The following is a 187089-nucleotide window of genomic DNA, read 5'->3' as shown; positions in this document are numbered from 1 at the left end:
CTGCGGCAGACCCGCAGGTGCCCCTCGCGCTCCAGCGCGAAAAGGATCGCCATCTGGCCCAGGACGATGGGCAGGGCTTCTGTCGCGGGCATGGGGTCGGGAAGCGGGATGTCATAGGGTGGCCGATCCATCAGGGCCATCATCTCCGACAGGTCCATCCCGGTGGGTGAAGAGACGTAGCAGGCGAAGAACCCGCCGCCGAAACCACCCGCGCGCGCCTTCGGCAGATCGATGGCGCCGTCCGCGCCGGACGCCACGCCGCTGATCGCCTCGGGGCCAAGGCCCCAAAGCCGCGACAGCAGGTCGTTGTGACCATCGAAAACGTAAGGGGCGGTGTCGAGCATCTGGGTCCTCGCGCAGCGTTCCGGGGATATGCGCGGCGACTATGCCGAACGGCGCGGCGGTGGCCAGAGCCCCGTGCCGCCCACCCTGCAGGGCCGGTCATCACGTAACGGAAACGCTCTGGTGACGAGACGGTTAAGAAAATCGTGCTAAACTGATTCCCATGGCTTATCCCTTGCGCCCCTCCCTGACGGTCGGCGCCTCCGCTCCGGAGGGGGAGCGCGCCTACGACCGCGTCGAGCGGTTCACCGATGCCCTTGTCCATCTCACGGGTCTCGTGCTGGCGCTGGCGGCGGTGCCCGTGCTGATCACGCTGGCCGCCGTCTGGCGGGGCGATCTTGCGGGAATCGCGGCGGTCTCGATCTACGGCGCGACGCTGATCGCGATGCTCAGCGCGTCGCTGGCCTACAACCATGTCGCGCATGACAACTGGACGGACCGGCTGCGCCGGCTGGACATGTCCGCGATCTATCTCAAGATCGCGGGGACGGTGACGCCGTTCGCGCTTCTGTCGGGGACGGGATCGACCTTCCTTGCGATGATGTGGACGGCGGCGGTGGTCGCAACGGTCTCGGTCTTCCTGCGCCGCCGCCGGTCGAGCGCGGTGAGCGTGGCGATCGGGCTTGCGATGGGGTGGGGCGTGCTCTTCGCCGGCGGCGAGGTGATCGCCGCGACCTCATGGCCCGTCTTCGCGCTGATGGTGGCGGGCGGCGTGCTCTATTCGCTGGGAACGCCGTTCCTCCTGATGGAGCGGATGCGGTTCCACAACACGATCTGGCACGGCTTCGTCGTCGTAGCTTCGGTCGTCTATTTCGTCGCGATCATGTGGCACCTCGCCGCGACGTCGATGATCCCCGGACCGTCCGCCGCGCTCTAGCCCGCGCCACCGCTCCCCCGACGCGACCGGAAGGCCCGTTCGTGCTAGTCTGTGCATGTCACGGCCGGAGGATGCGACATGGGCACGATGCGGATGGCAGTCTGGAACATGGAGTGGCTCAACCGCCTCTTCACCGGGGGTGACGACAGCCGGTTCAAGCCCGACGACGAGAAACCCGACCGCCGCGCGCGCGATACCGTCGGCGAGCGGAAGGCCAAGCTCGCGCAGGGGCTTGCGGCGCTGGACGCCGATCTCGTGGTCGTGGTCGAGGGGCCCAATGCCACGGACGAGTTGCAGCTACTCTTCGACGAGCTGGCGCCCGGCACATGGACCTGCTTCGCCCAGCGTTCGCTGTCGCCCAACGGGCCTGACCGCGCCGATGTCTTCTCATCCGCGCAATGCGTCGGCCTCGCGGTTCGCACCGATCGCGGCGTCTTCGCCGACCCGCCGATGCGGGTTTTCGACGCGATGGACCCGGCCTCGGGCGCTGTCCATGCGGCGTCCGAGCCATTCTTTCACGATACCGGCGCCGACAAGGTGCCCGAATGGTATCGCTTCGAGCGCCGCCCTGCCTATGCCGAATTGACCTTCGCGGACGGGGCCACCTGCCGTGTGATGGGGCTTCACCTGAAATCGAAGGGCATCTTCTCGGCCTATGAATGGTCGCGCTGGTGGGCGATGGCGGATGCCAATCGCGAGCGGCTGCTGGCCCAGTGCCGCCGCCTGCGCGAAGCGTTCCTCGATCCCTACCTGCGAGAGGCGGAGACGGCCGGGATCCCGCTGATCGTCTGCGGCGACATCAATGACGGGCCGGGCTTCGACACTTCCGAGATGCGCCTGAAGGCATCGGGAATCGAGACGCTGATGGGGACGGTCTGGAAGCCGGACCTTGCCCTCGGAAACGCGATCTTCGACCGGCTCGATGCCGACGACCGCGACCGGCTGAACTTCGAGGAGCTCTCGACCACCAGCTTCGCGGACCCGATCTTCGACGGGACGTATCACCGCGTCTGGATCGATCACATTCTCTATACGCGCAACGCCCCGCCCGGCTGGGTGTCCGAGGGCGAGATCGTGCGCAATTTCGGAGGCGACCCGGTGCTGCGCTACTGGGAGGTCTCGGATCATGCGCCGGTCGTGGCGACAGTGACGGTGGCGCCGCCGGTGGCATGATGGGGCGCCGACCCTGTGGTGCGCCCCCGAGGATCGTGGCATCAGGGCGGTGACCATCGGAAGGGGCGCGCGCATGGCATTCGGCAAGGGACATCACCTGCACCTGATCGACGGCTCGGCTTTCATCTTCCGGGCGTTCCACGCGCTGCCGCCGCTGACCCGCAAGTCCGACGGCCTGCCCATCGGGGCGGTCGCGGGCTTCTGCAACATGCTCGACCGCTACGTGCAGGACAATTCCGGCCCGGATGCGGCGACCCATGTCGCGGTGATCTTCGACAAGGGGTCGATCACCTTCCGCAACGACATGTACGACCAGTATAAGGCCAACCGCTCCGAGATGCCCGAGGACCTGCGGCCGCAGATCCCGCTCACGCGTGAGGCGACGGCTGCCTTCAACATCGCCTGCGAAGAGATGGAGGGCTGGGAGGCCGACGACATCATCGCGACCTGTTCGTGCTTGGCGCGGGACGCGGGCGGGCGGGTCACCATCGTCAGCTCGGACAAGGACCTGATGCAGCTCGTGGGCGACGGGGTCGAGATGCTCGACCCGATGAAGAACGTCCGCATCGATGTCGACGGCGTGCGCCAGAAGTTCGGCGTCGATCCTGATCGCGTGGTCGATGTGCAGGCGCTGGCCGGAGATTCGGTCGACAACGTGCCGGGCGCGCCGGGGATCGGCATCAAGACGGCGTCGCAGCTGATCGAGGAATACGGATCGCTCGAGGAGCTTCTGGACAGCGCCGAGGAGATCAAGCAGCCCAAGCGGCGCGAGACGCTGATCGCGCATCGCGCGCAGATCGAGCTGTCGAAGCGGCTGGTGCAGCTCGATTGCGAGACGCCGATCACCTTCGGGCTGGACGATCTGGAAATCCGCGACGCCGACCCGGACATGCTGCTGGATTTCCTCAACCGGATGGAGTTCCGCACCCTGACCCGCAAGATCGCCGACCGCTTCGACCGCGAGCCCCCGGCCGTGGTCGAGGTCGCCCCCGCGGATGTGCCCGACCTGCCCGATGATCCGCCCATCGACCCCGACGCCTACGAGGTCGTGCGCGACGAGGCCGCGCTACAGGTCTGGCTCGACCGGATCACGGAGGCCGGGACCGTCGCCGTGGACACCGAGACGACTTCGCTCGACGAGATGCGGGCCGAGCTTGTGGGCGTATCGCTGGCGACGGCGCCGGGCGTGGCCTGCTATGTCCCGCTGGCCCACCGCACGGGCGGCGGCGACCTGTTCGATGCCGACGCGATGGCCGAGGGCCAGATGAACATGGCCCGCGCGCTCGAGATGCTGAAGCCGATGCTGGAGGATCCCGCGATCCTCAAGGTCGGCCAGAACATGAAGTACGACTTCAAGATCTTCGCGCGCGAGGGCATCACGGTCGGCCCTCTGGACGACACGATGCTCCTGTCCTACGCGCAACATGCGGGCTTGCATGGGCACGGCATGGACACACTGTCCGACCGCTATCTCAACCACCAGCCGATCCCCATCAAGGAGCTGATCGGCACCGGCAAGTCCGCGGTCACCTTCGACCGGGTCGAGATCGACCGCGCCGCGCCCTATGCCGCCGAGGACGCGGATGTCACGCTGCGCCTGCACCGCCTCCTGAAACCCCGGCTACACGCCGCGCGGGTGACGCAGGTCTACGAGACGCTGGAACGGCCGCTGGTGCCCGTGCTGGCGCGGATGGAGATGGCGGGGATCAAGGTCGACCGCGACGTGCTGAGCCGTATGTCGGGCGCCTTCGCCCAGAAGATGGCTGGGCTGGAGGAGGACATCCACGCCAAGGCCGGGCGCCCCTTCAACGTCGGCAGCCCCAAGCAACTGGGCGAGATCCTGTTCGACGAATTGGGCCTGCCGGGCGGCAAGAAGGGGAAGACGGGGGCCTATTCGACCGGCGCCGATATTCTGGAAGATCTCGCGACGGAGCACGAGTTGCCGCGGCTGATCCTCGACTGGCGCCAGATGTCGAAGCTGAAATCGACTTATACCGATGCGCTTCAGGACCACATCAACCCCGAGACGGGCCGCGTCCACACGTCCTACTCGATCGCGGGGGCGAATACCGGGCGCCTCGCCTCGACCGACCCGAACCTCCAGAACATCCCCGTCCGCACCGAGGAGGGCCGCCGCATCCGCGAGGCGTTCGTGGCGCCCGAGGGTCGAGTGATCGTGTCGCTGGACTACAGCCAGATCGAGCTGCGTATCCTCGCTCATATCGCCGGGATCGACGCGCTGAAGGACGCGTTTCGCGAGGGTCAGGACATCCACGCCATCACCGCCAGCCAGATGTTCGGCGTGCCGCTGGAGGACATGACCCCGGATGTGCGCAGGCAGGCCAAGGCAATCAACTTCGGCGTCATCTACGGCATCAGTGGCTTCGGGCTCGCACGCAACCTGCGCATCCCTCGCGAGGAGGCGCAGGCCTTCATCGACACCTATTTCGAACGATTCCCCGGCATCCGCGATTACATGGACGACACCGTGAAATTCGCAAAGGAGCACATCCGCGTCGAGACACTGTTCGGCCGACGCATCCATACCCCCGAGATCAACGCCAAGGGGCCGGGCGCGGGCTTCGCCAAGCGCGCGGCGATCAACGCGCCGATCCAGGGCACGGCGGCGGACGTGATCCGGCGGGCGATGGTACGGATGGACGCGGCGATCGCCGATCTCGACGCGACGATGCTGCTACAGGTCCATGACGAACTTCTGTTTGAAGTGGCCGAAGACGACGTCGACGCCCTGATCGACCGCGCCCGCGAGGTGATGGAGGGCGCGAACATGCCGGTGGTGGACCTGTCGGTTCCGCTGACCGTCGATGCGGGGCAGGGGCCGAACTGGGCCGAAGCGCATTGAGGACAGGCCGTTGCCGGATCGGTTAGGCTGGTCCCATGTGGCGACTTCTTCTCCTGCTTTTGCTGGCCGGTCCGGCCCTGGCCGACGGTCCGCGCATCCTCGTGATGGGCGACAGCTTCCTTGCAGCGCATCGCAACACGGGCCGCTCCGTGGGCGACATTCTGGGCGCCGAACTTGGGGCCCGGGTGACGAACCGCGCGACGGTGTCGGCGCGGATGATCTACCGGCTTCCGATCACCGGACGGATGGGGCTGAATATCCCCCGGCAGGCCCGGGGCGGGCCCTATGACTGGGTCGTGCTGAACGGCGGCGGCAACGATTTCCTGCTCGGCTGTGCCTGCGCGGCCTGCGATGCGCGGATGGCGGCGCTGATCTCGCCGGACGGCGTGCGTGGCGTGGTCCCCGACCTGGTCGCGCGGCTGCGGGATGCGGGCGCGCGGGTCGTCATCCCCGGATACCTGCGCAGCCCCGGTCGTGGCTCGCCGATCGAGCATTGCGCCGACGAGGGCGCGGAGTACGAGGCGCGGCTGGCGCGCATGGCAGCGGCGCGGCCGGGTGTCACGTTCCTGAGCAATGCCGATCTCGTACCCTCGGGCAGCCGGGCCTATCACGACTGGGACATGATCCACCCCTCGGCGCGTGGGGCACGGGCCGTGGCCGAGCGGCTTGTGCGCCATATCCGGGGCGCGGGCGGATGACGGCGGACCGCCCGTGCTGATCGCGTTCAACAAGCCGATGAACACCCTCAGTCAGTTTACCGACGAGGGGCGCTGGCCAGGCCTGTCGCGGTTCGGGCTGCCGAAGGGCGTCTATGCCGCAGGTCGGCTGGATCGCGACAGCGAGGGGCTGCTTCTGCTGACCGATGACGGTCGGGCGCAGGCGCGGATTGCGGACCCGAGGCACAAGCTGCCGAAGACCTATCTCGCGTTGGTGGAGGGTGAGCCCGATGACGCGCAGCTCGGGGCGCTGCGGGCGGGTGTCGCGCTCAAGGACGGGCCGACGCGGCCCGCGGATGTCGAGGCGGTGGCGCCGCCCGAACTCTGGCCGCGCGATCCGCCGGTGCGGCTGCGCAAGACGGTGCCGGACGCTTGGCTGCGCCTGACGATCACCGAAGGGCGCAATCGGCAGGTGCGCCGGATGTGTGCCCATGTCGGCCTGCCGGTCCTGCGGCTCGTGCGTTGGTCCATCGGGCCCCATGACGTTGCGGGCCTGGCCCCCGGTGAATGGAGGGAGCTGTGAGCGAGGCGGAGATGGTGACCGTCGCGTCCCGCGCCGAGCTGCGCGCGTGGCTGGCCGAGCATCATGGGCAGACGGGGTCGATCTGGCTCGCGACCTACAAGGCGCATCACCCCGACCACCTGCCTTGGGGTGAGGCGGTGGAGGAGTTGCTCTGCTGGGGCTGGATCGACGCGGTGGTGCGGCGGGTCGATGACGACCGCTCGGCCCATCGCGTCGCCCCGCGACGACCCGGCTCGGCCTGGTCGGCGGTGAACAAGCGGCTGGTCGCCCAGGCGCGCGCGTCGGGAGCGATGACGCCGGCGGGCGAGGCGGCGATCTCGGCGGCGCAGGCGAACGGGATGTGGACGTTTCTCGACGATGTCGAGGCGGGGACCGTGCCCGACGATCTGGACGCTGCGCTGGGCGATTCGCGTGCCGTGTGGGACGACTGGCCCCGCAGCGTGCGGCGCGGCACGCTCGAATGGATCAAGACGGCGAAGACCAATCCGACGCGCGCCAAGCGCATCGCAGATGTGGTCGCGTCGGCGAAGGACGGCCTGCGCCCGTCGCCCTTTCGCCGCTGAGGCGGAACCCCGCGCCCGGCCGCGCCGTTGATCCCGCGCCCGACCCTCCCCCGGAGATCCCCATGCCCACCACCCCGATCCCCGGCCAGCTTGCGCCGTCCCTCTCGCTGCCGTTGATCATCGGGGGGCGCTGGGATCTCTCGGCGCAGTCGCCTGACCTGATGTCGATGATCATCGTCTATCGCGGCCTCCATTGCCCGATCTGCAAGACCTTCCTGCAGGGTTTGCGCGGTCTCTACGACGAATTCCTCGAAGAGGGCGTCGAGGTGGTGAACGTCTCGATGGACACCGAGGAGCGCGCCCGCCAGGCGCATGAGGAGTGGGAGCTCGATCCGATCCCGATGGCCCATGGCATGACCCGCGAACAGGCGGAGGCTTGGGGCCTCTTCCTGTCTTCGGCGCGCACCGACGCGGAGCCGGAGCTCTTCTCAGAGCCGGGTCTCTTCCTCGTGAAGCCGGACGGGTCGCTTTGGGCCGCGGAAACGTCCTCGACTCCGTTCCTGCGCCCCGACCTCGAAGTGCTGGCCGAGCGCCTGGGATTCATCGCCGAGAAGGGCTATCCGCCCCGCGGTACGGCGAGCTGACGGTTCAGCAGAAGTGACGCCGCCGGAAGGCCTCGATGGTCTTGTCGGCCTCCATCTCGTAGCGCGGCCCCTCGGTCATCGCGGCAATGCGATCGACGCGAAACATTCGGAAATCGTCCCGAAGCTCGCACCAGGCGACCAGCGTCCACACCTGTCCCCAGAACCAGAGACCCAGCGGCCGCACCTCGCGCTGCGTCCGCGCGCCCGCCTCGTCGCGGTAGTCGAGCGATAGGCGCAGGCTCTCGGCGGTGGCGGCCTCGATCCCGTCGATCAGCCCCGTCAGCTCCGCGTCGAGATGGTCCGGGCGGAACGCGTGGATATGGACGGCGCCCGCCCGCGCCGCCGCGGGTTCGGGCAGCACGGCGGCGATCTTGTCGAGCGCTGCCTCGGCCGCCTTCGACATCCGGGTGCCGCCCCAGGCGCGGATGAGGCGGATGCCACCGACCAGTGCCACGACCTCGTCGGCCGAGAACATGATCGGCGGCAGGTCGTAGCCCGCCCGCATGACGTAGCCGACGCCCGCCTCGCCCTCGATGGGAACGCGGTTGCCGATGAGATGCGCGACGTCGCGATACACCGTCCGCTGCGATACCTCGAGCGTTGCGGCGAGTTCGGCGGAGGTCACGAGCCGACCGCCCCTGAGGATATCGATGATCCGCAAAAGGCGATCGGCCCGCCGCATCAGGCGGCCTTGGCCGCCGGCTCGAACAGGCCGATGGAGTTGCCGTCGGGGTCGAGCGCATAGGCGAAGCGGCCGAAGGGCATCTCGACGGGCGGGATCTCGAGGACGGTGCCGCCGGCGTCCCAGACCCGCGAGATCGCGTCCTCCAGCTTGTCGGGAATGACGAGATGGGTGGTGCTGCCTCCCTTGGCGGGCGTGCCGGGATAGAGATGGCCCGCGACGCCGGATTTGTCGTCGTACGGGAAAACGAGCATGTCGTTCGGGCCCTCGGTGTTGAGGGTCATCTCCCAGCCGAAGACCGGCTCGTAGAAGCGGCGGGCCGCGTCCATGTCGGTGACCGGAATCTCGGTCCAGACGATGGGAAAGGCGGGTGTGTGTGTCATGGGTCGGCTCCTGTTTCTGAGCCTAGACCATCGCACCCCCCTGCTGACAGCGTACTGTCAGCTATGTGACGGAATCGTCAGGCGCGCGACGATGCGGCGGGCCAGCGGGGCCACGATCAGAACGGCGGGAAACGCCACGATCCACGATGACAGCCACGCGCCGAGCCAGAGCCCGGCGAACCCGTCCACTAGGCCGGTCGCGCGGAACGTGGCGATGCCCGAGACGAGGAGCGACATCAGCCCGGACAGGATCAGCGAAAACAGGAGGTGGGCGTAGCGTGCGGGGATCATGGCGGGACTCCGGGTGGGGGACGCGCCTTCATCGCAAGCAGTCCGGCGGTCTGCCACCCGCGCGGACGCACAGCGGGGTCAGCGCAGCTGCGCGACCGGGGCCACCGGGAAGAAGGCCCCGTCCGAGCGGAGGCCGAACTGGTCGCCCTCCTCCTCGCCGATTTCGACCAGCCGGTAGAACGACTTCCGGTCGATCAACGCCTCGAGCCCGGCGCGCACTTCGACGTAAGGCGACGGCTCGCCGTCCTCGGCCAGATCGACGCGGATCGGGTGATCGGGGCCGGCGCGGACGACGTCGCCCACATTGGTCTCGAAGACGATTGCAGCGCCGTCATCCGAGCGCTCGAAATCGACGGCGACGAAGGGCGCGTCCTCGACCGTCAGGCCGACCTTCTCGACCGGGGTCACGAGGAAATGGCGCCCGTCCTCGAATTTCAGGATCGAGGCGAATAGCCGCACCAGGCCGGGCCGCCCGATGGGCGTACCCTCGTGGATCCAGGTGCCGTCGCGCTTGATGACGATGTCGATTTCCCCGCAATAGGGCGGGTTCCAGAGATGCACCGGGGGCGGGCCCTTCTGACGCCGCGCGGCCTGCAGCAGCGAATCCGCCGACCGCTTCACGTCTTGTTGTTGCGCCATTGCCCTTTGCCCCCCGCTCCGTCAGCCATACCTTATGCGCAATACATAATCCGGGCGAGGGCGAGGCAATGGCGGGCGAGCTTCTTCACGAGATCGAGGCGCTGGGCGAGCGGCTGGGCGAAGCGCGCGCGGCGGTGGCCACGCGGATCATCGGACAGGACCGGGTGGTGGATCTGGCGCTGGCGGCGATGCTGTCGGGCGGACACGCGCTGTTGATGGGGCTGCCAGGCCTGGGCAAGACCCGGCTGGTCGAGACGCTCTCGACGGTGATGGGCCTCGACGGCAGCCGCATCCAGTTCACGCCCGACCTGATGCCCTCGGACATCCTCGGCTCCGAAATCCTCGAGACCGCGCCCGACGGCAGCCGAGCCTTCCGCTATGTCGAGGGACCGATCTTCGCGCAGCTTCTGATGGCGGACGAGATCAACCGCGCCTCGCCACGCACGCAATCGGCGCTGCTCCAGGCCATGCAGGAGCGCGAGGTCACCGTCGCGGGCGAGACGCGGCAGCTTCCGGCGCCGTTCCACGTCCTCGCGACCCAGAACCCGATCGAGCAGGAGGGGACCTATCCGCTCCCCGAGGCGCAGCTCGATCGCTTCCTCGTCAAGATCGACGTCGCCTATCCCGACCGCGAGACCGAGCGGGCCATCGTGCTGGCCACGACCGGCGCCGCCGAGGCCGAAGCGAGCCGGGTCTTCGATGGCGCGAGCCTGATCGCCGCGCAGGATGTCGTGCGGCGGATGCCTGTCGGCGACAGCGTCGTGGACATGATCCTCGACCTCGTGCGGGCCTGCCGCCCCGACGCCGAGGACGCGCCCGAGTCGGTGCGCCGCCATGTCAGCTGGGGTCCCGGCCCGCGCGCGGCACAGGCCCTGATGCTGCTGGCCCGGGCGCAGGCGCTGCTGGACGGGCGGCTGGCACCGGATGCGAGCGACGTCGTCCGCCTGGCGCAGCCGGTCCTGTCGCACCGCATGGCGCTGAGCTTCGCGGCCCGCGCCGAGAACGTATCGCTGGCCCAGATCATCGACGAGGTGGCCGATCGCGTCACGTCAGTCGCGTCGCGGGCGGCTTGAGCGACACCCTTCATACGCCCGGCACCCTCCGTGCCCGCTCCGAAGCGGTGGCCGGCGGGCTGCCGGCGCTCCTGATGTCGGCGGAACGCTTGGCCTCGACGGTCCTCATGGGCGAGCATGGGCGCAAGCGGGCCGGGCCGGGCGATGCCTTCTGGCAGTTCCGCCCCGCACAGCCCGGCGACCCGCGCCGGCGGATCGACTGGCGGCAATCGGCGCGCGGCGACGCGCCCTTCATCCGCGAGACCGAATGGCAGGCGGCGCAGACGCTGATGCTCTGGGTCGACGACGCGGCCTCGATGCGTTTCGCGGCGGGGGATCGCCCGTCAAAGCTGCGCCGCGCGCAGACGCTGGCGCTGGCGCTGGCGGTGCTGGCGATCCGCGCGGGCGAGCGGGCGGGCCTCGCCGCCCGACCCGAGCCGCCGCGCGGTGGCAAGACGCAGCTTTTGCGGATCGCCGACGCGCTGATGGAAGGCGGCGAGGCACCCGAATACGGCGCGCCCCGGCCGCAGGTCATGCCGATGGGCGCGCGGGCCGTCTTCTTGTCGGATTTCCTCGGCGATCCCGAGCCGCTCACCCGTGCGCTGACCGCGGCGGCCGACCGCGGCGTGAAGGGATCGCTCGTCCAGATCCTCGATCCCGAGGAAGAGGCGTTTCCCTATGACGGGCGCACCGTCTTCGAGAGCATGTCGGGTGCCATCCGCTTCGAGACGCTGAAGGCCGGGCAGTTGCGCGAGGATTACCTCGCCCGGCTGGCCGCGCGCCGGGCCGAGCTCAGCGACCTCTGCGCGCGCACCGGGTGGCGGTTCCAGATCCACCGGACCGACGCCGCACCCGGCCCCGCGCTCCTGACGCTCCATGCCGCACACGGGCGCGCGGCATGAGCGCGCTCGCCTTCACCGCGCCGCTTCTGCTGCTGGCGCTGATCGCGCTGCCGATCCTGTGGTGGCTCTTGCGCGCCGTGCCGCCCGCACCGATCCGTCGCCGCTTTCCGGGCATCGTCCTGCTGCTGGGGCTGCGCGACGACGAGAGCCAGACCGCGACCACACCCTGGTGGCTCCTCCTCCTCCGGATGTTGGCGCTGGCAGCGGTGATCCTGGGCTTCGCGGGACCGGTGCTGAACCCGCGAGCGGCAGGGACGGGGACCGGGCCGGTGGTGGTGTTGATGGATGCGAGCTGGGCCAGCGCACGCGACTGGCCCGCCCGAATGGCCAAGCTCGAGACGCTGCTCCGCGATGCCGCGCGCGCCGGCCGTGTCGCGGCCGTTCTGCCTCTGACCGATCCGCTGCCCGACGCGCTTCCGATGCAGGCTGCGTCCGCCTGGATCGAGCGTTTGCCCCAGATCCAGCCCCGGCCTTGGGCGCCGGACTACGCGGGTCTCGGTGACCTCGATCTCGGGGGCGCAGAGGTCATCTGGTTCTCGGACGGTCTGGAGCGTCCGGGGCGCGACGCCGTCGCAGCTCGGGTGATCGAGGGCGGGCGGCCTGTGTTTGGCCTCACGCCCGCGCGCTATGCCGACGGCACGATCGAGCTGACCGCGCTTCGGGCGCGGGCGAGCGGGGCGCGCAGCCTCGACATCCGCGCGATCGGACCCGGTCCCTCGGGCGCGCTGGTCGAACTGGCGGTCGCACCGCTGGCCTTCGAGGCGGCCGAGACGCGCGCCGTGCTCGAGCTTAATCTGCCGCCGGAGTTGCGCAATCGGGTGCAACGCTTCGAGATCGCGGGCGAGCGGAGCGCGGGGGCGGTGACCCTGACGGACGACAGCCTCGCGCGGCGCGAGGTGGCGCTTCTTACGGCGGCGGGCGACGAAGCGCAGGACCTCCTGTCGCCGCTTTACTACCTGCGCAACGCGCTGGCGCCGACGGCCGACCTCATCGAGGGCGAGCTGGAGACGATCCTGCCCGCCGCGCCAGACGTCCTGATCCTCGCCGACGTGGCGCGGCTTTCGCCCGCCGAGACGGTGCAGGTCACCGAATGGGTCGAGGCGGGCGGGTTGCTCCTGCGCTTCGCCGGGCCGACGCTCGCCGCCTCGGACCTTGCGCGCGAGACCGAGGACCCGCTTCTGCCGGTGCGCCTTCGGGCCGGGGGGCGGAGCATCGGCGGCACGCTCAGTTGGGGCGAGCCAAAGACCCTGCGCCCCTTCGACGAAAGCTCGCCCTTCTTCGGCCTGACCATTCCCGAGGAGGTCGCCGTGACCAGCCAGGTCGTCGCCCAGCCCGACCCGACGCTGGCCGACCGCGCCATCGCCGCCCTGCAGGACGGCACGCCCTTGGTGACGCGCAAGCCGCTGGGACAAGGACAGGTCGTGCTGTTCCACGTGACCGCCAACGCGGAGTGGTCGAGCCTGCCGCTGTCGGGGCTCTTCGTGCAGATGCTGGAGCGGCTCGCCGTTTCGACCCGCCCTGCGCGGCCCGCGCCCGAAGATCTCGAAGGGACGACATGGGTGGCGCGGGTGGTCCTTGATGGCTTCGGTACGGCGCGCGACGCAGGCGCAATGGCCGGCATCGGTGGCGAGGCGCTGGTCGAGCCGGTGCCCTCCGCCGAGCTGCCGCCGGGGCTTTACGAAGGGCCGGGACAGAGCCTCGCGGTGAACGTGCTGGGCCCCGACGCCACGCTCGCTCCGGCGAATTACCCGGCCGGAACGGTGGTCGAAGGGCTGGATCGCGCGCCCGAGACGGATCTGATGCCATGGCTCCTGGCGCTGGCCCTCGGGCTTCTGACCCTCGACGCATTGGCGTCGCTCTGGCTCGGCGGGCGCCTGCGCCGTGGCGCGACGACGGCCGCCGTCGTCCTGCTGGCCGCGATGATCGTGCCCGAGGCCCGAGCGCAGGACGCGCAGATCCCGGACGAGGTGGCGCTGGCCCATGTCGTCACCGGCGACCGCGCCGTCGATGAGGTGGCATTGGCGGGGCTCACGGGTCTGTCGGCGGTGCTGACGGCGCGCACCTCGGTCGAGCCGTCCCTGCCCCGCGGCGTCGATCTGGAGGCGGATGAGCTGGCCTTCTACCCGCTCCTCTACTGGCCAGTCGTGGTGGACCAGCCGCGCCCGTCGGACGCGGCCTACGCCAAGCTGAACCGGTATCTGCGCGGCGGCGGCATGATCCTCTTCGACACGCGCGACGCGGATATCGGGGGCTTCGGCTCGTCCTCGCCCGCCAGCCAGCGGTTGCGTGATTTGGCCGCCCCGCTGGACATCCCGCCGCTCGAGCCGCTGCCGCTCGATCACGTCATGACGCGGAGCTTCTACCTGCTGCAGGATGTGCCGGGGCGCTACAACTCGCCGGACCTCTGGGTCGAGGCCTCGCCCCCGACCGAGGCCGTGCCGGGAATGCCGTTCCGGGACCTCAATGACGGGGTGACGCCCGTGGTGATCGGTGGAAACGACTGGGCGGCCGCCTGGGCGGTGGACAGCCGGGGCAACGCGCTCCTGCCCGTGGGGCGGGGCTTCGCGGGCGAACAGCAGCGCGAGATCGCGTATCGGTTCGGCGTGAACCTCGTGATGCATGTGCTCTCGGGGAACTACAAATCCGACCAGGTACATGTGCCCGCATTGCTCGACCGGCTGGGGAACTAACGGCCATGGCGCGCGATATCCTCTTCGATCCGATGCTGCCGCTCTGGGCGATTGCGCTGTTGGCGGGTGTGGCGCTCGCCGTCTGCCTTCTGGCCGCGTGGCGCCGCCTGCCGGGCTGGTGGCTTCGGGCGCTGGGCGTCGGCGTCCTAGCCGTGGCGCTTCTGGACCCGAGCCTCCAGACCGAGGAGCGCGAGCCGCTGTCGGACATCTTGCTGGTCGTCGTCGATGACAGCGCCAGCCAGCGGCTGTCGGACCGCGCCGAGCAGTCCGAGGCCGCGCTGGCGGATCTGCTGCAGGAGGCCGAGGCGGACGGGCTCGACACCCGTGTGGCCCGCGTGGGCGACGGCGAGGGCGACGCCGGTACCGAAGCCATGACCGCGCTGTCGGAGATGCTGGCCGAGGTGCCGCGCGACCGGGTCGCGGGTGCCATCGTGATCTCGGACGGGCAGGTCCACGACGCCGATCTTGCCCCGACTCTTCCGGCGCCGCTGCACCTTCTCCGGACGGGTCGCACAGGCGATTGGGACCGTCGGTTGATCGTGTCGAACGCGCCGGCCTTCGCGATCCTCGACGAGGAGTTCACGATCACCCTTCGCATCGAGGATCAGGGCGACGTGCCTGCCGAAATCGGCACCGATGCCGATATCGAGCTGGCGATCGACGGGGGCCAACCGGAGGCGTACCGCATTCCCGTGGGCGAGGACCTGCAACTGCCCGTCCGGCTTCCGCATGGGGGCCGCAACGTGATCGAGTTCCGCGTCCCAGAGGCCGAGGGGGAGCTGACGACGCGCAACAATGCCGCCGTCGTCCAGATCAACGGCGTGCGCGACCGGCTGCGCGTGCTTCTGGTCTCGGGCGAGCCGCATCCCGGCCAGCGCACCTGGCGCAACCTTCTGAAGGCCGACAGCGCGGTCGATCTGGTGCATTTCACGATCCTGCGGCCGCCGGGCAAGCAAGATGGCGTGCCCGTGACAGAGCTGAGCCTGATTGCCTTTCCGACACGTGAGCTCTTCTTCGACAAGATCGACGAGTTCGACCTGATTATCTTCGACCGCTACCAGCGACGCGGCATCCTGCCGGCGATCTATCTCGACAACGTACGCCAGTATGTCGAAGACGGCGGCGCTCTGCTCGTCGCGGCGGGGCCGGATTTCGCCTCCGCCGACAGCATCTACCGCTCGCCGCTGGCGCCGATCCTGCCCGCGGCCCCGACGGCCATCGTGCTCGATCAGCCCTTCACACCTGCCATCAGCGAGACCGGTGCCAAGCATCCGGTGACCGGCGATCTGCCGACGGGATTCGGCACCGACGGCGCGGATTGGGGCCGCTGGTTCCGCCAGATCCAGGTGCAGGTGAATGCAGAGGCGCAGATCGTCATGCAGGGCGTCGACGAGGAGCCGCTTCTGGTGCTCGACCGCGTCAAGGCCGGGCGCGTGGCGCTTCTGGGGTCGGATCAGGTCTGGCTCTGGGATCGCGGCTACGAGGGGGGCGGGCCGCAGGCCGAGCTGCTGCGTCGCCTCGCCCACTGGCTGATGCAGGAGCCGGAGTTGGAGGAGGAAACGCTGTCGGCGACCGCGCTGGGCCAGGAGATAACGGTCACTCGACGCACGCTGGGCGATGCGCCTGGTGCGGTGACGGTGACCGCGCCCGACGGGACCGAGACCGCGCTGACCCTCGAGGAGCAGGGGCCGGGCCGGTTCGTGGGCACGGTCGATGCAACGGCGCAGGGGCTTTGGCGACTGGCCGAAGGGGACCGCGAGACCGTGATCGGCATCGGTCCGGCAGCCCCGCGCGAATTCGTCGAGACCATCGCGACGGATGCCCTGCTGGCCGACGCGACCGCGGCGACGAATGGCGGAACGGCCATCGTCGAGGCGGGCGCCCCGGACCTGCGCCCCGTTCGCGAAGGGCGCACCGCGGTTGGCCGCGGCTGGCTCGGCTGGACCCCGCGGGAGGCCTATCTGACTGCGGATGTGCGCATCTTGTCGCTCGTGCCTGCGTGGCTGTTCCTTCTGCTGGCCACCGGCCTGTCGATCTGGGCGTGGCTGCGCGAAGGGAAACGCTGACCGGCGAAACTCGTTGCACCTGTAACGTTTCCCGCTTGGCATCCGCCCCCGCCTTGTGGTCTGCTCGCCCGCGGACGCCGCGCCCGACAGAGGCGCGACCCGCATTCGTTCATCAGGGAGGATGACACCATGCTGACCCGCCGTACGATTACCGGCCTTCTGGGCGCCACCGCGCTGGCACTGACCGCGCTGCCGGCTGCCGCCCAAGAGGTGACGCTGAAGCTGCACCAGTTCCTGCCCGCGCAGGCCAATGTCCCAAAACTGATCCTCGACGTCTGGGCCGACAACGTCGAGGAGGCCTCGGGCGGCCGGATCGAGGTCGAGCGCTATCCGTCGATGCAGCTTGGCGGCTCACCGCCGCAGCTTCTGGATCAGGCGATCGATGGCGTGGCCGATGTGGTCTGGACCGTCGTGGGCTACACGCCGGGGCGCTTCCCGCGCACCGAGGTGTTCGAGCTGCCGTTCATGGTCAACAACGCGCGCGCCGGCTCGGCCGCCTACTGGCAGATGTACGAGACGCACATGCAGGAGGATTTCGCCGACGTGCACATCCTGGGCACGTGGATCCACGGCCCCGGCATGATCCATTCGGCCGATCCCATCGTCACGCCGGACGACATGCAGGGCGTCAAGATCCGCGGCGCCACGCGGCAGGTGAACACCCTGATCGAGACGCTGGGGGCCACGCCGGTCGGCATGCCCGTGCCCGCCATCCCCGAGGCGCTGTCGAAGGGCGTCATCGACGGCACGACGATCCCGTGGGAGGTGACGCCCGCGCTGAAGATCCCCGAGCTGGTGCAGAACCATACCGAGTTCGAAGGCAACCACCTCTATAACGTGACCTTCGTGCTTGCCATGAACAAGGCGCGCTACGAAGGCCTGCCCGACGATCTCAAGCAGGTGATCGACGACAATTCCGGGCTGGAGTTCTCGGTCTTCGCCGGTGGCACGCAGTCGGATGCCGATATCCCGTCACGCCAGATCGCGGTCGATGCGGGCAACAACATCGTCACCGTCTCCGAAGCCGATGCCGCCGCCTGGCGCGAGGCCGCGCAGCCTGTCTACGACGCCTGGCTCGCGGAGATGGAGGAGAAGGGCATCGACGGTCAGGCCCTGATCGACGAGGCGCGCCAACTGATGGACGAATACGAGGGCTGACGCTAGCGTCGCGCGTGACAGACGGGGGCCGTGTCCGACCAGGCGCGGCCCCCGCCGATTGACGGGGGTCGGACATGCTGCGGAAGATCATCGAGGCGCTGGCCCGGATCATGGCGATCCTCGGCGGGCTGGTCCTGTCGGGCCTGATCATCATGACCTGCCTGTCGATCTTCGGACGGTTCCTCAACGGCGTGCTGAACGCCGATATGTTCGAGGGTGTGACCGCGGCCGAGTGGCTGCTGTCGCTGGGAATCGGGCCGATCAACGGCGATTTCGAACTGATCGAGGCGGGCATGGCCTTCGTCATCTTCGCCTTCCTTCCCATCACACAGATCACCGGGGGCCACGCGTCGGTCGACATCTTCACCAACGCGCTGGGACGGGGGACGAACCGCGCCCTCTCGGCGCTCTGGGCGCTGGTCTTCGCGGCCGTTCTGGTGCTGATCGCGGTGCAGCTCTGGCTCGGGACCGAGGCCAAGATGCGCTACGGTGAAACCACCTTCCTCATCCAGTTCCCGATCTGGTGGGCCTATGCGGCGGCGCTGTCGGGCGCGGTCATCGCGGCACTTGCGCAGGCGTATGTCGCCGCCGTTCGGGTGGCCGAACTGGTCACCGGCGCGGACATCCTGCGGCCCGAGGGAGCGGAGCATTGACCGATCTCGAAATCGGGCTGGCGAGCTTCCCGGCCCTTCTGATCCTCATCTTCCTGCGGGTGCCCATCGGGTTGGCGATGTTCCTCGTCGGCCTTGTCGGGCTCTATTTCGTGACGGGCGGCAACGTGGTGGCGCTGTCGCGGTTGAAGAACGAGACCTATTCGACCTTCTCCTCCTACTCGCTTTCGATCGTGCCGATGTTCCTTCTGATGGGGCATTTCGCAACGCTGGGTGGCATGTCCCAGGCTCTCTTTCGTGCGGCGGAGGGGTTCCTTGGGCACAGGCGTGGCGGGGTCGCAATGGCGGCGATCGGGGCCTGTGCGGGCTTCGGCGCGATCTGCGGATCGAGCCTGGCGACGGCGGCCACGATGGGGCGCGTCGCCCTGCCCGAGTTGAAGCGCTACGGCTATGATGGCGGCTTCTCCACCGCGACCCTGGCCGCGGGCGGCACGTTGGGCATCCTGATCCCGCCCTCGGTCGTGCTCGTGATCTACGCGATCCTGACCGAGCAAAACATCGCGAAGCTCTTCCTCGCGGCCTTCATCCCCGGCCTGATCGCGGCATTGGGCTATGTCATCGCGATCTCGATCTACGTGCGGCTGCATCCCGAGGCGGCGGGCACCCGCGACGCGATCCCGATGCGCCAGCGTTTCCGCCAACTCGCCGCCGTCTGGCCGGTGCTTGTGGTGTTCGTCGCAGTCGTCGGCGGCATCTATGGCGGCATCTTCACGCCCACCGAGGGTGCTGCGGTGGGCGCGCTGGGTACGGGGCTCATCGCGCTTCTCAATGGCGGGCTGACCGGTCGGACGCTGATGGAGAGCTTCACCGTCACCGCAAAATCGACCGCGATGATCTTCTTCATCGTGCTGGGCGCGGGCTTCTACAACGGCTTTCTCGCGCTGACGCAGGTGCCGCAGGAGATGTCGGAATGGGTGGTGACCCAGGGCTACGCGCCGGTGACCGTGCTGATCGTGATCCTCGTCTTCTACCTGATCTTCGGGTGCCTGATGGATTCGCTCTCGATGATCCTTCTGACGATTCCGATCTTCTTTCCGGTGATCGGGGCACTCGATTTCGGGATGTCGGCCGAGCATGTCGCGATCTGGTTCGGCATCCTCGTGCTGATCGTGGTCGAGGTCGGGTTGATCACGCCGCCGGTGGGCATGAACCTCTTCGTCATCAACGCGATGGACCGGGCGACGCCGATGCTGGCGACCTATCGCGCGGTGATCTACTTCGTCGGGTCCGACCTCGTGCGGGTCGCGATCCTCGTGGCCTTCCCGGCGATCACGTTGTTCTTGCTCTGACGCCGGGGGCAGCTTCCGGACCCCACCGGTATCATTTCGAACCATCGAAGGAGGGTCACCATGTTCACGGTCGAGGACCTAGAGGCCGCAGCCGCGCTTGTGCACCGCACGGTGCCGCCAAGCCCGCAGCTCCGTTGGCCGCTTCTGGACCGGGCGACGGGCGCGCGGGTCGTGGTCAAGCACGAGAACGCCAATCCGACCGGCGCGTTCAAGGTTCGTGGCGGCGTGACGTTGATCGACTGGCTGCGCCGCACGCATCCGGACAGTCCCGGCATCGTTACCGCGACACGCGGCAATCACGGGCAGAGCCAGGCGCGGGCGGCGATCGCCGCGGGGCTGCGCGCGGTGGTCTACGTGCCCGAAGGGAATTCACCGGATAAGAATGCCGCGATGGAAGCCTGGGGCGCGGAGCTGCGGGTCCACGGCGCCGATTTCGACGTCGCCCGCGAGGCGGCGATGGCGGCCGCCGAGACCGAGGGCCTGTTTCCCGTGCCGCCCTTCCACCGCGAACTGGTGCGCGGGGTGGCGACCTATGCCTGGGAGCTGCTGGGCGCGCATCCCGAAATCGAGACGCTCTATGTCCCGATCGGTTGCGGCTCGGGCATCTGCGGCTGTATCGCGGCGCGCGACGCGCTGGGGCACGGCGCCGAGATCGTCGGCGTGGTGTCCGAGAACGCCCAGACCGCCAAGCTATCGGTCGAGGCGGGCGAGATGATCGCCACGAACTCGGCCGCGACTTTCGCCGACGGGATGGCCGTGCGGATGCCGGTCGAAGCCGCGTTCGACATTTACCGCGAAGGTGCCGCGCGCATCCTCGCGGTGTCGGACGACGCCGTGGCCGAGGCGATCCGCCTCTACTGGAGTGCCACGCATCACGCCGCCGAGGGCGCGGGGGCTGCGCCGCTCGCCGGTCTGATGCAGGAGCGCGCCGCGATGCAGGGGCGCGACGTCGCGGTTATCCTCTGTGGCGGCAATATCGATGCGCCGAAGATGGCGCAGGTCCTGACCGGAGGCACGCCCGCACCATGACGAAATCCGCCATCATCTGTGTCGCGATCACCGGCTCCGTGCCGCAGAAGCGCGACAACCCTGCCGTTCCGATCACCGTGGCCGAGCAGGTCGAAAGCACGCGGGCCGCATTCGAGGCCGGGGCCAGCATCTGTCACGCCCATGTCCGCGAGGATGACGGCACGCCGACCTCCGACCCCGACCGCTTCGCGGCGCTGAAGGCGGGGATCGAGGCGGAGTGTCCGGGCATGATCGTCCAGCTTTCGACCGGGGGCCGGTCGGGGGCGGGGCGCGCGCGGGGCGGGATGCTGCCGCTGCGCCCCGACATGGCGAGCCTGTCGGTCGGATCGAACAATTTCCCCAGCCGCGTCTACGAGAACCCGCCCGATCTGGTCGATTGGCTTGCCGCCGAAATGCGGGCCCATGAGATCAAGCCCGAGATCGAGTGCTTCGACCTGAGCCATATCCATCAGGCGGCGAAGATGCATGCGGACGGCCGGTTGGCGGCGCCCGCCTACGTGCAGTTCGTCATGGGCGTGAAGAACGCGATGCCCGCCGACCGCGAGACGTTCGACTTCTACGTCCGCACCGTCGAGCGGCTTCTCCCCGGCAGCGAATGGTGCGCCGCGGGGATCGGGCGGCACCAGATCGAGCTCAACGACTGGGCGGCGGCGGCGGGTGGGCACTTGCGGACCGGGCTCGAGGACAACATCCGGCTGGACGGTGCGACGCTCGCGCCGTCGAACGCGGCGCTCGTGGCGCGGGCGGCGGAGGTCTGCGCGCGGCACGGACGCCCGGTGGCGACCCCGGCTGAAGCACGTGCGATGCTGGGCCTGCGCGCCTAGCGCCGCCCGATCCAGATGACGTGCTTGGGGCCGCGCCGCCCTCGGCCGGCGCGAACGGTTTCTGTCGCGGTGTCGAACCCGGCGGTTTCCATGCGGCGCGTGAAGGCGGGCGCGGGATGGGCCGACCAGACCGCGAGCACGCCGCCAGGCGCGAGGGCCGCGCGGCTCGCCCGGAGCCCGGTCTCGGAATAGAGCGCGTCATTGCCCGGTCGGGTCAACCCGTCCGGGCCATTGTCGACATCGAGCAGAATCGCGTCCCAGCCGCCCTCCGCAATCGCCTGTCGGACGTCGCGCAGATCGAGCGTCACGCGGGGATCGTCGAGGCAGCCGTCAAACAGGTCCGCCATGTCGTCGCGCGCCCAAACCGCGAGGTCTGGCACGATTTCGGCGACGGTGATGCGGGCATCGGGGCCAAGGCGGCCTTGCGCCTCGCGCAGGGTGAAACCCATACCGAGGCCGCCGATCAGGATGCGGGGTGCGGGGCTGTCGAGATGGTCGAGCGCTAGCCGGGCCAGCGCCTCCTCCGAGCCGCCGAGCCGCGAGTTCATCAACTCGTTGCCGCCCGCGATCCGGATCGAGAACTCGTCGCCGCGCTGCATCAGGCGCAGCGTGTCGCCGTCGGGCGCATCGGCACGGGCGCGTTCGATCCAGGGGCGCATCGGAACCTGTGGGATAAGGAGATGGTGGAGCCTAGCGGGGTCGAACCGCTGACCTCCTGCATGCCATGCAGGCGCTCTACCAACTGAGCTAAGGCCCCTAACCGGCCTGCGATCTAAGGCAGGCCCGGAAGCGGCGCAAGCGGAAAAACCCCGCGCGCCGCCCCCCGATCAATCGTCGTCGTCGCCGTCGTCTCCGACCGCAAGTTCGTCCAGCGAGACGGTGTCGTCATCGTCGTCATCGTCTTCCAGAACGGCGTCGTCGGTGGAATCGGCGTCCTCCTCGTCTTCGACATCGTCGTCGTCGAGCAGCAGATCCTCGTCGTCCTTGGCCTTCTTGGCGTCGACGTCATCCTTGTCGGCCACGAGGACGCGCGTCTTCGTGCCGGTTTCCACGTTGACGACTTCGCCCGTATAGGGGCTGACGACGGGGTCGCGGTTGAGGTCGTAGAAGCGCTTGCCGGTGGTCGGGCAGACCCGCTTGACGCCCCATTCTTCCTTGGGCATGTCGCATCCTTCATATCGTCCGGGAACGGTCCCGGGTGTCGGGAATTGGGGCCGGATGCCACAGCCGATCAGGTGTGGCAAGCCCCCGGTCGGAGGCATCATGCCCAGCCCAGCGCAAGACCAACTACCCGTGCCCGGCGCGCCCGGCCTGTCGGTCGTGCTGCGGCCGTCGAAGCGCGCGCGGCGGATGACGCTGCGGGTCGGACGTTCGGACGGGGTGGTCGCACTGACGCTTCCGAGGGGGATCGCGATCGACGAGGCGCAGGCTTTCATCGCCGCGCAGGCGGGATGGATCGCGCGGCAGGTCGCGGCGGTGCCCGCTTTGCGGCCGGTTCGGGTCGGCGGGACGGTGCCGCTGATGGGGCTCGAGCGGCCGGTGATCGCAGGGCCGGGCCGCGCCGCGCGATATGTCGGTGATGCCATCGCCGTGCCCGACGACGCGAGGGCCGGGGCGCGCGTGAAGGTGCTGCTGCGCGAGATGGCGCGCACTCATCTGGTCGAGGCGGTCGATCGCCACGCGGCGATCCTCGGGCGTGTGCCGGGTCGGATCACGATGCGGGATACGCGCTCGCGCTGGGGGTCGTGCACGTCGCGGGGCGATTTGATGTTCTCGTGGCGGCTGATCATGGCGCCGCCCGAGGTGCTGGATTACGTCGCGGCGCATGAGGTCGCGCATCTGGTCCACATGGATCACTCGCCGCGATTCTGGGCGCAGGTCGAGGGGTTGATGCCCGACTGGCAGCCGCGCCGCGCGTGGCTCCGGACCCGCGGAACGGAGCTCCATGCGGTGGACTTCGCCTGAGCCGTTGCGTTTGGGGCGCGGGCGGGGAACAGTCGCGCCATGCTGCTGAACCCGCTTCCCGATGGTGCCGGAGCCGCCCATGACCGCCTGTATCGCAGCCTGCGGACGCGGATCATGCATGGCGAACTGCCGCCGGGGCAGGCGCTGACGCTGCGCGGGATCGGCAAGGACTACGGACTGTCCATGACCCCGGTCCGCGAGGCGCTGCGGCGATTGGTGGCAGAGGGGGCGTTGTCGCTTTCGGCCAGCGGACGGATCGCGACGCCCGCCCTGTCGAACGACCGGATCGAGGAACTGGCCGCACTGCGCTCGCTGCTCGAGCCGGAGCTGGCGATCCGGGCGCTGCCGCGCGCGCATCTGGCGCTGGTCGACCGGATGGAGGCGATCAACACCGCCATCGCCGAGCAGATCGCCAAGCACGACGCGTCGGGCTACATCCGGACCAATCTCGAATTCCACCGGACGCTCTATCTGCGGGCCCAGGCGCCCGCGATGCTGGCCATGGTCGAAACGGTCTGGTTGCAGATGGGGCCGACGATGCGCGCGCTCTACGGGCGGCTGAACCGGACCGAACTGCCCAAGAACCACCGGATGATCGTCGCGGCGCTGCGCGCGGGGGACGAACCAGGGCTAAGACTGGCGGTGCGGGCGGACGTCACACAGGGATTGCGCTTGCTGGCGGGTTAGAGGTTCTTCCACGTCTTGAACCATTCGGCGAACAGTCGCGTCCCCTCGCGGTAGTCGGTCTCGGGGGCATATCCGGTCAGGCGGTGCAGTAGGGTGGCATCGGCCCAAGTCGCGGGCACGTCACCGGTCTGCATCGGCATCATGTTGCGGATGGCTTTCGTACCCAACGCGTCTTCGAGGGCTGCAATGAAATCCATCAGGTGCACCTTGTCCGAATTTCCGATGTTGACCACCCGGTAGGGGGCGACCGGCGAAAGGCTGTCGCCCTCGGGCACGGCACCATCCGTGGGCCGCACGGGTGGGACGTCGATCAGGAGCGCGATGGCGCGGACGAGGTCTTCGACATAGGTAAAGTCCCGCCACATCTCGCCGCCATTGTAGATGTCGATGGGCTTGCCCGCGGTGATGGCCTCCGCGAACTTGATCGGCGCCATGTCGGGGCGGCCCCAGGGCCCGTAGACGGTGAAGAACCGGAACATCGTGATCGGCAGGTCGTGGATATGGGCCCAGGCGTGGCCCATCGCCTCGGATGCCTTCTTGGTCGCCGCATAGATCGTCAGCGGCGTGTCGGCCTTCTGGTCCTCGCGGAACGGCATGTCGGTATTCGCGCCGTAGACCGACGACGTGGACGCCATGAGGAGGTGGGTGACCGCGTGCCGTCGCGCGGCCTCCATGACGTTGAAGGTGCCGACGACATTGGCGTCGATATAGGCGCGCGGAGCCTCGAGGCTGTAGCGGACGCCCGCCTGACCCGCGAGATGCACGATGAACTCGGGTGCGAAGGCATCGATCGCGGCGTCGAGCGCGGCCTGGTCCTCCAGCATCCCTTCGGTGGCGGCGAAGCGTTCGGACTGGAGCAGCATGGCGTGACGCCGCCGCTTGAGCGCGACGTCGTAATAGTCGGTCATGCCGTCATACCCCCGCACCTCGTGTCCCTGCGACAGCAGCAGCCGGGCGAGGTGGAAGCCGATGAAGCCGGCGGTGCCGGTGATCAGGATGCGGGACATGGGGGCGCCTTTGGCCAGGGTCCGGGCCGCAATGCCCCATCGGGACGGGGCGCGGCAACCTTTCGTTAATTGCTCCATCCGAGTCCTGCCATCGTCACAGGAGGGATCAATGACCCAGTCATCCGAACGCTCGCGCCTTCTGGCGCTGCCTTATATCCAGGCCAACCAGGCCCAGAAGCACGTCACCCACAATGAGGCCCTGCGGGCGCTGGATGCGATCGTGCAGCTCTCGGTCGAGGGCGTCGCGGCGACCCCGGACCTGACGCCGGACGAGGGCGACCGCTGGATCGTGGCAACCGGCGCAACGGAGGCGTTCGCGGGTCAGGACGGCGCGATCGCCGTGCGGACGGACGGGGCCTGGGCGTTCCACGTTCCGGCTGAGGGCTGGCTGGCCTGGGACCGGGCAACGGCTCTCCTCCGGGTCTGGACCGGATCGGACTGGGATCAGGCCGGCGGCGCGCCCGAGACGGTCGACCGGATCGGCATCGCCACGGGCGCCGACGACACCAACCGGCTCGCCGTCGCCTCGGAAGCGGTGCTCGTCACCCACGCGGGCGCGGGGACGCAGGTGAAGCTGAACAAGGCCACGGGCGGCGACACGGCGTCGCTTCTCTTCCAGACGGGATGGTCGGGTCGGGTCGAGATCGGGACGGCGGGCGACGACGATCTGCACGTCAAGACGAGCGCCGACGGCGTGACCTGGACCGAGGCGATGGTGCTCGATGCGGCTACCGGGCGTGCGCGGTTCCCGGCGGGCCTCGACGGCCTCACCGATCCGGCCTTCGGGACCGAGGCACCGATCACGGCGGCTTATGTAGCGTCGCGGGGCCTCGACCTGATGACGAACGGCACCGGCCTTCTGGGCAACGGCTACAACTACCCGGATGCCTTCACGTTCGACACGGCCCTGACGCCGGGCATGGCGGGGTCGAACCTCTACCGCGGCTACTATCCGGGGCCCGTGGCGACCACCGAATCCTTCCCCGTCGATCCCTCCGCGACCTACCGGATGAGCTGCGCCATCCATCAGGAGAGCATCGCGGGCGACTGGTCCGCCCATCCCAACGAGAGCCGTCACCAGCAGCTGATCGGCCTCATCCTGAAGGACATCGACGGGCTCCAGATCAACCCGCTGCACCACATGCGGTTTCGCCATGGCGGCGTCGACAGCCTGACCGAGCTTGCGGCACCCCTGGCCCCCGGCGACACGGTGGTCTCGCTCGTCGACGCCAGCGGCTGGAACGAGACGGTGCAGACGGCGAACCGGCGCGGCATCATCATCTTCGGTTATCGCAATTCGGGCGGGTTCCTCTATTCCGACTATAGCCGCATCTACCTTGCGGACCTGTTCGACCTGACCGGCGTGGACAAGGTGGCGAACACCATCACGCTGAAAGCGCCGCTGCCCGCCAGCATGGCAAATCCCGACGACGCGAACGGCATCTGGCCCGCGGGCACGCGGCTGGCCAATACCGACAGCGGCGGAACCTACAAGTACGTGGCCAGCGAGGGATACGTGCTGCCGCAGGACGACACCTGGTATCGTGCGACGGGTTATATCGGGGGTACGGATCTCTCCGGGCGGAATGCGGCGACGAACTTCGCGCCGGGCACGGCGGCGGCCCAGGCGATGTGGCTGCCCAATTTTTCGAACCGGGCGGGCGGTTACACCACCTATGCCGACACGGGCGCGCAGCATGGGGTTCGTTTCGCAGGCCTCTCCTTCGCCCCCGAGCCGCTGGCCGCGGGGCAGCGCACGGCCGATGGCAGTGTCGATCTGAAGGTACCGGTCGCGGACTATGCGCTCGGGACGATCGGACTGGCCCCCGCGGGGCGTAGCCTGACCGAGATCGACTGATACGGCGCGGCGGGGCCCGGGTGGCCTTCACGGGGTGAGGTTGCCATAGTCGGCAGGGCCGAATCGATGGCTCTGCCGAGAGGAAACCGTGCCCATGGGCCTCACGCACGAAACCGTCCTGATCACGGGCGGGACGGGGTCGTTCGGACGAAACATGCTGCGCGATCTGCTCGCCCGCGGCGTGCCCGAAATCAGGGTTCTCAGCCGGGACGAGGAGAAACAGGACGCGCTGCGCAACGAGCTGCGCGACGCGCGGGTGCGCTTCCATATCGGCGATATCCGCGATCGGAGCACGGTCGACCGCGCCATGAAGGGCGTTGACGCGGTGTTTCATGCCGCCGCCCTGAAGCAGGTGCCGTCCTGCGAATTCTTTCCGCTCGAAGCCGTGCGGACGAACATCCTCGGCTCCGAGAACGTGCTCGGGTCGGCCGTTTCGGCCGAGGTGCGCGCGGTTGTATGCCTTTCGACGGACAAGGCGGTCCTGCCCGTCAACGCGATGGGCATATCGAAGGCGATGATGGAGAAATTCGCCGTCGCGCGCGCCCGCGAGGTCGGGGATGACGGGCCGACCGTCATCTCCGCCGTGCGCTACGGCAACGTGATGTATTCGCGCGGGTCGGTGATCCCGCTCTTCGTGCGCCAGATCCGCGAGGGACGGCCGATCACGGTGACCGAGCCGTCGATGACGCGGTTCCTGATGCCGCTGCGCGACAGCGTGGCCCTCGTACACCATGCATTCGAGAACGCGCGGCAGGGGGATCTCTTCGTCAAGAAGGCGCCGGCCGCGACCATCGCGGACCTCGTCACGGCCCTGACCAACCTGTTCGATGTGCCGGACCATCCGGTCGATGCGATCGGCTGGCGGCATGCCGAGAAGCTTTACGAGACGCTGGCCACGGGGCTGGAACTCGCCAAATCGGAGGATATGGGCGACTACTTCCGCATCTCGATGGACGAGCGTGATCTGAACTACGCGCCTTACCTGTCGGAAGGCGATCCCGCGGGGCGTGGGGCCGAGGATTACCATTCCCACAACACCGAACGCCTGGATGTCGCGGGCGTCGAGCGTCTTCTGCTGTCCCTGCCCGAAATTGAAGCGGCCCTCGCCGGGTGGCGGACGCGATGAAGATCGTCGTCACCGGCACGGCGGGGCTGATCGGTCACCATGCGGCGGTCCGGTTGCACGCCGCCAACTGCGCGGCACGGTTTCGCGGCGACGCGCCGCCCTACCGATCCGCTGCGCTGGATCGCGCCGGGTTTCAAGACGACGCCACGCTGCGGGAGGCCGTGACCGATGCGGATGCGGTGCTGCACTTCGCGGGCGTCAATCGCGGCCCGGACGATGCGGTCGAAGCGGGCAATCCCGCGATCGCGCGCCGCTTGGCCGAGGCCTGCCGCGACGCCGGATCGGCGCCCCATGTCGTCTATGCGAATTCCATCCATGCCGGGACGGCGACCCCCTACGGACGTTCGAAGGCGGCGGCGGCCGAGATCATCGCCGGGATCGGCTCGATGACCGACCTGCGCCTGCCGCATATCTTCGGCGAGGGCGCGCGCCCCTTCTACAACAACGTCACCGCGACCCTGATCGCCAAGCTTCTGGCAGGTGAGAGGCCCGATCTCGACCCGGATGGCAGGGTCCAGCTTCTCCATGCCGGGGCGGCCGCGGAAGTCGCCATCGGCGCAGCCCTCTCAGGCGAACCGGGGCGGATCGAGCCCGAGGGCCGGTCGATGCCGGTGCCCGACCTCTGGGAGCGGTTGCGCCGGTTCCATCGGCTCTACACCGCGAACACCTATCCCGACCTTTCCGATCCGTTCGACCGCGACCTCTTCAACAGCTACCGCGCCGCCACATACCCCGACGGCTGGCCCCGCCCGCTGACCCAGAACACGGATGCGCGCGGCATGCTCTTCGAGGCGGTGAAGGGCGGTGGCGGCGGCCAGACCTTCCTGTCTAAGACGGCACCGGGCGTGACCCGCGGCGACCATTTCCATCTCGGCAAGGTCGAGCGGTTCCTCGTGCTCGAAGGCGAGGCCGATATCCGGATGCGGCCCGCGCTGGGGACAGCCGTGCGCACCTACCGCGTCACCGGGGCGGCACCCGCGGCCGTGGACATGCCCACGCTCTGGACCCATTCCATCGAGAATGTCGGTCCGGACCCGCTCTTGACCCTGTTCTGGACCCACGACCTCTTCGACCCGACCGCACCCGATACCTACGCCGACAAGGTTCTCGAGACATGACCCTCAAGGTGATGACCATCCTGGGCACCCGGCCCGAGATCATTCGGTTGAGCCGGGTAATGACGCGGCTGGAGACGCATCTGGACCATGTGCTCGTGCATACCGGCCAGAACTGGGACCCGCGCCTGAGCGACGTCTTCTTCGACGATCTGGATTTGCGGCCGCCGGATCACTGGCTGGGCGTCGGCGGCGGCACGCTCGGCGAGACGCTGGGCGCGATCCTGACGAAGTCCGAAGCGGTCATCGCCGCCGAGGCGCCGGATGCCGTTCTGATCCTCGGGGACACCAATAGCGCCATCGCGGCCATCATGGCCCGCCGCATGAAGGTGCCCGTCTATCACATGGAGGCGGGCAACCGCTCCTTCGACCGCAATGTCCCCGAGGAGACGAACCGCCGTCTCGTGGATCACGTCGCGGATTTCAACCTCGTCTATACCGAGCACGCGCGGCGGCACCTGCTCTCCGAGGGCATTCATCATCGGCGCATCTACCTTACCGGCTCGCCCATGCGCGAGGTGCTGGACCACGCGCGCCCCAAGATCGACGCCTCGGACGTGGTGGCGCGGCTCGGTCTGACGCGGCGCGGCTATTTCATCGTCTCGCTTCACCGCGAGGAGAATGTCGACAGCCCCGAGCGGCTCGGCGCGCTCGTCTCGATCCTCGGGTCACTGGCCGCCCGGCACGACATGCCGCTCGTCGTCTCGACCCATCCGCGTACCCGCGCGCGACTGGACGACCTGGGGCAGGAAGCCGACGCCCGGATCCGCTGGATGGAGCCGTTCGGCTTTCACGACTACAACGCCCTCCAGATGCAGGCCTTCTGTGCCATCTCCGACAGCGGGACGATCGCCGAGGAGTCGGCGATCCTCGGCTTTCCGGCTGTCACGCCGCGCGACGCGATCGAGCGGCCCGAGGCGATGGACACAGGTTGTATCGCGGTCACAGGCCTCGATCCCGAGACGATCCCCGAGGCCGTGGACGTCGCCGTCGCCCTTTATGCCGAGCGGGAGGCCGCGGGCCGCTCCCGCGAGATCCCGGTGGACTACGCCGTCACCAACACCTCCGAACGGGTGCTCCAGCTGATCCTCGGGACGGCACGGCTTTCGAACGCGTGGGACGGGATCCGATGACCGACGGCGAACGCCTCCAGAAGCGCGCGTTCGATCTTGTCGGCGCGGGGCTCGGACTGGCGATGCTCTGGCCGGTGATCGCGGTCTGTTGGGTCGTCGCACGCCGGGACACGGGCGCGAGCGGTTTCTTTCTTCAGACGCGGATCGGGCAGTTCGGCCAGCCGTTCGAGGTCATCAAGATCAGGACGATGCGGCTCTCGGACGGTCCCCTGATCACGACGGCCGACGATCCGCGGATCACGCCGACGGGGGCGCTCCTGCGGCGCTGGAAGCTCGACGAGCTGCCGCAGCTCTGGAACATCCTGCGCGGCGAGATGTCGTTCGTGGGACCGCGCCCCGATGTGCCGGGCTATCTCGACCGCCTGGAAGGGGAGGGGCGACGGGTCATGTCGCTTCGACCGGGCATCACCGGCCCGGCGACCCTGAAATACCGCGACGAGGAGGCGTTGCTCGCGGCGCAGGCCGACCCGGTTGCCTTCAACGATCGGACGATCTGGCCCGACAAGGTGCGGATCAACCTCGCTTATCTCGACGATTGGAGCCTCGCGGAGGATATCCGCTATATCGTCAGGACGCTGCGGCCGTGACGGACGAGCCGCTCCCGTTCCAGCCCCTGATCATCATCGGCGCCGCCCGTTCCGGCACGAACGCGCTGCGGGACATGCTGACCCGGCTGCCCGGCTTCGGCACCTGGCCCTGCGACGAGATCAACGCCGTCTGGCGACACGGGAACCTGCGCCATCCGTCCGACGCCCTGCCGCCCGAACGCGCGACGGCCGAGATCCGGTCTTTTGTCCGGGGTGCCTTCGTCGCCGCCTGGCGGCGACAGGGTCACCCCGACATCCTGGTCGAGAAGACCTGCGCGAACACGCTCCGGGTGCCCTTCGTCGACGCGATTCTGCCGGAGGCGCACTTCGTGCATATCCTGCGCGATGGACGCGCGGTCGTCCCCTCGGCGATGAAGCGCTGGCGCGGCGAGCTCGAACTTCCCGCCCTTGGCTACTACCTGCGAAAGCTCCGCTACGTGCCGCTCATTGATCTCCCCGTCTATGCGGGCCGCTATTTGAAGAACCGCATCGCGCTTCGGTCCGGGTCCGCGCCGCGCATGGCGATGTGGGGTCCCCGGCCGGACGGGTTTCGGGCCGACCCGGAGGTGCCGCTTGATGTCCTCTGCGCCCGGCAATGGGGCCAATGCGTCACCTCGGCCTCGACCGCGCTGGCCGACATCGCGCCCGACCGCCGGATCACGATCACCTATGAGCGCATGGTCGCGAACCCCGCGACCGTGCTGACCGAGATCGCCGGGATGTTGGGCCGGTCGCCATCCCCGGACGACATCGGGGCCGCCTCCGACATGATCCGCAGGGGCGCGGCCCGCGACCTGCCACCACTTTCCTCCGAGGCGGAAGCGCATATCGCGTCGGTCCACGTCGCGCAGCAAGGCGGAGGCGACGCGGCATGAGGATCCTGCTGTCCAAGCCGCATATGGGCGGCACCGAGATCGCCCATGTTCAGGCAGCCTTCGATGCCAATTTCATCGCGCCCGCCGGCCCGCAGCTCGAGGCGTTCGAGGCGGCCATCGCTGCGCGGCTGGGGCATGGCGTGCATTGCGTCGGACTGTCGTCGGGATCGGCGGCTCTGCATCTAGCACTCAGGATTGCCGGTGTGACGCGCGGCGACGAGGTCTGGACGACCTCGATGAACTTCGCGGGCGGCGTCTTCCCGGTCCTCTACGAAGGTGCGACGCCCGTCTTCTTCGACCTCTCGCCGGCAAGCTGGACGATCGACACGGACCTCCTCGAGGCGGCGCTGCGCGATGCGGCGACGGCCGGAACCCTCCCGAAGGTCATCGTTCCGACCGATCTGTACGGGCAATCGGCAAATCTCGCCGCGATCGAGGCCCTCGCCGTGCAGCATGGCGTGCGCGTGGTGGTGGACAGCGCCGAAAGCCTCGGCGCGACGATCGGGGGCCGCCCGGCGGGCACCGGCGGCGATGCCGCGATCCTCAGCTTCAACGGCAACAAGATCATCACCACGTCCGGGGGCGGGATGCTCGTGACCCGGCACGCGGACTGGGCGGACCGGGCGCGGTTTCTTGCCACGCAGGCGCGCGATCCCGCGCCGCATTACGAGCATTCGACCTATGGCTACAATTACCGGCTGTCGAATGTCTGCGCGGCGATCGGGCTCGGCCAGCTCGACGTGCTGGATGCTCGCATCGCCGCCCGCCGCGCAATCTTCGCGCGCTACGCGGATGCGCTGACGCCCCTCGGGGTCCGGATGATGCCCGAGCCGGACGGCCATCGCTCGACGCACTGGCTGACCGCGCTCGCGCTGCCCGAGGGTGGCCCCGACCGCGAACGGATGCGCCGCACGCTGGCGGATCACGGGATCGAGGCGCGCCCGCTCTGGAAGCCGATGCATCTGCAGCCGCTCTTCGCGGGCGCCCGTTATGTTGGGCAAGGCGTGGACGAAGACCTCTTCTCGCGTGGCCTCTGCCTGCCCTCGGGCAGCGACCTGACCCGTTCCGAGCAGGACGAGGTGATCGGCCGCGTCAGCGACCTTCTGTCGCCGGGATGAAGATCCTCCTCACCCACCGCTATTTCTGGCCGGACAGCCCGCCCTATGGCTGGATGCTCAAGGCCATCGCGGAAACGCTGTCGGCGGCGGGGCATGACGTCCACGTCCTGGCGTCGATCCCGTCATATACCGATGACGCGCCGGAGGCGCCGATGCGTGAGCGGATCTGCGGCATGTCGGTACACCGGGTCGCCGTACGGGCGGAAGGGTCGCGGGCGGGCAGGGTGCGGGCATCGAACGCCTTGGCCTATTGTCGCGCCATTCGTCGGGAGGTCGAAGATCTCCGCCCGGATGTCGTGACGGCGTCCAGCTTCCCGCCGGTGATCGCCGCCGCCACGGCGTCGGCCGCGGCGCGCCGTGTCGGCGCCGCCTTCGTCTACCACGTGCAGGACGTCCATCCCGAGGCCAGCCGGATCAGTGGCGGGCTGGTCGGTCGGTCGCCGGTCTATGATATGCTACGGGTACTGGACACGCGCACGCTGAAGCGCAGCGACGCGATCGTCACCCTGTCCGAGGACATGGCGCAGACGATACGGGCGCGCGGTGCGTCCATTCCCGACGTCACCATTCTGAACAATTTCACACTCGATGCGCCATCTGGCCATGCACCCGTGCCGCCCGACAGCGGACGGCGGCGGGCCATCTTCGCGGGCAACATGGGGCGGTTCCAGGACCTTCCGGTCCTTCTGGAGGGGCTTTCGTTGGCCCTCGATCGATCCCCGGACTGGGAGGTCGTCCTGATGGGTGACGGGGCTCTCCGCGCAGATCTGCGGGCGCGGTTCGGGGACCATCCGCGCATTCGCTTCCTCGACCGGCGACCTTACGCCGAGGCCGAGCCAATCATTGCCGGTGCCGATATCGGTCTCGTTTCACTTCGAAGCGGGATCGAGGCGGTCGCCTACCCGTCGAAGACGGAAACCTATCTCGGGCTCGGTCTGCCCGTGCTGGTGCTGGCTGATCCCGAACGTGCCCTGGCCTCGGATATCGAAGGCAAGGGGCTCGGACGGGTTACGGCAACGCGGGACCCCGAGGACATCGCGGCGGCCTTCGCGGCGCTGACCGCGCCCGAGACCCTAGCCCGTGCCAAGGCGGCAGTGCGGGCCCGCCCGGATGCCGCAACGGCGCGTATGGCTGCGCTGGACGCCTGGGTGGACCTGATGGCGCGCATCCGGGCGGCGCGATGAGCCCCCATATCGCGATAGACGCCCTGAACCTCGCGCAGGGCGGCGGCGTCGTCGTCATGGACCGGATCGCCGATGCGCTCGAACGGCGCGGCGCGAAGGTCACGGTTATCACGTCGCGGACCCTGCCGGGGAACGCGGCGTCGCAGGCGGGCACACGCCTCGTGCATCCGCAGGCCTCGGGAATCCTGCGCACCCAGGTCTTTCGCGCGACCAGATTGCCCGACCTGCTGAGACATGTCGGAGCGGACGCGGTTCTCAGCCTGAATTACCACACGCCGACCGACCTGCCGCAGGCCACCTTCCACATGAACCTGATCCCGTTCCTGCCATGGCGTGAACGGCGTCGAGCCGTCGGAAGCCTGCGCGCATTCGCCCAGCGGCGCGCGGCGCTGCGGGCCTTGGCGCGATCAAGGCTGAACCTCTTCGAATCCTGCTATCTGCATGACCGTGCGGCCAACATGACGGGCCGCGCTGACGTCGGCGAGGTCTTGCATATCGGCGTCGACCTTCCCACGCGGCCCCCTGCCGAACCGGTTCCCGGCCGCCTCATCGCCGTGACCTCGGGTGCCCGACACAAGCGAAATGCATTGGCGATCGAGGCGTTTCGACGATACCGCGACGCGGGCCGGCCGCATGCGACGCTCGATCTGGTCGGAAACGCCGCCGACATCCGAGCGTCCTTGCCCGAGCGCCTGCGCGTGGCCATCGAGAGCGACCCGACCATTCGCTGGAGGGGCTATGTCGCGCCCTCCGCGCTGGAGGAGATGCTGGCCATATCCTGGGCAATGCTGGCAACGTCCGCCCTAGAATCCTTCTTCATGGTCGCCGTCGAAGCGATGGCAGCGGGATGCCCCGTTGCGGGATACGATGTCGCCTCCATACGGGAGAGCGTTGGCCCCTCGGTTCCCCTCGCGCGGGATGGCGATGTCGACGGGCTCGTGACACGGCTCGTCGCGCTCGATGATGCCTCGAGACGGGCGACGGAGGTCGAGGCGGGTCGGCTATGGGCCCGGACGTTCGATGCGCGAAGCTGCGCCGACAGGATCGCGGCGCGCCTGATCGAAGGTCTGTCGTGACGGGGCCCGCTCCGATATCCGAGCGGGCGCGGATCCTGTCGAATTACGGGCGCCTCGCCGTCACCTTCGCGTCGGGACTTCTGATCATTCGCCTGCTCGGCGGAATCGACGCGGATATGCTGGCCGCCTATCTCCTGATCGTCGCGATCACCGGCTTCGCGCAGATCGGCAAGATCGTACTTCAGGAATCGGCCGTTCCCATTCTCGGCGCCAGTTGGGCCGGCCCGCCGACGCGTGCGGCCGACGCCGTCGCGACGGTTCGGCGTGCAGCCGTTCTGGCGGCGCTGATCGGCGGGCTGGGTTTTGCCGCTTTCACGATGTTCGCCGGACCCGGCCTGGGCGAGATCGCGTCCGGGCCGCTGCGCATCGCCATGGCCTGCGCGGCGATACAACTGGTGGCATCCAGCCTCGCGACGCCCGCGCTCTACGGCCTTCTCGTGTCCGGACGGGTGATCGCGTTCAACCTCGCCCTGACAGCCGAGCGCCTCGCGGAGCTGGGGGCCATTCTCCTCGTGGTCTGGCTCGTCACCGATCCGGATCCGAATACCGGGCTCGTCGCATTCTACGTCGTGGCCACGATCATCTATTGCGCCGTGCAGGCGCTGGTCGTCCTTGCCGGACGCAAGACCAGTCCACAGCATCAGGAGTCCAGTTCGGTCGGATCTGGCCACCCGGATCTCGCGCTCCTGCGGAATCTCGTTGGATACAACCTCCTGATCGTCGTCGGATTCCTTTTGCATCTCAGGCTCGGCACGCTGGCGGCGACCTTCGCCTATGGTCCCGCGGGCACGCTGGCGCTCGGGATGGCGTTCCTGATGATGGCCTATACCCGCCAGGCGACGATGGGGCTCGTGATCGGGCTCGACGCGTCGATCTCGCGGATGCGCCACGCAGCGGAGGCCTCGCGGCTCCTGCGGCAGAGCACGTATCTCCAGGCTGTCTTCGCGGCCTTCCCTCTGGTGGGGCTTTGGCTTCTCGCCGAACCGCTCTTGCAGATTTGGCTCGGACCCGCGCTGTTGGGGGGGGATGTCCGTGTCGAACTGATCGCATGGGCCGTTCGGCTGCTTATCGTCGGGGCCTACGCGCGGGCCGTCTCGGAGCCGTGGATGAAGCTTCTGAACGGGCGCGGGGCGGTCGGTGACTACGCGCCCGCCCTCTTTTTTGGCGCGCTGTTGAACGCCGGCGTCCTCGGGGCGGTGCTGTTCTGGCAGCCCTCGCTCGGCATGGCCATCGCGATGATCACCTCCGCCTTCTCGGCCATTCACCTCGTCGTGCATCTCTGGGTCTTGCCCCGTGCGGTCGCCCGAAGGCTCGGTGGGACGGCGGGGCGCTTGTGGGGCATCGCAATCGCGCCACTCGCGTTGGCATCGGCGCTCGCTGTGATGTGCCTGTGGCTTCCGGGGTCAGCGCAATGGATCTACGTGCCGGTCGCGATGGTCTTGATGGCAGCGATGATGCACCCTGCCGTGCGAGCCGGGTTCGTGGACAAGGCCTGAGGGAGGCGCGGGGCATGGCACTTTTTCGAAACCTGCGTGCGGCGATCCTGCCCGGTCCTCTGGTCGAGATCGTATCCCGGGGTGCGGGCTGGTTCGTATCGCTCGGTGGCGGCTGGCGCGGCATGGCGGTCGAGGAACGTGCGCGCGCGACGCTCCTCAACCTCCGATACGGCTGGCGCGCCAAGCGAATCGGTCGCCACGTCGTCGTCGATCATCCCGCGCGTCTCGAGATCGGTGACGGTTCCTCGATCCGCCACGGGGTCGTAATCGTCATCGGGCGGGAGGGGCATTGCCGGATTGGCCGCGACTGTCACATCTCGCACAATTCCGTCTTGGCCGCCTCGGGCGGAGTCGTGATCGGGGACGGGTGCGCGCTGTCGAGCGGAGTCGTGATCTACTCCATCACGAACGGGCCGGCGTCGGACGGGCGATCGCCTGTCGGGGGCACGGCAATACGGGCCGAGGTCGTTCTCGACCGCGACATCCACGTGGGAATGGGGGTCCGCATCTTGCCGGGCGTGCATATCGGCGCGGCGGCGGTGCTCGGAGCCGGTGCGGTGGTCACGAAGAATGTCGAACCGGGCGCGACGATGACCGGCATGCCGGCGCGGCCTCGGGGCACCTCGGGCGATTGAGCCTGGGATCGCGCGGAGCCGCGCCACACAACGCCTATTGCGCGAGCGGAATGCGGCGCCGCGGCAGGTCGATCGCAGACCTGGTATGCGCGCGTGCCGGGCGTCGGTGTCGCCAATAGGCGGAGGCGATCGAGGCGGCCGCGATGTACTTGATGAGGGTCAAAATCGCGAAGCCGAAATCCACGTTCAGGCAGAACAGGACGAACATGACCGTCAGGACGTATCGCACGATGGGCTGGGATGTCGCGTCGGAGGCCCGGAACCGCGCCCAGCCATGGCCAAGCAGGAGACCGAAGATCAGCCCGCCCGCGACGATACCGCCCCAACCGAAATTCATGTAGAGTTCGCCGACTGCGCCCGGTGGCGCACCTGACCTGTTGTTGTAGCCCAGAAGCTCCTGTCCGACATATGGACCGATCCGGATCACGGGCTTCTCCGGCCAGATGACGCGCGGGATAGGCGTGAAGATCACCGCACCGATGCTGCTGCCGAGAAGGTAGTCTCCGCGTCGTCGCGTCTCGGTGATTATGACCGAAACCTTCGCCGGATCGAGGAAATAGGCCCCCTCGAAGAAATGGCCCGCCGTCGTCTCGACCGCGCGGACGATGTCGATGTCCCGCGCCGCAGTCTCGCCGTCGGTTCTGACCTGTCCCACGAATGCCAGAAGCAGGAGGGCGAACCCGGCTCCGATCGCGCCCGTGGCCAGTCGACTCCGTCGACGGGGCTGAGTCGCCGGGACCGAGCGGGCGCGCGCGGCTGTGACCACGAGGACGAGCAGAATCATGATGATCAGGACACCGGATCGGCGGCTGGAAAGCATGAAACAGAGGCTCGAGAAGTAGAGCGCGAGAAGGTGGATATCCCAAAGCCTGGGCATCGGCGCGTTGGCAAGGCGGTAGGCGAAGAAGATCAACAGGATGTCCGCGCCCACAGTCAGGAATCCGAGCGAACTGGCCACGCCGGTTTCTTCCTGGATGAACTGCTTGGCTGCGGCGAACCTGAGGTTCACGAGTTGGTCGATGAAATCCATCTTGATGAAAAAGGCGATCATCAGCCCGCAGGACAGGGCGAAGACGCCCCAGTAGATGCCCGTCATGTCCATCCCTACGGGCTTCGGTCTGGGGACGCGCGGCGGCCTGCCCTCGAAGTAGAGTGTGGACGCGATATAGCCCGCGACAAGGGCTGCGATGAAGAGAAACGTCGCCAGTTGTCCGAGGTCGATAATGTCCCGCGACAGCCAGTCCGTAGCGAACGGCGCGTCCCGATCCACCGCATAGGCGAGGTAGAGGCTCTTGAGGGCGTAGCCGAGCATGAAGGTCCATGCCATCACCCGCATCGGCGACGGGCCCCGGCCGCGTGTCCCCTCGATGGCCGCCATCCCGAAGAAGATCAGCGATGGCAGAACGCCGAGAATGGCGATCGATATGGCGTATTCGCTCATGGATCGTGTGTCGACATGCTGCGGGTCATGCGAATCCCTCTACGATGATCTCGGAGCGGTCGCGCAGACGTGCGATATCTTCGAGGGTATCGATCGTCTCGGACATCAGGCCCGGCGTCTCGCTGAAATTGTAGGGGTGGACCCAAAGGTGAACCGGCTGTCCCGATCGCGCTGCGTCGAGGCTGCGCCGGATCCGTCGCCGCGTGGCGGCGCGCTTGCCGATTGCGGGCTGGGTGCCCCAGTCCAGTAGGGCCGTGCCCGTCTCGGCCTCGGGACCTGCGGGATGAGCGTATCGCCGTGCTGCGGCAGGCGGGGTAAAGATCGAGCGGGCTCCACGACCAAGAAGACCTGGCAAGGCTGCCGCGATGACGCCCATCCCGCCGGTCGGCGGATCGGGGGCGAGGCGGACGCGATGGAATCCTGATGCCGCAACGAGGTCGAGATGGGCCGCGCGGTTCCGGGGAAACACCAGGAGGTTCGACGCGATCCCGGCCGCGTCGTTGGCCGCGCGGGCCCGCTCCAGTTCGCGGGCGACCCCGTCGCGGCTCTGGTCCGGATCGTCCAGAAGGACATGGGTGTAGGTGTGGCTTCCGAAGGATTGCGGATATCGGCATGCGCGCACGACGCCGAGAAGATCGCGCGCATCCCGTGACGTCGGACGCGCCTCGTCGAGGAACCGGCAGGCCTCAGTCGCGAACCGTCCGCCGAGATGGTCGATACGGATGTCCGCGGGGTCCGAGATCATCGCGCCGACGCAGGCCCATGTGAGTTCGAGCCCGAGGCGACCGAGCGTATCGACGAACCGGGGAACGTCGTCGCGCATCCGGTCGTAGACGCCAGCCGCCTCGCGGGTGCGCCACATGCCGTCGCCGATGGCGCCCCATCCGCATTCGAAATCGAGCGTGATGGTAACGCGACTCATGGCCCGGACCCGCCATACCCAAGCGCCGCGAGCGCCGGCGACAGCGCGGTCTCGAGCCGTTCGCGTGTGTCCGTGGCCAGCCGCGCGAGGCTGGCGGGGTTCTGATCCACGACCTCGAATTCCAGCTTACCCATGCGCACGAGGCCGGACGTCGTCATCCCGACGACGCTTGCATCCAGGTCGAGATGATCGAGGATTCGGCGCAATTCACGCACCGGGTCGGCGACGAATGCCTCGTACCGGACGACCAGCATCCGCGAGGGTGCGGGCGCGTCTCCGAGAAGGGGCGCATTCGATGCAATCCACTGGCGCGCGGCCTCTTCCGGGGCGTAGGCATCCGATCCCAACTCCGTCGCAGCCCGGCCGGAGGGTCGCGCCCGCCGAAGGATGCCTTCGCAGGCACAGAGGCCGTTGCGCAGGATGAAGATGAAGCGCGCATCGGGGAAGGCTCGGTCCAGAAGCGGCATCCAGCGCGTATGGATGATCGATTTCTCCAGCATCACGGTCGTGCCGGGCGCGCACCAGGGGGACCAGTCGCGGATGGCCGTCCGGGCCAGCTCGGCCGGGTCGGGCGAGAAGGCCGCGGCGATGACGTCGTTGCGGTGCCACATCCGCTGCCACCCGCCCGCTTCGAGATCGGGAAACGCATCCGTCAGGTTCACCCCTTCGATCGGCAAGGCGGAGATGCCGGGATGCGCGGCGAGGATCCGCGCGATGATCGTCGTGCCCGAATTGTAGCAGCCCGTGGCGAAGGCCCACCGATCGGGATCCCGGGATCGCATGGCACTCCGGAGGATCGAGCGCGTCCACGGCCGCGACATCAGGCGCGCGGTCGCGATCCGGGTTCCGGCCGACAGCACATTGCCGCGATTGCGGCGGACGAACGCGGCGATGCGGCGACCTCTGCCGAGGGAAGGGGACGTCTCCACGACCATGAGCGCCTTGATCCGAAGGAATGATCCACCGCCATCATGACAGTCCGGCCGCGCACGTTGAAGGGTGTCTTTGCAGGGACCTCTCGGGGGGCGGCATACGGGTCCGGTGAAGGGTGGCTGGCCCGTCCCCATCCCCCTCACTCCGGCAGCAGCCGCCCCAAGTTGCGGAGGTGGCGGCGCTTGAGGCCGAGGCCGCGGGTGAGACGGCCGAGGAAGGCGCGGTCGGCATGGGTCAGCGGCGCGTCGGCCAGGAGGACGGAGAGCGTCGAGTTGAAGATCACCATCTTCTCGGCATCGGTCAGCCCCTCGCGCATCCAGCGGAAGCTCAGCGGCAGGTGGACGCGGTCGGCGCGGGCGGCCGCCTCGCGGATATGGTCGGCCGTGTAGTCCATATCCGTGGTGGCGCGCGCGATCTCGAGGGCGCGCTTGAGGCGCTCGCCCTCGATCTTCCGGCCCTTCCAGACCGCGTGGCAGATCGCGTCGACGGCGCGGAAGCGCGGCCCGTTGCCGAGACCGAGGATCGCCTGGCGCATGTCGCGGCGACGGCGCCGCAACCGGTCCCCGATCATCACGGCCACGGCGGCGACGGCGATGCAGCCCGCGACCCAGGGCAGCAGCTGGGCCGGATCGAACCCGTCGAGAAGCCCGGTCGGGAACACGCCGAATGCCGGCTGTTCGACGATCGGGTCGGCGATGGCGCGCGATGCGGTGGCGGCCGCCCCGAGGGCGGTCGGCGCGAAGGAGCGGAGGAGGAGGGAAAAGCGGGTCACTGGTACAAGAATTCCGGAGCGATGGTCCGGAAACCATGACGCAGGAAGGCGGCATTACTGCGGCCCGGTCGATATGGATGATGGCGGAAGGGCGGTCATTTTCGACGCGGGCGCGTTGCCTTGCCGCATTCCATAAGCCATTGTTGGAAAAACAGAAATAGTGCCGCGCCGAGGCCATGATACCAACGCAAAGCGCCCGAATGGGGGTGTTGCCGCATCCGGCCGGCCTGCCTCGGGACCATGTCTCGCACATAGCGATCCGCAGAAGCCCATCGCACCGATAACCGGACCCCGCTCGAGGCGCGGTCCGGCCCGACTGACTGCGCAGCTTGGCCGCGTCAGGCGTGAATCGCGCCGTCGCCGCAGGCCAGCGCCGCTTCGCGCATGGCCTCGGAATAGGTCGGGTGGGCGTGGCAGGTGCGAGCCAGATCCTCGGCCGCGGCGCCGAACTCCATCGCGACGCAGACCTCATGGATCAGGTCACCGGCCATCGGCCCGATCACGTGGCACCCGAGGATGCGGTCCGTCTCCTTGTCGGCCAGCATCTTGACGAAGCCGTCGCCCGCGAAATTCGCCTTGGCGCGCCCGTTGCCCATGAAGGCGAACTTGCCGACCTTGTAGGCGCGGCCTTCGGATTTGAGCTGTTCCTCCGTCAGTCCGACGCTCGCGACCTCGGGATGGGTGTAGATCACGCCGGGGATGACCTCGTAGTTCACGTGCCCGGCCTGCCCGGCCAGGATTTCGGCGATGGCCATCCCCTCGTCCTCGGCCTTGTGGGCCAGCATCGGCCCCTCGATCACGTCGCCGATGGCGTAGATACCGTCGACGCTGGTGCTGTAGTCGTCGTCCACCGCAATCTGGCCGCGCCCGGTCAGCTTGACGCCCAGCGCGTCGAGGCCCAGCCCGTCGGTATGGGGCTTGCGCCCCGTCGCCACGAGGACGCAATCGGCCCTGAGCGTGTGCTCGCTCTCGTCGCGGCGGAGGGTGTAGGTCACGTCCGCCTTGCCGCTCTTCGTCGTCACCTTGGACACGGCGGCGCCGGTGATGAACTTGAGCCCCTGCTTCTGGAGAAGGCGCTGGAACTGCTTGGCGACCTCGGCATCCTGACCGGGGGTGATGGCGTCGAGATACTCGACCACGGTCACGGCGCTGCCCAGCCGGGCATAGACCGAGCCCAGCTCCAGCCCGATGACGCCGCCGCCGATCACGACCATCTCCTTGGGGATGCTCGACAGCTCGAGCGCGCCGGTCGAGGTGACGACGATCTCCTCGTCGACGGTGACATCGGCGCCGGGCACGGCCGCGCTGTCGGAGCCGGACGCAATGATGATGTGTTTGGCCTCGTGGACATCGTCGCCGACCTTCACCTGGCCCGCGGCGGGGATCGAGCCCCAGCCCTTCAGCCAGTCGATCTTGTTCTTCTTGAACAGGAACTCGATGCCCTTGGTGTTCTGGTCGATGACGTCCTGCTTGTAGGCGAGCATCTGCTTCCAGTCGACCGAGGGGCTTTTGCCCTTGAGACCCATCTTGGCGAAGTTGTGCTCGGCCTCGTGGAGCTGGTGGCTGGCATGGAGCAGCGCCTTCGACGGGATGCAGCCGACATTCAGGCAGGTGCCGCCCAGCGTCTCGCGCCCCTCGACGACGGCGGTCTTCAGGCCCAGTTGCGCGCAGCGGATGGCGCAAACGTAGCCGCCGGGGCCGGAGCCGATGATGATGACGTCATATTGGGCCATGGGTCGTTTCCTCTTGCCGGCCGACGGGGGGCCAGCCCCCCGCACCCCCCGGCATATTTCGCGAACATCGAAGGGATCAGATGAGAGTCGAGATAACCATCGCAAGCGTCGCCGTGAACCCCACGAACCAGATGTAGGACCGCCAGGGCCGCCAGCCGAAGGCATAGGCGGGGACATAGAGCACGCGCGCGACGAGGTAGATCCACGCGCAGGCGGCGGTGAAGCCCGTGGCCTTGCCGGACAGCGTGACGAGGGCCACGGCGGCGGTGAAGAGGATCAGCCCTTCGAAATGATTGTTCATCGCCCGATAGAGGCGCGCGGTCCGGTCCGACATCTGGTCTACCAGATCGCCGCCGATCTTGGAGCGGTCGCGAGCGGAGGTGGTCTTGCCCGGCCCGAGCTCGAGATTGGCGGGGACGGCCATCAGGACGAACTGCACGGCCTGCAAGAGGATCGCGAGGGCGAGGGCGGTGAGTTCGGGGGTCACTTGCGCGACCGGACGATCATGTAGGTCGTGAAGGCCGAGATCAGCGCGTAGCCTGCCACGAGATACCACAGCATCGGATCCGGCCCGCGCCACGCCTGCAAACCGATGACGAGAAGGACGGCGAGGCCGACGCGAAGGAGCCAGAAGGCGATGGCGCGGGTGGTGGGGGTCATGGGGTCTCGGCAGATCCAGATCAACGATACGAGGGGGGCCGTCAGTCCCGGAACGATCCCCGGGATGACGGCCGCTTCATATAAGATATCGGTGCTTGGTCACAAATCCATCAGGAGCCGCCGCGGGTCCTCGAGCGCCTCTTTCACCCGCACGAGGAACGTCACCGCGCCTTTCCCGTCCACGATGCGGTGATCGTAGCTGAGTGCCAGATACATCATCGGGCGGATGACGATTTCTCCGCCGACGACCATGGGCCGGTCCTGGATCTTGTGCATGCCGAGGATGCCCGATTGCGGCGGGTTGAGGATCGGCGAGGACATCAGCGAGCCGTAGACGCCGCCGTTCGAGATGGTGAACGTGCCGCCCTGCATGTCGGCCATCGAGAGCTTGCCGTCGCGGGCCGCCGCGCCCTTTTCGGCGATGGCCTTCTCGATCTCGGCAAAGGACATGGCGTCGGCGTCGCGGATCACGGGCACGACGAGGCCCTGCGGCGTGCCCGCGGCGATGCCCATGTTGACGTAGCGGTGATAGACGACGTCGGTGCCGTCGATCTCGGCATTGACCTCGGGGACCTCGTTCAGGGCGTGGACGCAGGCCTTGGTGAAGAATGACATGAAGCCGAGCTTCACGCCGTGCTTCTTCTGGAAGAGGTCCTTGTACTCGGACCGCAGATCCATGACCGCGCCCATATCGACCTCGTTATAGGTCGTCAGCATGGCGGCGGTGTTCTGGCTGTCCTTCAGGCGCTTGGCGATGGTCTGGCGCAGGCGGGTCATCTTGACCCGCTCCTCGCGGTCGGCCTGATCGGCGGAGACGGGCGCGCGGGGGGCTTGTGCAGGGGCGGCGGGCGCGGGGGCCGTCGCGGCGGCCGCGCGCAGCACGTCTTCCTTCATCACGCGGCCGTCGCGGCCCGAGCCCTTCACGTCGCCGGAGGAGAGGCCCTTCTCGGCCATCAGCTTCTTGGCCGAGGGCGCATCCTCGACGTCGCCCTTGGGGCCGCCGCTGTCACCACCGACCCCGGCGGGTGCTTCGGCGGCCTTCGGGGCGGCCGCGGCGGCACCGGCCCCGGCCTGGATCACGGCGAGCTTGCCGCCGGCGGCGACCGTCTCGCCTTCCTTGGCGATGATCTCGCCCAGCGTGCCCGCGGCGGGGGCGGGCACCTCGACTGAGACCTTGTCGGTCTCCAGTTCGCACAGCATTTCGTCCTGCGCGACCGCGTCGCCCGCCGCCTTGAACCACGTCGCCACCGTCGCCTCGGTCACGCTCTCGCCCAGCGCGGGGACCATGACATCGACGGCTTCGCCGCCCGCGTTACCGGACGCCTCGGCCGGGGCATCGCCGGAGGATCCCGGCTCGGCCACGGCGGCGGGGGCCTCGTCGGAGGCGGGCGCGCCCGCGCCTTCGGAGATGGTCGCGAGCAGCGCGTCGACACCCACGGTTTCGCCTTCGGCCGCGACGATCTCGCCCAGCGTGCCCGTGGCGGGCGAGGGCACCTCGACGGTGACCTTGTCGGTCTCGAGCTCGCAGAGCATCTCGTCGGTGGCGACGGCATCGCCGGGCTTCTTGAACCAGGTGGCCACGGTGGCCTCGGTCACGGATTCGCCCAGGGTGGGGACCTTCACGTCGATCGTCATGCGCTTAACCTTCCATGCTCAGCGCTTCGTCGACGAGCGCGGCTTGTTGTGACTTGTGTTGGCTCGCGAGGCCCGTCGCGGGCGAAGCGGAGGCGGCGCGCCCGACATAGCGGGGGCGGGTGTGGCTGGCGCCGATGCGGGTCAGCACCCATTCGATGTTCGGATCCACAAAGGTCCAGCCGCCCTGGTTCTTCGGCTCCTCCTGGCACCAGACGAACTCGGCGCCCTTGAAGCGGCTGAGTTCGTTGACCATCGAGAGCGCGGGGAACGGATAGAACTGCTCCAGCCGCAGGATGTAGACATCGGTGATGCCGCGCGCGTCCCGCTCCTCCAGCAGGTCGAAATAGACCTTGCCCGAGCAGATGACGACGCGCTTGATCTCGTCGTCCGGCACCAGCTCGGTGTCCGAGTTGCCGTATTGCGCGTCGTCCCAGAGCACGCGGTGGAAGCTGGAGCCGGTGGTGAATTCCTCGGTCTTCGACACGGCCAGCTTGTGACGCAGAAGGGATTTGGGCGTCATCAGGATCAGCGGCTTGCGGAAGTCGCGATGCAGCTGGCGGCGCAGGATGTGAAAATAGTTGGCGGGCGTCGTGCAATTGGCGACGATCCAGTTGTCGGAGCCGCACATCTGCAGGAAGCGTTCGAGCCGTGCCGAGGAGTGCTCGGGGCCCTGACCCTCGAACCCGTGGGGCAGGAGGCAGACGAGCCCCGACATCCGCAGCCACTTCGACTCGCCCGACGAAATGAACTGGTCGAACATGATTTGCGCGCCGTTGGCGAAGTCGCCGAACTGCGCCTCCCACATGGTCAGGGCATTGGGCTCGGCGAGGCTGTAGCCGTATTCGAAGCCGAGGACGGCGTATTCCGACAGGGCGCTGTCGATCACCTCGTAATGCGCCTGACCCTCGCGGATATGGTTGAGCGGATAGTACCGCTCCTCCGTGGCCTGGTTGACGAGGCCGGAATGGCGCTGGCTGAAGGTGCCCCGCGTCGAATCCTGCCCGGCGAGCCGAACCTTGTAGCCCTCGGTCAGAAGCGATCCGAAGGCCAGCGCTTCAGCGGTTGCCCAGTCGAATCCCGCGCCGCTCTCGAACATCTTTGACTTCGCCTCGAGCAGCCGCCCGATCGTCTTGTGCAACGGGAAGTCGTCCGGCGCCGTCGTCAGCGCGCGCCCCACATCGGCCAGCGTCTCCTCGGGGATGGCGGTCTGGCCACGGACGTAATCGTCCTCCTTGCGGCGATCGAGATGGGACCAGCGGCCGTCCAGCCAGTCGGCCTTGTTGGGCTTGTAGTCCTTGCCGGCCTCGAACTCCTCGGCCATGCGATCCTGGAACGCGGCCTTCATGTCCTCGATCTCGCCCTCGGGGATCAGCCCGTCGCGGACCAGCCGCTCGGTATAAAGGGTCAGCGTCGTCTTCTGCTGCTTGATCTGCTTGTACATCAGGGGGTTGGTGAACATCGGCTCGTCCCCCTCGTTATGGCCGAAGCGGCGGTAGCAGAAGATGTCGAGCACCACGTCGCGGTGGAACTTCTGGCGGAACTCGATGGCCACACGGGCGGCATGGACGACCGCCTCGGGGTCGTCGCCGTTGACGTGGAAGATCGGCGCCTCGACCACCAGCGCGTTGTCGGTCGGGTAGGGCGAGGACCGCGAGAAATGCGGCGCGGTCGTAAACCCGATCTGGTTGTTGACGACGATATGGATCGTGCCGCCGGTCTTGTGACCCCGCACGCCAGAGAGCGCGAAGCATTCGGCCACGACGCCCTGTCCCGCGAAAGCCGCGTCGCCATGCAGAAGAAGCCCTGTCACCTTGGTGCGGTCGCTGTCGCCGAGCTGGTCCTGCTTGGCCCGGACCTTGCCGAGGACGACGGGGTTCACCGCCTCGAGATGCGACGGGTTCGCGGTCAGCGAGATATGCACCTCGTTGCCGTCGAATTCCCGGTCCGAGGACGCGCCGAGGTGATACTTGACGTCGCCCGAGCCATCGACGTCCTCGGGCTTGAAGCTGCCGCCCTGGAATTCGTTGAAGATCGCCTTGTAGGGCTTCTCCATCACGTTCGCGAGGACGCTGAGGCGCCCCCGGTGGGGCATCCCGATGACGATGTCCGACAGGCCCAGCTGGCCGCCGCGCTTGATGATCTGCTCCATCGCGGGGATCAGCGCCTCGCCGCCGTCGAGGCCAAAGCGCTTGGTGCCCATGTACTTGACGTGCAGGTACTTCTCGAAGCCCTCGGCCTCGACCAGCTTGTTGAGGATCGCGCGCCGCCCGTTCTGGGTGAACTCGATCTCCTTGCCCAGGCCCTCGATCCGTTCCTTGAGCCACGAGGACTGCTCTGGGTCGGAGATGTGCATGTACTGGAGCGCGAAGGTGCCGCAATAGGTGCGCTTCAGGATGGCGATGATCTCGCCCAGCGTCGCGACCTCAAGGCCGAGCACGTTGTCGATGAAGATCGGCCGGTCCATGTCGGCCTCGGTGAAGCCGTAGGACGCGGGATCGAGCTCGGGATGCGGCGTCTCGGCGCGCATGCCCAGCGGGTCGAGATCGGCGGCCAGATGCCCCCGGATCCGGTAGGCCCGGATGATCATCAGCGCGCGGATGCTGTCGAGCACGGCGCGCTTGACCTGGTCGTCGCTGACGGTCGCCCCCGTCGCCTCGGCCTTTGCGCGGATCTTGTCGCCGGCCGCCTGCGCCTCCTTGGGATCGGCGGGCCATTCGCCGGTCAGCGCCGCCGTCAGCTCGCCCGACGGCATCGGCGGCCAGTCGGCGCGCGCCCAGGACGGGCCTTCCGCCTCGGCCCGCACCGCGCCTGCGTCATCTTCGAGCGCGGCGAAGAACTGCTTCCACGTCTCGTCCACGGCGCTCGGATCCGAGGCGTAGCGGGCGTACATCTGCTCGAGATATTCCGCGTTGTGCCCCTGCATGAAGGACGTGGAGCGGAAGACGTCATTGGGGGACTGTTCGGTCATCGGTCGGTCTCCTGCGGGAAGGTCAGCGTCAAATCGGCAAGGACGGGCGCGCCCGGCCACCCGGTGGTGTCGACGGGCTGGACGTCGTCCAACGATGCCCCGGTCGCGAGACGACATTGCCGTTCGATCTGGCCGGGGATCGTGACCGTCTCGGTAATCGTCATGGCATCATCACCGCGGATCAGGACGCGCGACCGCGTCGAGTCCGTATCCACCCGACGCAGCAGGCCAGGGGCCGCGCGACGCTGGAGATCGAGGACCTGCTCGGGGGACAGACCACCATCATCGCCTGTCATGTAGGTGATCGCGCGGCTCCATGCGAGCGCCTCGGCCTGCGTGTCGGTCAGTTCGGTCGCGACGGTCCATCCGTCGGCTTGCAGGGCTGCCAAAGCATTCGCAAAGGCAGGTTCGACGCAGGGTTGACCGGCCGCGGGGGCGGCCGCGAGGCAAAGAGCAACGGCGCGGATCATTGCGACCTCCCGACATGCGGAAGGTCTCGGACGCGAACAACCACGCCGGGCGGAAAGCCTGGCCCATCTGGCGAGGGGCCAAAGCGGTTGGGTCCGATCGTGCCCTCCTTGGCGAGGTTCACGATGAACCAGACCCAGGACGCCAGGACCACGGCCAGCCCTACCGCAAGAACGCCGACGGGAAGGCCACCGGAAATTACGGCTTCGACCCCGCCGGAAAGAATCGCTTGGAAGCCGATCGTCGTTGCAATCAATGCGCCGATCAGCAGGTACGGAGCCAGATAGGGCAGGAGCGCCCACCAGCCGCGGATATTCCGGTCATGGAGGCGGCGCCAGGTCACTGCGAAACCGGGCACGATGATTCCCCAGGTGAAGATCGTGCCGAGCCAACCGCCATCATACGAGGCGACCTCGCGGTACGATGTCGTCTCGGTCCCGCTGCCATCATAGGACGTAATCGTCTGCAGCGAGTGGGTGGGTCCGAAAAGGATGCCGTTCACGATCACCAAGAAGATCGAACCGAGAACCACAAACAACACGAAGAACCAGAACTCCGACCGCCCTGCGCGACCGGAGAAGGTCAAGTACTTGCGAAAGCAGGTGCGTATGGCCTCCAGGAAACCCATCAGCCGCCGATCGCCTCCTTGACGGCCTCGCCCAGCGTGGCGGGGCTTTCGGCCACGATGATGCCCGCGGCCTTCATCGCTTCGATCTTCGACTCCGCGTCGCCCTTGCCGCCTGCGACGATGGCGCCGGCGTGGCCCATGCGGCGGCCCGGAGGCGCCGTGCGCCCGGCGATGAACCCGGCGGTGGGCTTCCAGCGGCCCTTCTTGCGCTCATCGGCCAGGAATTGCGCGGCTTCCTCTTCGGCGGTGCCGCCGATCTCGCCGATCATGATGATCGACTGGGTCTCGTCATCGGCCAGGAACATCTCGAGCACGTCGATATGCTCGGTCCCCTTGATCGGATCGCCGCCGATGCCGACGGCGGTGGATTGGCCCAGTCCCATATCGGCGGTCTGCTTGACGGCTTCGTAGGTCAGCGTCCCCGAACGGGACACGACGCCGACGGAGCCACGCTTGTGGATATGACCGGGCATGATGCCGATCTTGCAGGCGTCGGGCGTGATCACGCCGGGGCAATTCGGCCCGATCAGCCGCGTCTTTGAGCCGTCGAGCGCGCGCTTGACCTTCATCATGTCGAGCACCGGGATGCCTTCGGTGATGCAGACCACCAGCGGGATCTCGGCGTCGATCGCTTCGAGGATCGAATCCGCGGCGAAGGGCGGCGGGACGTAGATGACGGACGCATTCGCGCCCGTTCTGGCCACCGCTTCGTGGCAGCTGTCGAAGACGGGCAGGTCCAGATGGGTCTGCCCGCCTTTGCCGGGGGTGACGCCACCGACCATCTTGGTGCCGTAGGCGATGGCCTGCTCGGAATGGAAGGTGCCCTGCGAGCCGGTGAAGCCTTGGCAGATCACCTTGGTCTGTTCGTCTACGAGAATGGCCATATCGTCTCCGGTCTTTTGAAGTCTGTCAGTTGTGCACGATGAGAATGACGGGGTGGTCGAAGGCGCGCGCCTCGCCCGTCGCGGGATCGGTCAGGGTGGTGCGGGCCAGCGGCGTGGTCATGGTCAGCCCCTCGAAGAAGAAGCCGGCGCCGCCCGCGGGGTTGAGCCCCGCGCCCAGCGGCCCGTCGAGCGTGCCCGACCCGTCCACCAGTCGCGGCGCGAGGATCTGCCCCGCGATGGCGTTCGACTGGCGCAGGCCCACGGCGGGCGAGCCCACCGAACAGCCGCTGCCGCCGGGCACGTCGATCCGCTCGCCGTCGCGATTGGTGATGGATTGCTGCGCCACGGGACCGATCCGAAGGAAGGTCAGCGTGCCGGGATTGGAATAGACGGTGCCGCCGTCCTCGCGCTGGACGAAGGGGAAATCGAGCGCGCGGGCGGCCCGCGTCTGCCCCGCGCGCGTGCGGTTGTTGAGGCACACGGCCTCGACTGTGAACGCCATCCGCTGGCCCGCGATCTCGGCGGCGCCCTGGCTGAACCCGGTCTGCGTCGCGGGCTGGCATGCGGCAAGCGCCAGCGCGGCGGCAAGGAGGGCGGCGGCGCGGATCATCGGGCGATCCGGGCGCTGGCCTCGGGCGTCAGACGCTCGACGCTGAGGAAGGTCTCGGGTCCGTTCGGTCCGGGCCGCGTGCCCGTGTGGACGACGGCGATGCGCGACGGATTGAGGTAGCGTGCCCCCAGAAGCGTGGTGCCCGGGACGGCGGGATGGCTGTCGGGCACGGGGGCCTCGGTGCGAATGCCTTCGGCCGCGAGGGCTGCCGCCGCAACCTCCGCCGCAGCCTCGCCCGCCTCGCCGTCGAACGTCACTTCGCAGCGCCGATCGGTCCCCGGCGTGACCGCGCCCGCGGCAGGCGAGGGCGCCGACGCGGAGAACGGGGCGAGGTCGTAGAACGCAACCCGCGCGCCGGTCGGCACGATGACTTGCGCCGCGCGCGCGGCGGTCAGATGCGGGCTGAAGCAATGCGCCGCAAAGGCCGCGAGCGCGTCCGACCGGATCGGGTTGGCGCCTGCGGGGGCCCCGGCCGCGCAGATCGCGAAGACGGCGATGACGAGCCGAGCGCCGCTCCGATGGGCGGTCGCCGCGCGATGTCCATATGCTGCGCTGCGTCCCATGATCTCAGTCGGACACCCCAAGCGGGACAGGCCCCGTTCCGTCCCGCGTCGCGGGATAGGGATTGCCCCGCGCATCGGTCTGGAGCGACCAGGTGCCGCTGTCGAACGGAATGGCCCCGTTCTCGTTGGCGCAGGCCGCGAGGGTCAGGAGGCTGGCCGCGGCGAGCATCGGCACAACGCCGCGGGAGCGGGGGCGTGGTCGAGTGATGCGCCGGGGCTGCGCCGGTGCGCGTCTCACCCCTTCACGGCCTTCACGATCTTCTGGGCGCCGTCCTTCAGGTCGTCGGCGGCGATCACGTCGAGACCGGAATTGTTGATGATGTCCTTGCCCGCTTCGACATTCGTACCCTCCAGCCGGACGACCAGCGGGACCTTGAGGCCCACTTCCTTGACCGCGGCGACCACGCCCTCGGCGATGACGTCGCAGCGCATGATGCCGCCGAAGATGTTGACGAGGATGCCCTTCACCTGCGGGTCGGAGGTGATGATCTTGAACGCCTCCGTCACCTTCTCCTTGGTGGCGCCGCCGCCCACGTCGAGGAAGTTCGCCGGCTCCGCGCCGTAGAGCTTGATGATGTCCATCGTCGCCATGGCGAGGCCCGCGCCGTTCACCATGCAGCCGATCTCACCATCGAGCGCGATGTAGTTGAGGTCGTATTTGGAGGCGGCGAGTTCCTTCGGGTCCTCCTCCGTCTCGTCGCGCAACTCCGCGATGTCCTTGTGGCGATAGACGGCGTTCCCGTCGAAGCCGACTTTCGCGTCCAGCACCTTGAGGTCGCCCATGTCGGTCACGATGAGCGGGTTGATCTCCAGCATCTCCATGTCCTTCTCGGTGAAGGCGACATAGAGCTTGCTCATCAGGGCGACGCATTGCTTGATCTGCGCGCCCTCGAGGCCCAGCGCGAACGCCACACGGCGGCCATGGAACGGCTGGTAGCCGGTGGCCGGATCGACCGTGAAGTTCAGGATCTTCTCGGGGGTCGAGGCGGCGACCTCCTCGATATCCATGCCGCCCTCGGTCGAGCAGACGAAGCCGATACGGCTCGTGGCGCGGTCGACCAGAAGGGCGAGATACAGCTCCCGCGCGATCTCGGAGCCGTCCTCGATATAGATGCGGTTGACCTGCTTGCCCGCCGGGCCGGTCTGGTGGGTGACCAGCGTGTTGCCCAGCATGGCGCGGGCGTGATCCGCGGCTTCCTCGACCGACTTGGCCAGTCGCACGCCGCCCTTGTCGCCGGCCTCGGCCTCCTTGAACGAGCCCTTGCCGCGGCCGCCCGCATGGATCTGCGCCTTGACCACCCAGAGCGGCCCGTCGAGCTGGCCGGCGGCGTTCTTGGCGTCGGTGGCCTTGGTGACGGCGACGCCGTCGCTGACCGGGGCGCCGTAATCGCGCAGAAGCGCCTTGGCCTGGTACTCGTGGATATTCATGCGTCGCGTCCCCTTGGCGGTCGTGAATGGGTCGCATCCGGCCATGACATGAGGGACGGCAGGGATAAACAGGAAACCCGCCGAGACGAGGGCGGCTGGCAAGAAACCGACCATATGTGATCACAGTCATACGGGGCGTGATCACGATCTCGGCCGCCCGGCCTGGGTCGCGATTCGGGCGCGCATGAAAAAGGCCCCGCCCGGTGGGGCGGAGCCTTGAATGTCGCGATCCGCGTGGATCAGGCGAGCGAGCCGTCGATCCCCTTGCAGGCTTCGACCAGGCCCTTCACCGCATCGACCGACTTGTCGAACATCGCCTGTTCGTCGCGGTTGAGCTTGATGTCCACGATCCGCTCGATGCCGCCCGCGCCGATCACGGTCGGCACGCCGACATACATCCCGTTGAGACCCAGCGCGCCATCGACCCAGGCCGCGGCGGGCAAGAGACGCTTCTGATCCTTGAGATAGGCTTCGGCCATCTCGATGGCACTGGTGGCCGGGGCGTAGAAGGCCGAGCCGGTCTTCAGGAGGCCGACGATCTCGGCACCGCCGTCGCGGGTGCGCTGGACGATGGCATCCATGTTCTCCTGCGTGGTCCAGCCCATCTCGACGAGGTCCGGCAGGGGGATGCCGCCGACGGTGGAATAGCGCACCAGCGGGACCATCGTGTCGCCGTGGCCGCCGAGGACGAAGGCCGTGACGTCGCGCATCGAGACGCCGAACTCCTCCGACAGGAAGTGGCGGTACCGCGCGCTGTCGAGGACGCCGGCCATGCCGACGACCTTTTCATGCGGCAGGCCCGAGAATTCGCGCAGCGCCCAGACCATCGCGTCGAGCGGGTTGGTGATGCAGATGACGAAGGCGTCGGGGGCGTTGTCGCGAATGCCCTCGCCGACGGCCTTCATGACCTTGAGGTTGATGCCCAGCAGGTCGTCGCGCGACATGCCCGGCTTCCGGGGCACCCCGGCGGTGACGATGCAGACATCGGCGCCCGCGATGTCGGCGTAATCGGTCGTGCCCTTCAGCGCGACGTCGAAGCCCTCGACCGGGCCGCTTTCGGCGATGTCGAGCGCCTTGCCCTGCGGCACGCCGTCCGAGATGTCGAAGAGGACGACGTCCCCGAGTTCCTTGATGGCGGCGAGATGCGCCAGCGTGCCGCCGATCTGTCCGGCGCCGATGAGGGCGATCTTGGGTCGAGCCATGTCCGTCTCCGATATGTCGAAGTTTGAGTCCGGGTTGGCGTATCGGATCGGGCAGGGCGGTGGCAAGCCCCGGCGCGCCGCACTGCGGCATGGGGCGGCGGGCGGGCGGCCCGTCGAGACGCCCGCCCACGTGTTGGCGATCGGCGGTTCAGGCCTGCGCGTCTGCGAGGTGCGCGAGGTCGTCCATCCGGTCTTCCCAGTTGAGGCCCGAGGCCATCAGACACGCCCGTCCGTCGGGCAGCGTGACGACGATCGTCCAGCTGCCCGTCGCCTCGGAGGCGAAGATTTCGACGATGCGCCCCTGCGTCCCGAGGCCGATACCGCGGCGCGTCTCGCCGAACTGGGAGGACAGGCGTTCGACCATCGCGCCGCGGGGCGCGCAGGCGGGCCCGGCGGCCTGCGCCGGCAGGGACAGGAGCGTGAGCGCCACGGCCGCGAGCGTGGCGAAGAAGGCATTCAGGATCTGGGTCTTGGTCATGGCACGTCCTTTCCAGACGGTGACCGACCCCTGGGAGGACGCCGATCATCGCGGGTCCTCGGGTTCATGGGGCCGGGCGCTGGGCCCGAATCCGACTTCGATGCCGTGAAGGATGTGCGCGACGTCTCAAGAAAGGATTAATGACCGCGCGGCGTTCGCGCCGCAGGGCAGCGGGCGCATGGGTAAGGATGCTGCGTCAGCTTGGCCCGAACTTGCCAATCGTTGCGCGTCGTGGTCCACAGCCGGCGATTGCAGGAGACCGCCATGACCACGACAGACCGCCCGTTCCGCTCCGTCCTCTATATCCCCGGCTCGAAGCCGCGCGCGTTGGACAAGGCCCGCAGCCTCCCCGTCGATGCGATCATCTTCGACCTCGAGGACGCCGTTGCTCCGGACGAGAAGGTCGCCGCGCGCGATACGCTCGCCACCGCGCTTGCGACCGGCGGATACGGCGCCCGCTATCGGATCGTGCGGGTCAACGGGGCCGATACGCCCTGGGGCGCGGACGACCTCGCCGCCGCCGCGACGATGGCGCCCGACGCGGTGCTGCTGCCCAAGGTCGGGCACCCGGACGACATCGCCGCCGCCGCCCGCGCGCTGCCCGAGGGCACGGCCATCTGGGCGATGATGGAATCGCCCGCGGGCATCCTCGACGCGGCGGGCATCGCGCGGGCGGCCGATGGTCTCGTCCTGGGGACGAACGATCTCGCCAAGGATATCGGGTCGCGCGATGCGGCCGACCGCGCGCCGCTCGTCACCGCGCTCCAGACCTGCGTCCTGGCGGCGCGCGCGGCGAGCATTCCCTGCATTGACGGGGTCTACAATGCCTTCAAGGACGAGGACGGTCTCCGGGCCGAATGCGAGCAGGGCCGCGCCTTCGGGATGGACGGCAAGACGCTGATCCATCCCGCACAGGTCGCCATCGCCAATGCCGTCTTCGCACCGACCGAAGCCGAGGCCGATCTCGCCCGCCGCCAGATCGCCGCCTTCGACGCCGCCATTGCCGAAGGGCAGGGGGTCGCGGTGCTCGACGGACGCATCGTCGAGAACCTTCATGTGGACACCGCCCGCCGGACGCTGGCAAAGCTGGACGCGATCGCCGCGCTGGAGGGCTGAGCCGATGGGATACCTGCTGATCGTACTGGGCCTTGCCCTCTGGACGGGAGCGCATGTCTTCAAGCGGGTCGCGCCCGAGCGCCGCGCCGCGATGGGCGAGCCGGGCAAGGGTCTCGTGACGGGCGCGATCGTCGTCTCGCTGCTCCTGATGATCTTCGGCTATCGGTGGGCGCCGTTCGATCCGGTCTGGGCGCTCGGGGCCTGGACCTATCCGGTCAACAACCTGCTCGTGCTGGTCGCGTTCTATTTCTTTGCCACGTCGGGCGCGAAGACCCGTGTGGCCCGCGCCGTCGTCCACCCGCAGCTCGTGGGCTTTTCGATCTGGGCGGCAGCACATCTTCTGGTGAACGGACAAGTCGCGTCGATCCTCCTCTTCGGCGGGCTCCTGCTCTGGGCACTGGGCACGATCGTGATGCTCAACCGCATCGCGCCAACGGCGACCCCGGCCCATCCCGTTCCGGTCAAGAAGGAAGTCACAGCCGTCATCGCGGCGCTTGTCCTCTACGTCGTGGTCTACCTCATCCATGGCTGGATCGGGCCGTCGCCCACGGGCATGGGCTGATGGCGACGCTCTATCGCCTGCTGACGGGTGAGGACGATTCGGCATTCTGCCACAAGGTCAGCGCCGCGCTGGCGCAGGGCTGGATCCTTCACGGCGCGCCGACCTATGCGGCCGATCCGACGTCGGGCGTCATGCGATGCGCGCAGGCCGTCACGAAGGATATCGACGCCGAATACGGCCCCGACATGAAACTGGGACAGCAATGACCAAGACCAATCCGGGCCGCTTCTTCGAGGACTACCGACTGGGCGAGGTCATCCGCCACGCCGTGCCGCGCACCTTGGCCGAAGGCGAACGCGCGCTGTATCACGCGCTCTACCCGCAGCGTTTCGCACTCCATTCCTCGGATGCCTTCGCGATCGATTGCGGCCTCGACGGTGCGCCGCTGGACGATCTTCTGGTGTTCCACACGGTGTTCGGGAAGACCGTCCCCGACATCTCGCTCAACGCCGTCGCCAATCTCGGCTATGCCGAAGGGCGGTTCCTGAAGCCTGTGTGGCCCGGCGACACGCTGCGCTCGGAATCCGAGGTGATCGGCCTAAAGCAGAACTCGAACGGGCGGTCCGGCGTCGTCTGGGTGCGCACGACCGGGTTCGACCAGAACGGCGAAGCGGTCCTTCGCTACGTGCGCTGGGTCATGGTGCGCAAGCGGGACCAAGACGCCCCGGCACCCGAGACCGCCATTCCCGAACTGTCCGATCACGTGGCCGCCGATGCGCTGGCGATCCCCGAGGACCTGACCTTCGACACCTACGATTTCGACCTGGCGGGCGAGCGGCATCGCGCGTCCGATTACGCGATCGGCGAGCGGATCGACCATGTCGACGGCACCACGATCGAGGAAGCCGAGCATATGCTGGCCACCCGGCTTTGGCAGAACACGGCCAAGGTCCATTTCGACGCCACCCACCGCGAGGATGGCAAGCGCCTGATCTATGGCGGGCATGTCATCAGCCTGGCGCGCGCGCTGTCATTCAACGGGCTGGCCAATGCGCAGATGATCGTCGCAATCAACTCCGGCGCCCATGCGAACCCGTGCTTCGCGGGCGACACGGTGCGCGCGTGGTCCGAGGTTCTGGACAGGGCCGAGGTCGCACCCGGTATCGCCGCGCTGCGCCTTCGGCTGGTCGCGACGCGGGGCGCGGCGTTCGACCTGCGCGGCGAGGATGGCAAATATGGCGCGGATGTCCTGCTGGACCTAGATTACTGGGCGTTGATGCCGGCATGAGGGGTCTGGCGCTTCTGCTTCTGGTTTTCGCGGTCCCGGCCCTCGCCGATCCGATGCGAAGCGAGTTGCGTATGACGCTGTACCACGAGGTCGGGCACGCGGTGTTCGACCAGCTCGAGCTGCCGGTCTACGGCGTCGAGGAGACGGCTGCGGATGCCTTCGCGCTGGCGCTCGCGCTGCGGCTCCATTCCGAGGCCGAGATGACGCAGATCGTGACCGACACGACCGAGCGGTACCGCGCCGAAGCCGCAACCGAGCTATTCGACAACTGGGCGCAATACATGCCCTCGGGCCAGCGTCTTGCGCGGGCGATCTGCCTGTTCTACGGCGGCAAGCCGGTGCAGCGGGGCGATCTGGCGCGGGCGCTGGGGATGCCGCCCGACGAGGCCGAGCGATGCCGGTCCGATGCCGCCGACATGGATGCGGCCTGGGCGCCGGTGCTCGACGATCTGGCCCCCGCGCCGGGCGTGCGCGCCGACAGCCTGCGTCTGGGGCGCGGCAGTCACCGGCTGGGCGCCCTGTCGCGCGACATCAAGCGTGTGAACCGCCGCATCGCGTTGCCCCGACCGGTGCCCGTCGAGGTCGAGGATTGCGGCGAACCGAACGCCTTCTACTATGGCGAGGCCGAGCGGATCGTGATCTGCACCGAGCTTCTGGACGTGCTCGGCGGCGACGCGCACTAGCCCTTGGCGACACCATTCTCGCCGAATGGATCGTGCCCCCAGTTCTTCAGCGAGTAGGCCCAGTCCGATCCCTCGGGCTCGTCCGGCACCTGCGCGCCGTGGCGTTTGATGTAGCCGACGACCTTGCCCATGTGATCCCAGTCGTCATCGGACAGGTCGTCCTTGTTGGTCCGCTTGATCTCGACGATGCGCTGGCCGGATTTGCGACCCTTCGACGTGCCGTCCCCGCTGTCGGCGCCGACCGATTTCGACTCGTCAGTCGCGAGCCAGTCCTCGATTTCGGCCGGTGCCATGTTCACGAGGTCGCCCCATTCGTCCCAGATTTCATCGCGAGATTTCGACATCAGCCTGCTCCATTCGATTTCCGATCAGCAAAACGCTGGCCTGCGGGGCCGGTTCCCCATCGTCCGTGATCACAGGTCATCTTGACGTGATCACGGAGTGGCCCGGCGGCGCGATTCCCGCCCCTGCGACCCCGCAACCCCGTGACACTGCCGCGCAGATCGGTAGAACCGTCACCGACGACGACCGAATAACGACCAGGAAGGAGCGTCGCATGGCCGACGTGAACCGCGGCAACCGCCCGCTCTCCCCGCATCTGCAGGTCTACCGGCCGCAGCTGACGTCGATGACCTCGATCCTGACGCGGATCACGGGCAATGCGCTCGTCGTCGGGGGACTTCTGATCACCTGGTGGTTCGTGGCCGCCGCCGCCGGCCCGGAAGCCTTCGCGACCGCGGACGCGGTGCTGACCTCGTGGTTCGGCAAGCTCGTGTTCCTCGGATCGATCTGGGCGCTCTGGTATCACACGCTGGCGGGCATCCGGCACCTGATCTGGGACCAGGGCTACGGCCTCGAAGTCGAGACCGCGGAAAAGCTCGGTTGGGGTATCATCGGCGGCTCGATCCTGCTGACCCTTCTCACCATCCTGATCCTCTGAGGCACGCGCATGGCTTACCTGACTGACCGCAAGCGTGTCTCCGGCCTCGGCTCCGCCGGATCGGGCACGACGCATCACTGGCACCAGACCGTCCTTTCGGCGGCGCTGGTGATACTCGTGCCGCTTTTCGTGTTCACCTTCGGCGCCGCGCTGGGCGAACCCTGGCCGGAGGTCGTCGCTTATTACTCCCGCCCGTTCCCGGCCCTCGTCGCGCTGCTGACCTTGGTCGTGGGCTGGATCCACTTCGCCAAGGGCGTGCAGGTCCTGATCGAGGACTACGTGCCGGGCACCGCCCGCAAGGTCGCGATCGTTGCGACCACCTGCCTCAGCTACGGCGCGGCGTTGATCGGCGTTTACGCCCTGATCCGCCTGGCCCTCTAAGGAGACCGACATGGCTGCCTACGAATACGAGACCCACGAATACGACGTCGTCGTGGTCGGTGCCGGCGGCGCGGGCCTGCGCGCGACCCTCGGGATGGCCGAGCAGGGCCTGCGCACCGCCTGCATCACGAAGGTCTTCCCGACCCGATCGCACACGGTCGCGGCCCAGGGCGGCATCGCCGCGTCCTTGGGCAACATGGGCCCCGACAGCTGGCAATGGCACATGTACGACACCGTCAAGGGATCGGACTGGCTGGGCGACACGGACGCGATGGAATACCTCGCCCGCGAGGCGCCCAAGGCCGTCTACGAGCTGGAGCATTACGGCGTGCCCTTCTCGCGCACGGAAGAGGGCAAGATCTACCAGCGGCCCTTCGGCGGCCACACCACCGAATACGGCGAGGGCCCGCCCGTGCAGCGTACCTGCGCGGCCGCCGACCGCACCGGCCACGCGATCCTGCACACGCTCTATGGACAAAGCCTCAAGCAGAAGGCCGAGTTCTTCATCGAGTATTTCGCCATCGACCTGATCATGTCGGACGACGGCGAATGTCAGGGCGTGCTCTGCTGGAAGCTCGACGACGGCACGCTGCACCTGTTCTCGGCCAAGATGACCGTGCTGGCGACCGGCGGCTACGGCCGGGCCTATTTCTCGGCCACCTCCGCCCATACCTGCACCGGTGACGGCGGCGGCATGGTCGCGCGCGCGGGCCTGCCCCTGCAGGACATGGAGTTCGTGCAGTTCCACCCGACCGGCATCTACGGCGCGGGCTGCCTCATTACCGAAGGGGCGCGCGGCGAGGGCGGCTACCTCACGAATTCCGAGGGTGAGCGGTTCATGGAGCGCTATGCGCCCACCTACAAGGATCTCGCCTCGCGCGACGTGGTCTCGCGCTGCATGACGATGGAGATCCGCGAGGGTCGGGGCGTCGGCAAGGACAGCGACCACATCCACCTGAACCTCAGCCACCTGCCGCCCGAGACGCTTCACCTGCGCCTGCCCGGCATCTCCGAGAGCGCGCGCATCTTCGCGGGCGTCGACGTCACCAAGGAGCCGATCCCCGTTCTGCCGACGGTGCATTACAACATGGGCGGTATCCCGACGAATTACTGGGGCGAGGTGCTGGCGCCCACGCCGGACGCGCCCGACCGCGTCGCACCCGGCCTGATGGCCGTGGGCGAGGCGGGCTGTGCGAGCGTTCACGGTGCGAACCGCCTCGGCTCGAACAGCCTGATCGATCTGGTGGTCTTCGGACGCGCCGCTGCCATCCGCGCGGGCGAGGTGGTCGATGCCGACAGCGCCGTGCCCACGCCCAACATGCGCTCGGTCGAGATGGCGCTGGCGCGGTTCGATGGGCTGCGCCACGCGCGCGGACAGGTCGGCACCGCCGAGCTGCGGCTCGAGATGCAGAAGACCATGCAGGAGGACGCCGCCGTCTTCCGGACGTCCGAAACCCTCGCGCAGGGCAAGGAGAAGATGGAGGACATCGCGGGCAAGCTGCCGGACGTGGCCGTCACCGACAACACGCTGATCTGGAACTCCGACCTGATGGAGACGCTTGAGCTGGCCAACCTGATGCCCAACGCCGTCGCGACCGTCGTCGCGGCCGAGGCCCGCAAGGAAAGCCGCGGTGCCCATGCTCACGAGGATTTCCCCGACCGCGACGACGAGAACTGGCGCAAGCACAGCCTCGTCTGGTTCCAGGGAGACGCGGCAACGTCGGATCTCGGCTATCGCGGTGTCCATGTGAACCCGCTGACGTCGCACAATGACGGCGGGATCGACCTCAAGAAAATCGCCCCGAAAGCACGAGTGTACTGATGCGCAATTTCCTTCTTCTCGCCCCGCTCGCCCTCATGGCTTGCCAGCCTGCCCCGTCCGGTCCGGCCGTCGCGGTGGATGATGGCGTCCGCCTCGTGGTGAATGCGTGCCTCGCCGAGATCGGCAAGCCGGTGCTGCCCGACCGCGTGACCGAAGGCGCCTCGGTCGAGCTGACGCCCGAGGAGCAGGCTGCGCTCGAAGCCTGCATCCGGCGGCGGAGCTGACGGGACGGTGACGCGCCCCGCGACCTTCGGGCGAAGCCTGCGCTGTGTCGGAGCGGCCCTGCCGCTGGCGCTCGTGGCCTGCATGCCTACTGGTCCCGAGGCGCGGCGCGCGGCCTATCTCGACTGCGCGCGCGAACAGGGCGTCACCGTTCGGGACGGCACGATCGTGACGCGCTCGGCGGCGGATCTCGCCCGGCTGGACGCTTGCGGGGCGGTGCCGCGATGATTCGCACTTTGCTTCTCCTGACAGTCTTGATCACGGCCTGCGCGCCGGTCCCGATGACCCGCGAGCGGGCGTTGCACGAATGCCGCTCCGAGGCTCGGCTGGCCGACGGGATCGCAGGCAGCGTGGGCGTCGGCGTCGGCTCGGGCGGTGGCCTGGCCGATGGCGAGCTGGTCGTCACGAGTCGGGTGTTCGATCCCCGCTCGGAGCGGGCGGTGCTGGCCGAATGCATGGACCGCCGCATGGCCGGACGCCCCGAGCCGACCATCGTCGGCGTAACGCTGGGGACGGGGTCGTGATCCGCGCGCTGCCTCTCGTCCTGCTCGTGTCGGCCTGTATCGGCGGCGGCGGCGGCTTTGCCCGGAACGGCCCCGGCGCGGCGGATTTCGTCGATGCCGACCGCGCGGTGACGCCGGGCCTCGCCTCCTGCCTGAATGCCATCGGACGCCCCGACATGATCAACGATCCGGGCGCGTCCATGTCCAACGCCGAGATCGAGGGCCTTCTGGCCTGCACCTCCGAGCGGGCCAGCCAGTGACCGACCTGATCGCGCCCCGCCTCTATTGCATCGGCACCCATCACAAGACCGGCACGCTCTGGCTCAGGGGGGTGTTCCGGCGGTTGGCGAACCAGCTCGGGGTGGCGCATCACGTGGTCTATCCGAACCAGGGGCTGAAGAAGGTGCCCGAGGCCGAGCGCGTGTTCCTGTTCCAGTGGTCCTCGCTCTTCCCCGATATCCTGCTCGACCGGCCCGATGCGCGCATCCTGCACATGATCCGCGACCCGCGTGACGTTCTTCTGTCGGGCATGCGCTATCACCTCCACGCCCCGCCCGAAGGCGAACAGTTCCTGCACGAGCCGCGCGACGATCTCGGCGGCCGCACGTATCAGGCCCACCTGAACGCCTTGCCCTCCGAGCAAGAGCGCCTGCTCTTCGAAATGCGCGAGAAGCATGCGCAGACCGTCGCCGAGATGACCGCCTGGACCTACGACCGCCCCAATACGATCGAGGTGCGCTACGAGGACCTGATGCAGGACACCGACTGCCGGGCCTTTCGCGAGCATCTGCGCGATCTGGGCCTGCCCGAACCCGAGGTCGACCAGGGTTGCCGCATCTTCTGGAACCGCAGCCTGTTCGGCGGTCTTGCCGACGAGGCGGCGCGCGGCGAGCGCGTCGGCGCCCATGTCGCGTCCGGCAAGATCGCCCAATGGCGCACCCGCCTGCCGCGCAAGGTGGCCGAGATCTACGCCGAGACGCACGGGTCCGACCTCGTCACGCTCGGCTACGAAACCCATCCCACCGCCTGGCTCGAGGAGTTGCGCGATGCGGCTTGAACCCCTTCTTCTGATTGCCGCCCTGGCGTCCTGCAACACAGGCGTCGGCACCGAGGTCAGCCGTGCCGCAGCCAAGTCGGTCGTGAACCCCATCGTGGCCGAGCGCTTTCCGGGCATCCCGCTGGAGCCCGCAACGAACTGCATCATCGACAACGCGAGTGGCGACGAGATCGTCACGCTCGCCACCTCCGCCGCGACCCGCGACGACGCGGGCGCCACGCGTATCGTGCTCGATATCGCGCGCCGTCCCGACACCATCCAATGCCTGGCGACCGAGGGTCTGCCCGTGCTGCTGAACTCCCTCTGAGAGGAACCGACCCATGGTCCAATTCACGCTGCCGAAGAACTCGAAGATCACCGTCGGCCAGACCTGGCCGAAGCCCGAGGGCGCGAGCAACCTGCGCAAGTTCCAGATCTATCGCTGGAACCCCGAGGACGGGAAGAACCCGCGGCTGGACACCTATTGGGTGGATCTCGACACCTGCGGGCCGATGATTCTGGACGCGCTGATCAAGATCAAGAACGAGATCGACCCGACCCTGACCTTCCGCCGCTCCTGCCGCGAGGGGATTTGCGGGTCCTGCGCGATGAATATCGACGGGGTGAATACGCTCGCCTGTACCTGGGGCATCAACGACGTGAAGGGCGACGTGAAGATCTATCCGCTGCCGCACATGCCGGTCATCAAGGACCTGATCCCCGACCTGACGCATTTCTACGCACAGCACGCCTCGGTCATGCCGTGGCTGGAGACCAAGTCCAACACCCCCGCCAAGGAATGGCGCCAGTCGATCGAGGACCGCGAGAAGCTGGACGGTCTTTACGAGTGCATCATGTGCGCGTCCTGCTCGACCGCCTGCCCCAGCTACTGGTGGAACGGCGACCGCTATCTCGGGCCGGCCGCACTTCTCCATGCCTATCGCTGGATCATCGACAGCCGGGACGAGGCGACAGGCGAGCGGCTGGACGATCTGGAAGATCCGTTCAAGCTCTACCGCTGCCACACGATCATGAACTGCGCCAAGACCTGCCCCAAGGGGCTGAATCCCGCCAAGGCCATCGCGAACATCAAGAAGATGATGGTTGAGCGTCAGCTCTGAAGGTCGACATGCCGAAGCCCGGAACACCCGCCCCCGCGCTGACAGCGCATCGTCTCGACGGGCCGGACATGGATCTGTCGGCCATCCCGGGCGAGGCATTCGTGGTGTTCTTCCGCGGGCTCCATTGCCCCGCCTGCCGCAAGCAGCTCGAAGAGCTCGTGGCGCATCTCCCAGCCTTTGCCGAGCGGGGCCTGACGGTGCTCGCCATGTCGATGGACCCGGAAGATCGGGCGCGGACTGTCGCGGCGGACTGGGCGGTGGGCGGCATCGATATCGGGTACGGCATGACCGAAGGCACGGCCCGCAACTGGGGTCTCTACGTCTCGGACCGCGTCGTCGAGAAGGAACCGCCCCGTTTTTCCGAACCGGCGCTCACCTGGGTGCTGGCGGACGGCACGGTCGGCGCGCATTGGCAGCAATCGGTCCCGTTCGGGCGTCCCGCCTTCGCGGACATCCTGTCGGGGATCGACTTCGTCCGCGCCAACGACCGCCCGCCCCGCGGCGCGGCCTGAATGCGAAACGGGCCCCCGCGTTGGCGGGGGCCCGTTCGTCTTGCGAAAATTTCGGTCGGGTCGCGGATCAGCTTCCGATGACCATGCCGTCGCCGACGATGTCGGTGTCGTTGTTGGCCTCGATTTCGCTCAGCGTGTCGACGCGGTCGTTGGCGCCCACGCAGGCGGACAGAAGCGCGATCAGGGGCAGGGCGGTCAGCAGTTTCAGCGAGGTGGTCATGGCGATCTCCGGTTGCGGGTTGTCGCCAAAACAACACGCTCGGGGCCCCATCGTTCCAATCCCGCGATTCCGCGCGATTTTCCGCCTTGACCGAATCCGCGAACGGCCCCATCTGCCCGCGCATAGACGCCAACGCACGCGCCTCTGGCACGGCTGAAAAGCACGGTTACGTAGCGACGGTAACGTCTCCCTTGGAAGTGAGCGGTCTGCACCGAGTGTTCGGGATGGCCGGGTCTATTGGAGATGACCATGAACGCAGTAACCGGCTTCGGCCGTCCCGATCTCGTTGCGCCCTCGCGCGTTGAATCCTACATCGCCGCCCACGAGTTCGCGCACCCGACGCTGGTCATCGACGTCGACGCGGTCGAGCGTCAGTTCCACGCCCTCTCGGCCGGCCTCGGCCGGGCCCATATCCATTACGCCGTGAAGGCGAACCCGCATGTCGCCATCGTCGAGCGCCTCGTCGGGCTCGGCTCGGGCTTCGACGCCGCGTCGCGCGGCGAGATCGAGCTGGTGCTGTCGCAGGGCGCCGATCCGGCCCATGTCTCCTTCGGCAACACCATCAAGAAGGCCTCCGACATCCGCTTCGCGCACCAAGCCGGCATTACGCTGTTTGCCGCAGACGCCGAGGAAGAGCTGGTCAAGATCGCCGAGAACGCCCCCGGCGCCCGCGTCTATATCCGAGTCATTGTCGACAATTCCGAAGCCGACTGGCCGCTCTCGCGCAAGTTCGGCTGCGCCCGCGACAAGGTGCTTTCGCTGCTCGGCCTTGCCCGCGATCTGGGCCTCGTGCCCTTCGGCCTCAGCTTCCATGTCGGCTCGCAGACGCGCGAGGCCCGGATGTGGACCGGCACGCTCGATCAGGTCGCTTCCATCTGGCACGACGCACAGGGCGCGGGCTTCGACCTGCAGCTTCTGAACATCGGCGGCGGCTTCCCGGCCTTCTACGGCGAGTCGATCCAGCATCCGACCGCCTATGCGGCCGCGGTCATCGACCTGGTCGAGGCACGCTTCGGCGCGGTCCCGCAGATCATGGCCGAGCCGGGCCGCGGCCTCGTGGCCGAATGCGGTGCGATCGCCGCCGAGGTCCTTCTGGTCTCCAAGAAGTCCGAGGACGATCTGCACCGCTGGGTCTATCTCGACATCGGCCGCTTCTCGGGCCTGGCCGAGACCGAGGGCGAGGCGATCCGCTACCAGATCGTCACCGCGCGCGACGGCCAGCCGACCGGCCCCTGCGTCCTCGCCGGCCCGTCCTGCGACAGCGCCGACGTCCTCTACGAGAAGCGTCCCGTCCAGCTGCCCGTCGGGCTGAAGGCCGGCGACAAGGTCACGATCCGCCATTGCGGCGCGTACACCTCGACCTACTCGTCGATGGGCTTCAACGGCTTCCCGCCGCTCGACACGCTGGTCATCTGAACCGGGGCGGGCCGCCGCCCGCCTCGGTCAGGCGAAGGCCGCCTCGAGCGCGATCTCGACCATGTCCCCGAAGGTCTGCTGCCGGTCCGATGCCGGCAGCGCCTCATGGGTCAGAAGATGGTCGCTCACCGTCAGCACGGCCAGCGCGCGGCACCCGTGACGCGCGGCGAGGATGTAGAGTTCGGCGGCCTCCATTTCGACGGCGAGGATGCCGTGCCGGGTCATCTGCTCGTTCAGGTCCGGCCGTTCGTCGTAGAACACGTCCGACGAATAGATCCCGCCGACATGCACGCGGCTGTCCTTGGCCTGCGCCGCCGCTTCGGCGGCGCGCAAAAGGCCCCAATCGGCGCAGGGTGCAAAGTTCACCTCCCGCAGGATGCCGCGCGACGGGGTCGAGAGGCTGCTCGCCGTCTGGGCCAGGATCACGTCCCGGACCGCGACATCTGCCTGCATCGCTCCACAGGACCCGATCCGGATCAGCGTCTTCGCCCCGTACTGCGTAATCAATTCGTTGGCGTAGATCGACAGCGACGGCATCCCCATGCCCGATCCGTGGATCGTCACGGGGTTGCCGCGCCACGTGCCCGTGAACCCCAGCATCCCGCGCACGTCGTTCACCAGTTCGGGGGCGTCGAGGAACGTCTCGGCCGCCCATTTCGCGCGCAGCGGATCGCCCGGCATCAGGACGGTCTTGGCGATCTGGCCGGGTTCGGCGCGGATATGGGGGGTCATGGGATCACTCCGGACAGGAAAAAGGGGACGGCCCGCAGCAGGCCGTCCCCTTGATCCACCGGAATGTCGGCGCGGTCTAGACCGAGAGGTCCTCGGCCTTGCCGCCACCGTCGATATGATCCTTGAACCATTGCGGCTGACGCCCGCGACCGGACCACGTCTTCGACGCATTCTCGGGATGGCGATATTTGGCGGGGGCCTTGGCACCGCCACCGGCCTTCTTCGGCGCACGGCCTGCAAAGAGATCGGCCATCGTAAAGCCTTCGGCCGCCAGCATCTTCTCGATATCGGCCTTCATTTCCTTCAGGCGGCGCCCGTCGAATTCAGCCTCGGCCTTCTGCAGTTCGCGGAGGCGTGCTTCCGTTTCCGCGCGCTCTTTCGCCAATTCTTCCTTGCTCATCTTGTCCAGTTTCGCCAATGCAATCACTCCCCATATGCGACATTATTCATCCGCAATAGGATTGTTCTTCCATTCCCGCAAGGTCATTCTGCTGCAATCCCGCCCGGATCGGCCAGTTCGACAATATCGCCCATGATGCGGTTCAATTCGAAATCCTTGGGCGTATAGACCGCAGCCACGCCCATCGCACGCAATCTGTCGGAATCGTCCTCGGGGATGATCCCACCGACAATCACGGGAACATGGCCCAATCCGGCCGCGCGCAATCGATCCATGAGGTCCTCGACCAACGGGATATGCGAGCCGGACAGGATAGAAAGTCCAACCACATGGGCGTCGTTTTCAGTCACGGCGGAAACGATCGCTTCGGGGGTCAGGCGAATGCCCTCGTAATGGATCGCCATTCCGCAATCGCGTGCGCGGACGGCGATCTGTTCGGCGCCGTTGGAATGACCGTCCAGTCCAGGCTTGCCCATCAGGAAGGTCAGGCGGCGGCCCAGCCGGTCGGACACGGCATCCACGGCCGCCCTCAGATCGTCGAGCCCCTCGGTCCGGTTCGACACGCCGGTCGCCACCCCGGTCGGGCCGCGGTACTCGCCATGGACCGCGCGCATGACACCCGCCCATTCGCCGGTCGTGACGCCTGCCTTGGCGGCCGCGATCGACGGTGGCATCACGTTCTCGCCCGCGGTCGCAGCCTGCCAGAGCGCGTTCAGCGCGGCCTTGACGGCCGCGGCGTCGCGGGCAGTGCGCCACGCGTCGAGCCGCGCGATCTGATCGGCCTCCACGCCCGGATCGACCACCATGATGCCGCCATCCTCGCCCACCAGCGGGGACGGCTCGCCATCGGTCCAGGCGTTGACCCCGACGACCGTGGTCTCGCCCCGCTCAATGCCGCCCAACCGGTCCGAATTGGATTCGACCAGCCGGCCCTTCATGTATTCGATCGCGTCGACGGCGCCGCCCATCTCGTCGATCCGCGCCAATTCCGCGCGTGCGCCATCCTTCAAGGTCTCGACCTTAGCCGCGACCACGGGCGAGCCGTCGAAGAGATCGCCGTATTCCAGAAGATCCGTCTCATAGGCGAGGACCTGCTGCATCCGAAGCGACCATTGCTGATCCCACGGGCGCGGCAATCCCAGCGCTTCGTTCCAGGCGGGCAATTGCACCGCGCGGGCGCGCGCATTCTTCGACAGCGTGACGGCCAGCATTTCGAGAAGGATGCGGTAGACGTTGTTTTCGGGTTGCTGTTCGGTCAGCCCGAGCGAATTCACCTGCACGCCATATCGGAACCGGCGGAACTTCGCGTCCTCGACGCCGTAGCGATCGCGGCAGATCTCGTCCCATAATTCGACGAAGGCGCGCATCTTGCACATTTCGGTGACGAACCGGATGCCCGCGTTGACGAAGAACGAGATCCGGCCGACGAGGCGCGGAAACTCCGCCTCGGGCACACGGTCGCGCAATTCGTCGAGAACGGCGGTCGCCGTGGCCAACGCGAATGCCAATTCCTGCTCCGGCGTCGCACCGGCCTCCTGCAGGTGGTAGGAGCAGACATTCATCGGATTCCATTTCGGAATCTCGGAATAGCAGTATTCGGCCACGTCCGCGATCAGCCCCATCGAGGGCCGGGGTGGCAGCACGTAGGTGCCGCGCGACAGGTATTCCTTCACGAGGTCGTTCTGGACGGTCCCCTGAAGCTTCGCGACGTCTGCGCCCTGCTCCTCGGCCACCGCGACATAGAGCGCGAGCAGCCAGGGCGCCGTCGCATTGATCGTCATCGAGGTGTTCATTTCCTCGAGCGGAATGTCCTCGAACAGCGTCCGCATGTCGCCGAGATGGCTGACCGGGACGCCCACCTTGCCGACCTCGCCGCGCGCCAGAACGTGGTCGCTGTCGTAGCCGGTCTGCGTCGGCAGATCGAACGCCACCGAGAGGCCGGTCTGCCCCTTGGCGAGATTCGCGCGGTAGAGCGCGTTGGACTTCGACGCCGTAGAATGGCCGGCATAGGTCCGGAAGAGCCAGGGGCGGTCTTTCTGCGACATGGCGAAGCCTTTGGTAACAAAATTGCTCGAAAGCCAATTTATCGGACAGATCGCGCAAGTGTCAATTCGCCGCGGCGCGGCATAGGCGCGGGCCAACAGGCCCCCGGCCAGCCACAGGTTCCGGGCGATCAGGAGCAAGCTCGCCTTCGCGCTTGCCAGCCTCGTCCAAGACCGGGCCATATTCGCGGACAATGGACCTGCGCCGCGCCCCGCCCCGCCGCCGATGACCCGGATCATCGAAATCCCGCTCTGGGCGCTTCTGCTGCTCTGCGCCTTCGCCGCCGTCACGTTCGCGTCGAACTTCCTCTTCCCGTCGGTGCGCTGGTTCTTCCGCAAGCGCGCGGAGCGGCTGGTGGCGCGGCTCAACACCCGGCTGACGCGCCCGATCGAACCCTTCAAGCTGGCGCGCCGGATGGACACCATCAACCGGCTGACGCACGACCCGGCGGTCGCGCAGGCCATCATCGATCACGCCCGCACCCACCGCATTCCCGAGGAGGTCGCCTTCGAGACCGCGCGCCGCTACGCCCGCGAGATCGTGCCGGGCTTCTCGGCCACGCTCTACTTTTCGATCGCGATGCGCCTCTCGCGCTGGCTGTCGCGCAGCCTCTACCGTGTCCGCGTCACGGGGGAGGCCGAGGCGCTGGCGGATATCCCGCCCGACGCCACGGTGATTTACGTCCTGAACCACCGCTCGAACATGGACTACGTCCTCGTGACCTGGCTCGCGGCGCGGCAGACGGCGCTGGCCTATGCCGTGGGCGAGTGGGCCCGCCGCTGGCCGCTTCGGCCGTTGATCCGGGCGCTGGGCGGTTATTTCGTGCGTCGTCGCGATCTCAACCCGCTCTATCGGCGGGTGCTGGCACGCTATGTCCAGATCGCCACCGAGAAGGGCATCACGCAGGCCGTCTTCCCCGAAGGCCGCCTGTCGCGCGACGGGGCGCTGCAGGCGCCAAAGCTCGGCATCCTCTCGTATCTCGTGACCGATCACGACCCCGAGGATGCGCGCGACATCGTCTTCATTCCCGTCGCGCTGAATTACGAACGGGTGCTGGAGGATCGCGTGCTGATCGCCGCCGGGTCGAAGGGCGAGCACGCGTTCCGGCTACGCTGGTGGACGGTCGCGCGCTATCTCTGGCGGCATCTGCAGCTGCGCGTGACGCGACGGTTCACCCGGTTCGGGTATGCCGCCGTGAGCTTCGGGCAGCCCGTGTCGCTGCATGAATTCCTCTGGCAGGGGCATGATGACCCGACCGCGGCGCTGGCGGCGACTCTGCTCGACCGCATCGAGGCGCGGCTGCCCGTCCTCCCACTGGCCCTTGTGTCGGAGGCGCTGACCGAAGGGTACCACACGCTCCCCGAGATTGCGGCCCATCTCGACGCGCGGGCCGAGACGCTCCGGGCTGCGGGCCATCCGCTGCACCATGCCAGCCGGGACGCCTCCGAGGTCTCGCTCGTGGCGCTGCGCATGCTCGAAGTGCGCGGCGCGCTCCGGATCGACGGCGATGCCATCCGGCCCCAGCCCGGCTGGGGCGAGGTCTTCGAATTCTACGCCCGCACGCTGCCAGCGCAGAAACTTCTCTAGCAAGAAAATTACGCGGCCAGTACTTTCGGGGTTTTAATGTTACCGCGGCCTTGGTATTCATGTTGCAACGCAGCACAATGATTCCGCAACGCGGCAAGGACGGAGATATGGCCATGGCCCTCGACACGCAGACCCCGACTTACGAGGCGGCGGTGAAGGACCTCTACGAGATGGGCGAGATGCCCCCGATGGGTCATGTGCCGAAGCAGATGTATGCTTGGGCGATCCGCCGCGAGCGTCATGGCGAGCCCGAGACCGCGATGCAGCAGGAGATCGTCGACGTCCCCATCCTCGACAGCCACGAAGTCCTCGTTCTCGTAATGGCGGCGGGCGTGAACTATAACGGCGTCTGGGCCTCGCTCGGTCAACCGATCAGCCCGTTCGACGGCCACGGCCAGCCCTATCACATCGCGGGCTCCGACGCGTCGGGCATCATCTGGGCGGTGGGCGACAAGGTGAAGCGCTGGAAGGTCGGCGACGAGGTCGTGATCCACTGCAACCAGGACGACGGCGACGACGAGCATTGCAACGGCGGCGACCCGATGTACTCGCCCAGCCAGCGCATCTGGGGCTACGAGACGCCCGACGGCTCGTTTGCGCAGTTCACCAACGTGCAGGCCCAGCAGCTCATGCCGCGCCCCAAGCACCTGACCTGGGAAGAGGCGGCCTGCTACACGCTGACGCTCGCCACCGCCTACCGGATGCTCTTCGGGCACGAGCCCCATGACCTCAAGCCCGGCCAGAACGTGCTGGTCTGGGGTGCGTCGGGCGGCCTCGGCTCCTACGCGATCCAGCTCATCAACACGGCCGGCGCCAACGCGATCGGCGTCATCTCGGACGAATCCAAGCGCGAGTTCGTGATGGGTCTGGGGGCCAAGGGCGTCATCAACCGCAACGATTTCGACTGCTGGGGCCAGCTGCCCAAGGTCGGCTCGGACGAATACGCGACCTGGTTCGCCGAGACCCGCAAGTTCGGCAAGGCCATCTGGGAGATCACCGGCAAGGGCAACAATGTCGACATGGTCTTCGAGCATCCGGGCGAGGCGACGTTCCCGGTCTCGACCTTCGTGTGCAAGAAGGGCGGCATGGTCGTCATCTGCGCGGGCACGACCGGGTTCAACCTGACCTTCGACGTCCGCTACATGTGGATGCACCAGAAGCGCCTGCAGGGCAGCCATTTCGCCCATCTCAAGCAGGCGAGTGCCGCCAACAACCTGATGGTCGAGCGTCGGCTCGATCCCTGCATGTCGGAATGCTTCGACTGGGCCGATCTGCCCGAGGCGCACATGAAGATGCGCCGCAACGAGCACAAGCCGGGCAACATGTCCGTCCTCGTTCAGGCCCCCCGCACGGGACTGCGTACGCTCGAGGACGTGGTCGAGGCCGGTCCCGCCGCCTGACGCGATCCTCTGCCCCACGATTCGTAGCGATGAACGACCCCGGATCCGTCCGGGGTCGTTCCTTTTTCGTTCCAGGCCTTCCGCTGCGTCAGGGTGTTCCATGCGCGACACCCACCAGAAATGGGGAGGGAGAAACCGCGAATATCTCCCCCGATCGGCTCCACGGTAGAATCGCTTAAGCTTTCGTTAACCCCTTGGGAAGGAACGTTCGGATGTCGAAGAAGTGGATCATCGAAGTGCTGGGCGACCTGAAGGGGTTCGCGGATGCCAACCGGTTGCCCGAACTGGCCTCGCAGCTGGAAGAGGCCATCGTCGTCGCATCGGTCGAGCTTGTGCAGCGTTCCCCCGCGGAAGAGGCGAGGCCGGATGGCACGAAAGCTGGACGACGTGCTGGAGCGGCTGGGTGACTGCCGCGACCTGACCGATCTGCAGGATGCCGTCTTCGACCTGCGCGACGCCTACGATGTCGAACATCTCGTCTATCATTCGGTCAAGTCGGGCGGCGCCCAATGGGCCGCGCTCACCTACGCGCCGGATTGGGTCGCGGCCTATGTCGAACAGAACTTCCAGACCATCGATCCGGTCGTGCTGGCCTGCTTCCGGCGGTTCACGCCCGTCGATTGGAAGCGGCTCGACTGGTCCGGGCGTCCGGCCCGCGCGCTTCTGGCCGAGGGCATCGGACACGGGCTCGGGAACCAGGGGTTCAGCCTGCCGATCCGGGGACCGTCGGGGCAGTTCGCGCTCTTCACCGTCAACCACAAGGTCGCGGATGACAGTTGGGGCAGGTTCACGCGGGCGCATCTCGATGACCTGCTTCTGGCCGCGCATTACGTGAACGAGCGCGCGCTCGTTCTCGACGGAGATGCGCCGCAGACGCCCGCACCGGCGCTCTCGCGGCGGGAGGCGGACACGCTGACGCTCCTGGCGGCCGGCCGCAGCCGGGCGCAGGCCGCCGAGCGGCTGTCGATCTCCGAGAACACCCTCCGCGTCTATATCGAGAGTGCGCGCCACAAGCTCGGGGCAATCAACACCACCCATGCGGTGGCCAACGCCCTGTCGCGCGGGCTGATCAACCTCTGATCGGCCCTCCGGCCGAACAGGCCCTGTTGCGCAAAATCTTCGCGGGCGCGCGGTAACCTTTCGTCAAGCTGCGCGGCCTCAGCCCCTTTCGTCACACAGACCGGAGGGACGTCCGATGATCCGCTACATCTACGCCGCAGACCTGCCCCGCCATGCCGAGCTGGCCGCCGACATGTTCCGCGACCGCACCGTCCAGTTCCGCGACCGCATGGGCTGGGAGGTGCAGGTCGACCCCTTCGGCTGGGAGACGGACGCCTATGATGGGATGGATCCGCTCTATGTCGTGGCCGAGGACGCGCGGGGCGCCCATGCGGGCTCGATGCGGTTCCTGCCGACCACGGGGCCGCACATGATGGCCGACGTGTTCCCGCATCTGGTCGAGGGCGGGCCGCTGCGCTCGGGCCGGATCTGGGAATGCACGCGGTTCTGCCTTGCCCCCGACGCGGGACCGGGCATGGCGCGCGAACTCCTCCTCGGGGCGAGCGAGCTCGGCCTCGGCTTCGGCCTGACCCATGCGCTCGGGGTGTTCGATGCGCCGATGACGCGCGTCTACCGCCGCCTCGGGTGGGAGCCGGAACTGCTGGGCCGTCCCCGGGACGGAATCGCGGCCGGGCTCTGGACCTTCGACGCCGAGCTGCACGACGCGCTCTGCACAGCGACGGGCATCGCGGCCCGCATCTCGCGCGGCTGGTTCGAGGACGCATTCGGTGACCTCCCGCTGCCGGTCGCCCTTCCGTCCGGGGCCTGAACCCGCCACAAGGGGGCGATGACGACGCCCCCCGCCACGACGCTTTCTCCAGATCAGGCCGAGGCCTGGGATCGCATCGCCGAGATCCTGTCCGACAGCGGAATCGGTATCGGCGAATTCGCCGGCCCGCGCGAGGACGATGACAGCCGCGTCATCGCGATCACCGGCAAGGCGGGGTCGGGCAAGACGCTGCTGCTGGCCGCGATGGTCAAGGACCTGCGCGAGGCGGGGCTGGACCTCGTCTCGGGCGATTACGAGCGCAAGCGCAAGGATCGCCGCACCCTCGCCGTGCTGGCCCCGACCAACAAGGCCGCGAGCGTCCTGCGGACCCGCGGCGTGCCCGCCACCACGATCCACCGCATTCTCTACACGCCGGTCTATGATCCCGAGTACGAGAAGATCGCCGAGTGGCTGGCCGAGGGCGGCCCCCGCCCCACGGTCGAGGGCCTGACCGACGAGGCGCTCGACCGCGCCAAGCGCGTCTACGACGAGACCTCCAGTGTGCCGGGCGCGCTGGCCGCGGCGGGGCTCAGGGGCAGCGACTTCATCACCGGGTGGAAGCGGCGCGACAGTCCGCTGGATGTGGGCTTCGTCGACGAATCCTCGATGCTCGACGACAAGCAGTTCGAGGACCTGAAGGAGATCTTCCCCACCCTCGTCCTCTTCGGCGACCCGGCCCAGCTCGCCCCCGTGAATCAGTCGGGCCGAATGGTGTTCGACCGCTTCTCGGGCGACGATCTCAAGCATCTCGACCGCGTCCACCGTCAGGCGGCGGACAACCCGATCCTCGATCTCGCCCATGCCCTCGGCGATCCCGACCTCGACTTCCACAGCTTCGAGCAGATGATCGAGGACGCCGCCGCCTCCGACGACCGCGTGCAGGTCGCGGGCCGGGTCGACAGCGACCTGATGGCCCGCTCTCCGGTACTCGTCTGGCGCAATGCCACGCGCATACGCCTGATCCGCGCCTTCCGCGGCGCCCATGGGGCCGACGACACGCAGATGCTGCCGGGCGAGCCCCTGATCTGCGACGGGCTGGAGCTGCCGCTGAAGCATCGAAAGCGGCGTATCGACCTCGAGGCGCGGGGCCTCATCAAGGGCGCGCAGGTCGTCTATCTGGGGCCCGGACGGAAGCCCGGCTTCTCCAAGCTCCATGTCGTCGGCGCGCCCGAGCCCGAGATCAGCGTCAGCAGCATCGTCAAGATCGAGCATCCCGACGAGGAAGAGCCGTTCCTGCCCTTCGCGGCCCGCATGGGCGCGGCCTTCCTGCACGGTGCCGCCGTCACGATCCACAAGGCGCAGGGGTCGCAATGGGACCGGGTGCAGGTCTTCGCCCCCGATCTCTACGCCGCGTCCCGCGCGGGGCGGATCGAGGCGGGCCAGCATCTCTGGAAGCGCCTGGCCTATGTCGCGATCACCCGCGCGGCGACGCAGCTCATCTGGGTCAGGCGCTATGCGCTGGCCTTGCCGCAGCACGCGCTCGACACGTCGGACCTGAAGGCCGAACCCGCCCCGTTGACGCTCGAACAGGAGACCCAGGAATGACCCGCACCATTCTCATCACAGGCGCGTCGTCGGGCATCGGTGCCGCGACCGCGCGGATCTTTCTCGACGCGGGCTGGACCGTCGGCCTGATGGCGCGCCGCGCCGATGCGCTGGCCGAGGTGGCGGGCGACCATCCGAACGCCCATGTCCTGCCCGGCGACGTCACAGACCCCGAGGCCTGCGACCGCGTGACCGACATGTTCACCGAGCGCGCGGGCCGCCTCGACGTGCTCTTCAATAATGCAGGGCTGTTCGTGCCCGCCGCGCCCATCGACGAGGTGCCACTGGAGGATTGGGACCGCGCCGTCGCGGTCAACCTGACCGGCATGTTCCTGATGGCCCGCGCGGCATTCCGGGTGATGCGCGCCCAAGGCGGCGGGCGGATCGTCAACAACGGCTCGATCTCGGCCCATGTCCCGCGAGAGGGCGCGGTCAGCTACACCGTCACCAAGCACGCGATCACGGGTCTGACGAAACAGCTTGCGCTCGACGGGCGCGCGCTCGGGATCGCCTGCGGCCAGATCGACATCGGCAACGCCCGGACCCCCATGGTCGAGGCGCTGGACCACGCGCAGCGCGCGGCGGGGGACGCGGGCGTGGCGACCATGGACGTGGCCGACGCCGCCCGCGCGGTCCTCCACATGGCGAGCCTGCCGCCCGAAGCGAACGTGCTGACGATGACGATCATGGCCAACGCCATGCCCTATGTCGGTCGCGGCTAGGGCAGGATGTAGCGGAACACCGTCGAGGCGAGCCATCCCGCCGAGATCGCGATGAAGAGCGACAGAAGCCCGTAAATCAGCGGCTGTTCGTGGGCGAGGTTGTAGATCATCCGCTCCAATCCGACCTTCTGGACGAAGATCGATGTTGCGTAGACGTCGATCACCGCCCCGTCCCGCGTCAGGAAGATGCGAGTGTCGTAATTGCCTTCGGTCAGGTCCGAGGGCAGCGCGATCTCGGCCGAGAACAGCGTCTCGTCGCGCAGGGCCACCGTCTCCTCCTTTACCGCGTAGAGATCGGCGTCCTGCCGGACCCGCAGCAGGGCCTCGAGAAAGGCGGGCGTATCCCCCGCCATGTCGGTCGCGCCGACCGCGCGGAGCTTGCGGCGGGGCGAGATACTCCAACGCAGGTCCTCGGTCTCCGACAGCGAGGTCCCCAGCGGCAGCGACGAGGCGACGGCATAGAAGCTCGGCGCGCGCTCGACATCGATGCCCTCGACATTGATCCAGATGCCAAAGCGGCGGTCCTTGCGACGCACGATGACCGCCTCGTCCGGTCCCGCGATCGTCACGATCACCCCGAGCGGCCCGCCCTCGGGCACGGGGGCCTCGCGCTTGACCGCCCCGAAGACGAGGATCTCCGAGCCGTCGAACGAGGTCGAGATCGACACGCGGTCCTGGCTCAGGGCCGCGACCACCTCCTCGGCGGCGGCGGGCGCAGCGAGCGCCAGCAGGACGAGCAGCGCGCGGATCAATGCCCCGACTCCGCGCCGACGGAGAAGAGCTCCGCCGGTTGGATCAGGAGGTCGGCGGCCAGCTTGGCGCAGACCAGAAGGACCATTCCCGCGAGCAGGATGCGCAACTGCTCGGCCTTGAGCTTGGTGCCGATGCGCGTGCCGACCTGCGCCCCGACGACGCCCCCGACCAGCAGCAGCACCGCGAGGACCATATCGACGGTGTAGTTGGTCGTCGCGTGCAGGAGCGTGGCGAAGCCCGTGACGAAGATGATCTGGAAGAGCGAGGTGCCGACCACGACCTTGGTGGGCATGCCCAGCAGGTAGATCATCGCGGGCACCATGATGAACCCGCCGCCGACGCCCATGATCGCGGCCAGAACGCCGACGAAGAGCCCGACGAGCAAGGGCGGCAGCACCGAGATATAGAGACCGCTGGTGCGGAACTTCATCTTCAGAGGCAGTGCGTGGATCCAGCCCCGCTGGCGCCGCACGGTCCGGGGCGCCGGGCCCTTGGCACGCGCCTTGCGGATGGCGTTCAGGCTCTCGATGAACATCAGCGCGCCGATGACCCCGAGGAACACGACGTAGCAGAGCTTGACCAGCAGATCGACCTGACCCTGCTCGCGCAGGATCGCGAAGACCTGGACACCGATCGCCGCCCCCACGAGGCCGCCGATCAGCAGAACGGTGCCCATTCGGAAATCGACCGTCTTGCGGCGCACATGCGCCAGCACGCCCGAGAAGCTGGAGGCGACGATGATGTTGGCTTCGGTCGCGACCGCGACGGCGGGCGGGATGCCGACCATGAAGAGAAGCGGCGTCATCAGGAAACCGCCGCCCACCCCGAACATCCCCGAGAGGACACCGACCATCCCGCCCAGCCCCAGAAGCAGGAAGGCGTTGACCGACACTTCGGCGATGGGGAGGTAGATCTGCACGGGCGGCTCCCGGATGTATGCGCTTCCATAGGCGCAGCGTCGCCCGATATCAAACCCCCGCAGGCCGCGCGCTCACGCGGTGCGCCCGGATCGCAAGGCTTCGACATGGATCGTGACCGGGGCCGGGTCCGCGTCCGGGGCCGGACGCGGGGTTCGCCTTGCCCTCGAAGCGCTCCGGGAGGACGGTGACCGCAGGAGGTGCGGGCATGCAGGTGGATTACGTGATCGTGGGCGGTGGATCGGCCGGGTGCGTGATGGCCGCGCGGCTTTCCGAGGATCCGGCGGTCTCGGTGCTCTTGCTCGAAGCGGGGGGCGAGGCGCGCAACCCGCTGCTCCATCTACCCGCCGGCCTGGCCGAGGCGCTGGGCCACAAGGTCGCCGATTGGGACTTCGCGACCGTGCCGCAGCCGGGCCTCGACAATCGCCGCCTCCGCTGGCCGCGGGGCCGGGTGCTGGGCGGCTCGTCGGGGATCAACGCGATGTGCTACGCGCGCGGCGATCTGAGCGATTACGACGATTGGGGCCACGGCTGGTCTGGGGCCGAGGCGCTGCATCTCTTCAAGGCGTCCGAAACCCATTCCGAAGGCATCTCGCAATGGCACGGCGATTCCGGGCCGCTGCGGGTGACCCGCCCGGACTGGGCGCATCCCGCCACGCGGCGATACCTTCAGGCGGGCGAACAGGCCGGGCACGCGCGGGTCGAGGACTTCGCAGCACCGCTGCGCGACGGCGTCGGGCGTTTCGACACGACGACCCATCGCGGCCTGCGCTGCTCGGCGGCGCGCGCCTACCTGCCGGACGCGGTGCGCGCGCGGCCGAACCTCACCATCCGCACGGGTCAACAGGTCCGGCGCGTGGGCTTCGACGGCCGCCGCGCCGTCGCGGTCGAGACCGGCTCGGACAGCTTCGAGGCTCGGCGCGAGGTGATCCTCTCGGCCGGTGCGATCGGCTCGCCTCAGCTCTTGATGGTCTCGGGGGTCGGCCCCGCGGCGCATCTGGCCGAGCATGGCATCGGTCTCGTCCACGATGCGGCGGGTGTGGGCGGCAACCTCCAGGACCATCTCGATATCACCTGCATGCTGCTGACCCGGCCGGGCAGCGCGATCGGCTACGCGCCCGGCACACTCGGACAGGCGTTGCGCGCGCCCTACGACTGGCTGCGCGGGCGCACCGGTCTCCTGGCGTCGAACCTCGCCGAGGGGAACGGGTTCGCCCGCTCCCGCGAGGGGCTGGAGAAGCCGGACATCCAGTTCCACTTCCTGCCTGCGCTGGGCGAGAACCACGGCGAAACCCGGAACTGGGGTCGGACGGGCGTCTCGCTCCATGCCTGCGCGCTCTATCCGCGCTCGCGCGGGCGGCTGCGGCTGGCCTCGGACGACCCGGCGGCGAAACCCGTGATTGACCCGAACTATCTCTCGGATGGGCGCGACCTCGAGGTGCTGGTGGCGGGCGCGCGGATGGCCGCGTCGATCCTGTCGCAACCCGCCTTCGACGACATCCGCCTCGGGTGGCACCGCCCGTCCGAACCGCCCGAGACCGATGCCGGATGGAAGACAGAGATCCGCGCGCGCGCGGAATCGATCTATCACCCGGTCGGAACCGCCGCGATGGGCGACGTGACGGATGGCGACGGGCGCGTCGCGGGTGTCGAGGGCCTGCGTGTGGTCGACGCGTCGCTCATGCCGACGATCGTCGGGGGCAACACCAACGCGCCGGTCATCATGATGGCCGAGCGCATCTCCCGGAGGATCGCGGAAGCCGCGTGAACTCGGGGATGTAGCGTTTGCGCATCGCGGTGCTGCGGACGCCGCGTCGGCCCGAGCGCCCGAACGGCCGGTCAGGCCAGAAACCGCGTCAGCACCTTCTCGAGCTTCGCAGCCCCGAGCGGCGCCATGGCCTTGGTGTGGTCATGGCTGATCGCCTCGTCCGAGAGGCCCGCCGCCATGTTGGTGATCGTGGAGATGGCCGCGGCTTTCAGCCCCAGGAACCGCGCCAGGATAACCTCGGGCACCGTCGACATCCCCACTGCGTCCGCACCCAATGTCCGGATCGCGCGGATCTCGGCCGGCGTCTCGAAGGAGGGGCCGGAGTACCAGGCATAGACGCCTTCGTGCAGCTCGACATCCTCGGCGGCCGCCGCGTCGCGCAAACCCGCGCGCAAGGCCGGGTCGTGCGCATCGCCCATCGGCACGAAGCGCGCATCCGTCGGCTCGCCGATCAACGGGTTCAGCCCCGAGAAGTTGATATGGTCCGACAGGAGCATCAGGGATCCGGTCGGCATGTCCGGGTCCAGAGATCCGGCGGCATTGGTCGCGATCACGCCCTCGGCGCCCAGATCGGCCAGTACTTCCAGCGGCACGCGCATCGCATCGGCCCGCCCGCTCTCGTAGTAATGCGACCGCCCGCCGAACACCGCGACGCGGGTGCCACCGAGTTGGCCGATCACCAACTTGGGGTTGTGCCCGCTGACGCCCGCATGGGGAAAGCCGGGCAGGTCGGCATAGTCGATCGCCACGCCCTCGACCCGGTCCGCGAGATGCCCCAGGCCCGAGCCGAGGATCAGGCCGTAGCGCGGCGCCTCCGATCCGGCGCGGTCGCGGACGAGCGCAAGGAGGTCAGCGTTCCTTGACATAGGGTTCACCTCCGGCGCGCGGCGGGATCGCGCGGCCGACGAAGCCCGCGAGGATCACCACCGTCAGGATGTAGGGGATCGCGTCCAGAAGGGCCGAGGGTATGTCGATGCCGACGATGCCCTCGATCAGGTCGCCCCGGAAGCCGAGCGTCTGGAGGAATCCGAACAGGAGACACGCCCAGAGCGCATACCACGGCCGCCACTTGGCGAAGATCAGCGCAGCGAGCGCGATGAAGCCGCGCCCCGCCGACATTTCCTTGACGAACCCCGCCGAGAGCGCGGTCGCCAGATACGCCCCCGCGATGCCGCAGAGCACGCCACAGATCATCACCGCGGCATAGCGCAGGCCGACGACGCTGACGCCCGCCGTGTCGACTGCGGCCGGGTTCTCGCCCACCGCGCGCAGGCGCAGACCAAAGCGCGTACGGAACAGCACCCACCAGGTCAGCGGCACGATCAGGAGGGCGACATAGACCAGCGCCGAATGCCCCGAGAGGAGTTCGGAATAGAGCGGCCCGAGGATCGGCACGTCGCGCACTGCGTCGGCGAAGGGCAGGGTGATCTCGCGGAAGCGGGCTGCGCCTTCGAGCTGCGGCGTCCGGCCGCCCAGCGCGAACCACGCCTCGCCGATCACGACCGTGAGGCCCGAGGCGAGGAAGTTGATCGCCACCCCCGAGATCAGCTGGTTGCCCCGGAAGGTGATCGAGGCCAGCCCGTGGATCAGCGACAGCGCCATCGACGCCGCGATCCCCGCCAGAAGGCCCAGCCAGACATTGCCAGTGTAGTAGGCGAAGGCGGCCGACATGAAGGCCGAGGCCAGCATCTTGCCCTCGAGCCCGATGTCGAAGATGCCCGCCCGCTCGGAGAAGAGCCCGGCCAGACACGCCAGCAACAGCGGCGTCGCGAGGCGGAGCGACGAGTCGAGGATCTGGATCAGTTCGAGGAAATTCATGGCTCGGCCTTCCCGCGTTCGGGATGCCCGCCCGCCTCCAGCGGGGTGGTCGGGGCAGGGGGCTCGGGGCTGCGGCGCGCGGCGTGGAACATGCGCTCCATCGGCAGGCGGACCATGTTGTCGAGCGCGCCGGTGAACAGGATCACCAGCGCCTGGATCACGAGGATGATCTCGCGCGTCATGCCGTTCATCTCGAAGGTCAGCTCGCCGCCGCCCTGGTAGAGCGCACCGAAGAGAAGGGCCGCGAGGAACACGCCCGCCGGGTGCGACCGGCCCATCAGCGCCACCGCGATGCCGACGAAGCCCGCGCCCTGCACCGGGTCGATCACGAGGCGTTCGGCCTCGCCCATGACCGAGTTGATCGCCATCAGCCCGATCAGCCCGCCCGAGATCAGCATGGCGATCATCGTGATACGAACGGGCGAGATGCCCGCATAGACCGCCGCCGGTTCCGAGTGGCCGAAGGCGCGGATCTCATAGCCCAGCCGTGTGCGCCAGATCAGCGCCCAGACGAAGACGCAGGCCGCGATGGCGAGGAAGAAGCTGACGTTCAGGGGGGTCGAGCGCGAGAAGCCCAGCCACGGTGCCACGTCATAGGCGTTGGGCAAGCGCACCGCCTCGGCGAAGCGCGCCGTCTCGGGCGAGCCGCCGGCACCGGGCACAAGGAGGACGTTCGACAGAAGATAGACCATCAGCGCCGAGGCGATGAAGTTGAACATGATCGTCGTGATGACGATGTGGCTGCCGCGCTTGGCCTGAAGATAGGCCGGGATCGCGGCCCAGGCCGCGCCGAATACCGCGGCGCCGACGCAGGCCGCCGCAAGGCCGATCGTCCAATGCGGCCATGGCACCGCGAGCAGCACCAGCGCGGTTCCGAGCCCGCCCAGCGCCGCCTGCCCCTCGCCGCCGATGTTGAAGAGCCGCGCGTGGAACGCGACCGCGACGCCGAGGCCGGTGAAGATGAAATTCGTTGTGTAGAAGAGCGTGTAGCCCCAGCCATAGGCCGACCCGACCGAGCCGTCGACAAGGATGTAGAGCGCCTCGAACGGGTCCTTCCCGATCAGCGCCACGACGAGGCCCGACACGATCAGCGCGAGCAGCAGGTTGATCAGCGGGATCAACAGGATGTCGACCCACTTGGGAAGCGTGTCGTTCATGCTGCGCGCCCTTCCATGCCCGCCATCAGGAGGCCCAGTTCGCCCTGATCGGTCTCCGACGGCAGGCGTTCGCCCATGATGCGGCCGTCGAACATCACCGCTATGCGGTCCGAAAGGGCCATGATCTCGTCGAGCTCGACCGAGACCAGAAGGATCGCCTTCCCCTGGTCGCGGAGCGCGATAATCTGCTGATGGATGAACTCGATGGCGCCGATATCGACGCCGCGCGTCGGCTGGCCGATCAGAAGGAGGTCGGGATTTCGCTCGATCTCACGGGCGAGGACGATCTTCTGCTGGTTGCCGCCCGAGAAGTTCTTGGCCGCCAGCGTCGGGTCGGGCGGGCGGACGTCGAACCGCTCCATCTTCTCCTCGCAGTCGCGGCGCATGGCGGCGTTGTCCATGAAGATGCGCGAGCTGAAGCGGGGATCGTGGTGGTAGCCGAAGCCCACGTTCTCCCAGGCGCGGTAGTCCATGATGAGACCCTCGCGCTGGCGGTCCTCGGGGACGTGGGCGATGCCCCGATCGCGCCGGGTCCGCGCGTCCGACGCGTTGCCGGTGATGTCGAGCACCTGTCCGTTCATGCGGATCGTGCCGGTGCCGTTGGCATAGCCGCCCAGCACCTCGAGCAATTCCGACTGGCCGTTGCCCGCGACGCCCGCGATGCCCAGCACCTCGCCGCGCCGGAGTTGCAGGTCGATGCCGCGCAGCCGCTCGACGCCCAGCGCATCGACCACGCGCAACCCCTCGACCTCGAGCACGACCTCGCCCGGTGTCGCGGGTACCTTGTCGACGCGGAGCAGGACCTTGCGCCCCACCATCAGCTCGGCCAGCGCCTCGGGCGAGGTCTCGGCGGTCTTGACGGTGGCGGTCATCTCGCCGCGCCGCATGACGCTGACGGTGTCCGTCACCTCCATGATCTCGCGCAGCTTGTGCGTAATCAGGATGATCGTCTTCCCCTCGTCGCGCAGCCCCTTGAGGATGCGGAAGAGGTGGTCGGCCTCGGCGGGGGTCAGCACGCCGGTCGGCTCGTCGAGGATCAGGATATCCGCCTCGCGGTAGAGCGCCTTCAGGATCTCGACCCGCTGCTGCTGGCCGACGCCCAGCTCCTCGATGATGGCGTCGGGATCGACATCCATCTCGTAATCGTCTGCGAGCTGCTTCAGCAGCTTGCGCGCCTTGGCCAGCGACGGCTTCAGAAGGCCGCCATCCTCGGCCCCGAGGATCACGTTTTCCAGAACGGTGAAGTTCTCGACCAGTTTGAAATGCTGGAAGACCATGCCGATGCCCGCGTCGATCGCGGCTTGGCTGTCGGGGATCTCGGTCTTCCTGCCGCCGATGAAGACCTCGCCCGCATCCGCCTTGTAGAAGCCGTAGAGGATCGACATCAGCGTCGATTTCCCCGCCCCGTTCTCGCCGATGATCCCGTGGATCGAGCCACGCTTGACCTGGATCGAGATGTCCTTGTTGGCCTGAACGGGCCCGAACGCCTTGGAGATGCCGCGCAGCTCGATCGCGAGGGGCGGCTCGGATGTCTGGCTCTGGGACTGGGTCTGCGGGGTCATGCACGCTCCAGTAGGCCGGTCATGCGGCACGGGGTCGTCGGGGTGGGGACGGGGCCACGGGGGCCCCGTCCGGGATCATCTTGCCGTTCGGCGATCAGAAGGCCGGGCAGCTGTTATCCGACAGGTAGTCGTGGACCATGATCTCGCCCGCGATGATCTGGGCCTTGGCCTCGTCCACGGCGGCCTGCATTTCGGCAGTCACGAGATCGGCGTTGTTCTCGTCCATGGCGTAGCCGACGCCCTCGTTCTCGAGGCCCATGACCGAAATGCCCGATTCCAGCTCGCCCGCGGCGGCTTGGGTGAAGCTGTCATAGACGGCGTTGTCCACGCGCTTGACCATCGAAGTCAGGATCGAACCGGGGTGCAGGTAGTTCTGGTTCGAGTCGACGCCGATCGCCTTGATGCCCTCGTCCGCAGCGGCCTGCAGGACACCGATCCCGGTGCCGCCGGCGGCCGCGAAGACCACGTCGGATCCCTGGCTGATCTGGCTGCGCGTCAGCTCGGCGCCCTTCACCGGGTCGTTCCAGGCGCTGGGCGTCGTGCCGGTCATGTTGACGATGACGTTCATGTCCGGGTTCACCGCCTTGGCGCCTTGGGCATAACCGCAGGCGAACTTGGAGATGAGCGGAACGTCCATGCCGCCGACGAAGGACACGGTGCCCGTCTCGGAGGCCATCGCGGCCATCATGCCGACGAGGTAGCTGCCCTCGTGCTCGGAGAAGACGATGGACTTCACGTTGGGCTGGTCGACGACCATGTCCACGATCACGAAATCGGTCTCGGGATAGTCGGGGGCGACCACCTCCAGCGTCGAGGCGTTGGCGAAGCCGAGGACGACGACCGGGTTCGCGCCCCGCTCTGCCATGCGGCGCATGGTCTGCTCGCGCTGCGCTTCGTTGGCGAGCTCCGTCTCGGCATACTCGCCGCCCGTCTCTTCGACCCAGCGCTGGGCGCCGTTGAACGCGCTTTCGTTGAACGACTTGTCGAACTTGCCGCCCAGGTCGATGATCAGGCCGGGCTCGGCATCCTGGGCGAAGCCCATGCCGGCGGTCAGGGCGAGGGTCGCCGCGGCGCCCATCAGTTGCTTGGTGAAGGTCATGTATCGCTCCCGTTGGTGGGCGCGGGTTCATGGTCGTGGCAGACCCCCGCGCCGCGTTTGATGCAGGGGATAAGGCCGCAGGGGGCCGCGAAGATCAACCGGATTCGCCCGTTGACCCTCCGTCAGAGGGTCTTGCGGAGCGTCAGGGCGTCGACGCCTCCATAATAGCCGGTCCGTTGACCCGCGAGCTGCCAGCCGGCCCCGTCATAGAGCGCGCGGGCGGGGGCATTGTCGGCCGCGACCTCGAGAAAGGCGGCATCTGCGCCGCGCGTGCGGGCCGTGTCCTCGAACCGGGCCAGCAGCGACTGGCCGAGCCCCGCGCGCCGGTGATCCGGGTCGACCGCGAGCGTCAGGAGCTCCGCCTCGTCGGCCACCGTCCGTCCCAGAAGGAACCCCGTCTCCCTCTCGGCCAGCACGAAGCAGAGCGGATCGCTGACGGCCGCGGCAAAGGCCGCGTCCGACCATCGCGCAGGTCCGTGGAAGCAGGCCGCGTGCAGCGCGGCCATTTGGTCGATCTTCATGGGGCCGGTCTCCCCCTTCTGGGAAGGACTATAACGACGCAGGCGCGCCGGCCCACCCTCAGATGAGGATCGGCGGCGGATCCGACGGCGGGGCCGCGTCGGCGGGCCGCAGATAGATCGGCGCAGGCCGGGCGCGTCCGGGCGCGGCGCGGGTCGCGGCGACGCGCGCGATGGCGATGGCCACGGGTTCGGACGGGGCGGGAACGGTGCCCGGCGCCATCGTGCCGGCGGCGGGCCCGGTCAGGGCTGCGGGCCAGCCATCGGGCAGGGCGTCGCCGGGTGTCCGCGTCTCGATCGTGTCGCGCCAGCCCAGATGCACCTGGCCGCGCGGCGCCGGCAGGCAGACCGTGACGTCGCGCCCGGCGGCCAGCGCCTCGACCGTGCCCACGCCCTCGGCTGGGATGCCCAGCCCCAGCGCCAGCCCCCGTGCGGCTGCGACCGCGATGCGCGTGCCGGTGAAATTGCCCGGCCCGATCCCGACGCCGATCGCGTCGAGGTCGGACCAGGCTGCCCGTCCCTCGGACAAAAGCGCTTCGAGGACCGGCATCAGCCGTTCCGCCTGTCCGCGCGTCATCGGCTCTTCGCGCGCGGCGACGACCTTGCCCCCCCGCAGAAGCGCTGCGGCGCAATGGGGGCCGGACGTGTCGAAGGCGAGGATCAGGCGCTCAGCCATCGAGATCCAGCTCGGCGTTCAGCCGATCCCGGCCACTGCCACCCGAGCGGGGCAAGCCGTCGTCGAGATGCAGCCACGGCAGGGCGGCGTCGGCATGGGAATGGGACGCGGGCACGAGGGCCTCGGCCTGGTCGAGTACCCCGAGCGGGACCCAGACCTGGTCCGGCAGATAGTCGAACCGGGCCGCCAGCGGCGAGCCGCAGGTCGGGCAGGTCCAGCGCGCGACACCCGCGACCGCCCGGAACGGCTCGAGCGTGTCGGGGCTGAGGTGCAGCGTATCGGGCGGGAAGGCGGCGAAGGCGGGTTGCGGCGCGCCGGTCCAGCGGCGGCAGTCGCGGCAGTGGCACCATGCGACGGTCAGCGCCGCGCCATCCGCCGAAATGCGCGAGGCGCCGCAATAGCAGCGCCCCGTGACGACCGGATCGGCCAAGGATCAGACCCCGACGGGCCGGACTTCGAGGACTTCGGGGATGTAGTGCCGGAGCAGATTCTCGATCCCCATCTTCAGCGTCATCGTCGAAGAGGGACAGCCCGCGCAGGCGCCCTTCATCTGGAGATAGACGACGCCCCGCTCGTAGCCGTGGAACGTGATGTCGCCGCCATCCTGCGCAACGGCCGGACGGACGCGCGTGTCCAGAAGCTCGGTGATCTGGCCGACGACGGCGCTGTCGGCCTCGTCGTGGTTGGCGCCGTGGGCGGACTGCGTCTCGCCCTCCATGACGGGCGCGCCCGACTGGAAATGCTCCATGATGCCGCCGAGGATCGCGGGCTTCACGTGATCCCACTGGGTGCCTTCGTTCTTGGTCACCGTCACGAAGTCATGGCCGAGGAACACGCCCGTGACGCCCTCGATCCCGAAGAGACGGGTCGCGAGGGGACTGGGTGCGGCGCTGTCGGAATCGGGAAAATCGGCCGTACCGGTATCGAGCACTGTCTGGCCGGGCAGGAATTTCAGCGTCGCGGGGTTCGGGGTCGTCTCGGTCTGGATGAACATGGGGGGCACCTCCGGGGTCGGTCTTCTATGTGCGCCTTCGGCCGCCGGGGGTCAAGGTTTTGGAACCGTTCTAAACTGCTCTCAGCGGCGGTCGCAGCGAAGCGCCACGACGGCGGATCGCGCATCCGCTCCGATGCCGCGCCGGTCGCCACCGCGCCGGAACGGCACGCCCATCCCGTCCAGCGCGCGGGCCAGCCGGTCGGGCGTGACTGTCTCGCCCAGCCCGTCCGCGGCCCGGTCCTCGAGCCAGAGACCCACAAGCGTGCCCTCCGACGACAGGACGGGCGCGCCGGCGGCACCCCGAGCATCGGGTGCGGCCTCGACCAAGAGGACGCCGTCGCCCGTGATCTCTCGCAGGATGCGGCCGCGCGTCGTGCGCGCGTCGCCATCGCGCCCGACGCGGGTCAGGAGGGCCAGCCCGTCGCCACGGCGCGGCGTGCCGTCATCGAGCGGAAGCCAGCCATCGCTACGCCCCGGCGCGGCATAGACCGCGACGCCCGCGTCCCGGTCGACATCGACGCGCACCAGCGCAGCCCCCCCCGCGATACGAACGCCGTCGCAGACCCGGTCGAGCCGGGTCGTCGTGACGATGTCGGTCGTGTTCACGAAGGTCCCCGTGGCGATGCGCCGGCCGCGGTCGGGATCGGGCAGGGGGGCGGGTGCAGGCGTGGCGACCGGCGCGCGGTCGTCCCGGTCGCGGTTGAGAAGCCCCGTGATCGCCCCGATCAGCGCCCCTTCGAGGGCATCCTCCAGCGACACGTCACCGCGACCGCCATTCGTCGCGGGACGGTCCGGCTCGGGAAGGGCGGGGCCCGACCCGCCGAGCAGCGCCGCGATCACGCCGCCCGTGCCCGGTGCGATATCGCCCATGTTGCGGCGCGCAAAGCTGGCCGCGACGAGCTGCAGCCGCGCCTGGTTGGCATCGTCCGCCACCAGCGTGTGCGTCATCCAGCGCCCATTGTGGCGATCCGAGCGCAGGTAGGTGTGGCGCCCGCCGCGCAGCTGTGCCGCCGTGATCATCCGCGTATCCGTCCGCAGCGTGTAGGGATCGCGGTCGGTCCGCGCATCAGCCAGGAAGGTCGCGTGCAGGTCGTCGGGCCGCCGGTTCATCGGCTGCGCGATCAGCAGGAACGACGCGTCGGGCGTGTAGTAGCGCGTGTCCGCGCCGACGTTCTGGACCTGGAGGATGCCGTCGGGCCGCAGGTGGTAGACCTGCCAGTCGGGATGCCAGACCGGCACCCAGCCGCTCCCCTGCCGCTCGGCCTCGAACCCGCGCATCAGGCTGCGAACGTCCCTCCATGTCGGCGTCCGGCTGCCCGTCGTCTCGCGGACATATTGATCGAGCGCGCCTTGGCTACCTCGGCCCCAGGCACCGTCCAGAAGCGCGTCATAGGTTCCCGCATGGGCCAGCGCGGCCTGCACCAGCCGCTTCTCCGACGAGGTCAGCCGACCCGGATCGAACGGCCCGTTGATGCGGATGGCCTGCTGCGCCGCCGCAGCCCCCGCCAGCGTCAACGTCACGATAAGGGCGAGGGCGATGCGGAACATGGGTGCGGTCTCCGGCAAGCTGTTGAGCCCATTAGGCTAGCAGTCCGGCGTCGGCTTTCCAGTGCGCGCTCAGGCGATGCCCTCGAGCTGCTCCTTGGTGAGGTTGCCCGGAACGATTGTCATCGGCACGGGGAGGTTGCCCGCGGACTTGGTCAGCGCGGTGACCAGCGGCCCCGGACCCTTGCCCTCGACTGCGGCACCCAGCACCAGCACGCCGATCTCCGGATCCTCGCGCACTTGGGCCAGGATCTCGTCCACCGGCTCGCCCTCGCGGATCACCAGATGCGGCTCCAGCCCGTGCTTGTCGCGCATCCATTTCGCGAAGACCTCGAAATGCGCCACGATGCGCTCGCGGGCCTCCTCGCGCATGATGTCGCCGACCCCGATCCAGTGGTTGAACTCGTCGGGCGGGATCACCGACAGCACCTCGACCCCCGCGCGCGTGTGCTCGGCCCGAAGCGACGCAAAGCGCATGGCGTTCAGGCATTCGCGGCTGTCGTCGAGGACGACAAGGAACTTGCGCATCTGGGGCCTCGGGCGTGGTTTCGGCAGCGCACAGCATGGCGCTGGCGCACCGGTCTGGCAAGCGCTCAGGCGGTGCGGGTGAGAACGGGTTCCCGGCGCGGCGGGGGCGCACTGAAGAGGCGCAGGCCCGCGCGCACGGACGCCGTGCCGATGCGGGTCGCGATCACGAGTGCCAGTTGCAGCACGGCCAGCCAGACGGCCACCATCGCCGCAACCGCCACCCGGCTGACGCGCATCCCGGCCCGCAGGGTCCGCGACTTGCCGAGGACGGCGAAGGTCCGGGTCGTGCGCGGCCCCATGGCCTCGGCGATGCGGGCGACATGACGGGCGTCCTCGGGGGTGTCGATCAGCCGGGTCAGGCGCAACGCCTCGCCGGTCGAGGTCGCGCGGCGCACGCGCTGGAGGTCCGCTGCCACGGCGCCCAGCGACGTCAGCTTGGCGGTGTCCGTGATCTCGCCGATCCCGATCCGGCCCGTTACGACGCCCGGAACCCCGTCCCACCGCACCGGGACGCGCAGCATCCGCGCAAGCTCCGGTGTGACCGCGCCGATCCGCCGCCCCAGCCGCAATAGGCTGGCCCCCGCCTTCACCGTCACGCTGCTTCCGCCGGACACGAGGATGCCGGCCGTCGCCGCCAGTCCCAGCGTCGCAAGGCCCGCCTCGACTTCATCCACCTCGACATCCGTGGCCCAATTCATCGCCTGCCGCCGGAGCGCGTTCACATCCCCCAGGGGCGACATCTCGAAGGGTACCGCGCAGGCGCCGAGCATCGCGACGGACGGGCAGGACATGGCATCCGCCATGCAGGCGACGCAGGCCGCCGCGCTGGCGGTCCACCCTTCGGCCTCCGCGATCAGCGCCGCGGCGGGCGCCCGGTCCACGACATGTCCCAGATCGTCCGCCAGCCCCAACAGCATCGCGGCCCGTTCCGCATCCTCCTCGGCCACCGCCGCCTCAAGCGACGCCGCGACCCATTCGGCCGTCGCGGCGATCCGGACCGATCGCTCCAGCGACAGAACGAGATCCTCACCTGTCCGCTCGATCAGGGGGGCCGAAAGCGGGTTGGTCGACAGCGCCCAAAGCGCCACCGCACAGGTCGTCGCAAAGGGCGCGACCCCCGCGACCCCTCGGATCACCGAAAATAGAACTGCCATGCCCGCGCCTCCGCGAAGGCCGTCTGACGCGGCCCGTTGCGGGTCATGCTACCATACCGCACCGCATCGCGCAGCACTTCTCAGGCCGAGAGCGCCCAATCCCAATACATGTCGCGCACCCGCCGCGTCACCGGCCCGACCTGGTAGGTGCGGTCGTCGAACCCGGTCACGGGCGTCACCTTGGTCAGGTTGCCCGACAGGAACACCTCGTCGGCATCGCGGAAATCGTCGAAGGTCAGCACCGTCTCGTGCACGGCCTGCCCCTCTCGGGCGAGGTTCGCGATGTGGCGCGCCCGCGTGATGCCCGACAGGAAGGTGCCGTTGGCGATCGGGGTGAAGACCTCGCCATCCTTGACCATGAAGACGTTGGATGTCGCGCTTTCGGCCACGTTGCCCATCGCGTCGGCCACCAGCGCGTTGCCGAACCCCTTGGTCTGCGCCTCGGCCAGCATCCGGGCATTGTTGGGATAAAGACAGCCGGCCTTCGCGTCGCAGACATTGTCTTCGAGCACGGGCCGCCGGAACCGCGTCGTCGTCAGCGTCGTCGTCTTGTCGGGGGCGAACATCGGCACCTCTTCGAGGCAGATCGCGAAGCCCGTCGCCTCGCCCGAGGGCACAAGACCCAGCTCGCTGCCGTGGATGCCCCAATACATCGGCCGGATGTAGATCGCCGCATCGGGCGCGAAGCCCTCCAGCCCCTCGTGAACGAGCTCGACCATCCGTTCGGGCGTCACCGTCGGCGTCAGCATCAGCGCCTCGGCCGAGCGGTTCACACGGGCGCAGTGCCGGTCGAGGTCGGGTGTCACGCCCTCGAAACGGCGCGCGCCGTCGAACACGCTCGATCCCTGCCACATGCCGTGATCCGCGGCCCGCATGATCGGAACATCGCCATCATGCCACGTGCCGTCGAACCAAGTTCTGATATTGCTGCCAAATGCCATCGCGCGCCTCCCCCGGACCGGGCGGAGGGTAGGGCCGCCTCCGCCCAGCGTCCAGCCGGGGCTTGAGCCGCGGCACCGCGCGGGGGAGAACGGTCCATGCCCGAAACCCATCACCCGCCCGACGCCGAGATCCGCGCCCTTGCGGCGCGCCTTGTGGGAGTGAGCCACGGCGCGCTCGCCACCTCGCTGGACGGGGCGCCGCTTGTGACGCGCGTAGGTTGTCTCTGGCTCGACGGGGCGGGGATGGGGCTTCTGATCTCGGACCTGTCCGACCACGCGCGGGCGCTCGCGCAGGATCCGAAGGCGGCGATCCTTCTGGGCGAGCCGGGCGCGGGTGGCGACCCACTGACCCATCCGCGCCTGACGGTGCGCGGCACGGTACATGCGCTGGACAAGGACGCATGGCGCGAGACGTGGCTCGCCGCGCGCCCGAAGGCCAAGCTCTATTACGACTTCACGGATTTCCGGCTTCTGGTCCTCGAGCCGTCCGACGCGCTCCTGAATGGTGGCTTCGGCCGCGCCAGCCGCCTTGCGCCGTCGGACCTGCCGTGACCGTCTTCGCCATCGTCCTCGGGGCCGCCGTTCGCCCCGACGGCACACCTTCGCCCACGCTCGATCTGCGTTGCACCCATGCGGCGACGCTCCATAGCGCAGGGCGCGCGGACCTGATCTGCACCACGGGCGGGCCGGGCCGGCACGGTCCGCCCGAAGGCGATGTCGCAGCTGCCCGGCTGCGCGCGCTGGGCGTGCCCGACGCGGCGATCCGGATCGAACGGACCTCCCGCACGACCCACGAGAACATCGTCAACGCGCTCGCCCTCGCACCCGACGGCGCGCATATCCTTCTGATCTCGAACCGCTGGCACCTGCCGCGCGCCGCGCTGATCGCCCGGCTGATGGGCCGCCGCGTCGCGACCTCCGGGCTGCGGGCGACCGCGCCGCCCCTGGGAACGGCGCGCTCCATCCTGCGCGAGGCGCTCGCCACGCCCCTCTCGGCGGCGCGCGCACTCAGGTCGGCGCGTCGCAGCGGGCGGTGACGAACACCTTGCCCCGCGCGGGTTCGGACCAGTTGACTCGAACCGATTGCCCCGTCGTCCCGAACCCCGCGAAGCCGTAGGGCATCGTCCAGACGGTCCCGTTGCCCACGTCGCGGATGCGTCCCTCGGGGCAGATCGCCGACACCACCCGTGCCTCGCCCCCAAAGGGCAGGTAGTCGGCCAGGTCCACCTCCCAGGTCGTCTGCGCCGTGTTTTCCACCAGCTGCACGGTGATCGGGTTCTGGAACTGCATCTGGACCGCGTGGAACGTGTTGGAGTGCACGTTCACGTCGGTGAACCGCGACGTGTCGAGCGGCGCGAAGCTGTCGTCGACATACTCGGCGCGGTCCAGCGCCTGACCCTTGATCGTCTTGAAGTTGTTACCCGTGATCGTGAGGCCGTTGATGAAATGCCCCGGCCCGTAGGGCTTGATGTGGATCGACGCATAGCTCCGCGGCACGTTGGACGAGAACATGATGTTGCCGATGATCTGGAGGCCCCCGAAGCTCAGCTCCGAGTTGAAGGCCGGCGCGCCGTCATGCTCGTTGGTCCATTCCAGATAGCAATTGTCGACGTAGTTGCCGACGAACACCGTTTTCGACTGCGCTTCGGCCAGCACCATCCCGGCCGTCCGCTGGCCCAGCGTGGTGTTGTCGCCCTGGAAGAAGTGATTGCCCGTGATGATGTGCCCCGAGCCCGAGATCACCGCGAAATGCCGGAACTTGTTGGCGCGATTGTTGCGGATCTTCGTGTCGTTCTTGTTGACGTTGAAGCCGATCGTCTTGCGGTCGGGCACGTCGAGCTGGTTCTCGACCGACAGGAACTGGCACCGGTCGATCAGCATCCCCTGGCAACCGGTCGCGTGGCTGGTCAGGCCGCGATCCTTCGGGCCGGTGAAGAAGCAGTCCTTCACGTGGAAGATCAGCCCGTTTGCCGGCAGCAGGATGCCCGAGGCCTTCCCCGCCATCAGGATCTCGATATCCTCGAGGACGAAGCGCTGCAGGTTCGCGAAGCCCGAGAAATCCAGCGCGTATTTGAACCGCTCGAACGTGTAGGTCTGCTGCGGCGGCGCACCGTAGAGCGGCACGCTCAGCGTCAGCGTCTGGTTCGAGATGTCGCGCGCCGCGACATAGACCTCGCGGCCCACCCCGGTCGGCGCGGTCACCAGCGATCCGACCGGGATATTCGCCACGTTGGTCACGTTGGACAGAAGCCGCGTGTCATTGGTGTCGAAGTCGCAGGCCTGTGTCACGACATCCGTGTCGAAGGCCGGCCCGTCCGCGATCTGCACCTGTCCGTTCTTGATGGCGCGCTGGTTGGCATAGGTCGTCTTGTCGTTAACCGCCGCCTGCACGTCGAGCGGCGCGGTCAGCTCGACCCTTCGCCCCATCATGTCGAGCACGTCGTGATCGGTGAAGTTGAACAGCGCCTGGATAGCCTTCTTGAAGCCCGTCTCCTCGTCGCCGAACGCGTCGATATAGCTGTTGAGTTCGAAATTCTGGGTCAGGCTCAGGCGCTTGTCGACGGGCATCTCGACCCGACCCACGAAGCGGACCGGCGCGTCGAACGTGACGTGATCCGTCAGGCGATAGACCCCCTCGGACACCAGGACCGCGCCGCCCCGCGCGGCGGCGTCGGCGGCCGCGAAGGCCGCCGTGTCGTCGGCCACGCCATCACCGACCGCGCCGAAATCCCTGACATCGACCCAGTCCATCATGCTGCGCAGAAAGGCGCCCGTGACGTCCTCGACGACGATATCCTCGATCCGGACGATCCCGCCGCTCGACCCCGTCAGGTCCAGACCGACATGGGCATGCGCCACCGCGCTCGACCACGGCATGTCGACGCCACCCCGCGCACCGGTGCCGATGATGGCCGTCACCTCCTCGACGCGGCCGTAGGCGCCGAGCGTCAGGGCCGGACCCGTCGTGGCAAGGCCGGTGGCCACCGCGCCGCTCGACAGGACCGGCGTCGCCGCGACCCGCACCGTCGGCAGGTTTCCCGCGATCGCCTTCACCCGAAGCCTCACCCGAAGGTAGCACCCCGGAACGATAGGCGTCGCGCCCATCCAGCGCAGCGTTTGGGTGGTTTCGGTCTTCTGCATCTCGAGGCAGCCGCCGAAATCCTGATCCGCTGGCACGAAGACCGCGTTCCCCGAAGATGCGTAGCTGTCCGATCCGGGCAGGCCATCCTGCCGCGACCAGACCGTCAGGTCGGGCACGAATGCCGGGGGTGAGAGCACCAGTCCGTCGGTGATCGCCTTGTTCATGCCTATCGCCTCCGCAAGCCGTCGCAAACGAAAAGGACCGCCCAGGCGGCCTGCAGCCGGGCGGTCCTCGAAATCTGGAATGCGGAACGATTCCCGCCGATATCCGAAAAGCTGAGCCCGAGCCCCTAACGGTCGGTTAACGGGCGCGGCAGGGGCGGCTCAGACCCCGATCTGGCCTTGCGTGACGAGCTCGACGCCCGCGATCCGCCAGCCCTCAGGCGTCTCGACCATCGTGTAGATCAGCGTGTGCAGCCGTCCGGCCCCGTCGGTCACCAGCACGTCCTGCTGCCAGGTGGCGCCTCGTTCCTCGGCCGAGAGATACTCGACCTCGGCCGGGCGCCAGACCATCGGATAACCCTGCCGCACCATCGCGCCGAACCGGTCCGGCGTCCCGAAGATGCCCTTGATGTTCGGCGCGGCGTAGTCGAACGCCCCCGCGAAATCGTCGGCCCGGAAGGCGTCGATCTGCGCGCCGATCACGCCGCGGATCGCGCCCTCATCCGCCTGCGCGGCTCCGGCCGTCGCCAGCATCGCTGCAAGGATATACCGTTTCATCGACACGCCCTCCGTTTCGCGAAGGACCTAGGGCGGCCCCTAGCCCGCGGCCACCCCGGCCAGCTCGCCCGCCAGCGCCCGGTCGATCAGGTCCGCCGTCTCGGCCACACCGAACAGCGCGATGAACCCGCCGAAGCGCGGTCCCTGATCGGCGCCCAGCAGCACCTGGTAGAGCGCCTTGAACCAATCCCGCATCGGGTCGAACCGCGCGCGTCCGACATCGTAGACCAGACCCTGCAACGCCTCGTCCGTGGCCTCGCCCTGCCAGCTCCGCAGCCCGTCGCGCAGCGCCTCCAGCGCCTCGCGCTCGGCATCCGTGGGCAAACGGTAAACCTTAATCGGCTTAACGAAATCGTTGTAATATCGAACGGCCCCCGCGGCGGCCGCGTCCATCTGCGGATTGGCTTCGGGCGAGGCGTCGGGGGCATAACGATTGATGAATCCCCACAACACATCCTTGCTTTCCGCCCCCGAAACGCTCGCGATGTTCAGAAGCATCGAGAACGGCACGACCATGTCCGAGGCGGGCACGTCGCCCCCGTGGATATGGAACACCGGGTTGTTCGCCTGCTGTGCCGCATCCTGATCGGGATAGGCGCGCAGCTGCTGGTGGTATTCGTCCAGCGCCTTCGGGATCACGTCGAAATGCATCCGCTTCGCCGTCTTCGGCTTCTGGTACATGAAATACGACAGACTCTCGGTCGCCGCATAGGTCAGCCACTCGTCGATCGAGATGCCGTTGCCCGAGGATTTCGAGATCTTGTGCCCCTCGGCGTCGAGGAACAGCTCGTAGGTGAAATGCTCCGGCGCCCGCCCGCCCAACACCCGGCAGATGCCGTCATAGATCGGCGTGTTGGTCGAATGGTCCTTGCCATACATTTCGAAGTCGACGCCCAGCGCGGCCCAACGCGCCCCGAAATCCGGCTTCCATTGCAGCTTCACATGTCCGCCTGTCACCGGCAGCGTCCATTCCCGCCCGTCGGGATCGTCGAAGGTCACGGTCCCCGCGGCCGCGTCCACGTGCTTCATCGGCACATAGAGGACCCGGCCCGTCTCGGGATGGATCGGCAGGAAGATCGAATAGGTCTCGCGCCGCTCGTCGCGCAGCGACTTCAGCATGATCGCCATCACGTCGTCGTAGCGCTCGGCCGCGCGCCGCAGCACGTCGTCGAACTGCCCCGAGCCGTAGAACTCCGTGGCCGAGATGAACTCGTACTCGAACCCGAACGTGTCGAGGAACCGGCGCAGCATGGCGTTGTTGTGATGCCCGAAGCTCTCGTAGGTGCCGAACGGATCGGGCACGGAGGTCAAAGGCTTCTGCAGATGCTCGGACAACGCGTCCGGGTTGGGCACGTTGCCCGGCACCTTCCGCATCCCGTCGAGATCGTCCGAAAAGCACACAAGCCGCGTCGGAATGTCCGAGATCACCTCGAACGCGCGCCGCACCATCGTCGTGCGCGCAACCTCGCCGAAGGTCCCGATATGCGGCAGGCCCGACGGCCCGTAGCCCGTCTCGAACAGGACGTGGTCCTTGCCCGCACCCTCGACCCGTTTCAACAGCTTGCGCGCCTCCTCGAACGGCCAGGCCTTCGATGTCAGGGCGGCGTCGCGCAGCGTGCTCATGGGGGTGTCCTCTGCTAGAAGGCCGCACCCCTATTGCGGCCCACCTGCGCCGTCAATAAATCCCCCCCATGACCGATGCCAGCTTCTCCGCGCAGGACGCGCTCATTGCCGTGATGATCACCGTGTCGGCTTCCGACGCGACGATCCGCACGTCCGAACTGCTGACGATCCAGTCGGTCGTGAACCACCTGCCGATCTTCGCGGGGTATGACGAGGACCGGCTCGAGACGATCGCCCAGACCGTCTTCGACCTGCTCGAGGAGGAGGACGGGCTCGACGCGATCTTCGGCCTCGTGCGCGAGGCGCTGCCGATGACCCATGGCGAGACGGCCTACGCGCTGGCCTGCGACGTCGCCGCCGCCGACGGCAGCCTCCTGCAATCCGAGCTGCAACTGTTGCGCGAGATCCGCTACGAATTCGATATCGACCCGCTCCACGCCGCCGCGATCGAACGCGGGGCGCGGGCGCGTCACATGACGCTCTAGCGCGTCAATCGGCCAGACGGACGCTACCCTTCGTCGAAAGCGGCACGACGAGCGGCTTCGGGAAGTCCAGCCGCGGCGTGAGATCGCCCATCGCGATACCCAGGGCGGTCGCCGGGCCGCCGGTCAGAAGCGTGGCGGCCAACAGGGCCGCGGGAACGATATGTTTCATGTCCAGATCCTCGTGAACGCGCCTCTTCTCGGCAAGGCTGCCCGAAGTGTCGCCGCTATGCAGACCGGTGAGAATTTGCGAAGCTGACGATCTGATCTGCGAATTTGCATAGTTTGAGCGTCCCGAGTGTTTGAATGGTCCGATATCCGTGTTTTTCTCGCCGTGATGGCCGAGGGATCGGCTGCCGCCGCGGCCAAGCGGCTCAACACCAATCAGACGACGATCAGCCGACGCATCGCCCGGCTCGAGACCGCGCTCGGTCTGACCCTGTTCGAGTTCGGCGCGCGGGGCGCCCAGCCGACCGTCAACGCCCGCGCGCTCCTGCCCGACGCCGAAGCGATGGAGGCGAGCGCGTCGGCTCTCTTGGCGCGCGCGAGCGAGCGGCAGCGCGACCTGACCGGCATCATCAGGCTGACGACGCTGGCCGGCGTGCCGCGATACCTGACGGGACTTCTGCGCGATTTCCAATCGGCCCACCCCGGCATCAGTTTCGACATCGACATCTCGACGGAGGTGGTGTCGCTCGAGAAGGGCGAGGCGGATATTGCCATCCGTGTCGGCGACCAGCTGCCCCCGAGTGACCTGATCGCGCGGCGGGTGCTCACCCACCCCTGGGGCATCTACGGCGCGGATGCGCATATCGCGGAACACGGGATGCCCCGCGGTTTCGACGAGTTGAGCCGTCACGCCTTCGTCGCATACGCCCCGTCGGTCGAAACCCAGATCACCCTCGTCGCGACCGCCCAGTCCCGGTTCACCCCGAGCCGGGTCGCGTTCCGGGTGACCAAGATCGAGGTCATGCTCGATCTTATCCAGGCCGGCGAGGGCTTCGGTCTTCTGCCGCGCGCGCTGGGCGACACGGCGCCCGGCATTTCCTACTGCTTTTCCGAGCCGGACCTGACCGAGACGTTCTGGCTGGTCTGGAGCCTTGGGGCCGAGGCCGCGCCCCATACCGCCGCCTTCCTGCGCTACTGTTCCGCGAACATCCCCGGGATGATCGCTGCCTTGCCGCAAGGCTGGCGTGCTTAGGGGCCATCCGCCAACGCAACATCCGCCACGATGCCGCGGTGGTCCGACCCCAGCCAAGGCCGGGCCGCGACGGTCCCTCCGCCGGGGGCGAGCACGATGTCGATCGGTAGGGGGAGGCCGAGAAGCGAGAACGTCGCCCGCATCGGCCCCGCCACCCGTGTGCCCGTCAGGTCGGCGATGCGTCCCACCCGCCCCGTCCATGGAAAGATATTGAAGTCGCCCCCCATCACGACCGGCCCGTCCAGCGACCCCAGAAGGTCCAGCGCGGCGGCGTCGTTTTCCGCGCTGTCATGGGGCCAGGGCCAGGGCAGGTGGATCGCCGCCAGCCAGATCCGTTGGCCGTCGATGCGGATCGGGGCCGCCGCCACCGCCCGCGCGCCCGAGCACCGGGGCGCACCGTCGAACGGGTGCTTCGAGGCGACGACGATCCCGCTCCAGCGCGACGGCTGGCAGCGGTGCTGATGCGGGAACGCGTCGGCCAGCGCCTCAGGCAGCCCTGCTTGGTCGGCCGACACCTCCTGCAGGAACACCGCGTCGACCTCGGCCGCGAGGATGTCGGCGGCCAGCGCGTCGATCTCCTCGTTCAGGAACCAGACGTTCTTCGAGTAGATGCGCAGGTCACCGCCCGGCGCCTGCGGCATGAGGTGCGGCAGGATCGTCGCCGCCCCGGCCAGCGCCACAGCCCCGAAGGCCAGGCGCAAGGGCCACGGCCGGGCCGCCAGCCCCAGCAGGCAGAGCACGATCGCCACGGGCCGCAGAAGCCCCAACGCATCCCCCGCCCGGTGCAGGTCGCCGGCGAACCCGGCCGCAAGCAGAACGGCGCCAAGGCCCCCCAGCGCGACCGACAGCCGCCGGATCAGCGCACCATGCCCACGATCTCGTAGGTCCGCTCGAGGATCGGGACCGTGATCTCCCGCGCCCGCTCGGCCCCGCGCGCGAGAATGCGGTCGATCTCGGCGGTGTCATCCATCAGCCGCGCCATCTCGGTCGAGATCGGGGACAGCTTCGCCACCGCGAGATCGGCCAGATCCGCCTTGAAATATCCAAGCTGCCCGCCCGCCTTCTCGGAGAGCACCTCGCCCACCGATCGCCCGTCGAGCGCCGCGTAGATGTTCACGAGGTTCGCCACGTCCGGCCGTCCCGCCAGCCCGTCCACGTCGCCCGGCAACGGGTCGGGATCGGTCTTGGCCTTCTTGAACTTCTTCGCAATCGCGTCGGCACCGTCCGTCAGGTTGATGCGGCTCGCGTCCACCGGATCGGACTTGGACATCTTCCTTGTGCCGTCCTTCAGGCTCATCACCCGCGTCGCCGCGCCCTCGATCACAGGCTCGGTCATCGGGAAGAACTCGACGCCGTAGTCATGGTTGAACTTGGCCGCGATGTCGCGCGTCAGCTCAAGATGCTGCTTCTGATCGTCGCCCACGGGCACGTGGGTCGCGTGGTAGATCAGGATGTCCGCCGCCATCAGCGCGGGATAGCCGAAGAGCCCCAGCGACGCGCGCTCGGCATTGGCGCCGGCCTTGTCCTTCCACTGGGTCATCCGCTCCATCCAGCCCATTCGGGCGACACAGCTGAAGATCCAGCCGAGCTGCGCATGCTCGGGCACCTGGCTCTGGTTGATGAGGATCGAGCGTTCGGGATCGATGCCCGACGCGAGGAACCCCGCGCAAAGCTCGCGCGTGTTGTGGCGCAGCGCGGCCGGGTCCTGCGGCACGGTGATCGCATGCAGATCGACCATGCAATAGACGGTCTCGTGCGTCCCACGCTCCTGCCAGTCGACGAATTTGGTGATCGCGCCCAGATAGTTGCCCAGCGTCAGCCCGCCCGAGGGCTGGATGCCGGAGAAGACGCGGGGAGTGAACTGGGCCATCGGGGCCTCCGTCGGACTGGCGTTGCGGTGCGGCATCGCTTAGCCACCGGGCCGACGCCCGTCAACGCGAGGCCCACGCCCATGTCAGCGCCCCACGATCCGCGCAACCAGAACCCGTTCCACGCGCTGCCCCCGGTGGTTACCGCCATCGCCGTCGTCATCGCCGGGATCGAGATCCTGTTCCAGCTCGGCACGCTGGGCCTCGTCGGCGGGCGCGAAGCGGTCGGCTGGCGGCTCGACGCGATCCGGGACTGGGGCGTCGCCGATGCCGTCTGGCAATGGATGTGGGAGAACGGGACGATCCTGCCGGCCGAGCTTCTGCGCTGGCTCGCCTACCCGCTGATCCATGGCGGCTTCACCCATGCAGCCTTCGTCGTGGTGTTCGTGCTGGCGCTGGGCAACGTGATCTCGCCCTTCTATCGCGGCTGGCGCGTGGCGGCGCTGTTCTTCGGCTCGGCCATCGCGGGGGGGCTCGCCTATGTCGTTCTCTTCGACGCGAACGCCCCGCTGTTCGGCGGCTATCCCGGCGCCTACGGGCTGATCGGTGCCTTCACCTACCTGACCCAGCGGGGCCTGACGCCAGCCGACCCGTCGAAAGCGTTTCTCCTGATCGGCTTCCTTCTGGCGATCCAGCCCATCTTCGGACTGGCCTCGGGCGCGGGCTTCGCGTGGCTGCCGGACTGGATCGCGGACATGGCCGGGGCCGCGGCGGGCTATGGGCTGGCGATCCTGCTCTTTCCCGGCGGCATGTCGACGCTCCGGGACCGGATGCGTCACCGCTGACGGCGGAGCGCGCCGCGCAGCTCCGACAGCTTCACGGCCCCGAAGGCCTGCGCGAAGCCGAAATAGGACAGCATCCCGAGCCCCACCAGCACGGCCAGCGCGAGCGCACGCCACGTCGTGCCGAACATCGGTCCCAAGACCACCATCGTCACCCAGAGCACGACGCCCATGGTCACCGCCGCCAGCGGGATGCGCCAGGCCCGCGTCCGCGCGCGGGCGTCCAGCGCCGCGACCTCGCCCATCCCGCGCGCGCCACGCCAGAGCAGGGCCACCATCGCCCAGGCGGCCAGGGTCGTGCCGAAGGCGGCGGCGGCGAAGCCGATCACCGGCGCCAGCCCGATCGCCACGACCGCGTTCACAATCAACGACACAACCGCGTAGCGCAGCGGCCGGCGCGTGTCCTCGCGCGCGAAATAGAGCGGCTGCAACACCTTCTGGAGCACGAAGGCCGGCAGGCCCAGCGCGTAGATCATCAGCGCCACCGCCGTTGCCGCCGTGTCGTCCGGCCCGAACGCGCCCCGCTCGAACAGGACCGACACCAGCGGAAGCGGCACCACGAGGAGGGCGACGGCGGACGGGATCGTCAGAAGCCACGAGAACTCGAAGGCGCGGGAATAGGCGGCGCGCTGGCCGTCGGTGTCGGCGGCGCGGACCCGACGGCTGAGATCCGGCAGAAGCACCACGCCGATCGCGATGCCGACCACGCCCAGCGGCAACTGGTAGAGCCGGTCCGCGTAGTTCAGCCACGCGACCGCACCCTCGAAATAGCTGGCCACCTGCCGCCCCACGAGTAGGTTCACCTGCACCACGCCGCCCGCCAGCGCCGCCGGTGCCGCGATGATCAGCAGGCGCTTCAGGTCCGGCGTCAAGCGTGGCCGCCGGCGCGGCAGGAGCCGGTGCCCCGCCCGCGCCGCGGCCCACCAGACGAGACCCAGTTGCACCGCCCCGCCGAGCGGCACGGCCCAGATCAGCGACCGCCCCGGCAGAAGCTCCGGGATGGGCGAGGCCAGCGGCGGCAGCAGGTGCGGCGCGAACCACGTCACCGCCAGCGCGCCCACGAACACCACATTCAGAAGCGCAGGCGCCGCGGCGGCGGCCAGGAACCGGCCCGAGGAATTGAGCACGCCCGACACCAGCGCTGCGAGCGAGATCAACAGGATATACGGAAACGCGATCCGCCCGTAGGTCACGGCCAGCTCGAAGCGCAGATCGTCCGCGAACCCGCTCGCCATCGCCAGCACCAGCGCGGGCATGAACACGATCCCGGCGACCGAGAACAGCGTCAGGATTACCACCATCCCCGCCACCGCGTCCCGTGCGAAGGCGTCGGCCTCCGCCCCGTCCGCCTCCAGCTTCTTGGCGTAGAGCGGCACGAACGCCATGTTGAACGCGCCCTCGGCGAAGAAGCGTCGGAACATGTTCGGTAGGCTGAACGCCACGAAGAACGCCTCCGCCACCGCGCCCGTCCCGAGAAATCGCGCGATCAGGATGTCGCGCACGAACCCGAGGACGCGGCTGAGCAGGGTCCAGCCACCGACGGTGAGGAAGCCTTTGATCAGGCGGGGGGCCATGGGCGGGGTCCTTGGCAGCGATGCGTTGCAAGCGGTCTATCGGGTGGCGACTTGGGGGGACAGGGCGCTGATACATTCCGCGCCTGTCGGGACCGGAGCAGGCCTTTCCATAGGCCGCACCGGTTTCTACGGCACCAACGCATCCCGCTGGACCGATCGAAGACGGGGCCAACGCACATATAGACGGGCGATTCTGGCATCTCCTGATCTCCATCCCGTCTGTCCGGCAATTGGACAGGATCGCGAGGTTGCTCCTACATTGGGGACAGGTGTTGCCGAACTGTCCGTCATCAGGAAGGCCGGAAGCCATGTATGAACCCAAGCATATCGTCACATCGGAATCCGAGATCCGGACCGTCATTCCGGGAACCTTCGAGCGGCAGGTCCATAAGGTCATCGATCATGTCGACGACAACGTCCGCGTCTGGATCGAGCGATCCCCGTTCCTGACCATGGCAACGGTCTCCGCAGACGGGGCTGTCGACGTATCCCCGAAGGGCGACCCGGCGGGGTTCGTGAAGGTGCTCGACCGCCAGACGCTGGCCATCCCGGACCGGCCCGGCAATCACCGCTTCGACAGTTTTCTCAATATCCTCGAAACCGGACATATCGGCCTGATGTTCATGGTGCCCAATCGACGCGAAGTGGTCCGCGTGAACGGCACCGCGCAGATCGTCCGGGACGAAGACCTGCGATCCCAACTGGCCGTCGAGGGCAAGGTCCCGGACTTCGTCGTCATCGTCCATGTCGCCGAAGCCTTCTATCACTGCGGGAAAGCCGTGATCCGATCCGGGCTCTGGGAGCCCGAGAAGGCGGCGTCCATCGAAGGGCTGCCGACCTACGGGTTTGCCCTCAAGGCTCATGGATCGCTCGACACCCCCCTGGAAGAGATCGAGCGACTGACCCAGAACAACGAGAAGAACCGCCTCTACGACGAGTAGTCGGAGCGGAGGCGGAACCCGAGGGTCGCCATCCCCCTCACGCCCCCGCGCGCTCGGCCGCGCGGTCGATGGCGGCGCGCAGCTTCTTCTCTAGCGCGGCCTGCTTGTCCTTCGACCAGAGCTTCAGGCCGAACAGGTCCTTGACGTAGAACGCGTCCACCACCTGCGCGCCGTAAGTCGCAATCACGGCCTGCGCGATGGTGATGTTGGACTGCGCCAGCACCTGCGTCAGGTCGTAGAGGAGGCCGGGGCGGTCGCGGGTGTCGACCTCGATGATGGTGTAGATCTCGGACCCCTCGTTGTCGAAATCGATGTTGGTCTTCACCTGGAACTTGCGCTCGCGCTTCTTGATCTCGCGGCCTTCGAGGGCGGCACGGGTGGCGACCTCCCCCTTCAGGATCTTCTCGATCATCGAGCGCAGCCGCGGCAGGCGCGACGCCTCGTAGGGGTGGCCGTCGCCATCCTGCAGCCAAAACACGCTGGTCGCGAAGCCGTCCTTCGAAGTGTAGGTCCGCGCGTCCACGATGTTCGCGCCGACAAGGCTTAGCGCGCCGGCCAGCCGCGAGAAGATGCCCGGATGGTCCTGGCAGGCCATCAGCACGCGGGTCGCGTCGCGTTCCTCGTCGGCCTCCAGCTCGACCCGGACCTCGCCGTCGGGCAGGTCGCGCAGGAGCGTGGCGAAGCGGACCTGAGCCGCCGTCGGAATGCCCTGCCAATAGGGGCCGTAATGGCGGCCGATCTCGGCGCGCTTGTCGGCCTCGGGCCAGTCGGGCAGCGCCGTGCGGAAGAGGGATTTGGCCTTGGCCTCGCGCGTCTCGCGGTTGACGTCCTCGAGCCCGTTCTCCAGCGCCGCCGCCGTCGCCCGGTGCAGCGCGCGGATCATCTGGGCCTTCCAGTTGTTCCAGACGTTCGGGCCGACGCCGCGGATGTCGCAGACCGTCACCACCGTCAGCAGGTCCAGACGCTCGCGGGTCTTCACCGCCTTGGCGAAGTCGCGGACGGTGCGCGGGTCGGAAATGTCGCGCTTCTGGCTCATGTCGCTCATCAGCAGGTGATGGCGCACCAGCCATTCGACGGTCTCGCATTCCTTCGGCTTCAGCCCCAGCCGGGGTGCGACCGTACGGGCGATCCGCGCGCCGAGGATCGAGTGGTCCTCGGGCCGTCCCTTGCCGATATCATGGAGGAGGAGAGCGACGTAGAGCACGCGCCGGTTCACGCCCTTCTCGAGGATGCCCGAGCAGAGCGGCAGGCTCTCGATCCGCTCGCCCCGCTCGATCTGCGCGAGGTTCGAGATCACCTGGATCGTGTGCTCGTCGACCGTGTAGCTGTGATACATGTTGAACTGCATCATCGCGACGATGGGCGCGAATTCGGGGATGAAGGCCGAGAGGATCTCCAGCTCGTTCATCCGCCGCAGGGCGCGTTCGGGATTGCCGTGCTTGAGGAGGAGCCCGAGGAACAGCTTCGCCGCCTCCGGGTCCTCGCGCATCTGCTGATCGATCAGGTGACGGTTCGCCGCCAGGAGGCGCATCGCGTGCGGATGCAGGAGGAGCGCGGTGCGCAGCGCCTCCTCGAAGATGCCCAGCAGGTTCAGCTTGGTCCCGAGAAAGGCCGCCTCGTCGGCCACGTCCAGCCGGCCCTGCCGCTCGACATAGGGCGCGCGGACCCGGCGGCGGCGCTTGAAGAGCGCGAGAAGCCCCGGCTCGGATTTCACATTGTCGGCCTCGAGCGCGACGAGAACGATCCGCGTCAGCTCCCCCACGCGGGTGGCATGGCGGAAATAGGCCTGCATGAAGTGTTCGACCGCGCGCCGTCCGGCATGGTCCGAGTAGCCCATGCGCGCGGCGACATCGACCTGCATGTCGAAGGACAGGATATCCGCACCGCGCCCCGCTATCAGGTGCAGGTGGCAGCGCACGCACCATAGGAACCGCTCGGCCGCCTCGAAGGCGGCGAACTCCTCGGCGGTGAAGACGCCCAGATCGACGAGCGCTGCCGTCGTGTCGACATGGTAGCGATACTTGGCGATCCAGTAGAGCGTCTGGAGATCGCGCAGGCCGCCCTTTGCCTCCTTGACGTTCGGCTCGAGGATGTAGCGCTGGCCACCCTGCTTGCGGTGCCGCTCGGCGCGTTCGGCGAGCTTGGCCTCGATGAATTCAGGAGCCGTATCCGCGAAGAGATCGGACCAGAGCCGCGCCTGCAATTCGCCCGCGAGATCCGCGTCGCCGCAGATGGGCCGCTGTTCCAGAAGCGCGGTGCGGATGGTGAAATCCTCGCGCCCGAGCCGGATGCAATCCTTCACCGTGCGCGTCGAATGCCCGACCTTCAGCTTCAGGTCCCAGAGCATGTAGAGCATCGATTCCACGACGCTCTCGACCCAGGGCGTGACCTTCCACGGCGTCAGGAACAGAAGGTCCACGTCCGAAAACGGCGCCATCTCGCCCCGGCCATAGCCGCCGACGCCGAGCACGGCGAACCGCTCGCCCTCGGTCGGGGTGGGGCAGGGGTGCAGGACGCCCGTGGCCATGGCCCAGACGCATTGCACCAGCCGGTCGGTCAGGAAGGCGTAGGATTGGGTGACGCGGCGCGCACGTGTCGGGTCATCGGCGAAGCCCGCGGCGATCGCCGCCCGGCCCCGGTCCTGCGCGGCCCCGAGGATCGCCACCGTCTCGCGGCGCGGATCCTCCGAGCGTGCCGCCGCGGCCAGTGCCGCCGCGACAGCGCGCTCGTCGAAGATCTCCGCCTCCGCCGCGATCAGGGGCGCGGCGGGGGCGGGGGGCAGGGCGAGGGCGAGGGCGGCCGGTGCGTTACGAACCGGCGAGGCTGTTGGGGGCAGGGCTGACCACCTGTATCTGACGGTTCACGATCTGCGCGACGGCCAGCGCACGCTGGATCGTGCCGTCTGCGCGCAGGCGGAATACCCCGTTCGTGCCCGCGAAGCCAGCGCGGTTCGTCAGCGTGGAGCGCCCCACCGTGCCGCCGTTGCGTGCGATGGCGCCGATCGCGGCCATCCCGTCATAGGCCAGACCGGCCAGCGGATGCGGATTGCCGCCATTGGCCGCGGCGTAGCGGGCGGCGAATTGCTGGCCCGGCGCGGGGTCGGGCAGCGCGAAATAGCCGCCCTGCAGGCCCGGAAGCTGGACCGCCTCGGCGGGGATGTCCCAGCGGGTCAGCCCGAGAAAGCGGAACTCCTCGCCGCCGATCCCGGCCTCGGTCAGGAGCTGCGCCATCACCGGCAGGTCGCCGGATGTGTTGCCCGTCAGGAAGACCGCGTTGGAATTGGTCGCCCGCGCCTGCGCCGCGATGGTCGGGACGGCCGAGACGATGCCCTGCTGGCTGAGGTCGTAGGCGACCGATCCGGTCACCTGCGCGCCCGATCCTTGCGCGGCGCGCACGATCGCGGCCTGCGCGATCTGGCCGGCGGTCTGGTCGTTATGGGTGACCAGCACGCGGTTGCGACCCTGACGCGCGGCATAAGTCAGCAGGCGTTCGGCGGTGTTCTCGAAGGTGTTGCCGAGCACCCAGACATTGCCGCCCGCGATCGATGTGTTGTTCGAGAAGCTGAGCACGGGGACGTTCGATCCCGCCGCCGCGACCCCGGCGGCCGCCGCGTTGTCCGCATAGAGCGGGCCGAGGATCACCTGCGCGCCCGCGGCGACGGCCTGCGACGCCGCGCCCGCTGCGCCGCCGGGCGTGCCCTGCGTCGGATAGACCGTCAGGTTGACCGCGCCCGCGCCCAGATCCGCCACCGCAAGCCGGGCCGCGTTCTCGAGGCTGCGCGCGACGCCCGCATCGGTGCCGCGGCTCGACCCGTGGGGCACCAGGAGCGCCACTTCGGTCGCGCCGCTGCCGCTGACCCCGGCCCCGCCCGAGCCGCCGCCGGGCAGCGCGACATTACAGGCGGCGAGTGCGCCGGATACGAGGGCGAGCCCCGCCGCCTTGCGCGCGCGCCCTGCCAGTGAGACCCATAGCGATCGGACGGACGTGATGGACATTGTGGTGTGCTCCCCGGAACTCGCCCGTGTCCGGGCATATCTTGTTCGCGGTCAAGCTAGTGCGCGCTCCGGGGCGCGTAAACGACGAATGGGGCGAGGGAGCGAAATGGCGGGAAGCGGCACGATCGAACCGGGGCTCCACCTCGTGGCGGTGCCCATCGGGGCGGCGCGCGACATCACGCTGCGCGCGCTCGATCTTCTGGGCGGGGCGGACGTGCTGGCGGCCGAGGACACGCGTTCGCTCCGCCGCCTGATGGAGATCCACGGCATCGCACTCGGTGATCGAGCGCTGGTGCCCTATCACGACCACAACGGCCCCGCCGCGCGACCGCGGCTGATGGCGGCGCTGCGCGACGGCAAGTCGGTCGCCTACATGTCCGAGGCGGGCACGCCGCTGGTGGCCGATCCGGGGTTCCAGCTGGGGGTCGAGGCGCGCGAGGCGGGGATCGCAGTGCGCGCCGCACCGGGGGCCAGCGCGGTGCTGGCCGCGCTCTGCGTCGCGGGCCTCCCGACCGACCGGTTCCTCTTCGCGGGCTTCCTGCCGCCGAAATCGGCGGCGCGGAAGGCGGCCTTGGCCGAGCTTGGCGACGTGCCGGCCACGTTGGTCCTCTACGAGTCGCCCAAGCGGCTCGCGGCGTTCCTGCGGGACGCCGCCGCCACCCTCGGACCCCGCCGCGCCGCGATCTGCCGAGAGTTGACGAAGAAGTTCGAGGAGGTGCGGACGGGCGATCTCGTCGCGCTCTCGGAGGCCTACGCGGCTGAAACTCCGCGCGGCGAGATCGTCGTCGTGATCGACCGCGCCGCGCGCGCGGAGGCCGATGAGGCCTCGCTCCGCGCGGAACTGGCCGCCGCGATGGAGGGCGGGTCGGTAAAATCCGCGGTAAAAGACGTTTCCGAACGGACCGGTGTGTCGCGTAAGCTGATCTACGACCTGGCGCTTCGGATGAAGGACGACGGATGAGCGGATCGATGTCATACCATGCCGGCCTCGCGGCGGAAGACGGTGTGGCGCGCCTCTATGCCCGTGCCGGTTGCCCCGTGCTGGCCAAACGCTGGCGCGGCCAGGGCGGGGAGATCGACGTGATCGTCTCCGACGGCGACGAGACGGTCTTCGTCGAGGTCAAGAAAAGCGACACCCACGCCGCCGCGGCCCAGCGCATCACGCCCCGTCAGACGAAGCGCATGTTCGATTGCGCGGGCGAATACATGGCCGGGCTTCCCGACGGGCTGAACAGTTGCGTCCGCTTCGATGTCGCCCTCGTCGATGCCACCGGCCGAATCGAGATCATCGAGAACGCGCTCTATACCTGCTGATCGGTCGTGCGGCTCCGGGCTGCGCATCTGCGCAGGGGCGGTCCCGCGCAGGGCACGTTGCCTCCCCGTCGCGGCTGCGCCATCTAGAACGGACATGCCAGGCTGGAGGCCCCGATGTCCGATACCCCGTCCGCCGCACCGCTTCGCGTCGCCTTCCAGATGGACCCGATCGAAGATGTGAATATCGACGCCGACAGCTCGTTCGAGCTGGCGATCGCCGCGCAGGCGCGCGGGCACGAGATCCACTACTACACGCCGGAACGGCTCGCCTATGTCGAAGGGCGCATCGTCGCCAAGGGGCAGGCCATGACGCTGCGCCGCGAGGTCGGCAACCATGTCGATCTCGGCCCGCTCGAGATGCTCGACCTCGCCGATATGGACGTGATCTGGCTGCGGCAGGATCCGCCCTTCGACATGTCCTACATCACGACCACCCACCTCCTCGACCGCATCCACCCCGACACGCTCGTGGTCAACGACCCCACCTGGGTTCGGGGCTGGCCCGAGAAGCTGATGGTGCTCGACTTCCCCGATCTCACACCGCCGACGGCCATCGCGCGCGACCTCGAGACGCTGAAGGACTTCAAGGCCCGGCATGGCGACGTCGTCCTGAAGCCCCTCTACGGCAATGGCGGCGCAGGCGTGTTCCGCCTGACGCCCGAGGACCGCAACCTCAACTCGCTCCACGAGATGTTCAGCGCGATCAATCGCGAGCCGCTGATCATGCAGAAATTCCTGCCAGCCGTTTCGAAGGGCGACAAGCGCGTGATCCTTGTGGATGGCGAGCCGGTCGGCGCGATCAACCGCGTCCCCGCCGCGGGCGAGACCCGGTCGAACATGCATGTCGGCGGCCGTCCCGAGAAGGTCGACCTGACCGCGCGGGATCGCGAGATCTGTGCCGCGATCGGCCCCCGCCTGCGCGAGGCGGGCCAGATCTTCGTCGGGATCGACGTGATCGGAGACTGGCTGACCGAGATCAACATCACCTCGCCCACAGGACTGCAGGAACTCCGTCGCTTCGACGGCACCGATGCCGCCGCCCTGATCTGGGATGCGATCGAGCGCCGGCGCGCCTAGGGCTGGGTCACCAGCCGGTAGGACAGCGCTTCGGCCACATGCGGGCGGCGGACGCCGTCGCTGGCGTCGAGATCGGCGATGGTGCGCGCGACCTTGAGCACCCGGTGATACCCGCGCGCCGAGAGGCGGAACCGGTCCGCGGCCTTCAGGAGCATGTCCTGCCCATCCGCGTCCGGCGTCGCCACCTCGGCCAGCGCGTCCGCCGCGACGTCGGCATTCACGGTCACCGCCGGATCGTCCGCGAAGCGCTCGGCCTGCCGGGCGCGGGCGGCGGCCACGCGGGTCGCCACTTCGGCCGAGCCGTCGCCCGATTGCGGCAGGGACAGGTCCGCGATCTCGACCGCGGGCACTTCGAGGCGCAGGTCGAACCGATCCATCAGGGGCCCGGAGATCTTCTTCATGTAATCCTCGCCGCAGACCGGCGCGCGCGAACAGGCGGCATCGGCATCGAACAGCATCCCGCAGCGACAAGGATTGGCGGCGGCCACCAGAAGGAAGCGGCAGGGATAGCGGACATGGGCATTGGCGCGCGCGATCGTCACCTCGCCCGTCTCGATGGGCTGTCGGAGGGATTCGAGCACCTCGCGCTGGAACTCCGGGAACTCGTCCATGAAGAGCACGCCGTTATGGGCGAGGCTGATCTGCCCCGGCCCCGCGCGCTTGCCGCCGCCGACGATGGCCGCCTTCGACGCGGTATGGTGCGGCTCCTGAAAGGGCCGCGCCTGCAGGATGCCGCCCTCGTCCAGCGTACCGGCGAGCGAATGGATCATCGAGGTTTCAAGCGATTCCATCGCCGAGAGCGGCGGCAGGAGGCCCGGCAGTCGCGCGGCCAGCATCGACTTCCCCGCGCCCGGCGGCCCGGACATGAGGAGATGGTGGCGACCAGCGGCGGCGATCTCGAGGGCGCGCTTGGCGCGCTCCTGTCCCCGCACATCTCGCAGGCAGGGTCCGGCGATCGGGTCGGGCAGGCGACCCCTCGCGGCCCGGTCGAGCGGCGCGTTGCCCGTCAGGTGGTCGATCAGAGCCTTGATCGATCGCGCCGCATAGACCGGCGTCGCCCCGACCCACGCGGCTTCGGGGCCGCAGGCTTCGGGGCAGAGGAGATCCGCGTCGAGCGATCCCGCCGTCACCGCCGCGGGCAACGCCCCCGCCACCGCGACGAGGCTGCCGTCGAGGGACATCTCGCCGATGCTGACCGCGCGGGCGACTGCCTCAGCCGGCACCAGCTCCAGCGCCGCCAGCAACGACAGCGCGATCGGGAGGTCGAAATGCGCGCCCTCCTTCGGCAAGTCGGCAGGCGAGAGATTCACCGTGACCTTCTTCGAGGGAAGCGCGATGCCCTGCTCGGCCAGCGCGGTGCGGATGCGGTCGCGCGCCTCGGACACCGCCTTGTCGGGCAGGCCGACGATCGAGAAGCCGGGCAGGCCGGGCGAGACCGCGCATTGCACGTCCACGGCACGGGCTTCGAGACCCTCGAACGCCACCGTCGTGGTATGTGCCAGCATGCGGGGGCCCTTCCCTGTCACCCCGTATGTCGCTCGCACAGGGTTAGGATAGGGTTAATGCCGCCCGCCGGGCGGGCTATCGGGCCGGCTTGTCGAGGAGAGCCATGAAGGCCGGCCAGGCTTCGGGGTCGTGCATCGTCTTGTCCCGGCAGAACGCGTTGCAGAACCCCCAGATGCGGCCGTCCACCTTCAGGAAATGCGTCACCGGCAGGCCGGAATAGGGACAGGCCGCGTTGGCCGAGGGGCCGTTCGCCACCGCTTCGGCGGCGATCGGTCGGGGCATCGGGAAGCGGCCGGTCGCGAGGTCCATGTCGTATTCGTGGAGCGTGCGGTTCCGCGCCTCGCCCATCGCCCGCCAGCGCCGGAGTGGGAGGTGGTGCAGATGCGCGTCGACATAGGGCGCCATCACGTCGTCGGTGGCGAGGCCGTAGCCCGCGATGCGCATCGCAACGGGCGCCATGAAGGCATCGACCGCGCCATAGGCCCCGAAGAGCCACGGGCCCCCGTTCGCAGCCTGCCCGGCCATCCCGCGCGCCAGCGTCCAGAGCCTGGAGAGCCGCGCGAGATCCGCCGCGACCGCCTCGCTCGCCTCGAACCCCTCCCATTTCACGCGCAGGTTCATCGGGCAGGCGCCGCGCAGCGCGGTGAAGCCCGAATGCATTTCGGCGGCGATCGAGCGGGCGAGCGCGCGGGCCTTCGCCTCACGCGGCCAGTGGCCGGCCTCGGGGAAGGTTTCGGCCAGATGCTCGGCGATGGCGAGGCTGTCCGACAGGAGGCCGCCCTCGGGGGTGCGCACCGTCGGCACCGTGCGCGCCGGGGCCCAGGCTTCGAGATCGCGCGCGAAGTCGTCCGAATACATTTTCGTGCGGTGCTCCTCGACCGGCAGGCCGAACGCGTGGAACAGGAGCCAACCGCGCAGGCTCCAGGACGAATAGGCGCGGTCGCCGATCAGGATCTGGTGAGTCATGTGGATGTCCTTCGCGGGTCAGAGACGGTTGGCTGAGACCGGCACCATCCCGCCCTGGTGCAGGTCGATGCGGGTCAGGCTGAGGTTGTCGATCTTCTGTGCCAGGGCATCGAACGGCTTCAACCCCGTCGCCCGCGCCCATTGGGTCAGGATCACGCCCATATGGGCGACGACGATCAGGTCCGGGCCCTCCGCATGGCGGGCCAGCGCGCGCCCGACGCGGGCGGCCACGTCGTTCCAGCTCTCGCCACCGGGGGCACGATGCGGGCCGGGATCGTCGAAGTAGCGGCGAAGCGCAGGGCTGTCGATCGCGTCGAAGGTCTGGTCCTCCCAGGCGCCGTAGTGGAACTCGCGCAGGTCGGGGTCATGCGGCAGGCGCGGTCGCGCCCCGGCGATGGCATCCGCCGTGGCGGTGGCACGGACGAGGTCGCTGCTGATGACGGGCGCATCCGGCAGCGCCGCGCGCAGCCGGTCGAGCGCAGCCGTGTCGGTCAGGTCGGCGGGCAGATCGGTCCAGCCGATCATCCGCTTGGCATGGGTCGGCCCGTGACGGACGAGCCAGAGCCGCGTCACTTCAGCCATTGCGGCAAGCCCGCGGTCACGAGCGCCACGCCGTCCGCCGCCTCGGCCAGCATCTGGTTGAGCGCGCCCTGCGCCCGCTGGAAGCGCCGGGCCAGCGCGTTGTCCGGCGTCACGCCGCCGCCGACATCGTTCGAGACGACCACGAAGCGGGCCGGCGACGTCGCCATCGCCGCGATCCACGCTTCGGCCGCGGGGCGCCACTCGGCCTCGTCCATCATCAGGTTCGTCAGCCACATCGTGGCGCAATCGATCAGCCAGACCTGCCGATCACGGGCTTGTGAACAGGCCGCCGCCAAGTCGCGGTCGCATTCCACCAGCGTCCAGTCCGGCCCCCGGTCGGCGCGATGCGCTACAACCTTGGATTGCATCTCTTTATCAAGGATTCTGGCGGTCGCGACATAAGTCCGCGCGTAGCCGTATGCTATTGCATGCTTTTCCGCGAACCGGCTCTTTCCCGAGGCCGCATGGCCGAGCACGAGAGTCAACTTGAAATTGAGGGACATTTCTTCGGAACTTTTCCGCGCGGGGGAGTCTTCCCCATCTGAACGATCTTTCGGTGGCCTGACCAGCCTCACCATCGCATCGACCCTCGGGGGGCAAGACATGGCACTGGATTTCAATCGCGACACCTCCTTGTCCCGCAAGGCCATGAAGGCGGAATTACTCGACGCCGAAACCGAGCTTCGGCTCGCTTACGCCTGGCGCGACGACCGCTGCGAGGAAAGCCTCCATCGCCTGATCACCGCCTATATGCGCCTCGCCATTTCGATGGCCGCCAAGTTCAAGCGCTACGGCGCTCCGATGAACGACCTCATCCAGGAGGCCGGACTGGGCCTGATGAAGGCGGCCGAGAAGTTCGACCCCGATCGCGGCGTCCGGTTCTCGACCTACGCGGTGTGGTGGATCAAGGCGTCGATCCAGGACTACGTGATGCGCAACTGGTCGATGGTCCGCACCGGATCAACCAGCAGCCAGAAGTCGCTCTTCTTCAACCTGCGCCGCGTTCAGGCCCGGCTGGAGCGCGAGGCGCTGGCTGACGGCGTGATCCTCGACCGCCAGACGATGCGCGAGGCGATCTCGAAGGAAGTCGGCGTGCCGCTGCATGACGTCGAGATGATGGAAGGCCGGCTCTCGGGCTCCGATTTCAGCCTCAACGCCACGCAATCCTCGGACGAGGACGGGCGCGAGTGGATCGACACGCTCGAGGACGATGCCGACCAGGCCGACCAGAACGTCGAGTTGAAGCATGACACAGCGATGCTGCGCGAATGGCTGCTCTCGGCGCTCTCGGCGCTGAACGACCGCGAGCGCTTCATCGTCCGCGAGCGCAAGCTGCGCGAAGATCCCCGCACGCTGGAGAGCCTCGGCAACGAGCTGTCGCTTTCGAAGGAGCGGGTGCGCCAGCTCGAGGCGGCGGCCTTCGCCAAGATGCGCAAGTCGCTCGAAAAGCAGTCCCGCGAGGTTCTGGGCTTCCTCGTTTGAACCCAAGCGCTGCCATTGCCGCCGCGCTGATCCTCTGGACCGGCGCGGTCCTTGCCGCCGACCTGCCGGATGCAACGATCTACGTGATCGGCGAAATCCACGGCAATCCCGAGCATCATCGCCGTCAGGCCGAGTTGGTCGCCATGCTTGCACCCAAGGCCGTGATCTTCGAGCAATTGACCGATGAACAGGCCGATCGCATCGGACCCGACACCCCCCGCACCGCCGAGACGCTGGGACCGATGCTCGACTGGGACGAGAGCGGCTGGCCCGACATCGGCTTTTACGCGCAGATCATGGCCGCCTCGGACGGGGCAATCGTCGGCGCGGCCGGCACGCCTGGGGACTTGGCGCCTTACGATCTCGGGGCGCCGCTGCCCGACGAACAGCAGGCCGAACGCGAGGCATTGCAGGCCGCCGTCCATTGCGACGCGCTGCCCGCGCACCTCCTGCCGCAATTCGTCGACCGCCAACGCGCCATCGATGCGCAGTTCGCTGCCCGCACGCTCGCGGCGCTCGACGCCCACGGCGCGCCGGTCGTCCTGATCACCGGCAACGGCCATGCGCGCCGCGACTGGGGTGTGCCCGCTGCCATCGCGCGCGTCCGGCCCGATGTCGCGATCATCGTGGTCGTGCAGGGCGAGGACGGGCGCGTTCCGCCCGGCGGCGATGTCGTCTTCGACGCGCCTGCCCCCGAGCGGCCCGATCCCTGCGACGCCTTCCGCTGACGCCGCCGCTGGCCTAGACCTGCGGCAGGAGGTGGCCCGTCCATGCTGACCGACAGACGAATCCTGCTGGTGATCGGGGGCGGCATCGCGGCCTTCAAGTCGCTCGACCTCATCCGCCGCCTGCGCGAGCGCGGCGCCACCGTGACCCCGGTCCTGACCCGCGCCGCGGAGGAATTCGTCACCCCGCTCTCGGCCAGCGCACTCGCCGCGTCGAAGGTGTACCGCGATCTCTTCGACCTGACCGACGAGGCCGAGATGGGCCATATCGAGCTGAGCCGCGCCGCCGATCTCGTGGTCGTCTGCCCCGCCACCGCCAACCTGATGGGCCGGATGGCCGCCGGGCTGGCCGACGACCTCGCGACGACGCTGCTGATGGCGACGGACAAGCCGGTGATGATCGTGCCCGCGATGAACGTGCGCATGTGGGAGCATCCCGCCACGCAGCGCAATCTCGCGACCCTTTTGGCCGACGGCATCAAGGTGGTCGGCCCGGTCGAGGGACCCATGGCCTGCGGCGAGTTCGGCCCCGGACGGTTGGCCGAGATCCCGGACGTGCTGGCCGCGATCGAGGCGCATTTCGCCGACGGACCGTTGGCCGGGCGGCACGTGCTCGTCACCTCCGGGCCGACGCATGAACCCATCGACCCCGTCCGCTACATCGCGAACCGCTCCTCGGGCGCGCAAGGCACCGCGATCGCGGCGGCGCTCCGCGATCTCGGGGCGCGGGTCAGCTTCGTGACCGGCCCCGCCGATGTCGCCCCGCCGGACGGGGTCGACGTGATCCGCGTCCAGACCGCCGAGGAGATGCGCCGCGCCGTCGAGGCCGCGCTGCCCGCCGATGTCGCGGTCATGGCCGCCGCGGTCGCCGACTGGCGGGTCGAGAACGCGAGCGCCGCGAAGATGAAGAAAGACGGCAACGGCCTGCCGGTCCTGAGCTTCGCCGAGAACCCCGACATCCTCGCCACCGTGTCGAAGGGCAACCGGCGCCCCGCGCTCGTCGTGGGCTTCGCTGCCGAGACGGGCGATGCGGCGGGCGACGTCGTGACCCACGCGACCGCCAAGCGCGCGCGCAAGGGGTGCGACTGGATCGTGGCCAACGATGTCTCGCCCACGACCGGCATCATGGGCGGCACCGAGAACGCCGTGACGCTTATCACCGATGCCGGGGCCGAGCCGTGGCCCCGCCTGTCGAAGACCGAAACCGCGCGGCGGCTGGCGCAGCGCATCGCCGAGGCTCTCGCATGACCCCGCTTTCCGTCGACGTGGTCCGCGATCCCGATGGCGATCCCGATCTGCCGCTGCCGACCTACGCCACCCAGGGCGCGGCGGGTGCCGACCTCCATGCCGATACCGGCGGCGAGACGATCACCCTGCCGCCCGGAGGCCGGGCCTTGGTCCCGACGGGCCTGCGGGTGGCGCTTCCGCTGGGCTACGAGATGCAGCTTCGGCCGCGCTCGGGCCTGGCCCTGAAGCATGGGGTCACGCTTCTCAACAGCCCCGGCACCATCGACGCCGATTATCGCGGTCCGCTGGGCGTGATCCTGATCAATCACGGCCCCGAGCCGTTCGAGGTCACCCACGGGATGCGGATCGCGCAGGCGGTGATCGCGCCGGTGATCCGGGCCAATTGGGTCGAGGTCGAGGAGCTGGGACTGACGACGCGGGGCACCGGCGGGTTCGGCTCGACCGGGCGATGACGCTCGTTCTCATCATTGCCGCCGCTCTCTGGGCGCTGGGCATGTGGCTGAAGACACCGGTTCAGGCGCGGCTCTACATGATCGGGCTGCTCTACGTCGCGGTGCTCTTCGCGATGTTCGCGTTGCCGGACGGGCACCCGATCCGGGTGCAGTTGGGCGGTGGACCGGGGCAATGGCTTGTGCTCGGCGGACTCGTCGCCGCAATCCTCGTCTATCGCGCGGGGCTGGGTCGCGTCCGGGCCCGTGCCGAGGCCGCCGAGGCCGCGCGCGAGGGCATGCCGGCGGCGCCCGGCGCCTTTTCCGAAACCGAACTCACCCGCTACGCCCGCCATATCGCCCTGCGCGAGGTCGGCGGGCCGGGGCAGCGGCGGCTGAAGGACGCAAAGGTCCTCGTCGTCGGGGCAGGGGGGCTCGGCGCGCCGGTCCTCCTCTATCTCGGGGCGGCGGGGGTCGGCCGGATCGGCGTGATCGACGACGATGCGGTCGACCTGTCGAACCTGCAGCGCCAGATCGTCCATGCCGACGAGCGCCTGGGGATGCCCAAGGTTGCCTCGGCGCGGGACGCGGTCGTGGCGCTGAACCCGCATGTCGAGATCCGGACCTACAACCGCCGCCTCACCCCCGAGATCGCCCCCGAACTCTTCGAGGAGTACGACCTCGTCGTCGACGGCACCGACAGCTTCGAGACCCGCGCCGTGGTCAACGCCGCCGCGGTCGCCACCGGGCGTCCCGTCGTCGCGGGTGCGATCACCCAATGGGAAGGTCAGCTCACGATCTACGACCCCGCGGGCGGCGCGCCCTGCATGGCCTGCCTCTTTCCCGAGGCACCCGCCGCAGGCCTCGCCCCGTCCTGCGCCGAGGCGGGTGTAATCGGCGCGCTGCCGGGCGTGGTGGGGTCGATGATGGCGCTCGAGGCGATCAAGGAGATCACGGGGGCCGGGACGACGCTCCGGGGCGCGATGTTCATCTGGGACGGGCTCGATTCCGAGGCACGGCGCATTACCGTGCAGCGCCGCGCCGATTGCCCGGTCTGCGGCGACATCTGACGCCCTTGCGCCCCGCCGGGGTTCCGCCATGATCCGTGGGGTCAACAGGAGGATCCCCCAGATGAAAACCCTCGCCCTCATGGCCGCGACGCTGCTCGCGGCGCCCGCCTTCGCCGATGGCCATCTGCCCGATCTGGGCGGCCGCACCGTCACCATCGCCACCGAAGACGCCTATCCGCCGCTCCAGTTCAAGGACCCCGCCACCGGGGATGCGATCGGCTGGGAATACGACGCCCTGGCCGAGATCGCCGAGCGCATCAACATCACGCCCGACTACGTCAAGATCAGCTGGGACGCGATGATCCCCGCCGTCTCCGAGGGCCAGATGGACATGGGCATGACGGGCATCACCATCCGCGAGGACCGGATGGAGATGGTCGATTTCTCGGACAAATACATGACCTCCGAGATGAAGATGATCGTCCGCGGCGACGAGGACCGTTTCACCGACGCCGCCTCCTTCGCCGCCGATGACGATCTGCTGGCGGCGGCCCAGCCCGGCACCACGCCGTTCTACGTCACCGTCTACGACGTGCTCGACGGCGACGAGGCGAACCCGCGCATCAAGCTTTTCGAAACCTTCGGTGCGGGCGTTCAGGCGCTTCGGGCCGGAGACGTCGACCTCGCGCTTTCGGATTCGACGGCGGCGCAGGGCTACGTCAACGCTTCGGATGGCGGCCTCAAGATCGTCGGCGAGGCGCTCGGGACCGAGGATTTCGGCTTCATCTTCCCCAAGGGCTCGGACCTCGTCGAGGCGATGAACGCGGCCATCGCGGACATGGCCTCCGACGGCACGATCGAGGCGCTGAACCAGAAGTGGTTCGTCGAGTACCAGATCGGGGGATGAGCGTTTTCTCCGAAAACGCTTGGTCAAACTCTTAAGCAAGAGTTTGTCCCCACGCACCGATCCCGACCGCGAGTTTCCGTGGTGGCTCCTGGCCGTGGCCGTCCTTCTCGGGACGGCCTACGTCATGGTCCTGACCGACGACGGCACGCGGCAGGTGCTGTCGACCCTGCGGCGGGGCGTCTGGATCACGATCCTCGTCACCGCGTCCGGCTTCACGGCCGCCTCGCTCGTGGGCCTCGGCCTCGCGCTCATGTCGCTCTCGGGCAGCGTGATCGTCCGACAGGTCGCGCGGTTCTATGTCGAGATCGTGCGCGGAATCCCGATCCTTGTGCTGCTGCTCTACGTGGCCTTCGTGCTCGCACCCGGCCTCGTGGCGTTATGGAACTGGATCGGCCTGCCGGAGGCGCGGACACGGGACTTCCCGCTTCTCTGGCGCGCGGTCCTTGCCCTCGTGATCGCCTATTCGGCCTTCATCGCCGAGGTCTTCCGCGCCGGTCTGCAATCCATCGACCCAGGTCAGATCGAGGCCGCCAAGGCGCTGGGGCTCAAGCGATGGCACCGGTTCCGCCACATCGTCATGCCGCAGGCGATCCGCACGATCCTGCCGCCGCTGGGCAACGATTTCGTCGCCATGGTCAAGGATTCCTCGCTAGTCAGCGTCGTTGGCGTGATGGACATCGCGCAGCTCGGCAAGCTGACGGCGGCGGGGAACTTTCGGTATTTCGAGACGTATAACGTCGTGGCTCTGCTTTACCTCACGATGACGATCGTCTTGTCGCTCGGGCTCCGGCGGCTGGAGCGGCGGATGGGGGATCCGGCCCGGCGGGGATAGATTGTCACACCCCCTAGCCGCCATCGGAGCGCGGTTTACATGCATTTCAGAAATTTCTGAAACGGCGATCCGATGGCCCTGACACCGCTCCAACGCGACTTCATCCTGCATTTCGGCGAAATGGGCAGCCGGTGGGGAATTGCGCGCACGGTCGGGCAGATCTACGCGCTCCTCTTCATCTCCGAGACCGCGCTCAATGCCGAGCAGATCACCGATGGTCTGGGCGTCAGCCGCTCGAACGTGTCGATGGGCCTGAAGGAGTTGCAGTCTTGGGATCTCGTCCGGCTTCGCCATGTCCAGGGCGACCGGCGCGATTACTTCACCACGCCCGACGACCTCTGGGAGATCGTGCGCACGCTCGTGGCACAGCGCCGCAAGCGCGAGATCGACCCGACGCTGACCAAGCTGCGCGAGCTCGAGATGGCCGGCCCGCAGGGTGACCCCTACGCAGAAGCGCGGATCGCCGAGCTGCGCGAGTTGATCGAGATGATGACCACCTTCCACGACGAGATGGAGCGCCTTGAGACCGAGCGCCTCGTCCAGCTCATGACGATGGGCCGCCGCCTGGGCGGCCTTCTCGAGCGTGCACCCAATCTCAACCCCTTCCGGAGAAAAACGGCATGATGGACACCCTCATCCTCAGCCGCATCCAGTTCGCGGCCAATATCTCGTTCCACATCCTGTTCCCGACGATCACGATCGCGCTGGGCTGGTTCCTGCTGTTCTTCAAGCTGCGCTTCCAGTGGACGGGCGATCTCAAGTGGATGGAGGCCTACCGCTTCTGGGTGAAGGTCTTCGCACTCAGCTTCGCGATGGGGGTCGTCTCGGGCATCACCATGTCGTTCCAGTTCGGCACCAACTGGCCGGGCTTCATGGAAAAGGTCGGCAATATCGCCGGGCCGCTTCTGGCCTATGAGGTGATGACGGCCTTCTTCCTCGAGGCGGTGTTCATCGGGATCATGCTCTTCGGCTTCTCCCGCGTGCCGGGCTGGCTGCACACGCTGGCGACCTTCCTCGTGGCATTCGGCACGACCATGTCGACCTTCTGGATCATCGTCCTGAACTCCTGGATGCACACGCCCCAGGGTTTCGAGATGATCGACGGCGTGGCCCACGCGACCGACTGGTGGGCGATCGTCTTCAATCCGTCCATGCCCTACCGGCTGGCGCATATGCTGCTGGCGAGCGGTTTGACGGTGGCCTTCGTGATCGCGGGCGTCGCGGCCTTCCGCTACATCCGCGGCGACCGGAAAGAGACGGTGCGCATCCAGATCCGTGTCGGCATCACCTTCGGCGCGCTTCTGATCCCGCTCCAGATCTTCATGGGCGACCTGCACGGTCTCAACACCATGGAATACCAGCCGGCCAAGGTCGCCGCGATGGAGGGCAACTGGTCCGACACCGACGGCAACACGCCTCTCGTGCTCTTCGCGTTGCCCAACTCCGAGACGCGCGAAAACGATCTCGAAATCGCGATCCCGAACATGGCGTCGATCATCCTGACCCATTCGGCCGATGGCGCGATCCCCGCGCTGGATGAATTCGTGGCCGAGGACGGGACCATCCTGCACCCGCCGGTCGACAAGGTGTTCTGGTCGTTCCGCACGATGGTCGGAACCGGCATGGCCATGCTCCTGATCTCGTGGGGATCGCTCGCCTTCCTCTGGCGGCGGAAGCCCTGCGCCGAGACCGGGACGGACCGCCGCTTCCTCGTCCGGCACCTGCCCAAGCCGCTGCTTTGGGCGCTGGTTCCGATGGCCTTCTCGGGCTGGGTCGCGACGCTGGCCGGGTGGTACACGACCGAGATCGGGCGCCAGCCGTGGCTGGTGAACGGCGTAATGACAACGGCCGAGGCGGTGGCGCAGGTGCCCGCCGGAATGGTCCTCTCGACCCTGATCGGCTACCTCGTGATCTACGCGGCGCTCCTCTTCGCCTATGTCGGCGTGATCGCCTATCTTGCGGTCAAGGCCGCCCATGACGAGCCGCTTGAATCCATGACCCCGGCTTCGGGCGAGGCGGTTGTCGACGCCATCACCCGCGAGGATCGCGGCATGGCCCCGGCGGAGTGACGGGTATGGAGCTTTTCGGATACGCGCCCGACATCTGGCTGCCCTTCGTCTTCGCGGGCCTGATGGGGTTCTCGATCCTGCTCTACGTCGTGCTCGACGGCTACGACCTGGGCGTGGGCATCCTGACGCCGCTGGCGGATGACGACGCGCAGAAGGACATGATGGTCGCCTCGATCGGGCCCTTCTGGGACGCCAACGAGACCTGGCTCGTCCTCGCCGTCGGCCTCCTCCTCGTGGCCTTCCCGGCGGCGCATGGCCTGATCCTGACGACCCTCTACCTCCCGGTCTTCATCCTGCTGGTCGGGCTGATCCTCCGGGGCGTCAGCTTCGAGTTTCGCGTGAAGGCGCGCGCCAAGTACAAGGGTCTCTGGAACGCGCTCTTCTTCTCCGGCTCGCTCATGGCGACGCTGGCGCAGGGCTTCATGCTGGGCCTCTACGTCATGGGCCTCGACCTGACCTGGGGGACGTTCCTCTTTGCGACGCTCTGCGCGCTGGCGCTGACCGTGGGCTATGCGTTCATCGGCGCGACCTGGCTGATCCTCAAGGGCGAGGCCGAGTTGCAGGTCAACGCGATCCGCTGGGCCAAGAACTGCATCTGGGGGCTCGTGGTCGGAATCGGGGCGATCTCGCTCGCGTCGCCGCTCGTATCGGACCGCATCTGGGAGAAGTGGTTCTCGCTGCCGTCGATGCTCTATCTCTCGCCGCTGCCGATCCTGTCTCTGGCGGGGCTGTGGCTGCTCTGGCGATCCTTCCACCACCTGCCGGGCGAGAACGACCGCTGGGCCTGGGTGCCCTTCGTGACCGCGTTGGCGCTCTTCACGCTGGCTTTCCTCGGGCTGGCCTACAGCTTCTACCCGTATGTCGTGCCCGAACAGCTCACCATCTGGGAGGCCGCGTCCTCGCCGGATGCGCTGGCGATCATCCTGATCGGGGCGGCGGTCGTGATGCCGACGATCTTCGCCTACACGATTCTCGCCTACTGGATCTTCCGCGGAAAGACGAAGGCCCTGCGCTACTACTGAGGGCGCGGGCCCTCAGAACGCCAGTTCGACCGCCGGCAGGTTCAGCGCCTTGATCAGGTCGCGCAGTTCCTGCCGGGCGGCGACGTTCGAGAGGTTGAGGTTGGCGATCCCGATATCCTTGAGATCGAGCAGCGTCATGCCGCGCGGGAAGAGCTCGCGGAAGATCACCCGCTCGGTGAAGCCTGGGGCCACGCGGAAGCCGATCCGCTTCGACAGGTCCTCAAGCGCCTGGCCCATCTTGCGCTTGTTGTGCATCTCCTGCGCCCCAAGGCGGTTTCGCAGCACGATCCAGTCGATCGGCTGAAGCCCCGCCTTCGCCCGCAGCTGCCGCGCGTGCCACACCATCTCGGAATAGACCGACGGCCCGAGGATCTTTCCCGAATCCGGGTCGATCTTCGCCAGAAGGTCGAAATCGACGAAACTGTCATTGAGCGGCGTGACCAGCGTATCGGCGAGACTGTGCGCCACCTGGCTCAGCCGCGTATGCGAGCCGGGGCAGTCGATCACGATGAAGTCGCAGGTCTTTTCCAGCTCGGCCACGGCAAGGCTGAGCGACTTGTCGAACGGGTTCTCACCCTCGCGGAGGGCGTCGCGATCCACTTTCGGCAGGCCCGAAACCATCGGCGTCGGCAGTTCGACCCCGTGCCGCTTGCCGTATTCCAGCCGGTTCTCGAGATAGCGCGTGAAGGTCTGCTGCCGCAGGTCGAGATCGAGCGTCCCGACCCGTGCGCCCGACCGCGCCAGCGCGGTGGCGGTGTGCATGCAGGTCGTGGACTTGCCCGACCCGCCCTTCTCGTTTCCGAAGACGATGATATGCGCCATGCGCGTGCCCCCACACGTTCCCCGGCCGGACCATAGGGCGCGGCTGGCCGAAGGTTAAGCGTCCGCGCGCGCGTTCACCCTTATTTCCGTCGGATCGCGGCCGGTGGGGCCCGAAACGACGAACGCCGCCCCGGGGGGCGGCGTTCGCATCGAGATATGCGGCGGGCTCAGAAGCCGAGGCCGGCATACTTGTTCTTGAACTTCGACACGCGGCCGCCGGTGTCCATCAGCCGCGAGGTACCGCCGGTCCAGGCCGGGTGCACCGAGGGGTCGATATCGAGAGAGAGCTGCGAGCCCTCTTCGCCCCAGGTCGAGCGCATCTCGACCACGGTGCCGTCGACCAGCTTGACGTTGATCGTGTGGTATTCGGGGTGCAGGTCCTTTTTCATCACACGGTCTCCTTGGCCTTCGGGGCACGGTAGTTGGTCTGTTCGGCGATCCGGGCCGACTTGCCGCGGCGCGAGCGCAGGTAATAGAGCTTGGAGCGGCGAACGCGGCCCCGGCGCACGACCTCGATCGAATCGATATTCGTGGAATGCAGCGGGAAGACCCGCTCGACGCCTTCGCCGAAGCTGATCTTGCGGACGGTGAACGCACCGGCGATGCCCGAGCCGTTCTTGCGGCTGATGCAGACGCCTTCGTAGTTCTGGACCCGCGTGCGCGTGCCCTCGGTCACCTTGAAGCCGACGCGAATGGTGTCGCCGGCCTTGAAATCGGGAATGGTCTTGTCGAGAGCGGCGATATGCTCCGCCTCGATCTGAGCGATCAGGTCCATCGGACCCTCCTATGGTTGCGACGGGGTTTGCCCCCGGATGATGTCCTGTCCGGTTGGGTCCGGACGGCTGTTCTTTGCGGCCACGCAGAGCGTCCCGGCGGACCGGGGCGATACGTGATGCGGCGTCGTATATCGCGCGGCGGCGCGGCGCAAGTGGAGAGGGCCGGGGCGCTGCCCCGGACCCCGGCATATTTTCGGAACATCGAAGCGGCGCGCGATGGTTAACGTTTGGTGTCCAGGTATCGCGCCCAAAGACCCGGGCGCCGCGTACGGGTCAGGGCCTCGGACTGGTCGCGCCGCCAGGCCGCGACCTTGGCATGATCGCCCGAGGTCAGGACCGCCGGAATCGTGCGGCCCTGCCAGTCGGCGGGCTTGGTGAAGTGCGGGTGTTCGAGAAGACCGTCGGAGAAGCTCTCCTCTTCGGTCGAGGCTTGATTGCCGATGACGCCGGGCAGAAGGCGGATCGTTGCGTCGAGCAGCGCCTGAGCCGCGATCTCGCCGCCGGTCAGGACGAAATCGCCGAGGCTGACCTCCTCCATCTCGTATTCGTCCAGCACCCGCTGATCGACACCCTCGAACCGCCCGCAGAGAAGGGTGACGCCCGGCCCGGCCGCGAGATGCCTGGCGCGGGCCTGGTCGAAGGGGCGGCCCCTCGGGCTGAGATAGATCATCGGTCCCGGCCCTCGCGCCGCCTCGAGCGCCGCGCCGACGATATCGGGTCTGAGCACGAGCCCGGCCCCCCCGCCTGCGGGCCGGTCATCGACCTTGCGGTGCCGCCCCTCGCCGAAGCGGCGCAGGTCGGTCACGTCGAGCGACCAGAGCCCGTCCTTCAGTGCCGTGCCCGTGAGCGAGTGACCGAGCACGCCGGGAAACGCCTCGGGGAACAGCGTGACGACCGACGCAGCCCAAGCGCCCGGGCGGGGCGCCGGGGCCATCAGGTCGCGGGGCGCCGCCGAAGCGCGGATCGACTTCGAGCCGTGGGAGCGGGCGGGATCTGTCATTCGGATGGCGCGTCGTCCGCGCCGTCGTCGAAGAGACCCGGCGGCGGGTCGATGACGATCCGCCGTGCCGTGAGGTCGACGGTCGGCACGATCGCCTGGGTGAAGGGCACGAGCACCGACGCGCCCCCGGCGGGCCGAACCTCCAGCAGGTCGCCCGCGCCGTGATCGTGAACCGCGTGGACCCGTCCGAGATCGGCGCCACCCGTGTCGACGGCCACGAGGCCGATCAGGTCGGAATGGTAGAACTCGTCATCGGGGAGGGCGGGCAGCGCGTCGCGCGGCGCCCAGAGACGCTGGCCCTTGAGGGCGTCCGCGGCCTCCTTGTGGGGGACGCCCGACAAGCGGACGGCGTAGCCGCCCTTGATCGGGCGCAACACGGTGACGGCATAGGCGGTGCCGTTATCCGCGGCGAGCGGGCCGTAGTCGCCGACTGCCGAGGGGTCGGCGCAAAAGCTCTTGAGGCGGACTTCGCCGCGTACGCCATAGCTGCCCATGACGGCCCCGAGACAGACGTGATCCTTCATCGTGGCGGCCTTCGATCTGGTGACGGGGCGGGATCTCGGGGGCGGTATCGGAACCGCCCCCGGCGAAGATCACTCTTCGGTCTTCTTGTCGTCGTCGTTGCCGGTTACGGCCTCGACGGCACCGGCCGCGGCATCGACCACGGCTTCGACGGCCGACGCGGCGGCCCCGGCCACGGCACCGGCGGCGGCGGCGGCCACATCGGTCGCGGTCCCGGCGGCGTCAGCTGCCGCGTCGGTCGCGGTGTCGGCGGCTTCGGCAGCCGTCGAGGCGGCGGCCTCGGCGGCGGCTGCGACGGCGGCGGCGGCCTTGTCCGTCTTCTCCTTCGCGCGCTCGACGGCCTTCTTGCCCGGCTCGGCCTTCTTCATGTTGGCGCGGACCTTCTTGGGCTGCACGTCTGCGGCCTCGAGGAAGCGCGCGACGCGGTCGGTGGGCTGGGCGCCCTCGCCGAGCCAGTACTGCACACGCTCCATGTTCATCTTTACGCGCTCCTCGCTGTCCTTGGGCAGGAGCGGGTTGTAGGTGCCCAGCTTCTCGATGAAGCGGCCGTCGCGGGCCATGCGGCTGTCGGCGGCGACGATGGAATAATGCGGGCGCTTCTTGGAGCCGCCGCGGGCGAGTCGGATCTTCATGGCCATAAGTTTAGTCCTTTGGTCAGTGTATCAGGATTGATGTTGCCGATGATGTCGGATGACTTCCTCGATGATGAACCCGAGGAATTTCTTGGCGAAGCCGGGATCCAGCCCGGCCTCCACCGCCATGGCTTCAAGCCTGGCGATCTGGGTGGCCTCCCGGTCCGGGTCGGACGGGGGCAAATCGTGTTTGGCCTTGAGCCGCCCCACCGCCTGGGTGTGGGCGAAGCGTTCGGCGAGCGTGTAGACGAGGACCGCGTCGAGGCGGTCGATCGAGGCGCGATGCTCGCCCAGAAGGGCGGCGGCGCGGGTGGCGGCATCGGTCATCGGGGCCTCCTCGGGGGTGGGGCGATCAGTCAACGGGCATCCCCTCGGGGGTGAGGCGCGGATCGGCGTAATGCTCGATCTCGCGGGCGATGGCCCAGGAGAGGCGCGTGTCCGCGAGGGCCGCGGACGCGGGGTGGCGATAGACGACATCGTTGCCGTCGATCGTGGTCGCGTCGTCGTCGCGCCACGCGCCCAGCCGTTCGCAGAGCCGGATCGAGTCGAGGTTCTTCGGGTCGACATAGCTGACCGCTCCGGTCCAGCCCGCGCCGTAGAGATGGCGGCGGACCGCATCCGTGGCCTCCAGCGCGAAGCCGTTGCCCGACGCCTGCGGCCAGATGATCCAGGCCAGTTCGCGCTCGGGCCAGCCGGCGGGTTGCCAGCCGCCCGCCATCCCGAGGGTGCGGTCGTCGTCCCGCGCGTGGATCATCCACATGCCGAAGCCGCGTATCTGCCAATGGCCGATCTCGGCGGCATAGAGCATCCATGCTTCGTACGGGTTGAGCGGGCCGCCCATGAACCGCGACCGATAGGACGAGAAGGTCGCCTTGAAGTCGGGGTAGTCCTGCGGCTCGGGCGCGCGGAGTTCGAGGCGACGGGTGGTCAGCACGGGGATGGCGGCGTTCATGTCGCGTGCTCCCAGATCGTGCAGGCCGTGTCGTGGGCCGCGGGTTCGCCCGTATCGATGGCGCCGAGGCGGGTGGCGACGCGCTGCGACGCCGTGTTGTCCCGGTCGATATGGCTGACGATGCGGCCCCAACGGGCGGCATGTCCGGTCCGACGGGCCCAGTCGAGTGCGGCCCGCGCGGCCTCGGTGGCGTAGCCCCGCCCGGTGCCCGAATAGAGCGACCAGCCCAGTTCCACGTCGGGGCGCCCGGCGGGCAGGTGGAAGCCGCAGGATCCGACGCAGGCGTCGCCGCCATCCTTCGATGCGTCGATCGCCCACCAGCCGTAGCCGCGCAGATGCCAATGGCCCACATCGTTCGTCAGGATCTTCCACGCGCCGACCTCGTCGAGCGGGCCGCCGACGATATGCGACCGCTCGGTCGCATAGAACGCGGCACAGGCCGGGTGGTCGCCCAGCTCGGGCGCGCGCAGCGTCAGGCGCTCGGTCGAGAGCGTCGGGATCATGCCGCACCCTCGGGCCGGGGGTGGCGCCAGACATTGATCTGACCGTCCAGCATCGTGCCGTCGGGCGCGGCCCCGAGGCGGCGCGCGACGGCTTCGGAGCGGGTGTTGCCCGGCGCGATGTAGCTGACGAGCGAGGGCAGGCGAAGCGCGCCCCAGGCATGATCGCGCGCGGCAAGGGCGGCTTCGGTCGCAAGGCCGCGGCCCTCGAACGCATCGGTCATCAGCCAGCCCAGCTCGTGCTCGGCATCGCCCGGCTCGGTCCCGATGAGGACGAAGCCCGCAACCGCGCCCGCGCGGGTCTCGACCGTCCACATCCCGTGCCCGCGCAGCAGCCAGGTCGCGGTCATGCCGCAGAAATCGGCCCAGCTCTCGACCTCGGTCGAGGGACCGCCCTCGAAGACGCCGCGCGCGCTGCCGGTGATCGAATGAAGCGCGTCGTAATCGCCCAGCCGCGGCGCGCGCAGCACCGTGCGGCTCGTGCGCAGGACGGGCACGACAGCCTCCAGCGCCGCCGCCGTGCGCGCGGCGGCAGGGACGACGGGTATGGTGACGGGCGCGATCATGCCGCGACCTCAGGGGCGGGATGCCGCCAGATGGTCATGTCGCCGTATTCCGCATGCGGGAACACGCCGTCCGGGGTGCAGTCGAGGCGCTGCGCCAAGGCCTCGGACCGGGTGTTCCCGGCGGCGATGAAGCTCGCGATCGTGGTCCAGCCCAGCACGCGGTAGGCATACTCGCGGGTCGCCAGCGCCGCTTCGCGCGCGATGCCCCGGCCTTCAGCGGCGGCGGTCACGGACCACCCGATCTCGGGTTCTGGCCAGTCCTCGGGGTGGTAGATGCCGACCACGCCCAGCGGCGCGTCGTCGCCGGTCATCGTCACGATCCAGCGCCCGTAGCCGCGAAGGAGCCACTGGCCCGCGACCCCGGCAAGATGCTCCCACGCCGCCGCGCGGCTGGCGGGGCCGTCGAGATGGCGCATCTGGTCGCTGGCGCGAAAGGCGGCATAGGCGTCCATATCCGCCGCGCGCGGCGCACGGAGGGTCAGGCGCTCGGTCACGAGCGTCGGGATATGCAGCACGGTGTCGGTCACAGCCCCAGCTCGTCGGCCGAGGCGCCGTCCATCAGGGGGCGCGTGAAGCTGCGGTCGTAGCGGCGGATGCATCTCGTCGCCTGCGCATGGGCATAGGCGCGCTGGCATTCGGGATCGGCGCGCATCCGGTCGCGGTAATCCTCGTAGGCCGCCAGCGACGGGAAAGAGAAGTGGCAATAGGCGATGTCGTTCGGACCCTCGAACGGCATGTGGTAGCCGTGATGGGTGCCGCCCATCTCGGGGATCTTGTGGAGCCAGAACTTCGCATAGGCCTCGAAGGCCTCGAGCTGATCGGGGTCGAGCTCGTAGCGGACGGTGCAGGTGATCATGCGGCGGCCTCCGGGGCGGGATGGCGCCAGATCTCGGCCGTCTCTCCGAGAAGGGCATCGGTGCCCTCCAGCCGCGCGCCCAGCCGCTCGGCCACGGCACGCGAGGCGTGGTTCTCGGGGTCGATCGGGCTCATCAGCGGGCCGAGGCCCAGCCGGTTCCACGCATCTGCCCGTGCGGCACGGGCGGCTTCGGTCGCGTAGCCCTTCCCCGTGGCGCCATCATAGAGGTGCCATGCCAGCTCCGGCTCGGGCCAGCTATCGTGGAAGAGCACGCCGACCTTGCCGACGCGCGTGCCGGTTCGTTTTTCCAGCACCTGCCAGAAGCCATAGCCGCGCAGCAACCAATGGCCGAGCATCGACGTGAACGAGCGCCACGCGCCCCAGCGATCCGTCGGGCCGCCGGTGAAGCGCATCCGGTCCGACAGGCCGAAGGCGAGATGGGCGGGCCAGTCGGCTTCCACGGGCACGCGCAACTCCAGCCGCTCGGTCTCGAGCGGGGCGATGGCGTTCAGGTCGTGGAAGGCGGGACCGGTCACTTCTTCTTCATGCCCCCGAGGCCCGCGGGCAGCGTCACGCCGCCGGGCATGCCGGGCATCCGGCCCATGCCGCCCATCTGGCCGAGCTGCTTGGATGCAGCCTCGAGCGCGGCGGGGTCCATCTGACTGGGATCGGGCATGCCGCCGCCCTTGCCGGTCATCATGCCCATGGCCTTCTTGAGCATGCCGCCCTTGCCCATCTTCTTCATCATGTCCGCCATCTGGCGGTGCATCTTGAGCAGCTGGTTCAGTTCGCTGACCTCGAGGCCCGCACCCTTGGCGATCCGCTTCTTGCGGCTGGCCTGCAGGAGGGCGGGGTTGGCGCGCTCCTTCTTGGTCATGGAATCGATCAGCGCCATCTGGCGCTTGAGGATGCTGTCGTCGAGCCCGGCCTTGTCCATCTGCTTGGCCATCTTGCCCATGCCCGGCATCATGCCCATCAGGCCTTCCATGCCGCCCATCTTCTGCATCTGGATCAGCTGACCCTTCAGGTCGTTCATGTTGAACAGACCCTTCTGGAAGCGCTTCATCATGCGCTCCTGGGCCTCGACGTCCGCGACCTCCTGGGCCTTCTCGACCAGCGCGACGATGTCGCCCATCCCGAGGATGCGGCCCGCGATGCGGTCGGGCTCGAAGGTCTCGAGCGCGTCCATCTTCTCGCCCAGGCCGACGAAGCGGATCGGCTTGCCGGTCACGGCGCGCATGGACAGGGCGGCGCCGCCGCGCCCGTCGCCATCCATCCGCGTCAGCACGACGCCGGTCACGCCGACCTTGGCGTCGAATTCCTCGGCCACTTCGACGGCGACCTGGCCGGTCAGGCCGTCGACCACCAGCAGCGTCTCGCGCGGGGAGACGGCGGCATGGACCTGCGCCACCTCGTCCATCAGCACCTGGTCGATCTGCAATCGGCCCGCGGTATCGAGCATGTAGACGTCGTAGCCGCCGAGCGAGGCCTGCGTCTTGGCGCGCTTGGCAATGTCGACGGGGCTCTGCCCCGCAACGATCGGCAGCGTGTCGACCCCGATCTGCGCGCCGAGGATCTGGAGCTGTTCCATCGCGGCAGGGCGGTTCACGTCGAGCGAGGCCATCAGCACCCGCTTGCCCTCGCGATCCTTCAGGCGCTTGGCCAGCTTGCCCGTCGTCGTCGTCTTGCCCGAGCCCTGAAGGCCGACCATCAGGATCGGCGCGGGCGGGTTGTCGATCTTGAGAGGCGGGATGCCCTCGTCGCCCGCGAGGACGGCGCGCAGCTCGTCATGGACGATCTTGATGACCTGCTGGCCCGGCGTGATCGACTTGGTGACGGCGGCGCCGGTGGCCTTCTGGGTGACGCGCTTGACGAAGTCGCGGGCCACCGAGAGCGAGACATCTGCCTCCAGCAGGGCCACGCGAACCTCGCGCATCGCGGTGCGGACGTCGTCCTCGGAAAGGGCGCCCTGCTTCGTCAGGCGGTCGAAGACGCCGCCCAGGCGGTCTGACAGGCTCTCGAACATCTCGCGTCCCTTTCCCATGTTGCGTGATCCCGATGTGGGAGCGCGCAGGCGAATGCACAAACGCCCCCGTGGGCGCGACGCGCTGACGGAGGGCGATCCCGAACGTGGTGCCGGGACCGGAAGCATGGAGCATCCGGATGTGGGGCGCGGGCTACGCGCGCGGCGCGCGGCTGTCAAGCCGCGGGGGCGGCGTCACTCGGCGGCGGCGGAGGTCTGCACGACGTTGTCGATGCTGCCGCGGTCGAACCCGGCGATGTCCTTGTAGACCAGGAGGTCGACGGTGACGGTCGTGCCGAGAATGACGGCCGACCAGAGGGCGAGACGGTCCAGCAGGCGGCGGCGGGGCCGGGCGGTATAGATATGGCGCATGATCCTCTCCTTCGCGGTGGGGTCGCGGAGAAGGCTGCGCGGCTGGCGTGGCGCGGGTCGTGCGAAACCGGGGAAAGGTTGGGGAAACATTGGGGCCGCCGGGCCGCGCATTGTCGCGCCTCGGCGGGTCGTTCGTGGCGGGATTGCGTCCCCACACGGCGGCTGTCAGCGCGCGCCGGGGGTGACGTCCTTTGCGTTGAGGCCCGCGACGTCGGGCCGCGTCACGAGGTCCGCGGCGGCGATCAGCGTGCCGTCGATCGGACGGAGCGCGGCTTCCGTCGCCGCCTCTGCCGCGTCCTCGGAACGGTCGAGGGCGCGGGCGTCGGGCGACACCGGCGGCAGCATGGTTTTCCAGGTCATCGCCATGTCGGACCAGAAGCGGGTGGTCAGCTCCACCATCCGGACCTGTCCGGCGAAGAGGAGGGCGGTGTTGCGGGTCATCAGGGGGGTCATCGGGGCACCTTGGGGTTGATGCGCACGATCAACGCCGTCCTCCGGGGGGTGCGTTCCGGACCGATGCGGCCGTGCGGCGGAATGGCGCCGCACCGCCGCGCGTGGCTCAGGCGGCGAGCGCCGCGATCTGATCCTCGACGAGGCTCACGGCGTCGTCTTCCTTCATGTTCAGGCGGTCGGCGGTCACGAAGGTGACGTCGGTGATGCCGATGAACCCGAGGACGTGGCGCATGTAGGGCGTGGCGAAATCGATCTCCGAGCCGACCGGCGTGCCGCCCGAGGCCACGGCCACGATGGCGCGTTTGCCCTCGAGGAGGCCGACGGGGCCGCTCTCGGTGTATTTGAACGTCACGCCCGCGCGGCAGACGAGGTCGATCCACGCCTTGAGACTGCCGGGGACGGTGAAGTTGTAGATCGGCAGCGCGATCAGCAGCGTGTCGGCGGCCACGATCTCGGCCACGAGTTCGTCCGAGAGCGCCAGCGTCGCCTTCTGATCCTCCGAGCGCTCGTCCGCCGGGGTGAAGTTCGATCCGACCCACGTGCCGTCGATCTGCGGGACCGCGTCGGCGCCGAGATCGCGGCGGATGTCGGCTTGGCCGATGCGCGCCTCGATCGCGTCGAGGATGGCGTGAGTGTTGGAGCCGGAGGGCTTGGCGGAGGCGTCGATGCGGAGGATGGTCATGGGTGAGGTCCTTCGGGTCAGGTGAGATACGGGGGCGTCTGGTCCGAAGATGACCCCTGCGCGCCCGAACTCAATTCGCGGAATTCGCCGGTCTGATGTGCGCGAGTGCAGGGAACCTTGCCTTGGTCGATGGCCGCGGCGATAGTTCGGCCAACCGGAGGACCGCGATGGCATTCAACGATTGGGACGAGGTCCGGACCGCCTTTCAGGTGGCGCGTCTGGGCACGGTGTCGGGCGCGGCACAGGTGCTGGGCGTGCACCATGCGACGGTGATCCGGCATGTCGACAGCCTCGAGGGCAAGCTGGGTGCCAAGCTCTTCCAGCGGCACGCGCGGGGGTACACGCCGACCGAGGCGGGACAGGACCTCCTGAAGGTGGCGCAATCGACCGACGACCAGCTCGCCCAGCTCGCCAACCGCATCTCGGGGCGCGGCAACGAGATGACGGGCGAGCTGATCATCACGTCGCTGGCGGTGCTGGCGCCACTCCTGTCGCCCGCGCTCGCCGCCTTCCGCGAGGAGCATCCCGAGCTGACGATCAAGTTCCTGACCGACGAGCGGCTCTTCCGGCTGGAATACGGCGAGGCGCATGTCGCGATCCGCGCGGGCAACCCGCCCGACCAGCCCGACAACGTCGTCCAGAAGTTCTATCACCAGGGCTTCGCGCTCTATGCGTCCAAGGATTACATCGCCAAGCATGGCCGCCCCGAGAGCCTCGAGGAGCCGGGCGACCACATCTTCATCGGCTCGGCCGACGACGTCCCGCGCGCGCCGTTCTTCGCCTGGCTCAAGAAGCATATCCCGCCCGAGAATATCGGCTACCAGGTCAACCAGATCACGGCGACGCGCCCGGCGGTGAAGGCGGGACTGGGGATCGGCTTCTCGACGCTCTGGGCCGAGGCCGACGAGAACGATGTCGAGATGGTGTTCGGCCCGCGCGAGGAGTGGAACAGCCAGCTCTGGCTCGTGACCCATGTCGACCTCCACCGCACGGCCAAGGTCCAGACCTTCCTCGCCTTCCTGAAGGACTGGGCGACGCGCTGGCCGCAGATCTGAGCCCCCGGTGACCGAGGCGGGTCGCGGCCACGCGGCGATGCTCCTCTTCTCGGCGCTGGTCGCCGGGTCGTTTCCGCTGGGGGCGGCGGCAGCCAACGACATCGCGCCCGCCGCACTCAACGCCGTCCGCTTCGCACTGGCCGCGGGTATCATCGGGTTCGCCGTGGCGGCGCGGGGCGGGGTGCCCCGCGCGGCCCTGTCGGCGCCGTGGCGCTACGCGCTCCTGGGCGGGGTCTTCGGTCTCTACTTCGTGCTGATGTTCGAGGGGCTGAAGACGGCGGCCCCGGTCTCGGCGGCGGCCGTCTTCACGCTGACCCCGATCCTCGCCGCCGTCTTCGGCTGGCTCCTGCTGCGCCAGATCACGACGCCGCGCATCGCCGCGGCCTTGGCGCTGGGGGCTGCGGGCGCGCTTTGGGTGATCTTCGACGCGGACTGGGCGACGCTCCGGGCCTTCGCGGTCGGACGCGGCGAATGGATCTACTTCTGGGGCTGCGTGGCGCACGCGATCTACACCCCGCTGGTGCGCCGCCTGAACCGCGGCGAGAGCGCGCTGGTCTTCACCTTCGGCACGCTTGTGGCGGGCGCGGTCCTGATCGGTCTCGCGGGGGCGGGCGCCATCGCCGCCACCAATTGGGGCGCGTTGCCCGCCCGCGTCTGGATCGCGATCGGCTACACGGCGGTCTTCGCCTCGGCCGCGACCTTCACGCTTTTGCAATACGCGTCGCTGCGGCTGCCGGCGTCTAAGGTGATGGCCTACACCTATCTCGTGCCGGCTTGGGTCACGGTCTGGGAGCTGGCGCTGGGCCGTGCGCCGCCGCCCGCAGGCGTGCTGGCCGGGCTGGCGCTGACGCTCGTGGCGCTGGGGCTGTTGCTTCGCGACGAGGAGGCCGCATCGCCGGGCACGCGGTCCTGAAGCAGGATGCGGGCCGCCTCGCCCTCGAGATCCTCGTATTGCCGATGCCGCAGCGTCCAGAGAAACGCCGCCAGCCCGCCCGCGCCCAGCGCCAGCGAGACCGGGATCAGGAGCACGAGGACGTTCACGACCGCACCTTCAGCCTGAGCGCGTTGAGCACCACGAGGATCGACGAGGTCGACATCGCGATGGCCGCCATCAGCGGCGTCGCCAGCCCCGAGAGCGCCAGCGGGATCGACACGGCGTTGTAGGCGGCGGCCAGCGCGAAATTCTGGAGCATCCGGCGCCGCGCCGTCCGCGCCAGTTCGAGTGCCGCGGGCACCGCCGAGAGGTCGCCGCCCAGCAGGACCACATCCGAGGCCGCGCGGGCCGCATCCAGCGCAGTGGCTGGGGCCAACGAGACATGAGCGGCGGCCAGCGCGCCCGCGTCGTTCAGGCCGTCGCCTACCATCAGCACCCGCTGCCCGGCGGCGGCGCGGGCGCGCAGAAGATCCAGCTTGTCCTCGGCGGTGGCACGGGCATGCCAGTCCGCGATCCCGAGCTCGGTGGCGACGACGCGCACCGGTTCGGTCCGGTCCCCCGAGAGAAGCGTCACCGGCAGGCCCGCCGATTGCGCCCGCGTGACCAGCCGGGCCGCGCCGGGGCGCAGGGTTTCGCGCGGGGTGACGTCGAAGCTCTCGCCCGAAAGCTCCAGCACCGTTCCCGCCGCCCCGCGCCCCAATCGGACGGGCGTGCCGTTCCAGCGTGCGGTGACGCCGTCGCCCGGCACCTCGGCCAGATCGGTCAACGCGGCGGGTGCTATATGGGGCAGGCCCGCGGCGACCGCGCGCGCGACCGGATGATCCGAGGCCAGCGCCAGCGCGCGCGCGACGGCGGCGGCCTCCGGGGGCAGGTGCGACAGCTCGGCGGTGCCGGTGGTCAGCGTCCCCGTCTTGTCGAGGACGATCGCGTCGACCTGTGCCAACCGTTCAAGCGCGGTCGCGGATTTCAGCAGCAGCCCCTCCTCGAAGAGACGGCGCGCAGCGGTCACCGAGACGGCGGGCACGGCGAGGCCCAGCGCGCAGGGGCAGGTGATGATGAGCGTCGCGACCGCCACGAGGATCGCGCGGTGCACGTCGCCCGTCGCCAGCCACCATCCGAGAAAGCCCATCGCGGCCAGCCCGTGGACGGCCGGCGCGTAGATCTTCGCGGCCCGGTCGGCGAGTGCAACATGAGCACCCCGCGCGCCCTCGGCCACGGCGACGGCGCGGGCCATGCGGCGCAGCCCCGTATCCTCGCCCACGGCGGTGGCCGTCAGGATCAGGTGTCCGTCGAGCACCGTCTCGCCCGCCGCGACCGGGGTGCCGGGGCTGGCGCGGACGGGCAAGCTCTCGCCCGTCAGGAGCGAGCGGTCGAGATCGGCGCGGCCCTCGGTGACCCGCGCGTCGACGGGGATGCGGGCACCCGCCGCGACCCGCACGCGGTCGCCCACCCGAAGGTCGGCGGTGCGCACCACCTCGCCGGTGTCCAGCGTGGCGCGCGGCACCTCGAGCGCGGTCAGCGCGGCGGCCGCCGACCGGGCCGTGCGGCGCGTCCGGTGATCGAGATAGCGTCCGATCAGCAGGAACAGCGTCAGCGACAGCGCCGCGTCGAACCACGCCTCCGCCCCGCCGATCCAGGTCTCGTGCAGCGACACGCCCGCCGCAAGGATGATGGCCAGCGAGATGGGCACGTCCATGTTCATCCGCCGCGCCGACAGCGCCGTCGCGGCCGAGGCCACGAAGGGCCGCGCGGCATAGACGAGCGCGGGCAGCGCGATCGCCGCACTGATCCAGTGGAAGAGGTCGCGCGTCGCCTCGCCCGCGCCCGACCAGACCGCGACCGACAGGATCATGACGTTCATCATCGCGAAACCCGCGACGCCGATCCGCGTCAGCAGCGCACGACCCTCGGTATCGGCGGTGGCGGTCAGGGCGGCATCATCCATCTCGGCGGCGGCGAAGCCCGCGTCCGACAGCGCGGCGATGAGGCGAGGTGCCGTGGCGCGCGCGCCCGTGACGCGCACCTGCTTCTGGCCCAGGTTGACGCGGGCCGCGTCGATGCCGGGCAGGGCGGTCAATGCGCCCTCGACCCCCGCGATGCAGCCCGCGCATCGCATGTCGGGCACCGACAGGATCACGGTCTGCGGGGCTGCGGGCGCGGCAAGATGCCCGTCGGCCAGCGCGGTCATGGCGCGACCCGCAGCTTCAGGCGCCGGCGATAGGGCGTGCCGTCGGCGGCGGCCGCGACCAGCCGCAGGTCCCAGTTGCCGGGCGGCAGGTCGACGGGCGCGCGCCAGACCGTTCCGTCGAAGACGAAGCGCGGCGTGACGTCCTGCGACACGTTGGTGGCGCGGCCCAGCGTCGCGGTCAGCGTGGCGTCGGCCACCGGTGCGCCGGTGGCGTCGTGCAGGTCGAGCACGACCTCTGACCCGGTCAGGGTGGCGGCGGCGGTCCAGGCCAGCGCCTCCTGCGCGGCGCGGTCGGCATCGAAACGCTGCGATGCGACATAGCTGTTCTTCGTTTCGAGACCGGGGAAGGTGCGGACGGCGTTCACGGCCAGCGTCATGTTGGCGGCGACGATCGTGCCGAAGCCCAGAACGAAGATGCCGAGGACCTTCCGGCCCGTCAGTGTCGCGGTCATCGAAGCTCTCCTTGTCCGAAGAAATGCGTGTCGCCCCAGGCCCGTTCGGCCGAGACGAGGTCCTCGACCCAGAAGCGCAGATCTGTGCGCGCGGCCCGGGCGGCGGTATCGTCGGGACGGGCGGAGACGTAGACCCGCTGCAGCTTGGTCTCGTTGGCGGGGACGATGGTGGTGAGGTCGTCGCGTCCCTCCAGCTCGATCCGCAGCAGGTCGTCCGATGCGAGCGACAGGTGGAAGGCGCGATCCTCGCCGTGCTTGTTGCGCAGACGCACGTCATAGGCGTTGCGGATCGTGCCGTCCGAGAGCGTCACGAAGGTCGGGTTGCGCACGGCGGCGACGGTCATGTCGATGTCCGGACGTACGAAGAGCGCGACGACCAGCGCGATGCCGATCCCCGCCCATGCGATCGTGTAAAGGATCGTGCGGGGCCGCAGGATGTGCTTCCACACCGGCTGCGGCGCCCAGCCCTTGATGTCGGCACGGGTGACGATCGGTGCAGATGCGGCATGGGGCGCGGGGGCGGGCGCGCCGGCGGCGGCGGTTGTGACGGCATCGCCGGTGGCTTGCGTTCCGATGGGGGTCACGGCCAGCCGCTCGGCCAGCGTCTCGGGCGGACGGTCCGACAGCGCGAGATAGTCGATCAGGCCGCGCGGCTTGCCGATCTTGTCCATCACGTCGTCGCACGCATCGATGCACAGCGCGCAGGTGATGCAGGCCATCTGCTGCCCTTCGCGGATGTCGATGCCCATGGGGCAGACATTCACGCAGGCCATGCAGTCGATGCAGTCCCCCTCGCGGTTCTCGTGCTTCTTGCCGCGCGGCTCGCCCCGCCAGTCGCGATAGCCGACCGTCAGCGTGCCCTCGTCCATCATCGCGCCCTGGATGCGGGGCCAGGGGCACATGTAGATGCAGACCTGCTCGCGCGCGAAGCCGCCCAGCAGGACCGTGGTGAAGGTCAGGACGGCCATCGTCGCATAGGCCACCGGATGGGCCGTGCCGGTCACGAGGTCGCGCGCCAGCGTCGGCGCATCGGCGAAGTAGAAGACCCAGGCCCCGCCCGTCGCCAGCCCGATGAAGGCCCAAACCACCCATTTCGACAGCCGCAGACGCCATTTGCGCGCGTCCCACTTGCCCTTCCAGAGGCGGATGCGCGCGTTGCGGTCGCCCTCGATCCAGCGCTCGGTCGCGATGAAGAGGTCGGTCCAGACGGTCTGCGGGCAGGTGTAGCCGCACCAGACGCGTCCCAGCGCCGAGGTGAAGAGAAAAAGGCCCAGCCCCGCCATGATCAGAAGGCCCGCGACGAAATAGAACTCGTGCGGCCAGATCTCGATCCAGAAGAAATAGAAGCGCCGCCCCGCCAGATCGACCAGCACCGCCTGGTCGGGCAGGTTCGGGCCGCGATCCCAGCGGATCCAGGGCGTGACGTAGTAGATGCCCAGCGTCACCAGCATCACGACCCATTTCAGGCGTCGGAACGTGCCCGCGACCTTGCGGGGGAAGATCGGCACCTGGGCCGCGAAGAGGGGTGTGGACTGGCTCATGATCGCCTTGAGGGAAAGCGGGACTGCCCGCTCATGCCCCAGCTGCCGGGCCCACGGCCTTGATCCAGGTCAACGGTCCGTGTTTTGACCGCGCGCCCGCGCCCCTTAGGTCGTCTGGTAGACACCCGAGGAGGGACGATCATGGCGGATGACACACGCGGCGGTAACCGTTTGATGGATAGGGCGGAATACCGCGCCAAGCCCCGCCCGCTCACGCGCCCACCCGACGCCATGGTTTCCGAGGCCGTGGCCGCGATGTCCGACAAGAACTACGGCTGCGTCATCGTGACCGACCCCGACGACCGGGTGATCGGCGTCGTCACCGAGCGCGACATCATGAACAAGATCGTCGGACGCGGCCTCGACGCCAAGACGACGCCCCTCTCGGAGATCATGACCGCGGAGCCCCGGCTCGCGCGGGAGACGGACGACATGGTCGACTGGCTGCGGATCATGTCGAACGAGCGCTTCCGGCGGCTGCCGGTGGTCGATGACGAGGGGCGCATCAAGGCGGTGTTCACCCAGGGCGATTTCGTCAGCTACACCTGGCCCGAGATGCTGGGCCAGATGCGCTCGATCCTGAAGGCGCAGGCGATGGGGAACTTCCACTACCTGCTGATCGGCGGCGGCATCCTGATCTACGTTCTCGCCATGATCGTGGTCTTCGCCGCCGTCTGACGCGCGCGCCTCAGCGCGGGATCATCGGCACCCAGAACCGGACGCGGTCCTGCTTGGTCCAGCCTTTCACGCTGGTCTGCGGGGTGTAGTACCAACCCCGGCCAGGATGTTTGTAGTCGCGCTGCGCGGAATAGGCATTGATGCGCACCGTGTCGGCCGCGGCATCGGGCGCGTCATAGGCATGGAATGCGGGCGTCCGGTCACCCCAGACGTCGTATCCCGATTCCGGGTCCGTGGTCATGTAGAACGCGTCCTCATTCTTGTTGTAGTAGCGATAGATCTGCGCGGTGCCGGGGCGGGAGCCATCCTTGAACGCATAGAAGCGGACGCCTTCATCGTCCCAGCCCGAGGGCGCGGTTTCGGGCTGGGTGGTGAAGAACCAACGGCTCGGACTGCTGTGATGAAAGCCGTGGACCGGCACGATGTCGGGCGCATCGGGCAGCGGATGGCGCATCTCCTCGGCCGCGATGGCCGCGTCGAGCGCGGCGCGTCGTTCGGCCGTGCCGGCCAGCCTGCTGATCGGTTGCAGACCTCCGGTGATGTCGCAGACGGCCGGACGCGCCTCGACCGTGTCGGCCCAGGCCTGGTAGCCACCCTGCAGGAGCGCCTCGCCCTTGGCCGGGTCACCGCCGCAGACCCGCGCCTTCCGGTGCGATTTCTCCTTCATCGTCTCGACGGCCGTCGTCATCTCGCTGTCCATATGACCCTCGAACTTGCCCGTCAGGCTCGCCGCGGTCATGCGGGCCGACGCGGTCAGGTCGACGGTCTTGCTGGCCTCTGCGCGGTCGATGGCGATGCAAATGCTGCCGCGCCCGCCGACCGTGACCGCTTCCAGGTAATGCGTCCCGTAGGTCGCGATCACCTCCTCCGGCGTCATGGCCCCGTCGAGATCCTTGGCCACACCCGCGCGCAGATGCCCCCGCATCTCGGTGAACGAGGGCAGGTTCAGCCGTCGGTAGATGATGTTGTAGGTCACCTGGAAGAAGCTGGCCGTCGCGATCCGGCGTTCCTTGCAGGCGAAGGCCGCGTCCAACTCGCCCTCGAAATAGGCCGTCTGGCCCTTGAGCCCGATCGACGCGCTCAGCGATTTCGAGAAGTCCTGTAGGCTGCGGCTTTCCAGAAGCTCGGCCATGCCGCGGGTCGTCTCCTGGACCTGCACCAGCTCGGAGGTGGTGAAGGGCGTGCCGGGCACGTCGTGATCGAGCGGTCCGAGGTCGAAGAGGCGCGCCTTGATCGAGGACGGCTCGCAATACTGGCCGAAGACGTCGTAGCCGCGACCGATCGTGTCTGTGCCGGGCAGAACGCCGCTGGCGACCGCTTCGGCCTCCGCCGGTGTCTGCGCGATAAAGGTATCTGCCGCCATCGTCCGTCTCCCGCATGTATTTTAAGGGGCAGAAGACGCGGAAATGGCTTTTCAGTCAAATCTCTACACGGACGCCCCCGCCGTGGCGGACGGCGGGGGCGCGGGTCCGGCTCCCTCAAGCCGGACCGGGTCCCGCGCGCCTCGTAGATCGGCGCGCCGGGATCGGGATCACTCGGCGATCTGGGCTTCGCCGCCGCCGAGGCCATGGACATAGGCCGCGACCGCGCGGACCTGCGCCTCACCCAGCCGGTCCGCCCAGGGCGGCATCACGCCGAAGCGCGCGTTGCGGATCGAGTATTCGACCGCCTCCGGGTCGCCGCCATAGAGCCAAATCGCATCCGTCAGGTTGGGTGCGCCCAGTTCGCGGTCGCCCAGCCCCGCGTCGCCGTGACAGGCCGCGCAATTGTCGAGATAGAGCTCGGCCCCGGCCGCATCGGCCTCGCTCAGGCCCCCGAGGTTCCGGACATGGGCCGTCAGCGCCGCGATCTCCCCGTCCTCGAGGATCTCGCCGAAGGCGGGCATCTCGGACCAGCGGGCATCCGGGTCGGTCTCGTTGCGGATGCCGTGGCGAACCGTGAAGGCGATCTCGTCCAGCGTGCCGCCCCAGAGCCAGTCATCGTCGAGCAGGTTCGGATAGCCCGCCGCCTGCACGCCCGCGGCCCCCCGCCCGTGGCATTGCGAGCAATTGTTGGCGAAGACGCTCTCGCCCGCCGAGACGGCGAAGCGCAAAAGCTCCTCGTTGGCCGGCAGCACGGCGAGGTCGGTCGCCACGAGGCTCTCGGTCAGATCCGCGTTCGACAGCGCGACACGCTCGATCTCGGCGGCCACCTCGGCGCGGGTCGAATAGCCCAGCACGCCCGCCGTCGCGCCCGAGATCAGCGGCCAGGCCGGGAACAGGATCGTGTAGATCACGCCCCAGACGATGGTCGCGTAGAAGGTCCAGAGCCACCAGCGGGGCAGGGGCGTGTTCAGCTCCTCGATGCCGTCCCAGACGTGACCCGTGGTCTCGGTTCCGGTGGCGTCGTCGATTTTCTTGTCGCTCATTTCGCACCCCCGATCGGGCGCGCACAGGTGCAGGCGGGGCAGGCGTTCGGACAGGCCATCGGTTCGGTTTCTCGGAACGGCACCTGTGCTGCGTCGTCGTGGATCGGGCGCGAGCCGGGGCGGAACACCCAGACGGCGCAGAACACGAAGAAGGCGAAGAGGGCGAGAAGGCCCCAGCTGTCGGCAATCTCGCGCAGGAGGGAATAGAGGTCCATGTCGCGTCTCCTCAGCGGCTGGCGTCGGGCTCGAAGGTGGAGAAGTCCACCAGCGTGCCCATCATCTGCAGGTAGGCCACGAGCGCATCCATCTCGGTCAGCGCGGGAAGGCCGTCGAAGTTGCGGACCTGGGCGCTGGGATAGCGCTCCAAGAGCCCGTCCCAGTCGGCGTCGGGATCGGCCTGCACGCGGATATCGGCGGCGGCCATCTCGATCATCTCCTCGGTATAGGGCACGCCGACCAGCGCGTGGGTCGCGACCAGCGCCTCGGTCTGCCCGGTCTCCAGCCGGCTGCCGGCAAGAAACGCGTATTTCGGCATGATGCTCTCGGGGACGACCGATTGCGGGTCCATCAGGTGATCGACATGCCATTCGTCCGAGTAGCGCAGGCCGACACGGGCGAGGTCCGGCCCCGTCCGCTTGGAGCCCCATTGGAACGGGTGGTCGTACATGCTCTCGGCGGCCAGTGAGTAATGCCCGTAGCGCTCCACCTCGTCGCGCATCGGACGGATCATCTGGCTGTGGCAGACATAGCAGCCCTCGCGGATGTAGATGTCACGCCCGGCCAGCTCCAGTGGGGTGTAGGGGCGCATCCCCTCGACCTCCTCGATGGTGTTTTCCAGCCAGAAGAGCGGCGCGATCTCGACGATGCCGCCGATGGCGACCACCACGAGGCTGCCCACGAGGAGGAGCGTCGCGTTCCGCTCGAAGCGCTGGTGGAAGGTGATGGTCTCCGTCTCGGGCGGAAGCTCGTTGGGAACGCGGCCCTCGGCCAGCCCTTCTGCGGCGGTGACCACCTTCGGGTCGTCCTCGGGGTCGTAGTTCGGGTCTCTGGGATCGGTGCTCATGTCAGGTCACTCCGCCGGGGTTGCGATCGCGGATGTCCGGGGGGCCCGGATCGTCATCCACATGTTCCAGGACATCACCAGCGCGCCCGAGAGGTAGAGCACCCCGCCCAGCGCCCGCACCACGTACATGGGGAACTTGGCGTCGACGGTGTCGGCGAAGGCATTGACGAGAAAGCCGTTCGCGTCGACCTCGCGCCACATCAGGCCCTCCATGATCCCGGTGACCCACATCGAGGCCGCGTAGAGGACGATCCCCACGGTCGCGAGCCAGAAGTGCAGGTTGATCGCCGCCATCGAGTGCATCCGCGCGCGGCCCCAGAGCTTCGGCACGAGGAAGTAGATCGCGGCGAAGGTGATGAGGCCGTTCCAGCCGAGCGCGCCCGAATGCACGTGCCCGATGGTCCAGTCGGTGTAATGCGACAGCGAGTTGACCGCCCGGATCGACATCATCGGCCCCTCGAAGGTCGACATGCCGTAGAAGGCGAGGCTGGCCACCATCATGCGGATGATCGGATCGGTGCGGATCTTGTCCCAGGCGCCTTCCAGCGTCATCAGGCCGTTGATCATGCCGCCCCAGCTGGGCATCCAGAGCACGATCGAGAACACCATCCCCAGCGTCGAGGCCCAGTCGGGCAGCGCGGTGTAATGCAGGTGGTGCGGACCAGCCCAGATGTAGAGGAAGATCAGCGCCCAGAAGTGGATGATCGAGAGCTTGTAGGAGTATACCGGGCGGCCCGCCTGCTTGGGGACGAAGTAATACATCATCCCGAGGAAGCCCGCGGTCAGGAAGAAGCCGACGGCGTTATGGCCGTACCACCACTGCGTCATCGCGTCTTGAACGCCCGAGAAGACCTGCACCGACTTCGAGCCGAAGATGCTGACAGGGACGCTCAGGTTGTTGACGATGTGCAGCATCGCGACGGTCACGATGAAGGCGAGGAAGAACCAGTTGGCCACGTAGATGTGGCGTTCCTTCCGCTTGATGATCGTGCCGAGGAACACCGCGAGATAGGCGACCCAGACGATGGTCAGCCAGATGTCCACGTACCATTCGGGCTCGGCATATTCCTTCGACTGGGTGGCCCCCAGCAGGTAGCCGGTCGCCGCCAGCACGATGAAGAGGTTGTAGCCCCAGAACACGAACCACGCGAGGTTCCCGCCCCAGAGCCGCGCGGCCGACGTCCGCTGGACGATGTAGAACGAGGTCGCGATCAGGGCGTTGCCGCCGAAGGCGAAGATCACCGCGCTGGTGTGCAGCGGGCGCAGGCGGCCGAAATTGGTATAGGGCTGGCCCCAGTCGAAGTTCAGCGCCGGAAAGGCAAGCTGGAAGGCGATGAACACGCCGGCCAGCATCCCCACCACGCCCCAGAAGGACGTGGCCAGCACGCCGAAGCGGACCGGCCCGTCCATGTAGCCCAGCTCGGCCTCGACCAGGCGGGGTGCCTCTTCCATGCCGCGCAGCGTCCAGATGAGCATGCCCACGGCGACCACCATGATGATCAGCGCGTGCAGCATGTAGGCCGCGTCATGGGCATAATTCGCGGCGATGGCGGCAAACAGCGCCACCAGTCCGAGAAGTCCGATCTTGAGGTAGTCCATCCGGTCGTTCCCTTCCTCCGGAGCCCATGAGGGGGGCCCGTCCGAGGGTGGGATAGACGTGGGTCGGGGCGCGGGGCCTTGATTCAGGTCAAGCGGTCGCGCGTCGATGTCGCCTCAGGCGAGGTTCATGCCGTCCTCGTCGTCGCCGGCTTCCATCAGGAGCACCGCGAGATCGTCGCAGATGACGCCGCGCTTGCCCTCGAGCCGGATGATCCCGGCCTTGCGGAGCGCGGTCATCTGGCGGCTGACGGTCTCAATGGTCAGGCCCAGATAGGTCGCCATCGCCTCGCGGGTCAGCGGCAGCTCGGCCCGGAGCGGCCCGCCGGACACGACCGAGCGGCGCAGCACGATCGCCAGAAGCGTCGCGACCTTCTCGCGCGCGGTCTTGCGGCCCAGCACCAGCATCCAGTCCCGCGCGGCGTCGAGCTCGTCGAGCGACATCTCAAGCAGGCGGGTCGCCACATGCGGCGTGTCGTCGATCATCGTCTCGAACTCGGACCGGCGAAAGCAGCAGAGCGTCACGTCGGTCGCGGCCACCACCTCGTAGGGGGCGGTCGCGCGCCCCGGACGTCCCACGAAATCCGACGGCATCAGGAGGCCGACCATCTGCATCCGGCCGTCTTCCAGCGATCGGGTCAGCGTGGCGCAGCCCGACACGACCGACCCGACGAAGGACAGCGCCTCGCCTTCCATCACGATCGTCTCGCCCGCGCGCCACGACCGGTAGGATTTCATCGCCGCCAGCCGGTCGAGTTCGTCGCCCTCGCAGGACGCGCAGACCGCGCGGTGCCGGATCGGGCAGGCGGCGCAGCCTTCGGTCGCGAGTGTCAGATCGAGCTTGGACATGTCCCGGCTCCTGAAGGGGAGGTTGATGCAAATCAAGGTTTCATCATGCCGCATGGGCCAAGTCGAGGCCATGACACGCCAGATGCTCGATATCCGCGCAATCGAGGCCCGCGCCCCGCGCTATACCAGCTATCCGCCGGCGACGCGCTTCCATGACGGGGTGGGGCCCGATGCGGCGCTGGGCTGGCTCGGCGCTGTGCCCCCCGGATCGCGGATCTCGCTTTATGTGCATATCCCGTTCTGTCGCCGCCTCTGCTGGTTCTGCGCCTGCCGCACCCAAGGGACGCGCAGCACCGCCCCGCTCCTCTCCTATCTCGATGCGCTCGAAGACGAGATCGCGCTGATCGCCGATGCCCTGCCGCCGGACGTGACCGTCGCGCATCTTCACCTCGGGGGCGGCACGCCGACGCTCTTGCCCGCCGAGGCGATGGCCCGGCTCTTCGCCATGCTCGAGGCGCGCTTTCCCCGCGCGCCCGGCGCCGAGGTTTCGGTCGAGGTCGACCCGACCGAGCTCGACGCCGCACGCCTCGACGCGCTGGCCGAGGCCGGGCTGACGCGCGCGAGCCTCGGGGTGCAGGATTTCGACTCCGCCGTGCAGGCCGCCATCGGCCGGCCGCAAAGCTTCGCCCAGACCGCCGCCGCCGTGAACGGTCTGCGCGCGCGGGGCATATCAGCGATCAATCTCGACCTTCTCTACGGGCTGCCGCACCAGAGCGTGAAAACCATCGATCGCACGCTGGACCAGGCGCTGTCGCTGATCCCGGATCGGGTTGCGCTCTATGGCTACGCGCATGTCCCCTGGGCCTCGAAACGGCAGGTCATGATCGAGGCCGACGCGTTGCCCGACGCCCATGCCCGGCTCGAACTGGCGCGTCGCGCGGCCGACCGGATGCGCGAGGCGGGCTATGCGGCGGTCGGGATCGACCATTTCGCGCGGCCGGCCGATCCGATGGCCATCGCCGCTCGGGCGGGGACGCTTCGCCGCAACTTCCAGGGCTACACGACCGACAGGGCCGAGGTCCTGATCGGGCTCGGCGCGTCCTCGATCTCGCGGCTTCCGCAGGGCTATCTGCAGAACGCGGCGCGCACCGGCGACTGGAAGGCCCGGGTGCAGCGCGGGCGTCCCGCCGTCGCGCGGGGCTACGCATTGACCAACCGCGACCGGCTGGTCGGCGAGGTCATCGAACGCCTGCTCTGCGACTTCGCCGTCGACCCCACGGCCTTCCCGGATCGGCAATCGGTCGCCGAATTGACCGCTCGCGCCGCTCTGCACTGGCCCGAGGCGGTGATCCGCACCCGAACGGGCGCCCTGCGCATCCGTGACGAGGCGCTGCACCTGGCGCGAATGGTCGCGCTCGCGATGGATGCGGAGCCCGTGCCGACCGGTCGCCACAGCACCGCGATCTGAACAGCACGGTTTCCGCCATGCGTCGTTTGGACACATCTATATATCTGAATTCATGTCAGGAATCCTGTCGGCATGATGCGCACAAGCCTGCGGGGAGAAGTCATTGGTCCGCGAAGGCCATCGGATCGGAACCAATCCCGGCACCCGCAGCCGGACTGCGTCCAAGACGAAAACGAATCGCCGAATCGCAGGCCCGAAAATTCGTTACCAATCCGTTAATCGCGGCGGCCGTTTTGGGCGCCTCCTTGCCGAGAACAGTCTGTTCCGCCTGCCCAAATTTCAGACGGTTGCGCCCTAACCCGTTGATTATCAACGCATACAAAGAGTTGCCGCAGAGTCACCGATCAGCGTTGCTTTGCCTACTGCATCGACTAAAATGACGATCAGACCGAGTTTTGCGATTTTGACGACCTGTAACGCCCTTGTTTTTGGGGCGAATTTTTCCCTGCGCCTTGTGTTCGGCGCGCTGTGCTGAGGTTGGGTTCATGATTACCGTAGCGTTCATCGACGACCATCCGATCCTTCTGTCGGGCCTGTGTCACCTGATGTCCGGGAACGACGAGTTCAAAGTCGTCGGGACCGGATGCGACGCAGATGCGATTCACGACATCGTGGAGGCCCATCACCCCGATGTCCTGGTCGCCGATTTCTCCATGCCCGGAAACGTGCTCGAGGCGATCGCCAAGACCGGCCGCGATTTTCCGGATACCCGTATCCTCGCCTTCTCGGCCACCTGTTCCATCGAGAAGGCGATCGCCATCCTCGAGGCGGGGGCCACGGGCTTCGCACTCAAGGGCAGCTCGCTCGACGACCTGACGGACGCGATCCGGCAGGTGAACAAGGGTGAGAACTACATCACGCCGTCCTTCGCGATGAAGGTCGTCACGGGCCTGCGCGAAAAGGCCCGTCGCAAGGAAACGCACAAGCGCATCGCCTTCAGCCCGCGCGAGGACCAGGTCCTGCGCCTCCTGCTGACGGGGCAGACGAACAAGGAAATCGCCGACGCGCTGGAGATCAGCGAGAAGACGGTGAAGCACTACATGTCGATCCTGATGCAGAAGCTGAACGTGCGGAACCGCCTCGAGGTGGTGCTGGCCGCGCAGTCGCTGCCGCAGCAGCAGGTCGAAGCGCCGCGGGCCGCCGCCCTCAACTGATCAGATCCGGCGCGACGCCCCGAGCGGCAGCGTGGCGTCCAGCGTCGCGCGGCCGTTTTCGACGTCGAAGTCGAGCGTTCCACCGAACACGTCCAGCCGCCGGCGCATGCCCCGTAGGCCCAGCCCGCCGCCGGGTGATTTCGCCGGGGCCCGCGACGGGTCGACGTCGTTGCGGATGACGATGCGGATCGCGTCGTTCTCGGTCCAGCACCGGATCTCCTGACCGTCGCCGTCCGCGTGACGCTGCGCGTTGCGGAGCCCTTCTTGGACGACGCGGAACAGGCAGGTCCGGCGGGGCGTGTCGAGCGCCTCGGACGGAAGCTTCAGGTCCAGCGCGACCGAGCGGCCGGTCGAATCCTGGTGGCGGCGCGCGGCGACCTTCACGATCTCCGTCACCGTCAGGTCCGCGAGCTCCGGCAGGATGAGACCGTCGGAGATCGAGCGCAGCTGCCGCAGCGCGGACCCGATCAGGCCCAGCGCGCTGGTTCCGTCCGGCAGCGGTCGCTGATCGGTCCCGCTCAGCAGGGCACCCAGAGCGAGCGTCTGGATCGGCCCGTCATGCAGCTCGGCCCCAACGACGTTCAGCACCATCTCGTTGGCAAGGGTCACTTCGGTGCGCGCGTTCTCGGCCTCGGCCCGAAGCCGGGCGTTCTGTGCGGTCACGACCCGTTCGCGGTGCAGGTTCGCCCGGAGCTTGGCGCTCTGGCGGGCCGTAAGCCCGAGCACCAGCAGAAGACCCAGCGTCGCCAGCCCGATGCCGCCCCAGACCGCCGCTTCGACGCGATGCCGTTCGCGGACAAGCGCGGTGGCGTCGCGGTAAACCTCGCCCACGGCGATCGTGTGACCCGAGACCTCGTCGCGGATCGGGACGTAGATCTCGAGGAAGGGCGCAGCGATCGGCGCGCCTTCGGCCTCCTCCTCGTCGAGCACCAGCTCCCACATGATGCCACCCTCGGCCACCTCGATGATCTCGTCGACGTCATGCGTGCCGGCCGTGTCGCCCTCGAGGCTGCCAAAGACCAGTTGGCCGTCCGGGCTCCAGGCGCGCAGCACGCCCAACGTCTCGCCTTGGGGCAAGGATCGCGACAGGTCCGTCAGGCGTTCGCCGAGATCGGCGGGGTCCGTCGCGGCATCCCCGCCAGCGGCGGCGGTGAGGACCATCGGCGCCAAGAGGCCATCGACGTAGTTTCCGCCCGCATCGGCCAGCGCCCGGAGCTGAAGATCGCGGTAGGAATTGGTGATGAAGAGGCCCAGCCAGAGCATCGATCCCATGACCATCAGGCCGGTGAGAACCGAGACGAGAAGCGGGCGCGGAAGGCGCATTTTTGGCGATTCGGATGGGGGGGCGAATCGGTCGATGGCACCGTCTTCGTTAACGATCACAGCCCTGCTCACTCTCGTCACGGCCCTAATTCAGCCACGATCTTTACCTATCACGACATCAGACCGGCATTGTGGCCGCCCGATGCACCGAACGCCTGAATTGCCCATGAAACAAGGCGATTTCGAGGCATTCGGGAAACTAGGCCTTTTGCGACCCCGACCTTGGCCCGTACCGAATCGGGACCTTGGTCCAATACGCCTCCTCTACGAAGGAACCATGGATGGGTGATCCCATCGGGTAGGAGGTTAACGAGTCCTAAGCACCTAACGGTTAACCCAAGCCAATGAGACACTTCTCCCATCTTCTAGGGGGAAGTCCGTCATGGCTCTTAAGCTCAACGCCGCCGATCTGGCATTTGTTCTGCGTCAGATCAAAATTTCCGAGGCCCACGCCGCTGGCACGCCTCTGACCGAAATCTATGTCGACGCCGACGGCAACGTCGTGCCCGAGGGCACCGTGGGTGCCGTTCTCGCCATTTCCGACCCGCTGGTGCCCTACGGCCTGCGCACGGTCGACGGGTCGCTGAACAACCTTGTGGAGGGCCGCGAGCAGTGGGGAGCCGCCGACCAGGCGATGCCGCGCATGCTGAGCACCGACTTCCGCGACGAGGCCGATGGCGATGTGATGCCGCTCGGCGCGCCCGGATCGGGCCTCGAAGTTACCAACACCGATTACGGCGTGGAAGGCGCCCCGACCGGCTCGCCCTTCATCAATGGCGGGCATTCCGGCAACGTCGCCGATGCCGATCCGCGCATCATCTCGAACCTCGTCAATTCGCTGAGCACCGACAACCCGGCCGCCGTCGAAGCCTGGTTCGCCAGCGACGCCGCCCTCGCCGCCTTCCACGAGAAGTACGGCGAAGATGCGATCCCGGTCCGTCCCGGCGAAGGCCCGCCGCCCGCCGATGTCGGCCTGCTGAACACCGGCTTCGAGTTGGACGATCTCACGCCCGGCACGCCCGGCGTGTTCAACCCGCCCGCGGGCGCCTACACCCGAACTGCGCCGATCGGCTGGGATTCGACCGGTCGCGTCGGGACCTGGGCCCCGGAAGCCAGCACGGACCTCACTGGCTTCTCGGGCGAGGCCGTCGCGTGGCTCGGCATGGGGGGCTCGCTGAGCCAGGATGCCGGAACCATCACGGCCAATGCCGATTACGAACTTACGTTCCGCGTTGGTGACCGAGCGGAAGGCAACCCGATCAACGGCGTGGCACGCCTCGTTGCCGTCGCCGCCGACGGTTCGACGACGGTTATTTCCGAAGTGCCTACTCCTGCGCTGGCCAATTTGGCTTGGGCGGACATGACGGTATCCGCCGACAAGACCATGCTCGCGGACCATGTGGGTGAAACGCTCCGCGTCGAGATCGCCCGCGTTTCGGGCGGCGAGATACTCATCGACGACGTCAACCTGACCGCCACGAGCGGCACACAGATCGAGATCACCGACGAAGACCTCCAGTCGCTGCCGAACATCGCGCCCGACGATGGCATCTCGGCGCCGTTCAACGCGTGGATGACCTTCTTCGGTCAGTTCTTCGATCACGGCCTCGACCTGATCACCAAGGGCGACAACGGCACGATTTTCATCCCGCTGCAGGCCGACGATCCGCTCGTCCTGGGCGAGGACGGCATCGCGGGCACGGCGGACGATCTGCCGAACCACCTGCGCTTCATGGCCGTCACCCGCTCGACCCCGGTCGACGGACCTGGTGCCGACGGCATCATGGGCACGGCGGACGACACCACGCATGAAGGGCAGAACACCACGACGCCCTTCGTCGACCAGAACCAGACCTACACCTCGCATGCCTCGCACCAGGTCTTCACCCGCGAGTACGCGTTCGACGCCAGCGGCAATCCGGTGGCCACGGGCCACCTGCTCGACGGCGCCAATGGCGGCCTCGCCACTTGGGCCGAAGTGAAGGCGCAGGCCCGCGACATGCTCGGCATCGAGCTGACCGACGGCGACGTGCTGAACATCCCGCTCCTGCGGACCGACGCCTATGGCGAGTTCGTGCGCGGGCCCAACGGCCTGCCGCAGATCGTGGTCGGCCTCGGCCCCGACGGCATCCCGAACACCGCCGACGACATCACCGTTGAGGGTGATCTGGCCAACCCGGTCAACACCTTCACGGCCGGCGCGATCCGCATCGGGCACGCCTTCCTCGACGACATCGCCCACGCCGCCAATCCGTTCGACAGCCAGACCGGTGGCATCAAGGCGGCCGATAGCGACAGCGATATCGGCCTGAGCGAGACCGGCACCTACGACAACGAGCTGCTGGACCGTCACTTCATCACCGGCGACGGTCGCGGCAACGAGAATATCGGCCTGACCGCCGTCCACCACGTCTTCCACTCGGAGCATAACCGCCAGGTCGATGCCCAGAAGCTGACCGTGCTGGAAACCGGCGATCTGGACTTCATCAACGAGTGGCTGCTCGAGGACGTCACCGAGGTTCCGACCAGCCCCGAAGGCCTGGTGTGGGACGGCGAGCGCCTCTTCCAGGCTGGCCGCTTCGCGACCGAGATGCAGTACCAGCACCTCGTGTTTGAGGAGTTCGGTCGCAAGATCCACCCGAACATCGATCCGTTCGTGTTCAACGCGGTGACCGACATCAACCCGGCCATCTTCGCCGAATTCGCGAACACCGTGTATCGCTTCGGTCACTCGATGCTCACGGAGGCGATGCCGCGCGTCATGGTCGACGAGACCACGGGCGAGCTCAGCACCGATGACATGGGCCTGATCGCGGCCTTCCTGAACCCGGTGGCCTTCGACAATGACGGTGCGATGAGCGCCGACGAGGCGGCGGCGGCAATCGTCCGCGGCATGTCCACCGAGCGCGGCAGCGCGATCGACGAGTTCGTCGTCGACTCGCTGCGCAACAACCTGCTCGGCCTGCCACTCGACCTTCCGGCGATCAACATCGCCCGCGGTCGCGACACCGGCATCCCGAGCTTCAACGATACGCGTGCCGAGCTCTATGCGCAGACCGGCTCCACCTGGCTGCGGCCCTATGAGAACTGGGTTGAGCTGGCCAACAACCTGTCCACGCCGACGACGATCATCAACCTGATCGCCGCCTACGGCACGCACGCCTCGATCACCTCAGCCACCACGCTCGAGGGCAAGCGCGATGCCGCGTTCGACCTCGTCATGGGCGGCGGTGCCGTCAGCGACGAAGAGCGGTTCGCCTTCCTGCTGCAGGACGCCGAGACCAGCGGCCTGAACAACATCGACCTCTGGGTCGGCGGCCTGGCCGAACGCACCATGCCCTTCGGCGGCATGCTGGGGTCGACCTTCACCGCCATCTTCGAGGCGCAGATGGAGGCGCTGCAATTCGGCGACCGGTTCTACTACCTGTCCCGGACCCAGGGTCAGAACCTGCTCAACGCGCTGGAGGAGAACTCCTTCGCGAAGATGATCCTGGCCAACACGAACCTCAGCGACCCCGGTGCCGACGGCATCCGCGGCACGGACGACGACATCGTGCGCCACCACATCGGTGCGGATGCGTTCGGCCTCTACGACTTCGTCCTCGAGGTGAACCAGGCCAACCAGCTGATCGACGATCCGACCGGCAACGATCCGATCCTCGAGGCGCTCGGCATGGGCAAGGTCGTCCGTGACGATCCCACCACAACCGAGGTCGAGACCAACTATCTCCGCTTCTCGGGTGGCGAGCACGTCGTGGTCGGCGGCACCAATGAAAACGACACCATCATCACCGGGGATGGCGACGACGCCATCTGGGGCGATGCCGGCGACGACTACATCGAATCCGGCTTCGGCGTGGACCAGGTCCTCGGCGGCGGCGGCTCCGACATCATCCTCGATGCCGGTGACGAAGGCGACTTCCTCAAGGGTGAAGCCGGCGACGACATCATGGCCACCTCCAACGGCCTCGACGTCCTGATGGGCGGCTCGGGCAAGGACGTGGTCTTCCTCGGGGCCGATGCCTCGGAAGTCTTCGGCGGTTCGGGTGACGACTTCATCCTCGGCGGCGACGGTGCCGACTTCCTGCTCGGCAACGAGGGGGACGACTGGATGGAGGCCGGCAACGGCTTCGACACCACCGCCGGTGACAACTCGGAGCTGTTCTTCAACTCCTCGATCATCGGTCACGACGTGATGTTCGCCGGTGAGGACGAGCATGATTTCGACGCCGAATCCGGCGACGACATCATGGTCCAGGGCGAAAGCGTCATGCGCAACGAGGGCATGTGGGGCTTCGACTGGGCGATCTTCAAAGGTGTGCCGGTCGACGGCTATGCCGACATGCGGATCAAGATCTTCACGACCGACCAGGAAGACATCCTGCGCAACCGCTTCGACAAGACCGAAGCGCTCTCGGGCTGGGATCACAACGACACGCTGATCGGTGACAACCGTATTGCGCCCGGCGCACTCGACCCGGCGGAAGTCGAGCCCGGTGCGGCGGCGGAAGGCGTGTTCGAGCGTGACGGTCTGGACCAGGCCGGCATCGACCGCATCGCGGGCCTGTCGGACATCGTGTCCATCGCCGATGGCGAGACCTTCTGGGAGGAAGGCAACATCCTCCTCGGCGGTGCCGGCAGCGACATGCTGCAGGGCAACGCGGGCGACGACATCCTCGATGGCGATCGCTGGCTGAACGTCCGCATCCGGATCACGGCTGACGGCGCCGATGCCAACGAGCAGGGCAACGAGATCGCGACGGTCGATACCCTGACCCACGTGTTCACCGCCGAAGACGGCGTGGACGCGGCCTGGGTCGGCCAGAGCCTCTTCGAGCTCCTGGTGTCGCGTACGATCGTTCCGGGCCAGATGCACATCGTCCGCGAGATCATCGACAGCGGCGACACCGACAGTGTCGACGTGGCGATCTTCAACGACGACCGGACCCAGTACACGCTGACCTATCTGGACGATGGTTCGGTCCAGGTGGAGCATACCGGCTTCGGCACCACGGATGTGCTGATCGACGACGGATCGGACATCATCCGCAACGTCGAGATCCTGCGCTTCCGCGACGGTGATGTCGCCTTCGGCGACCTGAACATCACCGGTTCGCTGATCCTCAGCGACATGACCCCGACCGAAGGTCAGGTCGTCGCGCTCGACACGTCGATGCTGGGCGGTGACGCCGGGATCGACGGGCCGATCGACATCCAGTGGCAGTCCTTCGATGGCGTGGATTGGGTCGATATCCCCGGCGCAACCGGTCTGACCTACACGCCGAACGACGAGGCTCCGGACACGGATGGCATCCAGGTCGGACGTCCGCTCCGCGCGGTCGCCGCGTTCCTCGACGGGATGGGTGTTCTCCAGACCGTGGCATCCGCCGAGACGGCGCCGGTCGGTGACGACTGGATGGCCACGCTCGCAGAGGAGCGCTTCGACGGCACCGAGGGCGACGACATCGCCCTGGGCGACGCCGCGGACAACCGTCTGGCCGGAAATGGTGGCGACGACCTCCTTGAGGGCGGCGCTGGCACCGACCGGGTCGATGGCGGCGCGGGCAACGACACGCTCGTCGTCGACTTCGCCGCCGGCGCCGGTGGTCGCGATCTGATCGATGGCGGCCTCGACACCGACACGTTCGTCCTGACGGGCGACGCGAGTGCCGAGCAGTTCACGATCATGACCTCCGCTGCGGCTGCCGGGTTCGGCATCGTCTCGGACGCCGAGATCGTGATCACCCGCGGTACGATCAACGACGCGAACGTGATCGCCGAGATCGACGCCGTCGAGGAGATCATCGTCAACTCGAACCCGCTCACCGCGGGCGGCGGAGCCGTCGGAGGCGACACGATCGTCGTCCTGGGCGACTTCACCGCGACCAGCCTCAACTTCAACACGATCACCATCAACGGCTCGACCGGCGATGATGAGGTGGACATCACGGGGCTGAACTCCGCGCACCGCATCGTGTTCAAGGGCGAAGGGGGCAACGACACCATCGTCGGCACCCTGCGGCCGCAGGACGTGATCGAGGTGGGGCCGCTCGGCGGGCCGACCACGACCACGACCGACGCGTCCGGCATGACCACGGTTTCCGGCCCCAACGGCTCGGTGATGTTCCACGCACCGGCCGGTATGCCGGGCTTCGTCAACACGGTCGTGCAGAACGGGGACGACGATGCTGCGGATGGCAGCTTCGGCCTGACCCAGCGCGATCTCGACGGACTGTCCAACCTGGTCAAGGGTCTCGCACCCTTCGAGGGCAGCGATGACGGCGCACATGCCGCCGGCATCCGCACCCTGAGCGGTGAAGGCAACAACATCGCCAACCCCGAGTTCGGGGCCGCCGACGAGCCGTTCATCCGGCTGACCGAGGCGCGCTACGGCGATGCCGACGATGCCGGGAACCGCGAGGTCAATCCGATCTTCGACGGGCTCGACCCGCGGACGATCTCGAATGTCCTCGGTGATCAGGAGGTGGACCTGGCGACCAGCGCCAAGAACGCCAACGCCCTGTTCACGGCCTTCGGTCAGTACTTCGACCACGGCCTGACGTTCATCGCCAAGGACAGCGCGAACGGGACCATCGCCATCGGTGGCGAAGGCTCCGAGCGTAGCCCGACCTCGGACAACCCGGCCGATCTGACCCGGGCCCAGGTCGTCGGTCACGACGCGGACGGCAACCCGATGCACGTCAACAAGACGTCGCCCTTCATCGACCAGAACCAGGCTTACGGAAGCCACGAGCTGGTCGGTCAGTTCCTCCGCGAAAGCGACGGGAACCAGGGCTTCGGCATGCGGCTGCTCTCGGGTGAGCCCGATCCGTCGGATCCGGAGTTCAACCTGCTCCCGACCCTGCGCGATCTCATCGAGCACCATTGGGCTGCGGACACGATCTTCACCGATCCGTCCCTGCCGAACGGCGCGCAGAGCTTCCGCGAGGCGTTCCCGGGTCTGGTCGACGAGACCACCGGGGCCATCGACGGCGAGATGGTGAAGATGATGGCATCGGACTTCATGGGCTCCACCCATGCGCTGCTGATCGACACCAACCCGTATCTCAACCTGCTCGATCACCGTATCGCCGGTGACGGACGGGCCAACGAGAACGTCGCTCTGACCTCGATCCACACGATCTGGGCGCGGAACCACACCTTCCACGTCGAGAATCTCGTGGCCTCCGGCTTCGAAGGCAGCCCCGAGGAGGTGTTCCAGGCGGCCAAGTTGCTGAACGTCGCCGAGTACCAGCGGGTCGTCTACGAGGACTTCGCGGACATGCTGCTCGGCGGGATGCGGGATCCGGATGGCGGCACGGGCGATCATGGCTGGGACGGCTACGACGATACCGTCGATGCCCGGATCAGCCACGAGTTCGCGGCTGCGGTCTACCGCTTCGGCCACTCGATGATCAGCGAGACGGTTCAGGTCATGGGACCGGATGGAAATCCGATCCAGGTGCCGCTCTTCGATGCCTTCCTGAACCCGACCAACGCAGCCGAAGCCTTCAACGGACCGCTGCCGCAAGGCTACGTGCCGCAGCCGGGCTACACCCAGCTGGGAACCAAGGCGATCCTCGAGGGGGCGACGACGCAGGCTGCAGAAGAGGTCGACTTCAACATCGTCGATGCGGTTCGGAACGATCTCGTCCGCGTCAATGCCGACCTGTTCTCCTTCAACGTCGCCCGCGGCTGGGATATCGGCCTCGGCACGCTGAACCAGGTCCGCGCCGATCTGGCTGCCTCCACCAACCGCCATATCGCGGAAGCCGTCGGCCTGGCCGGTGACCTCTCGCCCTATGCCGATTGGGGTGACTTCCAGGCCCGCAACGGCCTGAGCAACGAAGTCATCGCGCAGCTGATGGAGGCCTATCCCGACCTCGTCCTGTCCACGCAGGAAGAGATCGACGCCTTCGTCGCGGTCAACCCGGGGCTCACGCTCCTGGATGGTGAGAACGGTGCGAAGATCGTCAAGGGCATCGACCGCGTCGACCTCTGGGTCGGTGGCCTGGCCGAGAAGCACGTCAACGGCGGCATGGTGGGTCAGACCTTCTGGGTCGTCATCCACGAGCAGCTCGACCGTCTGCAGGAAGGTGATCGGTTCTACTACATCGATCAGTTCGACAACTTCGACTTCTACCAGCAGTTCGGTGAGGACACGACCTTCGCCTCGATCGTGGACCGCAACAGCGGGATCGAGGGCCTCGACAACACCATCTTCGACTCCGTCAACGACGGGGCAGGTGACGGTAACGACGGGGGTGCCGATAACGGCGGCGACGACGACAACGGCAACGACGACAACGGCAACGACGATCAGTCGCCCGCGGTCGGCGACGCCATCGTCGGCTCCGAGATCGCCGAGGCCATGTTCGGCACCGACGGCGCCGACAACATGCTCGGTCTGGGCGGCAACGACATGATGTTCGGCGGCGAAGGCTCCGACAACATGATCGCGGGCGCCGGGAATGACATGATGTTCGGCGACGCCGGCAACGACCGGATGTTCGGTGACGAAGGCGACGACTTCATCGACGCTGGTGCCGGCAACGACTTCGTAGTCGGCGGCGAGGGGGACGACATGTTCCTCGCCAGCGTCGGCGACGGCAGCGATGTCTACTACGGCGACGCCATCGAAGGCGGGACCGGCACGGACACGCTGGATATGTCGGCCATCATGTCGAACATCACGGCCGATCTCGGCTCCGGCACCAACGGCCGAGGCAGCGCACAGAGCGCGGACTCGGGCAACGATGTCCTCTGGAACGTCGAGAACTTCCTCGGCGGCTCGGGCGACGACGTTGTCACCGCGGGCAAGGGCGTCAACGAGATGGACGGCGGCGCGGGTGCTGACACCTACCGCTTCCTCTCGGCCGAAGATGCCGACGGTGACATCATCACCGGGTTCGAGCCGGGCGACCGGATCGACCTGACGGGGATGTCGGATGGCACCCTGGCCCTGGTCTCGGACGCCTTCACCGGCACCGGCGAGGTCATGGTCTCCCACGAGACGCGAGCGGACGGCGACTACACGGTCGTCCAGGGCAACCTCGAAGGGGACAACGGGTCGGAGTTCTCGATCAACATCAAGGGGCGGCATGACCTGTCGTCGGATGACTTCATGCTCTGATTAACCAGTGCCTCCGGGCGGCCTCCGGGCCGCCCGGATTTTTCTCAAGCGTATCGTATCCGGGGGGATCGACATGGCTGGCAAGTCCAAGAAAGTTCGCGGTGCAGCGGCGAAAGTCGTCGGAAGTCTGAAAGGACTTTCAGCATTTCTCTTCATCATTTCGGGTGTCATCAGCGTCCTGGCGCTGACCGGCTCCTTCTACATGCTCCAGATCTACGACCGGGCCCTGGTCAGCGGCAGCGTTCCGACGCTGGTCGCGCTCTCGGCCCTCGCGATCGGGCTCTATGTCTTCCAGGGCTTCTTCGACATCATCCGCGCCCAGATGCTGGTGCGGATCGGCGCGCGGCTCGACCGCCGCCTGGCGCCGGTGGCGCACCAGGTCGTCGTCGACATGCCGCGGCTGGGCTACTCGACCTCCGAGGCGCTCGAGCGCGGGCGCGACGTCGACACGCTGCGCACCTTCGCGGGCTCCCAGGGGCCGGTCGCCATCTTCGACCTGCCGTGGATGCCGCTCTTCCTGATCTTCGTCTACATGCTGCACCCGACGCTGGGCGCACTGACGATCGGCGGCGCCTTCGTCCTCGTGACGCTGGCCGTCATCACCGAGATCCTGACCCGCCGCTTCAGCGCGGACACCCAGAACTCGACCATCGTGCGCAACCAGATCGCGGACTCCAACGCCCGCAACGCCGAGGTCCTCAAGGCGATGGGCTTCGTCGGCCGGGCGGTGAAGCGCTTCACCCGCGCCAACGAGCGTCACCTCGAACTGCAAACGAAGACGAGCGACATCACCGGCAGCTTCGGCGCCATGTCGCGCGTGCTGCGGATGCTGCTGCAATCGGCGGTCCTCGGGCTCGCAGCCTACCTGACCATCAAGGGCGAGCTGTCGGCCGGTGCCATCATCGCGAGCACCATCGCCGCGTCGCGGGCCATGGCGCCCATCGACCTCGCAATCGGCAACTGGAAGCACATCGTCGCCGCGCGCGGCGCCTGGGGCCGCGTCCGCGACACCGTCGAGGTGCTGGCCGCGCTGCCGCAGCCGATGCAGCTTCCCAAGCCCACCATGACCCTCAAGCTCGAGGGCGTGACCGTCGCGGCCCCCGCGACCGGCCGCGTCATCCTCAGCGATGTCAGCTGCGAGGTCCGGGCCGGCGACGCCGTCGGCATCATCGGACCCTCGGGTGGCGGCAAGTCGAGCCTCGCCCGCGCCCTGGTCGGGATCTGGCCGCCGCTGCGCGGTGCCATCCGCCTCGACGGCGCCGAACTGGCGCAGTGGAGCGACGAGGAGCGCGGCGTCCATGTCGGCTACTTGCCGCAGGACGTCTCGCTTCTGGATGCCACGGTCGAGGAGAACATCTCCCGTCTCGAGGAGGAGCCCGACGCCTCGGCCATCGTCGCCGCGGCACAGGCCGCCGCGGTCCACGAGATGATCGTGCGCCTGCCCGACGGCTACCGCACGGAGCTCGGGCCGATGGGTACGTCCATCTCGGGCGGACAGCGTCAGCGCATCGGCCTCGCCCGCGCGCTCTATGGTGACCCGTTCCTCGTCGTCCTCGACGAGCCGAACGCCAACCTCGACCCCGAGGGCGAGCAGGCGCTGACCAAGGCCATCGAGGGCGTCCGCGCCCGCGGCGGCATCGCGATCGTGATCGCGCACCGGCCCAGCGCGCTGCAGGCCTGCAACCTCGTGGGCATCGTCCAGCAGGGCAAGCTCTCGGCCTTCGGTCCGAAGGAAGAGATCCTGGCGCCCAAGGCCGCGCCCGATGCGCAGCCCGGCACGCCGGACATGCAGCCCGCCGCGACCACCGCGGCCGGTGCCAAGGCCAAGGGGGCCCAAGGGTCCTCGCCTAAAGTCGCCGCCGAGACACGCCGTCTCGTGGCCAAGAAAGCAGCGGGAGGTGCCAAGTCGTGATCGATGTCAAAGCGCACAAGCAATCCACCGGGCCAGCGCCCGTCAAGGATGACCCGCTCGCCCTGCGACCGGCCGAGAAATCCGGCAACGGCCCGATCGGCGCCGTCGTCCTCGGCTTCGTCTCGCTCGCCCTTTACCTGAAATCGTTCTTGCCTGCCTCCGCAGCCCAATCCCAGCCGGTCACCCCGGAACCGGTCGGGCCCGCGGAGGACGGCAATGGCGGCGGCGCCCCAATCGCCCACGCTCTACGGCTCGTGCCGGGCGCCGCCGACCAAAAGACCCCCGAGGAGGATCCCGAGGACGTCGAAGCGGAGGAGGGCGCGTCCCTTGCCGACTTCATCTTCGGGCCGCTCGGCGGGGCGCTCGCGCCCGGCCGGTCGAACGGTTTCCTGCCGAGCTTCGAGACCGAATTCGGTGCGAATTCCCAACTGCCGCCCTTCCGCTCGATGCAGGTGACCAGCGATGGCGCCACGTTCAGCGACGGCTGGCAGATCCCCGAAGGCTTCCGGTCCGAGCTGTCGCTCGACGACGGCATGGACGGGGACGAGGATGGCGGCGCGGACGGCGTGCAAAACCGCGCGCCCCGCAACCTGACCTCCGTGCGGCTGGCCGATGTCGGCAGCGGCGCGATGCTCGCGATCGGCCTGGCGCATCTCCTGGGCCAGACCGTCGATCCCGAAGGTGACCGCATGGTCGTCAGGATCGACCGCGTCGAGGGCGGCGAGCTGCGCGCCACCGAGGATGGCTGGGTCTTCATCGCCGATGGCGAGACCCTGGGCGAAGTGCGGATCGATTACTCGATCGGCGACGGCTACAACGCCATCTCGCAGTTCGCGACCTTCGACATCCTGCGCAACGAGATCGACGGCACCGCCTCGGGCGAGCTGCTGCGCGGCTCGGCCGGGATCGACCGGATCGACGGCCACGAGGGCAATGACGACATCGTCGCGCTCGCCGGAAACGACGTCGTCTATGGCGGCGCCGGCGACGACCGTATCATCGGCGGCGATGGCGACGACTACCTCGTCGGCGGCACCGGTCACGACATCATCGCGGGCGGTGCCGGCAACGACACCATCCTCGGGCTGGAGGGCGACGACGCGCTCTATGGCGAGGCCGATGACGACGATATCGAGGGCGGTGCGGGCGATGACCTGATCGACGGCGGCAGCGGCGACGACATCCTGTCGGGCGGCGAAGGCAACGACATCATCACCGGTGGAACCGGGTTCGACATGCTCGACGGCGGCGAGGGCGACGACATGCTCTCGGGCGGCGCGGATGACGACATCATCTTCGGAAGCGAGGGCAACGACCAGTTGTCGGGCGATGCGGGTCTCGACGACCTTTCGGGCGGCTACGGGAACGACGTGCTCTATGGCGGCGCGGGCAACGACCGGCTTGCGGGTGACGCGGGCAACGACCGGCTCGAGGGCGATGCCGGGGCCGACGACCTCTCTGGCGGTGCCGGGGCGGATTACCTCGTCGGGGGCGCCGACAACGACGTCCTGGCCGGTGACGGGGGCAACGACCTGCTCTTCGGCGAAGAGGGCAACGATGCGCTCACCGGTGGCGAGGGCAATGACAGCATGTCCGGCGGCGACGGCGACGACCAGCTCGATGGCGGCGCGGGGGCGGATGTCCTCGACGGCGACGCGGGCGACGACCAGCTCTTCGGCGGCATAGGCGACGACCAGCTCGCGGGCGGCGACGGCGACGACATCCTGTCGGGTGGCGCGGGCGCGGATGCGCTCGAAGGCGGCGCCGGCGTGGATGCGCTCTCGGGCGGCACGGGCGACGACGTGATGTCCGGCGGGGCGGGCGACGACCGGCTCGAAGGCGATGACGGCAACGACGTGATGTCGGGCGACGACGGCGTCGACCTGATGCTCGGCGGTGCGGGCGACGACGTGATGGACGGCGGCGCGGGCAATGACCTGATGCGCGCGGGATCGGGCGATGACGTGGCTTCCGGCGGTGCCGGGGATGACGTGATGGACGGCGATGCCGGGGCGGACAGCCTCGACGGCGGCGCCGGGGCCGATGCCATCTCGGGCGGCGACGGCGCGGACACGCTGCTGGGCGCCGACGACGACGACACCATCGCGGGCGATGCCGGCGATGACGAACTGACCGGCGGCGCAGGACAGGACGACCTGTCCGGCGGCGCGGGCAACGACAGCCTGCTCGGCGGCGAGGGCGACGACATGCTCGCGGGCGACGAGGGGGCCGACACGCTCGAAGGCGGTCTCGGCGCGGATACGCTGGATGGCGGTGACGGCGACGACTCGCTGGAGGGCGGCGACGGTGCCGACGAGGTGATCGGCGGCGCGGGCGATGACTGGCTCTCGGGCCAGGCCGGCGCCGACTGGCTTCAGGGCGGGGAGGGCAACGACTTCCTGCGCGGCGGCGACGACGAGGACATCCTCTGGGGCGACGCCGGCAACGACCTGCTCGACGGCGAGGAGGGCGATGACGTCCTGATGGGCCATGAGGGCGACGACCGGCTGAAGGGCGAGGAAGGCAACGACTCGCTCGACGGCGGGGCGGGGGACGACGTCCTTCTCGGCGGCTCCGGCGACGACATCCTGATCGACGGCGCCGGCATCGACGAGGTCGAGGGCGGCATCGGCGAGGACCATGTCATCGCCAGCGACGACGGCGCCGATGACCGCTTCGACGGCGGCGACGGGGTCGACATTCTCGACTACTCCGAGGCCACGGACGGGGTCACGTTCGACTTCGCCGCACGCATGGCCGAGGGGCAGTCGATCGGCGCGGACAGCTTCGGGGGCTTCGAAGCCTTCGTGGGCAGCGCCGGGAACGACCGGTTCATCGCCGACGGGGGTCACGCGTCCCTGCGCGGCAATGGCGGCGACGACAGCTATGAGTTCCGCGCGGGCGACCATGTCGGCCGGGTCCATTCGGCCTTCGACATCGAGGATTTCGACGAAGGCGACGTGATCTCGGTCGCGGGTCCGGGGGGCACCTACCTGGTGCGCAACGGCGAGGTGACCGAGGGCGCGGAAGGGGCCTTTGCCGCCTACGCGGCCGGCATGACCAATGCCGATCCCGACATCCGCTACCGCCATGACTTGACCGAAGATTATCGGCGCACCGTCATCGAGATCGACTTCGACCGTGACGACACGACCGACCTGACCGTAACGCTTCAGGGTGAGCATTCGCTCAACCTGGACCAGGTCTGACCGGGCGCCGTAGGAGGATATGAACATGAATATCGACAAAGCACCGTCCGGCACCGCCACCCCGCGTCCGGCATTCGACAAGCTTCGCGGTCGCATCATCATGGGCGCGGTCCTGGCCGTCGGCCTCTTCGGCGGCGTCGGCGGCTGGGCGATGACCGCCAAGCTGACCGGGGCCGTGATCGCCATGGGGACCGTCAAGGTCGACGAGGAGATCAAGCAGATCCAGCATCGCGACGGCGGCATCGTCTCGGAGATCCTCGTGCGCGAGGGCGACGAGATCGCGGCCGGGGACGTGATGTTCCGGCTCGACGACGCGCAATCTGCCGCCGAGCTCTCGATCCTGCTGGTGCAGCGCGACGAGGCGATGGCCCGGCGCGCGCGGCTCCTCGCGGATCGCGACGGCCTCGAGGAGATCGTGTTTCCCGACCGCTTCCTGACCGATCCCGCGCTGGCCGAGCTGGTCGCGGGCGAGGTCCGGCTGCATCGCGGCAACCTCCAGAACCGCAGCAACCAGCGCCAGCAGATGGAAGTCGGCATCGTCCAGATCGAGGAGGAGATCGACGGGCTCCATGCCCAGCGCGCCGCGCTCGAGGACGAGCTCGTGCTCGTCGAGGAAAGCCATGCCCGCCTTGAGGGGCTGGTCGCGCGGGGCCTGATGGAGGCGCCCCGGCTCGACGATTCCGCCCGCGACCGCGTGCAGCTTCGCGGCAAGCTGGGAGAGCTCGACGCCAACATCGCGCGCTCGCGCTCCCGGATCTCAGAGATGGAAATGCGCATCCTCGCCGTCGACGATCTGGCCCGGACCGAGGCCCAGCGCGAGCTGGCCGTGGTCGAGACCCGCGTCTCCGAGTTGCGCGACCGCATCATCGCCGTCGAGGACCGTCTGTCGCGCACGGATATCCGCGCGCCGCTCTCGGGTCGCATCAACGAGCTGAGCGTCACCACGATCGGCGGCGTCATCACGCCCGCCGAGGTGCTGGCCACGATCGTGCCCGCCAATGCCGACCTCAAGATCGAGATGCGCCTGCCTCTGACCGCCATCGACCAGGTCTATGTCGACCAGGCCGCGCGGGTGCGCTTCTCGTCCTTCAACCACCGGACCACGCCCGAACTGACGGCCACGGTGCGCTACGTCTCGCCCGCGACCACCGTCGATCCGGCCACCGGCGAGCCGGGCTATATCGGCTATGTCGATCTCGACGAGGGCGAGATGGAGAAGCTGGGCGATCTCAAGCTGATGCCGGGGATGCCGGTCGAGATCTACGTCGCGACCGAGGAACAGACGGCGGCGAACTACCTCGTCAAGCCGATCACCGATCAGATCGCGCGCGCCTTCAAGGAGGAGTGAGCGCAACACCGGGTCATGCCGGCCGGGGTCCCGTCAGGGGACTCCGGCCGGTGCCGTTTCAGGTCAGCCGCATTTCGAGAAGCCGCAATTGCCGCAGGTCGCGCAGCCCTCGGCCATGTGGATGTCGGGGCTGCCGCAATTGGGGCAGGTCGCGCCGACGGCCCGCCCGCCGGTCCGCGTGTCGGCGGGGTCGGTCTTGAGGCCCAGCCCCTCGCCCGACAGGAACCCCGTCGCGATCATGTGCCGCTCTATCACGCCGCCGATCGCCGCGAGGATCGAGGGCACGTATTTCCCCTGCACCCATGCGCCGCCTCTCGGGTCGAACACGGCCTTCAGCTCCTCGACCACGAAGCTCACGTCGCCGCCGCGCCGGAACACGGCCGATATCATCCGCGTCAGCGCCACGGTCCACGCGAAATGCTCCATGTTCTTCGAGTTCACGAAGATCTCGAAGGGCCGCCGCTGCCCGTCCAGCTCGATATCGTTGATCGTGATGTAGAGCGCATGCTCGGAGGCCGGCCACTTGATCTTGTAGGTCTCGCCCGTCAGCTGCTGGGGCCGGTCGAGCGGGTCGAAGAGACGGACGACGTTCTGTGTGGTCGAACCGTCCGCATCTTCATCGCGACCCACTATGAGATATGAGGTCGGAACATCCAAAGCCTCGGCAATCTTCTCGATCGTCGAAACTTTGGGGCTGACCGATTTCCCTTGGATGATGTCGTGAATTGCGGTGGGTCCGAGCCCTGCTGCCTTCGCCAAAGCGGTGCGGTTCGTCTTTCGATCTTCGATGAGGAGATCAATGCGGGCGCCAATCGTTTGGCCCTCCGCGCGGATTGCCGGCTCGGCGCTTAGCACGCTCCCCGTCACAGCGTTGGGCCGGTAGGTCGTGCAGCCCTTGCAGCCCGTCCGCCACGCCTCGAGATAGACATCCTTGAAGCTCTCGAAGCCGATGTCCTCGGGCACGTTGATCGTCTTGGAAATCGAGCTGTCGACCCAGTCCTGCGCGGCGGCCTGCATCCGGACGTGATTGGCCGGGGTCAGGTCGGCCACGGTCACGAAGCTGGGGGGCAGCGTCGCGTCCCCGTGCGTCTCGCGCCAGAGCGCCACGGCATAATCGCGCACGGTCTCCTCGGTCCGGGTGCCGTCCGGTTGCAGCACCTTGCGCGTGTATTCCTGCGCGAAAATCGGCTCGATCCCCGACGACACGTTGCCCGCCAGAAGGCTGATCGTGCCCGTCGGAGCGATCGAGGTCAGGAGCGCGTTGCGCAGCCCGTGTTCGCGGACCAGCGCCTGCGTCTCGGGCGAGAGCCGTCCGACCATCGGCGCGGCCATCAGCGCGTCCACGTCGCAGAGCGGGAACGCCCCCTTCTCCTCGGCCAGCCGCGCCGAGGTCGCGTAGGCCGCGTTCGCGATCCGCTCCAGCCAGCGGGCCATCGCCTCCGCTGCCTCGGGCGTGCCGTAGGTGAGGCCGCACATGGCCAGCGCGTCGGCCACCCCGGTCACGCCCAGCCCGATCCGCCGCTTGGCCCGCGCTTCGTCGGCCTGCGCCTCCAGCGGGAAGCGCGAGGCGTCGACCACGTTGTCCATCATCCGGATCGCCGTCGCCGTCAGCTCGTCCAGCGCGGCGTCGGGGATCGAGGCGATCTCGGTAAACGGTCCCTCGACCAGCCGCGCGAGGTTCAGCGACCCCAGAAGACACGCGCCATAGGGCGGCAGGGGCTGCTCACCGCAGGGGTTCGTCGCGGCGATGGTCTCGACATAGCTCAGGTTGTTGGCCGCATTGATCCGGTCGATGAAGATCACCCCCGGCTCGGCATAGTCGTAGGTCGCGCGCATGATCGCATCCCAGAGCTCCCGTGCCCTGAGCGTCCTGTAGGTCTTGCCCGCGAAGACCAGCGGCCATTCGGCATCGGCGGCGACCGCTTCCATGAACGGGTCGGTCACGAGGACCGACAGGTTGAACATCCGCAGCCGCGCCGGGTCCGACTTGGCCGCCACGAAGTCCAGCACATCCGGGTGGTCGCAGCGCAGCGTCGCCATCATCGCGCCCCGCCGCGACCCCGCCGACATGATCGTGCGGCACATCGCGTCCCAGACATCCATGAAGCTGAGCGGCCCAGACGCGTCGGCCGCGACGCCGTGCACGCCCGCGCCGCGGGGGCGGATGGTCGAGAAATCGTAGCCGATCCCGCCGCCCTGCTGCAGCGTCAGCGCCGCCTCGCGCAGCGCCGCGAAGATGCCCGACATGCTGTCCTCGATGGTGCCCATCACGAAGCAGTTGAAGAGCGTGACGCTGCGATCCGTTCCCGCGCCTGCGACGATCCGCCCCGCGGGCAGGAACCGAAAATCCTGAAGCGCCGCGCGGAAGCTGGGTGTCCACGCCGACGGATCGGTCTCGGGCGCCGCCAAGGCCCCCGCAATCCGGTCCCAGGTGTCGTCCAGCGTGGCGTCCAGCGGCATCCCGTCCGCATCCTTCAGGCGGTATTTCATGTCCCAGATCTGTTCGGCGATGGGGGCGGCGAAGGCGGACATGGGGCAGCGGCCTCGGTCTAGGGGTGGTTGCGCCCGGGGGCAGGGGGTCTAGATATACGCATTCCGGGACCGGGAGTCATCCGTCATGGCGATCAACCTCATCAAGCTCAGCGTCGGCACCCACGATCTCGCCGGGCTGGCCAAGTGGCAGACGAACGCGCGCGCCAAGGGCCCCGACGGCAACCCGCGCCACGTCACCCGGATGTGGCCCAAGCGCGAGGCCGAATTGATCGATGGCGGCTCGATCTACTGGGTGGTGAAGGGCGTGCTGCTCTGCCGCCAGCCGATCCTGCGGCTCGACGAGGTGCGCCGCGCCGACGGCATCCCGCGCTGTGGTATCGTCCTGAAGCCCGGCCTGATCCCCGTCGCGCCCACCGCCCGCCGCCCGTTCCAGGGCTGGCGCTACCTTACGCCCGAGGACGCGCCGGTCGATCTCGACCCCGCCCGCCGCGACGACGTCCCGCTGCCGCCGAAGCTGTCGGTCGCGCTGGCCGAGATCGGCGTCCTCTGAGCGACCGCGACATCGTCTGCTCCCACCGTCGGTATCGCGCCTCACGGCGCCCGGCCCCACGTATCCTCCAGGCCACATCGCCCTCCAGCGCATCGGAGGGCCGCCCCACGCACACGCCCTGCCACACCGCCTCGACGCCCCCGCCGGACCGCGCCCTGTCGTTATCAAGTCGCCTTGGGTCGTCCGTGATGGACCGGTATCGGCCCGGTCGGGCAGAAAGGGCCTCAGGTTCGCGGAGGGCACGGCCATGAAGACCCAGGTGAAAGCACTCGTCGTCGGCGGCGGCGCGGTCGGAACGGGGATCGCGTATCACCTCGCCCGCGCGGGCTGGGACACCATGCTTCTCGAGCGCGACGAGCTGACCTCCGGCTCGACCTGGCACGCCGCCGGGCTCCTGCCGCTCTTCAACATGGGCTACGCGACCAGCCACATCCACGACTACTCGGTCAAGTTCTACAAGACGCTGGAGGCCGAGACCGGGCTCAACCCCGGCTTCTCGGTCGTGGGCAACCTGCGGATGGCGCAGACCGACGACCGGATGGACGAATACGCGCTCTATGCCGCGACCGCCGAAACGGTCGGCATCCCGCATGAATGGTTGACCCCCGCCCAGATCGCCGAGCGCTATCCCCTGATCCGCACCGACGACCTGAAGGGCGCGATCCTCCACCCGACCGACGGCTACATCAACCCGGCCGACGTCACGATGGCCATGGCCAAGGGCGCGCGCCAGCACGGCGCCATCATCGAACGCCGCTGGCAGGTCGATGGCTACGAATGGATGGGTGACCACTGGGATGTCGCGGTCACCAGGATGGTCGAGAAGGGCGGCAATCTCGTTGCCTCGGACGAGACCGCGGTGATCGCCGCCGAGCATGTCGTCACCGCCACCGGCAACCACGCGCCGCGGACCGCCAAGCTCCTCGGCATCAAGACCCCCGCCATCGTGGTCGAGCATCAGTATATCGTCACCGAGCCCGATCCCGCGCTGGTCGAATGGCGCAAGACCAACGAGCAGCACCCCGTCATCCGCGACGCCGACGCCAAGTGGTATGTCCGCGAGGAGCGCGGCGGCTGGATCCTCGGCCCCTACGAGCAGAACGCGCCCGCGCGCTTCCCCTACGGCGTGCCCGACAGCTTCCGCGCCGACCTCTTCCCCCTCGATCTCGAGCGGATCGAGGAGGAGTACATGTCCTTCATCCACCGCATCCCGACCTCCGAGACGGCCGGTCTCAAGGACGATTTCAACGGTCCCATCTGTTATACGCCCGACGGCAATCCGCTGGTCGGCCCCGCGCCGGGCCTCCGCAACATGTGGCTGGCCGAGGGCTTCAGCTTCGGGATCACGGCGGCCGGCGGCACCGGCCACTACCTCGCGCAGATGATGGTCGAGGGCGAGGCCGAGATCGACATGGCCTCCCTCGACCCCAAGCGCTTCGGCGACTGGGTCACGACCGAGTACGCCTGCCGGAAGAACGAGGAGGCCTATGACCACGTCTACGTCCTTCACCATCCCGACGAGGAGCGGCCCGCCGCGCGTCCCCTGAAGACCGCGCCCTGCTACGACCGCATGAAGGCCGCGGGCGCGCAGTTCGGCTGCGTCAACGGGTGGGAGCGTCCGAACTACTTCAAGCCGGGCGCCGAGGCGGATTTCGACCTCACCTCGCGCAGCTTCCGGCGCGGCGCGTGGTGGGAGCATGCCAAGGCCGAGGCGACGGCGCTTCGCGAGACGGCGGGCCTGATCGACGCGACCGCCTTCGCCAAGCATCGCATCTCGGGGCCGGGGGCGGCCGCGTTCCTCGACTGGTTCACGACCAACAAGCTGCCGAAGGTCGGCCGCATCAACCTGACCTACGCCCTGACCGAGGCGGGGACGACGCGCACCGAGTATACGATCGTCCGGCTGGCCGAAGACGACTTCTACCTCGTCTCCGCCGGCGGGTGGGAGGCCTATGACGAGGACTACCTCTACAAGGCCATCATGGCCGAGGAGGACCGGTTCGGCCGGATCAACGAAGAGAACGTCACGGCGAAACACGGCGTCTTCGCACTGGCGGGGCCGAACAGCCGCGCGATCCTGTCCGAGCTGATCCGCGACGCCGACCCCGAGACCGTCCTGTCCAACAAGCGCTTCCCATGGCTCTCGGCCCGCCAGATCGAGCTGATGATGTGCCCGGTCAACGCCATCCGCGTCGCCTATACCGGCGAGCTGGGGTGGGAGCTGCATCACCCGATGGAGATGCAGACCTACCTCTTCGACCGGCTGATGGAGGCGGGCGAGGGCCACGGCCTGACCCTCGTGGGCGCGCGCGCGCAGAACTGGCTCCGTCAGGAGAAATCCTACCGCGCCTTCGGCACCGAGCTCGGCCGCGACGCCACGCCGCTGGAAGCCGGTCTCGACCGCTTCGTGGACCTCTCGAAGGAGTTCCACGGCAAGGCCGCAATGGAGGAGACTGGCATTCGCTCGAAATGCGTCACCCTGCTGATCGACGGTCCGGACGACGCGGATCCCTGGGGGCGCGAGGCGCTCTATGCGACCGACGGCACGCGCATCGGTCGCCTGACGTCGGGCGGCTATTCGGTGGCCTTCGGCAAGTCGATCGGGATGGGCTATGTCCGACCCGACCTCGCCGCACCCGGCACGAAACTGCACGTGCGGATGCAGCGCGAGCTCTGGAATGCCGAGGTGACCGAGGACAGCCCCTACGATCCGACCAATGCGCGCATCCGCGTGGATGGCTGACCCCCGCCCGCGTCTTTGCTCCCCAAATATGCGGGCCCGCATTCCCGCGCCCCGGCCGCCGCACGCCCGCGCCCGGCCCGACGCGGCATGACGCCCGCACCGCCGGGCCTGCCGTCCGAAGCGCGCCCTTCGCCGCGACGTCTGGGTCCCGGCCCGAAGGGCGCGATCGCGGTCGCCCTCCTCGTGGTCGCCGTGGCCATCGCCCTTGTCGCCACAGCCCCGCGCTCCGCCGCCCTGCATCTCAGCGGCGACGGCGTGGCCGAGGTCGCGGCCCGGCTGGCCGATCTGCCCCGCGCTGACATCCCCGATGCCGCGCTGGTCGAAGCGGTGCTCCTGCGCCGACCCGGGAATATCCGCCATCTCCCCGATCTCGCCCGCGTCTGCCGGGGCCGCTGCGCCGGGCAGGCGGTGACCGCGCTGATCCGCCTCTCGCCCGGCGGGACGCGCAAGACGGTGGTGATCGACCTCGAACGGCTCGGGGCGGGCGCGGCGCTTGACCAGGGCGGCGCGCTTCTCCCCGACGCGGCGGATTGCGCGGCAGACGTCATCCGGGCCGAGATGGCGGCGCTCCGGGCCGACCCGCCTGATTGCGCGGGGACGCGACGCGTGGTCTTCGTGTTGCCCTGGGGCCTCTGACGCTCAGCCGTCGTCCAGCACCACGACCCGCCCCTCGCGGCAGGCCGTGTCGGCAGCATCGGCCAGAACCTGCGCCCGCAACCCGTCCGCGATCGACGGCGTGGGCGGCGTGCCGGTCCTGAGCGCGTCGACGAAGGCCCGCATCTCGGCCAGATAGGCGTCGGCGTAGCGTTCGAGGAAGAAATGCTGCGCGGGCGCGCGCCGGAACCCCGCGGGACCGGCGGCCTCGACCGTCGTCTCCAGCCGGTTGCCCGCCCGTAGCATCCCGAGGCTGCCATGCACCTCGATCCGCTGGTCGTAGCCATAGGTCGCACGGCGCGAGCACCCGATCTGCGCGATCCGCCCGGACGCCGTCGTCAGCATCACCGCCGCCGTATCGACATCCCCGGCCGCGCCGATCTCCGGATCGACCAGCGCGGCGCCCGTCGCCTGCACGCGAACCGGCTCCTCGTCCAGAAGCCACCGCGCCATGTCGAGGTCGTGGATCATCATGTCGCGGAAGAGCCCGCCCGAACCCGCGATGTAGCTCAGCGGCGGCGGCGACGGATCGCGGCTGGTGATGGTGACGATCTCGGGGTCGCCGATCTCGCCCGCGTGCAATCGCGCGCGCAGATCCGCGAAGCTGGGATCGAAGCGGCGGTTGAAGGCGGTCAGGAACGGGACCCCGGCATCGGCCACGGCGCGGGCGCAGGCCGTAATACGGGTGGCGTCCAGATCGACGGGTTTCTCGCAGAAGATGGCCAGCCCTGCGGCGGCGGCCGCGTGGATCAGGTCGAAATGCGTATCCGTCGGCGTCCCGATCACCACCGCGTCGAGGCCGGGTCGTGCGAGGACGGCGTCCGCGTCCATCGCCTCGGCGCCCGTCGTGGCGGCGAGGGCGGCGGCGGCCTCGGGGACGGCATCGCAGACGGCGGCGACGCGCGCCCCTTCGATCCGCGCGAGCGAGCGGGCATGGACCTGTCCGATCCGGCCGCAGCCGAGAAGGGCGATGTTCAGCATGGGGCCTCCAGGGAGCGCAGGACCGCCATGGCCGCATCGCGCAGCGACGGCTCGACGGCGGACAGGATGGCGGCGCGGTCGAAGGCTTCGGGATCGTCCGCGAGCACCTGTCGCAGCGCCGTTCCGAAGCTCTGCCGCAGCTCGGTCCCGATGTTGAACTTGCAGATCGCCGTGTCGCGGGCCAGCCGCGCGCGCTGGGCATGGGGCACACCAGATCCGCCATGGATCACCAGCGGCACCTCCGTCACCGCCGCGATGGCCGCGATGCGATCCTCGTCCAGACCGGGTCCTGCCTCGGTCCGCAGGTGCAGGTTTCCGACCGACACCGCCATCGCGTCCACGCCCGTCTCGGCGGCGAAGCGCGCGGCCTCGCCGGGGTCGGTGCCCCGGCTCTCGGCCCCCGCGGCATAGCCCACGAAGCCGATCTCGCCCTCGCAGGAGATGCCCGCGTCATGGGCCATCGCCGCAATCTCGGCCGTCCGCGCGATATTCTCGTCCAGCGGCAGGGACGAGCCGTCGAACATCACCGAGGTGAATCCCGCCGCAATGGCGGCACGACACTCATCCGCCGCGTAGCCGTGGTCGAGATGCGCCACCACGGGCACGTCGCACTCTTCGGCCAGTGTTCGGAACATCTCTGCCAGCACCGGGATCGGCGTATGCGCACGGCATCCCGGCCCGGCCTGCAGGATCACGGGCACGCCCAGCGCCTGCGCCGCGTCGCGGTAGGCGCGCGCGTCCTCCCACCCGAGGCAGACGAGCCCCGCCACGGCCCGCCCTTCGGCCCGCGCCAGGATCAGCACCTCCGAGAGCGTCGCGCGCGTCATTTGAACTTGGCGACCATGTCCATGATGCCGGGGATGGTGTGCAGCTGCTCGGCATGGGTCGGCTGGAAATACTGCTTGAGCGAGCGCTGGCTCAGGCCGCCGAGGATGGTGAAATAGTACATCTCGTAGCCGGGCAGCACGGCGCAGGGATGATACCCCCGGTCGAGGCAGATCGTGGAGCCATCCATGATGTGATAGGCGTCGCCGGGCTTGTTGTCCTCGCGCTGGAGCATCTGCACGCCCGAGCCGTAATTCGGCTTGAAGCGGAAATTGTAGGTCTCGTCGTGGCGCGTCTCGATCATCTCGCCATCCTCGGAGCGGTCGGTGTCGTGCTTGTGGCTCGGAAAGCCGGACCAGCCGCCCGCACCCACGGTGAACAGCTCCGAGACCAGAAGCCGCCCGACCCGGTCATGATACTGCGCCCCGAGGATATGGGCGATGCGGCGATGGGTCTTGGTGTCGTCGCTGCCGTACTGGACCTTGTCGAGATCGGCCGCCTGCACCGCGAAGGGCTTGAGCGTGTCGGCGAATTTCGCCCCCGCGACGAAGACCTCCGCCGCCTCGCTGCGGCAGGTGATGCGGGCGCCGGTATCGGTGGGGACATAGACGCCCTCGGGATCGCCCTCGAACACGTCGACCCGGCGGGTGCCGATATCGGCATAGGTCTCGCCCCCGGTCTCGACCGTGACGGTGCCGGTGGCGGGCACGATGCAGGTCTCGTAGCCGGGCACGCGGTAGTCGAAGCTCTGCCCCTCGGTCAGCTTGACGATGTTGAAGTAGTTCAGCGGGACGGTCGCGTCGTCGACATCGACGATGGGCGCGTTGCCGTTGTCATGGGGCGGGATGTGCATGGGCCTTACTCCGTGGGTCCGGGGTGGTCGGCCATGAAGGCCTCGAGGTCGTCGGTCGTGGGCATGGCGGGGGCGCATCCGACGCGGGCGACGACCATCGCGGCACTGGCCGAGCCGCGCAGCACCGCGTCGCGCAGGTCGCGCCCGGCGGCCAGCGCGGCGAGGAGGCCGCCCATGAAGCTGTCGCCCGCACCGGTCGGCTTGAGCGCCTCGGTGCGGTAGATGCCGGTGCGGATCTCCTGGCCTTCGTGGAAGGTCCGCGCGCCGTGCTCGCCCATCTTGTAGATCACCAGCCGATCCGCGGCCAAGCGGCGGGCCGCGTCGAGGCCGCGATCGTAATCCCCCGCGACGAAGCCGAACTCCACGTCGTTGCCGACGATGCAATCCGCCATCTCGCAGGCGCGGGTCAGCACCTCGGAGGCGACCTGCGGCGAGGGCCAGGAATAGGGGCGGTAATCGACGTCGAACACGATCGGGATGCCCGCCTCCCGGGCCAGCTCGAACGCCCGGAACGCCGCTCCGCGCGACGGCTCGGCGGCGAAGACGGTGCCGGTGGTCACCAGCGCCGCGCGCCCTGCATAGGTCGCGGCCTCGACATCGCCGATCGTCATCTCGAAATCGGCGGCACCGTTGCGGTAGATGACCGACTGGTGGTCTTCGATCCGCGTCTCGACCACGGCAAGCGAGTTGCGGGCCTCGCCGCCGACCGACCGGACATGGGCGCGCCGGACGCCGTAATGGTCGAGCTGGTTGAGCGCGAACCGTCCGATGGCGTCGTCGCTGACGCAGGTGACGAGATCGGCGCTGCAGCCCTGCCGAACCAGCGCCACGCCGATATTGGCGCTCGACCCACCGAGGCAGGAAACGAAGCGCTCGGCCTCCTCGGTCCGGGTGCCGGGCGGGTCGGGATAGAAGTCCATCCCGGCCCGTCCGACGATCAGGAAATCGGTGCCCGAAAGCTTCATGCCCGCCCTTCCGCGTTGACCGCATCGGCCCGGTCGAGGACCTCCGGGTAGGGATAGTCGAAGCCCAGAAGCTGGCGCAGCTCGCGCGAGGCGCCGTCGAGGAATGCGGCGGGCAGGGCGCCCGGCATGTCCTCCAGCGGCTTCACCCATTTCGGCAGGTAGTTCACCAGCACCGCGCAGCGTTCGTGATCCGACCGGTTGGGCATCGCGCAATGCCATGCCGCACCGAAGAACAGGACCGTGTCCCCCGGTTCGGCGATCATGCGCACGGCGCGGCCGTGGAAGTCATCCTCGGGGCCGGGATAGCGCAGCGCCGTCTGCGTGCCGGGCACGTAGGCCGTCGCGCCGGACGCTTCTGTGAACGGGTCGAGCACCACGGTCACCTGCGCGTTCATCGGAAAGCTGGCGTTGAGTCGGGTCGGATGCGTCTCGGGCGCGTGGAAGTCCCAGTAGGGGTAATCGACATGCGGCTCCTGTCCCGGTCCGCCGGGCAGGATGCGGTTGGCCGCGATGGAGCCCATGATGAACCCGGTCCCGAGGAAGTGCCGCAGGATCGTCATCAGCACCGGATGCGTTGCCATCCGCGAGAAGACCGCGCCCTTCGCCAGGAGGTTCCAGACCCGCCGTTGCAGGTCCATCCGATCTCCGGCGGCGCCCTGGAAATGCGTGACCTTCGCGGCCTCGGCATCGGAATGCATCAGGATGATCCGGCGCGCCTCGGCGATCTCGTCCTGGGTGAACAGCCCCTTCAGCATCACCGCGCCGCCGCCATCGAGCAATTCGGTCACGATGACCTCGGGGTCCACATCATCGGCGTGAAAGCTGAGCATCTCAGATCCCCTTCCGCTGGCGGGCGCGGCTGGCCTCGACCGTCTCGCGCGCCGTGCGGACCGACGCGGTCTCCGTCACCTCGGGCGTCCCGATCTCCCACCAGGCGTGCCCGCCGGTGGTCCAGCCCTCGTAGGCATCGACCTGCATCACGATCACCGAGGTCTCGGCCCGGTCCTTGGCGCGGGCGAAGGCGTCGCCCAGGGCGGCGGGCGTATCCACCGTTTCCGCGTGGCAGCCCAGCGCGCGGGCATGGGCCTCGAAATCGACGCGGGTCTGCGCGGTCGCCGTCGGCGTGTCCGCGATGAGGTTGTTGAAGCTCTCCTGCCCGGTGTTGTTCTGCAGCTTGTTGATGACCGCGAAGCCGCCATTGTCGAGCACCAGAACGATCAACTTCTTCTCGGTCAGCACCGCCGAATAGAGGTCCGAGTTCAGCATCAGATACGAGCCGTCGCCGGTCAGCACGACGGTCTCGGCCTGCGGCTCGCGCTCGGCCTGCGCGATGCGCGCGCCCCAGCCGCCCGCGATCTCGTAGCCCATGCAGGAAAAGCCGAACTCGACGTCGACGCCGCCAGGCCGCAGCGTGCGCCAGTTCGCGGTCACCTCGGCAGGCAGGCCCCCGGCGGCGGCCACGACGCGATCCTCCGGGTCCATCAACCCGTTCACCACCCCGATCGCCTGCGCGTAGCTGTTGGGCCCGTTGCCCGCGCGCACGGTCTCGGCCCGCGTGTCGTTCCACCTTGCGCGCTCGGCCCGCACGTCCGCGACCCAGCCCTCGGGTGCCGCGTGATCGCCCAGCGCGTCCGAAATCGCGGCGAGACCCAGCCGCGCGTCCCCCACGACGGTCGCGGCCCGATGCTTGGCTGCATCGTGACGCCCGACATTGAGATGCAGGAGCCGGGCCTCGGGCGCGAAAGCCGTCCAGGACCCGGTCGTGAAATCCTGCAAACGGGTGCCCACCGCGAAGACAAGGTCGGCCCGCTCGGCGGCCCAGTTCCCTGAATCGGACCCCGTCACCCCCACCGGCCCGGCATTCATCGCGTCGTCGTCCAGGAGGTTGGCGCGTCCGGCGATGGTCTCGACCACCGGGATGCCGTGGCCATGGGCGAAGGCGGTGAGCGCCTCGACCGCACCGGAATATTGCACGCCGCCGCCCGCGACGATCAGCGGTCGCTCGGCCGCCCGCAACAGGGACACGGCATCGGCCACCTCACCCGCATCGGGCGCCTGCCGCCGAATGCGATGCACCCGCCGCGCGAAGAAGTCCTCCGGGTAGTCCCAGGCCCAGCCCTGCACGTCCTGCGGCAGGCCGATGAAGGCCGGTCCGCAATCGGCGGGGTCGAGCATCGTGGCCAGCGCGGCGGGCAGCGATTGCACGACCTGCGCGGGGTGGGTGATGCGATCCCAGAACCGGGTGGCCGCCTTGAACGCGTCGTTCACGCCCAGCGTCGGATCGCCGAAATGTTCGAGCTGTTGCAGCACCGGATCGGGCAGCCGCGTCAGGAACGTATCGCCGCACAGCATCAGCATCGGCAGCCGGTTCGCATGCGCCAGTGCCGCCGCCGTCAGAAGGTTCGCCGTCCCCGGCCCGGCGGATGCCGTGCAATACATGAACCGCCGCCGCAGGTGGTACTTGGCATAGCCCGCCGCGGCGAATCCCATGCCCATCTCGTTCTGGCCGCGATAGAGCGGGAGCGTGTCGCGCAGCGGATAGATCGCCTCGCCCAGACAGGGGACGTTGCCGTGGCCGAAGATGCCGAACCCGCCGCCGCAGATGCGGGTCTCGACGCCGTCGATCTCGATGAATTGCGCATCCAGCCAGCGCAGGATGGCCTGCGCCACCGTCAGGCGGATCGTCGACATGGCAGTCCTCCCATCCATGCGAAATGACTTGCACGGCTCCGGCTCCCAGACTACCGATCTTGCAACCGGTTGCAACCAAAGAACGACGGAGGGGACATGCGCGAGATCGGCATCGGGATCGTCGGCGGCGGCTACATGGGAAAGGCCCATGCGGTCGCCCATTCGGCCGTCGGCGCGGTGTTCGAGACGGCCCTGCGCCCCCGCCTGAACATGGTCTGCGCCACGACCGACGCGCGCGCCGAACAGTATCGCGCGGCCTACGGCTTCGCGCGCGCGACCTCTGACTGGCGCGTGCTGGTGGACGATCCCCGCGTCGAGGCCGTCGTCATCGCAGCACCCCAGGCCCTGCACAGGGAGGTCGCGCTCGCCGCCATCGCGCGCGGCAAGCCGGTCTTCTGCGAAAAGCCGTTGGGCGAGACGGTCGAGGACGCCACCGCCATGACCGAGGCCGCCGAGTCCGCCGGCGTCGTCGCGATGACCGGGTTCAACTACGTCCGCACCCCCGCCACGCAGGAGGCGATCCGCCTTGTCCGCTCGGGCGCCATCGGTCGCGTCACGTGGTTCCGGGGCGAGCATACCGAGGACTTCCTCGCCGATCCCGAAACGCCCGCCAACTGGCGCACGCGAAGCCGCGCCAACGGCACGATGGGCGACCTCGCGGCGCACCCGATCAATTGCGCGCTGGCGCTGATGGGCCCGATCGAGAGCGTGCTGGCCGAGATCGAGACGGTTCACGCGACCCGTCCCGGCCCGGACGGCCCCGAGGATGTCACCAATGACGACCAGGCCCAGATGATCCTGCGCTTCGCGAACGGCGCGATGGGCCATCTCCATGCCAGCCGCGTCGCGACCGGCCGCAAGATGGGATACGCCTACGAGATCCACGGCACGGCCGGGTCGATCCGCTTCGATCAGGAAGATCAGAACGCGCTCCACCTCTACCGCGCCGAGGGGCCCGAGGCGGGGCGCGGCTTCACCAAGATCCTGACCGGCCCGGCCCATCCGCCCTATGGCGCGTTCTGCCAGGGCCCCGGTCACGGCACCGGCTACCAGGACCAGATCATCATCGAGGCGCGCGACTTCCTCGCCGCGATCGAGGCAGGTGCGCCCCGCTTCCCAACCTTCCGCGACGGGCTCGACGTGCAACGGGTGGTCGAGGCCGCCTGGACCTCATCGGACGAACATCGCCGCATCACGCTCACGAGGGACACATGACCATCCGCATCGGCAACGCGCCCTGTTCATGGGGCGTCGAATTCGCGGGTGATCCGCGCAATCCCGACTGGCGCCACGTGCTGCGCGAATGCGCCGAGGCCGGATATACGGGCATCGAACTCGGCCCCGTCGGCTTCATGCCCGAGGACCCGGCCGAGCTGTCCGACGGGCTTGCCGCGAACGGTCTGTCGCTGATCGGTGGCGTCGTCTTCCGACCCTTTCACGATCCCGCCGCCTGGGACGACGTGCTCGACGGCGCGCGCCGCACCATCGCCGCGCTAACTGCCCACGGGGCCGCGCATCTCGTGCTGATCGACTCGATTTCGCCCCGCCGCGCGCCCACCGCCGGCCGCGCCGCGGAAGCCGAGCAGATGGATGCCGCCGAATGGGCCGCCTTCCGCGACCGCATCGCGGAGGTCGCGCGCATGGGCACGGATGCGGGGCTGACCGTCGGGATGCACGCCCATGCCGCGGGCTTCATCGACTTCGAGCCCGAGCTGGAGCGCCTTCTGGACGAGGTGCCCGAGGACATCCTGAAGATCTGCTTCGACACGGGCCATCACTCTTATGCCGGCTACGATCCCGTCGCCTTCATGGAGCGGCATATCGGCCGCATCTCCTACATGCATTTCAAGGATATCGACCCGCAGGTGAAGGCCCGCGCCGTGGCCGAGCGGACCGGGTTCTACGACGCCTGCGGGCAGGGCATCTTCTGCAATCTGGGCACCGGCGACGTCGATTTCGAAGCGGTGCGGCGCGTGCTGCTGGAGGCGGGCTTCGCCGGCTGGTGCACGGTCGAGCAGGATTGCGATCCGACGCTCGACCCCGACACGCTGGGGGACGCGCGGGCGAACCGCGCCTATCTCGAATCCATCGGCTTCTGAGGGGGACGCCATGCGACTGAACTGGGGCATGATCGGCGGCGGCGAAGGCAGCCAGATCGGACCGGCGCACCGTCTGGGCGCGGGTCTCGACGGGGCGTTCGACTTCGTGGCGGGCGCGCTCGATCACCGGGCCGAGGCCGGGCGCGACTACGGCCGTCGGCTGGGTCTGGGCGACCGGGCCTATGGCGACTGGCGCGACATGCTCGAGGGCGAGGCCGCGCGCGACGACCGCATCGACCTCGTCACCGTCGCCACCCCCAACGCCACCCATTACGAGATCACGCGCGCCTTTCTCGAAGGCGGCTTCCACGTGCTCTGCGAAAAGCCGATGACCATGACCGTCGAGGAGGGCGAGGCGATCGTCGGCCTCGCCCGCGAGACGGGGCGCATCTGCGCGGTCAATTACGGCTATACCGGCTACAGCCTCGTGCGGCACATGCGGGCGATGATCGCGCGCGGCGATCTGGGCCGCATCCGCGTCGTCGTGGCCGAGTTCGCGCATGGCCACCACGCCGACGCCGCCGATGCCGACAACCCGCGCGTCCGCTGGCGCTACGATCCCGCGCAGGCGGGCGTCTCGGCGCAGTTCGCCGATTGCGGCATCCACGCGATGCACATGGCCAGCTTCGTCACCGGCCAGGAGGTCGAGCGCCTCTCGGCCGATATCGTCTCGGCGCTGCCGGGCCGGGTTCTGGAAGACGATGCGATGGTCAACTTCCGCATGTCGGACGGCGCGGTCGGGCGGCTCTGGACCTCCTCGGTGGCCATCGGGCGGCAGCACGGCCTCACGATCCAGGTCTTCGGCGAAACCGGCGGCCTGCGCTGGGCGCAGGAGCAGCCGAACCAGCTCTACTACATGCCGCTGGGTCAGCGTTTGCAGGTGATCGAGCGGGGCGAAGGTGGTCTCTCGCCCGAGGCCGACCGGTCCAGCCGCGTCACCGTGGGGCATGCCGAGGGGATGCCGCTGGCCTTCGCGAACATCTATTCCGACCTCGCCGAGGCGATCCGCGCGCGCCGCGACGGGCGCGAGATGGACCCGGCCGCGGATCTCTATCCCCGCGCCGAGGATGGCTTGCGATCGATGGCGGCGGTGCATGCGGTCGCGGCCTCGGGCAAGGCCGACGGAGCCTGGACCGACGCGCGCCCGCCGATGTTCCGCTAGCCCGGCGCGTCGCCGCCCTCGGGCAGGGGCCGCAGCGTGTCCCGCTCGACGATGCGGCACGGGAACAGCCGCGCCTCGGGCAAGCGGTCGGGGTCGTCGATGGTCCCGATGGCCAGCTCGATCGAGGCGTCGATGATCGCGCCCATCGGCTGCCGGATGGTGGTCAGCGCGATATTGTCCCAGCCCGCGATTTCCATGTCGTTCAGGCCGATCACGCCCACGTCGCCCGGCACGTCGAGCCCCGCATCCTCGAGCGCGGACAGCGCGCCGATGGACAGCACGTCGTCGGCGCAGAAATAGGCTTCGGCGGGCGGGCCCTCGGCCAGCAGGCGGCGCATCTCGGTGCGGCCCGCCTCGAAGGTGTATTCGGTCGCGAAGCTGGTCGTGACGCCGATCATCGCCGACCCCTCGATGCCTTCGAGAAAGCCGCGCAGCCGGTCCTCGGTCGAGGTGGCGCTGTCCGGCCCCCCGAGAAAGGCCACCCGACGGTAGCCGCGCGCCGCGAAGGTCCGTGCCGCCATCCGCCCGCATTCGACGTTGTCGATCCCGACGACATGGGTGTCGGGCGCGCTGGTCCAGCGCCCGAAGCTGTGCACCACCGGCAGGCCCGCGACCCGGAAGGCGCGCGCGAAGCTCGGCGGCAGGGTCGAACTGGCGACGATCACGCCGTCGACCGAATATTGCCGCAGCATCCGAAGCGACGCCTTGGGATCGGTCTCACCCGTCAGGTTGACCAGCAGGGGGCGCAGCCCGCGATCCTGCAGGCCGCGCGTGAAGCGGTCGAACACCTCCAGAAAGATCGGGTTGTGGAAGTTCGACACGACGATGCCGATCAGCTTCGTCCGACCCGTCGACAGCGCCGAGGCCAATGCGGACGGCGCGTATCCAAGGGCCGCGGCCGCTGCCTCGACCTTGGCGCGGGTGGCCGGGCTGACCGACGCGCCGGGGGTGAAGCTGCGCGAGACGGCAGAGCGGCTGACCCCGGCGCGCAGGGCGACGTCCTTGAGGGTGACGGGCATGGCGTTCCTTTCCTTCGACCCTACCGGGGGCTCACAATATTGCAACCGGTTGCAAGGTTGGCCGATTCGTGCTTTCTTCCATCGTGACGGGATGGAGGAGGCCGCGACAGGCGGTCCGTCCCGCACGGACCAATGGGAGGACCTCATGAAAATTTTCAAGACGCTCGCGCTCGCCGCGACGGCGCTGACCGCGCCGTTCATGGCCCAGGCGGACGGTCACGGTGACGACCTGACCTATATCCTCGTCAGCCACGCGCCCGACAGCGACAGCTGGTGGAACACGATCAAGAATGGCATCGCGCTGGCCGGCGAACAGCTCGATGTCACGGTCGAGTATCGCAACCCGCCCACCGGCGACCTGGCCGACATGGCCCGCATCATCGAGCAGGCCGCCGCGAGCCAGCCCGACGGCATCATCACGACGCTGGCTGATTTCGACGTGCTGTCCGGTCCGATCCGCGCCGCCGTCGATCAGGGCATCGACGTCATCATCATGAACTCCGGCACGCCCGAGCAGGTCCGCGAAGTCGGTGGCCTGATGTTCGTCGGCCAGCCGGAATACGACGCGGGTCTCGCCGCCGGTCAGCGCGCCGCCTCGGATGGCGTCGAGAGCTTCGTCTGCGTCAATCACGTCATTTCGAACACCGTCGTGGGCGAGCGTTGCCGTGGCTTCGCCGACGGCCTCGGGGTCGAGCTGGGCGACAGCATGATCGACAGCGGGCAGGACCCGGCCGAGATCAAGAACCGCGTCACCGCCTACCTGACCGCCAATCCCGAAACGGACGCGATCCTGACGCTCGGGCCGACCTCCGCCGACCCGACGATCCTCGCGGTCAAGGAGATGGGTCTCGATGGCGACATCTACTTCGGCACCTTCGATCTGGGCACCGAGATCGTGAACGCGATCAAGGATGGCACGATCAACTGGGGCATCGACCAGCAGCCGTTCCTGCAGGCCTACCTGCCGGTCGTCGTGCTGGCGAATTACGACCGCTACGGCGTGCTTCCGGGCAACAACATCAACTCGGGCCCCGGCTTCGTCACGGCGGATGCGCTGGGCAAGGTCGAGGAATTCGCGGGCGAGTACCGCTGATACATCCAGGCCGGGCGTTCGCGCCCGGCCCGCCACGACCGACCGGGGGGACAAGGTCATGACGGATACGCCGCAGGTGGTGATCGACGAACGCGTCAAGGAGATCTCGCCGCTGCGCCGCGCCCTGATCCGGCCCGAGCTGGGCGGCATCATCGGCACGGTCGCCGTGTTCGTGTTCTTCCTTCTGCTGGCCGCGGACAGCGGCATGTTCAACGCCCAGGGGATCATGAACTGGTCCACCGTCTCGGCGCAGTTCATGATCATCGCGGTCGGCGCCTGCCTTCTGATGATCGCGGGCGAATTCGACCTCAGCGTCGGCTCGATGATCGGCTTCGCGGGCATGATGGTGGCCATCTTCGGGGTCACGCTGGCCGTCCCGATGTGGCTGACGATCCTCATCACCTTCGCGATCTGCATGGCCTTCGGCGCGCTCAACGGCTTCATCGTCGTGCGCACGGGCCTGCCCAGCTTCATCGTCACGCTGGCCACGCTCTTCATCCTGCGCGGCTTCACGATCTTCATTCCCCAGACCGTCGAGCGGAAGACCATCATCGGCGGCATCCGCGAGGCGGCCGAGGGCGACTGGCTCGCCCCGGTCTTCGGCGGCAAGATCGGCCAGGGCCTGTTCCAGTGGATGGGCGACGCGGGCATCATCGCCGTGTTCGACCGTGGCAACCGCGCGGGACAGCCCGTGGTCGACGGCATCCCGATGCTGATCGTCTGGGCCATCGCCCTGATCGTCTTCGGCCACATCCTTCTGACCCGCACGCGCTTCGGCAACTGGATCTATGCCGCGGGCGGCGACGCCCAGGCGGCGCGCTATGCCGGTGTGCCGGTGGACCGCGTCAAGATCACGATGTTTGTCTTCACCGCCTTCTGCGCGACGGTCTTCGCCGTCTGCCAGGTGATGGAGTTCGGCTCGGCGGGCGCGGATCGCGGCCTTCTGAAGGAGTTCGAGGCGATCATCGCCGTCGTCATCGGCGGCGCGCTTCTGACCGGGGGCTACGGCTCGGTGATCGGCGCCGCCCTCGGCGCGCTGATCTTCGGCGTGGTCCAGCAGGGGCTCTTCTTCGCCAATGTCGAATCCTCGCTCTTCCGGGTGTTCCTCGGGGTGATCCTGCTGCTGGCGGTGATCCTGAACACCTACATCCGCCGTATCATCACCGGGGAGCGCTGAGCATGGAGCCCATCGTCAGAATGCGCGAGATCGCCAAGCATTTCGGCAGCGTCATCGCGCTCAACGGCGTCTCCGTCGATGTCTTCCCCGGCGAATGCCACTGCCTTCTGGGCGACAACGGCGCGGGAAAGTCGACCTTCATCAAGACCATGTCCGGCGTCCACAAGCCGACCTCGGGCGAGATAATGTTCGAGGGGCGTCCGATGTCCTTCGCCGACCCGCGCGACGCCATCGCCGCGGGCATCGCGACGGTCTATCAGGACCTCGCGATGATCCCGCTGATGTCGGTCAGCCGCAACTTCTTCATGGGCAACGAGCCGTTGCGCCGCATCGCCGGCATCCCGTTCTTCGACCACGATCACGCCAACCGCGTGACGATGGAGGAGATGGGTCAGATGGGCATCAACCTGCGTGGTCCCGACCAGGCCGTCGGTACGCTTTCCGGTGGCGAGCGCCAGACGGTGGCCATTGCGCGCGCGGTGCATTTCGGGGCCAAGGTCCTGATCCTCGACGAGCCGACCAGCGCCTTGGGCGTGCGCCAGACCTCGAACGTGCTGGCCACCATCGACAAGGTCCGCCGCAAGGGCATCGCGGTCGTCTTCATCACCCACAACGTCCGTCACGCGATGGCCGTGGGCGACCGTTTTACGGTGCTCAATCGCGGCCAGACGCTGGGCACGGCGATGAAGGGCGATATCACGCCCGAGGAATTGCAGGACATGATGGCCGGCGGGCAGGAGCTTGCGACGCTCGAAGGCTCGCTCGGCGGCACGGTCTAGGCCGCGCGCCGCCTTCAGAGCATTGGCGCGGGCAAGCGGGGCAGCGGCCCCAGCGGGATCGGGCCGAGGAACGCCGCACCTTCACGCAGGGTCAGCTCGACCGCGATCCGCCCGTCCTCGGCCATCCCGCCCAGAACGGCGGCCACCAGCGGCAGGCGGTCAGAGGGCAGCAGCCCCGCGCCCACGGCGAGATCCAGGAGGACGTCCCAGCCCTCCGCCTCGAGCGTCAGCACGCCGGACGGCAATCCGCCGCCATCCACGTCCAGCCGTCCCGCGAAATCCAGCGCCACCTCGCCCCAGCGCAAATCGCCCCGCCGCAGGTCCAGCGCGCGCAGGCGCGGCTCGGCTCCGGCGGCGAGCGGGCGGTCGAGCTCCACCGTGCCGTCCAGCTCGACGCTTTCGATCGCGGCGGGCAGGCGCCCCTCGGGATCGACCAGCGACAGCGCGAAGCGATCCGGCGCGAGATCGGACAGCGACAGCGCCACGTCGTGCCGCAGCGGCGAACCGACCGCCCGGCTGGCCAGCTGACCCCGTGCCAGCGCCAGCCCGCCCGCCCGCGCGGTAACGGTCACGCCCTCGGCCACGACGGTCGCGCGCTCCAGTTCCGGCGTGGTCGACGGCGTCACCGTGGCCGAGGCGCGCAGATCGTCCGAGGTCACCTCGACCGGCCCCGCGGGCGTCGCCACGGTCAACTGCCCCGGCGCGACGGCGATGACCTCATTGGGCCGGTAGCTCAGCGCGAAAACCTGCAAGAACGGCGCGGTCACGCCCCAGCCTGACGGCGCGAGGATGTCGGGCGCGTCGACCGTCGTGTCGAAGCGGTTGGGAAAGCCCGAGACGGACAGGTCCTCGTACTCGACCCGCCAGCCCGCGTCCCGCGCCGCCGCGATCCCGGCCTCGGCCCCGCGCGACACGGCCTGCGAGCCCACGATCCACCAGCCCGACCACAAAAGCGCCGCCGCGATCGCGAGGATGGTCAACCACTTGGCCATCGCTATCTCCTGTCCCTCGTCCCCGAATGCGTCTATCGGGGCCGGGCGATTTGCGAAAGGACCGACGATGGCCATGTCCGATGAACTCTGGGTGTTCGGCTATGGCTCGCTGATCTTCGACCCCGAGATGGAGGTCGCCGAGGCGCGCCGCGCCACGCT

185 protein-coding genes, 1 tRNA gene and 3 pseudogenes (1 of these 189 only partly in view) are annotated in these 187089 nt (G+C 68.3%); 92 read left to right on the top strand and 97 right to left on the bottom strand.

All coding sequences use genetic code 11. The features are described 5' to 3' along the window. Positions 1–344 (bottom strand): annotated as a pseudogene (locus Q0833_RS15410) (membrane dipeptidase); the annotation flags it as partial. A 161-nt stretch (positions 345–505) separates the two neighbouring features. Between Q0833_RS15410 and Q0833_RS15405 the strand changes: the two are divergent. From Q0833_RS15405 to Q0833_RS15375, 7 genes are all read left to right on the top strand, one after another. Beyond that, positions 506–1219 (top strand): hemolysin III family protein, encoded by a 714-nt coding sequence (locus Q0833_RS15405; RefSeq protein WP_298436836.1) that lies wholly within the window; start codon positions 506–508, stop codon positions 1217–1219. 78 nt (positions 1220–1297) lie between these two features. Further along, complete coding sequence (locus Q0833_RS15400; RefSeq protein WP_298436833.1) at positions 1298–2392, top strand: hypothetical protein; 1095 nt, start codon at positions 1298–1300, stop codon at positions 2390–2392. Positions 2393–2465: 73 nt separating this feature from the next. Beyond that, positions 2466–5255, top strand: a complete 2790-nt coding sequence (gene polA, locus Q0833_RS15395; protein WP_298436830.1) for a DNA polymerase I — start codon at positions 2466–2468, stop codon at positions 5253–5255. Between the two features lie 35 nt (positions 5256–5290). After that, the gene (locus Q0833_RS15390) at positions 5291–5953 is read left to right on the top strand and encodes an SGNH/GDSL hydrolase family protein (RefSeq protein WP_298436827.1); all 663 of its coding nucleotides are present in this window, start codon (positions 5291–5293) and stop codon (positions 5951–5953) included. A 13-nt stretch (positions 5954–5966) separates the two neighbouring features. Beyond that, positions 5967–6494: a pseudouridine synthase gene (locus Q0833_RS15385; protein ID WP_298436824.1), complete on the top strand. Its 528-nt coding sequence runs from the start codon at positions 5967–5969 to the stop codon at positions 6492–6494. Beyond that, positions 6491–7057, top strand: coding sequence for a YdeI family protein (locus Q0833_RS15380; RefSeq protein WP_298436819.1), 567 nt, complete (start codon positions 6491–6493; stop codon positions 7055–7057). Before Q0833_RS15385 ends, Q0833_RS15380 begins: the two co-directional genes overlap by 4 nt. 62 nt (positions 7058–7119) lie before the next feature. After that, positions 7120–7641, top strand: coding sequence for a peroxiredoxin family protein (locus Q0833_RS15375; protein WP_298436816.1), 522 nt, complete (start codon positions 7120–7122; stop codon positions 7639–7641). Positions 7642–7645: 4 nt separating this feature from the next. Here the strand turns inward: Q0833_RS15375 and Q0833_RS15370 are convergent, their stop codons facing one another. The 4 genes from Q0833_RS15370 to Q0833_RS15355 form a co-directional block, all read right to left on the bottom strand. Then, positions 7646–8323, bottom strand: a complete 678-nt coding sequence (locus tag Q0833_RS15370; protein WP_298436813.1) for a YafY family protein — start codon at positions 8321–8323, stop codon at positions 7646–7648. After that, positions 8323–8706: a VOC family protein gene (locus Q0833_RS15365; RefSeq protein WP_298436810.1), complete on the bottom strand. Its 384-nt coding sequence runs from the start codon at positions 8704–8706 to the stop codon at positions 8323–8325. The genes Q0833_RS15370 and Q0833_RS15365 overlap by 1 nt, the downstream gene beginning before the upstream one ends. A 57-nt stretch (positions 8707–8763) precedes the next feature. Continuing rightward, a complete protein-coding gene (locus Q0833_RS15360; protein ID WP_298436807.1) occupies positions 8764–8997 on the bottom strand; it encodes a DUF2798 domain-containing protein in 234 nt (77 codons plus the stop codon). A gap of 78 nt (positions 8998–9075) precedes the next feature. Beyond that, positions 9076–9636 (bottom strand): DUF1285 domain-containing protein, encoded by a 561-nt coding sequence (locus Q0833_RS15355; protein WP_298436804.1) that lies wholly within the window; start codon positions 9634–9636, stop codon positions 9076–9078. A 68-nt stretch (positions 9637–9704) separates the two neighbouring features. Between Q0833_RS15355 and Q0833_RS15350 the strand changes: the two genes are divergently transcribed. The 9 genes from Q0833_RS15350 (at position 9705) to Q0833_RS15310 (ending at position 21317) form a co-directional block, all read left to right on the top strand. Continuing rightward, positions 9705–10709, top strand: coding sequence for a MoxR family ATPase (locus Q0833_RS15350; RefSeq protein ID WP_298436801.1), 1005 nt, complete (start codon positions 9705–9707; stop codon positions 10707–10709). After that, positions 10706–11590, top strand: a complete 885-nt coding sequence (locus tag Q0833_RS15345) for a DUF58 domain-containing protein (RefSeq protein WP_298436797.1) — start codon at positions 10706–10708, stop codon at positions 11588–11590. The genes Q0833_RS15350 and Q0833_RS15345 overlap by 4 nt, the downstream gene beginning before the upstream one ends. Further along, positions 11587–14280 carry a DUF4159 domain-containing protein gene (locus Q0833_RS15340; RefSeq protein ID WP_298436794.1) on the top strand — a complete coding sequence of 898 codons (2694 nt, stop codon included), beginning with the start codon at positions 11587–11589 and terminating at the stop codon, positions 14278–14280. Before Q0833_RS15345 ends, Q0833_RS15340 begins: the two co-directional genes overlap by 4 nt. A 5-nt stretch (positions 14281–14285) precedes the next feature. Then, positions 14286–16346 carry a hypothetical protein gene (locus tag Q0833_RS15335; RefSeq protein ID WP_298436791.1) on the top strand — a complete coding sequence of 687 codons (2061 nt, stop codon included), beginning with the start codon at positions 14286–14288 and terminating at the stop codon, positions 16344–16346. A gap of 129 nt (positions 16347–16475) precedes the next feature. Continuing rightward, positions 16476–17504 (top strand): TRAP transporter substrate-binding protein, encoded by a 1029-nt coding sequence (locus Q0833_RS15330; protein ID WP_298436788.1) that lies wholly within the window; start codon positions 16476–16478, stop codon positions 17502–17504. Between the two features lie 74 nt (positions 17505–17578). Then, positions 17579–18157, top strand: a complete 579-nt coding sequence (locus Q0833_RS15325) for a TRAP transporter small permease (protein WP_298436785.1) — start codon at positions 17579–17581, stop codon at positions 18155–18157. Next, a complete protein-coding gene (locus Q0833_RS15320; protein WP_298436782.1) occupies positions 18154–19464 on the top strand; it encodes a TRAP transporter large permease in 1311 nt (436 codons plus the stop codon). Before Q0833_RS15325 ends, Q0833_RS15320 begins: the two co-directional genes overlap by 4 nt. 60 nt (positions 19465–19524) lie before the next feature. After that, positions 19525–20493: a threonine dehydratase gene (locus Q0833_RS15315; RefSeq protein WP_298436779.1), complete on the top strand. Its 969-nt coding sequence runs from the start codon at positions 19525–19527 to the stop codon at positions 20491–20493. Continuing rightward, positions 20490–21317: a 3-keto-5-aminohexanoate cleavage protein gene (locus Q0833_RS15310; RefSeq protein ID WP_298436776.1), complete on the top strand. Its 828-nt coding sequence runs from the start codon at positions 20490–20492 to the stop codon at positions 21315–21317. The genes Q0833_RS15315 and Q0833_RS15310 overlap by 4 nt, the downstream gene beginning before the upstream one ends. On the opposite strand, the gene Q0833_RS15305 is transcribed toward Q0833_RS15310, so the two are convergent. The 3 genes from Q0833_RS15305 to Q0833_RS15295 all read right to left on the bottom strand — a co-directional run bounded on the left by Q0833_RS15305 (position 21314) and on the right by Q0833_RS15295 (position 22480). Further along, on the bottom strand, positions 21314–21976 hold the full coding sequence (locus tag Q0833_RS15305; protein WP_298436773.1) for a spermidine synthase: 663 nt from the start codon (positions 21974–21976) through the stop codon (positions 21314–21316). The genes Q0833_RS15310 and Q0833_RS15305 overlap by 4 nt on opposite strands. 22 nt (positions 21977–21998) lie before the next feature. Further along, positions 21999–22074: transfer RNA gene (locus Q0833_RS15300), tRNA-Ala, on the bottom strand. Positions 22075–22144: 70 nt separating this feature from the next. Then, positions 22145–22480, bottom strand: a complete 336-nt coding sequence (locus Q0833_RS15295; protein ID WP_298436770.1) for a TIGR02300 family protein — start codon at positions 22478–22480, stop codon at positions 22145–22147. A gap of 100 nt (positions 22481–22580) precedes the next feature. Between Q0833_RS15295 and Q0833_RS15290 the strand changes: the two genes are divergently transcribed. Both Q0833_RS15290 and Q0833_RS15285 read left to right on the top strand, forming a co-directional pair. After that, positions 22581–23282 (top strand): M48 family metallopeptidase, encoded by a 702-nt coding sequence (locus tag Q0833_RS15290; protein ID WP_298436768.1) that lies wholly within the window; start codon positions 22581–22583, stop codon positions 23280–23282. Between the two features lie 39 nt (positions 23283–23321). Then, positions 23322–23969, top strand: a complete 648-nt coding sequence (locus Q0833_RS15285) for a GntR family transcriptional regulator (protein WP_298436766.1) — start codon at positions 23322–23324, stop codon at positions 23967–23969. On the opposite strand, the gene Q0833_RS15280 is transcribed toward Q0833_RS15285, so the two are convergent. After that, positions 23966–24976: an NAD-dependent epimerase/dehydratase family protein gene (locus tag Q0833_RS15280; protein WP_298436763.1), complete on the bottom strand. Its 1011-nt coding sequence runs from the start codon at positions 24974–24976 to the stop codon at positions 23966–23968. The two genes, Q0833_RS15285 and Q0833_RS15280, sit on opposite strands and share 4 nt — an antisense overlap. A 109-nt stretch (positions 24977–25085) precedes the next feature. On the opposite strand from Q0833_RS15280, the gene Q0833_RS15275 reads away from it, so the two are divergent. The 11 genes from Q0833_RS15275 to Q0833_RS15225 all read left to right on the top strand — a co-directional run bounded on the left by Q0833_RS15275 (position 25086) and on the right by Q0833_RS15225 (position 37179). Then, positions 25086–26834, top strand: coding sequence for a DUF2793 domain-containing protein (locus Q0833_RS15275; protein ID WP_298436760.1), 1749 nt, complete (start codon positions 25086–25088; stop codon positions 26832–26834). Positions 26835–26928: 94 nt separating this feature from the next. Further along, positions 26929–27960: an SDR family NAD(P)-dependent oxidoreductase gene (locus Q0833_RS15270; protein WP_298436757.1), complete on the top strand. Its 1032-nt coding sequence runs from the start codon at positions 26929–26931 to the stop codon at positions 27958–27960. Beyond that, positions 27957–29078, top strand: a complete 1122-nt coding sequence (locus tag Q0833_RS15265; protein WP_298436754.1) for an NAD-dependent epimerase/dehydratase family protein — start codon at positions 27957–27959, stop codon at positions 29076–29078. Before Q0833_RS15270 ends, Q0833_RS15265 begins: the two co-directional genes overlap by 4 nt. After that, the gene (wecB, locus tag Q0833_RS15260) at positions 29075–30208 is read left to right on the top strand and encodes a non-hydrolyzing UDP-N-acetylglucosamine 2-epimerase (protein ID WP_298436751.1); all 1134 of its coding nucleotides are present in this window, start codon (positions 29075–29077) and stop codon (positions 30206–30208) included. The genes Q0833_RS15265 and wecB overlap by 4 nt, the downstream gene beginning before the upstream one ends. After that, positions 30205–30795, top strand: coding sequence for a sugar transferase (locus Q0833_RS15255; RefSeq protein ID WP_298436748.1), 591 nt, complete (start codon positions 30205–30207; stop codon positions 30793–30795). The genes wecB and Q0833_RS15255 overlap by 4 nt, the downstream gene beginning before the upstream one ends. Continuing rightward, entirely contained in the window at positions 30792–31670 is an 879-nt protein-coding gene (locus Q0833_RS15250; protein ID WP_298436745.1) for a sulfotransferase, read from the top strand. The genes Q0833_RS15255 and Q0833_RS15250 overlap by 4 nt, the downstream gene beginning before the upstream one ends. Next, positions 31667–32788 (top strand): aminotransferase class I/II-fold pyridoxal phosphate-dependent enzyme, encoded by a 1122-nt coding sequence (locus Q0833_RS15245; protein WP_298436742.1) that lies wholly within the window; start codon positions 31667–31669, stop codon positions 32786–32788. Before Q0833_RS15250 ends, Q0833_RS15245 begins: the two co-directional genes overlap by 4 nt. Next, complete coding sequence (locus Q0833_RS15240) at positions 32785–33972, top strand: glycosyltransferase family 4 protein (protein WP_298436739.1); 1188 nt, start codon at positions 32785–32787, stop codon at positions 33970–33972. The genes Q0833_RS15245 and Q0833_RS15240 overlap by 4 nt, the downstream gene beginning before the upstream one ends. Beyond that, positions 33969–35048: a glycosyltransferase family 4 protein gene (locus Q0833_RS15235; RefSeq protein WP_298436736.1), complete on the top strand. Its 1080-nt coding sequence runs from the start codon at positions 33969–33971 to the stop codon at positions 35046–35048. The genes Q0833_RS15240 and Q0833_RS15235 overlap by 4 nt, the downstream gene beginning before the upstream one ends. Next, positions 35045–36544, top strand: coding sequence for a hypothetical protein (locus Q0833_RS15230; protein ID WP_298436733.1), 1500 nt, complete (start codon positions 35045–35047; stop codon positions 36542–36544). Before Q0833_RS15235 ends, Q0833_RS15230 begins: the two co-directional genes overlap by 4 nt. A 14-nt stretch (positions 36545–36558) precedes the next feature. Then, positions 36559–37179, top strand: a complete 621-nt coding sequence (locus tag Q0833_RS15225; protein WP_298436730.1) for a DapH/DapD/GlmU-related protein — start codon at positions 36559–36561, stop codon at positions 37177–37179. Positions 37180–37213: 34 nt separating this feature from the next. Here the strand turns inward: Q0833_RS15225 and Q0833_RS15220 are convergent, their stop codons facing one another. From Q0833_RS15220 to Q0833_RS15135, 18 genes are all read right to left on the bottom strand, one after another. Then, the gene (locus tag Q0833_RS15220; RefSeq protein WP_298436728.1) at positions 37214–38620 is read right to left on the bottom strand and encodes a hypothetical protein; all 1407 of its coding nucleotides are present in this window, start codon (positions 38618–38620) and stop codon (positions 37214–37216) included. Between the two features lie 25 nt (positions 38621–38645). Next, entirely contained in the window at positions 38646–39542 is an 897-nt protein-coding gene (locus Q0833_RS15215; protein WP_298436725.1) for a polysaccharide deacetylase family protein, read from the bottom strand. Continuing rightward, positions 39539–40324 carry a sulfotransferase gene (locus Q0833_RS15210; RefSeq protein WP_298436722.1) on the bottom strand — a complete coding sequence of 262 codons (786 nt, stop codon included), beginning with the start codon at positions 40322–40324 and terminating at the stop codon, positions 39539–39541. Before Q0833_RS15210 ends, Q0833_RS15215 begins: the two co-directional genes overlap by 4 nt. Before the next feature lie 290 nt (positions 40325–40614). After that, entirely contained in the window at positions 40615–41247 is a 633-nt protein-coding gene (locus Q0833_RS15205) for a hypothetical protein (protein WP_298436719.1), read from the bottom strand. Between the two features lie 338 nt (positions 41248–41585). Then, the gene (gene lpdA / locus Q0833_RS15200; protein WP_298436715.1) at positions 41586–42980 is read right to left on the bottom strand and encodes a dihydrolipoyl dehydrogenase; all 1395 of its coding nucleotides are present in this window, start codon (positions 42978–42980) and stop codon (positions 41586–41588) included. Between the two features lie 76 nt (positions 42981–43056). After that, positions 43057–43467 (bottom strand): MAPEG family protein, encoded by a 411-nt coding sequence (locus Q0833_RS15195; RefSeq protein WP_298436710.1) that lies wholly within the window; start codon positions 43465–43467, stop codon positions 43057–43059. Then, the gene (locus tag Q0833_RS15190; RefSeq protein WP_298436707.1) at positions 43464–43640 is read right to left on the bottom strand and encodes a hypothetical protein; all 177 of its coding nucleotides are present in this window, start codon (positions 43638–43640) and stop codon (positions 43464–43466) included. Before Q0833_RS15190 ends, Q0833_RS15195 begins: the two co-directional genes overlap by 4 nt. Positions 43641–43739: 99 nt before the next feature. Next, positions 43740–45275, bottom strand: a complete 1536-nt coding sequence (gene odhB, locus Q0833_RS15185) for a 2-oxoglutarate dehydrogenase complex dihydrolipoyllysine-residue succinyltransferase (RefSeq protein WP_298436704.1) — start codon at positions 45273–45275, stop codon at positions 43740–43742. A 4-nt stretch (positions 45276–45279) separates the two neighbouring features. Next, the gene (locus Q0833_RS15180) at positions 45280–48243 is read right to left on the bottom strand and encodes a 2-oxoglutarate dehydrogenase E1 component (protein WP_298436701.1); all 2964 of its coding nucleotides are present in this window, start codon (positions 48241–48243) and stop codon (positions 45280–45282) included. Further along, positions 48240–48713: a hypothetical protein gene (locus Q0833_RS15175; RefSeq protein WP_298436698.1), complete on the bottom strand. Its 474-nt coding sequence runs from the start codon at positions 48711–48713 to the stop codon at positions 48240–48242. Before Q0833_RS15175 ends, Q0833_RS15180 begins: the two co-directional genes overlap by 4 nt. Continuing rightward, positions 48710–49339: a DUF805 domain-containing protein gene (locus Q0833_RS15170; protein ID WP_298436695.1), complete on the bottom strand. Its 630-nt coding sequence runs from the start codon at positions 49337–49339 to the stop codon at positions 48710–48712. The genes Q0833_RS15175 and Q0833_RS15170 overlap by 4 nt, the downstream gene beginning before the upstream one ends. Then, positions 49339–50223, bottom strand: a complete 885-nt coding sequence (gene sucD / locus Q0833_RS15165) for a succinate--CoA ligase subunit alpha (RefSeq protein ID WP_298436692.1) — start codon at positions 50221–50223, stop codon at positions 49339–49341. Before sucD ends, Q0833_RS15170 begins: the two co-directional genes overlap by 1 nt. A 25-nt stretch (positions 50224–50248) precedes the next feature. Continuing rightward, positions 50249–50833, bottom strand: a complete 585-nt coding sequence (locus Q0833_RS15160) for a hypothetical protein (RefSeq protein ID WP_298436689.1) — start codon at positions 50831–50833, stop codon at positions 50249–50251. Next, the gene (locus tag Q0833_RS15155) at positions 50830–51396 is read right to left on the bottom strand and encodes a succinyl-CoA synthetase subunit beta (protein WP_298436686.1); all 567 of its coding nucleotides are present in this window, start codon (positions 51394–51396) and stop codon (positions 50830–50832) included. Before Q0833_RS15155 ends, Q0833_RS15160 begins: the two co-directional genes overlap by 4 nt. A gap of 4 nt (positions 51397–51400) precedes the next feature. Next, a complete protein-coding gene (locus Q0833_RS15150) occupies positions 51401–51565 on the bottom strand; it encodes a hypothetical protein (RefSeq protein WP_298436683.1) in 165 nt (54 codons plus the stop codon). Between the two features lie 65 nt (positions 51566–51630). After that, entirely contained in the window at positions 51631–52824 is a 1194-nt protein-coding gene (gene sucC, locus Q0833_RS15145; protein WP_298436679.1) for an ADP-forming succinate--CoA ligase subunit beta, read from the bottom strand. Positions 52825–53063: 239 nt separating this feature from the next. After that, entirely contained in the window at positions 53064–54026 is a 963-nt protein-coding gene (mdh, locus tag Q0833_RS15140) for a malate dehydrogenase (protein WP_298436676.1), read from the bottom strand. A gap of 148 nt (positions 54027–54174) precedes the next feature. Then, the gene (locus Q0833_RS15135; RefSeq protein ID WP_298436673.1) at positions 54175–54504 is read right to left on the bottom strand and encodes a hypothetical protein; all 330 of its coding nucleotides are present in this window, start codon (positions 54502–54504) and stop codon (positions 54175–54177) included. Positions 54505–54768: 264 nt separating this feature from the next. Between Q0833_RS15135 and Q0833_RS15130 the strand changes: the two genes are divergently transcribed. From Q0833_RS15130 to Q0833_RS15110, 5 genes are read left to right on the top strand one after another with little or no spacing between them, the layout of a single operon-like run. After that, the gene (locus Q0833_RS15130) at positions 54769–55620 is read left to right on the top strand and encodes a CoA ester lyase (RefSeq protein ID WP_298436670.1); all 852 of its coding nucleotides are present in this window, start codon (positions 54769–54771) and stop codon (positions 55618–55620) included. Between the two features lie 4 nt (positions 55621–55624). Further along, complete coding sequence (locus tag Q0833_RS15125) at positions 55625–56182, top strand: NnrU family protein (RefSeq protein WP_298436667.1); 558 nt, start codon at positions 55625–55627, stop codon at positions 56180–56182. Beyond that, positions 56182–56388 carry a DUF1737 domain-containing protein gene (locus tag Q0833_RS15120; protein ID WP_298436664.1) on the top strand — a complete coding sequence of 69 codons (207 nt, stop codon included), beginning with the start codon at positions 56182–56184 and terminating at the stop codon, positions 56386–56388. The genes Q0833_RS15125 and Q0833_RS15120 overlap by 1 nt, the downstream gene beginning before the upstream one ends. Continuing rightward, positions 56385–57410 carry a MaoC family dehydratase gene (locus Q0833_RS15115; protein ID WP_298436660.1) on the top strand — a complete coding sequence of 342 codons (1026 nt, stop codon included), beginning with the start codon at positions 56385–56387 and terminating at the stop codon, positions 57408–57410. The genes Q0833_RS15120 and Q0833_RS15115 overlap by 4 nt, the downstream gene beginning before the upstream one ends. Beyond that, complete coding sequence (locus tag Q0833_RS15110; RefSeq protein WP_298436657.1) at positions 57407–58093, top strand: DUF4344 domain-containing metallopeptidase; 687 nt, start codon at positions 57407–57409, stop codon at positions 58091–58093. The genes Q0833_RS15115 and Q0833_RS15110 overlap by 4 nt, the downstream gene beginning before the upstream one ends. On the opposite strand, the gene Q0833_RS15105 is transcribed toward Q0833_RS15110, so the two are convergent. Beyond that, a complete protein-coding gene (locus Q0833_RS15105) occupies positions 58090–58437 on the bottom strand; it encodes a DUF3140 domain-containing protein (protein WP_298436654.1) in 348 nt (115 codons plus the stop codon). The genes Q0833_RS15110 and Q0833_RS15105 overlap by 4 nt on opposite strands. Positions 58438–58649: 212 nt before the next feature. Between Q0833_RS15105 and sdhC the strand changes: the two genes are divergently transcribed. Genes sdhC through Q0833_RS15050 form a run of 11 tightly spaced genes read left to right on the top strand, consistent with a single transcriptional unit; the run spans position 58650 to position 64630 of the window. Then, positions 58650–59033 carry a succinate dehydrogenase, cytochrome b556 subunit gene (sdhC, locus tag Q0833_RS15100; protein ID WP_298436651.1) on the top strand — a complete coding sequence of 128 codons (384 nt, stop codon included), beginning with the start codon at positions 58650–58652 and terminating at the stop codon, positions 59031–59033. Positions 59034–59042: 9 nt separating this feature from the next. Continuing rightward, the gene (locus tag Q0833_RS15095; protein ID WP_298436648.1) at positions 59043–59414 is read left to right on the top strand and encodes a succinate dehydrogenase, hydrophobic membrane anchor protein; all 372 of its coding nucleotides are present in this window, start codon (positions 59043–59045) and stop codon (positions 59412–59414) included. A 10-nt stretch (positions 59415–59424) separates the two neighbouring features. After that, positions 59425–61236 (top strand): succinate dehydrogenase flavoprotein subunit, encoded by a 1812-nt coding sequence (gene sdhA, locus Q0833_RS15090; RefSeq protein WP_298436645.1) that lies wholly within the window; start codon positions 59425–59427, stop codon positions 61234–61236. Continuing rightward, complete coding sequence (locus tag Q0833_RS15085; protein WP_298436643.1) at positions 61236–61460, top strand: hypothetical protein; 225 nt, start codon at positions 61236–61238, stop codon at positions 61458–61460. Before sdhA ends, Q0833_RS15085 begins: the two co-directional genes overlap by 1 nt. Before the next feature lie 7 nt (positions 61461–61467). Further along, a complete protein-coding gene (locus Q0833_RS15080) occupies positions 61468–61686 on the top strand; it encodes a hypothetical protein (protein ID WP_298436640.1) in 219 nt (72 codons plus the stop codon). Then, complete coding sequence (locus Q0833_RS15075) at positions 61683–61982, top strand: hypothetical protein (protein WP_298436637.1); 300 nt, start codon at positions 61683–61685, stop codon at positions 61980–61982. The genes Q0833_RS15080 and Q0833_RS15075 overlap by 4 nt, the downstream gene beginning before the upstream one ends. Continuing rightward, positions 61979–62221: a hypothetical protein gene (locus tag Q0833_RS15070; protein ID WP_298436634.1), complete on the top strand. Its 243-nt coding sequence runs from the start codon at positions 61979–61981 to the stop codon at positions 62219–62221. Before Q0833_RS15075 ends, Q0833_RS15070 begins: the two co-directional genes overlap by 4 nt. Beyond that, complete coding sequence (locus Q0833_RS15065; RefSeq protein ID WP_298436630.1) at positions 62218–63018, top strand: sulfotransferase domain-containing protein; 801 nt, start codon at positions 62218–62220, stop codon at positions 63016–63018. Before Q0833_RS15070 ends, Q0833_RS15065 begins: the two co-directional genes overlap by 4 nt. Further along, positions 63008–63325, top strand: a complete 318-nt coding sequence (locus Q0833_RS15060; RefSeq protein WP_298436626.1) for a hypothetical protein — start codon at positions 63008–63010, stop codon at positions 63323–63325. The genes Q0833_RS15065 and Q0833_RS15060 overlap by 11 nt, the downstream gene beginning before the upstream one ends. A 13-nt stretch (positions 63326–63338) precedes the next feature. Further along, positions 63339–64118, top strand: a complete 780-nt coding sequence (locus Q0833_RS15055; protein ID WP_298436623.1) for a succinate dehydrogenase iron-sulfur subunit — start codon at positions 63339–63341, stop codon at positions 64116–64118. An 8-nt stretch (positions 64119–64126) separates the two neighbouring features. After that, the gene (locus Q0833_RS15050; protein ID WP_298436620.1) at positions 64127–64630 is read left to right on the top strand and encodes a peroxiredoxin; all 504 of its coding nucleotides are present in this window, start codon (positions 64127–64129) and stop codon (positions 64628–64630) included. A gap of 67 nt (positions 64631–64697) precedes the next feature. On the opposite strand, the gene Q0833_RS15045 is transcribed toward Q0833_RS15050, so the two are convergent. Further along, a complete protein-coding gene (locus tag Q0833_RS15045; protein ID WP_298436617.1) occupies positions 64698–64850 on the bottom strand; it encodes a hypothetical protein in 153 nt (50 codons plus the stop codon). A 249-nt stretch (positions 64851–65099) separates the two neighbouring features. Between Q0833_RS15045 and Q0833_RS15040 the strand changes: the two genes are divergently transcribed. After that, positions 65100–66266, top strand: coding sequence for a type III PLP-dependent enzyme (locus tag Q0833_RS15040; RefSeq protein ID WP_298436614.1), 1167 nt, complete (start codon positions 65100–65102; stop codon positions 66264–66266). A gap of 27 nt (positions 66267–66293) precedes the next feature. Here the strand turns inward: Q0833_RS15040 and deoD are convergent, their stop codons facing one another. The 3 genes from deoD to Q0833_RS15025 form a co-directional block, all read right to left on the bottom strand. After that, on the bottom strand, positions 66294–66998 hold the full coding sequence (gene deoD, locus Q0833_RS15035; protein WP_298436611.1) for a purine-nucleoside phosphorylase: 705 nt from the start codon (positions 66996–66998) through the stop codon (positions 66294–66296). Positions 66999–67074: 76 nt separating this feature from the next. Then, positions 67075–67398, bottom strand: a complete 324-nt coding sequence (locus tag Q0833_RS15030) for an H-NS histone family protein (protein ID WP_298436608.1) — start codon at positions 67396–67398, stop codon at positions 67075–67077. A gap of 83 nt (positions 67399–67481) precedes the next feature. After that, the gene (locus Q0833_RS15025) at positions 67482–69443 is read right to left on the bottom strand and encodes a protein meaA (protein ID WP_298436605.1); all 1962 of its coding nucleotides are present in this window, start codon (positions 69441–69443) and stop codon (positions 67482–67484) included. Positions 69444–69666: 223 nt separating this feature from the next. On the opposite strand from Q0833_RS15025, the gene Q0833_RS15020 reads away from it, so the two are divergent. From Q0833_RS15020 to Q0833_RS14990, 7 genes are all read left to right on the top strand, one after another. Continuing rightward, a complete protein-coding gene (locus Q0833_RS15020) occupies positions 69667–71028 on the top strand; it encodes a 1-acyl-sn-glycerol-3-phosphate acyltransferase (protein WP_298436602.1) in 1362 nt (453 codons plus the stop codon). A gap of 113 nt (positions 71029–71141) precedes the next feature. Then, a complete protein-coding gene (gene ccrA / locus Q0833_RS15015; RefSeq protein WP_298436599.1) occupies positions 71142–72428 on the top strand; it encodes a crotonyl-CoA carboxylase/reductase in 1287 nt (428 codons plus the stop codon). A 212-nt stretch (positions 72429–72640) separates the two neighbouring features. Then, positions 72641–72835 (top strand): hypothetical protein, encoded by a 195-nt coding sequence (locus Q0833_RS15010; RefSeq protein WP_298436596.1) that lies wholly within the window; start codon positions 72641–72643, stop codon positions 72833–72835. Continuing rightward, the gene (locus tag Q0833_RS15005) at positions 72795–73508 is read left to right on the top strand and encodes a LuxR family transcriptional regulator (protein WP_298436595.1); all 714 of its coding nucleotides are present in this window, start codon (positions 72795–72797) and stop codon (positions 73506–73508) included. The genes Q0833_RS15010 and Q0833_RS15005 overlap by 41 nt, the downstream gene beginning before the upstream one ends. A 115-nt stretch (positions 73509–73623) precedes the next feature. Continuing rightward, on the top strand, positions 73624–74256 hold the full coding sequence (locus Q0833_RS15000; RefSeq protein ID WP_298436592.1) for an acyl-homoserine-lactone synthase: 633 nt from the start codon (positions 73624–73626) through the stop codon (positions 74254–74256). Positions 74257–74274: 18 nt separating this feature from the next. After that, on the top strand, positions 74275–75801 hold the full coding sequence (locus tag Q0833_RS14995; protein WP_298436589.1) for an ATP-dependent RecD-like DNA helicase: 1527 nt from the start codon (positions 74275–74277) through the stop codon (positions 75799–75801). Next, positions 75798–76523: an SDR family oxidoreductase gene (locus Q0833_RS14990; protein WP_298436586.1), complete on the top strand. Its 726-nt coding sequence runs from the start codon at positions 75798–75800 to the stop codon at positions 76521–76523. Before Q0833_RS14995 ends, Q0833_RS14990 begins: the two co-directional genes overlap by 4 nt. On the opposite strand, the gene Q0833_RS14985 is transcribed toward Q0833_RS14990, so the two are convergent. Both Q0833_RS14985 and Q0833_RS14980 read right to left on the bottom strand, forming a co-directional pair. Next, a complete protein-coding gene (locus Q0833_RS14985; RefSeq protein WP_298436583.1) occupies positions 76520–77275 on the bottom strand; it encodes a TIGR02186 family protein in 756 nt (251 codons plus the stop codon). The genes Q0833_RS14990 and Q0833_RS14985 overlap by 4 nt on opposite strands. Beyond that, entirely contained in the window at positions 77272–78195 is a 924-nt protein-coding gene (locus Q0833_RS14980; RefSeq protein WP_298436580.1) for a sulfite exporter TauE/SafE family protein, read from the bottom strand. The genes Q0833_RS14985 and Q0833_RS14980 overlap by 4 nt, the downstream gene beginning before the upstream one ends. A gap of 206 nt (positions 78196–78401) precedes the next feature. On the opposite strand from Q0833_RS14980, the gene Q0833_RS14975 reads away from it, so the two are divergent. Next, positions 78402–79961, top strand: coding sequence for a GMC family oxidoreductase (locus tag Q0833_RS14975; RefSeq protein WP_298436577.1), 1560 nt, complete (start codon positions 78402–78404; stop codon positions 79959–79961). A gap of 71 nt (positions 79962–80032) precedes the next feature. Here Q0833_RS14975 and Q0833_RS14970 read toward each other — a convergent pair whose 3' ends face one another. The 13 genes from Q0833_RS14970 to Q0833_RS14910 all read right to left on the bottom strand — a co-directional run bounded on the left by Q0833_RS14970 (position 80033) and on the right by Q0833_RS14910 (position 91953). Further along, positions 80033–80827 (bottom strand): purine-nucleoside phosphorylase, encoded by a 795-nt coding sequence (locus Q0833_RS14970; protein WP_298436574.1) that lies wholly within the window; start codon positions 80825–80827, stop codon positions 80033–80035. Further along, positions 80811–81779: an ABC transporter permease gene (locus Q0833_RS14965; RefSeq protein WP_298436572.1), complete on the bottom strand. Its 969-nt coding sequence runs from the start codon at positions 81777–81779 to the stop codon at positions 80811–80813. Before Q0833_RS14965 ends, Q0833_RS14970 begins: the two co-directional genes overlap by 17 nt. Further along, positions 81776–82936 carry an ABC transporter permease gene (locus Q0833_RS14960; RefSeq protein ID WP_298436569.1) on the bottom strand — a complete coding sequence of 387 codons (1161 nt, stop codon included), beginning with the start codon at positions 82934–82936 and terminating at the stop codon, positions 81776–81778. Before Q0833_RS14960 ends, Q0833_RS14965 begins: the two co-directional genes overlap by 4 nt. Then, complete coding sequence (locus Q0833_RS14955) at positions 82933–84498, bottom strand: ABC transporter ATP-binding protein (RefSeq protein ID WP_298436566.1); 1566 nt, start codon at positions 84496–84498, stop codon at positions 82933–82935. The genes Q0833_RS14960 and Q0833_RS14955 overlap by 4 nt, the downstream gene beginning before the upstream one ends. Positions 84499–84592: 94 nt before the next feature. Further along, the gene (locus tag Q0833_RS14950) at positions 84593–85597 is read right to left on the bottom strand and encodes a BMP family ABC transporter substrate-binding protein (protein WP_298436563.1); all 1005 of its coding nucleotides are present in this window, start codon (positions 85595–85597) and stop codon (positions 84593–84595) included. Between the two features lie 122 nt (positions 85598–85719). Continuing rightward, positions 85720–86118: a GNAT family N-acetyltransferase gene (locus Q0833_RS14945; RefSeq protein WP_298436561.1), complete on the bottom strand. Its 399-nt coding sequence runs from the start codon at positions 86116–86118 to the stop codon at positions 85720–85722. Between the two features lie 58 nt (positions 86119–86176). Further along, positions 86177–86791 carry a tRNA (adenosine(37)-N6)-threonylcarbamoyltransferase complex dimerization subunit type 1 TsaB gene (tsaB, locus tag Q0833_RS14940; protein ID WP_298436558.1) on the bottom strand — a complete coding sequence of 205 codons (615 nt, stop codon included), beginning with the start codon at positions 86789–86791 and terminating at the stop codon, positions 86177–86179. Next, positions 86784–87221: a GFA family protein gene (locus Q0833_RS14935; RefSeq protein WP_298436555.1), complete on the bottom strand. Its 438-nt coding sequence runs from the start codon at positions 87219–87221 to the stop codon at positions 86784–86786. The genes tsaB and Q0833_RS14935 overlap by 8 nt, the downstream gene beginning before the upstream one ends. Before the next feature lie 3 nt (positions 87222–87224). Further along, positions 87225–87785, bottom strand: a complete 561-nt coding sequence (locus tag Q0833_RS14930) for a NifU family protein (protein WP_298436552.1) — start codon at positions 87783–87785, stop codon at positions 87225–87227. An 81-nt stretch (positions 87786–87866) separates the two neighbouring features. Next, positions 87867–89333, bottom strand: coding sequence for a hypothetical protein (locus Q0833_RS14925; protein WP_298436549.1), 1467 nt, complete (start codon positions 89331–89333; stop codon positions 87867–87869). Between the two features lie 69 nt (positions 89334–89402). Continuing rightward, the gene (locus tag Q0833_RS14920) at positions 89403–89858 is read right to left on the bottom strand and encodes a universal stress protein (RefSeq protein ID WP_298436546.1); all 456 of its coding nucleotides are present in this window, start codon (positions 89856–89858) and stop codon (positions 89403–89405) included. A 65-nt stretch (positions 89859–89923) separates the two neighbouring features. Then, positions 89924–91012 (bottom strand): hypothetical protein, encoded by a 1089-nt coding sequence (locus tag Q0833_RS14915; RefSeq protein ID WP_298436543.1) that lies wholly within the window; start codon positions 91010–91012, stop codon positions 89924–89926. A gap of 80 nt (positions 91013–91092) precedes the next feature. Further along, positions 91093–91953 (bottom strand): branched-chain amino acid aminotransferase, encoded by an 861-nt coding sequence (locus Q0833_RS14910; protein WP_298436540.1) that lies wholly within the window; start codon positions 91951–91953, stop codon positions 91093–91095. 96 nt (positions 91954–92049) lie between these two features. On the opposite strand from Q0833_RS14910, the gene Q0833_RS14905 reads away from it, so the two are divergent. Next, entirely contained in the window at positions 92050–92505 is a 456-nt protein-coding gene (locus tag Q0833_RS14905) for a pyridoxamine 5'-phosphate oxidase family protein (RefSeq protein ID WP_298436537.1), read from the top strand. Then, the gene (locus Q0833_RS14900; protein WP_298436534.1) at positions 92502–92990 is read left to right on the top strand and encodes a YdcF family protein; all 489 of its coding nucleotides are present in this window, start codon (positions 92502–92504) and stop codon (positions 92988–92990) included. Before Q0833_RS14905 ends, Q0833_RS14900 begins: the two co-directional genes overlap by 4 nt. Here the strand turns inward: Q0833_RS14900 and Q0833_RS14895 are convergent. The 3 genes from Q0833_RS14895 to Q0833_RS14885 form a co-directional block, all read right to left on the bottom strand. Next, on the bottom strand, positions 92962–95259 hold the full coding sequence (locus tag Q0833_RS14895; RefSeq protein ID WP_298436531.1) for a glycosyl hydrolase family 28-related protein: 2298 nt from the start codon (positions 95257–95259) through the stop codon (positions 92962–92964). The two genes, Q0833_RS14900 and Q0833_RS14895, sit on opposite strands and share 29 nt — an antisense overlap. A gap of 159 nt (positions 95260–95418) precedes the next feature. Continuing rightward, positions 95419–95814 carry a DUF4864 domain-containing protein gene (locus tag Q0833_RS14890; protein WP_298436528.1) on the bottom strand — a complete coding sequence of 132 codons (396 nt, stop codon included), beginning with the start codon at positions 95812–95814 and terminating at the stop codon, positions 95419–95421. A 39-nt stretch (positions 95815–95853) separates the two neighbouring features. Further along, complete coding sequence (locus Q0833_RS14885; RefSeq protein WP_298436525.1) at positions 95854–97437, bottom strand: lysine--tRNA ligase; 1584 nt, start codon at positions 97435–97437, stop codon at positions 95854–95856. Between the two features lie 68 nt (positions 97438–97505). On the opposite strand from Q0833_RS14885, the gene Q0833_RS14880 reads away from it, so the two are divergent. After that, positions 97506–97922 carry a tellurite resistance TerB family protein gene (locus Q0833_RS14880; protein WP_298436522.1) on the top strand — a complete coding sequence of 139 codons (417 nt, stop codon included), beginning with the start codon at positions 97506–97508 and terminating at the stop codon, positions 97920–97922. A gap of 4 nt (positions 97923–97926) precedes the next feature. Here the strand turns inward: Q0833_RS14880 and Q0833_RS14875 are convergent, their stop codons facing one another. Continuing rightward, positions 97927–98091, bottom strand: coding sequence for a hypothetical protein (locus tag Q0833_RS14875; protein ID WP_298436520.1), 165 nt, complete (start codon positions 98089–98091; stop codon positions 97927–97929). 126 nt (positions 98092–98217) lie between these two features. On the opposite strand from Q0833_RS14875, the gene Q0833_RS14870 reads away from it, so the two are divergent. Beyond that, positions 98218–99120, top strand: a complete 903-nt coding sequence (locus Q0833_RS14870; protein ID WP_298436517.1) for a LysR family transcriptional regulator — start codon at positions 98218–98220, stop codon at positions 99118–99120. Here Q0833_RS14870 and Q0833_RS14865 read toward each other — a convergent pair. Beyond that, complete coding sequence (locus tag Q0833_RS14865; protein WP_298436514.1) at positions 99117–99887, bottom strand: endonuclease/exonuclease/phosphatase family protein; 771 nt, start codon at positions 99885–99887, stop codon at positions 99117–99119. The genes Q0833_RS14870 and Q0833_RS14865 overlap by 4 nt on opposite strands. An 89-nt stretch (positions 99888–99976) precedes the next feature. After that, a complete protein-coding gene (gene trpS / locus Q0833_RS14860) occupies positions 99977–100990 on the bottom strand; it encodes a tryptophan--tRNA ligase (protein WP_298436511.1) in 1014 nt (337 codons plus the stop codon). Between the two features lie 81 nt (positions 100991–101071). Here trpS and Q0833_RS14855 point away from each other — a divergent pair, with 81 nt between their 5' ends. Further along, a complete protein-coding gene (locus Q0833_RS14855; protein ID WP_298436508.1) occupies positions 101072–101773 on the top strand; it encodes a rhomboid family intramembrane serine protease in 702 nt (233 codons plus the stop codon). On the opposite strand, the gene murJ is transcribed toward Q0833_RS14855, so the two are convergent. After that, positions 101764–103344 carry a murein biosynthesis integral membrane protein MurJ gene (murJ, locus tag Q0833_RS14850; protein ID WP_298436505.1) on the bottom strand — a complete coding sequence of 527 codons (1581 nt, stop codon included), beginning with the start codon at positions 103342–103344 and terminating at the stop codon, positions 101764–101766. The genes Q0833_RS14855 and murJ overlap by 10 nt on opposite strands. A gap of 308 nt (positions 103345–103652) precedes the next feature. Between murJ and Q0833_RS14845 the strand changes: the two genes are divergently transcribed. After that, positions 103653–104285, top strand: coding sequence for an MSMEG_1061 family FMN-dependent PPOX-type flavoprotein (locus Q0833_RS14845; protein ID WP_298436502.1), 633 nt, complete (start codon positions 103653–103655; stop codon positions 104283–104285). Positions 104286–104322: 37 nt separating this feature from the next. Here Q0833_RS14845 and Q0833_RS14840 read toward each other — a convergent pair whose 3' ends face one another. Together Q0833_RS14840 and Q0833_RS14835 are read right to left on the bottom strand one after the other, a co-directional pair. After that, positions 104323–107067 carry a [protein-PII] uridylyltransferase gene (locus Q0833_RS14840; RefSeq protein WP_298436922.1) on the bottom strand — a complete coding sequence of 915 codons (2745 nt, stop codon included), beginning with the start codon at positions 107065–107067 and terminating at the stop codon, positions 104323–104325. 25 nt (positions 107068–107092) lie between these two features. Next, the gene (locus tag Q0833_RS14835; RefSeq protein WP_298436499.1) at positions 107093–108280 is read right to left on the bottom strand and encodes a penicillin-binding protein activator; all 1188 of its coding nucleotides are present in this window, start codon (positions 108278–108280) and stop codon (positions 107093–107095) included. 106 nt (positions 108281–108386) lie between these two features. Here Q0833_RS14835 and rsmI point away from each other — a divergent pair, with 106 nt between their 5' ends. The 3 genes from rsmI (at position 108387) to gshB (ending at position 110671) form a co-directional block, all read left to right on the top strand. Next, positions 108387–109241, top strand: coding sequence for a 16S rRNA (cytidine(1402)-2'-O)-methyltransferase (gene rsmI / locus Q0833_RS14830; protein WP_298436497.1), 855 nt, complete (start codon positions 108387–108389; stop codon positions 109239–109241). Beyond that, the gene (locus tag Q0833_RS14825; RefSeq protein WP_298436494.1) at positions 109238–109594 is read left to right on the top strand and encodes a YraN family protein; all 357 of its coding nucleotides are present in this window, start codon (positions 109238–109240) and stop codon (positions 109592–109594) included. The genes rsmI and Q0833_RS14825 overlap by 4 nt, the downstream gene beginning before the upstream one ends. A gap of 114 nt (positions 109595–109708) precedes the next feature. Further along, positions 109709–110671, top strand: coding sequence for a glutathione synthase (gene gshB, locus Q0833_RS14820; RefSeq protein ID WP_298436491.1), 963 nt, complete (start codon positions 109709–109711; stop codon positions 110669–110671). Here gshB and Q0833_RS14815 read toward each other — a convergent pair. The 4 genes from Q0833_RS14815 to cobU form a co-directional block, all read right to left on the bottom strand. After that, positions 110668–112176: a YifB family Mg chelatase-like AAA ATPase gene (locus tag Q0833_RS14815; protein ID WP_298436488.1), complete on the bottom strand. Its 1509-nt coding sequence runs from the start codon at positions 112174–112176 to the stop codon at positions 110668–110670. The two genes, gshB and Q0833_RS14815, sit on opposite strands and share 4 nt — an antisense overlap. A 76-nt stretch (positions 112177–112252) precedes the next feature. Then, a complete protein-coding gene (locus tag Q0833_RS14810) occupies positions 112253–113143 on the bottom strand; it encodes a glutathione S-transferase (RefSeq protein ID WP_298436485.1) in 891 nt (296 codons plus the stop codon). Between the two features lie 18 nt (positions 113144–113161). Continuing rightward, complete coding sequence (locus tag Q0833_RS14805; RefSeq protein ID WP_367274972.1) at positions 113162–113725, bottom strand: histidine phosphatase family protein; 564 nt, start codon at positions 113723–113725, stop codon at positions 113162–113164. Then, positions 113713–114228, bottom strand: a complete 516-nt coding sequence (cobU, locus tag Q0833_RS14800) for a bifunctional adenosylcobinamide kinase/adenosylcobinamide-phosphate guanylyltransferase (RefSeq protein WP_298436482.1) — start codon at positions 114226–114228, stop codon at positions 113713–113715. The genes Q0833_RS14805 and cobU overlap by 13 nt, the downstream gene beginning before the upstream one ends. 100 nt (positions 114229–114328) lie before the next feature. Here cobU and Q0833_RS14795 point away from each other — a divergent pair, with 100 nt between their 5' ends. From Q0833_RS14795 to Q0833_RS14750, 10 genes are all read left to right on the top strand, one after another. Then, entirely contained in the window at positions 114329–115207 is an 879-nt protein-coding gene (locus tag Q0833_RS14795; RefSeq protein ID WP_298436477.1) for an RNA polymerase factor sigma-32, read from the top strand. Beyond that, a complete protein-coding gene (locus tag Q0833_RS14790) occupies positions 115204–115935 on the top strand; it encodes a ChaN family lipoprotein (RefSeq protein WP_298436474.1) in 732 nt (243 codons plus the stop codon). The genes Q0833_RS14795 and Q0833_RS14790 overlap by 4 nt, the downstream gene beginning before the upstream one ends. Positions 115936–115977: 42 nt before the next feature. After that, the gene (gene coaBC, locus Q0833_RS14785) at positions 115978–117180 is read left to right on the top strand and encodes a bifunctional phosphopantothenoylcysteine decarboxylase/phosphopantothenate--cysteine ligase CoaBC (protein ID WP_298436471.1); all 1203 of its coding nucleotides are present in this window, start codon (positions 115978–115980) and stop codon (positions 117178–117180) included. Further along, entirely contained in the window at positions 117177–117632 is a 456-nt protein-coding gene (gene dut / locus Q0833_RS14780; protein ID WP_298436468.1) for a dUTP diphosphatase, read from the top strand. Before coaBC ends, dut begins: the two co-directional genes overlap by 4 nt. Then, entirely contained in the window at positions 117629–118678 is a 1050-nt protein-coding gene (locus Q0833_RS14775; protein ID WP_298436465.1) for a HesA/MoeB/ThiF family protein, read from the top strand. The genes dut and Q0833_RS14775 overlap by 4 nt, the downstream gene beginning before the upstream one ends. Positions 118679–118757: 79 nt before the next feature. Further along, positions 118758–119525, top strand: coding sequence for a transporter substrate-binding domain-containing protein (locus tag Q0833_RS14770; RefSeq protein WP_298436916.1), 768 nt, complete (start codon positions 118758–118760; stop codon positions 119523–119525). 43 nt (positions 119526–119568) lie between these two features. After that, a complete protein-coding gene (locus Q0833_RS14765; RefSeq protein WP_298436462.1) occupies positions 119569–120357 on the top strand; it encodes an amino acid ABC transporter permease in 789 nt (262 codons plus the stop codon). Positions 120358–120429: 72 nt separating this feature from the next. After that, positions 120430–120981 (top strand): GbsR/MarR family transcriptional regulator, encoded by a 552-nt coding sequence (locus Q0833_RS14760; RefSeq protein WP_298436458.1) that lies wholly within the window; start codon positions 120430–120432, stop codon positions 120979–120981. Then, the gene (locus Q0833_RS14755; RefSeq protein WP_298436455.1) at positions 120978–122426 is read left to right on the top strand and encodes a cytochrome ubiquinol oxidase subunit I; all 1449 of its coding nucleotides are present in this window, start codon (positions 120978–120980) and stop codon (positions 122424–122426) included. The genes Q0833_RS14760 and Q0833_RS14755 overlap by 4 nt, the downstream gene beginning before the upstream one ends. Before the next feature lie 5 nt (positions 122427–122431). Continuing rightward, positions 122432–123448, top strand: coding sequence for a cytochrome d ubiquinol oxidase subunit II (locus Q0833_RS14750; protein ID WP_298436453.1), 1017 nt, complete (start codon positions 122432–122434; stop codon positions 123446–123448). Between the two features lie 12 nt (positions 123449–123460). Here Q0833_RS14750 and Q0833_RS14745 read toward each other — a convergent pair whose 3' ends face one another. From Q0833_RS14745 to Q0833_RS14665, 17 genes and pseudogenes are all read right to left on the bottom strand, one after another. Next, complete coding sequence (locus Q0833_RS14745) at positions 123461–124270, bottom strand: division plane positioning ATPase MipZ (RefSeq protein WP_298436450.1); 810 nt, start codon at positions 124268–124270, stop codon at positions 123461–123463. Positions 124271–124437: 167 nt separating this feature from the next. Beyond that, entirely contained in the window at positions 124438–124659 is a 222-nt protein-coding gene (gene rpmE, locus Q0833_RS14740; protein WP_298436447.1) for a 50S ribosomal protein L31, read from the bottom strand. Further along, a complete protein-coding gene (gene rplS / locus Q0833_RS14735; RefSeq protein ID WP_298436444.1) occupies positions 124659–125045 on the bottom strand; it encodes a 50S ribosomal protein L19 in 387 nt (128 codons plus the stop codon). The genes rpmE and rplS overlap by 1 nt, the downstream gene beginning before the upstream one ends. Before the next feature lie 221 nt (positions 125046–125266). Next, positions 125267–126046: a tRNA (guanosine(37)-N1)-methyltransferase TrmD gene (trmD, locus tag Q0833_RS14730; protein WP_298436441.1), complete on the bottom strand. Its 780-nt coding sequence runs from the start codon at positions 126044–126046 to the stop codon at positions 125267–125269. Beyond that, positions 126043–126570: a ribosome maturation factor RimM gene (rimM, locus tag Q0833_RS14725; protein ID WP_298436438.1), complete on the bottom strand. Its 528-nt coding sequence runs from the start codon at positions 126568–126570 to the stop codon at positions 126043–126045. Before rimM ends, trmD begins: the two co-directional genes overlap by 4 nt. A 252-nt stretch (positions 126571–126822) precedes the next feature. Then, positions 126823–127206, bottom strand: a pseudogene (rpsP, locus tag Q0833_RS14720) (30S ribosomal protein S16); the annotation flags it as partial. A gap of 24 nt (positions 127207–127230) precedes the next feature. Further along, positions 127231–127527, bottom strand: a complete 297-nt coding sequence (locus tag Q0833_RS14715; protein ID WP_298436435.1) for a chorismate mutase — start codon at positions 127525–127527, stop codon at positions 127231–127233. 25 nt (positions 127528–127552) lie between these two features. Continuing rightward, positions 127553–128152 (bottom strand): GNAT family N-acetyltransferase, encoded by a 600-nt coding sequence (locus tag Q0833_RS14710; protein WP_298436432.1) that lies wholly within the window; start codon positions 128150–128152, stop codon positions 127553–127555. Further along, the gene (locus Q0833_RS14705) at positions 128149–128655 is read right to left on the bottom strand and encodes a GNAT family N-acetyltransferase (protein ID WP_298436430.1); all 507 of its coding nucleotides are present in this window, start codon (positions 128653–128655) and stop codon (positions 128149–128151) included. The genes Q0833_RS14710 and Q0833_RS14705 overlap by 4 nt, the downstream gene beginning before the upstream one ends. Next, on the bottom strand, positions 128652–129218 hold the full coding sequence (locus tag Q0833_RS14700; protein ID WP_298436427.1) for a GNAT family N-acetyltransferase: 567 nt from the start codon (positions 129216–129218) through the stop codon (positions 128652–128654). The genes Q0833_RS14705 and Q0833_RS14700 overlap by 4 nt, the downstream gene beginning before the upstream one ends. Continuing rightward, on the bottom strand, positions 129215–129745 hold the full coding sequence (locus Q0833_RS14695; protein WP_298436425.1) for a GNAT family N-acetyltransferase: 531 nt from the start codon (positions 129743–129745) through the stop codon (positions 129215–129217). Before Q0833_RS14695 ends, Q0833_RS14700 begins: the two co-directional genes overlap by 4 nt. Beyond that, positions 129742–130074, bottom strand: coding sequence for an NIPSNAP family protein (locus tag Q0833_RS14690; protein ID WP_298436422.1), 333 nt, complete (start codon positions 130072–130074; stop codon positions 129742–129744). The genes Q0833_RS14695 and Q0833_RS14690 overlap by 4 nt, the downstream gene beginning before the upstream one ends. Beyond that, positions 130071–130610, bottom strand: coding sequence for a GNAT family N-acetyltransferase (locus Q0833_RS14685; protein ID WP_298436419.1), 540 nt, complete (start codon positions 130608–130610; stop codon positions 130071–130073). Before Q0833_RS14685 ends, Q0833_RS14690 begins: the two co-directional genes overlap by 4 nt. Further along, on the bottom strand, positions 130607–132100 hold the full coding sequence (gene ffh / locus Q0833_RS14680; protein WP_298436913.1) for a signal recognition particle protein: 1494 nt from the start codon (positions 132098–132100) through the stop codon (positions 130607–130609). Before ffh ends, Q0833_RS14685 begins: the two co-directional genes overlap by 4 nt. Before the next feature lie 192 nt (positions 132101–132292). Further along, a complete protein-coding gene (locus Q0833_RS14675) occupies positions 132293–132469 on the bottom strand; it encodes a hypothetical protein (RefSeq protein WP_298436416.1) in 177 nt (58 codons plus the stop codon). A gap of 165 nt (positions 132470–132634) precedes the next feature. Beyond that, complete coding sequence (locus Q0833_RS14670) at positions 132635–132910, bottom strand: hypothetical protein (protein ID WP_298436413.1); 276 nt, start codon at positions 132908–132910, stop codon at positions 132635–132637. 118 nt (positions 132911–133028) lie between these two features. Beyond that, entirely contained in the window at positions 133029–133604 is a 576-nt protein-coding gene (locus Q0833_RS14665) for an NAD(P)H-dependent oxidoreductase (RefSeq protein WP_298436411.1), read from the bottom strand. A gap of 167 nt (positions 133605–133771) precedes the next feature. Here Q0833_RS14665 and Q0833_RS14660 point away from each other — a divergent pair, with 167 nt between their 5' ends. Continuing rightward, positions 133772–134659, top strand: coding sequence for a LysR family transcriptional regulator (locus Q0833_RS14660; RefSeq protein ID WP_298436408.1), 888 nt, complete (start codon positions 133772–133774; stop codon positions 134657–134659). 7 nt (positions 134660–134666) lie between these two features. Next, entirely contained in the window at positions 134667–135572 is a 906-nt protein-coding gene (locus Q0833_RS14655; protein ID WP_298436405.1) for a DMT family transporter, read from the top strand. Here the strand turns inward: Q0833_RS14655 and ccoS are convergent. From ccoS to ccoG, 4 genes and pseudogenes are all read right to left on the bottom strand, one after another. Next, positions 135566–135700: pseudogene (gene ccoS / locus Q0833_RS14650) on the bottom strand (cbb3-type cytochrome oxidase assembly protein CcoS); the annotation flags it as partial. The gene Q0833_RS14655 and the pseudogene ccoS overlap by 7 nt on opposite strands. Beyond that, positions 135697–137781 (bottom strand): heavy metal translocating P-type ATPase, encoded by a 2085-nt coding sequence (locus tag Q0833_RS14645; protein ID WP_298436402.1) that lies wholly within the window; start codon positions 137779–137781, stop codon positions 135697–135699. The gene Q0833_RS14645 and the pseudogene ccoS, both read right to left, overlap by 4 nt. Then, positions 137778–138233: a FixH family protein gene (locus Q0833_RS14640; RefSeq protein WP_298436398.1), complete on the bottom strand. Its 456-nt coding sequence runs from the start codon at positions 138231–138233 to the stop codon at positions 137778–137780. The genes Q0833_RS14645 and Q0833_RS14640 overlap by 4 nt, the downstream gene beginning before the upstream one ends. Continuing rightward, positions 138230–139774 (bottom strand): cytochrome c oxidase accessory protein CcoG, encoded by a 1545-nt coding sequence (gene ccoG / locus Q0833_RS14635; protein ID WP_298436395.1) that lies wholly within the window; start codon positions 139772–139774, stop codon positions 138230–138232. The genes Q0833_RS14640 and ccoG overlap by 4 nt, the downstream gene beginning before the upstream one ends. Positions 139775–139915: 141 nt before the next feature. On the opposite strand from ccoG, the gene Q0833_RS14630 reads away from it, so the two are divergent. Beyond that, complete coding sequence (locus tag Q0833_RS14630; RefSeq protein ID WP_298436392.1) at positions 139916–140452, top strand: cyclic nucleotide-binding/CBS domain-containing protein; 537 nt, start codon at positions 139916–139918, stop codon at positions 140450–140452. Positions 140453–140462: 10 nt separating this feature from the next. Here the strand turns inward: Q0833_RS14630 and Q0833_RS14625 are convergent, their stop codons facing one another. The 6 genes from Q0833_RS14625 to fnrL form a co-directional block, all read right to left on the bottom strand. Beyond that, on the bottom strand, positions 140463–141815 hold the full coding sequence (locus Q0833_RS14625) for an MAC/perforin domain-containing protein (RefSeq protein ID WP_298436389.1): 1353 nt from the start codon (positions 141813–141815) through the stop codon (positions 140463–140465). 168 nt (positions 141816–141983) lie between these two features. Further along, a complete protein-coding gene (gene ccoP / locus Q0833_RS14620) occupies positions 141984–142859 on the bottom strand; it encodes a cytochrome-c oxidase, cbb3-type subunit III (protein ID WP_298436386.1) in 876 nt (291 codons plus the stop codon). After that, a complete protein-coding gene (locus tag Q0833_RS14615) occupies positions 142856–143074 on the bottom strand; it encodes a cbb3-type cytochrome c oxidase subunit 3 (RefSeq protein ID WP_298436383.1) in 219 nt (72 codons plus the stop codon). Before Q0833_RS14615 ends, ccoP begins: the two co-directional genes overlap by 4 nt. An 11-nt stretch (positions 143075–143085) precedes the next feature. Next, a complete protein-coding gene (ccoO, locus tag Q0833_RS14610; protein ID WP_298436380.1) occupies positions 143086–143922 on the bottom strand; it encodes a cytochrome-c oxidase, cbb3-type subunit II in 837 nt (278 codons plus the stop codon). A 6-nt stretch (positions 143923–143928) separates the two neighbouring features. Next, positions 143929–145521: a cytochrome-c oxidase, cbb3-type subunit I gene (ccoN, locus tag Q0833_RS14605; protein WP_298436377.1), complete on the bottom strand. Its 1593-nt coding sequence runs from the start codon at positions 145519–145521 to the stop codon at positions 143929–143931. A gap of 114 nt (positions 145522–145635) precedes the next feature. Continuing rightward, positions 145636–146367: a transcriptional regulator FnrL gene (fnrL, locus tag Q0833_RS14600; protein ID WP_298436373.1), complete on the bottom strand. Its 732-nt coding sequence runs from the start codon at positions 146365–146367 to the stop codon at positions 145636–145638. 52 nt (positions 146368–146419) lie between these two features. Here fnrL and hemN point away from each other — a divergent pair, with 52 nt between their 5' ends. Both hemN and Q0833_RS14590 read left to right on the top strand, forming a co-directional pair. Further along, positions 146420–147775, top strand: coding sequence for an oxygen-independent coproporphyrinogen III oxidase (hemN, locus tag Q0833_RS14595; protein WP_298436370.1), 1356 nt, complete (start codon positions 146420–146422; stop codon positions 147773–147775). Between the two features lie 485 nt (positions 147776–148260). After that, complete coding sequence (locus tag Q0833_RS14590) at positions 148261–148929, top strand: response regulator transcription factor (RefSeq protein WP_298436367.1); 669 nt, start codon at positions 148261–148263, stop codon at positions 148927–148929. Here the strand turns inward: Q0833_RS14590 and Q0833_RS14585 are convergent, their stop codons facing one another. After that, positions 148930–150252, bottom strand: a complete 1323-nt coding sequence (locus Q0833_RS14585) for a hypothetical protein (RefSeq protein WP_298436365.1) — start codon at positions 150250–150252, stop codon at positions 148930–148932. Between the two features lie 382 nt (positions 150253–150634). On the opposite strand from Q0833_RS14585, the gene Q0833_RS14580 reads away from it, so the two are divergent. The 4 genes from Q0833_RS14580 (at position 150635) to Q0833_RS14565 (ending at position 165854) form a co-directional block, all read left to right on the top strand. Next, the gene (locus Q0833_RS14580; protein ID WP_298436361.1) at positions 150635–159385 is read left to right on the top strand and encodes a peroxidase family protein; all 8751 of its coding nucleotides are present in this window, start codon (positions 150635–150637) and stop codon (positions 159383–159385) included. A gap of 73 nt (positions 159386–159458) precedes the next feature. Further along, positions 159459–161297 (top strand): type I secretion system permease/ATPase, encoded by a 1839-nt coding sequence (locus Q0833_RS14575; protein WP_298436358.1) that lies wholly within the window; start codon positions 159459–159461, stop codon positions 161295–161297. Beyond that, on the top strand, positions 161294–164506 hold the full coding sequence (locus Q0833_RS14570) for a calcium-binding protein (RefSeq protein WP_298436355.1): 3213 nt from the start codon (positions 161294–161296) through the stop codon (positions 164504–164506). Before Q0833_RS14575 ends, Q0833_RS14570 begins: the two co-directional genes overlap by 4 nt. Before the next feature lie 25 nt (positions 164507–164531). After that, positions 164532–165854 carry an HlyD family type I secretion periplasmic adaptor subunit gene (locus tag Q0833_RS14565; RefSeq protein WP_298436352.1) on the top strand — a complete coding sequence of 441 codons (1323 nt, stop codon included), beginning with the start codon at positions 164532–164534 and terminating at the stop codon, positions 165852–165854. A gap of 63 nt (positions 165855–165917) precedes the next feature. On the opposite strand, the gene Q0833_RS14560 is transcribed toward Q0833_RS14565, so the two are convergent. Then, on the bottom strand, positions 165918–168386 hold the full coding sequence (locus Q0833_RS14560; protein ID WP_298436349.1) for an adenosylcobalamin-dependent ribonucleoside-diphosphate reductase: 2469 nt from the start codon (positions 168384–168386) through the stop codon (positions 165918–165920). 85 nt (positions 168387–168471) lie between these two features. Between Q0833_RS14560 and Q0833_RS14555 the strand changes: the two genes are divergently transcribed. The 3 genes from Q0833_RS14555 to Q0833_RS14545 all read left to right on the top strand — a co-directional run bounded on the left by Q0833_RS14555 (position 168472) and on the right by Q0833_RS14545 (position 172276). After that, complete coding sequence (locus Q0833_RS14555; protein ID WP_298436347.1) at positions 168472–168897, top strand: DUF1489 domain-containing protein; 426 nt, start codon at positions 168472–168474, stop codon at positions 168895–168897. A gap of 247 nt (positions 168898–169144) precedes the next feature. Continuing rightward, a complete protein-coding gene (locus Q0833_RS14550; RefSeq protein ID WP_298436343.1) occupies positions 169145–171640 on the top strand; it encodes an FAD-dependent oxidoreductase in 2496 nt (831 codons plus the stop codon). An 87-nt stretch (positions 171641–171727) separates the two neighbouring features. After that, entirely contained in the window at positions 171728–172276 is a 549-nt protein-coding gene (locus Q0833_RS14545; RefSeq protein WP_298436340.1) for a hypothetical protein, read from the top strand. A gap of 3 nt (positions 172277–172279) precedes the next feature. Here Q0833_RS14545 and iolG read toward each other — a convergent pair whose 3' ends face one another. The 6 genes from iolG to iolD are packed head-to-tail and all read right to left on the bottom strand — an operon-like array spanning position 172280 to position 178609. Further along, a complete protein-coding gene (iolG, locus tag Q0833_RS14540; RefSeq protein ID WP_298436337.1) occupies positions 172280–173275 on the bottom strand; it encodes an inositol 2-dehydrogenase in 996 nt (331 codons plus the stop codon). After that, positions 173269–174102, bottom strand: coding sequence for a class II fructose-bisphosphate aldolase (locus tag Q0833_RS14535; RefSeq protein ID WP_298436334.1), 834 nt, complete (start codon positions 174100–174102; stop codon positions 173269–173271). Before Q0833_RS14535 ends, iolG begins: the two co-directional genes overlap by 7 nt. Beyond that, on the bottom strand, positions 174099–174953 hold the full coding sequence (locus Q0833_RS14530) for a 5-deoxy-glucuronate isomerase (RefSeq protein ID WP_298436329.1): 855 nt from the start codon (positions 174951–174953) through the stop codon (positions 174099–174101). Before Q0833_RS14530 ends, Q0833_RS14535 begins: the two co-directional genes overlap by 4 nt. A gap of 5 nt (positions 174954–174958) precedes the next feature. Further along, positions 174959–175918: a PfkB family carbohydrate kinase gene (locus tag Q0833_RS14525; protein WP_298436326.1), complete on the bottom strand. Its 960-nt coding sequence runs from the start codon at positions 175916–175918 to the stop codon at positions 174959–174961. Continuing rightward, entirely contained in the window at positions 175915–176748 is an 834-nt protein-coding gene (locus Q0833_RS14520) for a phytanoyl-CoA dioxygenase family protein (RefSeq protein WP_298436323.1), read from the bottom strand. The genes Q0833_RS14525 and Q0833_RS14520 overlap by 4 nt, the downstream gene beginning before the upstream one ends. A 1-nt stretch (position 176749) precedes the next feature. After that, positions 176750–178609 carry a 3D-(3,5/4)-trihydroxycyclohexane-1,2-dione acylhydrolase (decyclizing) gene (gene iolD, locus Q0833_RS14515; RefSeq protein ID WP_298436320.1) on the bottom strand — a complete coding sequence of 620 codons (1860 nt, stop codon included), beginning with the start codon at positions 178607–178609 and terminating at the stop codon, positions 176750–176752. Between the two features lie 96 nt (positions 178610–178705). Here iolD and Q0833_RS14510 point away from each other — a divergent pair, with 96 nt between their 5' ends. Genes Q0833_RS14510 through Q0833_RS14500 form a run of 3 tightly spaced genes read left to right on the top strand, consistent with a single transcriptional unit; the run spans position 178706 to position 181870 of the window. Next, positions 178706–179824: a Gfo/Idh/MocA family oxidoreductase gene (locus Q0833_RS14510; RefSeq protein WP_298436317.1), complete on the top strand. Its 1119-nt coding sequence runs from the start codon at positions 178706–178708 to the stop codon at positions 179822–179824. Continuing rightward, positions 179821–180708: a TIM barrel protein gene (locus Q0833_RS14505; protein ID WP_298436314.1), complete on the top strand. Its 888-nt coding sequence runs from the start codon at positions 179821–179823 to the stop codon at positions 180706–180708. The genes Q0833_RS14510 and Q0833_RS14505 overlap by 4 nt, the downstream gene beginning before the upstream one ends. A gap of 10 nt (positions 180709–180718) precedes the next feature. Then, complete coding sequence (locus Q0833_RS14500; protein WP_298436311.1) at positions 180719–181870, top strand: Gfo/Idh/MocA family oxidoreductase; 1152 nt, start codon at positions 180719–180721, stop codon at positions 181868–181870. Here the strand turns inward: Q0833_RS14500 and Q0833_RS14495 are convergent. Then, the gene (locus Q0833_RS14495; protein ID WP_298436308.1) at positions 181867–182889 is read right to left on the bottom strand and encodes a LacI family DNA-binding transcriptional regulator; all 1023 of its coding nucleotides are present in this window, start codon (positions 182887–182889) and stop codon (positions 181867–181869) included. The two genes, Q0833_RS14500 and Q0833_RS14495, sit on opposite strands and share 4 nt — an antisense overlap. Before the next feature lie 199 nt (positions 182890–183088). Here Q0833_RS14495 and Q0833_RS14490 point away from each other — a divergent pair, with 199 nt between their 5' ends. The 3 genes from Q0833_RS14490 to Q0833_RS14480 are packed head-to-tail and all read left to right on the top strand — an operon-like array spanning position 183089 to position 185938. Further along, a complete protein-coding gene (locus Q0833_RS14490) occupies positions 183089–183982 on the top strand; it encodes a sugar ABC transporter substrate-binding protein (protein ID WP_298436909.1) in 894 nt (297 codons plus the stop codon). 58 nt (positions 183983–184040) lie between these two features. Next, positions 184041–185159 carry an ABC transporter permease gene (locus tag Q0833_RS14485; RefSeq protein ID WP_298436305.1) on the top strand — a complete coding sequence of 373 codons (1119 nt, stop codon included), beginning with the start codon at positions 184041–184043 and terminating at the stop codon, positions 185157–185159. Positions 185160–185161: 2 nt separating this feature from the next. Then, the gene (locus tag Q0833_RS14480; protein WP_298436302.1) at positions 185162–185938 is read left to right on the top strand and encodes an ATP-binding cassette domain-containing protein; all 777 of its coding nucleotides are present in this window, start codon (positions 185162–185164) and stop codon (positions 185936–185938) included. 14 nt (positions 185939–185952) lie between these two features. Here Q0833_RS14480 and Q0833_RS14475 read toward each other — a convergent pair whose 3' ends face one another. Beyond that, complete coding sequence (locus Q0833_RS14475; protein WP_298436299.1) at positions 185953–186930, bottom strand: DUF2125 domain-containing protein; 978 nt, start codon at positions 186928–186930, stop codon at positions 185953–185955. Between the two features lie 73 nt (positions 186931–187003). Between Q0833_RS14475 and Q0833_RS14470 the strand changes: the two genes are divergently transcribed. Beyond that, positions 187004–187089 carry the 5' end (the start) of a gamma-glutamylcyclotransferase gene (locus Q0833_RS14470; protein ID WP_298436297.1) on the top strand. 451 nt of this gene lie beyond the right edge of the window, so only the first 86 of its 537 coding nucleotides appear in the window; it begins with the start codon at positions 187004–187006; the stop codon falls past the right edge of the window.

This window comes from uncultured Jannaschia sp., from assembly GCF_947503795.1.
Taxonomy (GTDB): Bacteria; Pseudomonadota; Alphaproteobacteria; order Rhodobacterales; family Rhodobacteraceae; genus Jannaschia.
Note: the sequence above shows the minus strand (reverse complement) of the source record. Positions and strands in the feature narration are given on the sequence as shown.

Coding starts and splice junctions, on each gene's coding strand:
- Q0833_RS15355 (WP_298436804.1), bottom strand. CDS start 9,636: ATGGCGCAACAACAAGACGTGAAGCGGTCGGCGGATTCGCTGCTGCAG.
- Q0833_RS15235 (WP_298436736.1), top strand. CDS start 33,969: ATGAGCCCCCATATCGCGATAGACGCCCTGAACCTCGCGCAGGGCGGC.
- fnrL (WP_298436373.1), bottom strand. CDS start 146,367: ATGTCCAAGCTCGATCTGACACTCGCGACCGAAGGCTGCGCCGCCTGC.
- Q0833_RS15340 (WP_298436794.1), top strand. CDS start 11,587: ATGAGCGCGCTCGCCTTCACCGCGCCGCTTCTGCTGCTGGCGCTGATC.
- Q0833_RS15225 (WP_298436730.1), top strand. CDS start 36,559: ATGGCACTTTTTCGAAACCTGCGTGCGGCGATCCTGCCCGGTCCTCTG.
- Q0833_RS15150 (WP_298436683.1), bottom strand. CDS start 51,565: ATGCTCGCCGCGGCCAGCCTCCTGACCCTCGCGGCCTGCGCCAACGAG.
- ccoP (WP_298436386.1), bottom strand. CDS start 142,859: ATGAGCGACAAGAAAATCGACGACGCCACCGGAACCGAGACCACGGGT.
- Q0833_RS15105 (WP_298436654.1), bottom strand. CDS start 58,437: ATGTCGAAATCTCGCGATGAAATCTGGGACGAATGGGGCGACCTCGTG.
- Q0833_RS14560 (WP_298436349.1), bottom strand. CDS start 168,386: ATGTCCGCCTTCGCCGCCCCCATCGCCGAACAGATCTGGGACATGAAA.
- Q0833_RS15270 (WP_298436757.1), top strand. CDS start 26,929: ATGGGCCTCACGCACGAAACCGTCCTGATCACGGGCGGGACGGGGTCG.
- Q0833_RS14565 (WP_298436352.1), top strand. CDS start 164,532: ATGAATATCGACAAAGCACCGTCCGGCACCGCCACCCCGCGTCCGGCA.
- ccrA (WP_298436599.1), top strand. CDS start 71,142: ATGGCCCTCGACACGCAGACCCCGACTTACGAGGCGGCGGTGAAGGAC.
- ffh (WP_298436913.1), bottom strand. CDS start 132,100: ATGTTCGAGAGCCTGTCAGACCGCCTGGGCGGCGTCTTCGACCGCCTG.
- Q0833_RS14495 (WP_298436308.1), bottom strand. CDS start 182,889: ATGCCCGTCACCCTCAAGGACGTCGCCCTGCGCGCCGGGGTCAGCCGC.
- trpS (WP_298436511.1), bottom strand. CDS start 100,990: ATGGCCCAGTTCACTCCCCGCGTCTTCTCCGGCATCCAGCCCTCGGGC.
- Q0833_RS15115 (WP_298436660.1), top strand. CDS start 56,385: ATGACCAAGACCAATCCGGGCCGCTTCTTCGAGGACTACCGACTGGGC.
- sucD (WP_298436692.1), bottom strand. CDS start 50,223: ATGGCCATTCTCGTAGACGAACAGACCAAGGTGATCTGCCAAGGCTTC.
- Q0833_RS15390 (WP_298436827.1), top strand. CDS start 5,291: ATGTGGCGACTTCTTCTCCTGCTTTTGCTGGCCGGTCCGGCCCTGGCC.
- Q0833_RS15060 (WP_298436626.1), top strand. CDS start 63,008: ATGCGGCTTGAACCCCTTCTTCTGATTGCCGCCCTGGCGTCCTGCAAC.
- Q0833_RS14645 (WP_298436402.1), bottom strand. CDS start 137,781: ATGACCGCGCTGGCCGACGGGCATCTTGCCGCGCCCGCAGCCCCGCAG.
- Q0833_RS14845 (WP_298436502.1), top strand. CDS start 103,653: ATGTATGAACCCAAGCATATCGTCACATCGGAATCCGAGATCCGGACC.
- Q0833_RS15190 (WP_298436707.1), bottom strand. CDS start 43,640: ATGACCCCCACCACCCGCGCCATCGCCTTCTGGCTCCTTCGCGTCGGC.
- hemN (WP_298436370.1), top strand. CDS start 146,420: ATGGGCCAAGTCGAGGCCATGACACGCCAGATGCTCGATATCCGCGCA.
- Q0833_RS14835 (WP_298436499.1), bottom strand. CDS start 108,280: ATGTCCATCACGTCCGTCCGATCGCTATGGGTCTCACTGGCAGGGCGC.
- Q0833_RS14910 (WP_298436540.1), bottom strand. CDS start 91,953: ATGGCATTTGGCAGCAATATCAGAACTTGGTTCGACGGCACGTGGCAT.
- Q0833_RS14545 (WP_298436340.1), top strand. CDS start 171,728: ATGACGCCCGCACCGCCGGGCCTGCCGTCCGAAGCGCGCCCTTCGCCG.
- odhB (WP_298436704.1), bottom strand. CDS start 45,275: ATGACGATCGACGTGAAGGTCCCCACCCTGGGCGAATCCGTGACCGAG.
- Q0833_RS14815 (WP_298436488.1), bottom strand. CDS start 112,176: ATGCTGGCACATACCACGACGGTGGCGTTCGAGGGTCTCGAAGCCCGT.
- sdhA (WP_298436645.1), top strand. CDS start 59,425: ATGGCTGCCTACGAATACGAGACCCACGAATACGACGTCGTCGTGGTC.
- Q0833_RS14945 (WP_298436561.1), bottom strand. CDS start 86,118: ATGAAGATCGACCAAATGGCCGCGCTGCACGCGGCCTGCTTCCACGGA.
- Q0833_RS15050 (WP_298436620.1), top strand. CDS start 64,127: ATGCCGAAGCCCGGAACACCCGCCCCCGCGCTGACAGCGCATCGTCTC.
- Q0833_RS14485 (WP_298436305.1), top strand. CDS start 184,041: ATGACGGATACGCCGCAGGTGGTGATCGACGAACGCGTCAAGGAGATC.
- Q0833_RS14615 (WP_298436383.1), bottom strand. CDS start 143,074: ATGGACCTCTATTCCCTCCTGCGCGAGATTGCCGACAGCTGGGGCCTT.
- murJ (WP_298436505.1), bottom strand. CDS start 103,344: ATGGCCCCCCGCCTGATCAAAGGCTTCCTCACCGTCGGTGGCTGGACC.
- iolG (WP_298436337.1), bottom strand. CDS start 173,275: ATGCTGAACATCGCCCTTCTCGGCTGCGGCCGGATCGGACAGGTCCAT.
- Q0833_RS15160 (WP_298436689.1), bottom strand. CDS start 50,833: ATGATCCGCGCCGCCGCCCTCCTTGCCGCCGCGCTGGCGCTTGCCGCA.
- sdhC (WP_298436651.1), top strand. CDS start 58,650: ATGGCCGACGTGAACCGCGGCAACCGCCCGCTCTCCCCGCATCTGCAG.
- rsmI (WP_298436497.1), top strand. CDS start 108,387: ATGGCGGGAAGCGGCACGATCGAACCGGGGCTCCACCTCGTGGCGGTG.
- Q0833_RS14755 (WP_298436455.1), top strand. CDS start 120,978: ATGATGGACACCCTCATCCTCAGCCGCATCCAGTTCGCGGCCAATATC.
- ccoO (WP_298436380.1), bottom strand. CDS start 143,922: ATGAGCACCGATCCCAGAGACCCGAACTACGACCCCGAGGACGACCCG.
- Q0833_RS14480 (WP_298436302.1), top strand. CDS start 185,162: ATGGAGCCCATCGTCAGAATGCGCGAGATCGCCAAGCATTTCGGCAGC.
- Q0833_RS14500 (WP_298436311.1), top strand. CDS start 180,719: ATGCGACTGAACTGGGGCATGATCGGCGGCGGCGAAGGCAGCCAGATC.
- Q0833_RS14625 (WP_298436389.1), bottom strand. CDS start 141,815: ATGGCGGCAGATACCTTTATCGCGCAGACACCGGCGGAGGCCGAAGCG.
- ccoG (WP_298436395.1), bottom strand. CDS start 139,774: ATGAGCCAGTCCACACCCCTCTTCGCGGCCCAGGTGCCGATCTTCCCC.
- Q0833_RS15125 (WP_298436667.1), top strand. CDS start 55,625: ATGGGATACCTGCTGATCGTACTGGGCCTTGCCCTCTGGACGGGAGCG.
- Q0833_RS14770 (WP_298436916.1), top strand. CDS start 118,758: ATGGCCGCGACGCTGCTCGCGGCGCCCGCCTTCGCCGATGGCCATCTG.
- Q0833_RS14675 (WP_298436416.1), bottom strand. CDS start 132,469: ATGCGCCATATCTATACCGCCCGGCCCCGCCGCCGCCTGCTGGACCGT.
- Q0833_RS15295 (WP_298436770.1), bottom strand. CDS start 22,480: ATGCCCAAGGAAGAATGGGGCGTCAAGCGGGTCTGCCCGACCACCGGC.
- Q0833_RS14705 (WP_298436430.1), bottom strand. CDS start 128,655: ATGATCCCGACGCTCTCGACCGAGCGCCTGACGCTGCGCGCGCCCGAG.
- Q0833_RS15020 (WP_298436602.1), top strand. CDS start 69,667: ATGACCCGGATCATCGAAATCCCGCTCTGGGCGCTTCTGCTGCTCTGC.
- Q0833_RS15085 (WP_298436643.1), top strand. CDS start 61,236: ATGCGCAATTTCCTTCTTCTCGCCCCGCTCGCCCTCATGGCTTGCCAG.
- Q0833_RS15275 (WP_298436760.1), top strand. CDS start 25,086: ATGACCCAGTCATCCGAACGCTCGCGCCTTCTGGCGCTGCCTTATATC.
- Q0833_RS15135 (WP_298436673.1), bottom strand. CDS start 54,504: ATGACCAAGACCCAGATCCTGAATGCCTTCTTCGCCACGCTCGCGGCC.
- Q0833_RS15120 (WP_298436664.1), top strand. CDS start 56,182: ATGGCGACGCTCTATCGCCTGCTGACGGGTGAGGACGATTCGGCATTC.
- Q0833_RS14880 (WP_298436522.1), top strand. CDS start 97,506: ATGACCGATGCCAGCTTCTCCGCGCAGGACGCGCTCATTGCCGTGATG.
- Q0833_RS14530 (WP_298436329.1), bottom strand. CDS start 174,953: ATGCACATCCCGCCCCATGACAACGGCAACGCGCCCATCGTCGATGTC.
- Q0833_RS15350 (WP_298436801.1), top strand. CDS start 9,705: ATGGCGGGCGAGCTTCTTCACGAGATCGAGGCGCTGGGCGAGCGGCTG.
- iolD (WP_298436320.1), bottom strand. CDS start 178,609: ATGTCGACGATCCGCCTGACGGTGGCGCAGGCCATCCTGCGCTGGCTG.
- Q0833_RS15375 (WP_298436816.1), top strand. CDS start 7,120: ATGCCCACCACCCCGATCCCCGGCCAGCTTGCGCCGTCCCTCTCGCTG.
- Q0833_RS15285 (WP_298436766.1), top strand. CDS start 23,322: ATGCTGCTGAACCCGCTTCCCGATGGTGCCGGAGCCGCCCATGACCGC.
- Q0833_RS14745 (WP_298436450.1), bottom strand. CDS start 124,270: ATGGCGCATATCATCGTCTTCGGAAACGAGAAGGGCGGGTCGGGCAAG.
- Q0833_RS15110 (WP_298436657.1), top strand. CDS start 57,407: ATGAGGGGTCTGGCGCTTCTGCTTCTGGTTTTCGCGGTCCCGGCCCTC.
- Q0833_RS15155 (WP_298436686.1), bottom strand. CDS start 51,396: ATGGGACGCAGCGCAGCATATGGACATCGCGCGGCGACCGCCCATCGG.
- Q0833_RS14920 (WP_298436546.1), bottom strand. CDS start 89,858: ATGCGCAAGTTCCTTGTCGTCCTCGACGACAGCCGCGAATGCCTGAAC.
- Q0833_RS15335 (WP_298436791.1), top strand. CDS start 14,286: ATGGCGCGCGATATCCTCTTCGATCCGATGCTGCCGCTCTGGGCGATT.
- Q0833_RS15305 (WP_298436773.1), bottom strand. CDS start 21,976: ATGCGCCCCTGGATCGAACGCGCCCGTGCCGATGCGCCCGACGGCGAC.
- Q0833_RS15175 (WP_298436698.1), bottom strand. CDS start 48,713: ATGATCCGCGCCGTTGCTCTTTGCCTCGCGGCCGCCCCCGCGGCCGGT.
- Q0833_RS14575 (WP_298436358.1), top strand. CDS start 159,459: ATGGCTGGCAAGTCCAAGAAAGTTCGCGGTGCAGCGGCGAAAGTCGTC.
- Q0833_RS14715 (WP_298436435.1), bottom strand. CDS start 127,527: ATGACCGATGCCGCCACCCGCGCCGCCGCCCTTCTGGGCGAGCATCGC.
- Q0833_RS14475 (WP_298436299.1), bottom strand. CDS start 186,930: ATGGCCAAGTGGTTGACCATCCTCGCGATCGCGGCGGCGCTTTTGTGG.
- Q0833_RS15220 (WP_298436728.1), bottom strand. CDS start 38,620: ATGAGCGAATACGCCATATCGATCGCCATTCTCGGCGTTCTGCCATCG.
- Q0833_RS15000 (WP_298436592.1), top strand. CDS start 73,624: ATGATCCGCTACATCTACGCCGCAGACCTGCCCCGCCATGCCGAGCTG.
- Q0833_RS15240 (WP_298436739.1), top strand. CDS start 32,785: ATGAAGATCCTCCTCACCCACCGCTATTTCTGGCCGGACAGCCCGCCC.
- Q0833_RS15360 (WP_298436807.1), bottom strand. CDS start 8,997: ATGATCCCCGCACGCTACGCCCACCTCCTGTTTTCGCTGATCCTGTCC.
- Q0833_RS15330 (WP_298436788.1), top strand. CDS start 16,476: ATGCTGACCCGCCGTACGATTACCGGCCTTCTGGGCGCCACCGCGCTG.
- Q0833_RS15215 (WP_298436725.1), bottom strand. CDS start 39,542: ATGAGTCGCGTTACCATCACGCTCGATTTCGAATGCGGATGGGGCGCC.
- Q0833_RS15075 (WP_298436637.1), top strand. CDS start 61,683: ATGATTCGCACTTTGCTTCTCCTGACAGTCTTGATCACGGCCTGCGCG.
- Q0833_RS15325 (WP_298436785.1), top strand. CDS start 17,579: ATGCTGCGGAAGATCATCGAGGCGCTGGCCCGGATCATGGCGATCCTC.
- Q0833_RS15095 (WP_298436648.1), top strand. CDS start 59,043: ATGGCTTACCTGACTGACCGCAAGCGTGTCTCCGGCCTCGGCTCCGCC.
- ccoN (WP_298436377.1), bottom strand. CDS start 145,521: ATGGACTACCTCAAGATCGGACTTCTCGGACTGGTGGCGCTGTTTGCC.
- Q0833_RS15055 (WP_298436623.1), top strand. CDS start 63,339: ATGGTCCAATTCACGCTGCCGAAGAACTCGAAGATCACCGTCGGCCAG.
- Q0833_RS14960 (WP_298436569.1), bottom strand. CDS start 82,936: ATGAACGACACGCTTCCCAAGTGGGTCGACATCCTGTTGATCCCGCTG.
- wecB (WP_298436751.1), top strand. CDS start 29,075: ATGACCCTCAAGGTGATGACCATCCTGGGCACCCGGCCCGAGATCATT.
- Q0833_RS14915 (WP_298436543.1), bottom strand. CDS start 91,012: ATGGCAGTTCTATTTTCGGTGATCCGAGGGGTCGCGGGGGTCGCGCCC.
- gshB (WP_298436491.1), top strand. CDS start 109,709: ATGTCCGATACCCCGTCCGCCGCACCGCTTCGCGTCGCCTTCCAGATG.
- Q0833_RS15280 (WP_298436763.1), bottom strand. CDS start 24,976: ATGTCCCGCATCCTGATCACCGGCACCGCCGGCTTCATCGGCTTCCAC.
- Q0833_RS14930 (WP_298436552.1), bottom strand. CDS start 87,785: ATGTTCATCCAGACCGAGACGACCCCGAACCCCGCGACGCTGAAATTC.
- Q0833_RS14710 (WP_298436432.1), bottom strand. CDS start 128,152: ATGAACGCCGCCATCCCCGTGCTGACCACCCGTCGCCTCGAACTCCGC.
- Q0833_RS15265 (WP_298436754.1), top strand. CDS start 27,957: ATGAAGATCGTCGTCACCGGCACGGCGGGGCTGATCGGTCACCATGCG.
- Q0833_RS14505 (WP_298436314.1), top strand. CDS start 179,821: ATGACCATCCGCATCGGCAACGCGCCCTGTTCATGGGGCGTCGAATTC.
- rpmE (WP_298436447.1), bottom strand. CDS start 124,659: ATGAAAAAGGACCTGCACCCCGAATACCACACGATCAACGTCAAGCTG.
- lpdA (WP_298436715.1), bottom strand. CDS start 42,980: ATGGCCCAATATGACGTCATCATCATCGGCTCCGGCCCCGGCGGCTAC.
- Q0833_RS14490 (WP_298436909.1), top strand. CDS start 183,089: ATGGCCCAGGCGGACGGTCACGGTGACGACCTGACCTATATCCTCGTC.
- rplS (WP_298436444.1), bottom strand. CDS start 125,045: ATGGACCTGATCGCTCAGATCGAGGCGGAGCATATCGCCGCTCTCGAC.
- rimM (WP_298436438.1), bottom strand. CDS start 126,570: ATGAAGGATCACGTCTGTCTCGGGGCCGTCATGGGCAGCTATGGCGTA.
- Q0833_RS14590 (WP_298436367.1), top strand. CDS start 148,261: ATGATTACCGTAGCGTTCATCGACGACCATCCGATCCTTCTGTCGGGC.
- Q0833_RS14975 (WP_298436577.1), top strand. CDS start 78,402: ATGCAGGTGGATTACGTGATCGTGGGCGGTGGATCGGCCGGGTGCGTG.
- Q0833_RS15365 (WP_298436810.1), bottom strand. CDS start 8,706: ATGACACACACACCCGCCTTTCCCATCGTCTGGACCGAGATTCCGGTC.
- Q0833_RS14970 (WP_298436574.1), bottom strand. CDS start 80,827: ATGTCAAGGAACGCTGACCTCCTTGCGCTCGTCCGCGACCGCGCCGGA.
- Q0833_RS15005 (WP_298436595.1), top strand. CDS start 72,795: ATGGCACGAAAGCTGGACGACGTGCTGGAGCGGCTGGGTGACTGCCGC.
- polA (WP_298436830.1), top strand. CDS start 2,466: ATGGCATTCGGCAAGGGACATCACCTGCACCTGATCGACGGCTCGGCT.
- Q0833_RS15255 (WP_298436748.1), top strand. CDS start 30,205: ATGACCGACGGCGAACGCCTCCAGAAGCGCGCGTTCGATCTTGTCGGC.
- Q0833_RS15290 (WP_298436768.1), top strand. CDS start 22,581: ATGCCCAGCCCAGCGCAAGACCAACTACCCGTGCCCGGCGCGCCCGGC.
- Q0833_RS15130 (WP_298436670.1), top strand. CDS start 54,769: ATGACCACGACAGACCGCCCGTTCCGCTCCGTCCTCTATATCCCCGGC.
- Q0833_RS15010 (WP_298436596.1), top strand. CDS start 72,641: ATGTCGAAGAAGTGGATCATCGAAGTGCTGGGCGACCTGAAGGGGTTC.
- Q0833_RS14995 (WP_298436589.1), top strand. CDS start 74,275: ATGACGACGCCCCCCGCCACGACGCTTTCTCCAGATCAGGCCGAGGCC.
- Q0833_RS14760 (WP_298436458.1), top strand. CDS start 120,430: ATGGCCCTGACACCGCTCCAACGCGACTTCATCCTGCATTTCGGCGAA.
- Q0833_RS15030 (WP_298436608.1), bottom strand. CDS start 67,398: ATGAGCAAGGAAGAATTGGCGAAAGAGCGCGCGGAAACGGAAGCACGC.
- Q0833_RS14580 (WP_298436361.1), top strand. CDS start 150,635: ATGGCTCTTAAGCTCAACGCCGCCGATCTGGCATTTGTTCTGCGTCAG.
- Q0833_RS15180 (WP_298436701.1), bottom strand. CDS start 48,243: ATGACCGAACAGTCCCCCAATGACGTCTTCCGCTCCACGTCCTTCATG.
- Q0833_RS14700 (WP_298436427.1), bottom strand. CDS start 129,218: ATGATCGCGCCCGTCACCATACCCGTCGTCCCTGCCGCCGCGCGCACG.
- Q0833_RS14690 (WP_298436422.1), bottom strand. CDS start 130,074: ATGATCACCTGCACCGTCCGCTACGAGCTCGACCCCGATCAGCTCGAG.
- Q0833_RS14925 (WP_298436549.1), bottom strand. CDS start 89,333: ATGTTCCGCATCGCCCTCGCCCTTATCGTGACGTTGACGCTGGCGGGG.
- Q0833_RS14905 (WP_298436537.1), top strand. CDS start 92,050: ATGCCCGAAACCCATCACCCGCCCGACGCCGAGATCCGCGCCCTTGCG.
- Q0833_RS14965 (WP_298436572.1), bottom strand. CDS start 81,779: ATGAATTTCCTCGAACTGATCCAGATCCTCGACTCGTCGCTCCGCCTC.
- Q0833_RS14585 (WP_298436365.1), bottom strand. CDS start 150,252: ATGCGCCTTCCGCGCCCGCTTCTCGTCTCGGTTCTCACCGGCCTGATG.
- Q0833_RS14990 (WP_298436586.1), top strand. CDS start 75,798: ATGACCCGCACCATTCTCATCACAGGCGCGTCGTCGGGCATCGGTGCC.
- tsaB (WP_298436558.1), bottom strand. CDS start 86,791: ATGGCTGAGCGCCTGATCCTCGCCTTCGACACGTCCGGCCCCCATTGC.
- cobU (WP_298436482.1), bottom strand. CDS start 114,228: ATGTCCCTCAATTTCAAGTTGACTCTCGTGCTCGGCCATGCGGCCTCG.
- Q0833_RS15400 (WP_298436833.1), top strand. CDS start 1,298: ATGGGCACGATGCGGATGGCAGTCTGGAACATGGAGTGGCTCAACCGC.
- Q0833_RS14955 (WP_298436566.1), bottom strand. CDS start 84,498: ATGACCCCGCAGACCCAGTCCCAGAGCCAGACATCCGAGCCGCCCCTC.
- Q0833_RS14875 (WP_298436520.1), bottom strand. CDS start 98,091: ATGAAACATATCGTTCCCGCGGCCCTGTTGGCCGCCACGCTTCTGACC.
- Q0833_RS14550 (WP_298436343.1), top strand. CDS start 169,145: ATGAAGACCCAGGTGAAAGCACTCGTCGTCGGCGGCGGCGCGGTCGGA.
- Q0833_RS15040 (WP_298436614.1), top strand. CDS start 65,100: ATGAACGCAGTAACCGGCTTCGGCCGTCCCGATCTCGTTGCGCCCTCG.
- coaBC (WP_298436471.1), top strand. CDS start 115,978: ATGCTGACCGACAGACGAATCCTGCTGGTGATCGGGGGCGGCATCGCG.
- Q0833_RS15210 (WP_298436722.1), bottom strand. CDS start 40,324: ATGCGATCCCGGGATCCCGATCGGTGGGCCTTCGCCACGGGCTGCTAC.
- Q0833_RS14950 (WP_298436563.1), bottom strand. CDS start 85,597: ATGACCTTCACCAAGCAACTGATGGGCGCCGCGGCGACCCTCGCCCTG.
- Q0833_RS14855 (WP_298436508.1), top strand. CDS start 101,072: ATGTCAGCGCCCCACGATCCGCGCAACCAGAACCCGTTCCACGCGCTG.
- Q0833_RS14895 (WP_298436531.1), bottom strand. CDS start 95,259: ATGAACAAGGCGATCACCGACGGACTGGTGCTCTCACCCCCGGCATTC.
- trmD (WP_298436441.1), bottom strand. CDS start 126,046: ATGACAGATCCCGCCCGCTCCCACGGCTCGAAGTCGATCCGCGCTTCG.
- Q0833_RS14520 (WP_298436323.1), bottom strand. CDS start 176,748: ATGCTCAGCTTTCACGCCGATGATGTGGACCCCGAGGTCATCGTGACC.
- Q0833_RS14525 (WP_298436326.1), bottom strand. CDS start 175,918: ATGAAGCTTTCGGGCACCGATTTCCTGATCGTCGGACGGGCCGGGATG.
- Q0833_RS15245 (WP_298436742.1), top strand. CDS start 31,667: ATGAGGATCCTGCTGTCCAAGCCGCATATGGGCGGCACCGAGATCGCC.
- deoD (WP_298436611.1), bottom strand. CDS start 66,998: ATGACCCCCCATATCCGCGCCGAACCCGGCCAGATCGCCAAGACCGTC.
- Q0833_RS15405 (WP_298436836.1), top strand. CDS start 506: ATGGCTTATCCCTTGCGCCCCTCCCTGACGGTCGGCGCCTCCGCTCCG.
- Q0833_RS14670 (WP_298436413.1), bottom strand. CDS start 132,910: ATGACCCGCAACACCGCCCTCCTCTTCGCCGGACAGGTCCGGATGGTG.
- Q0833_RS14795 (WP_298436477.1), top strand. CDS start 114,329: ATGGCACTGGATTTCAATCGCGACACCTCCTTGTCCCGCAAGGCCATG.
- Q0833_RS14630 (WP_298436392.1), top strand. CDS start 139,916: ATGGCGGATGACACACGCGGCGGTAACCGTTTGATGGATAGGGCGGAA.
- Q0833_RS14660 (WP_298436408.1), top strand. CDS start 133,772: ATGGCATTCAACGATTGGGACGAGGTCCGGACCGCCTTTCAGGTGGCG.
- Q0833_RS14640 (WP_298436398.1), bottom strand. CDS start 138,233: ATGACCGCGACACTGACGGGCCGGAAGGTCCTCGGCATCTTCGTTCTG.
- Q0833_RS15170 (WP_298436695.1), bottom strand. CDS start 49,339: ATGGGTTTCCTGGAGGCCATACGCACCTGCTTTCGCAAGTACTTGACC.
- Q0833_RS14805 (WP_367274972.1), bottom strand. CDS start 113,725: ATGGCTGAAGTGACGCGGCTCTGGCTCGTCCGTCACGGGCCGACCCAT.
- sucC (WP_298436679.1), bottom strand. CDS start 52,824: ATGAATATCCACGAGTACCAGGCCAAGGCGCTTCTGCGCGATTACGGC.
- mdh (WP_298436676.1), bottom strand. CDS start 54,026: ATGGCTCGACCCAAGATCGCCCTCATCGGCGCCGGACAGATCGGCGGC.
- Q0833_RS14810 (WP_298436485.1), bottom strand. CDS start 113,143: ATGACTCACCAGATCCTGATCGGCGACCGCGCCTATTCGTCCTGGAGC.
- Q0833_RS15025 (WP_298436605.1), bottom strand. CDS start 69,443: ATGTCGCAGAAAGACCGCCCCTGGCTCTTCCGGACCTATGCCGGCCAT.
- Q0833_RS14510 (WP_298436317.1), top strand. CDS start 178,706: ATGCGCGAGATCGGCATCGGGATCGTCGGCGGCGGCTACATGGGAAAG.
- Q0833_RS14885 (WP_298436525.1), bottom strand. CDS start 97,437: ATGAGCACGCTGCGCGACGCCGCCCTGACATCGAAGGCCTGGCCGTTC.
- Q0833_RS15310 (WP_298436776.1), top strand. CDS start 20,490: ATGACGAAATCCGCCATCATCTGTGTCGCGATCACCGGCTCCGTGCCG.
- Q0833_RS14665 (WP_298436411.1), bottom strand. CDS start 133,604: ATGACCATCCTCCGCATCGACGCCTCCGCCAAGCCCTCCGGCTCCAAC.
- Q0833_RS14775 (WP_298436465.1), top strand. CDS start 117,629: ATGACGCTCGTTCTCATCATTGCCGCCGCTCTCTGGGCGCTGGGCATG.
- Q0833_RS14825 (WP_298436494.1), top strand. CDS start 109,238: ATGAGCGGATCGATGTCATACCATGCCGGCCTCGCGGCGGAAGACGGT.
- Q0833_RS14750 (WP_298436453.1), top strand. CDS start 122,432: ATGGAGCTTTTCGGATACGCGCCCGACATCTGGCTGCCCTTCGTCTTC.
- dut (WP_298436468.1), top strand. CDS start 117,177: ATGACCCCGCTTTCCGTCGACGTGGTCCGCGATCCCGATGGCGATCCC.
- Q0833_RS15315 (WP_298436779.1), top strand. CDS start 19,525: ATGTTCACGGTCGAGGACCTAGAGGCCGCAGCCGCGCTTGTGCACCGC.
- Q0833_RS14555 (WP_298436347.1), top strand. CDS start 168,472: ATGGCGATCAACCTCATCAAGCTCAGCGTCGGCACCCACGATCTCGCC.
- Q0833_RS14890 (WP_298436528.1), bottom strand. CDS start 95,814: ATGAAACGGTATATCCTTGCAGCGATGCTGGCGACGGCCGGAGCCGCG.
- Q0833_RS15370 (WP_298436813.1), bottom strand. CDS start 8,323: ATGCGGCGGGCCGATCGCCTTTTGCGGATCATCGATATCCTCAGGGGC.
- Q0833_RS14535 (WP_298436334.1), bottom strand. CDS start 174,102: ATGACGCGCGCGACGCTCTCGGAGGTGCTGATCCTGGCGCGGGCCGAA.
- Q0833_RS15045 (WP_298436617.1), bottom strand. CDS start 64,850: ATGACCACCTCGCTGAAACTGCTGACCGCCCTGCCCCTGATCGCGCTT.